203 protein-coding genes, 2 tRNA genes and 2 pseudogenes (2 of these 207 running past the window's edge) are annotated in these 228,716 nt (G+C 67.5%); 101 read left to right on the top strand and 106 right to left on the bottom strand.

Going from position 1 to position 228,716, the window contains the following annotated elements:
• Positions 1–465, top strand: partial view of a cell wall hydrolase gene (locus ASE79_RS12020; RefSeq protein ID WP_056416617.1) — the 3' end only. 534 nt of this gene lie to the left of the window's left edge; only the last 465 of its 999 coding nucleotides appear in the window; its start codon lies off the left edge, out of view; its stop codon occupies positions 463–465.
• A gap of 101 nt (positions 466–566) precedes the next feature.
• On the opposite strand, the gene ASE79_RS12015 is transcribed toward ASE79_RS12020, so the two are convergent.
• The 7 genes from ASE79_RS12015 to ASE79_RS11985 all read right to left on the bottom strand — a co-directional run bounded on the left by ASE79_RS12015 (position 567) and on the right by ASE79_RS11985 (position 4,618).
• A complete protein-coding gene (locus tag ASE79_RS12015; RefSeq protein WP_056060610.1) occupies positions 567–797 on the bottom strand; it encodes a hypothetical protein in 231 nt (76 codons plus the stop codon).
• A 103-nt stretch (positions 798–900) separates the two neighbouring features.
• Positions 901–1,113: a cold-shock protein gene (locus tag ASE79_RS12010; RefSeq protein ID WP_031394996.1), complete on the bottom strand. Its 213-nt coding sequence runs from the start codon at positions 1,111–1,113 to the stop codon at positions 901–903.
• 278 nt (positions 1,114–1,391) lie between these two features.
• The gene (locus tag ASE79_RS12005) at positions 1,392–1,805 is read right to left on the bottom strand and encodes a glycine zipper 2TM domain-containing protein (protein WP_199860981.1); all 414 of its coding nucleotides are present in this window, start codon (positions 1,803–1,805) and stop codon (positions 1,392–1,394) included.
• Positions 1,806–1,882: 77 nt separating this feature from the next.
• Positions 1,883–2,326, bottom strand: a complete 444-nt coding sequence (locus ASE79_RS12000) for a DUF3597 domain-containing protein (RefSeq protein ID WP_056416614.1) — start codon at positions 2,324–2,326, stop codon at positions 1,883–1,885.
• Positions 2,323–3,780 carry a hypothetical protein gene (locus ASE79_RS11995; RefSeq protein ID WP_056416611.1) on the bottom strand — a complete coding sequence of 486 codons (1,458 nt, stop codon included), beginning with the start codon at positions 3,778–3,780 and terminating at the stop codon, positions 2,323–2,325. The genes ASE79_RS12000 and ASE79_RS11995 overlap by 4 nt, the downstream gene beginning before the upstream one ends.
• Positions 3,777–4,055: a hypothetical protein gene (locus tag ASE79_RS21430; RefSeq protein ID WP_056416606.1), complete on the bottom strand. Its 279-nt coding sequence runs from the start codon at positions 4,053–4,055 to the stop codon at positions 3,777–3,779. The genes ASE79_RS11995 and ASE79_RS21430 overlap by 4 nt, the downstream gene beginning before the upstream one ends.
• Before the next feature lie 245 nt (positions 4,056–4,300).
• Positions 4,301–4,618, bottom strand: coding sequence for a hypothetical protein (locus ASE79_RS11985; RefSeq protein ID WP_056416603.1), 318 nt, complete (start codon positions 4,616–4,618; stop codon positions 4,301–4,303).
• A 117-nt stretch (positions 4,619–4,735) separates the two neighbouring features.
• Between ASE79_RS11985 and ASE79_RS21885 the strand changes: the two genes are divergently transcribed.
• Positions 4,736–4,888: a BrnA antitoxin family protein gene (locus tag ASE79_RS21885; protein ID WP_321163334.1), complete on the top strand. Its 153-nt coding sequence runs from the start codon at positions 4,736–4,738 to the stop codon at positions 4,886–4,888.
• A 582-nt stretch (positions 4,889–5,470) separates the two neighbouring features.
• The gene (locus ASE79_RS20975; protein ID WP_156359672.1) at positions 5,471–6,766 is read left to right on the top strand and encodes a DUF6575 domain-containing protein; all 1,296 of its coding nucleotides are present in this window, start codon (positions 5,471–5,473) and stop codon (positions 6,764–6,766) included.
• 142 nt (positions 6,767–6,908) lie between these two features.
• Here the strand turns inward: ASE79_RS20975 and uvrA are convergent, their stop codons facing one another.
• The gene (gene uvrA, locus ASE79_RS11975; RefSeq protein WP_056416599.1) at positions 6,909–9,806 is read right to left on the bottom strand and encodes an excinuclease ABC subunit UvrA; all 2,898 of its coding nucleotides are present in this window, start codon (positions 9,804–9,806) and stop codon (positions 6,909–6,911) included.
• A 187-nt stretch (positions 9,807–9,993) separates the two neighbouring features.
• On the opposite strand from uvrA, the gene ASE79_RS11970 reads away from it, so the two are divergent.
• A complete protein-coding gene (locus ASE79_RS11970; protein WP_156359671.1) occupies positions 9,994–10,500 on the top strand; it encodes a hypothetical protein in 507 nt (168 codons plus the stop codon).
• Between the two features lie 166 nt (positions 10,501–10,666).
• On the opposite strand, the gene ASE79_RS11965 is transcribed toward ASE79_RS11970, so the two are convergent.
• From ASE79_RS11965 to sdhC, 17 genes are all read right to left on the bottom strand, one after another.
• Positions 10,667–11,809, bottom strand: coding sequence for a GGDEF domain-containing protein (locus ASE79_RS11965; RefSeq protein WP_156359670.1), 1,143 nt, complete (start codon positions 11,807–11,809; stop codon positions 10,667–10,669).
• Between the two features lie 1,260 nt (positions 11,810–13,069).
• Positions 13,070–14,464: a dihydrolipoyl dehydrogenase gene (gene lpdA, locus ASE79_RS11960; protein WP_056416590.1), complete on the bottom strand. Its 1,395-nt coding sequence runs from the start codon at positions 14,462–14,464 to the stop codon at positions 13,070–13,072.
• Positions 14,465–14,591: 127 nt separating this feature from the next.
• Entirely contained in the window at positions 14,592–15,827 is a 1,236-nt protein-coding gene (odhB, locus tag ASE79_RS11955; RefSeq protein ID WP_056416586.1) for a 2-oxoglutarate dehydrogenase complex dihydrolipoyllysine-residue succinyltransferase, read from the bottom strand.
• Between the two features lie 122 nt (positions 15,828–15,949).
• Positions 15,950–18,886, bottom strand: coding sequence for a 2-oxoglutarate dehydrogenase E1 component (locus ASE79_RS11950; RefSeq protein WP_056416582.1), 2,937 nt, complete (start codon positions 18,884–18,886; stop codon positions 15,950–15,952).
• Between the two features lie 158 nt (positions 18,887–19,044).
• Complete coding sequence (sucD, locus tag ASE79_RS11945; RefSeq protein ID WP_055873333.1) at positions 19,045–19,929, bottom strand: succinate--CoA ligase subunit alpha; 885 nt, start codon at positions 19,927–19,929, stop codon at positions 19,045–19,047.
• A 76-nt stretch (positions 19,930–20,005) separates the two neighbouring features.
• A complete protein-coding gene (locus ASE79_RS11940) occupies positions 20,006–20,296 on the bottom strand; it encodes a GIY-YIG nuclease family protein (protein ID WP_056416580.1) in 291 nt (96 codons plus the stop codon).
• A 90-nt stretch (positions 20,297–20,386) separates the two neighbouring features.
• The gene (gene mdh / locus ASE79_RS11935) at positions 20,387–21,349 is read right to left on the bottom strand and encodes a malate dehydrogenase (protein WP_056416577.1); all 963 of its coding nucleotides are present in this window, start codon (positions 21,347–21,349) and stop codon (positions 20,387–20,389) included.
• Between the two features lie 127 nt (positions 21,350–21,476).
• Positions 21,477–22,571 carry a cell division protein ZapE gene (gene zapE, locus ASE79_RS11930; protein WP_056416575.1) on the bottom strand — a complete coding sequence of 365 codons (1,095 nt, stop codon included), beginning with the start codon at positions 22,569–22,571 and terminating at the stop codon, positions 21,477–21,479.
• A 128-nt stretch (positions 22,572–22,699) separates the two neighbouring features.
• On the bottom strand, positions 22,700–23,170 hold the full coding sequence (locus ASE79_RS11925) for a PaaI family thioesterase (protein WP_416354513.1): 471 nt from the start codon (positions 23,168–23,170) through the stop codon (positions 22,700–22,702).
• A gap of 280 nt (positions 23,171–23,450) precedes the next feature.
• On the bottom strand, positions 23,451–24,233 hold the full coding sequence (locus tag ASE79_RS11920) for a succinate dehydrogenase iron-sulfur subunit (protein ID WP_056416572.1): 783 nt from the start codon (positions 24,231–24,233) through the stop codon (positions 23,451–23,453).
• Positions 24,234–24,375: 142 nt separating this feature from the next.
• A complete protein-coding gene (locus tag ASE79_RS11915; protein ID WP_056416569.1) occupies positions 24,376–24,957 on the bottom strand; it encodes a ClpP family protease in 582 nt (193 codons plus the stop codon).
• 57 nt (positions 24,958–25,014) lie between these two features.
• A complete protein-coding gene (locus ASE79_RS11910; protein ID WP_056416566.1) occupies positions 25,015–25,212 on the bottom strand; it encodes a type II toxin-antitoxin system HicA family toxin in 198 nt (65 codons plus the stop codon).
• Positions 25,213–25,218: 6 nt separating this feature from the next.
• On the bottom strand, positions 25,219–25,467 hold the full coding sequence (locus ASE79_RS11905) for a DUF1902 domain-containing protein (protein ID WP_056416563.1): 249 nt from the start codon (positions 25,465–25,467) through the stop codon (positions 25,219–25,221).
• A gap of 171 nt (positions 25,468–25,638) precedes the next feature.
• Complete coding sequence (locus ASE79_RS11900) at positions 25,639–25,911, bottom strand: hypothetical protein (protein ID WP_056416560.1); 273 nt, start codon at positions 25,909–25,911, stop codon at positions 25,639–25,641.
• On the bottom strand, positions 25,911–27,713 hold the full coding sequence (sdhA, locus tag ASE79_RS11895) for a succinate dehydrogenase flavoprotein subunit (protein WP_056416557.1): 1,803 nt from the start codon (positions 27,711–27,713) through the stop codon (positions 25,911–25,913). The genes ASE79_RS11900 and sdhA overlap by 1 nt, the downstream gene beginning before the upstream one ends.
• A complete protein-coding gene (gene sdhD / locus ASE79_RS11890) occupies positions 27,713–28,099 on the bottom strand; it encodes a succinate dehydrogenase, hydrophobic membrane anchor protein (protein ID WP_056416556.1) in 387 nt (128 codons plus the stop codon). The genes sdhA and sdhD overlap by 1 nt, the downstream gene beginning before the upstream one ends.
• Entirely contained in the window at positions 28,099–28,509 is a 411-nt protein-coding gene (gene sdhC / locus ASE79_RS21705; protein WP_056416552.1) for a succinate dehydrogenase, cytochrome b556 subunit, read from the bottom strand. The genes sdhD and sdhC overlap by 1 nt, the downstream gene beginning before the upstream one ends.
• A 266-nt stretch (positions 28,510–28,775) precedes the next feature.
• On the opposite strand from sdhC, the gene ASE79_RS11880 reads away from it, so the two are divergent.
• Positions 28,776–30,119, top strand: coding sequence for a methyl-accepting chemotaxis protein (locus tag ASE79_RS11880; protein ID WP_056417282.1), 1,344 nt, complete (start codon positions 28,776–28,778; stop codon positions 30,117–30,119).
• A 23-nt stretch (positions 30,120–30,142) separates the two neighbouring features.
• On the top strand, positions 30,143–31,579 hold the full coding sequence (locus ASE79_RS21940; protein ID WP_082445273.1) for a methyl-accepting chemotaxis protein: 1,437 nt from the start codon (positions 30,143–30,145) through the stop codon (positions 31,577–31,579).
• A 9-nt stretch (positions 31,580–31,588) separates the two neighbouring features.
• On the opposite strand, the gene ASE79_RS11870 is transcribed toward ASE79_RS21940, so the two are convergent.
• Positions 31,589–32,683, bottom strand: coding sequence for a GNAT family N-acetyltransferase (locus ASE79_RS11870; protein WP_056416550.1), 1,095 nt, complete (start codon positions 32,681–32,683; stop codon positions 31,589–31,591).
• A 93-nt stretch (positions 32,684–32,776) separates the two neighbouring features.
• Here ASE79_RS11870 and ASE79_RS11865 point away from each other — a divergent pair, with 93 nt between their 5' ends.
• A complete protein-coding gene (locus ASE79_RS11865; RefSeq protein ID WP_056416547.1) occupies positions 32,777–33,235 on the top strand; it encodes a DUF2721 domain-containing protein in 459 nt (152 codons plus the stop codon).
• Positions 33,232–33,630, top strand: coding sequence for a DUF4345 domain-containing protein (locus ASE79_RS11860; RefSeq protein WP_056416545.1), 399 nt, complete (start codon positions 33,232–33,234; stop codon positions 33,628–33,630). Before ASE79_RS11865 ends, ASE79_RS11860 begins: the two co-directional genes overlap by 4 nt.
• 33 nt (positions 33,631–33,663) lie before the next feature.
• Here ASE79_RS11860 and ASE79_RS11855 read toward each other — a convergent pair whose 3' ends face one another.
• A complete protein-coding gene (locus ASE79_RS11855; protein ID WP_056416543.1) occupies positions 33,664–35,244 on the bottom strand; it encodes an amidase in 1,581 nt (526 codons plus the stop codon).
• A gap of 118 nt (positions 35,245–35,362) precedes the next feature.
• On the opposite strand from ASE79_RS11855, the gene ASE79_RS11850 reads away from it, so the two are divergent.
• Positions 35,363–36,526 carry an MBL fold metallo-hydrolase gene (locus ASE79_RS11850; protein ID WP_056417276.1) on the top strand — a complete coding sequence of 388 codons (1,164 nt, stop codon included), beginning with the start codon at positions 35,363–35,365 and terminating at the stop codon, positions 36,524–36,526.
• 214 nt (positions 36,527–36,740) lie between these two features.
• Here ASE79_RS11850 and ASE79_RS11845 read toward each other — a convergent pair whose 3' ends face one another.
• The gene (locus ASE79_RS11845; RefSeq protein ID WP_056416541.1) at positions 36,741–37,127 is read right to left on the bottom strand and encodes a VOC family protein; all 387 of its coding nucleotides are present in this window, start codon (positions 37,125–37,127) and stop codon (positions 36,741–36,743) included.
• A gap of 244 nt (positions 37,128–37,371) precedes the next feature.
• Entirely contained in the window at positions 37,372–38,202 is an 831-nt protein-coding gene (locus tag ASE79_RS11840) for a ferredoxin--NADP reductase (protein ID WP_056016418.1), read from the bottom strand.
• A gap of 304 nt (positions 38,203–38,506) precedes the next feature.
• On the opposite strand from ASE79_RS11840, the gene uvrB reads away from it, so the two are divergent.
• Entirely contained in the window at positions 38,507–40,705 is a 2,199-nt protein-coding gene (gene uvrB / locus ASE79_RS11835) for an excinuclease ABC subunit UvrB (RefSeq protein WP_056416538.1), read from the top strand.
• A gap of 111 nt (positions 40,706–40,816) precedes the next feature.
• On the opposite strand, the gene ASE79_RS11830 is transcribed toward uvrB, so the two are convergent.
• A complete protein-coding gene (locus ASE79_RS11830; RefSeq protein ID WP_056417273.1) occupies positions 40,817–41,191 on the bottom strand; it encodes a PRC-barrel domain-containing protein in 375 nt (124 codons plus the stop codon).
• A gap of 112 nt (positions 41,192–41,303) precedes the next feature.
• Here ASE79_RS11830 and ASE79_RS11825 point away from each other — a divergent pair, with 112 nt between their 5' ends.
• Entirely contained in the window at positions 41,304–41,885 is a 582-nt protein-coding gene (locus tag ASE79_RS11825; protein WP_235516895.1) for a hypothetical protein, read from the top strand.
• Between the two features lie 527 nt (positions 41,886–42,412).
• On the opposite strand, the gene ASE79_RS11820 is transcribed toward ASE79_RS11825, so the two are convergent.
• The 3 genes from ASE79_RS11820 to ASE79_RS11810 all read right to left on the bottom strand — a co-directional run bounded on the left by ASE79_RS11820 (position 42,413) and on the right by ASE79_RS11810 (position 45,172).
• Entirely contained in the window at positions 42,413–42,901 is a 489-nt protein-coding gene (locus ASE79_RS11820; protein ID WP_056416536.1) for a DUF2501 domain-containing protein, read from the bottom strand.
• Positions 42,902–42,983: 82 nt separating this feature from the next.
• Positions 42,984–43,604 (bottom strand): hypothetical protein, encoded by a 621-nt coding sequence (locus ASE79_RS11815; RefSeq protein WP_056417267.1) that lies wholly within the window; start codon positions 43,602–43,604, stop codon positions 42,984–42,986.
• A 50-nt stretch (positions 43,605–43,654) separates the two neighbouring features.
• On the bottom strand, positions 43,655–45,172 hold the full coding sequence (locus ASE79_RS11810; protein WP_056416533.1) for a fumarate hydratase: 1,518 nt from the start codon (positions 45,170–45,172) through the stop codon (positions 43,655–43,657).
• A gap of 63 nt (positions 45,173–45,235) precedes the next feature.
• Here ASE79_RS11810 and ASE79_RS20970 point away from each other — a divergent pair.
• Positions 45,236–45,346: pseudogene (locus ASE79_RS20970) on the top strand (Sir2 family NAD-dependent protein deacetylase); the annotation flags it as partial.
• A 544-nt stretch (positions 45,347–45,890) separates the two neighbouring features.
• Complete coding sequence (locus ASE79_RS11805; protein WP_056416529.1) at positions 45,891–46,625, top strand: NAD-dependent deacylase; 735 nt, start codon at positions 45,891–45,893, stop codon at positions 46,623–46,625.
• Here the strand turns inward: ASE79_RS11805 and lgt are convergent, their stop codons facing one another.
• The 4 genes from lgt to lepB all read right to left on the bottom strand — a co-directional run bounded on the left by lgt (position 46,626) and on the right by lepB (position 50,419).
• Positions 46,626–47,468 carry a prolipoprotein diacylglyceryl transferase gene (lgt, locus tag ASE79_RS11800; RefSeq protein WP_056416526.1) on the bottom strand — a complete coding sequence of 281 codons (843 nt, stop codon included), beginning with the start codon at positions 47,466–47,468 and terminating at the stop codon, positions 46,626–46,628. It lies immediately after the preceding gene.
• 313 nt (positions 47,469–47,781) lie between these two features.
• Positions 47,782–48,699 carry a GTPase Era gene (gene era / locus ASE79_RS11795; protein WP_056416523.1) on the bottom strand — a complete coding sequence of 306 codons (918 nt, stop codon included), beginning with the start codon at positions 48,697–48,699 and terminating at the stop codon, positions 47,782–47,784.
• 251 nt (positions 48,700–48,950) lie between these two features.
• Positions 48,951–49,655, bottom strand: coding sequence for a ribonuclease III (gene rnc / locus ASE79_RS11790; protein ID WP_416354512.1), 705 nt, complete (start codon positions 49,653–49,655; stop codon positions 48,951–48,953).
• Positions 49,610–50,419, bottom strand: a complete 810-nt coding sequence (gene lepB, locus ASE79_RS11785; RefSeq protein WP_056417263.1) for a signal peptidase I — start codon at positions 50,417–50,419, stop codon at positions 49,610–49,612. The genes rnc and lepB overlap by 46 nt, the downstream gene beginning before the upstream one ends.
• Positions 50,420–50,544: 125 nt before the next feature.
• On the opposite strand from lepB, the gene pgi reads away from it, so the two are divergent.
• The 5 genes from pgi to ASE79_RS11760 all read left to right on the top strand — a co-directional run bounded on the left by pgi (position 50,545) and on the right by ASE79_RS11760 (position 56,216).
• Positions 50,545–52,035 (top strand): glucose-6-phosphate isomerase, encoded by a 1,491-nt coding sequence (pgi, locus tag ASE79_RS11780; RefSeq protein WP_056416518.1) that lies wholly within the window; start codon positions 50,545–50,547, stop codon positions 52,033–52,035.
• A gap of 136 nt (positions 52,036–52,171) precedes the next feature.
• Complete coding sequence (locus ASE79_RS11775; RefSeq protein WP_056416515.1) at positions 52,172–52,549, top strand: DUF4174 domain-containing protein; 378 nt, start codon at positions 52,172–52,174, stop codon at positions 52,547–52,549.
• A gap of 107 nt (positions 52,550–52,656) precedes the next feature.
• A complete protein-coding gene (gene gorA, locus ASE79_RS11770) occupies positions 52,657–54,012 on the top strand; it encodes a glutathione-disulfide reductase (protein WP_056416513.1) in 1,356 nt (451 codons plus the stop codon).
• Between the two features lie 72 nt (positions 54,013–54,084).
• Positions 54,085–55,281, top strand: a complete 1,197-nt coding sequence (locus tag ASE79_RS11765; protein WP_056416510.1) for a thiolase family protein — start codon at positions 54,085–54,087, stop codon at positions 55,279–55,281.
• 158 nt (positions 55,282–55,439) lie between these two features.
• The gene (locus ASE79_RS11760) at positions 55,440–56,216 is read left to right on the top strand and encodes an SDR family NAD(P)-dependent oxidoreductase (protein ID WP_056416506.1); all 777 of its coding nucleotides are present in this window, start codon (positions 55,440–55,442) and stop codon (positions 56,214–56,216) included.
• A 118-nt stretch (positions 56,217–56,334) separates the two neighbouring features.
• On the opposite strand, the gene ASE79_RS11755 is transcribed toward ASE79_RS11760, so the two are convergent.
• The 4 genes from ASE79_RS11755 to ASE79_RS11740 all read right to left on the bottom strand — a co-directional run bounded on the left by ASE79_RS11755 (position 56,335) and on the right by ASE79_RS11740 (position 61,299).
• A complete protein-coding gene (locus ASE79_RS11755) occupies positions 56,335–57,693 on the bottom strand; it encodes a dihydrolipoamide acetyltransferase family protein (RefSeq protein ID WP_056416503.1) in 1,359 nt (452 codons plus the stop codon).
• Complete coding sequence (locus tag ASE79_RS11750) at positions 57,693–58,700, bottom strand: alpha-ketoacid dehydrogenase subunit beta (RefSeq protein ID WP_056417260.1); 1,008 nt, start codon at positions 58,698–58,700, stop codon at positions 57,693–57,695. The genes ASE79_RS11755 and ASE79_RS11750 overlap by 1 nt, the downstream gene beginning before the upstream one ends.
• A 59-nt stretch (positions 58,701–58,759) precedes the next feature.
• Entirely contained in the window at positions 58,760–60,049 is a 1,290-nt protein-coding gene (locus ASE79_RS11745; protein ID WP_056417257.1) for a thiamine pyrophosphate-dependent enzyme, read from the bottom strand.
• 233 nt (positions 60,050–60,282) lie between these two features.
• A complete protein-coding gene (locus ASE79_RS11740) occupies positions 60,283–61,299 on the bottom strand; it encodes a fumarylacetoacetate hydrolase family protein (protein WP_056416500.1) in 1,017 nt (338 codons plus the stop codon).
• Positions 61,300–61,449: 150 nt separating this feature from the next.
• Here ASE79_RS11740 and ASE79_RS11735 point away from each other — a divergent pair, with 150 nt between their 5' ends.
• The 4 genes from ASE79_RS11735 to ASE79_RS11720 all read left to right on the top strand — a co-directional run bounded on the left by ASE79_RS11735 (position 61,450) and on the right by ASE79_RS11720 (position 64,607).
• Positions 61,450–61,704: a DUF6894 family protein gene (locus ASE79_RS11735; RefSeq protein ID WP_056416497.1), complete on the top strand. Its 255-nt coding sequence runs from the start codon at positions 61,450–61,452 to the stop codon at positions 61,702–61,704.
• Positions 61,705–61,948: 244 nt separating this feature from the next.
• Positions 61,949–62,626, top strand: a complete 678-nt coding sequence (locus ASE79_RS11730; RefSeq protein WP_235516894.1) for a Crp/Fnr family transcriptional regulator — start codon at positions 61,949–61,951, stop codon at positions 62,624–62,626.
• Positions 62,627–62,864: 238 nt separating this feature from the next.
• A complete protein-coding gene (locus tag ASE79_RS11725) occupies positions 62,865–64,286 on the top strand; it encodes a DEAD/DEAH box helicase (protein WP_056416494.1) in 1,422 nt (473 codons plus the stop codon).
• Between the two features lie 54 nt (positions 64,287–64,340).
• Positions 64,341–64,607, top strand: coding sequence for a hypothetical protein (locus tag ASE79_RS11720; protein ID WP_056417251.1), 267 nt, complete (start codon positions 64,341–64,343; stop codon positions 64,605–64,607).
• Between the two features lie 202 nt (positions 64,608–64,809).
• On the opposite strand, the gene ASE79_RS11715 is transcribed toward ASE79_RS11720, so the two are convergent.
• The 5 genes and pseudogenes from ASE79_RS11715 to ASE79_RS11695 form a co-directional block, all read right to left on the bottom strand.
• Entirely contained in the window at positions 64,810–65,475 is a 666-nt protein-coding gene (locus ASE79_RS11715) for a nitroreductase (RefSeq protein WP_056416492.1), read from the bottom strand.
• Between the two features lie 192 nt (positions 65,476–65,667).
• A complete protein-coding gene (gene hslU, locus ASE79_RS11710; RefSeq protein WP_056416489.1) occupies positions 65,668–66,963 on the bottom strand; it encodes an ATP-dependent protease ATPase subunit HslU in 1,296 nt (431 codons plus the stop codon).
• 130 nt (positions 66,964–67,093) lie between these two features.
• On the bottom strand, positions 67,094–67,636 hold the full coding sequence (gene hslV, locus ASE79_RS11705; protein ID WP_056417248.1) for an ATP-dependent protease subunit HslV: 543 nt from the start codon (positions 67,634–67,636) through the stop codon (positions 67,094–67,096).
• Positions 67,637–67,902: 266 nt separating this feature from the next.
• Positions 67,903–68,136: pseudogene (locus ASE79_RS11700) on the bottom strand (3TM-type holin); the annotation flags it as partial.
• A gap of 88 nt (positions 68,137–68,224) precedes the next feature.
• Positions 68,225–68,761, bottom strand: a complete 537-nt coding sequence (locus ASE79_RS11695; RefSeq protein WP_056416484.1) for a glycoside hydrolase family 108 protein — start codon at positions 68,759–68,761, stop codon at positions 68,225–68,227.
• Between the two features lie 621 nt (positions 68,762–69,382).
• Here ASE79_RS11695 and ASE79_RS11690 point away from each other — a divergent pair.
• From ASE79_RS11690 to ASE79_RS11655, 8 genes are all read left to right on the top strand, one after another.
• A complete protein-coding gene (locus ASE79_RS11690) occupies positions 69,383–71,665 on the top strand; it encodes an NADP-dependent malic enzyme (protein ID WP_056416480.1) in 2,283 nt (760 codons plus the stop codon).
• A 482-nt stretch (positions 71,666–72,147) separates the two neighbouring features.
• Positions 72,148–72,855, top strand: a complete 708-nt coding sequence (locus ASE79_RS11685) for a sugar transferase (RefSeq protein ID WP_321163333.1) — start codon at positions 72,148–72,150, stop codon at positions 72,853–72,855.
• 8 nt (positions 72,856–72,863) lie between these two features.
• Positions 72,864–74,039 (top strand): glycosyltransferase, encoded by a 1,176-nt coding sequence (locus tag ASE79_RS11680; RefSeq protein ID WP_056416474.1) that lies wholly within the window; start codon positions 72,864–72,866, stop codon positions 74,037–74,039.
• Positions 74,036–75,172, top strand: coding sequence for a glycosyltransferase family 4 protein (locus ASE79_RS11675; protein WP_056416472.1), 1,137 nt, complete (start codon positions 74,036–74,038; stop codon positions 75,170–75,172). Before ASE79_RS11680 ends, ASE79_RS11675 begins: the two co-directional genes overlap by 4 nt.
• A complete protein-coding gene (locus ASE79_RS11670) occupies positions 75,169–76,212 on the top strand; it encodes a glycosyltransferase family 2 protein (RefSeq protein ID WP_082445268.1) in 1,044 nt (347 codons plus the stop codon). The genes ASE79_RS11675 and ASE79_RS11670 overlap by 4 nt, the downstream gene beginning before the upstream one ends.
• Entirely contained in the window at positions 76,209–76,781 is a 573-nt protein-coding gene (locus ASE79_RS11665) for a polysaccharide biosynthesis/export family protein (RefSeq protein ID WP_082445267.1), read from the top strand. The genes ASE79_RS11670 and ASE79_RS11665 overlap by 4 nt, the downstream gene beginning before the upstream one ends.
• A gap of 5 nt (positions 76,782–76,786) precedes the next feature.
• Complete coding sequence (locus ASE79_RS11660) at positions 76,787–78,091, top strand: outer membrane beta-barrel protein (protein WP_156359669.1); 1,305 nt, start codon at positions 76,787–76,789, stop codon at positions 78,089–78,091.
• Positions 78,092–78,096: 5 nt separating this feature from the next.
• Entirely contained in the window at positions 78,097–80,256 is a 2,160-nt protein-coding gene (locus tag ASE79_RS11655) for a GumC family protein (RefSeq protein WP_056416466.1), read from the top strand.
• Positions 80,257–80,269: 13 nt separating this feature from the next.
• On the opposite strand, the gene ASE79_RS11650 is transcribed toward ASE79_RS11655, so the two are convergent.
• Positions 80,270–81,181 (bottom strand): glycoside hydrolase family 26 protein, encoded by a 912-nt coding sequence (locus ASE79_RS11650; RefSeq protein WP_234422775.1) that lies wholly within the window; start codon positions 81,179–81,181, stop codon positions 80,270–80,272.
• Between the two features lie 224 nt (positions 81,182–81,405).
• Between ASE79_RS11650 and ASE79_RS11645 the strand changes: the two genes are divergently transcribed.
• A complete protein-coding gene (locus tag ASE79_RS11645) occupies positions 81,406–82,677 on the top strand; it encodes a hypothetical protein (protein WP_235516893.1) in 1,272 nt (423 codons plus the stop codon).
• On the opposite strand, the gene ASE79_RS11640 is transcribed toward ASE79_RS11645, so the two are convergent.
• Positions 82,661–82,897, bottom strand: coding sequence for a hypothetical protein (locus tag ASE79_RS11640; protein WP_056416460.1), 237 nt, complete (start codon positions 82,895–82,897; stop codon positions 82,661–82,663). The two genes, ASE79_RS11645 and ASE79_RS11640, sit on opposite strands and share 17 nt — an antisense overlap.
• Positions 82,898–83,043: 146 nt before the next feature.
• The gene (locus ASE79_RS11635; RefSeq protein ID WP_056416457.1) at positions 83,044–84,024 is read right to left on the bottom strand and encodes a glycosyltransferase family 2 protein; all 981 of its coding nucleotides are present in this window, start codon (positions 84,022–84,024) and stop codon (positions 83,044–83,046) included.
• A gap of 50 nt (positions 84,025–84,074) precedes the next feature.
• On the opposite strand from ASE79_RS11635, the gene ASE79_RS11630 reads away from it, so the two are divergent.
• Both ASE79_RS11630 and ASE79_RS11625 read left to right on the top strand, forming a co-directional pair.
• Positions 84,075–85,049: a glycosyltransferase family 2 protein gene (locus ASE79_RS11630; protein WP_056416454.1), complete on the top strand. Its 975-nt coding sequence runs from the start codon at positions 84,075–84,077 to the stop codon at positions 85,047–85,049.
• On the top strand, positions 85,049–86,566 hold the full coding sequence (locus ASE79_RS11625) for a lipopolysaccharide biosynthesis protein (protein WP_056416451.1): 1,518 nt from the start codon (positions 85,049–85,051) through the stop codon (positions 86,564–86,566). Before ASE79_RS11630 ends, ASE79_RS11625 begins: the two co-directional genes overlap by 1 nt.
• Here ASE79_RS11625 and ASE79_RS11620 read toward each other — a convergent pair.
• Positions 86,563–87,579: a polysaccharide pyruvyl transferase family protein gene (locus ASE79_RS11620; protein WP_056416448.1), complete on the bottom strand. Its 1,017-nt coding sequence runs from the start codon at positions 87,577–87,579 to the stop codon at positions 86,563–86,565. The two genes, ASE79_RS11625 and ASE79_RS11620, sit on opposite strands and share 4 nt — an antisense overlap.
• 323 nt (positions 87,580–87,902) lie before the next feature.
• Here ASE79_RS11620 and ASE79_RS11615 point away from each other — a divergent pair, with 323 nt between their 5' ends.
• Positions 87,903–88,919: an acyltransferase family protein gene (locus tag ASE79_RS11615; RefSeq protein WP_056416445.1), complete on the top strand. Its 1,017-nt coding sequence runs from the start codon at positions 87,903–87,905 to the stop codon at positions 88,917–88,919.
• 47 nt (positions 88,920–88,966) lie between these two features.
• Here ASE79_RS11615 and ASE79_RS11610 read toward each other — a convergent pair.
• Positions 88,967–89,043, bottom strand: a tRNA-Pro gene (locus ASE79_RS11610).
• A gap of 302 nt (positions 89,044–89,345) precedes the next feature.
• Between ASE79_RS11610 and yajC the strand changes: the two genes are divergently transcribed.
• Genes yajC through ASE79_RS11590 form a run of 4 tightly spaced genes read left to right on the top strand, consistent with a single transcriptional unit; the run spans position 89,346 to position 92,649 of the window.
• Positions 89,346–89,687, top strand: a complete 342-nt coding sequence (gene yajC / locus ASE79_RS11605; protein ID WP_056416442.1) for a preprotein translocase subunit YajC — start codon at positions 89,346–89,348, stop codon at positions 89,685–89,687.
• Complete coding sequence (secD, locus tag ASE79_RS11600; protein ID WP_056416439.1) at positions 89,687–91,291, top strand: protein translocase subunit SecD; 1,605 nt, start codon at positions 89,687–89,689, stop codon at positions 91,289–91,291. Before yajC ends, secD begins: the two co-directional genes overlap by 1 nt.
• A gap of 14 nt (positions 91,292–91,305) precedes the next feature.
• Positions 91,306–92,274, top strand: a complete 969-nt coding sequence (gene secF, locus ASE79_RS11595) for a protein translocase subunit SecF (RefSeq protein ID WP_056416436.1) — start codon at positions 91,306–91,308, stop codon at positions 92,272–92,274.
• Positions 92,275–92,649, top strand: coding sequence for an Mth938-like domain-containing protein (locus tag ASE79_RS11590; protein WP_056416434.1), 375 nt, complete (start codon positions 92,275–92,277; stop codon positions 92,647–92,649).
• Here the strand turns inward: ASE79_RS11590 and ASE79_RS11585 are convergent.
• On the bottom strand, positions 92,631–93,812 hold the full coding sequence (locus ASE79_RS11585) for a glycosyltransferase (RefSeq protein WP_056416431.1): 1,182 nt from the start codon (positions 93,810–93,812) through the stop codon (positions 92,631–92,633). The genes ASE79_RS11590 and ASE79_RS11585 overlap by 19 nt on opposite strands.
• A gap of 247 nt (positions 93,813–94,059) precedes the next feature.
• A complete protein-coding gene (locus ASE79_RS11580; RefSeq protein ID WP_056416428.1) occupies positions 94,060–94,884 on the bottom strand; it encodes a class I mannose-6-phosphate isomerase in 825 nt (274 codons plus the stop codon).
• A gap of 135 nt (positions 94,885–95,019) precedes the next feature.
• Here ASE79_RS11580 and ASE79_RS11575 point away from each other — a divergent pair, with 135 nt between their 5' ends.
• Positions 95,020–95,982, top strand: a complete 963-nt coding sequence (locus tag ASE79_RS11575; protein WP_082445294.1) for an outer membrane protein assembly factor BamD — start codon at positions 95,020–95,022, stop codon at positions 95,980–95,982.
• Between the two features lie 66 nt (positions 95,983–96,048).
• Positions 96,049–97,713 carry a DNA repair protein RecN gene (gene recN, locus ASE79_RS11570; protein ID WP_056416425.1) on the top strand — a complete coding sequence of 555 codons (1,665 nt, stop codon included), beginning with the start codon at positions 96,049–96,051 and terminating at the stop codon, positions 97,711–97,713.
• Between the two features lie 135 nt (positions 97,714–97,848).
• Here recN and ASE79_RS11565 read toward each other — a convergent pair whose 3' ends face one another.
• The gene (locus ASE79_RS11565; RefSeq protein WP_156359667.1) at positions 97,849–98,196 is read right to left on the bottom strand and encodes a hypothetical protein; all 348 of its coding nucleotides are present in this window, start codon (positions 98,194–98,196) and stop codon (positions 97,849–97,851) included.
• 147 nt (positions 98,197–98,343) lie between these two features.
• Positions 98,344–99,123: a class II aldolase/adducin family protein gene (locus ASE79_RS11560; RefSeq protein WP_056417245.1), complete on the bottom strand. Its 780-nt coding sequence runs from the start codon at positions 99,121–99,123 to the stop codon at positions 98,344–98,346.
• A gap of 98 nt (positions 99,124–99,221) precedes the next feature.
• Between ASE79_RS11560 and ASE79_RS11555 the strand changes: the two genes are divergently transcribed.
• A complete protein-coding gene (locus ASE79_RS11555) occupies positions 99,222–99,890 on the top strand; it encodes a Crp/Fnr family transcriptional regulator (protein ID WP_056416420.1) in 669 nt (222 codons plus the stop codon).
• Positions 99,891–100,191: 301 nt separating this feature from the next.
• Here the strand turns inward: ASE79_RS11555 and ASE79_RS11550 are convergent, their stop codons facing one another.
• Positions 100,192–101,163, bottom strand: a complete 972-nt coding sequence (locus ASE79_RS11550) for an SDR family oxidoreductase (RefSeq protein WP_056416417.1) — start codon at positions 101,161–101,163, stop codon at positions 100,192–100,194.
• A gap of 116 nt (positions 101,164–101,279) precedes the next feature.
• On the opposite strand from ASE79_RS11550, the gene ligA reads away from it, so the two are divergent.
• From ligA to ASE79_RS11520, 6 genes are all read left to right on the top strand, one after another.
• Positions 101,280–103,463 (top strand): NAD-dependent DNA ligase LigA, encoded by a 2,184-nt coding sequence (gene ligA, locus ASE79_RS11545; protein WP_056416413.1) that lies wholly within the window; start codon positions 101,280–101,282, stop codon positions 103,461–103,463.
• A 215-nt stretch (positions 103,464–103,678) separates the two neighbouring features.
• Entirely contained in the window at positions 103,679–107,149 is a 3,471-nt protein-coding gene (locus tag ASE79_RS11540; protein ID WP_056416410.1) for a TonB-dependent receptor, read from the top strand.
• Between the two features lie 137 nt (positions 107,150–107,286).
• Entirely contained in the window at positions 107,287–108,429 is a 1,143-nt protein-coding gene (locus ASE79_RS11535) for a sensor histidine kinase (RefSeq protein ID WP_082445265.1), read from the top strand.
• Positions 108,426–109,223 (top strand): LytR/AlgR family response regulator transcription factor, encoded by a 798-nt coding sequence (locus tag ASE79_RS11530; RefSeq protein WP_031393111.1) that lies wholly within the window; start codon positions 108,426–108,428, stop codon positions 109,221–109,223. Before ASE79_RS11535 ends, ASE79_RS11530 begins: the two co-directional genes overlap by 4 nt.
• 248 nt (positions 109,224–109,471) lie before the next feature.
• Positions 109,472–110,500 (top strand): cell wall hydrolase, encoded by a 1,029-nt coding sequence (locus tag ASE79_RS11525; RefSeq protein ID WP_056416407.1) that lies wholly within the window; start codon positions 109,472–109,474, stop codon positions 110,498–110,500.
• Between the two features lie 427 nt (positions 110,501–110,927).
• Positions 110,928–112,796, top strand: coding sequence for an ABC-F family ATP-binding cassette domain-containing protein (locus tag ASE79_RS11520; protein ID WP_055873815.1), 1,869 nt, complete (start codon positions 110,928–110,930; stop codon positions 112,794–112,796).
• A 336-nt stretch (positions 112,797–113,132) separates the two neighbouring features.
• On the opposite strand, the gene ASE79_RS11515 is transcribed toward ASE79_RS11520, so the two are convergent.
• Positions 113,133–113,444: a DUF3297 family protein gene (locus tag ASE79_RS11515; protein WP_056416404.1), complete on the bottom strand. Its 312-nt coding sequence runs from the start codon at positions 113,442–113,444 to the stop codon at positions 113,133–113,135.
• A 91-nt stretch (positions 113,445–113,535) separates the two neighbouring features.
• Positions 113,536–113,940 carry a hypothetical protein gene (locus ASE79_RS11510; protein ID WP_056416400.1) on the bottom strand — a complete coding sequence of 135 codons (405 nt, stop codon included), beginning with the start codon at positions 113,938–113,940 and terminating at the stop codon, positions 113,536–113,538.
• Positions 113,941–114,130: 190 nt separating this feature from the next.
• Between ASE79_RS11510 and ASE79_RS11505 the strand changes: the two genes are divergently transcribed.
• Entirely contained in the window at positions 114,131–114,787 is a 657-nt protein-coding gene (locus ASE79_RS11505) for a L,D-transpeptidase family protein (RefSeq protein WP_107958139.1), read from the top strand.
• A gap of 430 nt (positions 114,788–115,217) precedes the next feature.
• Here the strand turns inward: ASE79_RS11505 and typA are convergent, their stop codons facing one another.
• The 3 genes from typA to ASE79_RS11490 form a co-directional block, all read right to left on the bottom strand.
• A complete protein-coding gene (gene typA, locus ASE79_RS11500; protein ID WP_056416397.1) occupies positions 115,218–117,062 on the bottom strand; it encodes a translational GTPase TypA in 1,845 nt (614 codons plus the stop codon).
• 172 nt (positions 117,063–117,234) lie between these two features.
• A complete protein-coding gene (locus ASE79_RS11495) occupies positions 117,235–118,260 on the bottom strand; it encodes a hypothetical protein (RefSeq protein ID WP_235516891.1) in 1,026 nt (341 codons plus the stop codon).
• A 295-nt stretch (positions 118,261–118,555) separates the two neighbouring features.
• The gene (locus ASE79_RS11490; protein WP_056416391.1) at positions 118,556–119,569 is read right to left on the bottom strand and encodes a zinc-binding alcohol dehydrogenase family protein; all 1,014 of its coding nucleotides are present in this window, start codon (positions 119,567–119,569) and stop codon (positions 118,556–118,558) included.
• Positions 119,570–119,728: 159 nt separating this feature from the next.
• Here ASE79_RS11490 and ASE79_RS11485 point away from each other — a divergent pair, with 159 nt between their 5' ends.
• The 3 genes from ASE79_RS11485 to ASE79_RS11475 all read left to right on the top strand — a co-directional run bounded on the left by ASE79_RS11485 (position 119,729) and on the right by ASE79_RS11475 (position 122,901).
• Entirely contained in the window at positions 119,729–120,937 is a 1,209-nt protein-coding gene (locus tag ASE79_RS11485; protein WP_056416388.1) for a toxic anion resistance protein, read from the top strand.
• Positions 120,938–120,942: 5 nt separating this feature from the next.
• A complete protein-coding gene (locus ASE79_RS11480) occupies positions 120,943–121,662 on the top strand; it encodes a hypothetical protein (protein ID WP_056416385.1) in 720 nt (239 codons plus the stop codon).
• Between the two features lie 105 nt (positions 121,663–121,767).
• The gene (locus ASE79_RS11475; protein ID WP_056416382.1) at positions 121,768–122,901 is read left to right on the top strand and encodes a hypothetical protein; all 1,134 of its coding nucleotides are present in this window, start codon (positions 121,768–121,770) and stop codon (positions 122,899–122,901) included.
• Here ASE79_RS11475 and ASE79_RS11470 read toward each other — a convergent pair.
• From ASE79_RS11470 to ubiA, 3 genes are read right to left on the bottom strand one after another with little or no spacing between them, the layout of a single operon-like run.
• Positions 122,898–123,662, bottom strand: coding sequence for a 3'(2'),5'-bisphosphate nucleotidase CysQ (locus ASE79_RS11470; RefSeq protein ID WP_056416380.1), 765 nt, complete (start codon positions 123,660–123,662; stop codon positions 122,898–122,900). The genes ASE79_RS11475 and ASE79_RS11470 overlap by 4 nt on opposite strands.
• A 43-nt stretch (positions 123,663–123,705) precedes the next feature.
• Entirely contained in the window at positions 123,706–125,052 is a 1,347-nt protein-coding gene (locus ASE79_RS11465) for a TldD/PmbA family protein (protein WP_056416377.1), read from the bottom strand.
• A gap of 9 nt (positions 125,053–125,061) precedes the next feature.
• A complete protein-coding gene (ubiA, locus tag ASE79_RS11460) occupies positions 125,062–126,003 on the bottom strand; it encodes a 4-hydroxybenzoate octaprenyltransferase (protein WP_056416375.1) in 942 nt (313 codons plus the stop codon).
• An 83-nt stretch (positions 126,004–126,086) separates the two neighbouring features.
• Here ubiA and ASE79_RS21425 point away from each other — a divergent pair, with 83 nt between their 5' ends.
• The 3 genes from ASE79_RS21425 to ASE79_RS11450 all read left to right on the top strand — a co-directional run bounded on the left by ASE79_RS21425 (position 126,087) and on the right by ASE79_RS11450 (position 128,894).
• Positions 126,087–126,248: a hypothetical protein gene (locus ASE79_RS21425; protein ID WP_200910368.1), complete on the top strand. Its 162-nt coding sequence runs from the start codon at positions 126,087–126,089 to the stop codon at positions 126,246–126,248.
• Positions 126,249–126,679: 431 nt separating this feature from the next.
• Entirely contained in the window at positions 126,680–127,426 is a 747-nt protein-coding gene (locus ASE79_RS11455; RefSeq protein WP_056416370.1) for a 16S rRNA (uracil(1498)-N(3))-methyltransferase, read from the top strand.
• A gap of 79 nt (positions 127,427–127,505) precedes the next feature.
• On the top strand, positions 127,506–128,894 hold the full coding sequence (locus ASE79_RS11450) for a glutamate--cysteine ligase (protein ID WP_056416367.1): 1,389 nt from the start codon (positions 127,506–127,508) through the stop codon (positions 128,892–128,894).
• A 109-nt stretch (positions 128,895–129,003) separates the two neighbouring features.
• Here ASE79_RS11450 and ASE79_RS11445 read toward each other — a convergent pair whose 3' ends face one another.
• Entirely contained in the window at positions 129,004–130,278 is a 1,275-nt protein-coding gene (locus ASE79_RS11445; RefSeq protein ID WP_156359666.1) for a methyltransferase family protein, read from the bottom strand.
• 118 nt (positions 130,279–130,396) lie between these two features.
• Here ASE79_RS11445 and ASE79_RS11440 point away from each other — a divergent pair.
• Positions 130,397–130,470, top strand: a tRNA-Gly gene (locus tag ASE79_RS11440).
• A gap of 49 nt (positions 130,471–130,519) precedes the next feature.
• On the opposite strand, the gene ASE79_RS11435 is transcribed toward ASE79_RS11440, so the two are convergent.
• The 5 genes from ASE79_RS11435 to groES all read right to left on the bottom strand — a co-directional run bounded on the left by ASE79_RS11435 (position 130,520) and on the right by groES (position 134,911).
• On the bottom strand, positions 130,520–130,960 hold the full coding sequence (locus tag ASE79_RS11435) for a winged helix DNA-binding protein (protein WP_056416364.1): 441 nt from the start codon (positions 130,958–130,960) through the stop codon (positions 130,520–130,522).
• A 20-nt stretch (positions 130,961–130,980) separates the two neighbouring features.
• Positions 130,981–131,439 (bottom strand): hypothetical protein, encoded by a 459-nt coding sequence (locus ASE79_RS11430; protein ID WP_056416362.1) that lies wholly within the window; start codon positions 131,437–131,439, stop codon positions 130,981–130,983.
• A 34-nt stretch (positions 131,440–131,473) separates the two neighbouring features.
• Complete coding sequence (locus ASE79_RS11425) at positions 131,474–132,421, bottom strand: sigma factor-like helix-turn-helix DNA-binding protein (protein ID WP_056416359.1); 948 nt, start codon at positions 132,419–132,421, stop codon at positions 131,474–131,476.
• Between the two features lie 438 nt (positions 132,422–132,859).
• Positions 132,860–134,503, bottom strand: a complete 1,644-nt coding sequence (gene groL, locus ASE79_RS11420; RefSeq protein ID WP_056416355.1) for a chaperonin GroEL — start codon at positions 134,501–134,503, stop codon at positions 132,860–132,862.
• Positions 134,504–134,623: 120 nt separating this feature from the next.
• Entirely contained in the window at positions 134,624–134,911 is a 288-nt protein-coding gene (gene groES, locus ASE79_RS11415; RefSeq protein WP_055873868.1) for a co-chaperone GroES, read from the bottom strand.
• Between the two features lie 460 nt (positions 134,912–135,371).
• On the opposite strand from groES, the gene sppA reads away from it, so the two are divergent.
• Together sppA and ASE79_RS11405 are read left to right on the top strand one after the other, a co-directional pair.
• On the top strand, positions 135,372–137,324 hold the full coding sequence (sppA, locus tag ASE79_RS11410; protein ID WP_082445262.1) for a signal peptide peptidase SppA: 1,953 nt from the start codon (positions 135,372–135,374) through the stop codon (positions 137,322–137,324).
• A complete protein-coding gene (locus tag ASE79_RS11405; protein WP_056416349.1) occupies positions 137,324–137,908 on the top strand; it encodes a GNAT family N-acetyltransferase in 585 nt (194 codons plus the stop codon). The genes sppA and ASE79_RS11405 overlap by 1 nt, the downstream gene beginning before the upstream one ends.
• A gap of 235 nt (positions 137,909–138,143) precedes the next feature.
• On the opposite strand, the gene ASE79_RS11400 is transcribed toward ASE79_RS11405, so the two are convergent.
• Positions 138,144–138,797, bottom strand: coding sequence for a trimeric intracellular cation channel family protein (locus tag ASE79_RS11400; RefSeq protein WP_056416346.1), 654 nt, complete (start codon positions 138,795–138,797; stop codon positions 138,144–138,146).
• A 161-nt stretch (positions 138,798–138,958) separates the two neighbouring features.
• Between ASE79_RS11400 and ASE79_RS11395 the strand changes: the two genes are divergently transcribed.
• The 3 genes from ASE79_RS11395 (at position 138,959) to ASE79_RS11385 (ending at position 140,513) form a co-directional block, all read left to right on the top strand.
• Positions 138,959–139,264 carry a glycine zipper 2TM domain-containing protein gene (locus ASE79_RS11395; protein WP_055873880.1) on the top strand — a complete coding sequence of 102 codons (306 nt, stop codon included), beginning with the start codon at positions 138,959–138,961 and terminating at the stop codon, positions 139,262–139,264.
• A gap of 119 nt (positions 139,265–139,383) precedes the next feature.
• Positions 139,384–139,809 carry an OsmC family protein gene (locus ASE79_RS11390; RefSeq protein ID WP_056417236.1) on the top strand — a complete coding sequence of 142 codons (426 nt, stop codon included), beginning with the start codon at positions 139,384–139,386 and terminating at the stop codon, positions 139,807–139,809.
• 107 nt (positions 139,810–139,916) lie between these two features.
• Positions 139,917–140,513: a glycine zipper 2TM domain-containing protein gene (locus ASE79_RS11385; RefSeq protein WP_056416343.1), complete on the top strand. Its 597-nt coding sequence runs from the start codon at positions 139,917–139,919 to the stop codon at positions 140,511–140,513.
• Between the two features lie 56 nt (positions 140,514–140,569).
• On the opposite strand, the gene ASE79_RS11380 is transcribed toward ASE79_RS11385, so the two are convergent.
• Positions 140,570–140,791 (bottom strand): hypothetical protein, encoded by a 222-nt coding sequence (locus ASE79_RS11380; RefSeq protein ID WP_056416339.1) that lies wholly within the window; start codon positions 140,789–140,791, stop codon positions 140,570–140,572.
• A 108-nt stretch (positions 140,792–140,899) separates the two neighbouring features.
• Between ASE79_RS11380 and ASE79_RS11375 the strand changes: the two genes are divergently transcribed.
• The 3 genes from ASE79_RS11375 (at position 140,900) to ASE79_RS11365 (ending at position 143,602) form a co-directional block, all read left to right on the top strand.
• Complete coding sequence (locus tag ASE79_RS11375; protein ID WP_235516889.1) at positions 140,900–141,631, top strand: hypothetical protein; 732 nt, start codon at positions 140,900–140,902, stop codon at positions 141,629–141,631.
• A gap of 298 nt (positions 141,632–141,929) precedes the next feature.
• Positions 141,930–142,304, top strand: a complete 375-nt coding sequence (gene crcB / locus ASE79_RS11370; protein ID WP_055873893.1) for a fluoride efflux transporter CrcB — start codon at positions 141,930–141,932, stop codon at positions 142,302–142,304.
• Complete coding sequence (locus tag ASE79_RS11365; protein WP_082445260.1) at positions 142,301–143,602, top strand: RluA family pseudouridine synthase; 1,302 nt, start codon at positions 142,301–142,303, stop codon at positions 143,600–143,602. The genes crcB and ASE79_RS11365 overlap by 4 nt, the downstream gene beginning before the upstream one ends.
• Positions 143,603–143,870: 268 nt before the next feature.
• Here the strand turns inward: ASE79_RS11365 and ASE79_RS11360 are convergent, their stop codons facing one another.
• The gene (locus ASE79_RS11360; protein ID WP_056416334.1) at positions 143,871–144,365 is read right to left on the bottom strand and encodes a DUF1440 domain-containing protein; all 495 of its coding nucleotides are present in this window, start codon (positions 144,363–144,365) and stop codon (positions 143,871–143,873) included.
• A 113-nt stretch (positions 144,366–144,478) separates the two neighbouring features.
• Between ASE79_RS11360 and ASE79_RS11355 the strand changes: the two genes are divergently transcribed.
• From ASE79_RS11355 to ASE79_RS11345, 3 genes are read left to right on the top strand one after another with little or no spacing between them, the layout of a single operon-like run.
• Positions 144,479–145,150, top strand: coding sequence for an HAD-IA family hydrolase (locus tag ASE79_RS11355; protein ID WP_056416331.1), 672 nt, complete (start codon positions 144,479–144,481; stop codon positions 145,148–145,150).
• A complete protein-coding gene (locus ASE79_RS11350; protein ID WP_056416327.1) occupies positions 145,147–145,365 on the top strand; it encodes a hypothetical protein in 219 nt (72 codons plus the stop codon). Before ASE79_RS11355 ends, ASE79_RS11350 begins: the two co-directional genes overlap by 4 nt.
• Positions 145,362–146,042 carry an ATP12 family chaperone protein gene (locus ASE79_RS11345; protein WP_056416323.1) on the top strand — a complete coding sequence of 227 codons (681 nt, stop codon included), beginning with the start codon at positions 145,362–145,364 and terminating at the stop codon, positions 146,040–146,042. Before ASE79_RS11350 ends, ASE79_RS11345 begins: the two co-directional genes overlap by 4 nt.
• A gap of 123 nt (positions 146,043–146,165) precedes the next feature.
• On the opposite strand, the gene gmk is transcribed toward ASE79_RS11345, so the two are convergent.
• The 5 genes from gmk to ASE79_RS11320 form a co-directional block, all read right to left on the bottom strand.
• The gene (gene gmk, locus ASE79_RS11340; protein WP_056416321.1) at positions 146,166–146,816 is read right to left on the bottom strand and encodes a guanylate kinase; all 651 of its coding nucleotides are present in this window, start codon (positions 146,814–146,816) and stop codon (positions 146,166–146,168) included.
• A gap of 72 nt (positions 146,817–146,888) precedes the next feature.
• On the bottom strand, positions 146,889–147,089 hold the full coding sequence (locus ASE79_RS11335; protein WP_056052077.1) for a hypothetical protein: 201 nt from the start codon (positions 147,087–147,089) through the stop codon (positions 146,889–146,891).
• On the bottom strand, positions 147,086–147,298 hold the full coding sequence (locus tag ASE79_RS11330; RefSeq protein ID WP_056019850.1) for a hypothetical protein: 213 nt from the start codon (positions 147,296–147,298) through the stop codon (positions 147,086–147,088). Before ASE79_RS11330 ends, ASE79_RS11335 begins: the two co-directional genes overlap by 4 nt.
• A gap of 267 nt (positions 147,299–147,565) precedes the next feature.
• Positions 147,566–148,954 (bottom strand): class II fumarate hydratase, encoded by a 1,389-nt coding sequence (gene fumC / locus ASE79_RS11325; RefSeq protein WP_056416318.1) that lies wholly within the window; start codon positions 148,952–148,954, stop codon positions 147,566–147,568.
• 185 nt (positions 148,955–149,139) lie between these two features.
• Entirely contained in the window at positions 149,140–149,625 is a 486-nt protein-coding gene (locus ASE79_RS11320) for an SspB family protein (protein WP_055873918.1), read from the bottom strand.
• Between the two features lie 71 nt (positions 149,626–149,696).
• On the opposite strand from ASE79_RS11320, the gene hisB reads away from it, so the two are divergent.
• From hisB to ASE79_RS11280, 8 genes are all read left to right on the top strand, one after another.
• Entirely contained in the window at positions 149,697–150,284 is a 588-nt protein-coding gene (gene hisB, locus ASE79_RS11315) for an imidazoleglycerol-phosphate dehydratase HisB (RefSeq protein WP_056416315.1), read from the top strand.
• Positions 150,285–150,393: 109 nt separating this feature from the next.
• Positions 150,394–150,999, top strand: coding sequence for an imidazole glycerol phosphate synthase subunit HisH (gene hisH / locus ASE79_RS11310; protein ID WP_056416312.1), 606 nt, complete (start codon positions 150,394–150,396; stop codon positions 150,997–150,999).
• On the top strand, positions 150,996–151,742 hold the full coding sequence (gene hisA / locus ASE79_RS11305) for a 1-(5-phosphoribosyl)-5-[(5-phosphoribosylamino)methylideneamino]imidazole-4-carboxamide isomerase (RefSeq protein ID WP_056417230.1): 747 nt from the start codon (positions 150,996–150,998) through the stop codon (positions 151,740–151,742). The genes hisH and hisA overlap by 4 nt, the downstream gene beginning before the upstream one ends.
• 244 nt (positions 151,743–151,986) lie before the next feature.
• The gene (hisF, locus tag ASE79_RS11300; RefSeq protein WP_056416309.1) at positions 151,987–152,760 is read left to right on the top strand and encodes an imidazole glycerol phosphate synthase subunit HisF; all 774 of its coding nucleotides are present in this window, start codon (positions 151,987–151,989) and stop codon (positions 152,758–152,760) included.
• Positions 152,761–152,771: 11 nt separating this feature from the next.
• Positions 152,772–152,954, top strand: coding sequence for a hypothetical protein (locus ASE79_RS11295; protein ID WP_234422771.1), 183 nt, complete (start codon positions 152,772–152,774; stop codon positions 152,952–152,954).
• Positions 152,955–152,986: 32 nt separating this feature from the next.
• A complete protein-coding gene (locus tag ASE79_RS11290) occupies positions 152,987–153,304 on the top strand; it encodes a phosphoribosyl-ATP diphosphatase (protein WP_056416303.1) in 318 nt (105 codons plus the stop codon).
• Positions 153,305–153,419: 115 nt separating this feature from the next.
• Positions 153,420–153,797 (top strand): histidine triad nucleotide-binding protein, encoded by a 378-nt coding sequence (locus ASE79_RS11285; protein WP_056416301.1) that lies wholly within the window; start codon positions 153,420–153,422, stop codon positions 153,795–153,797.
• 102 nt (positions 153,798–153,899) lie between these two features.
• On the top strand, positions 153,900–155,459 hold the full coding sequence (locus tag ASE79_RS11280; protein ID WP_056416299.1) for an amino acid permease: 1,560 nt from the start codon (positions 153,900–153,902) through the stop codon (positions 155,457–155,459).
• A gap of 144 nt (positions 155,460–155,603) precedes the next feature.
• Here the strand turns inward: ASE79_RS11280 and ASE79_RS11275 are convergent, their stop codons facing one another.
• Positions 155,604–156,602: an adenosine kinase gene (locus ASE79_RS11275; protein ID WP_056416296.1), complete on the bottom strand. Its 999-nt coding sequence runs from the start codon at positions 156,600–156,602 to the stop codon at positions 155,604–155,606.
• A 464-nt stretch (positions 156,603–157,066) separates the two neighbouring features.
• On the opposite strand from ASE79_RS11275, the gene ASE79_RS11270 reads away from it, so the two are divergent.
• Both ASE79_RS11270 and ASE79_RS11265 read left to right on the top strand, forming a co-directional pair.
• Complete coding sequence (locus ASE79_RS11270) at positions 157,067–157,756, top strand: EI24 domain-containing protein (protein WP_056416292.1); 690 nt, start codon at positions 157,067–157,069, stop codon at positions 157,754–157,756.
• Positions 157,753–158,124, top strand: a complete 372-nt coding sequence (locus ASE79_RS11265) for a hypothetical protein (protein WP_056416289.1) — start codon at positions 157,753–157,755, stop codon at positions 158,122–158,124. The genes ASE79_RS11270 and ASE79_RS11265 overlap by 4 nt, the downstream gene beginning before the upstream one ends.
• Before the next feature lie 34 nt (positions 158,125–158,158).
• On the opposite strand, the gene queG is transcribed toward ASE79_RS11265, so the two are convergent.
• Positions 158,159–159,220, bottom strand: coding sequence for a tRNA epoxyqueuosine(34) reductase QueG (gene queG, locus ASE79_RS11260; RefSeq protein ID WP_056416286.1), 1,062 nt, complete (start codon positions 159,218–159,220; stop codon positions 158,159–158,161).
• A 44-nt stretch (positions 159,221–159,264) separates the two neighbouring features.
• Here queG and ASE79_RS11255 point away from each other — a divergent pair, with 44 nt between their 5' ends.
• The 4 genes from ASE79_RS11255 to msrB all read left to right on the top strand — a co-directional run bounded on the left by ASE79_RS11255 (position 159,265) and on the right by msrB (position 163,318).
• Positions 159,265–160,191 (top strand): ABC transporter ATP-binding protein, encoded by a 927-nt coding sequence (locus tag ASE79_RS11255; RefSeq protein ID WP_156359664.1) that lies wholly within the window; start codon positions 159,265–159,267, stop codon positions 160,189–160,191.
• On the top strand, positions 160,188–161,423 hold the full coding sequence (locus ASE79_RS11250; protein WP_056416280.1) for an ABC transporter permease: 1,236 nt from the start codon (positions 160,188–160,190) through the stop codon (positions 161,421–161,423). Before ASE79_RS11255 ends, ASE79_RS11250 begins: the two co-directional genes overlap by 4 nt.
• A gap of 109 nt (positions 161,424–161,532) precedes the next feature.
• Complete coding sequence (locus ASE79_RS11245; RefSeq protein ID WP_056416278.1) at positions 161,533–162,768, top strand: cytochrome P450; 1,236 nt, start codon at positions 161,533–161,535, stop codon at positions 162,766–162,768.
• Positions 162,769–162,829: 61 nt separating this feature from the next.
• Entirely contained in the window at positions 162,830–163,318 is a 489-nt protein-coding gene (msrB, locus tag ASE79_RS11240) for a peptide-methionine (R)-S-oxide reductase MsrB (protein ID WP_056417224.1), read from the top strand.
• Between the two features lie 392 nt (positions 163,319–163,710).
• On the opposite strand, the gene ASE79_RS11235 is transcribed toward msrB, so the two are convergent.
• The 4 genes from ASE79_RS11235 to ASE79_RS11220 form a co-directional block, all read right to left on the bottom strand.
• Positions 163,711–164,334, bottom strand: coding sequence for a CHAP domain-containing protein (locus ASE79_RS11235; protein ID WP_082445258.1), 624 nt, complete (start codon positions 164,332–164,334; stop codon positions 163,711–163,713).
• Between the two features lie 137 nt (positions 164,335–164,471).
• Positions 164,472–166,349: a M1 family metallopeptidase gene (locus ASE79_RS11230; RefSeq protein ID WP_056416275.1), complete on the bottom strand. Its 1,878-nt coding sequence runs from the start codon at positions 166,347–166,349 to the stop codon at positions 164,472–164,474.
• Positions 166,350–166,547: 198 nt separating this feature from the next.
• The gene (locus tag ASE79_RS11225; protein WP_235516887.1) at positions 166,548–167,972 is read right to left on the bottom strand and encodes an MFS transporter; all 1,425 of its coding nucleotides are present in this window, start codon (positions 167,970–167,972) and stop codon (positions 166,548–166,550) included.
• A 10-nt stretch (positions 167,973–167,982) separates the two neighbouring features.
• On the bottom strand, positions 167,983–168,810 hold the full coding sequence (locus tag ASE79_RS11220) for an SDR family NAD(P)-dependent oxidoreductase (protein ID WP_056416272.1): 828 nt from the start codon (positions 168,808–168,810) through the stop codon (positions 167,983–167,985).
• A gap of 128 nt (positions 168,811–168,938) precedes the next feature.
• Between ASE79_RS11220 and ASE79_RS11215 the strand changes: the two genes are divergently transcribed.
• Positions 168,939–169,727 (top strand): SDR family oxidoreductase, encoded by a 789-nt coding sequence (locus tag ASE79_RS11215; RefSeq protein ID WP_056416269.1) that lies wholly within the window; start codon positions 168,939–168,941, stop codon positions 169,725–169,727.
• A gap of 157 nt (positions 169,728–169,884) precedes the next feature.
• Here ASE79_RS11215 and ASE79_RS11210 read toward each other — a convergent pair whose 3' ends face one another.
• Complete coding sequence (locus ASE79_RS11210; RefSeq protein WP_056416266.1) at positions 169,885–172,140, bottom strand: NADP-dependent malic enzyme; 2,256 nt, start codon at positions 172,138–172,140, stop codon at positions 169,885–169,887.
• Positions 172,141–172,521: 381 nt separating this feature from the next.
• On the opposite strand from ASE79_RS11210, the gene mutS reads away from it, so the two are divergent.
• The 3 genes from mutS to ASE79_RS11195 all read left to right on the top strand — a co-directional run bounded on the left by mutS (position 172,522) and on the right by ASE79_RS11195 (position 176,736).
• A complete protein-coding gene (gene mutS / locus ASE79_RS11205) occupies positions 172,522–175,101 on the top strand; it encodes a DNA mismatch repair protein MutS (protein ID WP_056416263.1) in 2,580 nt (859 codons plus the stop codon).
• A 201-nt stretch (positions 175,102–175,302) separates the two neighbouring features.
• The gene (locus tag ASE79_RS11200; protein WP_056416260.1) at positions 175,303–176,259 is read left to right on the top strand and encodes a cation diffusion facilitator family transporter; all 957 of its coding nucleotides are present in this window, start codon (positions 175,303–175,305) and stop codon (positions 176,257–176,259) included.
• 51 nt (positions 176,260–176,310) lie between these two features.
• Entirely contained in the window at positions 176,311–176,736 is a 426-nt protein-coding gene (locus ASE79_RS11195; protein WP_056416257.1) for a glycine zipper 2TM domain-containing protein, read from the top strand.
• A 97-nt stretch (positions 176,737–176,833) separates the two neighbouring features.
• Here ASE79_RS11195 and ASE79_RS11190 read toward each other — a convergent pair whose 3' ends face one another.
• Positions 176,834–177,862, bottom strand: a complete 1,029-nt coding sequence (locus ASE79_RS11190; protein ID WP_056416254.1) for a polyprenyl synthetase family protein — start codon at positions 177,860–177,862, stop codon at positions 176,834–176,836.
• Positions 177,863–177,990: 128 nt separating this feature from the next.
• On the opposite strand from ASE79_RS11190, the gene ASE79_RS11185 reads away from it, so the two are divergent.
• From ASE79_RS11185 to ASE79_RS11130, 12 genes are all read left to right on the top strand, one after another.
• Positions 177,991–178,278, top strand: a complete 288-nt coding sequence (locus ASE79_RS11185) for a chorismate mutase (protein WP_056416252.1) — start codon at positions 177,991–177,993, stop codon at positions 178,276–178,278.
• A 109-nt stretch (positions 178,279–178,387) separates the two neighbouring features.
• Positions 178,388–179,101, top strand: a complete 714-nt coding sequence (locus ASE79_RS11180; protein ID WP_156359663.1) for an AcvB/VirJ family lysyl-phosphatidylglycerol hydrolase — start codon at positions 178,388–178,390, stop codon at positions 179,099–179,101.
• A gap of 10 nt (positions 179,102–179,111) precedes the next feature.
• Positions 179,112–179,498: a DUF2147 domain-containing protein gene (locus ASE79_RS11175; protein WP_056416250.1), complete on the top strand. Its 387-nt coding sequence runs from the start codon at positions 179,112–179,114 to the stop codon at positions 179,496–179,498.
• A complete protein-coding gene (gene mprF / locus ASE79_RS11170) occupies positions 179,495–182,056 on the top strand; it encodes a bifunctional lysylphosphatidylglycerol flippase/synthetase MprF (protein ID WP_235516885.1) in 2,562 nt (853 codons plus the stop codon). Before ASE79_RS11175 ends, mprF begins: the two co-directional genes overlap by 4 nt.
• Positions 182,057–182,093: 37 nt before the next feature.
• Entirely contained in the window at positions 182,094–182,753 is a 660-nt protein-coding gene (locus ASE79_RS11165) for a dTMP kinase (protein ID WP_056416249.1), read from the top strand.
• Between the two features lie 68 nt (positions 182,754–182,821).
• Entirely contained in the window at positions 182,822–183,619 is a 798-nt protein-coding gene (locus ASE79_RS11160) for a TOBE domain-containing protein (RefSeq protein ID WP_056416246.1), read from the top strand.
• A 254-nt stretch (positions 183,620–183,873) separates the two neighbouring features.
• Positions 183,874–184,326: a MarR family winged helix-turn-helix transcriptional regulator gene (locus tag ASE79_RS11155; RefSeq protein ID WP_056416242.1), complete on the top strand. Its 453-nt coding sequence runs from the start codon at positions 183,874–183,876 to the stop codon at positions 184,324–184,326.
• Positions 184,323–186,365, top strand: coding sequence for an FUSC family protein (locus ASE79_RS11150; protein WP_056416239.1), 2,043 nt, complete (start codon positions 184,323–184,325; stop codon positions 186,363–186,365). Before ASE79_RS11155 ends, ASE79_RS11150 begins: the two co-directional genes overlap by 4 nt.
• Positions 186,362–186,568: a DUF1656 domain-containing protein gene (locus ASE79_RS11145; protein WP_056416237.1), complete on the top strand. Its 207-nt coding sequence runs from the start codon at positions 186,362–186,364 to the stop codon at positions 186,566–186,568. Before ASE79_RS11150 ends, ASE79_RS11145 begins: the two co-directional genes overlap by 4 nt.
• Complete coding sequence (locus tag ASE79_RS11140; protein WP_056416234.1) at positions 186,565–187,464, top strand: efflux RND transporter periplasmic adaptor subunit; 900 nt, start codon at positions 186,565–186,567, stop codon at positions 187,462–187,464. Before ASE79_RS11145 ends, ASE79_RS11140 begins: the two co-directional genes overlap by 4 nt.
• Complete coding sequence (locus ASE79_RS11135) at positions 187,464–189,008, top strand: efflux transporter outer membrane subunit (RefSeq protein ID WP_082445257.1); 1,545 nt, start codon at positions 187,464–187,466, stop codon at positions 189,006–189,008. Before ASE79_RS11140 ends, ASE79_RS11135 begins: the two co-directional genes overlap by 1 nt.
• Complete coding sequence (locus ASE79_RS11130) at positions 189,005–190,504, top strand: DHA2 family efflux MFS transporter permease subunit (RefSeq protein WP_156359660.1); 1,500 nt, start codon at positions 189,005–189,007, stop codon at positions 190,502–190,504. The genes ASE79_RS11135 and ASE79_RS11130 overlap by 4 nt, the downstream gene beginning before the upstream one ends.
• Positions 190,505–190,602: 98 nt before the next feature.
• Here the strand turns inward: ASE79_RS11130 and mdoH are convergent, their stop codons facing one another.
• The 20 genes from mdoH to ASE79_RS11030 form a co-directional block, all read right to left on the bottom strand.
• Entirely contained in the window at positions 190,603–192,414 is a 1,812-nt protein-coding gene (mdoH, locus tag ASE79_RS11125) for a glucans biosynthesis glucosyltransferase MdoH (protein ID WP_235516883.1), read from the bottom strand.
• A complete protein-coding gene (locus tag ASE79_RS11120; protein ID WP_056416229.1) occupies positions 192,414–193,907 on the bottom strand; it encodes a glucan biosynthesis protein in 1,494 nt (497 codons plus the stop codon). Before ASE79_RS11120 ends, mdoH begins: the two co-directional genes overlap by 1 nt.
• Positions 193,908–193,997: 90 nt before the next feature.
• On the bottom strand, positions 193,998–194,243 hold the full coding sequence (locus ASE79_RS11115) for a hypothetical protein (protein WP_056416226.1): 246 nt from the start codon (positions 194,241–194,243) through the stop codon (positions 193,998–194,000).
• Between the two features lie 196 nt (positions 194,244–194,439).
• Positions 194,440–195,129, bottom strand: coding sequence for a response regulator transcription factor (locus ASE79_RS11110; protein WP_056416223.1), 690 nt, complete (start codon positions 195,127–195,129; stop codon positions 194,440–194,442).
• Positions 195,126–197,783, bottom strand: coding sequence for a sensor histidine kinase (locus ASE79_RS11105; RefSeq protein ID WP_056416220.1), 2,658 nt, complete (start codon positions 197,781–197,783; stop codon positions 195,126–195,128). Before ASE79_RS11105 ends, ASE79_RS11110 begins: the two co-directional genes overlap by 4 nt.
• Positions 197,780–198,376, bottom strand: a complete 597-nt coding sequence (gene kdpC, locus ASE79_RS11100; RefSeq protein ID WP_056416216.1) for a potassium-transporting ATPase subunit KdpC — start codon at positions 198,374–198,376, stop codon at positions 197,780–197,782. The genes ASE79_RS11105 and kdpC overlap by 4 nt, the downstream gene beginning before the upstream one ends.
• Before the next feature lie 71 nt (positions 198,377–198,447).
• Positions 198,448–200,493 (bottom strand): potassium-transporting ATPase subunit KdpB, encoded by a 2,046-nt coding sequence (gene kdpB / locus ASE79_RS11095; protein ID WP_056416213.1) that lies wholly within the window; start codon positions 200,491–200,493, stop codon positions 198,448–198,450.
• A gap of 14 nt (positions 200,494–200,507) precedes the next feature.
• On the bottom strand, positions 200,508–202,211 hold the full coding sequence (gene kdpA, locus ASE79_RS11090) for a potassium-transporting ATPase subunit KdpA (protein ID WP_056416210.1): 1,704 nt from the start codon (positions 202,209–202,211) through the stop codon (positions 200,508–200,510).
• A gap of 12 nt (positions 202,212–202,223) precedes the next feature.
• The gene (gene kdpF / locus ASE79_RS11085) at positions 202,224–202,313 is read right to left on the bottom strand and encodes a K(+)-transporting ATPase subunit F (RefSeq protein ID WP_056416206.1); all 90 of its coding nucleotides are present in this window, start codon (positions 202,311–202,313) and stop codon (positions 202,224–202,226) included.
• Positions 202,314–202,418: 105 nt separating this feature from the next.
• Positions 202,419–203,267 carry a TorF family putative porin gene (locus tag ASE79_RS11080; RefSeq protein ID WP_056416203.1) on the bottom strand — a complete coding sequence of 283 codons (849 nt, stop codon included), beginning with the start codon at positions 203,265–203,267 and terminating at the stop codon, positions 202,419–202,421.
• 128 nt (positions 203,268–203,395) lie between these two features.
• Positions 203,396–204,523, bottom strand: a complete 1,128-nt coding sequence (gene nhaA, locus ASE79_RS11075) for a Na+/H+ antiporter NhaA (RefSeq protein WP_235516881.1) — start codon at positions 204,521–204,523, stop codon at positions 203,396–203,398.
• Positions 204,520–205,914, bottom strand: a complete 1,395-nt coding sequence (locus ASE79_RS11070; protein ID WP_082445292.1) for an FAD/NAD(P)-binding protein — start codon at positions 205,912–205,914, stop codon at positions 204,520–204,522. Before ASE79_RS11070 ends, nhaA begins: the two co-directional genes overlap by 4 nt.
• Before the next feature lie 220 nt (positions 205,915–206,134).
• Positions 206,135–208,129 carry an alpha-L-fucosidase gene (locus ASE79_RS11065; RefSeq protein WP_056416199.1) on the bottom strand — a complete coding sequence of 665 codons (1,995 nt, stop codon included), beginning with the start codon at positions 208,127–208,129 and terminating at the stop codon, positions 206,135–206,137.
• The gene (locus tag ASE79_RS11060; protein WP_056416196.1) at positions 208,126–210,438 is read right to left on the bottom strand and encodes a GH92 family glycosyl hydrolase; all 2,313 of its coding nucleotides are present in this window, start codon (positions 210,436–210,438) and stop codon (positions 208,126–208,128) included. The genes ASE79_RS11065 and ASE79_RS11060 overlap by 4 nt, the downstream gene beginning before the upstream one ends.
• Entirely contained in the window at positions 210,435–211,868 is a 1,434-nt protein-coding gene (locus ASE79_RS11055) for a glycoside hydrolase family 125 protein (RefSeq protein ID WP_056416193.1), read from the bottom strand. Before ASE79_RS11055 ends, ASE79_RS11060 begins: the two co-directional genes overlap by 4 nt.
• Positions 211,865–214,399 (bottom strand): glycoside hydrolase family 3 C-terminal domain-containing protein, encoded by a 2,535-nt coding sequence (locus ASE79_RS11050; RefSeq protein ID WP_056416188.1) that lies wholly within the window; start codon positions 214,397–214,399, stop codon positions 211,865–211,867. The genes ASE79_RS11055 and ASE79_RS11050 overlap by 4 nt, the downstream gene beginning before the upstream one ends.
• Positions 214,400–214,542: 143 nt before the next feature.
• Positions 214,543–217,155, bottom strand: coding sequence for a beta-mannosidase (locus tag ASE79_RS11045; protein WP_056416185.1), 2,613 nt, complete (start codon positions 217,153–217,155; stop codon positions 214,543–214,545).
• Positions 217,155–219,443 (bottom strand): beta-N-acetylhexosaminidase, encoded by a 2,289-nt coding sequence (locus ASE79_RS11040; RefSeq protein ID WP_056416182.1) that lies wholly within the window; start codon positions 219,441–219,443, stop codon positions 217,155–217,157. Before ASE79_RS11040 ends, ASE79_RS11045 begins: the two co-directional genes overlap by 1 nt.
• Positions 219,440–221,614 carry a glycoside hydrolase family 2 protein gene (locus ASE79_RS11035; RefSeq protein WP_082445256.1) on the bottom strand — a complete coding sequence of 725 codons (2,175 nt, stop codon included), beginning with the start codon at positions 221,612–221,614 and terminating at the stop codon, positions 219,440–219,442. Before ASE79_RS11035 ends, ASE79_RS11040 begins: the two co-directional genes overlap by 4 nt.
• Positions 221,615–221,673: 59 nt before the next feature.
• Positions 221,674–224,484, bottom strand: coding sequence for a TonB-dependent receptor (locus ASE79_RS11030; RefSeq protein ID WP_056416177.1), 2,811 nt, complete (start codon positions 224,482–224,484; stop codon positions 221,674–221,676).
• 378 nt (positions 224,485–224,862) lie between these two features.
• Here ASE79_RS11030 and ASE79_RS11025 point away from each other — a divergent pair, with 378 nt between their 5' ends.
• From ASE79_RS11025 to ptsP, 5 genes are all read left to right on the top strand, one after another.
• Positions 224,863–225,621: a copper homeostasis protein CutC gene (locus ASE79_RS11025; protein WP_056416174.1), complete on the top strand. Its 759-nt coding sequence runs from the start codon at positions 224,863–224,865 to the stop codon at positions 225,619–225,621.
• Positions 225,622–225,707: 86 nt separating this feature from the next.
• Positions 225,708–226,445: a GntR family transcriptional regulator gene (locus ASE79_RS11020; RefSeq protein WP_056416171.1), complete on the top strand. Its 738-nt coding sequence runs from the start codon at positions 225,708–225,710 to the stop codon at positions 226,443–226,445.
• Positions 226,446–226,530: 85 nt separating this feature from the next.
• The gene (locus ASE79_RS11015; RefSeq protein ID WP_056417205.1) at positions 226,531–227,538 is read left to right on the top strand and encodes an SIS domain-containing protein; all 1,008 of its coding nucleotides are present in this window, start codon (positions 226,531–226,533) and stop codon (positions 227,536–227,538) included.
• 11 nt (positions 227,539–227,549) lie between these two features.
• Complete coding sequence (gene nagA, locus ASE79_RS11010) at positions 227,550–228,701, top strand: N-acetylglucosamine-6-phosphate deacetylase (RefSeq protein ID WP_056416168.1); 1,152 nt, start codon at positions 227,550–227,552, stop codon at positions 228,699–228,701.
• Position 228,702: 1 nt separating this feature from the next.
• Positions 228,703–228,716: the start of a phosphoenolpyruvate--protein phosphotransferase gene (ptsP, locus tag ASE79_RS11005; protein WP_056416165.1), read on the top strand. It continues 2,584 nt past the right edge of the window; 14 of the gene's 2,598 nt are visible here — the first part of the coding sequence; the start codon lies at positions 228,703–228,705; its stop codon lies off the right edge, out of view.

Raw genomic sequence — 228,716 nt, 5'->3', positions numbered from 1 at the left:
GTTCGGGCGGCGCGGGCTGCGGGGATGGCGCTGGCTGGGTATGTCTACGCGCCGGTCGGGCTCGCCACGCATTACCATACCTATGCGGTGACCCCGGCGTGGAACCGCAGCCTGGTGATGACCGATGTCGTCGGTGCGCATTTCTTCCACCGCTGGAAGGGCTATTGGGGCACGAGCGCGGCGTTCAACCAGCGCTATGCCGGTGGCGAGCCGGTGCCGGGACCGCATCGGGAGATCCAGCCATTGGCGCCGCCGACGCCGGAGATGATCGCCGCGGCCGGGGCTGCGGCGGTGGCGGCCGCTTCGGCCGGCGAGACGGCCGCCGTTACACCGAGCGCACCGGTTGCAGTGGCCAAGGCCAGTCCGGTGCCTTCGAAGCCCGCAGCGGCGGTCGTCACGGACATGCTACCACCGGAATCGCAGATCCTCGACCGGTGGAAGGACTCCGGCAAGCCGCTGAAATAGCTCGTCGATTCAACCCGGGACGCCAGACACAACAAAACCCGGAGGCGGTGCCGTCCGGGTTTCGGTTGCTGTCAGCGTGATTAGCGCGGGCTGATCTGAATTTATTCCGCGGGGACCATCGACGGGGTGCCGATCATCATGCGTTCGCCACCGGGAGGGGCGGCTTCGCGGGCGGCGCGGAGAATCTGGGTGCGTTCGGCGCGCGATGCCATGTCGTCCCAGGCCTTTTCGGCGCGGCGGCAGCGATCGCGGACATTGTCGAGGAGGGCGGCATCGCCATTGCGACGCTCTTCATCAGCGCGGGCCCGGTAAAATTCTGGATTATCGGCCATGCTGATGCGCTCCTGCGGGAGGGTAGAGAAAGAGTTGGTGCGGCGATCCGAAGACCGCCGCACCGCAACCGAGATCAGGTGGCGAATTGCTCCGCCGACGAGATCAATCGGCTGGCTGGAGGTTCACGGCCGACTGCTTGCCACGCTTGTCGGGCTCGAGCTCGTAGGTGACGCGCTGGTTCTGGTTCAGCGTCGGCATGCCGGCGCGCTCAACCGCGGTGATGTGCACGAATGCATCGTTGCCGCCGCCATCCGGCGCGATAAAGCCATAGCCCTTGTCGGCGTTGAAAAACTTGACGGTTCCGGTGATAGCCATGAATTGGCTCCTTCTTAGTATGGGTAGCCCGACGTTCGAGCGACCCTGTGCCGCGGAGCAGGGAAAGAAGGAGAAAGGTGCCGCAAAGCGCCAAGAACCGTCGATGTGCGACTGTAGCTGAGCGCTATATGGGCCAAGACCGCCGGAATTGCAAATCTTGCCGGGAAAATCGGTCCAGAATTACATCGAATATCACATAGGATATTTTCGGAACCGCGGTTCGGCGCGGAAAAATCTTGGGTCGACCGGCGCCGATATTTCGGCGCCGGTCGAGGGATTTAGCGGCAGCGGGTGTCGTTGCTCGAGCGATCCACCGCACGCCCGGCAAGCGCACCACCAGCCGCACCGAGCACGGTACCGAGCAGGCCCGAGCCGCCTGGCGCGATGACGTTGCCGAGCACGCCGCCGGCGACCCCGCCGACGATCAGGCCGGTGGTGCCGTCGTTGCGGCGGCAGTAATAGCGGCCGTCATTGCCGCGATAGACGCGGTCGTTGCGCGACAGACGACGCTCGCGATAGCGGCGGTCGTCGCGGTAGTAGCGGCCGGCGTCGTAGCCGCCATAGGACGGGTCGGGCGCGTTATAGTCATAGCCACGATAGCGCGGGTCGACGCCGTAGCGGCTGCCTCCGTCGCCAACGCAACCGGCAACCAGGGTCGAGGCGGCCAACAGGCCCAGCATCGCAACGCGCATTTCGTGTCCTTTCAGGGGGTTGATACTGAAAGCGTAATGATCGGCGCCGGGGTTTGGTTGCCGGCGCCGAAACAGGCTCAATCCTTGAGGTTCGCCGGCACGGTGCCGCCGTTCTTCTCGAGCTCGCGCATCACGGCCTTTTGCAGCCAGATGTTCATCTCCGCGCTGCCGTCCTTCTCGCCGGTATAGCCGAGCTCGGTGGCGAGCTCCTTGCGGTTGGCGAGGCTCGAATCGAGATCGAGCAGCTTCATCAGATCGACGATCGACGTGCGCCAGTTGAGATCGGAGCCCTTCTTCGACGCGATGCCCGAGAGGACGGCCTCGACGTCGACCGACTGGGCGGGGGCAGCCTGCGGAGTCGGCGCAGGTGCGGCCGGTGCGGGCGTCGGCGCGGGCTGGGCGGCAGTGGTCTGCGGGGCCGGTGCAGGCGCTGCCTCGGGCTTGGGCGTGCCGAAATGGCCGCTGCCGAGCGGGCCGTGCTCGCCGAAGATGGCGGACTTGATCTTGCTGAAGATGCTCATGGGAGGCTCCGTCGTTGTCGTGAAGTACGGCGGCAGAACGTCCGGTGCGGGATTTGGGTGCAGCCTTCACGACCGCTGCGACGGATTGGCCGCGGGGTGCGGCTAGACGGGCGGCTGGACGGGGGGGCTAGACGGGGGTCGGGGCGCAGCGGATCGAACGTCCAGGCGAGCCCGGCGATACGATCCGCATCGGTGTCGCCGACCGCCGCCGCCCCCGCTTCGTCGACGAGCCCCGCATCGACCGCATAGCCCACGAACCAGCTGTCGCGGTCCGCGCCCTCGGCGACCAGGCGTTCGGCGATCTCGCGGTCGCGCGGCGCTTCGAGGATGATCCCCTCCTCGTCCGAACATTCGCGGCTATAGTCGTCATCGCCGAAGACACCCGATTCCGAGCCGAAATAGCCGGGCGGCGGCGGGAAGCAGGTGCGCCAACGGTTCGCGCCATGGTCGTACCAGACCGGGCAATCGGGGTTGCGGCCCTCCTCGCCCCCTGAGTGAAGTATAGGAAGTGCAGACGCTGGCGCAGCATCGTGCGGCGCGTCGTCGGCGGCTGGCGCGGGGTCCGGGGCGGGGTCCGGCGCGGGTGGGGCCACGGGCTCGGGCGCGAGCTGGAGCAGCCCGGCGGCCTCGGCGCGCGCCCATTGCTCGGCGGTCCAGCCGGCGCGGGCGGCGGGATCGAGATCGGCGACGACGATCCCCGACGCGACGCCCGCCGCGCTGCGCAACCAGCGGTCCGCGCGGGCGAGCGCGACGATCGGCGCCATCGCCGCCTCCGCTGCGGCGACGCGCTCCGCCGGGCGGTCCCCTGCCCGCTCGCCATCACCCTGGAGGGCCGCCATCGCGTCGGCGTCGAGCCGCTCGCCGAGGAACAGGCCGGCGCGGGCGGGGCCGGCGTCGCGCGCGATGATGTCGAGGAACGCGTCGAACTCGGCGGCGACCATGCGCGTGGCGGCGGTCGCGGTCTCGCTCGCGTCGGCGTGGCGATCGAGCCGGTTGAGCAGCGACATGGCGAGGCGGTTGTCGTAGCGATGGCGCTCGATCACCTCGCCGTCGGGGCGGGTGACGCGCTCGGTCTGGCCGGCGATCGCGCGGAGGAAGAGCGTCTCGGCGACGACCGGTCGCGCGACGAGCCTGGCGGCGTCCCAGCCGAGCGCGAACGCCGCACCCGCCGCGCGCCGCCGCAGCGCATAGGCGGCACCGGAGGAGAGGCCGACGCTGGCGCTGGCCTCGTCGACGGTGGCGCCCTCGGCGATGCGTTCGAGAAAGCCGCGCTGGCGATCGGGCGTCCAGCCGTCGCTGCGCTGCGTGTAGCGCGCGGGCGTGGCCGGGGCGTAGCCGTGGAGGGGCGCGGCGTCTGGCGGGGCGTGTTCGGGATTGGCGGCGGTTTGCGGGGGCGCGGGAGTGGCATGCGGGGGCGCGTCGCTGGCGCCGGCGGGTGCGAGGGGGGCGGTCACTTGCGCAGGCGCCGGAACAGCGCGGTCGAGGAATCGCGGTTGGCGGCGATCTCGGGCGAGACCGGGATGCGGTGGCCGATCCGGCCTGCGTCGACATGCGCCATCCAGGCGAGGACGTGGCGGACCTCTTCGGCGGCGTGCTCGGGGATCAGTCGTTCGGGCGCGCGTGGGGGTGTCGGTGGCGGCGCTGGCTGGGGTGGCGGGGGTGGCGGCGCAGGGATCGGCGGCTCGGTTTGCGCGCGGGGCGGCTGCGGGTCGGTGGGTGCGTTCGCCATGATCGATCCTCCTGCTGTGCGAAGAGGACCGATCAGATATGCCGGGTCGGGGTGTGTAGGACAGCGGTTTTTACCGGGGGGCGACGGACCTTCGATGTCCGGCGGCCGGTTGCCCGCTGCCCTTCTAGTTCCCCCGCGGAGGCGGGGGCCCAGGAGCTACGGTCGTCGTCCTGCCTAAACCTGGGCTCCCGCCTTCGCGGGAGAACAGGCAGACGTAGGGGGAGACGCCGCGGGGTCCGGCTATGTTAGCCGAGCGTCGACCCGCGATCGGCCGCGAACGACGGTGCGGGGCCGGTGGCGGGGCGGAGCGACTCGCGCTCGGCCTTGGTCGGGACGGCGGTGGGATCGGGGCGGAACGCGTCGGGCGCGCGATCGTCCGCGCCGGGGCGGGGCTTGTCGAGCGCGAGATCGGGCGCGGCATGCTCGGCGGGGTTCTTCTTCGATCGCAGGAAGACGGCGAGCAACGCACCGCCAAGCCCGATCGCGGCGGCGGCGGCCGCGAGCGCGTTGCGGCCGAACGTCTTGGGCTTGGGGGGCGTGTGGGGGTGGCGGGGCTTGGTCATACGCGTTTCCTTTTGGTTTGATCGGGAAACGGGTGGCCGGGTGGCGGGGTTCCGCCCGGTGGATGGGGAGGAGAAGCATCCATTACCGATGCAATCTCAATTTCGCCGAGGCTTGCGGTGTTATGCTCGGATCGACGACTGCTGCACGATATAGTCAAGCAGCGGGTGACCCTGCGCCTCAAACTGCACGTGCTAGCCGACTTTCGCGAGGACGGGCCGGGCCAACAGGGACGGATCAATGCGGCCTTGCGGGCGACGGCGGGGCTTTGACGGGAACGATATCGGAGGGGCTGATGAACGATATTGTAAATATGGTTCGGCGTTACTCGTGACAGACCGTTGCGGAATAGCCACTGCCTGATATTACTGATTTGTAATTAGGATTTCCGACGGGACGCCAATGACATCCGATGGCCGCTCAATAACGCCTTACGATCCTTTGTTACATTCCAAACCAGCTGCACATATGACGTCAGCATTCTCAGCATTGGTATTGCAATATTCCAGTTTCCCGGGCGATTGCCCTCCTACAACAGCACATGCCGGCCCCAAGGAGCTGTTCCGCCTCGTCGTGAACACGCCCCCTACGCAGGACGATTTTCGGACCTGCTTAGAGCTAAAAAAGAACCTAGGCGCGGATGCCTGCCTTCGCTGCTCTCTTTCCACCTACAGTAGTCAAGAGCATGCTGAACGGCTGAAGAAGGATATACCCTTTTTCCGGCGACACCGGATAGCATCCGGCGTCGTGCCTGCTCATGGCGGCGTAATGAAGAGAACGACCTCACGCGCCGGTCACTGGTCGTGGTGGCCGGCGAATGGATATCAGCGTCACATGACGTTTGTCATTTTGTCATGAGACTTCCCGATCTCGACCCAAGCGGGGGCCCTCTCCGAATCAAAGAGGTATTAATCGACTACGACGGACCGCAGTTTTTCGTAACTCACAATGACGGCGGCTCACGTTTTCTCGGTCTTCACACTCTATCCCCGCCAAATTCCGATAATTGGCTGTATGTTCGAGTGAGCGCGAACCGGATATCGCGTATTATAAGCGGCAAGGTAAGCATCCGGGACGCTTTCTCTAATCCAGAATTTGGCAATATAGCACTTCAACAGCTTTACGCCGGCGCAGACTTTGAATCAGTTGAAGAATTAACTTGGCATCCTTCCAATGAGATCGGTGATGATTATTTACCAGACGTCGATTCATACTTACAAGCGCCGGATTTGGTCTCCCCGAAAAATCAATTAGCAGTATCCCGCTCCTCGCAACCCATCCAAGCAGTAGTTCGCAGAGCGAACACGCCTATGTGGGAGTTCGATCCAGCGGTGGTCGATATCCTCAGAGCAGCCAAAACCCCAGCACACATAGCCGCAACAATGACAAGACGCAGTGTCATCGATCTGGCGTTTTCAATAAGCAAAAATCGGACCGACTTTCCTGTACGCAGCCTGAGTGCTGTTCTTGGCGTCACCCAGTCTTTGATAGATTCTTTGGCGATAGATTCGATAGATTCGTCGAATCGAGGTCCAATATCGTCGAGCGTGCGCGGAAGGACTGCCCTTGATGCCGTAGCAGCCTTTCCTTCGTCATTTGGAATAAGGCTCGAAACAAATCAGGGAGACATGGCGGATCACGGTCCGATCGAGACTGCGTTACAGCGGTTAGCGCAACTACTCGGAGCAATTAACGACTCTGCGTCTATGCAAATGGCGCTGAAGGGCATCTCGAAGAGAGCGCAAAATCACTTTAAGGCATTCTCAAAAGCTTTAGCGCTAGGCAAGGCCGAATTGAAACTTGAAACAGCTTATCCCGGGCAAGATTCCACAACCAGGATTGTCATATCGACAAAAGACATCGCTTGGCTGACGAAGTTTTTAGACCATGAGGTAAACGCGATAGAGCGAAACTTTCAATTCAAAGGCCGGCTCTTAGGCGTCAGCTTGAGAAGTAAGTTTTTCCTTCTCCAAGGGGAAGATGGAAACGAGATATCAGGTCGGATTACCAAGGAGTGCTTGAGCAAAATCAACGAGAAACGAATAAATGTCGAGCACATCGCGGACATTCTTGAGCTAACCGAGGTTAGTGAAGCAACTGGAGAAGAATCCCACAAGTATTATCTAACTGGAATAGATGAAGTTGAATGAGATAAATACCCGATGGAATGGCAACTAGCACGCGACGCCATTGCGATTAGAGCGAATTTTAACCTTAGCTCTCAACCGTCACTCCACTTGGGAACGGGCCCTGCCACCGCCCGCCCTCCCCCGAGGGAGGAGAGATTTTGCGTTACTCCGCCCCCACCACCTTCTTCTCCAGCAACGGCGCCAGATACTTCCCCGTGAAGCTCCCCTTGGCCTTGGCGACCTTCTCCGGCGTGCCCTCGGCGACGATCTCGCCGCCCTTGACGCCGCCTTCGGGGCCGAGGTCGAGCACCCAGTCCGCGGTCTTGATGACGTCGAGATTGTGTTCGATCACCACCACCGTGTTGCCCTGCTCGACCAGCGCGTGGAGGACTTCGAGCAGTTTGCGGACGTCCTCGAAATGCAGCCCCGTCGTGGGTTCGTCGAGGATGTAGAGCGTGTTGCCGGTCGCGCGGCGCGAGAGTTCCTTGGCGAGCTTGACGCGTTGCGCCTCGCCGCCCGAGAGCGTCGTCGCCTGCTGGCCGACCTTGACGTAGCCGAGGCCAACCTCGACCAGCATCGCCATCTTGTCGCGGATCGGGGGGACCGCCTTGAAGAACTCGGCGGCGTCCTCGACGGTCATGTCGAGCACGTCGGCGATGCTGTGGCCCTTGAACTTCACCTCGAGCGTCTCGCGATTGTAGCGTGCGCCGTGGCAGACGTCGCACTGCACATAGACGTCGGGGAGGAAGTGCATCTCGATTTTGAGCACGCCGTCGCCCTGGCACGCCTCGCAGCGGCCGCCCTTGACGTTGAAGCTGAACCGGCCGGGCTTGTAGCCGCGCGCCTGGCTCTCGGGCAGCCCCGCGAACCAGTCGCGGATCTGCGTGAAGCTGCCGGTATAGGTGGCGGGGTTGCTGCGCGGGGTGCGGCCGATCGGCGACTGGTCGATGTCGATGACCTTGTCGAGATATTGCAGGCCGGTGATCTTGTCGTGTTTCCCTTGCACGATGCGCGCGCCGTTCAGCTCGCGCGCGGCGGCGGCGTAGAGCGTGTCGATCGTGAAGCTCGACTTGCCCGACCCCGAGACGCCGGTGACGCAGGTGAAGGTGCCGAGCGGAATGCTCGCGGTGACGCCCGTCAGGTTGTTCGCGGTGGCGTTGTGCACGGTGAGCTTCTTGCCGTTGCCTTTGCGCCGCGTGGCGGGCACGGGCACTTCGCGCGTGCCGTTGAGATAGTCGGCGGTGATGCTGCCCTTCGACTTCAGGATCTGCTTGAGCGTGCCTTGGGCTACGACCTGGCCGCCGCGGACACCTGCGCCGGGGCCCATGTCGATGATATAGTCGGCAGTGCGGATCGCGTCCTCGTCATGCTCGACGACGAGCACGGTGTTGCCGAGATCGCGCAGGCGCCGCAGCGTCTTGAGGAGCATGTCGTTGTCGCGCTGGTGCAGGCCGATGCTGGGCTCGTCGAGGACGTAGAGCACGCCCGACAGGCCGCTGCCGATCTGCGACGCGAGGCGGATGCGCTGGCTCTCGCCGCCGCTGAGCGTGCCGCTCGTGCGATCGAGGTTGAGATAGTCGAGGCCGACATTGTTGAGGAAGCCGAGGCGTTCGACGATTTCCTTCAGGATCCGCTCGGCAATCGCGTTCTGCTGGTCGCCCAGATGCTGCGGCATGTCGGTGAAGAACTGGAGCGCGTCGACGACCGAGAGGTGCGTGGCGTAGCTGATGTCCTTCATCGCGATCTTGACCGCGAGCGCTTCGGGTTTCAGGCGCGCGCCAGCGCAGACCTCGCACGGGGCGGCGGACTGGTATTTGTTCAGCTCCTCGCGCATCCACGCGCTCTCGGTCTGGAGCAGGCGGCGGTTGAGGTTGCCGATGACGCCCTCGAACGGCTTGGAGACATCGTATTTCTTCTTGCCGTCGATGAAGGTGAGCGTGACGGGCTTGCCCTTCGAGCCGTGCAGGATGACGCGCTGGACCTCCTCGGGGAGGTCGGACCAAGGGGTCTCGATGTCGAACTTGTATTCGCGCGCGAGGCTGCCGAGGACCTGCATGTAATAGGGCGAGGGCGGGTTGGATTTCGCCCAGGGGACGACCGCGCCCTTCTTGATGCTGAGCATGTGGTTGGGGACGACGAGGTCTTCGTCGAACAGCAATTTCTCGCCGAGGCCGTCGCAGGCCGGGCATGCGCCTTGCGGGGCGTTGAACGAGAACAGGCGCGGCTCGATCTCGGAGATGGTGAAGCCGCTGACCGGGCAGGCGAACTTCTCGCTGAAGACGATGCGGCCGTCGGGGGCGTTGCTGCCGAGGATTTCGGACTTGGGGGTGTGCGGCTCGACCGGGTCGGCGGGGTCGACATAGGCGAGGCCTTCAGCGAGCTTCAGCGCGGTTTCGAAGCTCTCGGCCAGGCGCGTGGCGATCTCGCCGCCGACGACGAGGCGGTCGACGACGACCTCGATGTCGTGCTTGTACTTCTTGTCGAGCGCGGGCGCCTCGTCGATGTCGTGGATCGTGCCGTCGATGCGGACGCGGGTGAAGCCCGCCTTCTGCCACTCGGCGAGTTCCTTGCGATACTCGCCCTTGCGACCGCGGACGACGGGGGCGAGCAGGTACAGCCGCGTGCCCTCAGGGAGCGCCATCACGCGGTCGACCATCTGGCTGACGGTCTGCGCCGCGATCGGCTCGCCGGTCGCGGGCGAGTACGGGATGCCGACGCGCGCCCAGAGCAGGCGCATATAGTCGTAGATCTCGGTGACGGTCGCGACGGTCGAGCGCGGGTTGCGCGACGTCGTCTTCTGCTCGATCGAGATGGCGGGGCTGAGGCCTTCGATGTGGTCGACATCGGGCTTCTGCATCAGTTCGAGGAACTGGCGCGCATAGGCGCTGAGCGACTCGACGTAGCGGCGCTGGCCCTCGGCATAGATGGTGTCGAACGCGAGGCTCGACTTGCCCGAGCCCGACAGCCCGGTGATCACCGTCAGCGTGTCGCGGGGGATGTCGATGTCGACGTCCTTGAGGTTGTGCTCGCGCGCGCCGCGTACGGAAATCTTGGTCAGCATAAGTCGGTCTGTTCCATATTTGTTCGTGTGCGGCAAGCTGTGTTCGCGCGCAGCGACGCCTGTACGGCGCCATTCGATCGGGTGCTGAGATGGGTAACGTCGGCGGCCGGCGAAAGGGGGCATTGTCGTGGGTCAGCGCGATACTTACATGGTGTATTGGATATACAATACAGCTTTGGAGGCCGGCATGGGCAAGAAGAAGGACGAGCGAAAGCGGCGCGAACGCGAGGCCGAGCGGACCGCGCAGGCCACAGGCGGCGAGCACACGCATGACTCGCACAAGCATGGGAAGCACAAGCATGGTGGCGCTGCTCCGTTCGCGGGGATTGCGGCAGCGTTGACACGGCAGATGGGAACGCCGGCCGGGCGGCAGGTGATCGCGGCCGGGCTGATGATGGCGGCCAACGCGATTACCGCGAAGGACGCGCGTGGCGCCGCGCCACGTCCGCCCGAGCCGCCAAAGCCTGGGGCGACGCCGGAGTCGTCCGCGCCGCCGGAGTCGCCGTCGGAGTCGCGCGAGTCTGCGGCGACCGGGACCGGGCCCTTTGCCGGCGGCACCGCCACCCCGCCGAAAAGCGACGCCCCCGCGCTGCCGCCCGAATTGTCCAAGGTGATCGACTCGGTCGCTGCGGGTATCGAGCGCTTCGCCGCGGGCTTTGCCAAGCCCGCCAAGCCGGACTCGCCGAAAGCCTGATCGGAGTTGAATCCTCCCCCGCTAGGGGGAGGTGGCGCCGTTAGGCGACGGAGGGGGAGGACGCGCAACATAGGCCGTCGCATACCGCCCCCTCCGTCAGGCTGGCGCCTGCCACCTCCCCCTGGCGGGGGAGGATCGTTGGGCTCGGGAGTGGCGCGCGGCCTTGTCAGGCGACCTTGGCGAGGAGCCTTGGTGCGCGACAGTCGCTCTTGACGGCGTACATCGCGTGGTCGGCACGCGCGATGAGCGTGGCGAGCGGCGTGGTGGCGGCGTCCTCGATGAGGCCAACGCTGATGCTGGGGGCGATGCCGATCGGGACGTGATGCGTCATGGTCTGCGCGAACGCGGTCGCCATGCGGGTGCCGAGTGCGCTGGCCTGCTCGACGGGAATGCCGGGGAGCAGGCAGACGAACTCGTCGCCGCCCCAGCGGGCGAGATGGCCGTGCGTACCGAGGACGTCGCGGACGATGTCGGCGAGCATGCGCAGCGCGGCGTCGCCCGCGGCATGGCCCTGCGTGTCGTTGAGCATCTTGAAGCGATCGACGTCGATCATCATCACCGACACGCGCCCGCTGTCGGCGAGCGTGCGCGCGACGCGGTCTAGGCCGGCGCGGTTGAGCGCGCCGGTGAGCCAGTCGCGCTCCATCTGGTCGAGCAGTGCGTTCTGGCCACGCTCCGCCTGGAGGATCAGCAGCGAGAAGGCGCGGAAGATGATGAAGGCGATCTGGCCGGCGGCAAACCAGGCGCCGATATCGTCGTGGACACCGGTCAGCCGCGTGCCGATCCGGTCGCCATAGGCGAGCCACCCGCGGGCGAGGAACATCGGGACGGTGATGGCGAACAGCGCGGCGACGATCCAGCCGGTCTGGAGAGACTCGCGGCGCGCCATCCGGATCGCGACGACGACGACGACGAGGTCGAACGCGGCGCGGATGACGCTGAGATAGGCGACGCGGAGGTGGAATTGCGCGGGGTCGCGAATGCCCCAGAAGGGCAGCCCGCAGACCAGCGCGATCCCGAGCAACGGCATCACGCGCGCGTCGGGGCGGCTGAACCGAATCACCGCGCCCGCGATCAACGCATAGCCGATCACCACCGCGGGGTTGCCGATGCTGGGCAGCCAGGCGAGACCGATCCGGTCGTTCAGCACCGCCATCAGCGCCCCGCAACCGGCGATCAGGTGGCCCGTGCCCCATAGCCCGGCCCATGCGCCGAACCGACCGGTCGCGAGCGGGATGAGGTGGATGAAACCGGCGACCAGCATGCCGAGGCCGGCGACGACGTAGAGAGTAGTAAGATCCAGCGCCACGGAGACCTGCTTGTTGGTTCGTTAGGCGGCGTCTTAGGGCGGCTTTGCTAAGGATTGGTTCCGGTTGGGGGGGTGTGTGACTCCCCCGCCCCCGTTATCCCGGCGGACGTCGGGGCCTGTGGTAGCGGACCGGGTGATGGCAGCAGGGTGTCGCCGGGTGCGCCGGGTCCATGGGTCCCGGCGTTCGCCGGGATGACGGGTGGGGGTTGAGGGCCCCTTGCGGGTTTGGGAGGGTGATTGCGGGTGAGGCGGAGCGTGGTTGGATTGTGCGCCGCTAGACCCGCCTTCGCTCCCCGCCACCTCGGCCTTCGCTCCCCGCCCCTTCCCCGTCATCCCGGCGGACGCCGGGACCCATGGTTGCGGACCGGGTGATGGCAGCACGGTATCGCCGGGTCCGCCGTGTCCATGGGTCCCGGCGTTCGCCGGGATGACGGAGGGGGTTGAGGGTCGCTCACGGGGTATGGGAGGGTGATTGCGGTTAAGGCGGAGCGTGGTTGGATTGTGCGCCGCTAGACCCGCCTTCGCTCCCCGCTACCTCGGCCTTCGCTCCCCGCTACCTCGGCCTTCGCTCTCCACCACCTCGGCCCTCGCTCCCCACCCCTCCCCGTCATCCCGGCGGACGCCGGGACCCATGGTTGCGGACCGGGTGATGGCAGCACGGTATCGCCGGGTTCGCCGTGTCCATGGGTCCCGGCGTGCGCCGGGATGACGGGTGGGGGTTGAGGGCCCCTTGCGGGTTTGGGAGGGTGATTGCGGTTAAGGCGGAGCGTGGTTGGATTGTGCGCCGCTAGACCCGCCTTCGCTCTCCACCACCTCGGCCTTCGTTCCCCGCCCCTTCCCCGTCATCCCGGCGGACGCCGGGACCCATGGTAGCGGGCCGGGTGATGGCAGCACGGCATCGCCGGGTGCGCCGGGTCCATGGGTCCCGGCGTGCGCCGGGATGACGGATGGGGTTGAGGGTCCTTGCGGGGTTTGGGAGGGTGATTGCGGGTGGGGCGAAGCGCGGTTGCGTTCTCGTGTCGCTATCTCCGCCCACGTCCACGCCACACCCGCGCTCGCGCCCGCGCCTGCACCCGCGCTGAGCAAACGCAGAGAGGGCGCCGGTGGGGTTACCACCGACGCCCTCCGATACTCGGCTCGACCCTGGCTTGGCCGGACAGGGGCGAAGCCCCCGTCGTCGGACGGCGCTGGAGCGCTGCCGGCCGGTCCGACCGCGGGTGCTCGGCCGTAGCTGGCGCTACGGCCTTTGCGCGGTCGTACTCAGATGTGGATGGGCTTGCCCTGTACCGCCATCGCGGCTTCCTTCATCGCCTCGGCATGCGTGGGATGCGCGTGGCAGGTGTAGGCGATGTCCTCGGACGTCGCGCCGAATTCCATCGCGATGGCGGCTTCGGCGATCAGCGTGCCGGCGAGGCTCGAGACGATCCAGACGCCCAGCACGCGGTCGGTCTTGGCATCCGCGATGACCTTGACGAAGCCGTCGGTGTCGCGGTTGGTCTTGGCGCGGCTGTTCGCGGCGAAGGGGAACTTGCCGACCTTGATCTCCGTCATGTCCTTCGCGGCTTCCTCGGTGAGGCCGACGCCGGCGATCTCGGGCATCGTGTAGACGACCGACGGGATGACGTCCTCGTTGACGATGCCGGTCTGGCCGGCGATGTTCTCCGCCACCGCGACGCCCTCGTCCTCCGCCTTGTGCGCGAGCATCAGGCCGGGGACGCAGTCGCCGATCGCCCAGACGCCGTCGACCTTGGTGCGGAACGAGTGGTCGGTCTCGATCTGGCCGCGCTTGTTGAGCTCGAGGCCGATCGACTCGAGGTTCAGGCCGTCGACATTGGCCTTGCGGCCGATCGAGACGAGCACCGCGTCGGCGGTCATCGTCTCGGACGCGCCACCGGCGGCGGGCTCGACGGTGACGGTCGCGACGCCATTGTCGACGGTTACGCCGGTGACCTTGGTCGAGAGCTTCAGTTCCATGCCCTGCTTCTTGAAGAGCTTGGCGCTCTCACGGCGGACTTCGCCATCGAAGCCGGGGAGGATCTGGTCGACGAATTCGACGACGGTGACCTTGGCGCCGAGACGACGCCAGACGCTGCCCAGCTCGAGGCCGATCACGCCGCCGCCGATGACGACCATGTGCTCGGGGACCTTGGGGAGCGCGAGTGCGCCGGTCGAGTCGACGACGGTGGTCTGGTCGACCTCGACGCCGGGGAGCGGCATGACGCTCGAGCCGGTGGCGATGACGATGTTCTTGGCGGTGACCTTCTGGCCCGCGACGTCGACCGTGTGCGCGTCCTGGAACGCGGCCTTGCCCTTGAGCCAGGTGACCTTGTTCTTCTTGAACAGGAATTCGACGCCGCCGGTCAGTTCCTTGACGGCCTTGGCCTTCTCGGCGTGCATCTGGTCGAGGTTGAGCGTGACGCCGGTGAACTCGACGCCGAACTTGGTCATGTGACCGCCCTTGGCCTCCTCGTACAGCTCGGACGCGTGGAGCAGCGCCTTGGACGGGATGCAGCCGACGTTGAGGCAGGTGCCGCCGAGCGTCTCGCGCGATTCGGCGCAGGCGGTGCGCAGGCCAAGCTGCGCGGCGCGGATCGCGGCGACGTAACCGCCGGGGCCCGCACCGATTACGAGGACGTCATAGTCATAGTCAGCCATTGTCGCTTCTCTCTTACTTCCCCGGCGCAGGCCGGGGCCCAGTTGGGAGATATATGGGGAGGGCGAGGCGCTTCGTCACCGTGGCCTTCCCCACTGGGCCCCGGCCTGCGCCGGGGTGGTTAGATATTTACAGGTCGATCAGGATGCGCGTCGGGTCTTCGATCGCGTTCTTGAGCGCCACCAGGAACGTCACGGCTTCGCGGCCGTCGATCAGGCGGTGGTCATAACTGAGCGCGAGATACATCATCGGGCGGATGACGACCTGGCCGTTGATCGCGACCGGGCGCTCCTCGATGCGGTGGAGGCCGAGCACTGCCGACTGCGGCGGGTTGATGATCGGGGTCGACATCAGCGAGCCGAACACGCCGCCGTTCGAGATGGTGAACGTGCCGCCCTTCATCTCGTCCATCTTGAGCGCGCCGTCCTTGGCACGCTTGCCGAAGTCGCCGATCGTCTTCTCGATCGTCGCGACCGACATCTGGTCGGCATCGCGGATCACGGGGACGACGAGGCCGCCCGGCGACGAGACCGCGACCGAGATGTCCGCATAGTCGTGATAGACGATGTCGTCGCCGTCGATCGACGCGTTGACCGACGGGATGTCGCGCAGCGCCATGGTGGCGGCCTTCACGAAGAAGCCCATGAAGCCGAGGCGGACGCCGTGCTTCTTCTCGAACAGGTCCTTGTACTTGGCGCGGGCCTCGATCACCGCGGTCATGTCGACGTCGTTGAACGTCGTCAGCATCGCGGCGGTGTTCTGCGCTTCCTTGAGGCGCTTGGCGATCGTCTGGCGCAGGCGAGTCATGCGGACGCGCTCTTCGCCGCGGCCCGAGGCTGCGGGTGCTGCGGCCGGTGCCGGCGCAGGCGCTGCGGCTGGAGCGGGCTTGCTCGAGGCGGCGGCGGTCACATCTTCCTTGGTGATGCGACCGTCGCGGCCGGTGCCCTTGACGGTGCCGGGGTCGACGCCGTGCTCGAGCACCGCGCGGCGGACCGACGGGGAAAGCGCGGCGGGCGAGTCGCTGGTGCCGGCACCGGGCTGGTCGCCGTACCCTGCGCCGGACTCGTCCTTGGCGGGCGTTGCGGTCGCGGCGGGCTCTGGCGCCTTGGCGGGAGCAGCGGCGCCGTCGCCCGCGTCGATCGTGGCGAGCATCGCGCCGACCTGGACCGTGTCGCCGACTGCGACCGCGTGCTGGCCCATGACGCCGGCGACCGGCGACGGCACCTCGACCGAGACCTTGTCGGTCTCGAGGCTAGCGATGGGCTCGTCGACGGCGACGGGATCGCCGGGCTGCTTCAGCCACTCGCCGAGGGTGGCTTCGGTGATCGATTCACCCAGGACGGGGACGGTGACTTCGGTTGCCATTTTCTATCTTCCTATCGTTCCCCGGCGAAGGCCGGGGCCCAGGTGGGAAAGGTCATTTCTTAGCGACTGGCCTCCCCCAACTGGGCCCCGGCCTTCGCCGGGGAACAGTGAGGGTGGCGGTGTTACGATGCGCGGGTGCGGCGGATTTCGTCGCGGACGCTATGGCCGAGCGCGTCGGCGACGAGCGCGCCCTGCTCGGCCTGGTGACGCTTCATCAGGCCCGTGGCCGGCGACGCCGAGGCGTTGCGGCCGGCGTAGCGCGCGCGCTTCACCGGCGAATTCACCGTTGCCAGCGCCTCCTCGATCAGCGGCTCGACGAAGAACCAGTAACCGTTGTTCTTCGGCTCTTCCTGCGCCCAGACGATCTCTTCCAGGTTCGGCATCCGGGCGACGCGCTCGGCGATCGGGTTGCCGGGGAAGGGATAGAGCTGCTCGACGCGGACGATCTGCGTGTCGGTGTCGCCCGCCGCATCGCGTGCCTCGATCAGGTCGTAGGCGACCTTGCCGGTGCACAGGACGAGACGCTTCGTGTCGACATCGGCTGCACCGTTGGTGTCGGACAGGAGACGACGGAAGTGGCTGTCGCCCTGGAAGTCCTCGGCGTTCGACACCGCGAGCTTGTGACGGAGCAACGACTTGGGGGTCATCACGATCAGGGGCTTGCGGAAGTTGCGGTGCATCTGCCGGCGGAGCAGGTGGAAATAGTTCGCCGGGCTGGTGCAGTTCGCGACCTGGATATTGTCGTCCGCACAGGACTGGAGGAAACGCTCGGGACGTGCCGAGCTATGCTCTGGCCCCTGCCCTTCATAGCCGTGCGGGAGCAGCATCACGAGGCCGTTGGCGCGGAGCCACTTCGACTCTCCGCTCGTGATGAACTGATCGATCATGATCTGCGCGCCGTTGACGAAATCGCCGAACTGCGCCTCCCAGAGGACCAAAGTCTTCGGGTCTGCGAGCGCGTAGCCGTACTCGAAACCGAGCACGCCGTACTCGGACAGCGGGCTATCGAGCACCTCGAAATTGCCGTGCTCGATTTCCTGCAGCGGCACGTACTTGTGCTCGTCGGTCTGGTCGACCCAGACGGCATGACGCTGCGAGAAGGTGCCGCGGCCCGAATCCTGGCCGGACAGGCGGACGCCGTATCCCTCGGAGAGCAGGCCGCCGAACGCGAGCGCCTCGCCGGTCGCCCAGTCGAAGCCCTTGCCCGACTTGAACATCTCGCGCTTGGCATCGAGGACGCGCGCCAGCGTCTTGTGGATCTTCACGCTCTCGGGGACGGTCGTCAGCGTGCGGCCGAGCGAGTCGAACAGCTTCTGGCTGAGACCCGTCTCGACGTTGCGACGCGCGGAGGCGCCGTCGGTCGGCGCGCTGAGGCCAGTCCAGCGACCGCCGAACCAGTCGGCCTTGTTCGGCTTGTACGACGAACCCGCTTCGAACTCGCCCTCGAGCCGCAATGTGAGCTGCTTTACATTCTCGTCGATCCAGGGCTGGTCGATGACGCCTTCCTTGATCAGGCGGTTGCCATAGACCGAGCTGACGCCGGGGTGCTTGCGGATGATGTCGTACATCAGCGGCTGCGTGAAGGACGGCTCGTCGCCCTCGTTATGGCCGAAGCGGCGATAGCACCACATGTCGATGACGATGTCGCGGTGGAACTTCTGGCGGAATTCCATCGCCATCTTGGTGGCGAAGGTCACTGCCTCGGGATCGTCGCCATTGACGTGGAAGACCGGCGCCTGGACGCCCTTGGCGACGTCCGACGGGTAAGGCGACGAGCGCGCGAACTGCGGGCTGGTCGTGAAGCCGACCTGGTTGTTGATGATGAAGTGGACGCAGCCGCCGGTGTTGTAGCCGCGGATGCCGGAGAAGCCGAGGCACTCCCAGACGATCCCCTGCCCCGCGAACGCCGCGTCGCCGTGGATCAGCACGGGCAGCGAAGCGACATGGTCCTTCAGATCGTTGTTGAGCGTCTGGATCGCGCGCGTCTTGCCGAGCACGACGGGGTCGGCGGCCTCGAGGTGGGACGGGTTGGCGACCAGGCTCATATGAACCTTGTGGCCGTCGAACTCGCGGTCGGTGCTGGTGCCGAGGTGGTACTTCACGTCGCCCGACCCGCCGATATCATCGGGGTTGGCCGAACCGCCGGCAAATTCGTGGAAGATGACGCGGAGCGGCTTGGCCATCACGTTGGCGAGCACGTTCAGACGACCGCGATGCGCCATGCCGATGACGATCTCGCGCACGCCCATCTGGCCGCCGTATTTGATGACCGATTCGAGCGCCGGGATCATCGATTCGCCGCCGTCGAGCCCGAAGCGCTTCGTGCCGACATATTTCTTGCCGAGGAATTTCTCCCACTGCTCGGCTTCGATGACCTTGTTGAGGATCGCCTTCTTGCCGTCGACGGAGAATTCGATCGCCTTGTCCTGGCCTTCCATGCGCTCCTGGAGGAAGCGGCGTTCCTCGACATCGGCGATGTGCATGTATTCGAGGCCGACATTGCCGCAATAATTCTTGCGCAGCGTGTCGACGAGCTCGCGGATGGTCGCCCATTCGAAGCCCATCGTGCCGCCGAGATAGACCTTCCGGTCGATATCGGCGTCGGAGAAGCCGTGATATTCGGTCTTGAGATCCTCGGGCATCTCGCGCTTCGAGAGACCGAGCGGATCGAGATTGGCGGCGAGATGGCCGCGGACGCGATAGGTGCGGATCAGCATCTGCGCGCGGATCGCGTCGGCGGCGGCCTTGGCGATCTCGTCCTTCGAGACGGGCGCGGGCGCAGCAGCCGCGGGGGCGGGCTTGCCACCCTTTGCAGGCTTGGGCGCGGGCTCCATCTGGGTGGGATCGAGTGCGGCGGTGAGGTCGTCCGTGGTGGTCAGCGGCCAGCGCGCGCTTTCCCAGCTCGGGCCCTGTGCGGAGCCTTCGAGATCCTCGAAGAACGTCCGCCAGCCGGATTCGACCGAGGCCGGATCGGCGGTAAACTTGGCGTAGAGCGTCTCTACGAACGCCGGGCTGACGCCGGCTGCGATATCGCTGAAATCCTGGCCTTCGTAGCCCATCGTTCTCGTCCTCAGTGCCCTCTCCCCGCGGGGGAGAGGGAGGGGCCCGCCCGCACTTGCGGGTGGGAGGGTGAGGGCACGGGCGGTCACGTGCCCTCACCCTTCCGCTGCCAAGTGGCAGCTCCTTCCCTCTCCCCGGGGGGAGAGGGGTAGTACAATCAGCCCTTCAACACGCTCAGCAGCGTCTCGCCGAGCAGGCTGGGGCTTTCCGAAACGCGGATCCCGGCGGCTTCCATCGCCGCGATCTTGCTCTCGGCATCGCCCTTGCCGCCCGAGACGATCGCACCGGCATGGCCCATGCGACGACCCGGAGGCGCCGTGCGGCCCGCGATGAAGCCGGCCATCGGCTTCTTGCGGCCACGCTTGGCCTCGTCGATCAGGAACTGTGCGGCCTGCTCCTCGGCGTCGCCGCCGATTTCGCCGATCATGATGATCGACTGAGTCTCGTCGTCCGCCAGGAACAGCTCGAGCACGTCGATGAAGTTCGTGCCGTTGACCGGATCGCCACCGATGCCGACCGCGGTCGTCTGACCAAGGCCTGCGTTCGACGTCTGGAAGACCGCCTCATAGGTGAGCGTGCCTGAACGGCTGACAACGCCGACCGAACCCTTCTTGAAGATCGAGCCGGGCATGATGCCGATCTTGCACTCGCCGGGGGTCAGCACGCCGGGGCAGTTCGGGCCGATGAGGCGCGACTTGGAGCCCGACAGCGCGCGCTTGACCTTGACCATGTCGAGCACCGGAATGCCCTCGGTGATCGCGACGATCAGCTCGATGTTCGCGTCGATCGCCTCGAGGATCGAATCGGCGGCGAAGGGGGGCGGCACGTAGATCACCGACGCGGTCGCGCCGGTCATCGCCTTGGCTTCGGCGACGGTGTTGTAGACGGGGAGGTCGAGGTGAGTCGTACCGCCCTTGCCGGGGGTGACGCCACCGACCATCTGCGTGCCGTATTCCAGCGCCATCTTGGTGTGGAAGCTGCCGGTTTCGCCGGTCATGCCCTGCGTGATGACCTTGGTGTTCTTGTCGACGAGGATGCTCATCTTGTCTCGTTCCTTACCACCCCGGCGAAGGCCGGAATTCAGCTTGGGCGCCCGCGTTAGCGGGTGAACAAGCCTGCTAAAATAATGACTCGAACAGGTCGTTCCAGTCGGGGTTCATTCGTTCGATCTCGGACAGTTTCCACTGCCGGTTCCACTTCTTCATCTGAAGTTCGCGCAGCCGCGCGTTGTCCAGATCGCCATGCACCTCATACCAAACTAGAAGTTTGCAGTGGTGCGTTTTTGTGAAGCCGATGATCAGGCCGTTACGATGCTGATAGGATCGTGCGGCTAGGTCGCTGGTTACGCCGAGATAAATCGTTCCGTTTCGCCGGCTCGCCATGATGTAGACGTAGCCGGCTTTGGTCACCGTCCGCTTCCCTGTTTCCCCGCGAAGGCGGGGACCCAGTCTGGGCACCCGCCTTCGCGGGTGAACAAGGAGGCTGGGCGGGAGGTCACCTCAGTTCAGGCTACCGTCGATGCCCTTGCAGGCGACGATCAGTTCCTTGACCGCGTCGACCGAGACCTGGAGGTTGCCCTTGGCTTCGTCGTCGAGCTTGATCTCGACGATCTTCTCAACGCCGCCGGCACCGATCACCACCGGCACGCCGACGTAGAGATCGTTGAGGCCGTATTCGCCCGAGACATACGCCGCCGCCGGCAGGACGCGCTTCTGGTCGTAGAGATACGCTTCGGCCATCGCGATGCCGCTGGTGGCGGGCGCGTAATAGGCCGAGCCGGTCTTGAGCAGTGCGACGATCTCGCCGCCGCCGCCGCGCGTGCGCTTGACGATCGCGTCGATCTTCTCTTGCGTCGACATGCCCATCGCGATGAGATCGGGAACCGGGATGCCAGACACGGTCGAGTAGGAGATGACCGGGACCATCGTGTCGCCGTGGCCGCCGAGCACGAAGCTGGTGACGTCCTTGACCGAAACCTTGAACTCGTCGGCGAGGAAGTGGCTGAAGCGCGACGAGTCGAGCACGCCGGCCATGCCGACGACCATGTGATGCGGCAGGCCCGAGAATTCGCGCAGTGCCCACACCATCGCGTCGAGCGGGTTGGTGATGCAGATGACGAAGGCGCCGGGTGCGTTGGCCTTGATGCCCTCGCCGACGGCCTTCATGACCTTCAGGTTGATGCCGAGCAGGTCGTCACGGCTCATGCCGGGCTTGCGTGCGACACCGGCGGTGACGATGATCACGTCGGCGCCGGCGATGTCGGCATAGTCGTTCGAGCCGGTGATCTGCGAGTCGAAGCCCTCGACCGGGCCGCACTGCGACAAATCGAGTGCCTTGCCCTGGGGGATGCCCTCGGCGACGTCGAACAGGACGATATCGCCAAGGCCCTTGAGTGCTGCGAGGTGCGCGAGCGTGCCGCCGATGTTACCGGCGCCGATCAGCGCGATCTTCTTGCGAGCCATTCCAATCCGTCTCCGTCTGATGTGCGGGGTGATTGGTGACGCCGGTTACGCGCATTATGCCCTTACAGCAACCTCTAAAGCGGAAAAGTGAGGGTTTTATTGCAACTCGTTCGCAGGAGCAATAAGCTTAGAGGTGGCCTTCGGCGAGATAGTCTTCGGAGCGCATCTCCTCGAGGCGGCTGATCGTGCGGTCGAATTCGAAGCGGCCGTCGCCACTCTCGTACAGGTCGCCGGGCTGCGCATCGGCGGCGGCGAGGAGCTTGACCTTGTGTTCGTAGAGCGCGTCGATCAACGCGACGAAGCGCGCGGCCTCGTTGCGGCTGTCGGGGCCGAGCTTGGGGATGCCGACGAGGATGATCGTGTGGAATTTGCGCGCGATGGCGAGGTAGTCGGCCACGCCGCGCGCTTCGCCGCACAGCTTCTTGAAGCTGAACACCGCGACGCCCTTGAGCGACTTGGGGACGCGCAGCGTGCGGCCCTGGACGATCAGGTCCTCGGAGGGGACATGCTCGCTGTCGTCGGTCGAGAAGTCGGTGAGGCGGAAGAAGGCGGCGGAGAGCTGCGCGGTCGCCTCGGCGCCGTTGGGGACGAGCCAGGTGTCCTGGCTGCCGAGCCGGTCGCGGCGGTAATCGACGGGGCCGTTGAGGGGCAGCACGTCGAGGCGCCGCTCGATCGTCGCGATGAAGGGGAGGAAATGCTCACGGTTGAGGCCGTTCTTGTAGAGATCGGCGGGCGGGCGGTTGGAGGTGGTGACGATCGTCACGCCCGAGTCGAGCAGCGAGGTGACCAGCCGCGACAGGATCATCGCGTCGGGGCTGTTGGTGACCATCATCTCGTCGAACGCGAGCAGGCGCGTCTCGTCGGCGATCGCGGTGGCGACGGGGACGATCGGGTCGCCGACCTCCTTGCGACGCTCGGCGGCGATGCGCGCGTGGACCTCGAGCATGAACTCGCCGAAATGGACGCGGCGTTTCTTCTCGACCGCGGCGTTCTCGTAGAACAGGTCCATCAGCATCGACTTGCCGCGGCCGACTCCGCCCCAGAGATAGACGCCGCGGGGGTCGGCCTTCTTACCGGTGAGGCGGGCGAAGAAGCCGGTGGGCTTGGGGGTGGCGAGTTCGGTCGCGAGCGTGTCGAGGCGCGCGGCGGCGGCGGCCTGTTCGGGGTCGGGGCGGAGTTCGCCGGAGGCGATCAGCGCGTCATAGGCTTGGACGACGGTCATTGCCCTTCACCACCCCGGCGGAGGCCGGGGCCCAAGTGGAGAGGCTTCGGTAACGGGGCGGTGCGGTTGAACAATGATCGTGTCCCAACTGGGCCCCGGCCTTCGCCGGGGTGGTGATAGCGGTCGGGTCAGCCCTTCGGCGGCTTAGGCGACGGCTTGCGGATCGTGGCCGAGAAGGCGGCGATCTTCGCTTCGTCGTCGCCTTGCACCACGAGGCCGCGCAGGAACAAGAGGCGGCCGGTTTCCTTGAGCACTTCGACCTGCGCCTCGATCGGTGCACCGATCTTGCCGCCACCGATGAACTGCGTGTTGAGATCGAGCGTCACCGCGGTGCCGGCGGTGATCAGGCCGAAGCCGCGCGCGGCCGCGAACAGCGCGACGTCGATGAACGCGAGGAGCGCGCCGCCGTGGACGTTGTTCTGGAGGTTGGAGTGGCGATGCTCGGGGGTGATGCGGACGCGGACGATATGGCCGTCGACGCGGTAGAGCATGGGGCCGAGGAGAGTGTTGAAGCGGGTCGGGTCGGAGAGCGACCAGCTGCGCCAGCCGGGGCTGGCGGGGTCTTCGGCTTCTACGAAATGGGGGGTGGTCAACGGCACGTCCTTTGAAGCTTCCAAGACCACCGCTCTGTTTTGGCCCCCGGTTCCGTCCCCCACCCCGTTCGTCCTGAGCGAAGTCGAAGGACTTTGGCGGATGTGCCCCCGCCCCATGTTGGTGCTTCGACTGCGCTCGGCACGAACGGGACTGGGGGAAGGCATCCCCCCGCCTCCGACCGGTGCTTCGACTTCGCTCAGCACGAACGGAAGGGGGGAGCGAGGTGAGATCGGGTTGGAGGGGCACGGGTTAATCGCGCCATTCCGGATTGCCCCTCCCCAATAATCAGACGACCCGTTCGGCTTCCATCTTCTTGATCTCGGCGATCGCCTTGGCGGGGTTGAGGCCCTTGGGGCACGCGTTCGCGCAGTTCATGATCGTGTGGCAGCGATACAGGCGGAACGGATCCTCGAGCTCGTCGAGACGCTCGCCGGTCATCTCGTCGCGGCTGTCGGCGAGCCAGCGATAGGCCTGCAACAGGATCGCCGGGCCCAGGAACTTGTCCGAATTCCACCAATAGCTCGGGCACGAGGTCGAGCAGCACGCGCACAGGATGCACTCGTACAGGCCGTCGAGCTTCGAGCGGTCCGCGGGCGACTGGAGCCGCTCCTTGCCCGAGGGCGGCGGGGTGACGGTCTGGAGCCAGGGCTTGATCGACGAATATTGCGCGTAGAAATGCGTGAAATCGGGGACGAGGTCCTTGATCACGTCCATGTGCGGCAGCGGCGTGATCTGGACCTCGCCCTTGCAATCCTCGATCGCGGTCGTGCAGGCCAGACCGTTCTTGCCGTTGATGTTCATCGAGCACGAGCCGCAAATGCCCTCGCGGCACGAACGACGGAAGGTGAGCGAGCTGTCCTGCTCGCTCTTCATCTTGATCAGCGCGTCGAGCACCATCGGGCCGGTCTCGTCGAGATCGAGCGCGAACGTGTCGTAGCGCGGGTTCTCGCCGCTGTCGGGATCGTAGCGATAGACCTTGAAGGACTTGAGCCGCTTGCCCCCGTTCGCGGGCGCGTGCTTGACGCCCTTCTTGACGACGCTGTTCTTCGGGAGCGAGAATTCGGCCATTGCGAGCGGTCCGTCCGTGGTGTGATGATAGGTTGTCAGAGCCGATACATGACAGCGGCCCTCCCCGCAAACCCTTAGCTTAGCAGGTGCAACATGCGTCACACCTGCCCGCTACTGCCGAAGCGCGCCTACTGAAACCGGGTCAGATGATGTCGAGGATGAGCCCCAGGTCGCGTGCCTCCTCGGCTTCGATGTACCAGTTGGACGGGGCCTTCTTCTTCAGCTCTTCGAGCGATACCTTCGAGCCCTCGACGATCGCGCGGAAGCCCTCCTCCTGGATGTTGATCGAGTCCTCGATCTCGTGGAGCTTGGCTTTGAGCGCATAGGACAGCGTGTTGAGCGGGCCGTTGAGCTGGATCGTGCTCTGCATCTGGCGCTCGTGGATCATGATCCGGCTGCCGCGCGTGAGGAAGCGGCTGTCGACCGGGAAGGCGGACATGAACGTCGCGCCCGCCGAATAGACCGCGACCTTGCCGAGGAAGAGCGTCTCGCGGCCGGTATAGTCGCGGAGCAGGCGGATATTGTCCCCCATCGCGCGCGCGACCTCGGGATCGCCGCCGAGCGTGGTGATCGAGACGACGAGCGGGCCATCGGCGGGGGCGGCGACGAGCTGCGACGTGAAATTGTCGTACATCGCGTCGTCGACGGGGCCGTGGAGCTGGATATGGGGGACGGCGAGCAACGGGTAGTTGCGCGCGTTCGAGGCGGGGGATGTGTCGGTCATGCGCGGCAAACTTTCGCAGCGGCGGCGAGTTCCGCGCGGCGTCACGCGAGGACGGGCCTAAAGCTTTGTTGGGATCCCCGCCTGCTTCAATATCGCGTTGGCCGTATGGCGGGACAGGATCGTGCCATCGACGACGATCGGGCGCAGTGCGAGCGGGCTGCGCCAGATCTCGTGATCACCCTTGCCGCGTCGCACGAACGTGCAGCCGTTTGCCGTCAGGATCGCGCGAACCTGGGCGGCATAGCCCCGGACCACGGCCCGTCAGGCCGCAATCTCGAAATCGCGCTCATGGTGGGCGATGATACGGATGCGGTGCGGGCCCGCCAGACGCGCGGGATCGGCGATATCGTCGGCGTGGATGTCGAGAAGGTCGGGCAGCATGGCGCCCGCCTTTGCCGCCAGTGCCTCCAGCGTCGTCGCGTCTGCGGCGAGCCCGGGGATGTCGCCGTCTACCGAATACCAAACACTGGCTTCGGGATCATAGTCCGCCCGGATCGTCCAATGCGCCATGTCCAGCCTCGCCTTGCTGCAGGGTGTGCAACGGCATTTACGCCGAATTGCAGTGCAACGCCACCGTTGGGGTATGCGGATCGGAAGCGGTTGGCGACCACAAGCTTGCTTCCCCGCGAAGGCGGGGATCTAGACTGGGCTCCCGCCTTCGCGGGAGAACAGGCAGCGAGGTTAGATCTTTCGGTTCGTGCGCTTGTGCTGGAGGATCCAGCCTACCAGCCCGCCGGGGACTCCGCCGACGAGCGAGAAGAGTGCGTAGAAGGTGATCGCGATCTTCTGCGGCTCCTCACCGGCGCCGGGGGTTTCGATTCCAAAGACGTAGATCGCGGTCAGGATCGCGACGAGCGCCGGCCAGATAAAGCCGGCGATCATCGGCGGGAAGCGCGTGAGGAGCCCCACCGCGACGGGCACGAGGAACCCGATCGCGATGATGGCCCAGATCATCAATATACCCGCTTCTTGGGCTTGATGTAGTCGACGTCGTCGGTGAGCGTGTAGTCGTGCACCGGGCGGAAATCGATCTTGGTCTCGCCGCCCTTGCCGCCCCAGCCGTTGAAGGTGGTGATGGTGTGCTTCATCCAGTTGGCATCGTCACGCTCGGGGAAATCCTCGTGCATGTGCGCGCCGCGCGACTCGGTGCGGTTGGCCGCCGAGTTCATCGTGACGACCGCCTGGCCGATCAGATTGTCGAGCTCCATCGTCTCGACCAGATCGGTGTTCCAGATCATGCTGCGATCCTTCACGGCGACGTCGGTCATCCGGTTGTAGATCCCGGCCATCTTCTCGACGCCCTGGTTGAGCAGCTCGGTGTCGCGGAACACGGCGCAATGCTTCTGCATGGTCTGCTGCATGTCGAGACGGATCTGCGCGGTCGGCGACCCGCCGCTCGCGTTGCGGAAGTGATCGAGACGCGTGAGCGCCAGATCTTCCGAACCCTTGGGCAGCGGTGCGTGGCTCGTGCCGGGCTTCAGCGTGTCCTTGATGCGCAGGCCGGTCGCGCGGCCGAACACCACGAGATCGATCAGGCTGTTCGAGCCGAGACGGTTGGCGCCGTGGACCGAGACGCACGCGGCCTCACCGACTGCGAACAGGCCGGGGACGACCGCGTCGGGGTTGCCGTCGACGAGGTTGACGACCTCGCCGTGGAAGTTGGTCGGGATGCCGCCCATGTTGTAATGGACGGTCGGCGTGACGGGCAAAGGCTGGCGGGTGAGATCGACGCCGGCGAAGACCTTGCCGGTCTCGGTGATGCCGGGCAGGCGCTCTGCAAGAACCTTCGGATCGATGTGATCGAGATGCAGGAAGATGTGGTCGCCATTCTTGCCGACGCCGCGGCCTTCGCGCATTTCGAGCGCCATCGAGCGGCTGACGACGTCGCGCGAGGCGAGGTCCTTTGCCGACGGGGCGTAACGCTCCATGAAGCGCTCGCCCTCGGAGTTGGTCAGGTACCCGCCCTCGCCGCGTGCGCCCTCGGTGATGAGCACGCCCGCGCCGTAGATCCCGGTCGGGTGGAACTGGACGAACTCCATGTCCTGGAGCGGCAGGCCGGCGCGGAGCACCATCGCATTGCCGTCGCCGGTGCAGGTGTGCGCCGAGGTCGCCGAAAAATAGACGCGGCCGTAACCGCCGGTGGCGAGCACGGTCTGGTGGCTGCGGAAGCGGTGGATCGAGCCGTCTTCCATGCACAGCGCGATCACGCCGCGGCAGACGCCGTTTTCCATGATCAGGTCGAGCGCGAAATACTCGACGAAGAAGTCCGTGTTGTACTTCAGGCTCTGCTGGTACAGCGCGTGGAGCATCGCGTGGCCGGTGCGATCGGCGGCAGCGGCGGTGCGCTGGACCGGGGGGCCCTCGCCCATGTTCTGCATGTGGCCGCCGAACGGACGCTGATAGATCGTGCCGTTTTCGTTACGGCTGAACGGCATGCCGGCATGTTCCAGCTCGTACACCGCCTGCGGGGCCTCGCGGCACAGATACTCGATCGCGTCCTGGTCGCCGAGCCAGTCGGAACCCTTGACGGTGTCGAACATGTGCCAGGTCCAGTGATCCGGCGAGTTGTTGCCGAGCGAGGCGGCGATGCCACCCTGGGCGGCGACGGTGTGCGACCGGGTCGGGAAGACCTTGGTGATGCACGCGGTCTTCAGCCCGCTCTCGGCGATGCCCATCGTGGCGCGCAGGCCCGAGCCGCCGGCCCCGACGACGACCGCATCATAGGTATGATCGATGATCTTGTAGGCAGCTGACATTACGCAGGGGCTCCGGAGAAGGCGACCTTCAGGATCGCGAACAGGGCGATGCCGCCCAGCGTGAAGGTGAACAGGTTGAGCAGGATCATCGCCACGACACGGCTCTCGCCATGCTGGTAATCCTCGATCACGACCTGAAGACCGAGACGGAAATGATAGAAGACCGACGCGATCAGCAGCGCCATCGGCACCGCGACCCACGCCGATTGCAGCCAGAGGTGGACCGCGGCGTAGTCATAGCCGGGCATGCGCGCGACCGAGATCATCAGCCAGAGCATCAGGAACAGGTTGGCGCCCGCCGTCAGGCGCTGTCGCCACCAGTGAAGCGTGCCGTGCTTGGCGCTGCCGAGGCCGCGGACGCGACCGACTGCCGTACCGCTACCCATTACTTGATCCCCATGTAGAGCCAGAACACGACCGTAAGCGCGACACTTGCGACCATCGTCGCGATCGCGCCCATCTTGTTCCGCTTCAGTTCGTAGCCGGCGCCGGTATCGAGCACGAAGTGGCGGATGCCCGTCATCATGTGCTGGAACAGCGAGAGCGTCAGGCCGACCGCGACGATATAGCCGAGGATGTTGAGGCCGCCGGTATCGCGCGTGAACACGTCGACGAAGGTCGCATAAGCCTGATCGCCCGACGCGATGGCAGCGAGCCACCAGACGAGCAGCAGGCTGCCGACGGTCGCCATCCCGCTGCCGGTCGCGCGGTGCAGGATCGAGACCAGCATGTGCGGGCCCCATTTATAGACCTGCAGATGGGGAGAGAGCGGGCGTGCCGGGTTGCGCGATGCCAAGGGCGGAGTCCTCGAACCAGAAGATGACGAACCAAAAACGGTCTTGGTCCGGAAAATATATATCGGGCGACCTATTAGCCAGCGCGTGCTGCGATGCAACCCATTGGGGCCGGTCCGATAACCCATGACACCGCATAGCCGGGCCGGAAATGATTCTGCGGCGGCGCCAGCGGGTACCGCCGATCCCTAACCAGCCCTTAAGACATAGGCTGTAGCGCTGGACGGGTAGTCCCGAACCGGAGCCGAGCATCTTGACCACCACCGACCTGCCGGTTCCCGGCACGATTGCTGCCTCTGTCGACCTGGCGGCACGGCTGCGGGTTTTCGATTTCGACGGCAGCCTCGCCAGCGCGAGCCGCGAGGTATGGGCTGCGCTCGCGCCCGAGATCACGCATGTCTCGAAGGCCTATTGGGAGCAGTGGCTGCGTTGCTTCTCCGACGAACGGATCTGGGCGCCGCACGAGACCGAGCGGATGATCGAGGTCGGCTGCACGTTCCTGCGCAACCGGTTCCTCGAGACGAGCGGGCGCGCCTGGGTCGAGTCGGTCGAGCGATCGGTCGCGGCGGCCTATGTCGCCGACGTCTCGCCGATGGCGCTGCTGTCGATGATCAGCGCGAGCGACCGTGCCGCGCTCGAGGTGCTGATGCGCAGGGTCGACCGGTCGGACGCCCGGCTGCCGGCCTATGTCGACACGCTGATGCGGCTGTCGGCGCTGGAGGGCGAGATCACCGTCGCGATCTACAGCGCGTACCGGACGCATTCGGCACGGGTCGCACGCGATACGCTGGCGGCGGAGTTCCGCGACGGGATCGCGGCGATGGTCGAGACCGCGACCGACGAAGGCCATATCCTGCGCGAGCAGGCGCTGCGGAGCTCGGCATCGACTCGCGTGGTGCTGGGCAAGGCGAGCGAAGTCGCGGCCGCCGCCGAGCAATCCGCAGTCGCCATGCGCGAGGCGGCGCAGACCGCCGCCGGGCTGATCCGCGCGATCGAGGATGCGCGCACCGAGGTGGAGGCCGCGGCCGAGATCGCCAACCGTGCATCGGCGCAGGCCGGCCAGGCGGTCGGCATGTCCGAGACGCTGAGCGATCATGCCAAGTCGATCGAATCGATCCTGGGGCTGATCCGCGACATTGCCGGGCAGACCAACCTGCTGGCGCTGAACGCGACGATCGAGGCGGCGCGCGCGGGCGATGCCGGGCGCGGCTTCGCGGTGGTGGCGCAGGAGGTGAAGAGCCTCGCCAACCAGACCGCGCGCGCGACCGACGATATCGCCGCCAAGATCGCCGCGATCCAGGCCGCGACGCGCTCGACGGTCGATACGAACGCGTCGATCAAGGCGACCGTCGCCGAGGTGCAGGAAAGTGCCGACCGGATCCGCTATGCGATGGAAGCGCAGGCGCAGACGGTGACCGCGATCACCGCGGCGGTCGACGAGACCGCGCTGGCGGCCGATTCGATGTCGACCACGATCGCCGCGATCCGCGAGGATACCGAGACGGTCGCGACCGAGATCGACGGCGTCGGGCGCGGGTTCGACGTGCTGGATACGCGGCTCGGCAATCTCAAGACCAGCGCGGGCGTGTTCGTCGCGAAGGTCGCTGCATAACGGACCCTCAGGAGGGGGCGATAATGGAGTATCAGGAGGGGATATCCGGCCGACCCGTCAAAGACGGGGGGCCACAGACCGGTTCCGAAGCCAGCCGGGCCACGCGCAATCCCGCCCGGAACTGGGGCGCGGATCAGCGGCCGCTGCGCGACCGCGTGCATGATTACGACTGGGACGGGGCGATCGGCCCCGCCTGCGCGACGCTGGGCGCGCTGCTCACGCCCGCCGATTGCCGCCAGATCGCCGAGACGTTCTGGCGGCATTACCTGTCGCTGGAGTCGGCGCGGCATATCGTGCGGCATCTCACACCCGAGGCGATCGAACGGCGCATCGCCTCAAGCGCGGACTATGTCCGGCTGCGCTACGGCGACCCCACCGACGATGCGTGGAAGGCGATGGCGATCAGCCATGCCGAGGATTCGTATCGATCGGGAATCCCCCTGCCCGCCTTGCTCTCGTCGCTCGCCTTTGCGCACAGCGTCACGCTGACGCTGGTTGCGGATCGGCTGGGCACCGACATGGCGACGATGCGGACGCTGAGCGACGTGGTGCAGCGGCTGGCGCTGATCGAGGCGGACATCATGGCGTCGCATCTCGGCGCCAGCGATGCCGAAGCCGCGCGGGTCGAACGCCAGACCAGGGCGACCGACTTTCGCGGGAGCATAGCCGCGTCGATCGAGCAGACCGCCGCGCTGGGTGCGCGGATCCGCGTGCAGGCGGCGGGCGCCTCCGACTCGACGCGCGGCATGCTCGGCAAGGCGAGCGAGGTCGCATCGGCAGCGGAACAGTCCGCGGTGGCGATGCGCGAAACCGCGCGGACCACCGCCGGGCTGATCCGTGCGATCGAGGATGCGCGGACCGAGGTCGAGGCGGCGGCGGCGATCGCCGACCGCGCCTGCACGCAGACCGGCGAGGCAGTGGGCGTGTCCAGGGTACTGAGCGACCATGCGCAATCGATCGAATCGATCCTGGGACTGATCCGCAGCATAGCCGGCCAGACCAACCTGCTCGCGCTGAACGCGACGATCGAGGCGGCGCGGGCGGGCGATGCCGGGCGCGGGTTTGCGGTGGTGGCGCAGGAGGTAAAGAGCCTCGCCAACCAGACCGCGCGCGCGACCGACGATATCGCCGCCAAGATCGCCGCGATCCAGTCGGCGACTGCGGCGACGGTCGCGACCAATGCCTTGATCAAGACGACGGTGACCGAGGTGCAGCACAGCGCCGAACGCCTGCGCCACGCGATGGAGGCACAGGCCCGCACCGCCGCCGCGATCACCGCCGCGGTCGACGAGACCGCGCTGGCGGCGGACCTGATGTCGACGACGATCGCGACGATCCGGGTCGAGACCGAAGCGGTGGCGACCGAGATCGACCAGCTGGGGCATGCGTTCGGCGATGTCGACGACCAGCTCGGCGTGCTGCGCGGGGCAGCGGACGGGTTCTCGGCGAGCGTGGGGTAAGCGCGCGCGTCAGTGGCCGCGCTGGCCGCTCCGGCGCCATAGCCGGCCGAGCAGGCGGCCGATCGTCGCGGGCAGGCCGGGGCGCAGCAGGATCCAGTCGCGGATCGGCGCGTCGGCGGTGGCGCCGATGACCTGCTTGTAGCCGCTGTCGCCCGCGCCCCAGTCGACCCGCTGGATGCCGCGCGCCTGCGCGGCCACCAGGTTGCGCCAGTAGAGCAGCTTGCCCGGCGACTGCTTGGCGAAGCGCGGGTCGTAGCTGTTGGCGATCGCGTAGAGGAGCGCGCCGGTATCGATGTCGAACGAGAAGGCGGCGGGCGCCCCCTCGACGCTGAGCAGCGCGGCACGGAACATGCCCGCGAGCACCGGGTCGGCGACCGCGGCCTGCCAGAAGGCGAGATGGCCATCGGTGGTGAATTTCATGTCGGTGCGATCGGTGGCGTGCGCGATCCAGCTCGTCTGCTCGACCGCGCCGAGACCAGCGAACGCGGCGGGCCAGTCCGCGCCCGACAGGAAGCGCCAGTCGAGCGCACCGTGCTCGGCGAGATGCTTTTCGTGGAAGCGGTTCTTGCGCAGCGTCGAGTTGCGCGGCCAGGGCTGGCCGTCGGCGACGGGGCGGAGATCGAGCGACCAGCTCTGCCCGATCGGCCGGTCGATCGCGGCCCAGCCGCTTGCACGCGCCGCCGCGATCAGCGCGGTGGCGGCGGGGTCGTCGTCATGGACGGGGCCGATCCGCAGGCCGTTGACGTGAGCCCCCAACGTCGACAGCGCGGTCTTGAGCGCAGCCTCGCCGGCGTCGAGCGCGAGGCCGAAGCTGCGGAACGGCCAGTAGCAGCCGGGGATCGTCGCCAGCCGGAGCGCGCGAGGACCGAGCGGCACGAACGGCAGCGCCAATACGGGCGCATCCTCCTGCTCGACCACCAGCGTCCGCGCCTGCCCGCCATAGGCGGCGAGCGCGGCGGCGTACCAGCCGAAGCGCAGGAAGCGGTGGCTCTGCGCGCCACGCTCGGCGACGATATCGATCGCGGCGGCCAGCCCCTCGACCACGTCGCCGCGGACGATGGGGGGCAGCCGGACGAAGTCGGCCAGAAGCATCGGCTTGGACATGACCCCTCGATACCGCGCAGAAGGTTACGATTGCATGCTCTTTTGCTGGCGCGGCCTTTTGCAATCGCGCGCATTCCCCACCATGGTGGCATCATGCCGACGATCCCCGCCATCTCGACCATCGCCCAGACGATCCAGCTCTCGCTTGCCCCGGTGTTCATGCTGGCGGGGATCGGGCAGCTGCTCAACGTGCTGGCGGGGCGCCTGTCGCGCGTGATCGACCGCGCACGGAAGCTCGAGCTGATGCACGGCAGCATTACGGGGCCCGACCATCATCGCTACGTCTGGGAGCTTCGCCTGCTCGACCGGCGGATGACGATCATCAACGCCGCGCTGTTCCTCGCGGTGTCGAGCGCGATCATGACCTGCGTGCTGATCGCGCTGCTGTTCATCGCCGAGCTTGCCAAGCTGCATTTCGGGACCGCGGTCGCGTTGTGCTTCATCCTCGCGATGATCCTGCTGATCGCGGCGCTCGTGTCGTTCATCGTCGAGGTGCGGATCTCGCTGCGCGCGTTCCGGATCCGGCCGGAATTGCTCAAGGACCTGTCGTGATCGTCGAAAAGCGCCTGTTGCAGGCGGTGATCGCGGTGGCGTGTCTGTTGCCGCTGATCGTCGGCGGCCAGGGCGTGCTGCATGGGCCAGCGCCATTCGGGCATCTGGCCGAGGCGCCGCGCGATCTGGACAGCCATTTCCGCTATATCTCGGGGATCTTCTTCGCGACGGGACTGGGCTTCGTCAGCTGCATTCCGGATGTCGAGCGCAAGGGCGCGCGGTTCCGGTTGCTGGGCGGGTTGATCGTCGTGGGGGGACTGTCGCGCGGGGTTTCGCTGCTGGCGGTGGGGGTGCCGTCGCAGGGGCATGTGCTCGGGCTGGTGATGGAGACGGTCGTCGTGCCGTTGCTGATGCTGTGGCAGTGGAATTTCGCGCGGCGGGCCCTCCGCGCCTGACGACCCTCCCCCGCCAGGGGGAGGATCGTTCGGTCAGCGCGCGGCGTCGAGGCCGGGGCCGACGTCGGCGGTCGGTAGGTAGCGGGGGGCGACGCGGGCCTTTGCGCGCTGTTCATACGCATAGCCCGCGCCGAGGACAGCCGCATCGCCGTATTTGGTGGCGATGAACGACAGGCCGACCGGCAGGCCGCGGACCAGGCCCATCGGCACGGTCAGGTTCGGATAGCCCGCGACCGCCGGCAGTTCGCTCGAGCTCGGGCCGCCATATTGATCGCCGTAGACGGGTTCGCTGAGCCAGGCGGGGCCGTAGGTCGGCTCGACCAGCACGGTCGCGCCCGCGCTCTTGAGCATCGCGTCGATCCCCTCCGCGCCTGCCAGCCTGAGCGATTTCGCGCGCGCGGCCTTGTAGGCGGGGTCGTTCAGGCCCTTGGTCCTGGCCGCCGCGTCGAACGTCTCCTGCGCGAAGAACGGCATTTCGGTCGCGGCGTTCGCGGTGTTGAACGCGATCACCTGATCGAGCGAGCGCGTCCGGACCGCCGCGGGGGTGGTCGAGAGATAGGTGTCGAGATCGGCCTTCAACTCGGTCTGGAGGACCAGCAGCTCCGCCTCGCCGAGGCCGTCCAGCTTGGGTTGCTTGACCTCGACCAGCACCGCGCCCGCGGCCTTCAGCACGTCGAGGGCGGCCTGGTATCTGGCCGCGACGTCGGCGGTCATCTCGGGCCGGAGCACGCCGACGCGTAGCCCCGACAGCGCGCTGGTCGAGAGCGCTGCGGCATAGTCGCGCTGGTAGGCCCCTGCCCCTGCGGTCGCCGTGTCCGCCGGGTCGCCCGCGATCATCGCCGAGAGCATCGTCGCGACGTCGCGCACGCTGCGCGCCATCGGCCCGGGCGTATCCTGGCTATGGCTGATCGGCACGACGTGCGTGCGGCTGACGAGGCCCAGCGTCGGCTTCAGCCCGACCAGCCCGTTGATCGACGACGGGCAGACGACCGAGCCGTCGGTTTCGGTGCCGATCGCCGCTGCCGCGAAACTCGCCGCGATCGCCGCGCCCGAGCCGCTCGACGAGCCGCAGGCGGTGCGATCGAGCGCATAGGGGTTGCGCACCAGACCGCCGACCGCGCTCCAGCCGCTCATCGACCGGGTCGAGCGGATGTTCGCCCATTCGCTGAGGTTGGTCTTGCCGAGGATCACCGCGCCTGCCGCGCGCAACTGCGCCACCACGGGCGCGTCGCGGCGGGTCATGTTGTCCTTGAGCGCGAGGCTGCCCGCGGTGGTCGGCATCGCGTCGGCGGTCTCGACATTGTCCTTGATCAGCACGGGCACGCCGTGGAGCGGACCGCGGATGCGTCCGGCCTTGCGTTCGGCGTCGAGCGCCCTGGCCTGCGCCTCCGCGTCCGGGTTGAGCGCGATCACGCTGCGCAACGCCGGGCCGGTGCGGTCCATCGCCGCGATCCGCGCGCGATAGGCGCGGACGAGATCGACGCTGCTCGCCTTGCCCGCGGTCATCATCGCCTGGAGCTGGTCGATCGACTGTTCCTCGACCGTGACCGTCTTCGTCTGCGCGACTGCTGGAATGGCGGTCGCGAGCAATAGCCCGATGATAAGCTTACGCATTTTGGAATCCCCTTTGGCGCGAGGCTATCGAGGTTGCGGCCTCGCGCCAAGCGGTCTGAACGATGGTCGCGACGATGCGTTACGCACCGGCAACGGATAGGGGAACGACGTGCGGCTGGTGTTGAAGATCGTCGGGAGTGTCGTGCTGCTGACGGTCGTGGTCGTCGCGCTGGCGGTGACGATCGTCCCGAGGTTCCTCGACCGGATCTATTATCGGGGGCCGGCGACGGCGCATTTCGACGGCGAGCGCTTTGCGAACCCCGACAACGACGCCGATACGCAGCAGATCCAGCCGGCGGGGGGCGGTCGCGCGAGCTTCTTCTGGCGCTATTTCACGGGGAGCGACGGGCGGCCGGCCTGGCCCAGTTCGGTGGCGGTGCGGCCGATCGCGCCGCCCGCGCGCGTGGAGGGCGAGCGGATGGTCGTGACGTGGGTCGGCCATGCCAGCGTGCTGATCCAGACGCAGGGGCTCAACATCCTGACCGATCCGGTGTGGGCGCAGACGGCGGGGCCGCTCGGCGCGGGGCCGCGTCGGGTCGCCGAGCCCGGGATCGCGTTCGATGCGCTACCGAAGATCGATCTCGTGCTGGTCAGCCATGATCATTACGACCATCTCGACAAGGCGACGCTTGGACGGCTCTGGCAGCGCGATCGGCCGCGGATCGTCACAAGTTTGGGGAATGACAGCGTGATCGGGCAGACCGGCGCGACGGCGACCGCGCTCGATTGGGGGCAGCGGGTGGCGATCAAGCCGGGCGTTTCGGTCAGCGTGACTCGCAACCATCATTGGGGCAGCCGCTGGTTCAGCGATCGGAACCGGGCGTTGTGGTCGAGCTTCGTGGTGACGCTGCCGGGCGGGAACGTGTTCTTTGCGGGTGATACGGGGATGGGCGACGGCAGGTGGCCGGTCGAGGCCGCAGCGCTCGGCCCGATCCGGCTGGCACTGATCCCGATCGGCGCGTTCCGGTTCGTCGACGGGCAGATGGAGTCGGGGAGCCATATCGGGCCGGTCGATGCGGTCGAGGTCTATCGCCGGCTGGGCGCGGCGCATGCGATCCCGATCCACTGGGGGACGTTCCGGCTGTCGTTCGAGGGGTATGACACGCCGCCCAAGCTGCTCGCGGCGGCGATGCGGTGTACTGGGCAGAGTGGGTTCGCGCCGGTGGCGATCGGGCGGCCGGTGGAGGTTGCGGGGTATGTAAAACCGGCGACGGGGACGCCGATGCCGCGGGCGGCGTTGCTGAAGTGCCTCGATACGGCAGCGGTTCGGGCTTTGCGGTAGGCCGAGTTATTGAGTTCAGAAAGCTCGACGTGTCGTCCAATGGATAGCTGCCCCCCCCGGCGGAGGCCGGGGCCCAATTGGGGGAGGCTGCTGGCAGTGGACCGCGCTTCATTACTGCCACCTTTCCAATTGGGCCCCGGCCTTCGCCGGGGTGGTATATTAGGCTGGGGTGGTGGCTCAGTCGAGGCGGTGATCGCTCAACCGGGCACGCCGCTCACCCCATCTTGAAGATGCACAGCTTGTTGCCGTCGAGATCGCGGAAATAGGCGCCGTAGAAGCCCATCTCGTCGGGGCCGCGCATGCCGGGGGCGCCTTCGTCCGCACCGCCGAGTTCGATCGCCTTGGCATGGACCTGGTCGACCTGCGCGCGCGAATCCGCCGCCAGCGCGACCATCGTGCCGTTGCCGGCGGTCGCGGCCTGGCCGTCATAGGGCTTGCCGATAACGAGCATCGGCTTGGCCGCGCCGGCGCCGTAGAAGGTCAGCTTGCGATCGTCGGGCATCTGCATGAGCCGCTTGCCGCCCGCCGTCGCGAGCAGCGCGTCGTAGAAGGTCAGCGCGGCGTCGATATCGTTGGTGCCGAGCGTTGCGTAGCCGATCATGACTCTCTCCTCTTGGGGGTTGAGGAGGCATATCGACACGGTTCTGCGGCCGAGACAATGCGCTTGGCCCGCCACCCAGTCCGTCATCCTGGGCTTGACCCAGGATCCAGAGCCACGATGCTCGCGCTATGTGGGTCTGGATCCTGACTTTCGTCAGGATGACGGGAGGTCGTCAGGATGACGGGAGGGCGTCAGGATGACGGGGGGCGTCAGGATGACGGGAGGTCGTCAGGATGACGGGGGGTCAGCCGACGAAGGCGCGCTCGATCACGAACGTGCCGGGCTTCGAATTCGCGCCCTCCTCGAAGCCGTTCGCTTCGAGCATCACCGCGAATTCCTTGATCATCTCGGTCGAGCCGCACAGCATCGCGCGGTCGGTCTCGGGGTTGAGCTTCTGCTCGCCGCGCACCGGATGGCCGAACAGCGACGCATCCTCGATCAGCGCGCCGATCCGCCGCGTGGTGCGGAACGGCTCGCGCGTCACGGTCGGGATGTAGTGGAACTGAGTCTGCGCCTCGTCGGCGATCAACGGGTCCTCGGCGAGCAGCCCGACCATCTCGTCGTGATAGGCGAGATCGCTGACGCGGCGCACGCTGTGCACGACGATGACCTGCTCATAGGCCGCATAGACGTCGGGATCGCGCATCAGGCTGAGGAACGGCGCGAGGCCGGTGCCGGTCGAGAACATGAAGAGGCGCTTGCCCGGGAGCAGCGCGTCGAGCACCAGCGTGCCGGTCGGCTTCTTGCCGAGATACACTTCGTCGCCGGGCTGGATCAGCTGGAGCTTCGAGGTCAGCGGGCCGTCCTCGACCTTGATCGAGAGGAATTCGAGCTCTTCCGAATAATGTGGGGACGCGATCGAATAGGCGCGCATGATCGGCTTGCCGCCCTCCTGGGGGAGGCCGATCATCACGAACTCGCCCGAGCGGAAGCGGAAGCTCGACGGGCGCTCGATCGCGAAGCTGAACAGATGTTCGTTCCAGTGGCGGACCCAGAGCACCTTGGCGTTGAGGAACGCGGGGGTCTCGGGGATCAGCGCGGGCGCGCGGGTTTCGGCGACGATAGGGGCGGTCATGCGTCTTTTCCTTGGCCTGCGCGGCGGGGCGTCGGCGGATCGATGGCTTGCGAAACGGTCGCATTATTGGCGCGCGGGGTATGGGTCAACAACAGCAAAGCTTGGGGGGGCACAAAGCGGCGGTGCATCAAAACGCTCGTCATTCCCGCGCAGGCGGGAATCCAGACTGGCAACGCTCTCCCTTAAATTGCTGACGGCGTAGGTTATGGATCCCCGCCTGCGCGGGGATGACGGGTGGTTAGTGGAATGATGGAGCATCCAACGGCGTTGCCGTCGCCGCGTCTGTTCCCCATATTCCCCCTCGATGGCCATTCAGATCCGCACCAGTCTCGCCGAGCCCGAAACCGGCGAAAGCTTCGTCCCGCACCGCCCGACCGCGCGGCCTGCCAAGGTCGAGGGCGGCAAGAGGTTCAAGCTCGTCAGCGAATACGCCCCTGCGGGCGACCAGCCGACCGCGATCGCCGAGCTGGTCTCGGCAATCGGCGAGGGCGAGAAGGACCAGGTGCTGCTCGGCGTCACCGGGTCGGGCAAGACCTTCACGATGGCGAGCGTGATCGAGCGCGTACAGCGGCCCGCGCTGATCCTCGCGCCGAACAAGATCCTGGCGGCACAGCTCTACGGCGAGATGAAGTCGTTTTTCCCCGACAACGCGGTCGAATATTTCGTCAGCTATTACGACTATTACCAGCCCGAGGCGTATGTCGCGCGGTCGGACACCTATATCGAGAAGGAATCCTCGACCAACGAGTCGATCGACCGGATGCGGCATTCGGCGACGCGCGCGCTGCTCGAACGCGACGACGTGATCATCGTCGCGTCGGTGTCGTGCCTGTACGGCATCGGCTCGGTCGAGACCTATTCGGCGATGATCTTCGACCTGAAAAAGGGCACGACGGTCGACCAGCGCGAGATCGTGCGCAAGCTCGTCGCGCTGCAGTACAAGCGCAACGACGCGGCGTTCCAGCGCGGCAATTTCCGCGTGAAGGGCGACACACTCGAGATCTTCCCGTCGCATTACGAGGACAGCGCGTGGCGCATCTCGTTCTTCGGCGACGATATCGAGGAGATCACCGAGTTCGACCCGCTGACCGGCAAGAAGGTCGCGTCGCTCAATTCGGTGCGAGTCTATGCGAACTCGCATTACGTGACGCCCGGCCCGACGCTGAAACAGGCGGGCGAGGCGATCAAGCACGAGCTGGCCGAGCGGCTGAAGGAGCTGGTGCTCGAGGGCAAATTGCTCGAGGCGCAGCGACTGGAGCAGCGGACGAACTTCGATCTCGAGATGATCGCGGCGACCGGCAGCTGTGCGGGGATCGAGAATTACTCGCGCTTCCTCACCGGTCGCATGCCGGGCGAGCCGCCGCCCACGCTGTTCGAATATCTGCCCGACAACGCTTTGCTGTTCGTCGATGAGAGCCACGTCACGATCGGCCAGATCAACGGCATGTCGCGCGGCGATCACCGCCGCAAGCTGACGCTGGCCGAATATGGCTTCCGCCTGCCGAGCGCGATCGACAACAGGCCGCTCAGGTTCAACGAATGGGACGCGATGCGGCCGCCGACGACCTATGTCTCGGCGACGCCGGGCAGTTGGGAGATGGAGCAGACCGGCGGCGTGTTCGCCGAACAGGTCATCCGCCCGACCGGGCTGATCGATCCGCCCGTCGAGATCAAGCCGGTCGAGGAGCAGGTGCAGGACCTGATCGTCGAGGTCGGGAAGACCACGGCGCTGGGGTACCGCACGCTCGTCACGACGCTCACCAAGCGGATGGCGGAGGATCTGACCGAGTATATGCACGAGGCGGGGATCAAGGTCCGCTACATGCACAGCGACGTCGAGACGCTGGAGCGTATCGAGCTGATCCGCGACTTGCGGCTCGGCGTGTACGACGTGCTGATCGGCATCAACCTGTTGCGCGAGGGGTTGGACATTCCCGAATGCGGGCTGGTCGCGATCCTCGATGCGGACAAGGAGGGATTCCTGCGCTCCGAGACCTCGCTGATCCAGACGATCGGTCGCGCGGCGCGTAACGTCGACGGTCGCGTGATCCTGTACGCCGATCGCGTCACGGGCTCTATGGAGCGCGCGATGAACGAAACCGCGCGGCGCCGCGAGAAGCAGGTCGCGTATAACACCGAACACGGCATCACGCCGACGACGATCCGTCGCAACATCGGCGACATCATCGCGCATGTGGCGAGCCAGGATCAGGTGACGATCCCGATCGACGAGGACCGGCCGCACATGGTCGGCCACAACCTGCGGGCGTATATCGAGGATCTGGAAAAGCAGATGCGCAAGGCGGCGTCCGATCTCGAATTCGAGACCGCGGGGCGGCTGCGCGACGAGATCCGCCAGCTGGAGAACGAGGAACTGGGTCTGCCGGTCGACCAGCAAAAGGCGCCGGTCATGGGCCGGTCGAACGAGGGCAAGCCGGGGACGCGGAAAACGCGCTACGGGAAGAGCCAGAAGATGCGGATGGGCGGGTCGCGCTCGCGTTGAGGCGGCCATGCCTGATCCGTCACCCTGACGAAAGTCAGGGCCCAGAGCCGCGAACGCTGCGGCCAGTAACTCTGGGTCCTGACTTTCGTCAGGATGACGGCAGGGGTCGGGTTAGCCGACGACGAGGTCTTCGCTGTTCGACCCGTAATAGCTTGCGACGCGGTCGGCATAGGCCTGGTCGAAGACGGGGGCGTTGTTCGCCCAGCTCGGGCCGCCTTCGAGGACGCGCTTGTCGATCGTCACGACGTAGAGGTCGCGGACCGCGTCGAACTGGAGCAGCGCGAACGGCAGCGGGTAGAAGCTCTTGCCCATGCCGAGAAAGCCGCCGAGGCTGAGCACGGCATGCGTCGCGCGGCCAGTGCCCTTGTGAACCATGAAGGCGTGGACCGAGCCGACATTGTCGCCATCGCGGCTCTCGACCTTCATCGTGCCGGAAACGCTCGCCTGGACGAGCAGCTGGGTCGGGGTCTGGGCGGCGTCGGACATGAACATTCTCCTGATATCTTCCGTCGCTGAACCGGTATCACCGTGCGGCGGTTCCCGGCTAGCGCGCTTCGTCGTGCTTGAGCCGCCGCCGGGCGTGCCGCATAGCGATGCGATGCGTACCCAGTCCCCCTGTTCCGTCGGCTTGCGATCGCTTGCCAGCCCCATCGTCCTGGCGCGACTAGCCGGTCTGGCGACGCTCGCAACGATCGCCGGCTGCGTCCCGCCGCCGCGCGCCGAGGCACCGCCGCCGCGCACGGAGGCGGCTCCGCCCCCCGCCCCGGCCCCGCGCCCCGTACCGATCGCCGCCGACTGGCGCGACTGGCCCTATTCGCCGGGGACCTGGGTGTATCGCCGCGACGCGCGCGGCTCGATCGCGTTGTTCGGGCCGGCCAATGCCGACGCCGCGCTGACGGTCCGGTGCGATACCGGCGCGCGGCAAATCTATCTGTCGCGCGCGGGCAGCACGGCGACGCCGCTGACGATCCGGACGTCGAGCGTGACTCGCGCCGTACCCGTCCAGCCGACGGGCAGCACGCCCGCCTATGTCGCCGCGGCGCTGATGCCGAACGATTCGCTGCTGGAGGCAATGGGGTTCAGTCGTGGGCGGTTCGTCGTCCAGCAGGCCGGGCTGCCGCCGCTGGTGGTGCCCGCCTGGGCCGAGATCGAGCGCGTGACCGAGGATTGCCGCGGCTGAAATCGACGAAACGACAGCCGCCAAGGATCGGCCGAAAACTTCTGTAAAACAAGGCTTGTATCGCATCCCCGTCCGGCACACATTGGCGTTGCGGTCAGGCTTGGCCGCGTTTTTTCCACAAGCGAAAGGAGGTGATCCGATGTCTCATGGTTCAGCAGTGAGTTCGGTTCGGTTCGTTCGGGGGACGCACCGCTAAGTCCGCCGGTTTGCGTGGGGAGTATCCTCTCCCAGTCAACACGTGAGCCATAGGATAGGTGGTACGCATGGTCCTCCGGGCTGGAGCTCTCCGGCCGCTGACCATGTCAGGAGGCTGTCGGTTCGTCGGGAGACGAGCCGGCAGCCTCTTTTCATTTTGGGGTGGTTTTCGTGGGTGGTGCGGGCGCGAACGGCGCTGATGATCCCACGAGGTACAGCCACCCTCCGTCATCCTGACGAAAGTCAGGATCCAGAGCCATCAACGGCGCGCTTTGTAACCCTGGATCCTGACTTTCGTCAGAATGACGGAGAGCGTTGAAAGCGGGCGAGCCTTAGAGGAACGCCTTCGCGCGCTTGAGCACGACGTTGCAGAGCTGCGTCTTCACCTGTCCGCCGAAATTGCCGAGCGACAGCGTCTGGCCATTGCCGGCCTGGACCTGCCCCGCCTGCCCCGCGGCATAGCCCGGCGAGGTCTGGACGTCCCTGCGTCCGGTCAGCTGTTGCAGGATCGACTGCGCACCGCTGGCCTGCGGGGTCGCCTGCGCGCCGGTCTGGCTGCCGGTCAGTCCGCCGAGCATGCCGCCCTGCCCGAGCAGCCTGTTCTTGAGGCAATAGCCGAGCAACCCCGCCGCATTGCCAGCCCCGACCGACCCGATATTCGGCAACCCGCCACCGAGCAGGCCACCAAGGCTGCCAAGCCCGCCGAAACCGCCCTGCGTCGCGCGCTCGGTTTGCGGTGCGGCGGTCTGGGCTGCGACCGTCTGCGCGGCGGCGCCTGTTGTCAGGCTCAGCGCGGCGGCAAGAGCGATGGCGGTTTTCATGATACGCAACTCCGATGGGTTTAGTTGACCAACGGTAGAGCGCCTGCCCCGTTCCGATGCGCTGCCGTATGGCAGCCCCGACTCAGCGCTGCGCAAACACCGCGTCGACCGATCCGCCGTTATTTGCCAGCACCGTCGCCACGCGGTGGCGCGCGTCGTGATAGGCCAGCGCGGGGGCATGGGGATCAGTCCGGCGCAGACGCCCGGCTTCGGCGTCGGTGAGGCTGCTTTCGGCCGCGACATGATCGGCATAGCCTTCCGCGACCCAGGTCGGGAGCAGCGCCGCGCGCAGTTCGCCGAGGTGGTCGGCGATCATGATGTGCGTCGTCTCGTGCGCGATCACGCCCGACAGCGTGCGCGTGTTGCCGATGTCGCGGTCGGTCGTCACGCGGTCCGCGGCGATATCGCTCCGGTTGACGACGATCGCCGATCCGAACGGTCGACGAAACGCGAAGGCGTGCGGCGACTGGAGCGCGAGTACGCGCCAGCGCCAGCCGCCGTTCGTCAGGAACAGCGACCGGCGCACGGGCCCCGAGTAGATCGGGCTCGATCGCAACAGCATTTCCGCGCGCGCGAGTTCGTCGACGATCCGCGTGTCGATCGGGCGCTCGGCATAGACGGTCACGTCGCCGATGCGCTGGCTGAACGGAAACGCGAGGACCTGCGGCGCATAGGCCAGCGTGAGCGCGAGCAGGAGGAGCATGGCGAGCGTCCACCCGACGGGGCCGCGCCGCCTCCTGCCTGCGCGCCCGGTCATGCGGGTGTGAGCAGCCCCTCGCGCGCGATCTTCTCGCGCCAGACGAGCGGGGCGAGCTGGTGGACGTTCTCGCCCGCCGAATCGACCGCGACGGTCACGGGGAAATCGGCGACCTCGAATTCGTAGATCGCCTCCATGCCGAGATCCTCGAAGCCGACGACCTTCGACCCCTTGATCGCGCGCGCGACGAGATAGGCCGCACCGCCGACCGCCATCAGATAGGCCGACTTGCGCTCGGCGATCGCCTTGGTCGCGTCCGCGCCGCGCTCGGCCTTGCCAACCATCGCGAGCAGGCCCTGGTCGAGCATCATCCGCGTGAACTTGTCCATCCGCGTCGCCGTCGTGGGGCCGGCGGGGCCGACCACCTCGTCACCGACCGGATCGACTGGTCCCACATAATAGATCACGCGACCGCGGAAATCGACGGGGAGTTCCTCGCCCTTGGCCAGCATGTCGGCGATCCGCTTGTGCGCGGCGTCGCGCCCGGTCAGCATCTTGCCGTTGAGCAGCAGGCGGTCGCCGTGCTTCCAGGTCTGCACCACCTCGGGGGTCAGCGTGTCGAGATCGACGCGGATCGCGGCCTTGTCGGGCGTCCAGTTGACGTCGGGCCATTCCTCGAGCTTGGGTGCTTCGAGATAGACCGGGCCCGAGCCGTCGAGCACGAAATGCGCGTGGCGCGTGGCGGCGCAGTTCGGGATCATCGCGACGGGCTTCGACGCGGCATGCGTCGGCCAGTCGAAGATCTTGACGTCGAGGATGGTGGAGAGCCCGCCCAGCCCCTGCGCGCCGATGCCGAGCGCGTTGACCTTGTCGTAGATCTCGATCCGCAGCGCCTCGATGTCGTTCCTGGGGCCCCGTTCCTTGAGCTGCGCCATGTCGATCGCGCCCATCAGCGACTGCTTGGCGAGGATCATCGACTTTTCCGCGGTGCCGCCGATGCCGATGCCGAGCATGCCCGGCGGGCACCAGCCTGCGCCCATCTGCGGGATCATCTCGAGCACCCAGTCGACGATCGAGTCGGACGGGTTCATCATCTTGAACTTCGACTTGTTCTCGCTGCCGCCACCCTTGGCCGCGACGTCGATCGACACCGTGTTGCCGGGCACCATCTCGACATGCATCACGCTCGGCGTGTTGTCCTTGGTGTTGCGGCGCGTGAAGGCGGGATCGGCGAGGATCGACGCGCGCAGCTTGTTCTCGGGGTTGAGATAGGCCTTGCGGACGCCTTCGTCGACGACCTCCTGCAAGGAACGCGTCGAGTCGAGACGGCAGTCCTGGCCCCATTTGACGAAGATCGTGACGATGCCGGTATCCTGGCAGATCGGGCGGTGGCCCTCCGCGCACATCCGGCTGTTGGTCAGGATCTGCGCGATCGCATCCTTGGCGGCGGGCGATTTCTCGGCCTCGTACGCGACGCCAAGCGCGCGGATGTAATCCATCGGGTGATAGTAGCTGATGAACTGGAGCGCGTCGGCGACGCTTTCGATCAGGTCGGCTTCGGTGATGACGGTCATGCAGCGCCTTTGCAGATGCGGGTATGGGGTGCCTTACCGTGCCCGGCCGGGTTATTGAAGGTCATGCAGGATATTCGGAACATCGTGGTGCTGACGGGCGCAGGCATTTCGGCGGAGAGCGGGATCGCGACGTTCCGCGGCCCCGGCGGATTATGGGAGGGGCACCGGGTCGAGAAAAAGTGGTAGTCCCAAACGTCGGATCGAATGTACGTAAACGCCCACTTGCGGACATCGCCGCGTAGTAGGATGCTCGGTGAATGAACGCGGCTTTCGGCAACATGCTTTGGCTTATATTTGCAGCGCAATCTCCTGTTGTTGGCCGCTCGCAGCCCCCACCAGATTTGGAAGTGGTTGGGCGGCTTCAAAATCTCGACTATGCGGCTGTAGACGATCCGGAGGATTTGCTGGGGCATGGCTGGATCACCGCCCGACTTCGCATCTCGCGAGTGGTGAGAGGTCGGCCTCCCTCGCGACTTATTACCATCCGCTACCTTGCGCACACCTACCGGAACGAAAGCTCGCCCGTTCGACTCAGGCTGCGAGCGAACCCGAACGGAACCTATGCCGTCTGCGCTACACCGGGGGGCGATGGGCTTGTGTGCGGCTAACGCAACGAGCAACGCCCGCTTCCACCAGTTCGAGACGTTGGCAATCCGGAAGGCGGACCGACCGCTCTCCACCACTTTCAGACATAACCCGCGCCGCGTATCCTCTGCCGATGCGTGACATCCAGAACATCGTGATCTTGACCGGAGCGGGCGTTTCCGCCGAATCCGGCATCCCCACGTTTCGCTCTAAGTCGGGCGTAACCTACTGGGACGTATACGAAACGGAGCTTGTTCCGAAAAGTTATAGAGTCGAAGATGTCTGCACGCCCGAGGCGCTCGCGGCGGATCCGGAGCTGGTGCACCGGTTCTACGACCTCCGCCGCGCTGCGTTGGCGGCGGTCGAGCCGAACGCGGCGCATCGGGCGTTGGCGCGGCTGGATGCGGCCTGGGACGGCGAGTTGCTGATCGTCACGCAGAATGTCGACGACCTGCACGAGCGCGCGGGGGCGACGCGGATGCTGCACATGCACGGCGAGTTGCTGTCGGCCTTGTGCGGCGTTTGCGGGCGCCGCGAGCCTTGGGACGGCGCACTGCCCGAGGGATCGGTGTGCGGCGCGTGTGGCGCGGCGGCGCTTCGGCCGGACATCGTGTTCTTCGGCGAGATGCCGTACCAGATGGAGCGGATCGAGGCGGCGCTGGCGCGCGCCGATCTGTTCGTGTCGATCGGGACGTCGGGGGCGGTGTATCCGGCGGCGGGGTTCGTGCAGACCGCGGCGTATCACGGCGCGCAGACGCTGGAGCTGAACCTCGATCCGTCGATGGGGAGCGTGTTCTTCGAGCAGACCCGGATCGGGGCGGCCGGGGTGCTGGTACCGGCCTGGGTCAGCGAGGTTTTGGGAGATTGATCATGCTGCGGGGACTGTCGCGACTCGGGATCCCCTGAGCGATAGGGCGAAAAACCAGACGCCGGCACCGATCATCGGCACGCTCAGCGTCTGCCCCATCGTCAGCCCCCACCACAGATGGTCGAGCCCGGCATCGGGCTGGCGGACGAATTCGAGCAGGACGCGTGCGGTGCCGTACAGGATCAGTCCCGCCCCGAGCAGGTGGCCGGGGCGAAGCCGCGCGTCGGTGCGCCAGAACAGATAGGCGAGTACGATCATGCTGAGCCCGCCCTCGAGCGCGGCTTCGTAGAGCTGGCTCGGGTGGCGCGGGATGCCGTCCTGCGTGCTGGGGAAGATCACCGCCCAGGGCAGCGAGCTCGGCCGGCCCCATAATTCCCCGTTCACGAAATTGGCGATCCGCACCAGCACGAGGCCGAACGGCGTCGCGCACGCCACATAGTCGCAGACGCGCAGCAGCCGCAGCCGGTGACGCCGCGCGAACAGGATCAGGCTGACGATCACTCCGAGGAACCCGCCGTGCAGCGACATGCCGCCCTGCCAGAGTTTCAGCACGTCGAGCGGGGCGCGCCAGATCTCGGGGCGGTAAAACATGCAATAGCCGAGGCGGCCGCCGATGATGATCCCGAGCGTCAGGGAGAAGACGAGATCGTCGACCTGCCCCGCCGCCATCGGCGCGCCGGACCGGCGGAGCATCGTCCGCAGATACCACCAGCCCAGCGCGATCATCGCGATATAGCTGATCGCGTACCAACGGAGCTGGAACAGGCCGAGATCCAGCGCCACCGGGGATAGATGAAGCTGGTCGTAGCGGATCGCGGAGGTCGCATCGATCAGGATCGGCATCGCGTGGTCCTCGTGCCGCTCAGCGGGCGAGGTCTATGGTAGCATGATCAGATTTCGGACCGTCGCGGTTTCGGGCCGATGCGGATCGGATTGGATCGAGTTCCGCGCCAGATTCTGTTCTCCCGCGAAGGCGGGAGCCCAGTCTGGGCCCCCGCCTTCGCGGGGGAACATTTTTTCTATCGTACACCACCCCGGCGGAGGCCGGGGCCCGGTTGGGAAGGCCTGAGTAACGGCGCGCTGTCCGTCGTGACAACCGTCCCCCAACTGAGCCCCGGCCTTCGCCGAGGTGGAGTGTGGTGGTTGTGGTCGCGGGTCAGTCGACCCAGTCGAGGCCGATGTCGCGGTAGGTTTCGCGGTCTTCGTCCCAGCCGGGTTTGACCTTTACGTGCAGGTACAAATGGACGGGCTTGCCGGTGATCGAAGCGAGTTCGATGCGGGAGCGCGCGCCGATTTCCTTGATCCGCACGCCGCCCTTGCCGAGCACGATCGCGCGCTGCGTCGGGCGTTCGACGAGGATCTGCTGGTGGATCTCCAGCGACCCGTCCTGGCGCTCGATATACTGCTCGGTCTCGATCGTGCTCGCGTACGGCAGCTCGGCGTGGAGCTGGAGATAGAGCTGCTCGCGAGTCACTTCGGAGGCGAGCGCGCGTTCGGTCGAGTCGGAGACCTGGTCTTCGGGATAATGCCACGGGCCTTCGGGCATCGCCTTGGCGAGCTGCGCCTTGAAGTGCGCGAGGCCGTCGCCGGTGCCCGCGCTGATGAAGAACGTCTCGGCGAAGGGGAGCAGCGCGTTCAACTTTTCCGCGTGGATCAGCAGCTTGGTCTTGTCGGCGAGATCGACCTTGTTGAGGATCAGCCAGATCGGTTCGGTGCGGCCGACCAGCGACTCGACGATGGTCGTGACCTTGCCGCCGATCCCGCCCTTGGCGTCGACCACCAGCGCGATGATGTCGGAGCCTTCCGCGCCGCCCCAGGCGGCGGCGACCATCGCGCGGTCGAAGCGGCGCTTGGGCTCGAAGATGCCGGGGGTGTCGACGAGCAGGATCTGCGTGTCGCCTTCGATCGCGACGCCCATGAGCTTGGCGCGCGTGGTCTGCGCCTTGGGGCTGACGATCGCGACCTTCTGGCCGACGAGCGCGTTGACGAGCGTCGACTTGCCGGCGTTCGGGGCGCCGACGATGGCGACTAGACCGCAATGCTTTGTATCGGGCGTGGTATTCGTTTCAGTCACATATGCTCTTTTCGAACTGGTGTTGCGTGCACCTGTACAGGGAAAACGGCTGTCCGTCATCGCGTCGTGGGTACGTCGAGAAAGGGAGTTTTGTTCGCGCGGAGGCGCAGAGAGCGCGGAGGTGGTGTGGTCGGGGCAAGGTCGCGCCCGGCAAGGCGCCGAGTTATTCGGCGGTGCGTGATCGTAGTGGGAGCGAGCCTCATTCGCAGCACCTCCGCGTCCTCCGCGCCTCCGCGCGAGCAAAACTCTTTTTAGCTGAGCTTCTCCAGCAGCGCCTTGGCGGCCGCGGTTTCGGCTTCTTGTTTGCTTGAGCCCATGGCGGTCGCTTCGGCGAGCTTGCCTATCGAGACGAGGATCGTGAATTTGGGGGCGTGGCCGGGGCCGGAGCGCTCGACGACGGTGTATTCGGGGGGCTTGCGGTTATGCGCGGCGGCCCATTCCTGCAGCGCGGACTTGGGGTGTTGCGGGGCCTTGGCGCCGGCCTGGACCCTGTCCCCCCAAGCGCCGCGGACGAAGGCGCGCGCGGCGTCGAGGCCGGCTTCCTGATACCAGGCGCCGATCAGCGCCTCCATCACGTCGCCGAGCACGTTGTCGCTGTCGCTGGCGCCGTCATCGCGCGCCTGCTTGCCGAGCTTCAAATGCGCGCGGACGCCGAGGCTGCGGGCGACGTCGGCGCAGACGGGGCCGGTGACCAGCGCGTTGAGACGCTTCGACAGCGAGCCTTCGGGGTCGGTCGCGAACAGTTCGTACAGCCATTCGGCGATGATGAGGCCGAGGACTCGGTCGCCGAGGAATTCGAGTCGCTCGTAGTTCGCCGCGGCCTGGCTGCCGTGCGTCAGCGCGCGCTCATAGGGGGCGAGGTTGGTCGGTGTGCGGCCGAAGAGCGTCTTCAGCCAGCCGGCGAGGTCGCTCAAAAGCCTTCCCCGATGCGGCTCCAGCGCGCGGCGCTGACCCAGGTCCAGGGCTTCAGCCATTCGGCGTTGCCGTCGGTCGAGAAGAAGTTGACGACCGCCTTGCCCTCGACATTCTCGAGCGGGACGTAGCCCATGCCCTGCGGCGCGGGGAAGCGGCTGTCGCCGCTGTCGTCGCGGTTGTCGCCCATCACGAAGATGTGGCCCGCGGGGATCGTGTAGAGCCCGGTGTCGTCGCGATCGGGGAGTTCGGCCTGATCGAGCACCTCGTAGCTGCGGCCACCGGGAAGCGTTTCGCGGAAGCGGGGGTAGCGGCAGATCTGGACGTTGGCGACGACGTCGACGAACGGCGCGCCGCACTTTTCCGCGTCGAAATTGGCGGTGAGCGGGATTGTGAAGTCGGCGATGCGAAGTTTGGGGATCGCCTTGCCGTTGAGGTAGACGACGCCCTGGCGCATCTGGACGGTCTCGCCGGGCAGGCCGATCACGCGCTTGATGACGTCGTGATCGAGCACTTCGGGCGCGCGGAAGACGACGACGTCGCCGCGGGTCGGCGTGCTGCCAAGGATGCGGCCCGGGATCAGCGGGACGCCGGCGGGCAGCGACCAGCGCGAATAGCCGTAATTCCATTTCGACACGAAGAGATAGTCGCCGATCAGGAGGCGGGGCAGCATCGATTCGGACGGGATGCTGAACGGCGCGAAGATGAAACTGCGCAGGATCAGCACGACCACCGCCAGCTTCAGCAGGAAGCGGAACGTCTCGCTCGTTTCGGACCGCTTGGGTTTCGTCTTCACGTCATTTGCCATGTCTGCGGGTTTGCGCAGACGGCGCGCGTCGTCAAGCTTGCGCGGGATACCTGTCACCGAAAGAGCGTTGTCGCGGTCTCGCGCTTGCAGCATGACCGGCGCGCACGTCTATTCGGAGAAGTAGCATGACCGCCGACTGGTCCAAGATCGAAGCCCTGCCCGCAACTAAGCTGACCGACCTGTTCGCGCAGGACTCGGAGCGCCTTTCGAAGCTGAGCCTCGATGTCGCGGGTATCCATTTCGACTGGTCGAAGACGCATCTGACGACCGACATGGTCGCCGCGTTCGAGCAGATGGCCAAGGCGCAGGACCTGGCGGGCAAGCGCCAGGCGCTGTTCTCGGGCGAGGTCGTCAACGTCACCGAGGGCCGCGCGGTCGAGCACACCGCAGAGCGCGGCGAGGGCAAGCCCGAGAGCGTCGCGATCGCGCAGGCGAGCCATTCGCGCATGCGGACGCTGATCGATGCGATCGAGGCCGAAGCGCTGGGGCCGGTGCGGCATATCCTGCACGTCGGCATCGGCGGGTCGGCGCTCGGGCCGCAGTTGCTGGTCGACTCGCTCGGGCGTGACGACAAGCGCTATGATGTCGGGATCGTCGCCAATGTCGACGGCGTCGCGCTGGAGGACGTGTTCGCGAAGTTCGATCCGGCGGCGACATTGCTCGTGGTCGCGTCGAAGACCTTCACGACGACCGAGACGCTGATGAACGCCGAGAGCGTGCTGCAGTGGATGACCGAGCATAATGTGGAGGATCCGTATGGCCGCGTGATCGCGCTGACCGCCGCGCCCGAAAAGGCGATGGAATGGGGCGTCGACGAGACGCGCATCCTGCCGTTCGCCGAGAGCGTCGGCGGGCGCTATTCTTTGTGGTCGACGATTGGGTTCCCGGCCGCGATCGCGCTCGGCTGGGACCGGTTCGAGGAGCTGCTCGAGGGGGCGGCCGAGATGGATCGCCATTTCCGCCTCGCCGCGCTGCATGAGAACGCGCCGGCGCTCGCCGCGTTCGCCGACCTCTATTACACGCAGATCCGCCATGCCGAGACGCGCGCGACCTTTGCCTATGACGAGCGGTTGCGGCTGCTGCCGAGCTATCTCCAGCAGCTGGAGATGGAGTCGAACGGCAAGTCGGTGACCGCGGACGGCGAGCCGCTCGGGCGGCCGTCGGCGGCGATCACCTGGGGTGGGGTCGGCACCGAGGCACAGCATGCGGTGTTCCAGCTGCTCCACCAGGGTACGCATCTGGTGCCGGTTGAGTTCGTCGCGTCGATCGAAGCCGGCGACACGCTGCCCGAGGAGCATCACAGGGCGCTGTTACTCAACGCGTTTGCACAGGGTGCGGCGCTGATGGCGGGCAAGCAGGTCGAGGATCCGGCGCGCAGCTATTCGGGTGATCGGCCGTCTTCGACGCTGCTGCTCGACGATCTGGATGCGCGGACGCTGGGGGCGCTGATCGCGTTCTACGAGCACCGCGTGTTCGTGAACGGCGTGTTGCTGGGGATCAACTCGTTCGATCAGTTCGGGGTGGAGCTGGGCAAGGAGATGGCGAAGGCGGCGGAGAAGGGCGGGCAGACGTTCGATCCTTCGACAGATGATTTGATCAAGCGCGCGTTCGGGTGATTTGGGGGGGGAGGGTTCGCCCTTCCCTCTACTGTTCCCCCGCGAAGGCGGGGGCCCAGGATACCACCCGCAGCGCGCGTGACCCTGGGCTCCCGCCTTCGCGGGAGAACAACAGAAGTTGACGCGTTCTGGCGTCATGCCGTTTTTTCTCGCCGTAGCGCTCGCCGCCTCTCCCACCCTCGCGCAGATGAAGTGGGAGCGGCGCGTGCTGATCGTCGCGGCCCCGTCCCCGCAGGACCCGGCGCTTGCCGAGCAGCGCCGGGTCCTCGGCAGCTGGACCGCGAAAGGTGAGGCGCGCGACCTTACCATCGTTGAGGTCGTCGGCGACCAGGTCCGCGGCGCCGGCGACACCGCCCCCGCGCTGCGTCGCAAATTCCGCCTTCCCGCAGGCTTCACCGCGATCCTGATCGGCAAGGACGGCGGCGAGAAGCTGCGCAGCGCCGAGCCCTTCCCCACCAAACTGCTGGAGCAGACGATCGACGCGATGCCGATGCGCAGGGCGGGTCGGCGATAGAGCGGGCCGATCACCCTGATCGCCGCACCGGGCTTGTCCGCGCATCCCCCCTGCCCCAGATGGCACCCAAAGCCGCAGCGCGGCGGCGCGACGTACAAGGATAGCCCGTGACCGATACCCAATTCGACTATGACCTCTTCGTCATCGGTGCCGGCTCGGGCGGCACGCGCGCATCGCGCGTCGCCGCCGCGCACGGCGCGCGCGTCGCTGTGGCAGAGGAATACCGGGTCGGCGGTACCTGCGTCATCCGCGGCTGCGTGCCGAAGAAGCTGCTGATTTACGGCGCGCATTTCGCCGAGGATCTGAAGGACGCCAAGCGCTTCGGCTGGCAGGTGCCCGACGATTGCGCGTTCGACTGGCGCGTGCTCCGCGACAACGTGATGGAGGAGGTCGACCGGATCAACGGCGCCTACACGACCACGCTCGAGAACAACCATGTCGACATCATCCACCAGCGCGCGGTCGTCTCCGGCCCCAACGAAGTCACGCTCGCCGACGGCAGCAAGAAGACCGCGGCGAAGATCCTGATCGCGGTCGGCGCGCATCCGCTGGTGCCCGATTTCCCCGGCGCCGAGCACGGCATCACTTCGAACGAAGTGTTCCACCTCGACGACGTGCCGAAGCGCGTGCTGATCGCGGGCGCGGGCTATATCGCCAACGAGTTCGCCGGGATCTTCCACCAGTTCGGATCGCATGTGACGTTGGTCAACCGCACCGACGTGATCCTGCGCGGCTATGACGAGTCGATCCGCGACCGCCTGCTCCAGATCTCGATGAGCAAGGGGATCGATTTCCGCTTCAACGCCGCGTTCGAGCGTATCGAGAAGAGCGAGGACGGCTGCCTGACCGTGCACACGCACGGGCACGAGCCGATCGTCGTCGACCTCGTGATGTTCGCGACGGGCCGCCTGCCCAACACCAAGGGGCTCGGGCTCGAGAGTGCGGGCGTCGAACTCGACGCGGCGGGTGCGGTGGTCGTCGACGCGGACAACCGGTCGAGCTGCGACAGCATCTTCGCGGTCGGCGACGTCACCAACCGCATCCAGCTGACCCCGGTCGCGATCCGCGAGGGGCAGGCGTTCGCCGACACGTTCTTCGGCAACAAGCCGACTCGCGTCGATTACGCCAACGTCCCCGCCGCGGTATTCAGCCACCCGCCGATGGCCGGTGTCGGCATGACCGAGTCGCAGGCCAAGCAGGCGCTGGGATCGGTGAAGGTGTACACGTCGGACTTCCGGCCGATGAAGAACGTGCTGGCGGGCCGCAACGAGCGATCGCTCTACAAGATGATCTGCGATGGCGAGACCGACCGGGTGGTCGGCATCCACATGATCGGCCCGGACTGCCCCGAGATCCTGCAATCGGCCGCGGTGGCGGTGAAGGCAGGGCTGACCAAGGCCGATTTCGACGCGACGGTCGCGCTGCATCCGACGATGGCGGAAGAGCTCGTGCTGATGAAGTAAGGCCTTCGGGCTTTGCGTCCTGCGCGCAATTCGGTAGATCGGGCACATACCCGATCCTCGAAAGGTTCCAGCATGCGTGAAGCCGCCATCGTATCGACCGCCCGTACCGCTATCGGCAAAGCCTATCGCGGCGCGTTCAACGCGACCGAGGCACCGGTGCTGGCGGGGCATGTGATGAACGCGGTCGTCGAGCGCGCCGGGGTGGATCCGGCGCGGATCGACGAGGTGTTCTGGGGCATCGGCAATCAGTGGGGCACGCAGGGCGGCAACGCAGGACGCATGGCGATCTTCGCGGGCGGGCTGCCCGAATCGGTGCCGGCGTTCACGCTCGACCGGAAATGCGGATCGGGCCTGACCGCGGTCGCGATGGCGGCGCGGACGATCATCTGCGACGAGGCCGATGTCGCGCTGGCCGGCGGGATGGAGTCGATCAGCTACACCGTCACCAAGGACGCGCCGCGCTACGTCAATGCGAGCGTGATCGCCAAAGAGCCCGCCGCCTATATCCCGATGATCGAAACCGCGGAGATCGTCGCCGAGCGCTATGGCATCAGCCGCGAGGCGCAGGATGCGTATGCGGCGATGAGCCAGCAGCGCGCGGCGGCGGGGCTCGCGAGCGGGGCGTTCGCGGAGGAGATCGTGCCGATCACGGTCGAGAAGGCGCTGTTCGACAAGCAGGGCAATCATGCGGGAATCGAGAGCGTCACGCTGTCGCAGGACGAGGGTATCCGTGCGGGGACGACGCTGGAGGGGCTGCGCGGGCTGAAGACGGTGTGGGCGGGCGGCGAGTTTTCGGGCCCCGGCACGAGCGTGACCGCGGGCAATGCCAGCCAGTTGTCCGATGGCGCCTCCGCACAGTTACTGATGGACCGCAAGACCGCGGAGGCCGAGGGGAAGGATATCCTCGGTATCTATCGCGGGTTCCAGGCGGCGGGGTGCAGCCCGGCGGAGATGGGGATCGGGCCGATCTTTGCGATCCCGAAGCTGCTCGAGCGCGCGGGGCTGTCGGTGGGGGATATCGGGCTGTGGGAGCTGAACGAGGCGTTCGCATCGCAATGCCTGTATTGCCGCGATCATCTCGGCATCGATCCGGAGAAGTACAACGTCAATGGCGGCGCGATCGCGGTGGGGCACCCGTTCGGGATGACCGGGTCGCGGCTGGTCGGCCATGCGCTGATCGAGGGGCGCAAGCGCGGCGTGCGCTATGTCGTGGTGTCGATGTGCACCGCGGGGGGCATGGGGGCGGCCGGGTTGTTCGAGATCGTTTGAGGTTGGCCCCGGCGCGGGCGTGCCCTCACCCTTCCCACGGCGAAGACGCCGCGGGCCCCTTCCCTCTCCCCGATGGGAGAGGGAGATGCGCGTCCGGGGCATTGCCAACGTCCTGAGCCGGGCGCAGGTTTGCGCATTCTCGATGGGGGCGCTGGGCTATGACGACGGCATTGATCACCGGCGCATCGGCGGGGCTCGGCGAAGGCTTTGCGCGGGCGCTTGCGGCCGAGGGGACCACGCTGATCCTCACCGCGCGTCGAGTCGATCGGCTCGAGTCGCTGGCGACCGAACTGCGCGCGGCGCACGGCGTCACGGTGCACGTCTTTGCCGCCGATCTTGCGGACCCGGATGGCCCGACGACGCTGATCGCGGCGATCGCGGCCGCCGCGCTGCCGGTCGACGTGCTGATCAACAATGCCGGGTTCGGCGCGCGGGGGGATTTCGCGGACCTCGACAGCGCGCTTCAGCTTGGGATGATCGACCTCAATTGCCGTGCGCTGGTGGCGCTCTCGCATGCGGTCCTGCCACAGATGATCGCGCGCGGGTCCGGCGGGATCCTCAATCTCGCTTCGGTCGCGTCGTTCCAGCCGGGACCGTGGATGGCGGTCTATTATGCGAGCAAGGCGTTCGTGCTGAGCTTTTCCGAGGCGCTGCACGAGGAGGTGAAGGCCAAGGGCGTGCGGGTAGCCGCGTTGTGCCCCGGACCCACGCGCACCGAGTTTGCCGACATCGCCGGGCTGGGCGACACCGCGCTGTTCGAACGCCTGGCGAGCGATCCGGGCGCGGTGGTGCGCGACGGGCTGGCGGCGCTGGCCGCGAACCGGGCGGTGAAGGTGTCGGGCGCACTGAATTTCGCGATGGCCGAGGGGATACGCTTTACCCCGAGAAGCCTCGCGCGGCGGATCGCGGGGGCGTTGCAGAAGGCGCGCGACTGAGGCGGATCAGCGGCCGGCGAACTCGGCGATGGCCGGTCCGATCGCGATGCCCTGAAGCATCGCGTCGAACCGGCCTTTGATCGTCAGCGCTGCGCGGTGCGTGCGCTTCCCCCGCGTCTCAGTCTGCGAACAGCAGGACGGGGGTTTCCAGGTACTTCTTCAGGCCCTGGACGAAGCTGGCCGCATCCCAGCCGTCGACGACGCGGTGGTCGCAGCTGATCGACAGGTTCATCAGCTTGGCGCGGACGACCTCGTCTCCCTTGAAGACGGGGCGTTCGACGATCTTGTTGGGGCCGATGATCGCGACCTCGGGGCGGTTGATGACCGGGGTCGTCGCGATGCCGCCGAGGGGGCCGAGCGAGGTGACGGTGATCGTGCCGCCGCCCATCTCGCTGGGGGCGAGCTTGCCGGCGCGCGCGGCTTCGGCGAGACGCGTGATCTCGGTCGCGAGCTGCCAGACGTTGCGGTCCTGTGCGTCGCGGATCACGGGGACGGTGAGGCCTGCGTCGGTCTGCGCGGCCATGCCGAGGTGGATGCTACCGTGGCGAGTCACCACGCCCGCCTCGTCGTCGTAGCGCGCGTTGAGCATCGGGAAGTCGGGGATCGTCTTGCAGATCGCGACGATCATCAGCGGCAGCATCGTCAGCTTGGGGCGGCCGCCGCGGTTGGCGTTGAGGTCGGCGCGCATGGCTTCGAGCGCGGTGACGTCGATCTCGTCGACATAGGTGAAGTGCGGGATCGCGCGCTTCGACGCGGCCATGTTCTCGGCGATGCGGCGGCGCATGCCGATGACCTTGATCGGCTGGTCTTCGCGCGCGCGCGACGCGTGCGGGGGGTGATAGCCTTCGCCGGACCCGTAGCGGAGGTAGGCGTCGAGATCGGCGTGGCGGACTCGGTCGGAGTCGGTTTTTACCGAGGCGAGGTCGATGCCGAGATCGCGCGCGCGCGCGCGGACCGCGGGGGATGCGAGCGCGTGCGCCTTCTGCTCGGTCGGAGAAACCGCGGTCTGCGTCTGCTCCCTCTCCCCTCCGGGGAGAGGGCTGGGGTGAGGGGTTGGGGCCGTTGCCAACGGTTCCGCCTGGGGCTGCCCCTCACCCCGACCCTCTCCCCGGAGGGGAGAGGGAGTTTCGGTTGCAACCTCTTCGACGCCTGGATTCTCGGCTTCGTATTGCTCGGCGGTCTCGGCCTGCGCCGCGGTAAGCGGTGCGGCGACGACTTCGTCCGCCACTTCGACCGCATCCGTCTCGATCACGACCAGCGCAGCGCCGATCGACACCTGGTCGCCGACTTCGCCCGCGAGTTCGACGACGACGCCGGTCACCGGCGACTCCATCTCGACGGTCGCCTTGTCGGTCATCATGTCGGCGATCGGCGAGTCTTCCTCGACCCGGTCGCCGATGGCGACGTGCCAGGCGACGATCTCGGCCTCGGAAATGCCTTCGCCGATGTCGGGCAGCTTGAAGGTGAAGCGGGCCATTATGCGTCCTTCATGATCTTCTTGAGGGCTTCGCCGATGCGAACCGGCCCCGGGAAATATGCCCATTCGAGGCTGTGCGGGTACGGCGTGTCGAACCCGGTCACGCGCTCGATCGGCGCCTCGAGATGGTAGAAACAGCGTTCCTGGACGATCGCCGACAGCTCGGCGCCGAACCCGCTGGTGCGAGTCGCCTCGTGGACGATCATGCAGCGGCCGGTCTTCTTCACCGACGCCTCGATCGTCTCGATATCGAGCGGCACGAGCGTGCGCAGGTCGACGATCTCGGCGTCGATCCCGGCTTCGGCGACGACCGCGGTGCAGACGTGTACCATCGTACCGTAGGCGAGGATCGTCAGCGCCTGCCCCTCACGGACGATCTTCGCCTTGCCGAGCTCGATCTTGTAGTAACCCGTTGGCACTTCGCCGGCCGGGTGCTTCGACCAGTTCTGCGACGGGCGATCCCAATAGCCGTCGAACGGGCCGTTATAGATGCGCTTGGGCTCGAAGAAGAGCGTCGGGTCGTTATCCTCGATCGCGGCGATCAGCAGGCCCTTGGCATCATAGGGCGTCGACGGGATCACCGTCTTGATCCCCGACATGTGCGTGAACAGACCCTCGGGCGACTGGCTGTGCGTCTGCCCGCCGAAGATGCCACCGCCGAACGGCGAGCGCACCGTGATCGGCGAGGTGAACTCGCCCGCCGAGCGATAGCGCAGCCGCGCGGCTTCGGACACGAGCTGGTCGAGCGCCGGATAGATGTAATCGGCGAACTGGATTTCGGGGACCGGGCGCAGGCCATAGGCGCCCATGCCGACCGCGACGCCGATGATGCCGCATTCGGTGATCGGCGTGTCGAACACGCGCGTCTTGCCATGCTTGGCCTGGAGCCCCGCGGTCGCGCGGAACACGCCGCCGAAATAGCCGACATCCTCGCCCATCACGATCACGTCGGGATCGCGCGTCATCATGATGTCCATGGCGGAGTTGATCGCCTGGATCATGTTCATGCGGGTGGTTTCGCCGCCGGTATCCGGTGCGTCCGAGACGGGTGTTTCGATCATGTCGCTCATGCCTTGCGATCCCAGGGGCGGCCGGATGCGGATTCCTCATCGAGCATCTGCTGACGCTGCTCCTTCAGATGCCAGGGCAGCTCCTCGAACACGCCGTCGAACAGCGATTCGAGCGGCTGGTGCAGGCCATGGCCGAGGATGCCGTTCTTCTCGGCCTCCTTCTGCGCGGCCTTGACCTGCTCGGCGAGCTCCTTGTCCTGCGCCGCGTGGCGTTCATCGTCCCATTCGCTGATCGCGATCAGGTGATCCTTCAGCCGCTTGATCGGGTCGCCGAGCGGCCACGCATTGGGCTCGCCCTCGCTGCGATACTGGCCCGGATCGTCCGAGGTCGAATGGCCTTCCGCACGGTAGGTGAAGTGCTCGATCAGCGTCGGCCCCTGGTTGGTCCGCGCGCGCTCGGCGGCCCATTGCGTCGCGGCGTACACCGCGAGCGCGTCGTTCCCATCGACCCGAAGCCCGGCGATGCCGTAGCCGACCGCGCGCGCCGCAAAGGTCGTCGCCTCGGCGCCCGCGAACCCGGAGAAGCTCGAGATCGCCCACTGGTTGTTGACGACGTTGAAGATCACCGGCGCGCGGTAGACCGCGGCGAAGGTGCAGGCCGAATGGAAGTCGCCCTCGGCGGTCGAGCCTTCGCCGCACCAGGTCGCCGCGATCCGCGTGTCGCCCTTGGCCGCCGATGCCATCGCCCAGCCCACGGCTTGGGGATATTGCGTCGTCAGGTTGCCCGAGATCGAGAAGAATCCGGCTTCCTTGACCGAGTACATGATCGGCAGCTGCTTGCCGCCGAGCCTGTCGGCGGTGTTCGAATAGATCTGGTTCATCATGTCGACGAGGCTCCAGCCCCGCGCGATCAACAGCCCCTGCTGGCGGTAGGACGGGAAGCACATGTCCTCGTAATCGAGCGCATAGGCTGCCGCGACCGCGACCGCCTCCTCGCCCAGCGCCTTCATGTAGAAGCTGGTCTTGCCCTGGCGCTGCGCGCGGAACATGCGTTCGTCGAACGCGCGGAGCAGCGCCATGCTGCGCAGCATCCGGCGCAGCACGTCGGGCGATAGCTTGGGATCCCAGGGGCCGACCGCGTTGCCGTCGTCGTCGAGGACGCGGACCAGCGTGTAGGCGAGATCGGTGAAGTCGGACGCCTTGTCCGCGGTGTCGGGGCGCCGTGCCTCGCCAGCGGGGGGCACGTCGACTTCGGCGAAGTCCACCGCGTCGCCGGGGCGGAACTTGGGCTCCGGGATATGCAGCGTGAGCGGCTGCAAATTGGCGCGCGGATGCTCGCTTGCCATCGTCATTCCATCTCCATGAGGCCGCTGTGACCGCGGAACACTCTTACCGAAGCGTGTTATTAAATTTCAATCGCGATTGCGAGGGGATTTTCTGGCAGGTGGCTCGCGCGTGGATTTTTTCGGGTGAAGCGAGGCACTTGCATCAATCCCCCTCCGTCGCCTTGGCCTCCCGCGAAGGCGGGCGCCCAGACTGGGGCACCGCCAGCGCGGGGAAACATGGCGTGGCGTGGCGCCTATTCGACGGTCTGTTCGATCACGCCGAAGATCGGATGACGCTTGTCGTCCTCTGCCCAGATGCGGACGACGTCGCCCTTTTTGAGGAACGGCGTGACGGGCTTGCCGCCGGTGATCGTCTCGATCGTGCGGACTTCGGCGAGGCAGGAATAGCCGACCCCGCCCTCCGCGATCGACTTGCCCGGGCCACCATCGGGTCCACGGTTCGAGACGGTGCCCGACCCGACGATCGTCCCCGCGCCGAGCTTGCGCGTCTTGGCGGCGTGCGCGACCAGCGTGCCGAAGTCGAACGTCATGTCCTCGCCGGCTTCGGCGCGACCGAGCGGGACGCCGTTGAGGTCGACCATCAGCTTGCGGTGCAGCTTGCCGCCCTGCCACCAGTCGCCGAGCGAGTCGGGCGTGACGAAGACGGGCGAGAACGCGCTCGCCGGCTTGGACTGGAAGAAGCCAAAGCCCTTGCCGAGTTCGCCGGGGATCAGGTTGCGCAACGAGACGTCGTTGGTGAGGCCGACCAGCAGGATCGCCGCCAGTGCCTCGTCCCGTGACGCGCCCATCGGCACGTCGCCGGTGACGACGACCACCTCGCCCTCCATGTCGCAGCCCCAGGCCTCGTCGCCGAGCGGGATCGGATCGCGCGGCCCCAGGAACCCGTCCGAGCCGCCCTGATACATCAGAGGATCATGCCAGAAGCTGTCGGGCATCTCCGCGGCGCGCGCCTGCCGCACCAGCGCGACGTGATTCACGTATGCCGAGCCGTCGGCCCATTGATAGGCGCGCGGCAATGGCGACTCGGCGTCATGCTCGTGAAAGCGCCGCATCGGGATCATCTCATGCTCGAGATCGGTCGACAGGTTCTTCAGATCGATCGAGAGTCGATCCCAATCGTCGAGCGCGGCCTGCAAGGTCGGCGCGATGTGACTTGCATCGGCATACCAGGCAAGATCGTTCGAGACGACGACGAGCGTACCGTCTCGTCCGCGGGTGGCATCGGGGTGCTTCAGGCTGGCCAGTTTCATGCGGCAGATCCTCTCGTGTTTGCCTGCACCCTACGCCCGGGGCGCGGTTCAAGTCGAGCATGGAGCGCCGATCAAACCTGATTTTGGTAAGAGCGGAGCGGCGGCCGGCCTGTTAGGAACAGGCTTGCGTAACGGTTGAGGAAGTCGAGCATGCCCAGATACTTCTTCGACATCGACAACCATAAACACGCGCCCGACGAAGACGGCACGGATCTGCCCGACGACGAAAATGCGCGCGTCCAGGCGGTCATATTCGCGGGCGATTACCTGAGCGACCATCCGGATATCGTACGGCATGGCGCGTGCTTCCGCGTTGCGGTTCGCGACGACCAGGGGAGCGTGCTGCTGGCGGTCGACGTGACGATAACCGAGCCCGGCGCGGATACCGGTTTACCGCCAGTCTGAACGTGCCGACCAAGCGCTTCAGGACACGGGCGGCGCATGGGTCTGCTCGCGTTCCGGCGTAATATAATAACATGGGTTTTGTTGACCTGCCCAATCCTGGGATAAGGTGCACTTTCCCCCGACGCGCTATCCCAGTGAGGGAGACGACGAGAAACGGGTGCTCCTGCCCTGGATGCGGAGAGTGCACGTGGACATTTCCACCGTGACGGAACAAGTTGTTCGTAAGTTCGAAACGCGGACGGCGATGAGCGCTGACGATCGCGCCAAGATCGCCGCGCTGCCGTTCAAGGTCAGGACGATCGATGCGTCGACCTACATGCTGCGCGAAGGCCAGCGCCCGACCCGCTGCGCGTTCATTCTCGACGGACTGGCCTACCGGCAGAAACTGACGCCCAATGGCGAGCGCGAGATCGTGTCGATCCTGTTGCCCGGCGAATTCATCGACCTGCAGAACCTGTTTCTCGAGGAATCCGATCACGATATCCAGGCGCTGACCCGGCTGACGCTCGCGGAGGTGCCGATCGCCGCGCTCCGTCAGTTCATCGAGGCGTGTCCCGCCGCTGGCCAGGCCTTGTGGATCGATGCGCTGGTGGAATCGTCGATTCACCGCGAATGGCTGCTCAACGTCGGGCGGCGCAACGCGCGCAGCCGGCTGGCGCATCTGCTCTGCGAGTTTTCCGTACGCTTCAAGACGTCGATGCTCGGCGACGTGATGGCGTATGAATTGCCGATGACGCAGGAACAGCTTGGCGATGCGCTCGGGTTGACGCCGGTCCACGTCAACCGCGTGCTGAAATCGCTCGAGACCGACGGGCTGATCACGCGCAAGAAGCGCCAGTTGAGCGTGACCGACTGGCCCCGGCTGCGCGACGCCGCGGAGTTCAACGAGCGGTATCTGCACCTCGGCCAGATCCGCACCTGATCCCGCCCGCCGAGCCCGACACCGGTGCCGAATAGGGCCGGAGGTTGACTTTTGGGGCACGATACGCCAGATGGCCGGCATCGAGGCGTAATGCAGCGTGATTGGACCTTTACGGTCTTAGCTCCGCCTCGGTCGTTTCCAACGGGCTTCCCTTTTCACGCGGGGTGTCAAAACACCACCGCCCCTCGTGCGTCCGCTTCGTGGATTCGCGAGCCCGGCATCTATTGAGAGACCATTCATGTCATTTGCAAACCTCGGCCTTGCCGAGCCGCTCGTCCGTGCGCTCGAAGCCAAGGGCTATACCGAGCCGACGCCGATCCAGGCGCAGTCGATCCCGATCCTGCTCGAGGGCGGCGATCTGCTCGGCATCGCGCAGACCGGCACCGGCAAGACCGCCGCGTTCGTGCTCCCCTCGATCCAGCGGTTGACCGAAAACCAGAAGCGCGTCCTGCCGACGCATTGCCGCATGCTGGTGCTCGCGCCGACTCGTGAGCTCGCCAGCCAGATCGCCGACAGCGCGCGCGCTTACGGCCAGTTCAGCAAGATGTCGGTGACCACCGTGTTCGGCGGCACCAGCATCAACAAGAACCGCCAGGATCTCAGCCGCGGCGTCGACATCCTCGTCGCGACGCCGGGCCGGCTTATCGATCTGATCGAGCAGGGCTTCTGCAACCTGTCGATGATCGAGATCCTCGTGCTCGACGAAGCCGACCAGATGATGGACTTGGGCTTCATCCATGCGCTGAAGAAGATCGTCCGCATGCTGCCGAAGAAGCGCCAGACGTTGTTCTTCTCGGCGACGATGCCCGTCGCGATCCGTGATCTCGCCTCGCAGTTCCTGCTCGACCCGAAGACCGTGTCGGTGAAGCCCGCGTCGACCACCGCCGAGCGCGTCGACCAGTATGTCACCTTCTGCAACCAGTCGGAAAAGCAGGCGCTGCTGACGATCACGCTGGGCGATCCGGCGATCGACCGTGCGCTCGTCTTCACGCGCACCAAGCATGGCGCCGACCGCGTCGTGAAGCTGCTCGCGGGCAACGGCATCGCCTCGAACGCGATCCACGGCAACAAGAGCCAGGGCCAGCGCGAGCGGGCGCTGGGCGAGTTCAAGCAGGGCAAGGTCAAGGTTTTGATCGCGACCGACATCGCTGCGCGCGGCATCGACGTCTCGGGCGTCAGCCACGTCATCAACTTCGAGTTGCCCAACGTCGCCGAGCAGTATGTCCACCGCATCGGCCGCACCGCACGTGCGGGCGCCAGCGGCATCGCCGTCGCGTTCTGCGCGGATGACGAGAAGGCCTATCTGCGCGACATCGAGCGGATCACGCGTCAGAAGGTGACGGTCCGCGCGCTGCCCGACGATTTCGTCAACCTGTCGAACCAGATCAAGCAGACTCGCGTCAAGACGATGGGCGCGGACCCCGAGGTCCGGATCGACCGTCCACGCGATCCCGCGCGTCCGCGTGCGACGCATGCGCCGCGCGCCACCGGCGGCAGCACCGGCCGCAACTATGCGGGTGCGAGCCGTGGCGGCCAGGGTGGCGGCGGCGGTCGTCCGCAGGGCGGTGGTCGTCCCGGTGGTCAGGGCGGCGGTGGCCGTCCGGCCGGCGGTGGCGGCCGTGGTCCGGGTCGCGGCGCGGGTCCAAGCTCGGCGCGCTAAGCATTCGATCGCCTCGCGGGTTTGGTGTAAGACCGGCCCGCGAGGAGAATGCTGATGGACGTTTCCACTACCCCGGTCGCCGAGCGCATCGCGCGCGTGCTGGCCGGCCAGCGGATCAGCGCGAATGCGGGCGGCGACGCCGAATCCGCGTCGCAGCTGATCGATTCCGCCTGGGCGGACTATCTGCCCGACGCGCTCGCGGTGCTGCGCACGCTGCGCGAACCCGACCGGGCGATGGCCGCGGCGGGTGACCCCGCGGTCTGGGAGGCGATGATCCTTGCGGGGATCAAGGGCGCCAAGCCGCAGACGGTGGTTCTCTAATCCTTGCTTCCCCGCGAAGGCGGAGACCCAGCCTGGGCACCCGCCTTTGCGGGTGAACAATGCCGTATAGGCACCACCCCGGCGGAGGCCGGGGCCCAATTGGCGCACGCTTTTGACTGAGCGCGCGTCTGGTTACGCCGGTCCCCCAATTGGGCCCCGGCCTTCGCCGGGGTGGTGCTTTATTGTCGGTTGACCGCCGGGATTAGCGGATCGTCTTCAACCATTCCGCCTCTGCCGCGCGGTCGGTGCGCAGGGCATTGGCGGGAGCCGACTTGTCCTCGTAGCCGATCGCCATGCCGCAGAAGAGCATGCGGTCGTCGGGGATGTCGAGGAACGCACCGAGCGTGTCCGGGTACATCGCCCAGCATTCCTGCGCGCAGGTGGCGAGGCCGGCGTCGACCGCGAGCAGCATCAGGTTTTGCAGGTACATGCCGAGATCGGACCATTGCGGCGGGCCCATCCGCCGGTCGACAGTGCAGAAATAGGCCGCCGGGGCGCCGAAGAAGGCGAAGTTGCGGGCGAACCAGTCTCGGCGCGCCGCCTTGTCGTCGCGGGGGATGCCGAGTTCTGCGTACATCGCTTCGCCGACTGCGAAGCGGCGGTCTCGGTAGGGGGCGGTCAGGTCTTTTGGGTAGATGTCATAGGCTGGCTGTTCGGTGGTCCCGGTGGCCAGCTTTTCGGCCATAGTTGCCTTGAGGCGGGTCATTGCGTCGCCTTGGACGATTGCAATGTGCCAGGGCTGGAGGTTGCCACCGGTCGCGGCGCGGGACGCTTTTACGGCGAGGTCGCGGAGTTGGGTCGGGTCCACGGGGGTGTCAAGAAAGCCTCGGACGGAGCGGCGGGCGGCGATGGCTTCGGTCACGTCCATTATGGTCTCCTGACAGCGGCCCTGACAAAGCCCGCTCGGCGACTACCGTAACGGAACGATCCTCCCCCGCCAGGGGGAGGTGGCAGGCCCTAGCCTGACGGAGGGGGAGGACATGGAACAGCCGTTTTCCTGTCCTCCCCCTCCGTCACCTTCGGCGATACCTCCCCCTGGCGGGGGAGGATGCAGAACGAGTTAGAGCACGAAGCGGCTGAGGTCGGTGTTGCGGGCGATCTCTTTCAGCTGGCTGTCGACGTACGCGCCGTCGATCATCAGGTTCGAGCCGCCGCGATCTTCGGCGTTGTAGCTTACCTCCTCGAGCAGCTTTTCCATCACCGTCTGCAGGCGGCGCGCGCCGATATTCTCGATCTCCGCATTCACCTCGGCGGCGATGCGGGCGATCGCGGCGATGCCGTCTTCGGTGAACTCGATGCCGACGCCCTCGGTCGCGATCAGCGCCTTGTACTGGAGCGGCAGCGACGCCTTGGTGTCCGACAGGATCGCGACGAAATCCGCTTCGGTCAGCCCCTTCAACTCGACGCGGATCGGCAGGCGGCCCTGCAATTCGGGGAGCAGGTCGCTCGGCTTGGCGACGTGGAACGCGCCGCTCGCGATGAAGAGGATATGGTCGGTCTTCATCGGCCCGTATTTGGTGGCCACGGTCGTGCCCTCGATCAGCGGCAGCAGGTCGCGCTGGACGCCCTCGCGGCTGATCGACCCGCCCCGGCCATCGGCGACCGCGATCTTGTCGATCTCGTCGAGGAAGACGATGCCGTTGGCCTCCGCATCGGCCAGCGCCGCGCGGCTGACCTCGTCCTGGTCGAGACGCTTGTCCGCCTCTTCCTCGACGAGCTTGTCCCAGGCCGCATGGACGGTGAGCTTGCGGCGCTTCAATTGCTGACCGCCGCCGAACGACTTCATCATCTCGCCGAGATTGATCATCTGCGGTGCACCGCCCGGGATCTCGAACGGCGTGGTCGGCGCCTGCTCGACCTCGATCTCGACCTCGGCGGTGTTCAGATGCCCGTCGAGGAAGCGCTGCTTGAAGCTTTCGCGAGTCGCGGTGCTCGAATCCTTGCCGACCAGCGCGTCGAGCAGGCGACCCATCGCCGCCTCCTCGGCCTTGTCCTTCACCGCGATCCGACGGCGTTCCTTTTCGAGGCGGATTGCTTCCTCGACGAGGTCGCGCGCGATCTGTTCGACGTCGCGGCCGACATAGCCGACCTCGGTGAACTTGGTCGCCTCGACCTTCACGAACGGTGCGTCGGCGAGCTTCGCCAGACGGCGGCTGATCTCGGTCTTGCCGCAGCCGGTCGGTCCGATCATCAGGATGTTCTTGGGCGTGACCTCGTCGCGGAGATCTTCGCTGAGCTGCTGGCGGCGCCAGCGGTTGCGCATCGCGACCGCGACCGCGCGCTTGGCGGCGGCCTGGCCGATGATGTGGGCGTCGAGCGCGGCGACGATGGCCTTCGGGGTGAGCTGGTCGTTCATGGTTCTCTCGCTCCCCTCCCGCAGGCGGGAGGGGCTGGGGGTGGGCTCGCGCTTCCCTCGAACGGTAGCGCCGGAGGTGGGCGGGCGCCCACCCCCTGCCCCCTCCCGCTTGCGGGAGGGGGAGAAGAAGTTACGTCGTCGAGTCCATCGTTTCCACCGTGAGGCGGTCGTTGGTGTAGACGCAGAGTTCGGAGGCGATGTGCATCGCCTTGCGGCACAGGACTTCCGCGTCGGTCTCGTACTCGACGAGCGCGCGGGCGACGGCGAGCGCGTAATTGCCGCCCGAGCCGATCGCGGCGACGCCGTTCTCGGGTTCGAGCACGTCGCCATTGCCCGTCAGGATCAGCGTCACGTCCTTGTCCGCGACGATCATCATCGCTTCGAGGTTGCGCAGGAACTTGTCGGTGCGCCAGTCCTTGGCGAGCTCGACTGCGGCGCGCAGGAGTTGGCCCTGATGCGCCTCCAGCTTGCGTTCGAGGCGTTCGAACAGCGTGAAGGCGTCTGCGGTGGCGCCGGCGAACCCGCCGATGACCGAGCCGTCGCCGAGGCGGCGGACTTTGCGCGCATTGGGTTTCATGACGGTCTGGCCCATCGAGACCTGGCCATCGCCGATCACGACGACCTTGCCGCCGCGGCGGACCGAGAGGATGGTGGTGCCGTGCCAGGTCGGCATGGCGTGGGGGTCGTTGCTCATGCCAGCGATGTAGGGTGCGGTTTCGGGGGTGCAACGGGGCGGGGATGAACACCGGCCGTTCGTCCCGAGTAGCGATCGAGCGTGTCGAGAGCGCGTATCGAAGGACCAGCGTTGCGCGCGTTACCCGTACCTCGATACGCGCCCTCGATACGCCCGAGCGGGCTACTCGGTCGCTACTCGGCACGAACGGAAAAGGGGTGGCAGTACGGCGTTTACGCCGAGGGGGCCGCTGTAAGGAGGTGGAATCACCGCCCCTTCCCCCATTCGCGCGCGACCGTGTAGCCGAGATAGCCCGTGCCGAAGAGCGCGTAGAGTGGTTCGGGGATCGCGTTGAGATAGGCGGCCATGCCCGCGGCGATCGCCTGCGCCGTGGACGGGCGGACCGCGGCGATCAGGCCGGCCGGGATCGCGCCGAGCAGCAGGATGTACATGACGTAGAGGAAGGTCGGGCGGGCGCGGGTGATCCAGGGGTCTGGTGCTGGATCAAGGGGTTGCTGGGCCATTGGGGGTCTCCGGCAAGAGTGAAGTATAGGAAGTGCAGACGCTGGGAGCGTTTGCGCGGCCGAGTCAGGTGCGGTTGGCGAGCCAGCCGTGGAGGAAGGCCTCGTTGGCGGGGCGGGTCTCGGCGAGCGCGACGTAGCGTTCGCCTTGCAGCGCCTCGATCGCTTTCAGGAGCACGGTTTCGCCGCCGGGTTTGCGGCGCGCTAGGAAGGCGTCGAGCGCGGCGAGTGTCGCGGGGCCGATGCGACCGTCGAGGCTCATGTCGGGATAGTCGGTGGCGCCGCGGTTGAGCGCGTTGAGCGCGCGCTGGAGGAAGGTGGCGGCGACGGCGGGGCCCATGTTGACGCCGGTATCGAAGAGTTCCTCGGCGATTTTGGGCGCGCGCGGGGCGATCTGGTCGAAGCCGGGGCGGGTCCAGTAAAGGCGGCGGTAGATGCTTGCCGCGCTCTCGCGGGGGAAGACGCGCATGTCTTCGGTACAGCCCTCGGCGCGGGCGACGGCTTGCGTGATGCCGTAGCGGGTGGGGCCGCCGCGGTCTGCGGGGTGGTTGGTGTAGCCGCCCTCGCGGTCGATGACGGTGTCGATGAGGTGATCGATGGTCATGGTGCGGCTCCCGGTTTTGTGGGTGGAAGCGAACCATATTGGTTCGTTGTAGGACAGGGGTTTTTGGCGCTGTTCCCCCGTGCAGGCGGGGGTCCGGGGTAATGAAGGGTAGCGCTTGGGATTCCTGGGCTCCCGCCTTCGCGGGAGAACGGGGAGTTCGATCCTCCCCCGCCAGGGGGAGGTGGCCGGCCCTTGCCGGACGGAGGGGGAGGACACGGAACCGGGGTTTTCCTTTCCTCCCCCTCCGTCACCTTCGGTGCCACCTCCCCCTGGCGGGGGAGGATCGTTGGGTTTGCCCCTCCCCGGCGGAGGCCGGGGTCCAGTTGGGGGACGTTGCTAACCGAGCGCTGCGCGTCGTTACATCGGACGTTCCAACTGGGCCCCGGCCTTCGCCGGGGTGGTGGTCCTTCGCCGGGGTGGTGGTCCTTCGCCGGGGTGGTGGTCCTTCGCCGGGGTGGTGGTTTGGGCGGGTCGTGGCGCCTCCGCCTCATCCGAACCGACGCTACGTCCGCGCGGGGTTGGCGGATCGGTGTGCGTGAGGCTATGCGATCGTTGAACATTCGCCGCGCGTTTTGCGCGCGCCCACCCGGTCGCCGCCGCGGCCGACAGGTTAGGAAGACCATGGAAGACGATTTCCGCAAGGCCGCGCTCGATTATCACCGCTATCCAAAGCCGGGTAAGCTCTCGGTCGAGGCGACCAAGCGGATGGCGACGCAGCGCGACCTCGCGCTGGCCTATTCGCCGGGCGTTGCCGCCGCGTGCGAGGAAATCGCCGCGGATCCGGACAAGGCGCGCGACTATACCGCGCGAGGCAACCTCGTCGCGGTGATCACCAACGGCACCGCGGTGCTCGGGCTCGGCGCGATCGGTGCGCTCGCGTCGAAGCCGGTGATGGAGGGCAAGGCGGTGCTCTTCAAGAAATTCGCCGGGATCGACTGTTTCGACATCGAGATCGACCAGCTCGACCCGCAGGCGTTCATCGAGGCGGTCCGCGTGCTCGAGCCGACGTTCGGCGGGATCAATCTCGAGGACATCAAGGCGCCCGAATGCTTCGAGATCGAGACGAAGCTGCGCGAGGTCATGAACATCCCGGTGTTCCATGACGATCAGCACGGCACCGCGATCGTGTGCGCGGCCGCGGTCCGCAACGTGCTCGAACTGCGCGGCAAGCAGCTCGACCAGATGAAGCTGGTGACGTCGGGCGCAGGCGCGGCGGCGCTGGCGACGGTCGATTTGCTGGTGTCGATGGGGCTCAACCCCGAGAACGTGACGCTGACCGACATCAAGGGCGTCGTCCATGCCGATCGCGGCGACGTGATGCCGCCGAACATGGCGCGCTATGCCCGCACCACCAATGCGCGGACGCTGCCCGACGTGCTGGAGGGGGCGGACATCTTCCTCGGCCTGTCGGCGCCGCGCGTGCTGAAGCAGGAATGGCTGCACCTGCTCGCGCCCGATCCGCTGATCCTGGCGCTGGCGAACCCCGAGCCCGAGATCCAGCCCGCACTGGTCGCGGCGACCCGCCCCGACGCGATCATCGCGACGGGCCGTTCGGATTTTCCGAACCAGGTCAACAACGTGCTGTGCTTCCCGTTCATCTTCCGCGGCGCGCTCGACGTCGGCGCGACCGAGATCAACGAGGCGATGAAGGTCGCCGCGGTCGACGCGATCGCCGCGCTCGCACGCGCGACCGCGTCTGACGTGGTCGTCAGCGCCTATGGTGGCGCGACGCCGGTGTTCGGGCCGACCTACATCATCCCCAAGCCGTTCGATCCGCGGCTGATCCTGCACGTCGCGCCCGCGGTGGCGAAGGCGGCGATGGACTCGGGCGTGGCGACGCGGCCGATCGAGGATTTCGACGCGTATCTGCGCGACCTCGAAGTGTTCGTGTACCGCTCGGGCCAGCTGATGCGGCCGATCTTCGCGCGCGCCAAGCAGGCGGGGCGCTCGATCGCGTATGGCGAGGGCGAGGACGACCGGACGCTGCGCGCGGTGCAGACGGTGATCGACGAAGGGCTTGGCCGGCCGGTGCTGATCGGGCGGCGCGACGTGATCGGCCAGCGGATCGAGGCGAGCGGGCTGCGGATGACGATCGGCAGCGATGTCGAGGTGCTCGATCCGGCGACCGACCGCGAAGTGTTCGAGCCGCTGCTCGCGAGCTACAGCGCGCTCGTCGGCCGCCGTGGCACGCCGCCCGACAGCGCCGAGCGCGCGCTCAGGACGCGGCCGAGCGTGGCCGCGGCGATGCTGCTGCGCGAGGGTCGCGTCGATGCAGCCTTGTGTGGTGGCATCGGCGACTGGTGGACGCAGATGACCTATGTCATGCCGCTGATCCCGCGGATGCCGGGCGTGTCGCGGCTGTACGCGATGTCCGCGGTGATCCTGCGCACCGGCAGCCTGTTCTTCTGCGATACGCACGTCACGGTCGATCCGACCGCCGAGCAGATCGCGGAGATGACGATGCTCGCGGCCGACGCGGTGCGCGCGTTCGCGATCGAGCCGAAGGCGGCGTTGCTGTCGCATTCGAGCTTTGGCGCGTCGCGGTCGCCCTCGGCGCAGAAGATGCGCGCGGGGCATGCGTTGCTGAAGGAGATGGCGCCGGAGTTCGAGTTCGACGGCGAGATGCACGGCGATGCCGCGCTGTCGGAGGCGCTGCGGCGGCGGCTGGTGGACGACAGTCCGTTGACGGGCTCGGCGAACCTGCTGGTGATGCCGAACATCGATGCGGCGAACATCGCGGTGTCGCTGCTGTCGGCGTCGACCGAATCCGCGCCGCTCGGGCCGATGCTGCTCGGGCTCGCCAAGCCGCTGCAGATGCTGGTGCCGAGCGTGACCGCGCGCGGGATCGTCAATCTGAGCGCGATCGCGGTGGGCCATGCGGCGACGGTGAGCGAGACGGCCTGACGATTACGCACGTCCGGGGTCGCGCCGTTTGGTGCGATCCCGGGCGGTCGGCCGCGGGGCGACGACTCGCGGGGGTCGGTCCGATCTCGATGCGAATCATCTGCGGATGGCCAATACCACCGGGCGATCTCCACCGACCGTGACGCGGGCGGTGGGACGGGTTGGCGTGCCCGCGCGCGACCCGTTCGGATTTTACAATAGTTCCAGATAATTAGCGCTCGATCGCGGCCGAAGGCGGCTGCGTCGATCACTGCCGATTCCGTGAGCGGTGCGTCATTAATACGCAAATTCCGCCCGTTTCCCGGCAGATACAGGCTGCGTTCAGCCACAACGCACGGCGTCCAAAGGTGTCGCCAAATTCATGCTGCAATGCGGTAGACAGAGCGATCGGCGGGATAACGGGGGCTGAGTCCGCTGGCCAAGCCGGGGCACCTCTGCAATATTGCACTGCGACAATAAACATCAGTTAATGAGGTGCGGCCATGACATTCTATGGCGATGTACGCACTCGCGTTAGAGTGCATTCGGGATCCAATGCCTCGAGCAAGTCGACCGATAACTTCAGTGTTATGCGGAAGGTCGATGGCAATTTGTCGCGACTGGTCGACATCATTTTCGCCGGCAGTGCCTTTCTCGTATTTTTGCCGGTTATCGTACTGCTTTGTATCGCAATTTCTCTTCAGGACGGCGGGTCTCCGCTGTTCATGCACCGGCGTATCGGGCGTGGCGGACGGATGTTTCCGTGCCTGAAGCTGCGGACGATGGTGCGCGATTCCGAGGCACGGCTGCGGCGGCACCTGGCCGAGAACCCGGCGGCGCGCGCCGAATGGGCGCTCGACCAGAAGCTGCGCAACGATCCCCGGATCACGCCGCTCGGCCGCTTCCTGCGCAAGTCGAGCCTCGACGAGCTGCCACAGCTGCTCAACGTCGTCTGGGGTCAGATGAGCCTGGTCGGTCCACGGCCGATCGTGCCTGCCGAAGTCGAGCGCTACGGGCGCTACATGGAATTCTACTGCAACCTGCGCCCGGGGATCACCGGGCTGTGGCAGGTCAGCGGCCGCAACGACATCAGCTATCGCCGTCGCGTGGCGATGGACACGATCTATAGCCGGACCCGCTGGGTGGGTGGCGATATCTGGATCATGGTTCGTACCGTGCCGGCCGTCTTTGCCAGCAAGGGGTCGTTCTGAGTACCGCCTTGCGCGCCGCCCCGCGCGCCGCCGCCCGCGAAAACGCGAGCGCCACGGGGCAATCGGTGCTGCTGGTCGATCCGTCGCTGTTCACCGCGCCCTATGACGCGGCGCTGTCGGACGGGCTGCAGGCCAATGGTCTGCGGCCGGCCTGGGCGACGCGGGCGCTGCGTCCGAACGAGGAGGATCTGCTCGCCGGGAGCCGCACCCTGCCCTTCTTCTATCCGCTGACCGACGGACCGCGGCGGCGCGTGGGATCGGCGTGGCGTGCGCTCAAGGGACTCGAACATGTCGCGGGGCTTCGCCGCCTGACGCGCGAAGCCGCGCGGTTCGACGTCGTCCATTTCCAATGGGCGGCGCTGCCGATGCTCGACGTGCGCGCGGTACGCCGGATCCGGAAGAGCCGACCGGTCGTGCTGACCGTCCATGATATTGAGCCGTTCAACGGCCGCCCGGTCAGCGCGGCGCAGCGCAGCGGCTACACCGCCATCCTCGCGGCGTTCGACCGGCTGATCGTGCATACCGAGCAGGGTCGCGACGCGCTGCTGGCGCGCGGCCTGCCCGAGGACCGGATCCACGTCGTGCCGCACGGCGTGCTGCCGTTGCGCACCGCCGAGCCCGAAGCGCGCGCGCAACCTGGCCGCTGGCGGATCGTGCTGTTCGGCCGCCTGCAGGCGTATAAGGGCGTCGACCTGCTGGTCGAGGCGCTCGGCCTGATCGATCCGCAGATCCGCGATCGCCTGGAGGTGATCGTCGCCGGCGAGGCGCAGATCGACGTCGAGCCGATCGTGGCGCGCGCGAAGGCGCTGGGTCTTGGCGACGCGTTCACGCTGCGTGAGGGGCGGCTGTCCGAGGACGCGATGGCGGGGCTGCTGCGCAGCGCCGATGCGTTCGTCTTCCCCTACCGGTCGATCGACGCGAGCGGCGTCCTGCATCTCGTCGCCGATCTCGATCGCTGGCTGATCGCGAGCGATCTCGGCGCGTTCCGGACGATGATCGGGACGGGCGAGGATAGCGGCGCGCTGGTGCCCGCGGCGGATATCGCGGCGCTGGCGGGTGCGATCGTCGACTCGATCGGACGGCGGCCGCGTCCCGCATCGGCGACGGACACGCTCGACTGGACCCAGATCGGCGCGATGACCCGCACCGTCTACGAGGCAGCGCTCGCGGATCGCGCGGCATGAGCCGGTCGCTCCTCATTTTGCAGGACAGCCCCGACTTTGGCGGGCACGAGGCGATGTTCCTGCGGTTCCTGCCGACGCTGCTGGAAAGCCGCGACTTCGACCGGATCGTCGTGCGGCATCCGACCGCCAACGCCAAGCTGGCCGAGCGGCTGCGGCCGTATGTCTCGGACCGGTTCGCGGTGATGCCGTGGGATTTCACCAAGCAGCGCGCCGAGCCTTATCTCGGGGGCTTTCGCCGAAGCTATGCGCAGGCTGTGCGCAAGGCCTTTGCCGATGTGCGGCCGAGCGCGACGCTGTTGCTGCAGGGGCGGATCGAGAATTGCGTCGTCCCGCTGCTCGCCGCCCCGCGCGACAGCTTCGTCGTCAGCTATGTGCCGATGGCGCACCGCATGGCCGAGCTGGGCCGTCGCGCGGTGCCCGGCGACTGGGTCCGCCGTCGCCTGTATCGCCGCCCCGATCGCTTCATCGTGCCGAGCAGCGCGGTCGTCGAGCAGGTCCGTGCCGCGGGCGGCACCGCGCCCGTCGTGGTCGCGGACAACATCGTCGCGCCGCCGCCGCAGCCTGCGCGCGCGCAGGCCCGGCAGGCGCTCGGGCTAGATCCCGACTCGCGCGTGGCCCTGTTCCTCGGGCGGCTCGACATACGCCAGAAGGGGCTCGACACGCTGGCGGACGCGATCCGGCGGAGCGCGGCGCAGCTCGAGGGCTGGACCTTCGTGATCGTCGGGTCCGGCGAGGGCGAGGCCGATTTCGATACGCTGCGACGCGATCTCGCCGGTCGGGTCGACATTCGCTGCTCGGCATGGACCGACACCCCGCACGCGACGCTGGCGGCGGCGGACCTGCTGCTGATGCCGTCGCGCTGGGAGGGCGTGCCGTTGGTCATGCTCGAGGCGATGACCTATGGCATCCCCGTGCTCGCGTCGCAGATCGACGTGTTCCGCGCCTATCTGCCGCCCGCCAACCGGATCGATTTCGCGCAGGCCGATCTCGCCGACGCGATGGCACGCGCGATCGCGCCCGCGGGGGTCGCCGACTATCGGCGGCATGCCGATGCGCGCCTGCGCGAGACCGATCTGCAACGGTCCGCCACGCGCTTCGTCGAGGCGCTGCGCCCGGACGGCGGTGCGGCATGACCGCGAGCGTCATCATCCCCACGCTGAACGAGATCGCGCATATCGAGGCGTTGCTCGACACGCTGTTGCGCGAGCCGCCGTCGGTGGTCGGCGAGATACTGGTCGCCGATGGCGGCAGCCGCGATGGCACGCGCGAGGCGGTCATCGCGGTCGCGGCCCGCGCGCCGCGCGTGCGCCTGATCGACAATCCCGAGCGGATCCAGGCGGCGGGCGTCAATCGTGCGGTGGCCGCGGCCGACCGCCGCTTCGCCGTCATCGTCCGCGTCGATGCGCATGCGTCCTACCCGCCCGACTATGTCAGCCGGCTGCTCGCCTCGCTGGCGGACAGCGGCGCGGATTCGGTCGTGGTGCGGCTGACGACCAGGGGCGATCGCGGCTTCCAGCGCGCGGTCGCGATCGCGCAGAACAGCCGGATCGGCACGGGCGGATCGGCGCACCGCATGGGCAACGCGTCGGCCTGGGTCGATCACGGCCATCACGCCGCGTTCCGGCGGGCGCTGTTCGAACGCGCGGGCGGGTATGACACCAGCTTCGAGGCGAACGAGGATGCCGAGCTCGACGCACGGCTTCGCGCGCTGGGCGGGCGGATCTGGCTCGATGCGACGATCCCGGTGATCTATTATCCGCGCGGCACGCTGCGGGGCCTTGCGCGGCAATATTTCCGCTATGGCTCGGGGCGTGCGCGGACCAGCCACAAGCATGGCGAGCGACTGCGCCTGCGCCAGATGCTGCCGCCGGCGATCACGCTGGCGATCGGCGTCGGCCTGATCGGCGGGATCGTCCTGCCCGTGCTGTTGGTCATCCCGCTGCTCTATGCGCTCGCGCTGCTGGCGGCATCGAGCGTGTTCGCGCTCAAGGACCGATCGCTGACCGCGCTGATGGCCGCGCCGGCGCTGGCGACGATGCACATCGCCTGGGGTGCAGGCTTCCTGAAGCGCAGGGCGCTCCAGATCGGAAAAAGAAGAGCTATGATCGATACCGAGATTGAGACCGTTCGCGGGCCCGAGCGTGGCCATGAACGTGGTGGAGAAGCGCTATGACCAAGCGTATCGCGATGGCGTGCACGACAGCGTGTGCGGCGGCCCTGTGGCTGACGGGCTGCTCCGCCGATATCGCGCAGACCCCGGCGGGAGCGGCGCCCGCTGCGCCCTATGTGTACCGGCTCGCGCCCGACGACCGGCTGCGGATCAACGTGTATAACGAGCCCGGCGTGACCGGCGAATATGCCGTCAACAGCGAGGGCGACATCTCGTTTCCGCTGGTCGGCATGATCAAGGCGCAGGGGCAGACTCTGGGCGAGTTCTCCGCGGCGCTGACGCAGACGCTGCAGGCACGCTATTTCAAGAACGCGCATCTGGTCGTCGACCTGGTCGCGTCGCGGCCGATCTATGTGCTGGGCGAAGTGAACAAGGCGGGCCAGTTTCCCTATCAGTCGGGGATGACAGTGCTCGGCGCGGTCGCGACCGCGGGTGGCTTCACCTATCGCGCGAACCAGAAGACGGTGATGATCCGCCATACCGGACAGGCGGCCGAAGCGCGCGAACCGCTGACCGCCGACGTGATCGTGCAGCCCGGTGACACCGTGCGGATCCGAGAGCGAAACTTCTAGTTCCCGTGTCTCGCCGTACACCCTGTTGGCTTCGTCATGCCGCCCGCACCGGCGTGCTGGGCAGTGCGATGCTGTGCCCGCAGTTGCTCCATGCGCAGGAGACGCCGCTGTTGCCCGAGGAAAAGCCACAGATCGAAACGCGGCATACAGCCGTGCTCGAGCGCGTGCAGCCGGGCTATGTCGCGCCCGGCATTCCGCTCGGCGGGTTCCGGCTCGCGCCGTCGGTCGAGGTGACGGGCATCCATGACGACAACATCTTCGGGACGCAGGACGACCGGGTCGCGGACAGCTTGCTGCGGATCCAGCCGCAGCTGGCGCTGCAATCGCAATGGGCGCGCAACAGCCTGAGCCTCGACGCGAAGGGCAAGGTCGACCGGTATCTCAACCGCAGCACCGAGAATATCGCCGACTATTCGGTGACGGGCCGCGGCGTGTTCGACATCAACCAGGCGACCACGCTGACGACCGCGATCCGCGCCGAGGGGATCCACCAGTCGCGGCTGTCGCAGGACATATTCTCGCAGACGATCAAGCCGATCTATTACACGCAGCAATCGGGCGCGGTGCTGCTCGCGCATGATTTCAACAAGCTGCGACTGTCGACCACGGCGCGCGTGGCGCGGTTCGATTTTCGCGACGGGCAGCTCGCCGACGGGTCGATCGCGGATTACCAGCCGAGCGACAATATGAGCTACCGCGTCGGCGTCCGCGCCTCCTATGCGCAGACGCCGTCGATCGCGTGGTTCACCAGCGCGAGCTACAATATCCGCCGCTTCCGGACCGGCTCGATCGAGACGCCCAAGCGCGATTCGAACGGGTTCGAGCTGCTCGCCGGCGTCAGTTTCGAGCCCGCGGCGCTGATCCGCGGCAGCATCGGCATCGGCTATATCCAGCAGCGTTTCCGCCTGCCCTTCTACAACGACCTGGGCGGCCTGGGCTTCAACGCGACGGTGCAGTTCTTCCCGACTCAGCTGACGACCGTGACGATCCGGGGCAACCGGTCGGTGCTCGATTCCGGCATTCCCGGATCGGGCGGCTATCTTTCGACCCAGGGCAGCATCCAGGTCGATCACGAATGGCTGCGGCAGCTCATCCTGTCCGCGTCGCTCGGCTATCAGGACAGCCGCTTCAACAATCTGGACCGCACCGATGGCCGCATCAGCGCCAAGGCCAGCGCGACCTATCGTATCAGCCGCTATGCCGGGCTCAAATTCGGCTTCGAGCGGCTCGACCAATCCTCCAACGGCACTGATCGTTACCGCGCGTTCAAGGACAACCGCGCGACGATCGGCCTGACGCTGACAAGGTGAACGCCATGGACGACTTCCGCTCCAGCCAGACTGCCGAACCCCGATCGAAAGGGCGATTGGCCGCGACGATCGGCGATCCGATGGACAGCATCCGCCATGCGTTCGCCACCGTGCGGCATCGCAAGTGGCTGGCGATCGGCGTGTTCGCCATCATCCTGGCGCTGGTGCTCGCCTACGGGTTCACGCGGACCAAGCTGTACACCGCCTCGGCAGGGATGGTCGTCAACTCGCGCGAGCTGAACGTGTCGGAGAAGGACAAGGAGGTCCTGCCCGGCCTGTCCACCGCCGAGACCGCGGTGGCGACCGAGGTCGAGATCATGCGCTCGTCCGCGGTTGCGCTGGGCACCGTGCGCGCGCTCAACCTCGTCGCCAATCCGGTCTTCGCCGCGAGCATTTCCAAGCTGCCCGGTGCCGACCGCGAGGCCGCCGCGACGGGGCTCGTGATCGGCGGGACCAAGATCCTCCGGCCGGGTGAATCGAGCGTCGTCTCGATCGCCTATACCGCACCCGACCCGATGCTCGCCAAGGCGGTCGCCGACCAGATCGGCCACCAGTATCTGGCGGTGAAGGAAAAATCGCGCCGTGCCGCGGTCGAGCAGGTCGGCCGCGGGCTCGGTACCGAACTCGACAATCTGCGCGTCCAGCTCGAGGCCACGGACACCGAGGTCGCACGCTATCGCACGCAGCACGACCTGTTCGACAGCCAGGGCGCGACCTTCACGCAGCAGGAATTGTCGCTGTACAAGCAGCAACAGGCCGCAGCGCAGGCGGCGCTCGCCGATGCGCAGGCCAAGCTGAGCACTGCGCGCGGCCAGACCCGCAAGGGCGATACCGGCGGCGTCGGCGCGGTGCTGCAATCCCCGGTGATCCAGCAGCTGCGCAACCAGCGCGCGTTGCTGGCGACCACCTATGCCGATCTGCAGGGCCGCTATCAGCCCGATCACCCCGATCTGATCCGCACCAAGGACCAGGTCGAGGCGCTCGACAGCGCGATCGGCGCGGAGACGAGCCGGCAGCTCGCCAATCTGAACGCCAACGCGCAGATCGCGCGCGACCAGGTCGCCAATGCGGCGGGGATCGTCGCGCGGACGACGGGGACGCTGGCCAGCGACAACACCGCATCGGTCCAGCTATCGCAGCTCCAGCGCAAGGCGGACGGCCTGCGCGCGACCTACCAGGCGCTGCTCGAGCGCAAGAACCTGATCAGCAGCCAGGCGCTGGTGGCGGACGAGGATGCGCGCATCTTCTCGCCCGCGGCGCTGCCGCAGCGGCCGACCTCGCCCAACAAGCCGCTGATCCTGATGATCGGGCTGGTGCTGGCGACGATCGTCGCAGGCGCGGCGGTGTGGATTGCCGAGGCGTTCGATCGCAAGCTGAGCTCGTCGGCGGATATCGAGCGCAAGCTCGGGCTGCCGCATATCGCCAACATCCCCGAGATCGCGTCGATCGCGCGGCCCGGCGAGGAAGGCATCTCGCCGATCGACTTCCCGGTGGAACGCCCGCTGTCGCTCTACGCCGAACAGCTGCGTGCGGTGCGGCTGGCGCTGGTGCGCAAGGGCCGCAGCGGGATGACGAGCGTCGGGATCACCTCGGCACGCCCGAGCGAAGGCAAGACGACGCTGGCGATCTCGCTCGCGCGGACGTCGGCGATGGCGGGCAGCCGGACGCTGCTCGTCGATGCCGATCTGCGCCGCGCCTCGGTCTCGCGCGTGATGGGGCTGCCGCCGCATGCGGGGATGGTGCAGGTGCTGCGCCGCACCGCGACGCTGGACGAGGCGCTGATCCACGATCCGGTCAGCGGGATGTACGTGCTGCCCGCGGGCGACACGACCGAGAACCGGCAGGACCTGTTCGCCGCGGCCAATATCGGCGCGTTGCTGGCCGAGGCGGAAAAGCGTTTCGACCTGGTGATCTTCGATGCCGCCCCCGCGCTCGCGGTCACCGATGCGCGGCTGCTGCTGCGCCAGGTCGACGAGGTGCTGATGGCGCTACGGTGGAACGACACGCCAAGCCAGAGCGCGGCGGCGACGCTCAAGCGGATGCGCGCGCTCGATATCGAGCCACTCGGCGTGATCGCGACCCGGGTCGACATGCGCCAGCTGGCGGTCTTCGGCCACGGCGATGTCGATCGCGATCACGCCGACTACGGGGCCTATTATGCCTGAGTCGGCTGGCCGGTCATTGTGCGAACTCCGCCTTGTAGGCCGCCAGCGCCAGCGGGAACTTGCCCGCCGACATCGTCGAATCATAATCCGACGCGGTGAAGTCCCAGTAGCTTTCATAGGCGACGCGGTGCGCGCGCATCCACGCGGCCATGTTGTGGATGAACAACGGGTCGTCGCCATACCCATGCCCATCGGGCCGCGTGCCGGTACCCCATTCGGGGACCACGATCGGCTTGTGGTGCGTCAAGGCGAACCGGGCGACCCAGTTCAGCCCGTAATTGGCGGTGAGATAGCCCTGCCAGCGGGTGGCGGGATCGCTGTCCTGCGGGCGCCAGCTCTGGTTGTAGATGTCGATGCCGACCAGGTCGACGACGTCGTCGCCCGGCCACAGCGACTCGGGCGGGTTCGCGCCGGTGCCGAGCGACGGGTTCCACACGATCCGGAAATGCTGGCCGGGCACCGCGCGCAGCACGCCGACGACGTGACGGAACGCGCCGACGAACGACACCGGATCCTTCTCGGCCGACCAGGCATACCAGTTGCCGTTGAATTCCCAGCCGAGCCGGATGACCGTGTTGGCGCGCCCCTTGGCGACGAGCAGCTCGCCGATCTTGCGGAACTCCGCGTCATATTCGCCCGCCGCCGCCGAGCTGAGCGTACCGCCCTTGACGACGAGCGGGACGCCGAGCGCGAGGCGGACGGGCTGGTTCTGCCAGCAGGTCATCGCCCATTGCGCGCCGCTGTGCAGCTGCGCCCAGCTCTCGGCGGACAGGAAATCGGACACGCCGTCGAGCTTGCGCCCCATCACGCCCTGATAGCGCGGCAGGCGATCCTTGCCGTCGCAGCCGGCGCCCTTGTAGACATACATCAACGGATTGGCGTGCGCGGGCGTCGCGGCCAATGCGCTGGCAGCAAGTGCAATCATAACGGCAGTCCGGACCATAAGGCGGCACTCCTGCCCGGCCGGAATGAGACGAGACGCCGGCCGGCCGGGCGACGGCGGCGGCGATCAATCCTCTACCGGTCCACTCTATGGTGGCCTTCGCGAAGCGTTACGCACGTTCCGCCCCGCGGCAAGGCACCGCGCCGCGCGATGCCCTGCGCACGCGACGAGGCGAGTGCGACGTGGCGCGCGCGCGGGGTGATCGCGTGAGCGCCGCCTCGCTTTCCCGGCACGAGACGCTGCGCGACGACGCGGTGATGGACGCGGAGGACCAGTCCGCGCGCAACGGCCGGATCTTCGTCCACGGGACGCTGATCGCCTGCCTGATCCTGCAACGCTTCGGTGCGATGCCGGGCGGCAGCGCGCTGTTCATCAGCCTGCCGCTGTTCGCGCTGCTGCTCGGCTGGGGTCTTGCCAGCGGCATCGCGACGCTGCGGCCGCGCGGCATCGCGCTCTATTTCGTCTTCGCCACGTGCACCTTGCTGTCGACGCTGATCGCGCTGACGACCCCGGACGGGCGGTTCGGCACCAGCGTGCCGTCGATCGTCGCGATCCTGGTCACGTACAGCTTCACGCTGATCGGCCCGAGCGCCCGGTTCGACCGGACGACGGTGTTCCGGCTGTTCCTCGCCTATACCCGGTTCATCGCGGCGGCGGGCATCGTCCAATGGGCGGTGCAGTTCATCGGCATCCGGATCTTCTCGTTCATGGTGACCGTCCCCGCGCTGAAGCCGGTGCTGGTCGAGCCGCAGTTCAACTTCAACCCGATCCTGCATTACGGATCGACGATCCTGCGTTCCAACGGCTTCTTCCTGCTCGAGCCGAGCATGTTCTCGCAGACGCTCGTGATCGCGGTCGTGATCGACTATTTCATCCTGGGGCGGGTCAAGTACCTGCCGCTGTACCTGGTCGCGTACATGCTGTCCTTCTCGGGTACCGGTGCGCTGTCGCTGGCGCTGGCGGTGCCCTTCTATGCGTGCCTGTCGGCGCGCAATTTCGGGCGGGTCGCAGGGTTTGCGATCGCGGGCGTCGTCGCGCTGGTGCTGGGGTCGATCGTGTTCCCCGAGCAGGTCGGATCGATGCTGAGCCGCACCAACGAGCTGAGCTATTCGGGGTCGAGCGGCTATGCGCGCTTCATCGGCCCGTTCCTGCCGATCGCGGAGCTGAGCCACGAGGCGCGGATCCTGATCGGCTGGGGACCGGGCGCGACCGAACGCTATCTGTATTTCAAGGAAGGCACGGGCAATTCGATCGCCAAGCTGATCACCGATTACGGCGCGATCGGGATCACCGCGTTCCTGGCGATGTTCGCGGGCACGCTGTGGCGGCGCGAGACCGCGATCCTGTCGGTGCTGGCGCTGACCACCTTCATCATCGGCGGCGGCTATCTGTTGTTCACGCCGATGCTGGTGCTGCTGTTCCTGCTGTGCATCTGGGGCGGGACGACGCCCGGCGACGCGATCAGATCAGCCCGATGATCACGATCCAGAGCCCGATCCCGACGACCCCGGCAGCGGCCCAGGACGTCAGCGAGATGCGACGCCCCTCGATCCCCCCAACTGGCATCGCGGCTGGCGCGGCGGGCGACCGGGTCCCGGCATCGGCGTACCGCGCCTCGGTGCGGTTGAGCGGCTCCTGCGCGATCGGCGGGGACTGCATGGGCGTGTCGCCGGCTCCCATCGAATCCTTGCCAATCATCACGACCTCTCCACCCCGTATTTTTTCCGCCTCACATGGCCGCAATCATGGCACGGCATAGCCCGAAGCCGCCCCGTGTCCGCTGGACCTTATGTGCTTATCCTTCCATCATAGATCATGCGCGGGCGTTTGGCTTGCGGAATCCGCTACAGAGTCCGGTCGGCGTCGACATCCTGATCACGGAACCGCAGGCGCGACACGACCGCATGGTTGGTCCGGCGCTGCACCGCCGCCGCGACGACCATCGCCACGCGCTTGGGCTGCGGATCGAGCCACAACGCGCCGAGCATCAGCCGGCGCGCCTGCGTGAAGCGGCGCATCGTGAAGTTGACGCGGCCGCATTCCCACATCTGACTAGCGCGCATCGTGCGTTCCAGCTTGCGCCAGGCCGGGGCGCTGAACCGCGCGCGGATCGCGGCATTGTTGCCGATCGTTTCGAGACAGGGCTGGTGATTGGCCCAGTCGACCGACAGGCCGCCCGACGAACTGCCCGGCCGGACGCGGAGCGAGAATATCTCGGGCTCGGTCCCGATAAAGGCGAACTCGCCCTCGGCGGCGAGGCGGCACCAGAATTCCCAGTCCTCGCTCAGCCGCAACCGCGTGTCGAAGCCGCCGAGCTTGCGCGCGACGTCGGTCCGGATCAGCACATGCCCGCCATTGGCGAGAAAATTGCCGCGCAGCATCGGCTCGAGCACGTCACCATCGGGATAGCGGTGCTGCGCGAGCGGCTTCTGGTCGGGATAGGGCGCGCCGCCCGGCAGGATCTTGAGGAACGTGCCGAAGGCGGCAACCGCCGAGTCGCGCGCATCGAGCGACGCCGCGAGACGCGCAAACGCGGTTGGGTTGAGCACGTCGTCGCCATCGAGGAACATCACGAACCGGCCCTGCGCGAGCGCCAGGCCGTGGTTTCGCGCCGCCGATACCCCCGCATTGCTTTGCTGCACCAGCGAAATACGCGGGTCGTCGAGCGTCCGGACCTCGGCCGCGGTGGCGTCGGTCGAGCCATCGTCGACCACGATCGCCTGCCATGCGCCGAACGATTGGGCCATGATGGATGCCAGACAGGGCAGGACGAGCCCGGCGACGTTGTATGCCGGCACGATCACGGTAATTTCGGGGTTCGACATCTTGCTCCTTTCGAGCAGCGATCCTGGAAACCCCCAACAAGGGAGCTCGTATGATCCAGGCCAGCGTCATTATCCCAGCCTATAATGCGGCGCAGTATATCGAAGCGGCAATCGCTTCCGCAATGCAGCAAGAACGCTGCATATTGGAGATCATCGTGGTCGATGACCGATCGACCGATACCACGGCCGCGATCGTCGCGGAAATCGCGCGGGGCGATCCGCGCGTGTCGCTGCTCGCGCTGCCGCGCAACGGCGGACCGTCGGCGGCGCGCAACGCCGGCATCGCCGCGGCGCGCGGCGAGTGGATCGCGTTGCTCGATGCCGATGACAGTTTCGCGCCCACGCGCCTCGCGACGCTGATCGCGCTGGGCGAGGCGAAGCAGGCCGACATGGTGGCGGACAATCTGCTGCTGGTCGATGCGGTCGACGGATCGCAGATGCCGATGCTGGCGCCGGGCGCGCTGGCGGAACCCTGCCGGATCGACCTGACCGAGTTCATCGCGCGCAACATCTCCTCGCCCGACGCGCCGCGCACCAATTACGGGTTTCTGAAACCCGTGATGCGGCGCGCGTTCCTGGCGGAGCACGGGCTGCGCTATGACGAGACGGTGCGGTTCGCGGAGGATTTCGCGCTGTATGTCGGCTGCCTGCGTGCGGGCGCGCAGTGGTGGCTGCATCCCGAGCCGCTCTATCGCTATCTCGTGCGGCCCGATTCGCTGACTCAGATTCAGACGACCGGCGATCTCGATGCGCTGCGCCGTCGCCAGCGCAGCGTGCTGGCCGAGGCGCGCGCCGCCGGAGACGCACGGCTTGTGGCGCTGCTCCGGCAGCATCTCCGGACGATCGACCGGTGCTATTTTTACCGCGGCTTTACCGACGAGGCGAAGGCGCGCCGCCCCCGCGCCGCGTTCGGCTATCTGTTTGCGAGCCCGGCGAGCGTGCTGCTCGTCACGCAGGAAGCTGCGCGCCAATTGCCGCTGATCCTGCGCAAGGCGTTGCGCGGCGGCTATGGGACGAAGACCTGATGACCGACAGCGTACCGCCGCCCGGCCTCTCGCCCGAAATCCCCGACTTCTCGCCACAGGGCAACGCCACCGCGCTCAAGCGACAGTCGGCGGTCGGCGCGGCGGTGACGATGGGCAGCCAGGGCACCAAGTTCGTGCTCCAGTTCGGCAGCCAGGTCGTGCTCGCGCGGTTGCTGCTGCCGACCGATTTCGGCCTGCTGGCGATGGTCGGGCCGCTGGTGGCGGCCGCGTTGCTGCTGACCGACCTCGGGCTGTCGGCCGCCACGGTGCAGCGACCGACGATCAACCAGGTCGAATTGTCGAGCCTGTTCTGGCTCAACGTGCTGATCGGCTGCGGCCTTGCCGGCGTCGCGGTGGCGGCGGCCCCGCTCGCGGCGATCTTCTACGCAACGCCTGCGGTGACGCCGGTGATGATGACGATGGCCGCCGCGCTGCTGCTGTCGAGCCTGTCCGCGCAACATATCGCGCTGCTCAACCGCCGCATGCGCTTTGGCGCGATCGCGATGATCGAGGTCGGCGCGCTGATCGCCGGCGTGATCGTCGGGGTCGGCGGTGCGCTGTGGGGGCTCGGCTATTGGTCGCTCGTCGCGATGCAGGTGACCAACGGCGCGGCGACGCTGATCCTCGCCTGCGTCTTCTCGCGGTGGCGGCCGTCGCGGCCGGGCATCTCGCGCGACGCGCTGCACCTGTTGCGGTTCGGCGGCACGGTGACCGGGTATAATCTGCTCGGCTATCTGATCACCAATCTCGACAATATCCTGATCGGCGCGCGGTTCGGCGCGGGGCCGCTCGGCATCTATGATCGCGCGTACAAGCTGATGTTCCAGCCGCTGTGGCAGATGACCGCGCCCGCCGCGCGAGTCGCGGTGCCGTTGCTGTCGCGGCTGTCGGCCGATCCCGCCGAGTATCGCGGCGCGTATCTCGCGATGCTCGGCGGCGTCCTGACGCTGACCACGCCGGGCATCCTGTGCGCGATCGTCTTTGCCAAGCCGGTGATCCTGGTGCTGCTCGGCGAACGCTGGATCGCCTCCGCGCCGACCTTCGCCTGGCTTGGCGTCGCCGCGCTCAGCCTGCAGCTGCGCCAGGCCGCATCGTGGCTGTTCGTCAGCCAGGGGCGTGCGCAGGAACAGCTGAAATGGGGCGGTCTGGGATCCGCCGCGGTGATCGCGGGCTATCTGATCGGCATCTTCTGGGGCCCCAAGGGCGTCGCCATGTCCGCCGCGATTTCCAGCGCGGCGGTGCAGATTCCGATGATGTGGTGGGCGGTGACGCGCAGCGGCCCGGTGACGCGGAGCGACGCGATCCGGCTGATGGTCCCGATCGCCGCCGCCGCCGCGATCGCGGGCGGCCTGCTCGCGCTGGCCGCCTATGCGTTCGTCTGGGCCAGCTTGCCGATGCTCGCGCTGGCCGGGCTGCTGGCCTATGCGCTGTTCATCGGTGCGCTGGCCCTGTTCCCGGACGGGCGCATCCAATTGGCCAAGGCGGGGGGGATCGTCCGCCGGCTGGCCAAACGCTAGCCCGCGCGGACGTCGGCGATCAGCCCCGCGACGGCGTGGTCGAGGCGGCCGAGGCGATCGGCGAAGATGCCGTCGTCGCTCAGATAGCTTTGGCCCGCCGCCGCCGCCTTGAGCGCGCGGCTCGCGGTTGCCAGCCGGCGTCCGTCGAACTGCGTTGCCGCGACCTTGAGCAACGCCTTGATCGCGCCGGGCGCCTTGACCGCGTCGATCACCGCGGGCTCTTCGCGGAACCGGTCCTGGAACTCCGCGATCAGCGCGGCATCGTCCGCACCCGCCGAGTCGACGCGCGCAACGCTGCGCCCGCCCGCCTGGGTCAGCCGGCTGATCCGGTCGTAGCGGAACGACTCGAGCCGCGTGGTCGGCGGCAGCGGGACGGGCTGGTAGACGAGATCGAGCGAACCGGCCCAGTCGCGCCACTTGAAGATGCTCACCTCGGGCGAGATCATCACCGGGATCCACGGAATGCGCAGCGTGTCCGCGACGATCGCGCCGTGCATCGCCTCGGTCACGACCAGCTTGGCGCGGCCATAGCAGGCGAGGATCCGATCGGGCGCCCATTGCGGATCGACGAAGGTCATGCCCGCGCGCTCGGCGGCGGCCTGCCAGTTGCTGTTCACGAGCGTCCGGTGATGCGGCATGAACAGGATCTCGTCGGCGCGCGCCGAGCGGGGGACGAGATCGGGCAGATTGGCGAGCAGCGCCGCGCTGTCGGTGACCGCGGCGGACGGGTGTCCGACCACGCTGGCGGTGAGCGGGCCGCGGACCGCGCAATAGGTCCAGCGCGCAGAGTCGTCGGGCAAGCGGCCATAGGCAGCGCCCGACCCCATCACGAACACGCGCTTGCCGATGGTCTCGACGCCGCGGAACCGGGCCTCGTCCAGCAGGCTGCCGATACCGACCAGCACGGTGTCGGGCGCCGAGCGGACGTCGTCGGGCAACACGCGCGGCCAGATCAACTCGTTGAGGTCGTCGCCGAAATTGCCGACGGCATCCTTGTAGTAGACGATGTGCATAGCTGTTCCTGTCTCAGTCGTCGGCGATCGCGGGATGCGGCCGACCGGGCAAGCACGCCTGGCCTGCCGGCAATAGGGGTGCGGGGCGGCGGCGGGGGGACGACGCAGCAAGCCACGCGGGGCGAAAAACGTCGTCCATTTCGTTACTGCACCGCAACATTGGCCGACATGCAAGGCCCCCCAGGACCGGATCGGGACGTGTCGTGCAGCGTTCGCGTCTATCGCAGATCGCCGCGGTTCTTCGATCGCCCGAGCCGAACGGTGCCACGTTCCAAAGCATAGGCCACGCATGACGCGACCGCCCGAGGCTATGCTGCGCTGCAATGACGCGTCTTTATGGTCTTCAGTATCTGCGCGGTCTCGCTGCGTGCGCGGTCGTCGCCTATCATGCAGCGGACCGTGCGCAGCGGCCCTTCACGGTCGGAGAAGCGGGCGTCGACCTGTTCTTCGTGCTCAGCGGGTTCCTGATGTGGGCGATCACCGATGCCGACAGCCGGCCGGGCCGGTTCCTGGCCGACCGCGCCAAGCGGATCGTGCCGATCTACTGGATCGTGACGTCGGTGATGCTCGCCGGTGCGCTTGCCGGACTGTTCCCCGCGGTTCGGCTGAGCGTCGCGCATGTCGTCACCTCCTATGCGTTCCTCCCGTCGGTCTCACCAAGCAACGGGCAGACATGGCCGTTGCTCGTGCCCGGGTGGACGCTGAATTACGAAGTGGGGTTCTACCTGCTGTTCGGGGCGGCGCTGTGCCTGCCGCGCGCGGTGCAGCTCGGCATGCTCACCGCGGTGCTGATCGCGCTCGCGGCGATCCACCCGCTCGTCGGGCGCGACCAGGCGGCGCTGTATTTCTATTCCGACCCGCACATCCTCGAGTTTCTCGGCGGGCTGTGGCTGGCGCAGCTGTGGCGGAGCCCGGCGTTCGGCCACGCGGCGACTCGTGGCGTGCTGATCGCGACGACGGTGGCGCTGTGCGGGCTTGCGCTCGCCTTGCCGCCGGAATGGCCCAAGGCGCTGCGCTACGGATTGCCCGCGCTGTCGGCGGTCGCGACGATCCTCGCCTATGAGCGCCGGCCGGGTGGAATCGCCGAGCTGCCCGCGCTGCGGTTGCTCGGCGATGCGAGCTACTCGATCTATCTGTGGCACACGCTGGCGCTGGCAGTGACGGCGAAGATCGCGATGACGCTGCACATCGCCGGCGCGGTGGCGATCCCGCTGCACATGGTCGCCGGGATCGGCATCGGGCTGATCGGCTATGCCGGGCTCGAAAAGCCGGTGATGCGGTATTTCCATCGCCGCAAGCGCATGGCTGCGGCCGCCCTAGACGCCCGCGCGACTGCGTAAGGGCGGACCACCCGCCTGGGATCGAGTCCCGATGTGATGAAATAAAATGGTCGGGGCGACAGGATTCGAACCTGCGACCCCCACACCCCCAGTGTGATGCGCTACCAGGCTGCGCTACGCCCCGACCGATCGGGCAGCCGCAAGACCACCCGAGGGGCGCGCACTACGCGGGGTCGCGGCGGGATGCAAGTGCGAACACCGCCGGTTTGTGGACTCCTCGCCTGGAGCGGCGTTGCGGAGCGGGTCTGGCATGCGGGTGGTCGCGCGGGCGCCCCGTCTCATCCTCCGGCCATCTGTTGCGCGGGACCCCAAGCGATGATAGCGGGCGGACCAATGCGACCGGCCGCGCGGCGTGCGGCCTGAAACTCTCCTTCAGCCAGATATGGCCTCCAGCCAGACATGGCCTTTAGCCAGATACGGAACTCCATGTTCATCTCACCAGCTTATGCCCAGGCCGCAGACGGCGCCGCCACAGCCGGGGGCGGGATCGCCTCGTTCCTGAGCCTCGCGCCGCTCTTCCTCGTGTTCGTCGTGTTCTACTTCCTGATGATCCGCCCGCAGCAAAAGCGGATGAAGGCGCTGCAGGCGTCGGTCGCCGCGGTGAAGAAGAACGACAGCGTCGTCACGTCGGGCGGAATCCTCGGCAAGGTGACCAAGGTCGAGGATAATGTCGTCGAGGTCGAGATCGCGCCGAACGTCCGCGTTCGCGTCGTCAAGGCGACGCTGACCGACATTACGAGCCCGAACACGAAGCCGGCCAACGACTGATGCTGGATTTTCCGCGCTGGAAGGTCGGGTCGATCATCGGGTTGCTGGCGGCGCTCTGCCTGCTGGCGATCCCGAGTTTCCTCCCCGAGAGCACCACGAGCAAATGGGGTAGCATCCCCCATCCGCACATCAATCTCGGGCTCGATCTCGCGGGCGGCAGCTATCTGCTGCTGGAAGCGGATACCGCCGACCTCGCCGCGACTCGCATCGAGGCGATGCGCGACAGCGTGGCGGGTACGATGCGCAACGGCACGCCCAGGATCGAGATCGGCGACATTTCCACGCGGGGCGGTCAGCTGACCTTCCTGCTGCGCGATCCGAGCCAGGTCGACGCGGCGCGCGAGCGTCTGCTGGCGATCACCGGCGGTGGCGCCGGGATGAGCGGCCAGCGCGAATGGGACATCACCGTCGTCGACACGAGCCGGTTCGTGCTCAAGCCGACCGAAGCGGGCCTGACCCAGGCGGTCGACACCGCGATGAAGGACGCGACCGAAGTCGTCCGTCGTCGCATCGACGAACTCGGCACCAAGGAGCCGACGATCGTCCGCCAGGGCGCTACTCGGATCGTCGTGCAGGTGCCGGGTCTCAAGAACCCGCAGGCGCTCAAGGAGCTGATCGGCAAGACCGCCAAGCTCGAGTTCAAGCTGGTCGACCAGACCGCGAACCCGACGGACCTTGCCAAGGGCATCGCGCCGATCGGCAGCCAGGTCCTCCCCTACCCGGGCAATCCGCAGGGCGTGCCGTTCATCGCGGTGAAGCGCTCGGTGATCATCTCGGGCGACCAGCTCGCCGATGCGCGCCAGGAGTTCGAGCAGCAGACCAACGCGGCGCAGGTGGCGATCACGTTCGATGCCGTCGGTGGCCGTCGCTTCGCCAAGGTGACGACCGAGAACACCAACAAGCCGTTCGCGATCATCCTCGACAATACGGTGATTTCGGCGCCGAACATCAACGAGCCGATCCTTGGTGGTCGTGCATCGATCTCGGGCAACTTCACGGTCGAGTCGGCGAACGCGCTGGCGATCTCGCTGCGCTCGGGCAAGCTGCCGGTCGCGTTGAAGGTGGTCGCGGAGAGCACCGTCAGCCCCGACCTCGGCAAGGATTCGATCCGCGCCGGCGTGCTCGCGTCGATCATCGCGGCGCTCGCGGTGATCGTGTTCATGTTCGTCACCTATGGCCGGTTCGGTCTCTATGCGAACCTGGCGGTGGTCATCAACATCCTGGTCATCGTCGCCGTCATGGCGATGCTGAACGCGACGCTGACGCTGCCGGGTATCGCCGGCTTCGTGCTGACGATCGGTACCGCGGTGGATGCCAACGTGCTGATCAACGAGCGTATCCGCGAAGAGCGGCGACGCGGGCGTAGCGTGATCCAGTCGGTCGAGCTCGGCTACAAGGAAGCATCGCGGACGATCTTCGAGGCGAACGTGACTCACGCCATCACCGGCGTGATCATGCTGCTGCTCGGCTCGGGCCCCGTGAAGGGCTTTGCGGTCGTTCTGCTGATCGGGATCTGCACGTCGGTGTTCACCGCCGTCACGTTCACGCGGATGATGGTCGCGCTGTGGCTGCGGAAGAACCGCCCCACCACGATCAATATTTGAGGCGGGAGATTACCATGCGCCTGCTGAAACTCGTACCCGACAACACCAACCTGAAGTTCGTGTCGCTCCGTAAATGGGCGTTCGGGCTGACCCTGCTGCTGTCGTTGCTCGCCATCGGGCTCGTCGTGACGAAGGGCCTCAACATGGGCGTCGACTTTGTCGGCGGCGTGCTGATCGAGGAGAAGTTCGCGACCCCGCCGTCGATCGACGCGGTCCGGACCGAAGTCGACCGTCTCGGCGTCGGCGAGGCCTCGATCCAGTCGTTCAGCGACCCCAAGACGCTGTCGATCCGCCTGCCGATCCCGCAGAGCAACGACGAGGGGGCGACCAACCGCCTCGTCAAGAAGGTGTCGGACGACCTCGCGGTCAAGTTCCCCGGCGCGACCTTCTCGAAGTACGACACGATCTCGGGTAAGGTATCCGAGGAGCTGATCAGCAAGGGTCTGCTCGCGGTCGGCCTCGCCATCCTCGGCATCGCGCTGTTCGCGGTGGTGCGGTTCGAATGGCAGTTCGGCGTGTCGACCGTCGTCGCGATCGTCCACGATCTGTTGATGACGCTCGGCTTCTTCGCGCTGACGCAGTTCGAGTTCGACCTGAACATCGTCGCTGCGGTGCTGACGATCATCTCCTACTCGATCAACGACAAGATCGTGATCGACGACCGTATCCGCGAGAATATGCGCCGCTATCGCAAGATGGACATGCGCGAGATCATCGACCTGTCGGTGAACGAGACGCTGCCGCGCACGGTGATGACGTCGGTGACGATCCTGCTCGCGCTGGTCGCGATGCTGGTGCTCGGCGGCCATGTGCTGCGCGGGTTCACCGCGGCGATGATCCTGGGTATCGTCGTGGGGACGTATTCGTCGATCTACGTGTCGTCGTCGCTGTTGATCACGCTGGGGCTTCGCGCCGATCCTGCACCGCGCAAGGGTGGCGTGCAGGACGGTGCCGAGCGAGTGGGCCCGAAGGTCGAGCGTTAAATGAGGATGGACCGCGAGAAGACCGATGGGCCGATGATCTCGGCGATCGGTCGCGGTGGGTTCAAGGTCGATGACGGCTATTATACCGCTCTGTCGATCAGTCCCGAGCGCGCGGATGGCTGGACGCCGCCCGCGTTCGAGACGCTGGGCGAGGCGGACGTGGCGGCGTTGCTCGCGCTCGATCCGCCGCCGGAGTTCCTGTTGCTGGGGACCGGTTCGGCGCTGCGCCAGCCGCCGCTCGCGTTCAAGCGTGCGGTCGAGGCTCGCGGGTTCGGGATCGAGGCGATGGATAGCCGGGCTGCGGCGCGCGCATGGGCGGTGCTGCGCGGCGAGGGTCGCTGGATCGTAGCGGCGCTCTACCCGCTCGAAGGGTGATTCGCGGCTAGCATTGCCAGATGCGTGTAGAGCGCGGTGGTGTTGGCTTCCCAGGTGAAGGCGGCCGCGGTGGCGCAGGTTGCCGCCGCTGTCGGGGGATCCTTGAGCAGCGCGTCGATCGCGGCGGCGAATGCCAGCCCGTCGCGGATCGTGACCCGGCCGGCATCGGGCGAGGTCACCACTTCGTGCGCGCCGCCGGCGTCGGTGATGACGATCGGCGTGCCGCAGGCGAGCGATTCGACCCATGCGTTGGCAAGGCCTTCCGAACTGGAGGCCAGCGCGCTGACGTCGGCGGCGGCGATCAGCCGGGGCAGGTCCGTGTGCGGGACGGCGCCTAGCAGGCGGACGCGGTCGCTGATGCCGTGGCGCGCGATCTGCGCCTCGAGCGGTGCGCGTTCCGGCCCCTCGCCTGCGATCAGCAGCGTGACTCCGGGGAGTGCTGCGACCGCGTCGATGACGATGTCATGCCGCTTGCGCGGGATCAGCGCGCCGACCGAGACGACCAGCGGGCCGGCGACGCCGAGTGCTGCCTTTGCGATGGCGCGGTCGATCGGGTGGAAGCGGGCTTGGTCGACCCCGGTGTGGTGGACGCGGATGCGATCGGCGGGGAGGCCCATCGCGATCATGTCGGCCTTCATCGCCGCGCTGACCGCGAGCATGCCGTCTGCGCCCTGCCCCGCGGCGCGGACCGCCGCAGCTGTCGCGGGGGCGTTGCCCCAATGGTGGATATCCGCGCCGCGCGCCTTGATCGAGACGGGGACGCCGTAGCGTTTGCCGAGCGCGACCGCGGCCGGGCCGTCGGGGAAGAAGAACGATGCGTCGATCACGTCGAACGCGAATGTTTCGCGCAAGATGTCGAGGATCGGGACTAGCGCGCGCTCGAGTGCCGCGGCGTGGCCTCGCGCTTGCGTGAAGGGGATGGCGGTGAAGCGCGGGCGGTGGACGTCGAGGCCTTTCCACGTCTCGCGCAGGGGGAGTTTGGCGAGGGGTGCGTAATGGCGGAGGCGGCCGAGCGGGCCCGGCGGAAGGCCGATCGGGGCGACGAGCTTGAGGTCGACGTCGGGATGCGCGGCGAGGCCCAGTGTCTGTCGCTCGACGAAGACGCCGAAATTGGGGCGGGTGACGTCGGGGAACAGGGTGGAGAGGGTCAGGACGCGCAACATAGCGGCGGGTTATAGGGCGGCAGGGTTAACGGGGCCTATGCCTGTCATTCCACCCCGGCGGAGGCCGGGGCCCAATTGGGGGACGGCGATGGCGTGGGACGGCGTATGTTTACCGCTGCCTTCCCAATTGGGCCCCGGCCTTCGCCGGGGTGGTGGCGGTTGGGGGGGCGTCGCCCTCACCTTGTGTCCCCGCGAAGGCGGGGACACGGGCTGGTCTCCCGCCTTCGCGGGAGAACATTCTCTTTCTTCAGATCCGCTTGGCGAGGGGATAGGCGAACAGGACGTCGGCGTCGGCGCTGGTCGAGACGGTTTCGCTGCCCGTCATCGTCGCGCATTCGCCCGCCTTGAACGCCACGCCGGCGACATGCCCTGAGCCGGTGATCGGGATCACCCAGCCGGTCGTACCCTCGGGCAGGTTGACGACATGGTCGCCGCCCTTCCAGCGCTCGAGCACGAACTTGGGGCCCTCGACCATGATCGTCCGGCCGGTCTCGACCTCGATCGGCGGCGCGACGGGGACGTAGGGCGTCGGATCGGCGACATCGATGCCGTCCTTGAGGTGGAGTTCGCGGTCGCTGCCGTAATCGTAGAGCCGGTAGGTGGTCTCCGAATTCTGCTGGACCTCGATCACGGTCAGCCCGCCGCCGATCGCGTGGATCGTGTCCGACGCGCAATACATGAAGTCGCCGGGCTGGACGGGCTTCCAGTCGAGCTTGTCCTCGATCGTGCCGTCGATCGCCGAGGCACGCAGGTCGTCCTTCGACATCGGCGCCTTCGTGCCGACCGCGATCGTCGAGGTCGGCTCGGCGGCGAGGATCGTCCAGCACTCGTCCTTGCCGCGCGGCAGGCCACGCGCATGCGCCTGCTCGTCATCGGGATGGACCTGCACCGACAGCTTCTCGCTGGTGAACAGATATTTGATCAGCAGGTCGGGCGTGGTGTTGCCGGGCTCCTGGAACCAGACTTCGCCGATCGGCGGCGAGCCCGCGGCGGGATCCTCGAAGCCGGGCCAGAGCGTGTCGCGACCCCAAGGCTTTTCGACGCGGTGGGTGTGCAACAATGTGGCCGGCATGACATGATCCTCGATAACAATGGCGTGACGCCAACGCGCGACTATTGCCGTGCGATCCGGTTGGCGGGAAGGGGCAAGAGCGACCCGGCGAAAAGGATTGTTCGCGGCTATCCGCTTACGCTAAGGATCACGCCGATGCGTATCACCCAGTCTCGTGCCCTCGCGGTCACGCTCATCGCCGCGCTTGCGCTCCCCATAGCCGGTTGTGCGGGTGGCCGCGCCGCCAAGGGCGACCTCCCCTATGTCGCGCGCGACGTGGGCACGCTGTACTCGACCGCCAAGCAGCGGCTCGACCAGGCGCGCTACAAGGAGGCGGCCCAGCTGTTCGACGAGGTAGAGCGCCAGCATCCCTATTCGATCTGGGCGCGCCGCGCGCAGATCATGTCGGCATTCAGCTATTACCTCGCCAAGGACTACACCGCGTCGATCAGCTCGGCGCAGCGCTTCCTGGCGGTCCATCCGGGCAACCGCGACGCGCCGTACGCCTATTACCTGATCGCGCTCGGCTATTACGAGCAGATCACCGACGTGACTCGCGACCAGAAGATCACGCGCCAGGCGCTCGATTCGCTCGGCGAGCTGATGCGGCGCTATCCGAACACGCGCTATGCGTCGGATGCGCGGCTGAAGATCGATCTGGTCAACGACCATCTCGCGGGCAAGGAGATGGAGATCGGCCGCTTCTACGAGACGCGCGGCCAGTGGCTCGCGGCGAACGGCCGGTTCCGCACGGTGATCGACAAGTTCCAGCAGACCACGCACACGCCCGAGGCGCTGATGCGGCTGACCGAGACGTATCTGCAGCTCGGCGTGCCGATCGAGGCCGAGAAGGCCGCGGCGGTGCTCGGGCGCAACTATCCCGGCACCGACTGGTATGATCACGCCTACAAGCTGATGCGCGACCATCCGGTCAAGCCGATCGCCCCGCTCGCGCCCGGTGAGCCGGTGGTGGCGACGGGTACCGCGGGGACGCCGGGTACCGGCGCGCTGGAGCTTCCCAAGGCCAACGGCAACACCGGCGGCACCGGCGCGGGCAGCATTTCGAGCCCCGCCCCCGTCGGTCCGGGCAGCGCGACGCGGACCGGCCCCGGTAGCTGATCGCAAAATCCGCGATGAGAACAATGGGGGATCACCTTCACGCGCGGATCGGCTAAGACGCGCGCGATGCTGACCGATCTTTCCATTCGCGACGTGGTGCTCATCGAGGCGCTGGATCTGGGATTCGGCGAAGGGCTCGGCGTGCTGACCGGCGAGACCGGGGCGGGCAAGTCGATCCTGCTCGATGCGCTGGGGCTGGCGCTTGGCGGACGCGGCGACAGCGGGCTGGTGCGGCATGGTGCTGCGCAGGCGGTCGTCACCGCGACGTTCGACGCCCCTGCCCCCGAATCGCCGCTCGCGCTGCTGTTCGACGAGAACGGGCTCGAGATCGAGCGCGGCGAGCCGCTGATCGTGCGGCGGATCGTCAAGGCGGACGGCGGCAGTCGAGGGTTCGTCAACGACCAGCCCGCGTCGGCGGGGCTGCTGCGCGAGATGGCGCCGCATCTGGTCGAGATCCACGGCCAGCATGACGAGCGCGGGTTGCTCAACGCGCGCGGGCATCGCGCGCTGCTCGATATTTTCGGGCGGACCGAGCCGGGCGCTACGGGCAAGGCCTATGCGGGGTTTCGTGCGGCCGAGGCGGAGCTTGCCGCCGCGCGCGCCGATATCGAGACGGCGGCGCGCGATCGCGAGTGGCTGGAGCATACCGTCGCCGAGCTGACCGCACTGGCGCCGGTCGCGGGCGAGGAAGAGACGCTGGCGGATACGCGGCGATCGATGCAGCGCGCGGAGAAGATCGCCGACGATCTGGCCGCGATCGACGATTTTCTCGAGGGAAAGGACGGCGGGCTGGCGAAGCTGCGCCAGGCGGCCCGCGTGCTGGAGCGGATCGCGGAGGATCATGCGGCGCTGGGCGAGGCGCTCGCGGCGGTCGACCGCGCGGTGATCGAGGCGTCGGTGGCCGAGGAGCAGTTGCGCGATGCGCGCGCCGAGCTCGCTTATGACCCGCGCGCGCTGGAGGATGACGAGGCGCGGCTGTTCGAGCTGCGCGCGATGGCGCGCAAGCACCGCGTGCAGCCGGACGATCTGGCCGCGCTGGCGGACGAGATGCGCGCGCGGCTGGAACGGCTCGATGCGGGTGAAGGCGGGATCGCGGTGCTGGAAGCGCGCGTGGCGTCGACGCGCAAGGCGTATGATACGGCCGCGGATGCGCTGACCAAGCGGCGGCTGGCGGCGGCCAAGCGTCTCGATGTCGCGGTGGCGGGCGAGCTCGCGCCGTTGAAGCTGGATGCGGCGCGGTTCCAGACGGTGGTGGCGGCGCTCGGCGAAGAGGGCTGGTCTTCGGCGGGCAAGGACCGCGTCGAGTTCGAGATCTCGACCAATCCGGGTGCGCCGTTCGCGGCGCTGACCAAGATCGCGTCGGGCGGCGAATTGTCGCGCTTCATCCTCGCGCTGAAGGTGGCGCTGGCGGAAGAGGGCGGCGCGTCGACGATGGTGTTCGACGAGATCGATCGCGGCGTCGGCGGCGCGGTGGCCAGCGCGATCGGCGAACGACTCGCGCGGCTGGCGCAGAGCACGCAGCTGCTGGTGGTCACGCACAGCCCGCAGGTTGCGGCGCGCGGCGCGAAGCATCTGCTGATCGCGAAGAGCAACGACGGGACGGTCACGCGGACGGGCGTGCGTGCGCTGTCCGAGGACGAGCGGCGCGAGGAGATTGCGCGGATGCTGTCGGGGGCGATGATCACCGACGAGGCGCGCGCGCAGGCGGAGCGGTTGCTCGAGCGGGCCTGAGGTGTGGTCGGAGGCTTGGCCTGATCGGCTGTGTTTCCTCGACCTTCTCGTTCCCCCCACGGGGCCAGCGTAACAATCGGTTGTGTGTGAGCCTGGGCTCCCGCCTTCGCGGGAGAACGGTAAGGGCTCGGGCTCTCAGGGCGTCTCGTGTCGCGGGTGGCCGAGGTGGATCTTGAGCACGGGCACGACGATGGAGTCGCCGCCGACTTTGCGCAGGCCGTGCAGCGCGCGGGTGCCGATGCCGCCGTCTTCGCGGATCGCGGCGTGGACCGGCGCCTGCTCGGCGTGGATCATGTCGTCGAGGCCGGCCGCGCTGGCGTCCGAGCGGGGCCATAGCGATTGCTGGACTCGGTCGTCGGCGGAGGACTCGTCGTTCCAGTCATAGCCAATCGCGGGGGCTGGCTTGGGCGAGACATGGGTTTGCTGGGCGATGGCTGGGGTGGCGAGGCTTAGCGCGATCACGATCACCGACGATTTTCTCATCGTACCCTCGCTTGCAACCACCCCGGCGGAGGCCGGGGCACAGTTGGGATACGGTCATTGGCGAATGCCGCGAACCGTTACAACGACCTTTCCAACTGGGCCCCGGCCTTCGCCGGGGTGGTGGCCTCTATTCCAGTCGCGCCCGCCCTAGTCGCGGAAGCTCGGGTCGATCCGGTCGAGTTTGCGGAGCAGCGCCGGCCAGGCGAGGCCGTCCGCGAGCATCCGCATGCCGGGACCGCTCGACTGGCCCTCGACCTTCTCCGCCACACCCTGGTTCGGCGTGTTGAGATTCTCGCGGCCGGCGCTCAGCATCAGCACCTGCGCCTCGCACGCGCGTTCGAGGAAATACATGCGCAGGAACGCCTGCGGGATCGAGTCGCCGACCGTCAGCGTGCCGTGGTTGCGCAGGATCATGCTGTGCTTGGTGCCGAGATCCTCGACCAGCCGCTCGCGCTCCTCGAGCTCGGTCGCGATGCCCTCGAAGTCGTGATACGCTACGTCGTGCCCGGCGATCATCGCGGTCTGCGTGTGCGGAAGCAGCCCCTCCGCCATCGCCGACACGGCCTGGCCGTGCGGCGTGTGCAGATGCAGCACCGCGACCGCATCGTCGCGCGCGGCGTGGATCGCAGAGTGGATCACGAAACCGGCGCGGTTGACCGGCGCGGGCGTGTCCATGACCTTGTCGCCGTTGACGTCGATCTTGACGAGCGACGAGGCGGTGATCTCCTCGAACATGTGCGTGTAGGGGTTGATGAGAAAATGATGCTCGGGGCCGGGCACGCGCGCCGACAGATGCGTGAAGATCAGATCGTCCCAGCCATAATGCGCGACCAGACGGTATGCGGCGGCGAGATCGACGCGGAGCGCACATTCCTCGGGCGACACGCGATCGCGGACGGTCGGTTCGGGTCTCAGCGCAGTCGCCATCATCCATCTCCTTTTATTATCATCGATGGCTAGCACGACGCCGGTCGCCAGAATGTCGCCAGATTGACAATCCTCGCAAAGGATCGACACTCGCGGCCATGCTTGCGGCCGATCATGCCCTGCTCGATGCGGACCCGTGGTTCGGCGCGGTACCGGCCGAGCGCCGCGCGCTGTTGCTGGCGCAGGCGAGCATCCGGTCGGTCGCGGCGGGGACGCGGCTGTACGGCGTCGGCGATCCGCCCGACGGGTTGTGGGCGGTGCTCGACGGACAGGTCCGTTTGATCGGCTATCCCGCTGTCGGCGCCGAGCTGGTGGTGCTGATGATGGGGCCGGGAACGTGGTTCGGCGAGCTGTCGACGCTCGACGCGGGGCCGAGGCCGCACGATGCGATCGCGTTCGGCGCGGCGCGGGTGCTGCATATCGGGATCGAGGCGTTCCGACGGCTGGCGGGCGCCACGCCCGAATTGTGGTGGGACATCGCGCTGCTGGCGTGCGCGCACCAGCGTGCGTCGCTGGCGTTCATGATGAACACGCTGGCGCAGCCGATCCCGGTGCGGCTCGCGCGGACGCTGGGGGGGATGGTGCGCGCGGCGGGCGGGGACAGCGTCGCGCTGCGCCAGGAGGATATCGCTGCGATGATCGGGGTGTCGCGGCAGACGCTGAACAAGGCGCTGAAGGCGATGGAGCGCGAGGGGGTGATCGCGCTGGCGTATGCGCGGATCCGGGTGGTGGATGCGGAGGGGTTGCGGCGGCTGGGCAAGGGGTGAGTTCGGTTTCGCCACCTCCAGAGTATTACCACCCCGGCGGAGGCCGGGGCCCAGTTGGGGGACGGTGATAACCGCGCGCATTGCTCCGTTACTACGACCTTCCCAACTGGGCCCCGGCCTTCGCCGGGGTGGAGCTCAGAGGGTAACGTTAGGTTTTGCGGTTTCTGATCCTCCCCCGCCGGGGGGAGGTGGCTGGCGCTTGCCAGACGGAGGGAAGGACGGGATAACGTCTGCTCCGTGTCCTCCCCCTCCGTCACCTTCGGTGCCACCTCCCCCTTACGGGGGAGAATCGTCAGTAGGACTACAGCACGCCGCTGCCGCCGGTCGCCGCGAACGCGCTGCCGCTGGTGAAGCTCGTGCCCGTCTCCGCCAGCGTCACGAACAGCGACGCGAGTTCGGCGGGCTGGCCGGCGCGACCGAGCGGCGTGTCCTGGCCGAACTCGCCCATCTTGCCCGGCAGCTGGCCGCCAGCGACCTGGAGCGGCGTCCAGACCGGGCCCGGCGCGATCATGTTGACGCGAATGCCCTTCTTCCCGAGCTGCTTGGCGAGCCCCTTGGTGAAGATCAGGATCGCCCCCTTGGTGGTCGCATAATCGAGCAGTTCCTCGCCCGGATCGACCGAGTTGACCGACCCCGTGTTGATGATCGACGCGCCCGGCTTCATCAGCGGGATCGCCGCCTTGCACAGGTGGAACATCGCATAGACGTTGGTCTTCATCGTCCGGTCGAACTGCTCGAAGCTGATCTCGGCGATCGAGGCCTTCGACTGCTGATACGCAGCGTTGTTGACGAGAATGTCGAGCCCGCCGAGTTCGCGTGCGGCGCGCGCGATCAGGTCGGTGCAGAATTTCGCATCGGTCAGGTCGCCGGGGATCAGCACGACCTTGCGCCCTTCCGCGCGGAGCAGCTTGGCGACGTCCTGCGCGTCGGGTTCCTCGGTCGGGTAGTAATTGATCGCGACGTCGGCGCCTTCGCGCGCGAACGCGATCACCGCCGCGCGACCGATCCCGGAGTCGCCGCCGGTGACCAGCGCCTTGCGGCCCGCGAGCCGCCCCGAGCCGCGATAGCTGGCCTCGCCGCAATCGGGGACCGGGCGCATGTCGCGCTGGAGCGCGGGCCATTTCTGGCGCTGTTCGGGGAAGGGCGTCGAGACGAAGCGCGTCTGCGGATCGGCGAGCGGCGCCTGGCCTTGCGCGAACGCCGGCGCGGCGGCGGCGGCGAGGCCGGTGACGGCGGCGCCCTTGAAGAGGTCGCGACGGTTGGTGTCGGTCATGATGGCGGATCCTGCGAAAAATTGTCCTGGAATGTCAGCGCGCAAGTCGCGCGAATGTTCACGCCATGTTGATCCAGGTCTTGTCGAAAGGTGGCCCCCTCCCCTAACCCGGCGCGATGCCTGACCTTCCCGCGAACGAGACCGAAGCCGCCACCGAACTGGAGGCGCTCGCCGCGCAGATCGCGTATCACAACGCGCGCTATCACACCGACGACTCGCCCGAGATCAGCGATGCCGAGTATGACGCGCTGGTGCGGCGCAATGCGGCGATCGAGACGGCCTTTCCGGCGGCGGTGCGGAGCGATTCGCCGAGCCGGACGGTCGGCGCGGCGCCTGCCGGGCATCTGGCCAAGGTCGCGCATGCCAAGGCGATGATGAGCCTCGACAATGCGTTCGCGGACGAGGAGGTCGAGGAGTTCGTCGCGCGCGTGCGCCGGTTCCTGAAGCTGGCGGACGACGCGCCCGTGGCGCTGACCGCGGAGCCGAAGATCGACGGGCTGTCGTGTTCGCTGCGCTATGAAGAAGGGCGGCTGGTGCAGGCGCTCACCCGCGGCGATGGGCAGGTCGGCGAGGATGTTACCGCCAATGTGAGAACCATTGCTGACATTCCCCAAACCTTGTTCCCCCGCGAAGGCGGGGGCCCAGACTGGGCCCCCGCCTTCGCGGGGGAACACGAGAGGGAGAGCATCCCCGCGGTCTTCGAGGTTCGCGGCGAGGTGTATATGGCGAAGGACGACTTCGCCGCGCTCAATGCGCGGCTGCTCGCCGAGGCCGAGGAGACCGGCAAGGACGCGCGGCAGTTCGCCAATCCGCGGAACGCCGCCGCCGGATCGCTGCGCCAGAAGGATGCGACCGTCACCGCGAGCCGGACGCTCCGGTTCCTCGCGCATGGCTGGGGCGAGGCGAGCGTCGTGCCCGGCGAGACGCAGGCCGATGTGGTCGACACGTTGCGCGGCTGGGGCTTTCCGATCGCCGACGGGTTTGCGCGGGTCGAGGGGACGGCGGCGGCGCTCGCCGTGTATCGGACCATCGAAGCCGAGCGCGCCGACCTGCCGTTCGATATCGACGGCGTGGTCTATAAGGTCGACCGGCTCGACTGGCAGGCGCGGCTGGGTCAGGTCGCCAAGGCACCGCGCTGGGCGATCGCGCACAAGTTTCCGGCCGAGCGCGCGCAGACATTGCTCGAGCGGATCGACATCCAGGTCGGGCGGACCGGCGCGATGACTCCGGTCGCGCGGCTCTCCCCCGTCACCGTCGGCGGCGTCGTCGTGACCAACGCGACGCTGCACAATGCCGACGAGATCGAGCGACTCGGCGTGCGGCCGGGCGACCGCGTGCTGGTGCAGCGCGCGGGCGACGTGATCCCGCAGATCGTCGAGAATCTGACCCCCGATGCGGAACGCGACGCGTATGTCTTCCCGCATAGCTGCCCCGAATGCGGGTCCGCCGCCGAGCGCGAGGAGGGCGAGGTCGTCTATCGCTGCACCGGCGGGCTGATCTGCCCGGCGCAGCGGGTCGAGCGGCTGATCCATTTCGCGTCGCGCCATGCGTTCGACATTGGCGGGCTCGGCCAGACGCTGATCGAGGCGTTCTTCCGCGACGGGCTGATCGAATCGCCTGCCGATATCTTCCGCCTGACCGAGGAACAGCTCGCCGCGCGCAAGAAGGACGGGCGGGTCTGGGCGGCGAAGGTGATCGCGGCGATCGAAACCAAGCGGACGATCCCGCTCGACCGGTTCCTGTTCTCGCTCGGGATCCGCCACGTCGGCGAGATTACCGCGCGTGATCTTGCGCGACGCTATATGTCGGCGAAGGCGCTCGGCAGCGTGCTGCGTCATGCGGTATTCCTGCGCAGCCAGATCGAACCGGTCATCGGCGAACCCGAGCGGAAATTCGTGCTCCGCCGCGACAAGCTGCTGGTCGGCGCGATCGAGACCGCGGGGATCGGCCCCGAGGTGGCGAGTGCGCTCGTCGGTTTCTGCGCCGAGCCGCACAACCGCCGCGTCGTGTTCGACCTGTTGCGCGAGGTGAAGCCCGCCGACGTCGTCCACGAGACTCGCGAGTCGCCGGTGACCGGGCAGATCCTCGTCTTCACCGGCAGCCTGGAGACGCTCAGCCGTGACGAGGCCAAGGCGCAGGCGGAAGCGCTGGGGGCGCGAGTCGCCGCGTCGGTCTCGAGCAAGACCGGACTCGTGATCGCCGGGCCGGGCGCAGGCTCGAAGCTGAAGAAAGCCACCGATCTCGGCATCCGCGTGATCACCGAAGCCGAATGGGCGGAGATCGTCGCCGCCGCGGGCTGACGCCGAGCGCACGCCTCATGGCGGCGTTGGTTCCCGGCCCCGACAGATGGGTCCAATTGCGTTGCTATTTTGCAACGCAACACGACCGAGTGTGTCTGTGACACTTCCCGACTCGCCAATGTCACATATCCGAAATATTCCCGGTGCAGGGCCGGATTAACACGACATGAAGTCGCGAAATTCGGGGCCGCAGGCTCAACAAGGGGTAATTACTGATGCGGAACAACCTTTTCCTGGGTGTAGCAGTCGTTGCGCTCGTCGCACCGATGGCGGCATCGGCACAGGAGACGACCTCGTCGATCCGCGGCACCGTGACCGCCGACGGCGCGCCGATCAACGGCGCGACGGTCGAGATCACGAGCTCGGCGACGGGTTCGCGTTCGACCGCAACCACCGATGGGTCGGGCACGTTCAACGTCAACGGCCTTCGCCCAGGCGGCCCCTACACCGTCTCCGTCGCTGCCGCCGGCTATGGCAGCAAGCAGGTTACCGACGTCAACATCACCGTCGCGCAGGCATTCGACCTGCCCGTCGAGCTGGCCGCCGATGTCGCCGGCGGCGCTGACGAGATCGTCGTGACCGCCGCGAGCCTGCCCAATGCGCGCTCGATCTCGCAGGGGCCGACGACCGTCCTCAACGCCCGCGAGATCGCCAACATCGCCTCGGTCAACCGCGACATCCGCGATCTCGAGCGTCGCGATCCGTTCGCGCGTCTCGACGACAGCCCCTCGGGCGGCCGTTCGGTCTCGTTCGCCGGCCAGAATGCGCGCTATAACCGCTTCACCGTCGACGGCGTGTCGGTCAGCGACAATTTCGGTCTGAACAGCGACGGCCTTCCCAGCCGCCGTTCGCCGATCCCCCTCGATGCGATCGGCCAGTTCCAGGCGCAGGTTGCACCCTATGACGTTCGCCAGGGCAATTTCCAGGGCGGCGCGATCAACATCGTGCTGAAGTCGGGCACAAACGAATTCCACGGCACCGGCTTCTATTCGCAGTCGCGCGACGAGTTCGTCGGCAAGCGCACCAAGGACCTGCGCGTCAGCGTCCCCAACTTCAAGACCGAGAACTACGGCGCAGAGCTGTCCGGCCCGATCATCAAGGACAAGCTGTTCTTCATGGTCGCGGGCGAGCGCCTGCGCGGCGGCCGTCCGATCGCCGAGGGTCCGACCGACAACAATGCCGGCACCAGCATTCCGGGCATCACCCAATCGCAGGTCGACCAGATCAGCGCCATCGCCAACTCGGTCTATGGCTATAACACCGGCGGCGTGCTGCGTGATCTCGGCGATAAGGACGACCGCGTCGTCGCCAAGATCGATGCGAACATCACCGACCGGCAGCGTCTGTCGCTGACCTACACCTACGCGAACGACGCGATTAACCAGCTGCAGAACACCTTCCCGACGGCGCCGACCGGGCTTGGCCTGGCGTCCAACGCCTATATCCAGGGCAACCGCCTGCACACGGGCGTCGCACAGCTGAACTCGGAATGGTCGGACAGCTTCTCGACCGAAGTCCGCGGCTTCTACAAGAACTACAAGCGCATCCAGGATCCGTTGCTCGGCCGCGGCTTCGCGCAGTTCCGCGTCTGCACCAACCCGACGGCCACGGTCGCGGCGGCAGGGCTGACCGTCTCGCCGACCGCTTGCGAGAACAACGCCGGGACCGTGTCGTTCGGCCCGGACAGTTCGCGTCAGACCAACGAATTGCGCACCGAGACATGGGGCGGCCTGGTTCAGGCACGCCTGACCATGAACGACCATGACGTCCGCGTCTTCACCGAGGTCTCGAGCGTCTCGATCTTCAACTCGTTCCTGCAGAACAGCGCGGGCAGCTATTATTTCGACTCGATCGCCGACCTGCAGAACCGCAATGCGGGGTCGTTTGCATACGGGAACGCGATCGTGGGCAATAACGGGCTGTCGGCACTCGATCCCAATGCCGCCGCGGCGCAGTTCGGCTACCAGAGCTACACGTTCGGCGTGATGGACTCGTGGAAGGTGACGCCTACGCTGAACGTCAGCTTCGGTGCACGCTACGACCTGTATGCGATGGACGACAATCCGCCGCTCAGCGCTGCGTTCGCCAGCCGCTATGCGAACGGCGCGATCGTCAACGGCCAGCGCATCAACATCAACAACAACAGCGCGAACATCTCCGGGTTCGGCCTGTTCCAGCCGCGTGCCGGCTTCGACTGGAAGCCTGCACAGCGTATCAGCATCCGCGGCGGCGGCGGCGTCTTCGGTGGCGGCACCCCCGACGTCTATGTGTCGAACAGCTTCTCGAACACGGGCGTCCTGACCAACTCGTTCAGCGTCAGCCGCACCCTGACCGGGTTCAACGGCTTCCCGGCCGGCACTCCGGCTGCCACGCAGGCGGCAACTGGGGCGGCGCTGCTGACCGGCGTCACCGGGACGTCGGTGCCAACCGCGGCCAACACGTTCCTGACCAGCGGTTCCGCGCCGGCCAACGCGACGGTCAACGCACTCGACCCGAACTTCAAGATCCCGTCGCAGTGGCGCGCCACGCTGACGGGCGAGTACACCGCGAACCTTGGCCCGCTCGGCGACGATTGGGTGTTCGGTGCCGACCTTCTGTACTCGAAGGTTCGCGACCAGGTGTATTTCACCGACATCCGTTCGGTGCCGATCGCCGGTTCGCTCACCCCAGACGGCCGCCAGCGCTACCAGAACCTGATCGATGGCGGTGCGACGAGCACCAACACTAACACCGACATCCTGCTGACCAACACCAACAAGGGCCGCGCGTACATCGCCGTCGCACGCCTTGAGAAGGCATGGGATTCGGGGCTGAGCATCAACGGCAGCTTCACCTATCAGGACGTCAAGGACGCAGCGCCGGCCACGTCGTCGACCGCAGGGTCGAACTATTCGAACGGTGCGTTCGTCGATCCGAACAACGTGGCCTATGGCATCTCGAACGACCAGGTTAAGTACTTCTTCAAGTACGGCGTGAACTACGATCACGCCTTCTTCGGGGACTACAAGACCACGTTCGCGCTGTTCGGCGAATCGCGGATCGGTCATCCGTTCAGCTACACGTTCCAGGACTTCGGCAATAACGGCAGCGGCCGCGCGTCGGTGTTCGGCACCACGGGTGTCAGCTCGAACTCCGGCACGGGTGGCAACCGCTACCTGATGTACGTGCCGACGCTCGACGACGCGAAGGTGTCGTACAGCAGCGCGGCGGTCCGCGATGCGGTCAACGCGTTCATCGACTCGTCGGGGCTAGGCAAGTATCGTGGCAAGACCGCGCCGCGCAACGGCTTCAACTCCAAGTGGTTCACGCGTCTCGACCTTCACGTCGCGCAGGAGATTCCGACTTTCGTCGGCGGCTCGCGCGTCACGCTGTTCGCGGACATCGAGAACTTCACGAACTTCCTGAACAAGAACTGGGGCCAGCAGCGCGAATACGTGTTCCCGTACAACACCCCGGTGGTCCGCGTGCAGTGCTTGCAGGCCGTGGTACCGACGGGCGTAGCACCGGGCTCCGCCAATCCGGCCGGTGGCAATTATGGCGCAGTGGCGACCAACGCCGGACAGGCTTGCGCACAGTATCGCTACTCGCCGGTCGGCGGCAGCACGACCTTCTCGCCGCAGCCTGACCAGGTGTATGTGAACCAGTCGCTCTACTCGATCCGTATCGGCGCACGCTTCACGTTCTAAGCCACGCTTGACGTGATCGGTCGAACCGGGCCGCCGTTCCATCGGGAGCGGCGGCCCTTTTCGTTTGGGGCGCCGCCGGGCCCGCATCCCTCAGCTTTTGCGTGGTCTGGTGCCGGCGTGTAAGAGCGCAGGCCATAATGGCTACTCCCTCTACTTCGCCGGGCGCGTCCGCCCTGACTTCGGCCCGGCGCCTGCCCTTCACCGCGCGGCCGTTCTTCGAGAACAAGGCGCGAGCGTTCTGGATCCTGCAGGCGGTCGGCTGGAGTGGCTATCTGCTGCTGCGCGGCGTGGTGTCGATCTCGAACGGGCTGTCGCTCGACGGGGTGATCCCGGTGATCGTCGAGGCGATCGTCGGCTATTGCATCACGCTGCTGCTCTCGACGATGTACGGGCAGTATCGGCGGATGAACCGGCTGGTCGGGATCTTCCTGACGATCGCGACGCTGGCCGCCGCCACGTTCCTGTACGCGGTGCTCGATGCGTTCACCTTCTCGTTCATCGCGACGTCGACGCCGGGGGTGACGCTCACCCGGCTGCTGGGGTCGGTGTACGTGACCTTCACCGTGCTGTTCGGCTGGTCGGCGCTGTATTTCGGGATCAACTTCTACCTGATCGTCGAGCAGCAGATCGACCAGATGGAGCATCTGGAGAACCAGGCGTCGTCGGCGCAGCTGGCGATGCTGCGCTATCAGCTCAACCCGCATTTCCTATTCAACACGCTGAACTCGATCTCGACGCTGGTGCTGCTGAAGCAGACCGAGCGGGCGAACGCGATGCTCAGCCGGTTGTCGTCGTTCCTGCGCTATACGCTGGCGAACGAGCCGACCGCGCACGTCACCGTTGCGCAGGAGGTCGACCAGCTGAAGCTGTATCTCGAGATCGAGAAGATGCGCTTCGAAGACCGGATGCGCCCCAAATTCGACATCGATCCGCGCGCCGAACGCGCCCGCCTGCCCTCGCTGCTGCTGCAACCGCTCGTCGAGAACGCGATCAAATATGCCGTCACGCCGCAGGAAGAGGGCGCCGATATCCATGTCGAAGTGCGGCTCGCCGGGGAACGCGTGCAGATCGCCGTATCCGATACCGGTCCGGGCTTGATCGAGGGCCGGATCGGGTCAAGCCATTCCACAGGCGTGGGGCTCGCTAATATTAGAGACAGGTTGGCTCAGGCATATGGCCCCGACCACCGTTTCGAAACCCGCTCCACGCCCGCTGGCGGCTTCTCGGTCGAGATCGAGATTCCGTATCAGCTTGAAGACGTGAACAGAGAGGCCGCATGACCATCCGTACCATTCTCGTCGACGACGAACCGCTGGCTATCCAGGGGCTCGAGCTCCGCCTCCAGGCGCATGAAGACGTCGAGATCATCGAAAAATGCTCGAACGGCCGCGAGGCGATTCGTGCGATCAAGACGCACAAGCCCGATCTCGTCTTCCTCGATATCCAGATGCCCGGCTTTGACGGCTTCTCCGTCGTGCAGGGGTTGATGGAGGTCGAGCCGCCCTTGTTCGTGTTCGTCACCGCCTATTCCGACCACGCACTGCGCGCGTTCGAGGCGCAGGCAGTCGATTACCTGATGAAGCCGGTCGAGGAATCGCGGCTCGCCGACACGATCGAGCGGGTCCGCCAGCGGCTGAGCGAAAAGCGGGGCGTCGAGGAGGTCGACCGGTTGCGCGAAGTGCTCGCCGACGTGGCGCCCGATGCGGCGGCCGACATGCCCGACGGCGATGCGGTGTCCGCCAACCGGTTCGAGAAGCTCATCAACATCAAGGATCGCGGGCAGATCTTCCGCGTCGACGTCGACACGATCGAGCGGATCGATGCGGCCGGCGATTACATGTGCATCTATACCGGCGACAACACGCTGATCCTGCGCGAGACGATGAAGGACCTGGAGAAGCGGCTCGACCCGCGCCGGTTCCAGCGCGTGCATCGGTCGACGATCGTGAATTTGGACCTGGTGAAGCAGGTTAAGCCGCATACGAATGGCGAGTGCTTCCTGGTGCTCAATTCGGGGGCGAGCGTGAAGGTGTCGCGGTCGTATCGCGACGTGGTGGCGCGCTTCGTCCACTGATCTTTCCCCCGTCATCCTGACGAAGGTCAGGATCCAGAGCCATTGAGGGCAACGCCCGTTACTCTGGATCCTGACTTTCGTCAGGATGACGAACTTTGGGGGTTTGACGGCGGTGAGCTTGAAGGCGCACCCTTCCTAGTCCGTCCCTGCCGATCGAGGTCCCGACGTTCGTCGGGATGACGGGGGTGTGCTCTCCTCCGAGCGCCCCCGTTAACCAGTCCCTAAACCCGCGTACCTAGAGCGGGCGGATGAAGAGTTCGGGTTTCGGCCTTTATCCGCATGCGCTGATCAGCCTGCCCGCGTTGGTGATGGCGACGTCGTGCGTGCCGGCCGACCGACCCGCGGCGATCGCACGTGTCCAGCCCGAGCGCAACGCGCGCGCACTGTTGGGCCGGATGGCGTTGCATGTGCCCGACGACATCTCGGCGAAGATCGCGACGACGGCGCCCGATGCGACGCTCGCCGCCGCAACGCCGTTCGTCGCCCCGCCCTTTCTCACCGCGCGCTCCGTGGACGATGCGAGCCGGGCGGCCGACTGCCTGACCGCGGCGGTCTATTACGAAGCGCGATCGCAGTCGGAGGAGGGCCAGCGCGCCGTTGCACAGGTCGTGCTCAACCGCGTGCGCGACCGCGCCTTTCCGAACAGCGTGTGCGGGGTCGTCTATCAGGGCGCGGAGCGGCGGACGGGGTGCCAGTTCAGCTTCACGTGCGACGGGTCGATGGCGCGGGCGCGCGAACCGGGCGCCTGGGAGCGCGCACGGGCGGTCGCGGCGGCGGCGCTGGGCGGGAGCGTCTACGCGCCGGTCGGGGCGGCGACGTCGTTTCATACCACGAGCATTTTGCCGTGGTGGGCCTCCAGCCTCGCGCGGATCACGACGATCGGGGCGCATGTCTTCTATCGCTGGCAGGGGGCGCTGGAGCGGGCGCTGACGTTTCGGCAGGCCTATGCCGGGGTGGAGCCTGCTTGGCGGGGTGGCGCGCGTTCGGCCGGTAGCGGCGTGACGGCGGTTGCGGCGCAGGTTGCCGGGGTGTCGGTGCATTACGGAAATCGGGACGACGTCGCGGATGCGGGCGCAGGGCCTGGCGCGGCGCCGGTGGATGCGGTGCACGGCGTGACGGTGCACCGGGGAGTGGCTCGCTCGGGCGCTACGGTTGCGAGCGCGGGGGTCGTGCAGGCTCGATTGGTGTCGGGCGTTCGGGTTCATGTTGGCGGGCGCGGGGCGCCGACGCTTGGCGGTGGCGAGGGTCTGGACGCGGTCGTCTCGGACGAAAGCTGAGCGGCTCCCTCCCCTTCAGGGGAGGGCTGGGGTGGGGCTTTGCCAAGGACGTGGCATTCGGGGGTATGCCCCACCCCGACCCTCCCCTGAAGGGGAGGGAGCTTTAGTGATTTGCCGTCCTGCTCTCGCCACCTCCCCGGCCGAGGCCGGGGCCCAGTTGGGGGGCGTTGCTGACGGTGGGCGGTGCTCCGTTACGACGACCTTTCCAACTGGGCCCCGGCCTTCGCCGGGGTGGTGATAGTTTGGGGATCGGCCCCTTCTTGCTCCCGCGCGGAGGCGGCGGGCCGGGGTCTTGGACGGTGGCGTTCGTGATCCTGGGCCCCCGCCTTCGCGGGGGAACTAGCTCTTTAGGTTGATTGCTCGCCGCGCGAACGCGGCCCCTCCCCCACTCTCGCAAAACCATGCTGCATCTGCTAACGGCAGCGCCATGCTGAACCTGAACAATATCACGGTGCGCCTGGGCGGACGCGTTATCCTCGATGGCGCCACGGCCGCGTTGCCGCCGGGCAGCCGCGTCGGGCTGATCGGGCGCAACGGCGCGGGCAAGTCGACGATGGTGCGCGTGATCGCAGGCCAGCTCGAACCCGATGACGGTTCGGCGGACATGCCCAAGGGCGCGCGCATCGGCTATCTCGCGCAGGAAGCGCCGCACGGCGTGAAGACGCCGTTCGAGACGGTGCTCGAAGCCGATCTGGAGCGCGCCGCGCTGATGATCGAGAGCGAGACGAGCGAGGATCCCGATCGCCTGGGCGACGTGTATGAGCGGCTGATCGCGATCGACGCGTACACCGCGCCGGCACGCGCCGCGCAGATCCTGCTCGGCCTCGGTTTCGACGAGGACATGCAGGCGCGGACGCTCGACAGCTTCTCGGGTGGCTGGAAGATGCGCGTCGCGCTCGCCGCCTTGCTGTTCTCGCAGCCGGACCTGCTGCTGCTCGACGAGCCGTCGAACCATCTCGATCTCGAAGCGGTGATGTGGCTCGAGGATTTCCTCAAGGGCTACAAGGCGACGATCGTCGTCGTCAGCCACGAGCGCGATTTCCTCAACAACGTCGTCGATCACATCCTGCATCTGCAGGGCGGCAAGATCACGCTGTATCCGGGCGGCTATGACGCGTTCGAGCGCCAGCGCGCCGAGCGCCTCGCGCAGATCGAGGCGGCGCGCGCCAACCAGGCGGTGCAGCGCGAGAAGCTGCAGGAATATATCGCCAAGAATTCCGCACGCGCCTCGACCGCGAAGCAGGCGCAGTCGCGCCAGAAGATGCTGTCGAAGATGCAGCCGATCGCCGAGAGCTATAACGATCCGACGCTGTCGTTCGGCTTCCCCAACCCTACCGAGCTGCGCCCGCCGCTGATCACGCTCGACATGGCGACGGTGGGCTATGCGGACGTGCCGATCCTGAAGCGGCTCAACATGCGGCTCGATCCCGACGACCGGGTCGCGCTGCTCGGGCGCAACGGCAACGGCAAGACCACGCTCGCGCGGCTGCTCGCCGCGCAGCTGACGCCAATGGACGGCGAGATGGCGTCGTCGGGCAAGATGAAGGTCGGGTATTTCACCCAGTATCAGGTCGAGGAACTCGATCCGACCGATTCGCCGATCGAGCATATGTCGCACCTGATGAAGGGCGCGACGCCAGCGGCGGTGCGCGCGCAGCTCGGGCGGTTCGGCTTCTCGGGCGACAAGGCGACGACTCGAGTCGGCAAGTTGTCGGGCGGCGAGCGCGCGCGGCTGGCGCTGGCGCTGATCACGCGCGATGCGCCGCATCTGCTGATCCTCGATGAGCCGACCAACCATCTCGACGTCGATGCGCGCGAGGCGCTGGTGCAGGCGCTCAACGCCTATACCGGCGCCGTCGTGCTGGTCAGCCATGACCGCCACATGCTCGAGCTGACCGCGGACCGGCTGGTGCTGGTCGACGACGGGACGGCGAAGGAATTCGACGGCAGCCTCGACGACTATATCGCGTTCGTCCTGAAGGGCGATGGCGGCAAGGGCGATGCGGCGTCGAAGGCCGACAAGAAGGCGGGCAAGAAGGCCGCGGCGGAGGCCAAGAGCAACGACGCGGCGCTGCGCAAGACGCTGCGCGAGGTCGAGGAGCAGACCGCCAAGTTCACCAAGGAGCGCAACGCGATCGACCGCGCGATGGTCGATCCGGCGACGGCCGAGCCGCGCTTCTCGCGGATGTCGATGGGGGACCTCAGCAAGCGTCGGGCCGAGGTGAATGCCAAGCTGGAGGCCAGCGAGGCGAAGTGGCTCGAGGCGAGCGAGGCGCTGGAGGGCGTGGCGGCTTGAGCTGCCCTCCGTCATCCTGACGAAAGTCAGGACCCAGAGTTACGGACGGTGGTGCGCGTAACTCTGGATCCTGGGTCGAGCCCAGGATGACGGGATAGGTTTCGTGTCGGCCCATCTGTCGTCCCAGCGGAAGCTGAGATCTCCCGGTTCGTGACGCTACGCCAGCCAACGGGGATACCCCAGCTTTCGCTGGGGTGACGGGTCTGGGCGGCCCGCCGCTGTATTTCAGGTGCTGTCCACGCGCAGGTGGTCTCCCGCGAGGGCGGGAGCCCAGTCTGGGTCCCCGCCTTCGCGGGGAAACAGGTAGTTCGGGGATACGCCTCGAACTATTCGGGCTCAGCCCTCGTCGGCGTCGCTTGCCGCGGGGCGCTCGAACCAGGCCTCGACCGGGCCGACCAGCTTGAGCGTTAGCGGGTTGCCGTTGCGATCGACCTTCTTGCCGAGCGCGACTCGGATCCAGCCTTCCGAGATGCAATATTCTTCGACGTCGTGGCGGATGCCGTCCTTGAAGCGGATGCCGATGCCGCGCTCGAGCAGCTCCTGCTTGAAGAACGGGCTGCGGTGATTGATCGACAGGCGGTCCGGGGGCGTGTCGCCCGCTGCGGTGGTCGGCGTGTCGGTCTCGGGCGTGTTGGGCGTGTCGGTCATGGTCGCGCGTCTAGCGGCAACCGGCGGGGACGCGCCACAAAAAAGCGGCGCCGGGATTGCTCCCGACGCCGGTCTTTCGCTCTGCAAGGGGTCAGCTGCAGACCTGTACCGCGACGCGATCGCCATAATAGGGATCGACCCGCCACTCGTTCCAGCACCGCGGACGATAATCCTCGCGGTAATAGGTCTGCACGGGTGGCGCGTAATAGTTCACCGCAGGCGGGGCGTAATAGCCGCCATTGTAATAGCCGCGATCATAATAGCGGTTGCGGTTGTTGCTGCTGGCGATCGCTGCGCCGACGCCGAGGCCAAGGATACCGCCCAGCACCGCGGCTCCGGCGGCGTTGCCGCCGCCACGATGGCCGTGCCAGCCGCCGCCATAGCCGCGCCCGTAACCGCCGCGACCCCAGCGCTGTGCGTCGGCGGGTGCTGCCGCCGTCAGCGCCGTTGCTGCGAGTGCAACGCCCAAGCCTGCCTTCTTCAAAAACCCGTTCATCTTTTCGAACTCCGTTACTAGTTACGCCCGGTCCGCTTGGGACAAACGCATAAGTGTCCGACCGTGTTTCAGGATTTAGGCGATTCGGCCTGAACCGGGTCGGAACGGCCTGTTAACCCACGGTATAGCTGCGACGCTGGGCTTCGTTTACGAATAAGGGATAGAAGGCGGGATGCGCAGGACCATGACGATGCGAGCGATCGCCTTTGCCGTGCTGGCGAGCAGTGCCGTGCTGATCGGCGGACTGGCCCTGTCGGGGTCGCCGGTGACGGTGCGTGCTGCGGAGGCGCCGGTACGCGCTGCCAGGGCGCAGGTCGCGGCGCCGGTGCGCGCGCTGCCGCCGAAGCCTGCGCCCGACGTCGTCGCGGCCGCCCCTGCTGACGGCTATGTCGTCAAGCGCGTGCTGGATGTGCCCGAGCCGCTACGCCACGGGGCCTATTACTGGGATACCGAAGGCGTCCCCGAGGGGCCGATCGTGATCACCGTCGACCTCGTCGCGCAGACGCTGTCGATCTTTCGCGCGGGCTATGAGATCGGGACGGCGGCGGTGATCTACGGCGCGGACGAGAAGCCGACGCCGCTCGGCGTGTTCACGATCACGCAGAAGGACGCGCATCACGTGTCGAACCTGTACGGCGCGCCGATGCCGTACATGCTGCGGCTGACCAACGACGGTGTCTCGATCCATGGCAGCGCGCTGATGGACGGGAAATATGCGACGCATGGCTGCGTCGGCGTGCCGACCGCGTTTGCCAAGCTGATCTTCGGGCAGGTGAAGCTTGGGGATCGGGTGATCGTGACGAGTGGCGAGATGCTGGAGCGCGGCGGGCGGATTACTGCTGCTTGAGGGGGTGGGGTATACGCGCTCGCCTTACCCTACCCTCACCTTTTACCGCCTCTCTCCCGGTGGGAGACGATCTTGCCAGCGCAATCATATCCTTGAGGCAGCCCTTCCCCGGCGCAGGCCGGGGTCCAGTTGGGTGACGTCGCTGACGAAGGGCGGCGCGCCGTTACTGCGACCTTTCCACCTGGACCCCGGCCTTCGCCGGGGAGGGGCAGAGGGAGGTCATTATAACGGATCGGGTACTGACGCCTCGGAGGCTTCGGGCGTAGTGACGCGACCTTCGGGCTTTCGAGCCCAAACAAAAAGGCCGGAGGTTTCCCCCCGGCCTTTCTGCATTTCTGAGCCGGCGCGCCGCGGCGAAGCCGCGTCGTCGGACCTCGCCTGAGCGAGGCCGGCCGAGCTTGTAAGCCTGGCCGGCTTCGCCGTGCCGGGCTTACGCGCTTTGCTTAGCGCGGCTCGCCCGCTTGCGCTCGTTCGCATCGAGGAAGCGCTTGCGCAGACGGATCGACTTCGGCGTGACTTCGACCATCTCGTCGTCGTCGATATACGCGATCGCCTGCTCCAGCGTCGCACGCTTCGGCGGGGACAGGCGGACCTGGTCATCCTTGCCGCCCGAGGCGCGGAAGTTGGTCAGCGCCTTGGTCTTCATCGGGTTGACCTCGAGGTCGTCCGGCTTCGCGTTCTCGCCGACGATCATGCCCTCATAGAGTGCCTCGCCATGGCCCACGAACAGGATGCCGCGCTCTTCGAGCGGACCCAGCGCATAGTTGTTCGCTTCGCCCGACCCGTTCGAGATCAGCACGCCGTTCTTGCGGCCTTCGATCTGGCCCTTGTGCGGACCATATTTCTCGAACAGCCGGTTCATGATGCCCGTGCCGCGCGTGTCGGACAGGAATTCACCGTGATAGCCGATCATCCCGCGCGACGGCGCCGAGAAGGTGATGCGCGTCTTGCCACCGGTCGACGGACGCATGTCGGTCATCTCGGCCTTACGGATGTTCATCTTCTCGACGACGGTGCCCGAATGCTCCTCGTCGACGTCGATGATGACGGTCTCGTACGGCTCGGTCTTCTTGCCGTCCTCGTCCTCGCCGAACAGCACGCGCGGACGCGAGATGCCGAGCTCGAAGCCTTCGCGGCGCATCGTCTCGATCAGCACGCCCAGCTGAAGCTCGCCGCGGCCGGCGACTTCGAAGCTGTCCTTGTCGGCCGCCTCGGTCACCTTCACGGCGACGTTCGACTCGGCTTCGCGGAACAGGCGCTCGCGGATCATGCGCGACGTCACCTTGGTGCCCTCGCGGCCCGCCATCGGCGAATCGTTCACGGCAAAACGCATCGACAGCGTGGGGGGATCGATCGGCTGCGCGTGCAGCGGCTCGGTCACCGTGATGTCGGAGATCGTGTCGGCCACGGTCGCAACCGAAAGCCCTGCGAGCGAGATGATGTCGCCGGCCTTGGCTTCGTCGACCGGCACGCGGTCGAGGCCACGGAACGACATGATCTTCGACGCACGACCCGTCTCGATGATCTTGCCGTCGTTATCGAGCGCGTGGATCGCCTGGTTGGTCTTCACGGTACCCGAGTTGACGCGACCGGTGAGGACGCGGCCGAGGAACGGATCGCGGTCGAGCAGCGTCACGAGGAAGGTGAACGGCACGCCAGCGACTTCGACCTTGGGCGGCGGCACGTGCTTCACGATCGTCTCGAACATCGGGATCAGCGTGCCTTCGCGCGCGTCCATGTCGGTCGATGCATAGCCGTTGCGACCCGAGGCGTAGAGCACGGGGAAATCGAGCTGGTCGTCGTTCGCGTCGAGCGACACGAACAGATCGAACACCTCGTCGAGCACTTCCTGGATGCGCGCGTCGTTACGGTCGACCTTGTTGACGACGACGATCGGCTTGAGGCCGAGTGCCAGCGCCTTGCCGGTGACGAACTTGGTCTGCGGCATCGCGCCTTCCGACGAATCGACCAGCAGGACGACGCCGTCGACCATCGACAGGATGCGCTCGACTTCGCCGCCGAAATCGGCGTGGCCGGGCGTGTCGACGATGTTGATGCGGATGCTCTCGCTCTCGCCCGGGGGCGTCCAGTCGACCGAGGTCGGCTTGGCGAGAATGGTGATGCCACGCTCCTTTTCGAGGTCGTTCGAATCCATTGCGCGCTCTTCGACGCGCTGGTTGTCGCGGAAGGTGCCGGACTGGCGGAAGAGCTGGTCGACCAGCGTCGTCTTGCCGTGATCGACGTGCGCAATGATCGCCACGTTGCGGAGGCTCATGAATGTATTCTCTTGAAACGAGGAACGGGGTTGGCGCGCGCCATAGCGTAATTGTTGCGCCGCGGGAAGACCGGGCGGGTTCGGGGACTCACCACCCCTGCCGTCATCCTGACGAAAGTCAGGACCCAGAGGCATGGAAGGCAGCGCTAGTTACCCTGGGTCCTGACTTTCGTCAGGATGACGGGGCTCGACGCTTATAGGCTCCGGCGGCGAGAATGGCACGCGGATCGCGGACCGCCAGCATCGCCCTTAGCGCGGCGTGCTTGTCGGGCGCGGCGGCGTAATAACGTTGCCAGATTCGCAGTCCCATCCAATAGCCGAGCTCGGGCGGCCAGCCGGCGGGCGGGGTGGAGTAGTTGCCAATCCAGCGGGCATAGGCCTTGGCCTGGGGTGAGCCCTCGTCCGGGTTGTCCTTGTCGGTCAGGCTGCGGGTGAGCGCGATGTCGGCCTGCATCTGGCGCCAGAGGTCCGCCTCGCGGGGTGCGGCCCAGGCGGCGCGGGCGGCGTCGGGTTCCTCGCCGGTGACGAGTTGCGCGATGAAGTCCGCCGCGCCCTCGACGAGGATCGCGGTGAGCAAGGGATCGCGGGCGAGCGTCATGCCGGCATCCTCCTGGATCGCGTGGACCGTCTCGTGCGCGAAGAAATGGCGGAGCGTCTGGCGGAGTTTATCGGGCGTCGGGGAGATGCGGCAGAGCACTTCGAGGCCGAGCACCTGTGCGCCGGGCTTGGCGGTGCCGCCCGAGGTGTTCGCGCCGAAGACGATATAGACTTGCGGGAGTTTCGCGTCGGGGAGCGCGCCGTGGAGACCGAGATAGATCGATCGGAGATCGCCGGTGGCGGCCTTGGCGGCGGGGAGACAGGTCTTGATCGCCTGCGCATAGCGGGTGGGGTTGGCGGCGATCGCGCGCGCGAGCGTGTCGGCGTCGCCGATCCGGCCGGGGGTGAAGACGCCGATCGCGACACTGCCCTTGTCGAGATAGTCGCGTTTGAGTTGTGTGGCGGTCGGCTTGCCCTTGGTCCTGGCGAAGGGCGCGGCGAAGCGGTCGGCGTCTTCGGTGTGGATCGTCGCGGTGAGCGGGTCGGCGGGCGGCGGGCGATTCGTGGCGGCCGCGGGGAGGAGCGCGAGCGCGAGGATCAGCGGGCGGATCATGACGGGCAGCGTATAGCGTGCTGGCGAGAGCGCCAGAGCGGATATCACGGTCCTCCCCCGCAAGGGGGAGGTGTCGCCGAAGGTGACGGAGGGGGAGGACACGCAACAGGCGTAGTCGCTTACCGCCCCCTCCGTCAGGCTGCGCCTGCCACCTCCCCCTTGCGGGGGAGGATCGTGAGGTAGTGGCGATCGGCAAGCCCACTTACGCCCCACCCCGGCGGAGGCCGGGGCCCAGGTGGAAAGGTGGCAATGATGACGGGCTGCCATCCGTTAGCAGCGTCCCCCAACTGGACCCCGGCCTCCGCCGGGGTGGTGCTTGGTGGGGGGCGTGCTCCGCGAGAACTCAGAACCCCTCGAGCACGATCTTGCCCTTGGCGGTGTGGCTCTCGATCCGCGCATGCGCCTTGCGCAGGTTCGCCGCGTCGATCCGCCCGAAATTCTCCGCCAGCGTCGTCCGCACCGTCCCCGCATCCACCAGCCGCGCGATCTCGTCGAGGATGCGGCCCTGCTCGGCCATGTCCGCGGTCTGGAACAGTGAGCGCGTGTACATCAGCTCCCAATGGACCGAGATCGACTTCTGCTTGAGCGGGCTGATATCGAGCGTCTCGGGATCGTCGATCAGCGCGAGCCGGCCCTGCGGTGCGATCAGCGTCGCGATCTCGGCGACATGCTCGTCGGTATGCGTCGTCGAGAAGACGAAGCCCGGCGCGCCGAGCCCGAGCGCCTCGACCTGGTCGGCGAGCGGCTTGCGGTGATCGATCACGTGATGCGCGCCGAGATCCTCGACCCAGCCCCGCGTCTCGTCGCGCGAGGCGGTGGCGATCACGGTCAGGTCGGTGAGTTGCCGCGCGAGCTGGATCGCGATCGAGCCGACTCCGCCCGCGCCGCCGATGATCAGGATCGCGGTCGCCGCACCGGGCACCGGCTTGCGCACGTCGAGCCGATCGAACAGCGTTTCCCACGCGGTGATCGACGTCAACGGCATAGCCGCCGCCTGCGCCCAGTCGAGCGACTCCGGCTTGTGGCCGACGATGCGGTCGTCGACGAGGTGATATTCGGCGTTCGTCCCCGGCCGGTCGATCGCGCCGGCATAGAAGACGGCATCGCCGACCGCGAACCCCGTCACCGTATCGCCGACCGCGACGACGGTCCCGGCGGCGTCCCAGCCGAGCACCTGCGGCGTGCCGTCGGGATCGGCGCGGCGCTGGCGGATCTTGGTGTCGACCGGGTTCACCGACACCGCCTTCACTTCGACGAGCAGGTCGCGGCCGGTCGCCTCCGGCTTGGGGAGGTCGAGATCGACGAGCGACTGCGGATCGTCGATCGGGAGCGATTGGGTGTAGCCGATGGCGCGCATGCTGTGTCTCCTGGAATATGGGGACAAAGCCGCCGACACCCCCTCCCGGTTCCCCCCGAGTTCCACGCAGCGGTTGGCAAGCCGGGTGTATTATCTATATACGCCACTTGAACGCGGCGCGGGTTGCAGCCACCATGCGCTACCGAACGGAGACACTTCATGGCCACGACCCCGGAAACGCTGACTGAGCCAAGCCTGGTACTGACGCCGCCCGATCCGGTGCCGACCGTCGCGGCCGCCAAGGCCGCCGGGCTGGTGCCCGTCGATGCCGGGGTGAAGTCGCAGCTCGACGAGCGCGTGTCGGGGTTCGTCACCGATCTGGTCGCGCAGGACGTCAACAGCCCCGAGTTCGGCAAGCGCGTCGATGCGATCACCGCGATGGGGGCGAAGGAAATCCGCGAGGCGGCGGGCCAGTCGAACCGGTTCCTCGATCGCCCGGTCAAGGCGATGGATCAGGAAACCGGCGTCGGCAAGGACCTGGCCGAGCTGCGCCGCGTCGTCGAGGATCTCGATCCGGGCAAGAAGGGCAATCTCACCGCGCCGCAGAAGCTGTTCGGGATCATCCCGTTCGGTGGCAAGATGCGCAATTATTTCGACGGCTATAAATCGTCGCAGACTCACATCGCGCAGATCCTGAAAAGCCTCGGTTCGGGCAAGGACGAACTGCTGATGGACAACGCCGCGATCGACACCGAGCGCGCGAACCTGTGGGGCGCGATGGGGCGGCTCGAGCAGATGATCCATTTGTCGAAGACGATGGACGCAAAGCTCGAGGACGTCGCGAACGAGCTCGATCACACCGATCCCGCCAAGGCCAAGGCGATCCGCGAGATCGCGCTGTTCTATACGCGCCAGCGCACGCAGGATCTGCTGACTCAGATGGCGGTCACCGTGCAGGGCTATCTCGCGCTCGATCTGGTCAAGAAGAACAATGTCGAGCTGGTGAAGGGCGTCGATCGCGCCTCGACCACGACCGTGTCCGCGCTGCGCACCGCGGTGACGGTCGCGCAGGCGCTGACCAACCAGAAGCTGGTGCTCGAACAGATCACCGCGCTCAACACGACGACCGCGAACATCATCGATTCGACCGGCAAACTGCTCAAGTCGCAGACCGCACAGATCCATGAGCAGGCGGCGTCGGCGACGATCCCGCTCGAGACGCTGCAACGCGCGTTCCAGAACATCTACGACACGATGGACGCGATCGACGTGTTCAAGCTGAAGGCGCTCGACAGCATGAAGACCACCGTCGGCGCGCTGTCGAACGAGGTCGACAAGTCGCGTGGGTATATCGCGCGCGCTGAGGGCGCGACGCAGGGGCAGTTGGGCGGACCGTCGCCGTCTGCGTTCAAGCTGGAGGCGATGTAACTGCTGTGAGCGAAGTCGACGACGCCATCGCGAGCGCCCGCGCCTCCTGGTCGCGGATCTCGGACGACCGGACGGGCACGGTGATCGGGCGCGTGCCGTCGCGAGGACGGGCAAGACAGACGCAGGCCATCGGCAAGCGGCTGACGCGGATCGCGATTGCCGACGTCGCGATCCTGATCGCGGCGATGGTGATCGGCTGGATCGTCCCGCTCGGGATCGGCGGTGCGATGCTGGTGATGGCGTTGCTGGTTGCCGCCACCGTGCTCTTCGCGGTGTGGCCGGCCGAGCGCGCGCCGACCCCCGAGCGGCTCGCCGCGGTCGACATCCGCGCGCTCCCCGCGCAGACCGAACGCTGGCTCGAGGCGCAACGCCCTGCCCTCCCCGCGCCGGCGATGACGCTGGTCGACCGGATCGGCCTGCGCCTCGAAACGCTGACGCCGCAGCTCGCGACGCTCGACGCGAACACGCAAGAGGCGGTCGACGTCCGGAAGCTGATCGGCGAGCAACTCCCCGCCTTCGTCAAGGATTACGAGAAGGTCCCGGCGTCGCTGCGCACCACCCCACGCAACGGCCGCACGCCCGACGCGGAACTGGTCGACGGGCTCAAGCTGATCGAACAGGAAATCGGCGAAATGACCGCGCGTCTTGCACAAAACGACCTCGACAATTTGTCGACCCGCGGGCGGTTCCTGGAGATGAAGTACAAGGACGACAGCGCGCAGTAGCGCCGTTCCGTCGGCCAGATTGCAACCAATGCCGATGAGACTTTGAACTTCCGCGGTCGATCCGAATACTGCAGGATGATGGTCGATCGATTCGGAGGCTGAACCATGATCGCGTTGCTTTTTGTGCTGACGATGCAGGCGGCCACTCCGGACATCGTCGTTTCCGGCAAACGTCTCGCCGAGGCGTATGAGTCGTGCGTCGAGCAGGGGTGTCCGCCGCTTCGCGATGCGCAGGTCTCGATCGCGTTTGCTGAGCAGCAATTCCGGCAAGGTGCGTACCAGAAAGCCCGGTATACGCTTGCCGCCGCCGTCGCGCGGAACAAGGATAATGCCGCGGCCGCGCCCAAGCCTGTCGCGGCGCTGTACGAAGCCTATGCCACTGTTTCGCTGCACGATGGCGAGATGGACGTCTTCAAAAAAGCTGTAGGCGGCCAGGTGAGAACGCTGCGTGACAATCTGCCGCCCAACGATCCCGCGGTGACGGCCGCCGCGTTCGCAACGGGCGACATGTGGGTTTCCCTGGGAAACGGACGCGCCGCGGAAAGCTCCTATCGCGCGGTCGAGCGGCAGGCGCTGGCAAGCGGCGATGCGACGCTGGCGATGTTGGCAACCCTGCGACGTGTCGGCTTGGCCAATGCGCGCCGCGATCCCGCGGGGGCAACGCGACTCCTGGCCGAAGCCGAGGCGAGACCGGCCGCGGCCGATCCCTCGCTTCGATCCGTGTTGCAGGTGGTGCGGTTGCGGCTGGCTGCAAAGCGGGCGGACGACGCAGCGGTCGACCGCCTGGTACGCGACATAGGCCATGAAACCTCGGCCCGGCCGATCCTCATCTGGTCGCCGCCCTACGAGCCCAGCGCACAGGCGAGCGCAAGGGAAGACGCCGCCAAATTCGGTTCCGTTGATCCGGTACCGGCCAGATCGTCAGATCTGGATCCTATGCAATGGGTCGATATCGGGTTTTGGATCAAGCCTGATGGCAAGACCGACGACGCCGAAATCCTGCGCGGATCGCGATCGACGGGCTGGGCAAACTATCTCGTCAAGCAGGTATCCGAACGCCGATATACGGGAAGTCCCGGCCCGGATCGCGGCAACGGTGTCTACAGGATTGAGCGGTTCTCGCTGCGCGGCACCTATCAGGTGCCCGTAGGCAGCCTGATCAGCAGACGAGGCGGCCCCGCTGCGCTTCAGGTTCTCGATTTGACGGCCCCGGAAACGCGGGTGACGGCAAGCCGCTAACCGCCGATCGCGCGTGCCCGGTCGGCGAGGCGCTCGATCGCCGCGGCGTGTATGCCGGGTGCCGAGGCCAGCACGCCGAATGCCTGTGGCCGGGGCTTGTTGAACACCAGCGGCGCGGCGAGTGCATCGCTGACCGCGGCGCCCGCTTCGCTCGCGACCAGAACCGCCGCGGCGATGTCCCATTCGTTGCCCCAGCGAAGCGTCGCGACGAGGTCGGCTTCGTCGGCGGCGACCATGGCGATGCGCAGCGCGATCGAGTTGGGTTTGTGGACCATGACGAGGTCGCGGTCGGCCTTGGGGAGCGCGTCGGTGGGTGTGCGGCTGCCGGGGAAGTCGGTGCGGGTGCCGGTCTGGAGGCGCACGCCGTTGCGGGTCGCGCCCTGCCCTGCGACCGCGTGCCAGCGTTCGTCGCGCGAGGGCGCTTCGAGGATCCCGATCACCGGGCGGCCGCGGTCGACCAGCGCGATCGAGACACACCAGCCGGGCCGTGCGCGGATATAGTCGCGGGTGCCGTCGATCGGGTCGACCACCCAGAGCAGGTCGTGCGCGAGGCGGTCGGCATTGTCGGCGGTTTCCTCGGAGAGCCAGCCCGCCTCGGGGAGCAGCGTCGACAGCCGCGCCTTGAGCATCCGGTCGATCGCGATGTCGAGTTCGCAGACCGGGCTGCCGGGTGTCTTCTCCCAGCGCTGGAAGTCGGTGTCGAAGCGGTCGAGCGCCATCGCACCGGCCTCCTGCGCGATCCCCGCGACCGCGTCGGCCATCGCGCTGAGCCATGCCGGAGACCGCGGCGGACCGCGGTAGCGCTCAGCCACTCGCCACCGTCATGCCCTCCACGCGCAAGCTCGGTACGTTGACGCCGTAGCGGAATTCGAGGTCGTTGGCGGGGGTCATCGCGAGGAACATGTCCTTCACGTTGCCGGCGATCGTGAACTCCGCGACGGGCGTGGTGATCTGGCCATTCTCGATGCGGAAGCCGGCCGCGCCGCGGCTATAGTCGCCGGTCACGCCGTTCGCGCCGCCGCCCATCAGTTCGGTGACGTAGACGCCCGTTTCGATGTCGGCGATCAGCGTTTCGAGCGGAACGTGACCCGGCTCCATGAACACGTTGCTGGTCGACACGCCGGGGCCGCCGCCGATACCGCGCGCGGCGTGGCCGGTCGGCTCGAGGCCAAGCTGGCGCGCCGAGGCCGAATCGAGCAGCCAGCGTTCGAGCATGCCGTCCTCGATGATCTCGCTCGGCGAGACGGGCAGGCCCTCGCCATCGAACGGACGGGAGCGCAGGCCGTGCGGGCGGTGCGGATCGTCGCGGATCGTGATGCCGTGCGCGAACACCTGGCTGCCAAGCGAATCAAGCAGGAAGCTGGTCTTGCGCGTGATCGCCTGACCCGAGATCGCGCCGAGCATGTGACCGATCAGCGACCCACCGACACGGCGGTCGTAGACGATCGTGGTCGGACCGCTGACGAGGCGGCCGGGGTTGAGGCGGGCGACGGCCTGCTCGCCCGCGCGGCGGCCGATCGCTTCGGGCGATTCGAGATGCGCGCGTAGACGGGCGCTGCTGTGCGCGTAATCGCGTTGCATGGCGCTGCCTTCGCCGGCGAGCACGCTGGCCGACACGCCATAGCCGGTCGCGGCATAGGCGCCGGCGAACCCGTGGCTGGTGGCGAGCGCCCAAACGCTGCGCGACGCGCTGGCGCCGCCGCCTTCGCTGTTCGAGACGCCGGCGACGGCGCGGGCGGCGTCTTCGGCTTCGAGGGCTGCGTCGCGGAGCTGCTCGGGGCTGACTTCGCCGCCGTCGTCGAGGCCGAGCATTGGGGTGATGCCGTGGAGCAGGCGGTCGGCGGGGGCGAGCCCTGCCCAGGGATCTTCGGGTGCCTCACGCGCCATCGCGACCGCGCGTTCGACGAGCGCGTCCATCGCGGTGGTCGACAGGTCGGAGGTGGAGACGCTCGCGGAGCGCTGGCCGACGAACACGCGCAGGCCGAGATCCTCGCTCTCGGAACGGCCGATATCCTCGAGCTTGCCGAGGCGGATCGACACGTCGAGCGCGGCGTCGGCGGCGAAGACCGCATCGGCGGCGTCGGCACCGGCGGCCTTGGCGCGCTGGACGATATCGAGGGCGCGGTCGCGGGCTTGGTCTGGAGTCAGCATATCAGCGACTTAAGGATGCAGCGTCGTGCCGACAACCACGCAGGCGAGGAACATGAGCAGTCCGGCGAACCGGTTCGCGCGGAAACGCGCGAGTGCGGCGGTGCCGGCGCCCTCCTGCGTGTCGGGTTTGAGCGTGACGACCTGCCAGCCGAGGTGGAGCGCGACGGGGACGAGCGCGGCGATCGCGAGCGGATCGGGACGGACGGTCCAGAACGCTGCGGCCCAGAACGCGACCGCGGCGATGTAGAAGATCCCGACGCCGGCCTTCACATGGCTGCCCATGCGGAGCGCCGACGAGCGGATGCCGATCATCGCGTCGTCCTCGCGGTCCTGCAGTGCGTAGATCGTGTCGTAGCCGATCACCCAGGCGATCGCGCCCGCGTAGAGCAGCCACATCGGCGTATCGAGCGACCCTGCGATATCGCCCCACCCGACCAGCAACGCCCAGGAGAAGACGATGCCGAGCCAGGCCTGCGGCCACCAGGTGATGCGCTTCATGAACGGATAGGCGGCGACGGGGGCGAGGCTGGCGAGCGCGACGATCGCGGCGAAGAAGGTGAGTTGCAGCAGGACGGCGAACCCGATCAGGCAGAGCAGGACGAGCCAGATCCAGGCGAGCTTGATCGAGACGAGCCCGCTGGGGATCGGCCGGGCCCGCGTGCGCGCGACCTGCGCGTCGAGGTCGCGATCGACGATGTCGTTGAACACGCAGCCCGCGCCGCGCATCGCGATGCTGCCGAGGAGGAGCCAGAGAATGAGGTCCCAACGCTGCACCGCGCCGCCGGCGAGCGCGACGCCCCAGGCGCCGGGCCAGAACAGCAGCCACCAGCCGATCGGCCGATCGAAGCGCGCGAGCAGTGCGAGGCCGCGGAGCGTTGGCGGGAGGCGGCCGACCAGCCCTCGGTGTTCGCTGTCGGGGACGATTTCCATGGGCGCGGGCTGGGTCTGCATGGCGGAGGCGTAGGAAGACGGCGTTTGGCGCGCAAGCCTTTGCCGGGTAGGGTCGAGGGAGTGGCGCGTTCGGACCCTCTCACATGATCGGCCTGTCGGTCGCGGTCGGCCGCTTCGTCGAGGCGTTGTTCTGGGGAATCTTTCGCGTCGCCGGCGCGGTTGCGGGGGTGCTGATCCTTGGCGTTATCGCGGCGGTGCTGGCTTGGGTGGTGGCGCGGAAGAAGTGGGCGCGGCGGGGGCGCTGAGGTGTCGCTCTCGGTAGATAAGGCCGTCTAGGGCCGATCCCTGGTGGCCGATCATTACGCACCGCCCGCTAATTGGCTGATCTAGAGTAGGATCCGCTCGAAACTCACTCGCCCGCCATCCTGACGAAAGTCAGGATCCAGAGTAACGGACGGCGCGCTCATGGCTCTGGATCCTGACTTTCGTCAGGATGACGGAGTTTGAGGTGAACCGCGCTTGCCGGGAACCATGGGCTCGCGCGTTGGACGGTGACGACCGGCCATCGTCCCCTCCTCCATCTGCGCTGCCCACGCCTCGCGCCCGGCAAATCCAGATAGCCGCCGTTCGTGATCCTCCCCCACCAGGGGGGAGGATTGAGACGCGAACTTTTGCGGCACGAGCGTCACCATTGCGGCCCCTCCCCGTGCCGGTGCGGATTTGCTAGGGCACTGCGATGCCCGCAACCCCAGCTTGGCCGCCGCAGTCCACGCCGCGCCTCTTCGTCGATACCCCGCTCGCGATCGGTCCGCTTCCCGTCGATGGCCCCGCCGCGCATTATCTCGTCGGGGTGATGCGGATGAAGATCGGCGATCCGGTGAAGCTGTTCGACGACCGCACCGGCGAGTGGCTCGGCGTCGCGGCGAGCGTCGGCAAGCGTGATCTGGTGCTCGACGTCACCGACCTGCTGCGACCGCGCGAGGACGTGCCCGATCTGTGGTTGTGCGCCGCGCCGCTGAAGAAGGGCCGCGTCGACTGGATGGCGGAGAAGGCGTGCGAGCTCGGCGTCGCGCGGCTGCAACCCGTCGTCACGCGGCGGACGATCGTTGACAAGCCCAATACCGAGCGGCTGCGCACGCAGATGATCGAGGCGGCCGAGCAATGCGGGCGCACCGCGCTGCCCGAGGTGACCGAGCCGGTGAAGCTTGCCGCGCTGCTCCGCGACTGGCCCGAGAATCGCGCGCTGTTCTTCGCCGACGAGACCGGCGGCGTGCCCGCGCTGGAGGCGATGCGCGCGCGACCGGGGCCGGCGGCGATCCTGATCGGGCCGGAGGGCGGCTTCGATACCGACGAACGCGAGGCGATCCGCGCGCACCCGCACGCGGTCGGGATCGGGCTGGGCCCTCGCATCCTGCGGGCGGAAACCGCAGCGGGCGCGGCCATCGCGCTGTGGATGGCGGCGGCGGGCGATTGGCGCGGATAACTAGGCCGGGGCGCAATACCCTACCGATTGGTCCGAATCCCCCCTAGCGGGCTCGTTCATCGCCGCGTAAGGCGCGGCAATGACGACGATACCCGCTCCGAAAAAGACCAGCCCGATGATCGAGTCGCGCGACCAGTTGATCGCCAGCTTCGCAGCCGGCGAAAAGCCCAAGGACGCATGGCGGATCGGCACCGAGCACGAGAAGTTCGTCTATGCGAATAGCGACCATCACGCGCCGTCCTATGACGAGGCGGGCGGCATCCGCGCGCTGCTCGGCGAGCTGGAGCAATATGGCTGGAAGCCGGTCATGGAGGGCGGCCCCGATGGTACGCAGAACGCGATCGCGATGTCGGGCGCGGACGGCAGCATCAGCCTGGAGCCTGCGGGTCAGTTCGAGCTGTCGGGCGCACCGCTCGATAGCCTGCACGAGACCTGCGCCGAGACCGGGCGGCACCTCGAACAGGTAAAGGCGGCGGGCGACAAGCTGGGCATCGGTTTCCTCGGGCTCGGCATGTGGCCGGACAAGACGCGCGCCGAGCTGCCCACCATGCCCAAGGGGCGCTATGCGATCATGCTGCGGCACATGCCGCGCGTCGGCAGCATGGGGCTCGACATGATGCTGCGGACCTGCACGATCCAGGTGAACCTGGATTACGCGTCCGAGGCGGACATGGTGAAGAAATTCCGCGTCGGGTTGGCGCTCCAGCCGCTGGCGACCGCGCTGTTCGCGAACTCGCCGTTCACCGAGGGCAAGCCCAACGGCATGCTGTCGTATCGCAGCCATATCTGGTCGGACACCGATCCGCATCGCACCGGCATGCTGCCGTTCGTGTTCGAGGATGGCTTCGGCTATGAGCGCTATGCCGAGTACGCGCTCGATGTGCCGATGTATTTCGTCTACCGCGAGGGCAAGTATATCGACGCCGCCGGGCTGTCCTTCCGCGATTTCCTGAAGGGCGAATTGTCGGTACTGCCGGGCGAGAAGCCGACGCTCGACGACTGGACCGATCATCTGTCGACCGCCTTCCCCGAGGTGCGGCTGAAGACGTTCCTCGAAATGCGTGGCGCGGACGGGGGCCCTTGGAACCGGATCTGCGCGCTGCCGGCCTTGTGGGTCGGGTTGCTGTACGACCAGGGTGCGCTCGATGCGGCGTGGGATCTGGTCAAGGACTGGACGATCGACGAGCGCCAGGCCTTGCGCGACGGCGTGCCGAAGCTCGGCCTGAACGCGCCGATCGCGGGCGGGGGCACGCTGCGCGATATCGCGGGGCAGGTGCTCGACATCGCCGGCGCAGGGCTGTCGGCGCGCGCGCGGTTCAACCGCGCGGGCGACAACGAAACGGGCTTCCTCGATCCGCTGCGCGAGATCGTCCGCAGCGGCAAGGTGCCGGCGGAAGTGCTGCTCGACAAGTATCACGGCGTCTGGGGCGGCGACGTCTCGAAGGTGTACGACGAGTCCAGCTTCTAACCTCTCCCCTTCCGCTCGCGGAGGGGTCGGGGGAGGGCTTGGCCGCAGGCGCTTCGGGCACGGCGTGGGTTATCCCCTCCCCTAACCCCTCCCGCAAGCGGGAGGGGAATTAGCCGCGCAGTTTGGCGAACAGCCGCGGCACGAGGCCGTGGTGCGCCATCCACGCGTCATAGGCGCGATAGGCGGGGTCGAGCTTCAGATGACGCTCCTCGGTCTTGGCGCGCCAGTAATAGACGCCGCTGACCGCGGCCATCAGCAGCGTCGCGCGAGTCGCGTCGACCATGCTGCCGAGCGTCAGCACGGGGATGGTCGACAGCCACCAGAACAGGTTCTTCGATAGATAGGCCGGATGGCGCGACACCGCATAGGGGCCGTGCGTCAGGATGCCGCGGTTGGTAAGGTTGGAGAACCGGAAGCCGAACGCCATCGTCGCCCAGGCGTAGATCGCGGTCAGGCCGACCAGGATCGCGCCGACCAGCGCCAGCGCGATCGGATGCCCCTGGAACCAATAGGCCCAGTCCGACGTGCCGGGATGATAATCGAGCGGACCGCCGGGGGTCATCAGGATGAACGGCGGATAGCACATCAGCGCGGGCAGCCACGCCGCCGCGAACGGGTTGGCGCTGCGGATATGCGAATCGAGCGGGCGGAACGTCAGCAGATACCCGACCGTCGCGAACGCCACGTCGATCAGAAACATCAACGTCACCAGCCAGCTCGACAGCGCGACCGGGTCGTGGAGCACGGTCGCGACATCGCCGCGGACGAATTCACCGAACCCAGGCGGCACGATCGCCAGCATGAACGCGAGGAAGAACGTCTTCACCCCCCAGGCGCGCAGATGGCCATAGATCGCCTCGGGCTCCACCCCCGCCTGCCCGGTCATCCAGGCCCCGAGATGCCAGGCGCCGTCGCGCGGATCGACCAGATAGCGGTCGATCCAGAGGACATAGGGGATCGACACGACGAACAGGATCGGTGCGGCGTTGGTGAAGCACCACATCGCAAACGCGAAATTGCCCTGCCAGTAGAACCGCCCGGCGCCATAGATGACCGCGATCGCCGCCCATGTCGCCCATAACCCGGCAAGCTTGGTGAGGCTCAGGTCGAGCGTCTCGCGCCACGGCTTGCCCGCCGACCAGTCGATCCCGGTGGTCGGGCTCAGATGGACCTTGTCGACGATCAGCGACCAGAGGATCATCGGCAGGCCGCACGCGGCGACGTTGGTTAGCGCCGAATAGGGCCCGTCCATCCCGTAATGCCGCGCAAGCCCGATCCAGGCCAGCACGCCGACCAGCCCCGACAGCCCCGCCCCATGGCTGACCGCGGATTTCGGCCGGGGATCGGGCGTGGCGGAAACGGCAATCGCGGGGTCGTGATCCATGCCCGGGGACTAGCGCATAATGGTAATGAAGCCATGAAGCATGTGCGCAAGCCGCCACACGGACGCTTGCGCCGGGCGCGTCGCGACGCTAGTTCCTGCGCTCGCTTCGACGCGTCGGGCGGGTATAGTACAATGGTAGTACAGCAGCCTTCCAAGCTGAATACACGGGTTCGATTCCCGTTACCCGCTCCAAGTCGCGCTTAGCGCGCCCCCGACCGCATCGCGCTTCGGGCCCCGGCCTTCATTCCGCGATCAACGGCCCCAGCAGGCTTGCCATCCGGCGTCGGCCCAGCGTCGTCAGGCGGACGTGCGAGCGGCGTCCATCGCGTTCGTCGCGGGTCCGTTCGACCAGGTCGGCGTCCTGCAACATCGTCAGATAGCGTAGCGCGGTGGCCGAGGGCGCACGCGCGCCGATACAGACCGCCGACACGCTGAGCTGGCGATTCTCGTGCTCCGAAATGAACAGATCGAGCAGGATGTCCCAGGCGGGCTCGGAGAATAGCGAGATACCGAGCAGCTCGTCGCGCATCTTGCGGACGGCATAGAGTCGCTTGGCAATCTCCACCAACGCCGTCGACGAGGCCGTACCGGGCGCCGGATCGACGGCAGGCAGGCTCAGGACGGGCAGGAACGTCAGATGCTGGGTGGCAGGCACGGGCACAACGGCAATGGTGTAAGTCATAGACGTCTTCCGAATATGCGTCATCGCAGGGTCGGATCCTGGCGACTCCAGTCGAGATCCCAGCCACGGGCCCGGATCCTGCGCGAGTGCCTGACGGTCCCGATCACGAGAAGCAGGACGATGGGATAGCTCCAGGCGGCGGAGAGGACGGCATGGACGAGCCGGATCACGTCGGGGCTGATCGCACGGGTCAGGTGCGCGCCCGTCCCCAGCGCGTGGAGCGCGGTGGCCCAGGCCGGCCAGAACCGATCGGCCTTGAGCGTAATCGTGATCATCACCACCAGCAAAAGGAGGTCGACGATCATCACGCCGCCTTCCAGACCCACGAACAGGACCGGGATATTGCGCTGGACCAGTCCGGTCGACACCGCTGCAAGCAGCAGTGCCAGTCCCGTCAGGCGCTCCGGTGCGCCGCCTCGCAGCAGGGCATAGGCCGACGCTGCCGCCTGTATCGTGTAGAACAGCCAGACCCGATCCAACTCAACCCCCCAAAGCTGGACCGAAACCGGCCGTTCAGGCCACCGCTGCCAGGCGAACCGGACCGTCGGCACGCAGCGCGCCTTCGTTCGGCGGGCATTCGGCGGTATCGCCATAGCCGTAGAACTGGCCGAGACCGATCTCGGCGCGGACGTCGACCAGCGCGCGATGCGCCTCGACGAAGCGTTGGCGTGCGTTGATGATGTCGAGCGAGGCCTGAGACAGCATCTGCAGCGCCAGCACGCCGGTGCCGACGGGCAGGTTGGCGGCGACCCGCTGCTGCAACAGCGTCGAGACACAGGATGCGGCGAGCATCGCGGCATGATCGACTGCAGCCTCGGCTTTCAGGAAATCGGTCGTGACCTTGTCGGTCGCATCGCGTCGCTGCTTCAACATCGTCGTTCTCCCCGAAGGCACCATCGTCGCGGTACCGTGTACGGGAGCGATGCGGTCTCGGTTCGATCGCAACAGGTTGGTCAACGTCATCGCCATGTTGATGAGCGCCATCGACGTGACGGCGATCAGGCCCATGAGCGCGATCAGTCGGACTATCCTGTCGCCAACCGAAAACCGATTGCGCGCCACCCCTGTCGATCCGCTAGCTCCGGACAGGCCAAAGAAGCGGCGAACAAGCCCCCACGGCTCGATCTGCCTCACGTCTGGCGTGTCGGCGGGGGGGCTGGGAACGTCGATTGGTTCGGATGGTAGCCGTTCGTACGTCGGCGCCTGTCCGACCGTCGCGACGAGATCGCGGGGCGGCACGACCTCGTCGACGCCTCCCCGCTCATGCTGCTGCAGCTGGCGGGCCGCCTCGAACCGAGTGGCGACGCCGAGGATCTGGATCGCGCGCTCGATCCGCTTGTCGATCGCGGACGGCGACACGCCGACCAACGCCGCGATTTCCTTCGAATTATGGTGAGTCAGTACCAGCCGCAGGCAGGTGCGCTGGGCTTCGGTCAACTGATCGATGCGTCCTGCGGTCATGCCGTGATGGTAGCGTGATCACTGTCCGCTTGCACCTATTGTGTCACCGGCGGGAAATGGCGCCCGGTGGCTGGCGCCGCCGCATGGCGGGGACAATCAAATCAATATGGTAGGAAGATTTCCGCGAACGCAGGGATCGGGTCGGTGGTGATGCGCCGCGTGGGGGGCTTGCGGGGCGTCTGCAAATTGTAAAAATCTGCGTAAAGACAGTTTATGACAGCGACTCGGTGTCGGAGCGTCGCGATGCTTGGCGGGATACGCGCCGCTGACGCACGAAGGGCCGGGGATTGCGCCCCGGCCCTTTGCTTTGGGTAGTCTGGTCGGAACGGAGGACCGGCGAAGCCGGCCCTTTTCGTCGGACGGGACTGGCGGCGAAGCCACCAGCCCGCCGGCCGTTCTGATTTCGTGGCGGGGCCAGCATGCTGGCCCCGTCCGAAATCAGAAGTCCATGCCGCCCATGCCGCCCATGCCGCCGCCGCCCATGGGCATGGCGGGCTTGTCTTCGGGCATCTCGCTCACGGCCGCTTCGGTCGTGATCAGGAGGCCTGCGACCGATGCCGCGTTCTGCAGCGCGGTGCGGACGACCTTGGTCGGATCGATCACGCCGGCTTCCACCAGGTTCTCGTAGGTGTCAGTCGCGGCGTTGAAGCCGATGTTCGAGTCGTTGCCGTCGAGCAGCTTGCCCGAAACCACCGCACCGTCATGACCCGCATTCTGCGCGATCTGGCGAACCAGAGCCGTCAGCGACTTGCGGACGATGTCGATACCACGCGTCTGGTCTTCGTTCGCACCGGTCAGGCCGTCGAGGACCTTGGTCGCGTACAGCAAAGCCGTACCACCACCGGGGACGATGCCCTCTTCGACGGCTGCGCGGGTTGCGTGCAGTGCGTCGTCGACGCGATCCTTGCGCTCCTTGACTTCGACTTCCGACGAACCGCCGACCTTGATCACCGCAACGCCACCGGCGAGCTTGGCGAGACGCTCCTGGAGCTTCTCCTTGTCATAGTCGCTGGTCGTGTTCTCGATCTGCTGGCGGATCGCTTCGGTGCGGCCCTTGATCGAGTCATGATCGCCGGCACCGTCGACGATGACGGTGTTGTCCTTGTCGATCGTGACGCGCTTGGCGGTGCCGAGCATGCCGAGCGTGACGGTCTCGAGCTTGATGCCGAGGTCTTCCGAGATCATCTCGCCCTTGGTCAGGATCGCGATGTCCTCGAGCATCGCCTTGCGACGATCGCCGAAGCCCGGTGCCTTGACCGCTGCGACCTTGAGGCCGCCGCGCAGCTTGTTGACGACGAGCGTGGCGAGTGCCTCACCCTCGATGTCCTCGGCGATGATCAGGAGCGGACGACCCGACTGGACGACGGCTTCCAGAATCGGGAGCATCGCCTGCAGGTTCGACAGCTTCTTCTCGTGGATCAGGATGTAGGGATCCTGAAGCTCGACGGTCATCTTCTCGGGGTTGGTGATGAAGTAGGGCGAGAGATAGCCGCGGTCGAACTGCATGCCCTCGACGACGTCGAGCTCGAATTCGAGACCCTTGGCTTCCTCGACGGTGATCACGCCTTCCTTGCCGACCTTCTCCATGGCTTCGGCGATCTTCTCGCCGACTTCACGGTCGCCGTTTGCCGAGATGATGCCGACCTGCGCCACTTCCTTCGAACCCGAAACCGGCTTCGAACGCGCCTTGACGTCCTCGACGACCTTGACGACGGCGAGATCGATGCCGCGCTTCAGATCCATCGGGTTCATGCCCGCTGCGACCGACTTCATGCCCTCGCGGACGATGGCCTGCGCCAGAACCGTCGCGGTGGTGGTGCCGTCACCGGCGATGTCGTTGGTCTTCGAGGCCACTTCGCGCAGCATCTGCGCGCCCATGTTCTCGAACTTGTCCTTGAGCTCGATCTCCTTGGCGACGGTGACGCCGTCCTTGGTGATGCGCGGTGCGCCGAAGCTCTTGTCGATGACGACGTTGCGGCCCTTGGGGCCCAAGGTCACCTTGACCGCGTCGGCGAGGATGTCGACGCCGCGGAGGATGCGCTCACGCGCGTCACGACCGAATTTTACGTCCTTGGAAGCCATGTCAGCTGCCCTTTCGATGGAGTGAAGTATAGGAAGTACAGACGCTGGCGCGGATCTCGCGGCCAGCCTTTCTCGGCCCGTTCACGTCAGCAAAGGCCGACGTTTCCGAGCCCGTCGGGGTCAGCCGACGATGCCGAGAATGTCCGATTCCTTCATGATGAGGAGATCCTCACCGTCGACCTTGACCTCGGTGCCCGACCACTTGCCGAACAGAACCTTGTCGCCGGCCTTGACGTCGAGCGGGGTGATCGTGCCGTTCTCGGCGCGGGTCCCGGTGCCGACGGCGACGACTTCGCCTTCCTGCGGCTTTTCCTTGGCGGTGTCGGGGATGATGATGCCGCCAGCCGTCTTCTCTTCGGCTTCGAGGCGCTTCACCAGCACGCGATCATGCAACGGACGAAAGTTCATGGGGTCCATGTCCTTTTGGGATTGTGACAGATTTCTGGCACTCAGGGAGCCCGAGTGCCAACACCCGGCATATGTGGACGCCCGCGACCCATGTCAAAGGTTCCCGCGGAGAAAATTTTTCCTACCGGCGTGGGTTTCGGGCATCGTGCCGAGGGGGCTGCCGCGCGGACGCGGCAGCTGGCCGAGGGCTGCCGGTCTCCTGCGTTCGTAGGCGAACAGTGGCGGATACGCCTTCCCCTTCCCCCCCTTCTCTTCTGCTCCCCTTCCGCTTGCGGGAGGGGTCGGGGGAGGGGCGTGTCCGGGCGGCGCGTTGGTGGGACGCCCCTCCCCTAACCCCTCCCGCAGGCGGGAGGGGGACTGGATGGCGCTCGGGGTAGAGCCAGGGACTTGAACCAGGCCTGTGTTGGCCTCGTAATACAGGCCATTTACGAAGGCCTGCGGTTGCTCTAGCTCTCGTGCCATGACCGATACCGCTGCGCCGTCCTACACCCCTGCCCCGTCCTACACCGATCCGGCCCGCCCCCCGCGGCGGAAATGGCGGCTGGTGCGCGGGGTGTGGAAGCTGCTCGTCGCGATCAAGGATGGCCTTGTCCTGCTCGCGATGCTGCTGTTCTTCGGGCTGATCTTCGCGGCGCTCAACGCGCGGCCGGGGACCAAGGCGATCAAGGACGGTGCGCTGGTGCTCGACCTGAACGGGTCGATCGTCGAGCAGCCCGAGGAGCAGGCCGCGTTCGCCGCGCTGTCGGGGCAGAGCACGACTCGTCAGTTCCGGTTGCGCGACGTGGTGCGCGCGATCGACACCGCGCGCACCGATGGCCGCGTGAAAGTGCTCGTGCTCGATCTCGACAGCTTTGGCGGGGCCTATCCCGCGGCACTCGGCGAGGTCGGCGACGCGCTCGCGCGGGTGCGGGCGAGCGGCAAGCCGGTGCTGGCCTATGCGACCGCGTACACCGATGGCGGCTATCGCCTCGCCGCGAATGCGAGCGAGGTCTGGGTCAACCCGATGGGCGGCACGATCTTCATGGGGCCGGGCGGCAACCAGCTTTACTACAAGGGCCTGATCGACAAGCTGGGCGTCAACGCGCACGTCTATCGCGTCGGCCGCTACAAGTCGTTCGTCGAGCCCTACACGCGCGCCGACCAGAGCGAGGACGCGAAGGCGGCGAGCACTGCGCTGTACGGGACCCTGTTCTCGCAGTGGCGCGAGGCCGTCGCCAAGGCACGCCCCAAGGCGCAGATCGCGCAGTTCATGAGCGCGCCCGACAAGGTCATCATCGCCGCGAACGGCAACATCGCCGAGGCCAATCTGCGCGCCGGAATCGTCGACAAGCTCGGCGACCGGATCGCGTTCGGCCGGCGCGTCGCCGAGATTGCCGGGTCCGACGACAAGAAGCCCGCGGGCAACTATGCCAGCATCACCTACGACACCTGGGTGAAGGCGAACCCGCTGCCGACCGGCGGCGACTCGATCGGCGTGCTGACGATCGCTGGCGAGATCGTCGACGGCGAAGGCGGCCCCGGCAAGGCGGCGGGCAAGACGATCGAGAAGGCGGTGCTCGACGGGCTCGCCAAGAAGACGCTGAAGGCGCTGGTCGTCCGCGTCGATTCGCCGGGCGGATCGGTGCTGGCGTCCGAGCAGATCCGGCTCGCGATCCTCGAGGCCAAGCGGCAGAAGCTGCCCGTGGTCGTGTCGATGGGCGGCCTGGCGGCGAGCGGCGGCTATTGGGTGTCGACGCCGGCCGACGTGATCTTTGCCGAACCTGGCACGATCACCGGCTCGATCGGCATCTTCGGCGTGGTGCCCACGTTCGAGAACGCGCTCGCCAAGATCGGCGTGACCAGCGACGGCGTAAAGACCACGCCGCTGTCGGGCCAGCCCGACATCACCGGCGGGACCACGCCGATGTTCGACGCGATCGCGCAGGCCGGCATCGAGAACGGGTATCGCGCGTTCGTGTCACGCGTCGCCGCGTCGCGGAAAATGACGCCCGCGCGGGTCGACGAGATCGGCCAGGGTCGCGTCTGGGACGGCGGCACCGCGCGGCAGATCGGGCTGGTCGACCGGTTCGGGACGCTCAAGGACGCGATCGACGAGGCCGCCAAGCGCGCCAAGCTCGATCCGGCCAAGGTTCATGCCGAATATCTCGAGAAGAAGCCGGGCTTCCTCGCGACGATCGCGCAGGATTTCGGCAATGACGGCAGCGATGACGATGCGGGCGGCGGCGATGCGTTCGCGCATGTCGCGGCGGACCGTCGCCAGATGCTCGCGCGTGCGGTCGGCGACATGAAGCGGCTCGCGACCTCGGGTTCGGTCCAGGCGCGCTGCCTCGAGTGCGGCGGGATGGGGCCGACGACCGCCGGCTTTAGCGACGCCAAGCTGCTCGACCTGTTGCTGGCACGGATCGGGTTCTGATGGTCGCCGCCTCTGCAAACGGGGGCGGCATCGTCATCCGCGCCGCGGTTCCCGAGGACGCGGCGTCGATCGCGGCGATCTATGCGCCGCACGTGCTGGTCGGGACGGTCTCGTTCGAGACCGACGCGCCCGATGCGCGGCAGATGCGCGCGCGGATGGCGGCATCGGACGGGCTGTATCCGTGGCTGGTCGCGACGATCGGGGCCGAGGGCGGCGTGCTCGCGTTCGCCTATGCCGCGCCGTTCCACAAGCGCGAGGCGTACCGGTTCGCGTGCGAGACCACGGTCTATGTCGCGGACGCGGCGCAGCGCCAGGGCGCGGGGCGGCTGTTATACGAGGCGCTGATCGATACGCTGCGCGCGCAAGGCTTCACCCAGGCGATCGGCGCGATCGCGCTGCCCAATGATTCGTCGATCAAGCTGCACGAGGCGGTCGGGTTCCGGCGCGCGGGCGTGTACCGCGAGGTCGGGTACAAGAACGGCCGGTGGATCGACGTGGGGCATTGGCAGTGCCAGCTGAACGACCCCGCGGTGCCGCCGGTCGAGCCGCGACGGTTTGCGGATGTTGGTGTGGTGCGGGGGTGATTCCTTCGCCCGTGCTTCAGGCGCTCGCAAACTCCTGCCCCACCCCGGCGAAGGCCGGGGCCCAACTGGAAAGGTTGGAGTAACGGATCGCTACGCACATCAGCTAGGTGTCCCATTTGGGCCCCGGCCTTCGCCGGGGTGGGGTGCAGGTCGGTAGCTTTACCACCGCTTAGAGATCAGGCTGATGAGCGGGGTCAGACACCTCTGCTCTCCTTGTTCTACACAACGGGTGCGGTTAGCGCCGCCCCCCGTATGCCGGGAGCGCGAGGTGGAAGCGGATCGCGGCGGCGCGGAGCGTGAAGCCGGCGCTGGCGGCGATCACTGCGGCCCAGGACAGGGGCATGCCGAGCAGCACCAGACCCACGTAACTCGCCGAGGCGAGCGCCGCCGCGGTCACGTACAGCTCCGGCCGCATCAGGATCGACGGTTCGCCCGCGAGCACGTCGCGGATGATGCCGCCGACGCACGCGGTCATCACCCCCATCAACGCCGCGGGCACGGGGGGCACGCCGTAGCCGAGCGCCTTGGCCGCGCCGTAGACCGCATAGGCCGCCAGCCCGACCGCGTCGAACCAGCCCAGCGCCTCGCCCTTCCACCAGCGTTCGGGCGTCACCCAGATCAGCAGCGCCATGCTCAGGCACACGCTCGCCGCGCGCGCATCGTGTACCCAGAAGACCGGCGCGCCGATCAGCAGGTCGCGCACGGTGCCGCCACCGACGCCGGTGATGAGCCCGAAGAAGACGAGCGTCACGAAGGTCTGCCCGCGCTTGGCCGCCGCCAGCGCGCCCGACGCGGCGAACACGGCGAGGCCGGCAAGGTCGAACCAGGGCGCCGCGACCGGCAGGAGCTGGGCGGGCAGGATCTCGACGGGCAGCGGGACGGGCAACATCGGGCCGGCGTAACCGCCCGGACCTACAGCGTAAAGCACAAGGCCACGCGTCGGCAGCCCGATGCTGTACGAAGATGAACGGGGTGTTGTTTTTGGTTCATGCAACCGCGGCTATGGTGTCCTCGTTACAGCATCAGATCAATTCACTAGGGAGTTCCAACATGCGTAAACTCATTCTCGCTCTCGGCTGCAGCGCCATGGTCCTGCCGACCGTCCTGATCCCGGTTTCGGCCGCAGACGCGCGCGATCGTCGCGAATGGCGTGGCCGTGACGGCCGCGTCTATTGCAAGAAGAGCAACGGCACGACCGGCACGATCATCGGCGGCGTCGGCGGCGCGCTCCTCGGCCGCACGGTCGACACGCGCGGCGACCGTACGGTCGGCACGCTGGGTGGCGCGGTCCTCGGCGGCCTTGCCGGTCGCGCGATCGACAAGGGCACGAGCAACAACAATCGTCGTTGCCGCTAAGACGCCTAACTGACTGTCAGCGGCAAATTCGATGCCGCTAATTCGGTCGTCATGCGTTGGGAAAGGGCGTCGCGGGAAACCGCGGCGCCTTTTTTCCTGTCCAGACGAAGGATCCCATGATGACCACACGCAGCGGTTCGGCAAAGTATGAAGGCCTTGGCAAGAGCGGCAAGGGTCATGTCTCGACGCAGTCGGGCGTGCTCTCGGACAGCCCCTACGGCTTCAACACGCGGTTCGAGAACGAGCCGGGCACCAACCCCGAGGAACTGATCGCGGCGGCGCATGCGAGCTGCTTCACGATGGCGCTGAGCTTCGCGCTCGCGGGCAAGGGCTATGAGGCGGGCACGCTCGAGACCTCGGCGAAGGTCACGCTCGACAAGGACGGCGACGGCTTCAAGATCACCAAGTCCGCCCTCACGCTGAACGCCAAGGTCGAGGGTATCTCGAAGGACGAGTTCGAGGCGATCGCCGCCGACGCCAAGGCGAACTGCCCGGTGTCGAAGGTTCTCAACGCCGAGATCACGCTCGAGCATAATCTCGCCTGATACCAACGTCGTAAGGCTTTCGGCCGGCTGAACGCGGTGTAGTTTGCGGTTCACGCAACTCCCGCTTTGGCCGGCCGTTCTTTGCGCATCGAGTCAGGAGACGAACAATGCGTATTGCCCTTCTTTCGGCAGCCCTTGCCGCCACGGCGTTCGGCGCGATCCCCGCGACCGCGCAATCGACGGTCCGGGGCGCCAACCGCGAATATAACGACCAGGTCCGCGACGCGCAGCGCGACTATCGCCGCGACGTGCGCAACGCCGATTCGCGCGGCGACGTGCGCGATGCGCGCCGCGAGTATCGCGAGGAGGTGCGCGACGCGCGCCAGGATCGCCGTGGCGACATTCGCGACATCCGCCGCGACAACGGACGCAACGGCAATTGGCAGCAATATCGCGGCTATGATTACAACCGCTACGAGCGGGGCCAGCGCGGCTATTTCGCCGACCGCTATTATCGCGACGGGCGTTATTACCAGGAGCGCCGCCTGGGTCGCAACGACCGCATCTATCGCGGCGGCAACGGGCGCTATTACTGCCGTCGCAACGACGGCACGACGGGGCTGATCATCGGTGGCCTCGCGGGTGGTGCGCTGGGCAACGTGATCGCGGGCGGTGGCTCGCAGTTGCTCGGCACGCTGATCGGTGCGGGCGGCGGCGCGGTGCTCGGCCAGTCGATCGATCGCGGCAACGTGCGCTGCCGCTGATCCGGTATCGCTAGTCCGACGGAAGGGCCCGGTGGAAACGCCGGGCCCTTTTTGCGTCAGATGATGCCGCCGCCAAGGCTGAGGCGGAGCGCGAAGATGATGATCAGGACGATGTTGAGGTTGCGTCCGCTGCTGCTCGACGAGAGCGCACCGACCGCCGCGCCGACGATCCCGATCGGGATGACGAGCCAGTTCATCCAGCCGAGCAGCGGAATGAAGGCGACGAGGCCGAGCGCCAGGGTGACGAGGCCGATGAGGATGGAGACGAGGTTCAGCATGAGCGGAACATGGCGGTGGGCAGGCGCCGGAGCAAGATCATCCGCGCGCAAGCCGGGGCGGCGCGTAAAACGCTTTCTTCACCGTCATTCGCGCATAGGATGGCGGTGATGAGACTTTCCTGCCGCCCCGCCCTGATCCTTTTGCCGCTCGCGCTGGCGTCGTGTGGACGGTCCTCGACCGACCAGCAGGATCTCAACAGCCTCGATGCCGAGCTGACCAACGGCTCGGCGCGCGATCCGGCGCTGACATCGGCGCTTGGCGGGCAGATCATGGTCGATCCCCGGCTGGCGCAATCGTCCAACACCGATGCGGTGCGGCCGCCGACCCAGCCGGAGGGCGCCGCCGTCCCCCCCGAGGGGCCGCTCAAGCCCGATCCGGTCGACCCGAAGACGTTGCAGCGCGCGCCGGCGGCGTCGAACGACTGCCCCGAATGCAAGACGGCGAACGGTGCGCTGACGCTAGGCGCGCTGGCCGAGCGGCAGAAGACCCCGGATGCGGGGATATGCGCGCAGAAGATCGGCTATTCGGCGGGATGGGCGAACCGGTTGCCCGCGGACCTGCCGCTCTATCCGGGCGCGCGGTTGACCGAGGCGGCGGGGGCGGATCGTGACGGCTGTCGCCTGCGCGTGGTGAGCTTCGCGAGCAGCGCGCCGATGCAGAAGATGCTCGATTATTATTACACGCGCGCGCGGGCAGCGGGGTATTCGGCCGGGCATAGCACCGACGGGCGGCAGCATGTGCTGGGCGGGGTTCGGGGGAACGACGCGTATGTGGTGTACGTGACCGCTCGGGCTGGCGGCGGGAGCGATGTGGATATGGTGTCCAACGCTGGTCGGTGAGGATCGGGTGAAGCGGTTCCGCGATTATTCCACCCCGGCGGAGGCCGGGGTCCAATTGGGAAACGCAGCGGACTGAGCGCGTTCCTTCGTTACTGCGACCTTTCCAATTGGGCCCCGGCCTTCGCCGGGGTGGATAGGGGGATGCTGCAGCTTCCCTACTATGTTCTCCCGCGAAGGCGGGAGCCCAGGCTGGATCCCCGCCTTCGCGGGGAAACACGTTGTTCGGGCTATGCGCCCCACGACGCGCTTCCCTAACCCCCACCTTTCCGTTCGGCGCGATTCGCGCTAGGGCGCGGCGATGTTTCCCCTTCTTTATGTCATGGTCGGTGGCGCGGTCGGTTCCGGCGCGCGCTATCTGACCGGTCGCGCGATGACGGCGCTGCTCGGACCCGACTATCCGTTCGGTACGCTGGCGGTGAACCTGATCGGCGGGCTGCTGATGGGCGTGCTGGTCGGCGTGCTCGCGCGGAACACCGCGTCGGAGGCGTGGCGCCTGCTGCTCGCGGTCGGCGTCCTGGGCGGCTTCACGACGTTTTCGAGCTTCTCGCTCGACGTCGTCACGTTGATCGAGCGGGGCGCGATCGGCGTCGCGTTCGGCTATATTCTCCTTTCGGTGATCGGCTCGATCGTCGCAGTATTCGCGGGTCTCACCGCAGTAAGGGCCATCGCATGACCGCGGGCAAGAACGATAGCGACTCCGGCTCTCGGGAGTTCAACGTCGGGTTCGACGATGACGGCATCCGGCTCGACCGGTGGTTCAAGCGGCATCTGCCCGACACGAGCTTCACGACGGTGGCGATGTGGGCGCGCACCGGCCAGCTGCGCGTCGACGGCGCGCGCGCGACTCCGGGCGACCGGATCGCGGCAGGCCAGATGCTGCGCGTGCCCCCGCCCGAGGCCGACAAAGCCGCCGCCGACGTCGACAAGCCCAGGCGGGTGCGCGAGCGCGTGATCCTGTCGGACGAAGAAACCGAGCTCGCGCAGGGCATGGTGATCCACAAGGATTTCCAGGCGTTCGTGCTGAACAAGCCGCCGGGCCTCGCGACTCAGGGCGGCACCAAGACGACGCAGCATGTCGACGGGCTGCTCGACGGGCTCCAATATGACAATGAGGGCCGGCCCAAGCTGGTCCACCGGCTCGACAAGGATACGTCGGGCGCGCTGCTCGTCGCGCGCACGTCGCGTGCGGCGGCGTTCTTCGCCAAGGCTTTTTCGGGCCGAACCGCGCGGAAAGTGTATTGGGCGCTGGTGGTCGACGTGCCCTCGATCGAGGACGGCATGATCGAGCTGCCAATCGGCAAGCAGCCGGGTACCGGCGGCGAGAAGATGCACGTCGACGAGGCCGAGGGCGCACCCGCGCGCACCCGCTACCGCGTGATCGAGCGTGCGGGCAACCGTGCGGCATGGGTCGAGCTGCAGCCGTTTACCGGGCGCACGCACCAGTTGCGCGTGCACATGGCGGCGATCGGCCACCCGATCGTTGGCGACGGGAAATATGGCGGCGCGGCCGCGTTCCTGACCGGCGGGATCTCGCGGAAGATGCATCTGCATGCGCGGCGCATCAAGGTGGACCATCCCGATGGTGGGTCGATCGACGTGACCGCCGGGCTGCCGACGCATTTCGAGGAAAGCCTGAAGCAGCTGGGCTTCGACGAGAAGCTCGGCGATGCGCTGCAGCTCGACGAGAAGACCGCGCCGACGCGCGAGCAGATGAAGTCGCGGGCGAAGGCGCATGCGAAGTCGGTTCGGAAAGAGCGTAAAGGTGAGCGGCGTGGGCGCGGGGTTGTCGAGGACAAGAAGCCGGCTGGCGGTAAGCCGGGGGCGCCCAAGACGGGCGGGCCTCGGACGGGAGCCGGGTCGACGTTCGGGGCGCCGCGGAGTGGGCCTCGGGTCGAGGGTGCCAAGCCTGGTGGCCGGGGTCGTTCGGGGGGGAAGCCGAGTGGGCCGCGTACGGGGCCGGGTTCACGGTGATTTAGCGGACCTGTCGGCACGCTAGTCTAACGCCACCCCAGCGCAGGCCGGGGCCCAATTGGAGAGGTGGGCGTAACGGAGGACTGTCCTTCGTCACCGACGTCCCCCACCTGGGCCCCGGCCTTCGCCGGGGTGGAGTGGGTGTTGGGGGCGCTCCTTACTAATCGGTCCTCCGCGGAGGCGGGGGGCCGGGGGCCGCGATCGTCGGCTCTGCTTGATTCCTGGGTCCCCGCCTTCGCGGGGGAACAGTGATGGGCCGAGTACCGGCTTACCGCATCCACCCCCGCAGCAACCGCCGCACGCCTTCGGTCACCGTGCCGAACACCAGATGCGACGCGACGCCGTACAGATGCGTCGACGGCGCGGTCTTCCACGGTGCGGCGCCGAGGCCCACCGCGGGCACTGCCGCCTCGTCGAGCAGCGCGGTGTTCGCCAGCGCGAACGCGGTGCCGTAGCCTGCCGTCACCGCCGGGCGATATTCCGCCGCGACCGCGTAGACGACCCCCAGCCCTGCCCCGAGCGCGTAATGCACCGCCTGCCCGGCGAGCGGCTTCCGATCGTCGGGGACTTCGTGTCCCACCACCGCCTGCGACAGCTTGTCCGCCGCCTTCTCGGTCGCGGGTTCCGCGTCGCTGTCCGACGACGACAGCGCGGCGACGCCCGCCTGGAAGCGATCCATCACGAACGAGGCGGCAAGCCCCGCGACCAGGCCTGCCGCAGCGGCGGCCCAGATGTTCGGGGTGTCGGTCGGTGCGTGCGCCATCGTGGATCTCCAAAAGCCTGCGAGACGAACCGTCGAGGACGAGGCGCGTTCCGGTTTGGCGTTCCCTCGTTCGCCCGGCTGATCTACGAGGCGGGGATGCGTTGGAAAATCCCATGATCCGCCTTGCCGTGTTCGATTGCGACGGCACGCTCGTCGACAGCCAGGCGAATATCTGCGTCGCGTGCGAGCGGGCGTTCGAGAAGGCCGGGCTCGTCCCGCCGCCGCGCGGCGAAATTCGCCGGATCGTCGGGCTCAGTCTCGTCGAGGCGATGCAGGTGTTGCTGCCACAGGCCGACGATGGCCTGCACCGCGCGCTCGCCGCCGACTACAAGGCGGCGTTCCATGCGATGCGCGCGAGCGGCGAACTGGCCGACGAGCCGTTGTTCGACGGGATCGCCGACGTGCTGACGACGCTCGCCGACGACGGCTGGGTGCTCGGCGTCGCGACGGGCAAGTCGGACCGGGGACTCGCGCATATCCTTGCCGCGCATGGGATCACCGATCGGTTCGTGACGCTGCAGACCGCCGACCGCCATCCGTCGAAACCCGATCCGGCGATGCTGTTCGCGGCGATCGCCGAAGCGGGTGCGACCGCGGCGACCACCGCGATGATTGGCGATACGAGCTTCGACATGGCGATGGCGCGCGCGGCGCGAGTGCGCGCGGTCGGCGTCGCCTGGGGCTATCACGCGGTCCACGAACTGTCGGATGCGGGGGCGGACGTCGTCGCGACCGCGGTGCCCGAACTGCTGCACATGGTCGCGGATTCGAGGACGCGGCCATGACCGACGCCGAAAAGCTGGCGCAGCGGCGCTGGTTGGTGCTCGTCGTCGTGCGGATGGCGGGGGTCGCGGGCGCGTTGCTCGGGCTGATCCTGATCGCGCGCGCGCATGATATGGGGCCGAAGATCCTCGGGACGGCGATCGTGCTGTCGGCGATGGCGATGATCGCGACGGTGCCGCGCAGCCTGGCGCATCGCTGGCGGAGTCCACCCCAATGAAGCGGTTCTGGAAAGACGTGGCGATCGATGCGGATCGCGTGGTGACGCTCGATGGCAAGCCGGTGCGGACGCCCGGGCGGCGGCCGCTGGCGTTGCCGACCGCGGCGCTGGCCGAGGCGGTCGCGGAAGAATGGCGCAGCGTCGGCGAGACGATCGATCCGCGGACGATGCCGTTGACCGGCCTCGCCAATGCGGCGACCGATCCGATCGCGAACGATCCGACGCAGTTTGCCGCGCGACTGGCGGCGTATGGCGAGAGCGACCTGCTCTGCTACCGCGCCGACGGGCCGCCGTTGCTGGTCGAACGGCAGGCGGCGGCGTGGGATCCGCTGCTCGACTGGGCGCGCGGCCGGTATGACGTGACGTTCGCGGTGACTGCGGGGGTGATGCACGTCGCGCAACCCGACGCGACGATCGCGCGGCTGCACGAAGCGGTCGCGGCGTATGACGATTTCCGGCTGGCGGGACTGTCGCCGGTGGTGACGCTGACGGGATCGCTGGTGATCGGGTTGGCGCTGATCGAGGGCGAGATCGACGCGGATGCGGCCTGGGCGGCGGCGGGTCTCGACGAGGATTGGTCGATCGAGATGTGGGGCGAGGACTGGCAGGCGGCGGAGTTGCGCGAACTCAAGCGCAAGGAATTCGCGCGCGGCGTCGCGTTTCTGGGGATGCTCTAGCGGCTACTCGCCCAAATCGCCGTCACCCCAGCGAACGCTGGGGTATCCTGCTTGGCGAGCGCTGCGGCCCGAACAGGGAGATCCCAGCTTTCGCTGGGATGACGGATGGGGCTGCTATTCGCCTCAGCGGGTCAGGCGGCGGATGAAGCCGATCAGGCCGGTCTGGCGCGAACGCTTCAAGCGCTCCGCGGCGAGGATCGTCTTCACACCGCGGATGCAGCTGTCGACGTCGTCGTTGACCAGGACGTAATCATAGCCGTCCCAGTGGCTGACCTCGTTCGCGGCGCGCGACATGCGCGCGTCGATCACCTCGGTCGAGTCGGTACCGCGGCTGGTGAGGCGGCGGTGGAGTTCTTCCATCGAGGGCGGGAAGATGAAGACGCGGACGACGTCGCCGCCGGCGATCTGGAACAGCTGCTGCGCGCCCTGCCAGTCGATGTCGAACAGCACGTCCTTGCCCGCGGCGAGCATCTCCTCGACCTGCGCGCGTGGCGTGCCGTAGCGGTGGTTGAAGACATGCGCCCATTCGAGGAACTCGTCCTTCGCGACCATGTCGCGAAAGCCCTCGAGATCGGTGAAATTGTAATCCTTGCCGTCGACTTCGCCCGGGCGCATCGCGCGGGTCGTTACCGAGACCGACATCTCCAGCTCATGCTCGTCTGCGAGCAATCTGCGCGCGATCGTCGACTTGCCGGCGCCGGAAGGCGAGGACAGGACGAACAGGACTCCGCGGCGACGGAAACCATGCGGGTCGGACGGAAGTGTGTGGGGCATGCGCGCCCTTGCCGCGGACTGCGCATGGGCGTCAACCCATGCGCGGCCCGCTTGTGTCATTCTGACGGCGGATCAGTAGCCTGCCTTGCGCGCCTTGTTGCGGTCATACGCCTTCTTGGCCGCATAGCCGCCGCCGAGGATCATGCCGAGCGGACCCATGCGGCGCATCAGCCCCATCGCGACCACGCCCTTGACCGCGCCCGATGCGCCGCCCGAACCGTCGCGACGGCCCATTTCGCGGCCAACCAATGCACTGATGATACGTCCGATCATGACTTAACCTCTCCGAAAACCTGGTCCTTGAGTTCCGCTGCACCGCGCAGCACCGCCCAGCCGATCGCGTAGGTCACGGCCAGCGGCACGACGATCTTGAGTACGTTGGCGGTGATCGCACCGATGATCGCGCCGTCCGCATTGCCGTCGTCGCCGCTCAGCGAATCGATGCCTGCGCCGATCAGCGCGCCTATGGTCGTTGCGCCCACGTAATTTCTCCTTCGCGTGTGGCGGGTTAGCGCGCGAAGGGCGTTTGGGTTCCCCGCCTCACCACCATCCGTCATCCTGACGAACGCCAGGACCCAGAGCCACGATCGTCTCGCTGAGTAACCCTGGATCCTGACTTTCGTCAGGATGACGGTGGGGGGGTGTACACACCACCCGTCATCCTGGACTTGATCCAGGATCCAGAGTTACGACGCGCGACGCTTATGGCTCTGGGTCCTGACTTCCGTCAGGATGACGGGGTGGGGCGGTTAGCGGCCGAGCATCGACTCGGGGCGCACCACCCGTTCGAAGGTCTCGGCATCGACCAGCCCGAGCGCGAGGCCCGCTTCCTTCAGCGTCAGTCCTTCGGCATGCGCGTGCTTGGCGATCTTCGCGGCGGCGTCGTAACCGATCTCGGGGGCGAGCGCGGTGACCAGCATCAGCGAACGGTCGAGCAGGTCGGCGATGCGGTCGCGATTGGGCTCGATGCCGTCGACGCAGCGTGTCGCGAATCCTTCCATCGCGGTCGCGAGCAGGTCGATCGAGCGCAGGACGTTCGCGCCGATCAGCGGCTTGAAGACGTTCAACTCGAGATGGCCCTGCATCCCGCCGACCGTCGCCGCGACATGGTTGCCCATCACCTGGCCGGCGACCATCGTCAGCATCTCGCACTGGGTGGGGTTGACCTTGCCCGGCATGATCGAACTGCCGGGCTCGTTCGCGGGCAGGTCGATCTCGCCAAATCCGCAGCGCGGGCCGCTACCCAGCAGGCGGATGTCGTTGGCGATCTTCGTCAGCGCGACCGCCAGCGTGTTGAACGTGCCCGACAGATGGACGAGCGGATCGTTCGAGGCGAGCGCCTCGAACTTGTTGCGTGCGCTGACGAACGGCAGGCCGGTGATCGTCGCCACTTCGCCTGCGAACGCGTCGCCGAAACCGGCGGGCGCGTTGAGGCCGGTGCCGACCGCGGTGCCGCCCTGCGCGAGGATGACCATGCCGTGGCTGATCGCGGGCTCGATCCGGTGGCGGCAGCGATAGAGCTGGTTGGCATAACCGGAGAATTCCTGGCCGAGCGTCAGCGGCGTCGCGTCCTGAAGGTGCGTGCGGCCGATCTTGACGATGTCGTCCCAGGCCTTGGCCTTCGCGTCGAGCGCGGCGTGGAGCCGGTCGAGCGCGGGGATCAGCCGCTGCGTCGTGGCGAGCGCGGCGGCGATGTGGAGCGCGGTCGGAAAGCTGTCGTTCGACGACTGGCTCATGTTGACGTGATCATTGGGGTGAACCGGCGACTTGCCGCCGCGCGTACCGGTGAGGACCTCGTTGGCGCGGCCGGCGATGACCTCGTTGACGTTCATGTTCGACTGCGTGCCGCTGCCGGTCTGCCAGATGACCAGCGGGAACTGGTCGTCGAGCGTGCCGTCGATGACTTCCTGCGCGGCTGATTCGATCGCGTCGGCGATGGTGGCGTCGAGGCCGTGGGACCGGTTCACGCGGGCGGCGGCCTGTTTGACGAGCGCCAATGCGTGGACGATCTCGATCGGCATGCGTTCGCGGGTGCCGAACGGGAAGTTCTCGACCGATCGCTCGGTCTGCGCGCCCCAATAGGCGTCGGCGGGGACTTCGATCGGGCCGATCGAGTCGGTTTCTGTGCGGGTGGTCATGGGGAGAGAACCTTCCGGGGCTTGCGTGGGTCCCTCGCCCCTTCGGGGAGAGGGAGGGAGGAGCCGCAGGCGACGGAAGGGAGAGGGGATTTGTCGAAGGTGCACGGAGCCTCATGCCCCTCACCCTTCCCACCGCAAGCGCGGCGGGCCCCTTCCCTCTCCCCTGAAGGGAGAGGGAGAAACGGTCACTTCTTCCGCTTGAAATCCACCGCGACGACGTTCGAGCCGTCTTCGATCGGCACCGCGGTGGGGCCGTCATTCTCGGGTTCGTCATGCTCGCCGAGCGCCTCGTCGGCGCCCTCCTGCGCCTGGAAGCGCAGTTCGAAGCTGACCGCGGGATCCTGGAACGCGGTGATCGCCGAATAGGGGATCACCAGCTTCGACGGGACCTGGTTGAAGCTGAGGCCGATCGAGAAGCGCGTATCGTCGACGACGAGGTCCCAATAGCGGTTCTGCATGACGATCGTCATCTCGTCCGGGAAACGCTCGATCAGCCGCTTGGGGATGTCGACTCCCGGCGCCTGCGTCTTGAAGGTGATATAGAAATGATGCTCGCCGGGAAGCCCACCGGCCTCCGACACGGAGCCGAGCACGCGGCCGACCACGGCACGCAGGGCTTCTTGCACGATCTCGTCGTACGGAATCAGGCTATCGGGCAGTCCATCGCTCATTCCCTCTGGGTAGCGGTATTCGGATGCCGGTCAAGATTGCATGCGTCGTGGCGCACGTTATGGGAGGTGGCATGCGCACCGCCACGATTTCCCGCTCCACCGCCGAGACGGCGATCGACGTCACCATAAACCTCGACGGGACCGGCGTTTACGACGTCGAGACCGGGGTTGGTTTCTTCGATCACATGCTCGAACAGCTCTCGCGCCATTCGCTGATCGACCTGACCGTCCGCACCAAGGGCGACCTCCACATCGACGAGCATCACACCGTCGAGGATACCGGTATCGCGATCGGCCAGGCATTCGCGCAGGCACTCGGCGACAAGCGCGGGATCACGCGGTACGGCGATGCGCTGTCGCCGATGGACGAGACTCTCACGCGGGTGGCGCTCGATATTTCGGGGCGGCCCTGGCTCGTGTGGAAGGACCTGTTCTCGCAGACGCGGCTCGGCACGATGGATACCGAGATGTTCGAGCATTTCTTCCACAGCTTCGCGCAGGCCGCGGGTATCACGCTGCACGTCGAGACGCTGTACGGCACCAACAATCACCATATCGCCGAGGCCGCGTTCAAGGGCGTCGCGCGCGCGCTGCGCACCGCGATCGAGATCGACCCGCGCAAGGCCGACGCGATCCCGTCGACCAAGGGGATACTGTAATGCTCCCCTCCCGCTTGCGGGAGGGGTCGGGGGAGGGCCTGGCCGCGATCGGCGAGGTTGCGGCCAGGCCATCCCCTCCCCTAACCCCTCCCGCAAGCGGGAGGGGAATGTGAGTCTCGCGCTGATCGATTACGGCGCAGGCAATCTCCATTCGGTCGAGAACGCGCTGCGCACCGCGGGCTGTAGCGACCTGATCGTTACCGCCGACGCGGACGTCGTCGCGAAGGCCGACCGGATCGTGCTGCCCGGCGTCGGGGCTTATGGCGCGTGCGCCGCCGCGTTGCGCGCGGTGCCCGGCATGGTCGAGGCGCTGAACCGACGCGTGCGCTACGAGGGCGCGCCGTTCCTCGGCATCTGCGTCGGCATGCAGCTGATGGCCGAGGCGGGCGAGGAAATGGGGACGCATGCCGGGCTCGGCTGGGTCTCGGGGCGCGTGCGACGGCTCGAGCCGGGCAGCAGCGACGCGAAGGTGCCGCACATGGGCTGGAACGACGTCGTGCCGGCGTGCGCGCATCCGCTGATCGAGCCGGGCGAGGCGTATTTCCTGCACAGCTTTGCTTTTGAGGGCGCCGACGTGCTCGCAACCACCGAGCATGCCGGCGCGGTCACCGCGGCGATCGGTCGCGGCACGATGATCGGCGTGCAATTTCATCCTGAGAAGAGCCAGCGCTACGGCCTGGCCTTGCTCGAACGTTTCCTGGAGTGGCGGCCATAAATACCCCTGCGAGCCTCATCATCTTCCCCGCGATCGACCTCAAGGCCGGGCAAGTCGTCCGCCTCGCCGAGGGCGATATGGACCGCGCGACCGTCTATGGCGACGATCCCGCCGCGCAGGCGATGCTCTTTGCCGATGCCGGTGCCGAGCATCTGCACGTCGTCGATCTCGACGGCGCGTTTGCCGGTGCCTCGGTCAATGGCGACGCGGTGCGCGCGATCGTCGCGCAGTTTCCGGGGCATGTGCAACTCGGCGGCGGCATCCGCACGCGTGCCAATGTCGAGGGCTGGTTCGATCTGGGCGTGTCGCGAGTCGTGATCGGCACCGCCGCGCTCGAGGATCCCGACTTCGTGCGCGGCGTGGCGAAGGATTTCCCTGGCGGCATCGTCGTCGCGGTCGATGCGAAGGACGGCATGGTCGCGACCAAGGGCTGGGCCGACGTCTCGACCACGAGCGCGGTCGATCTTGCGCGGCGGTTCGAGGATGCGGGGGTGGCGTCGTTGCTGTTCACCGATGTGGGGCGCGACGGGATGCTCAAGGGCTGCAACGTCGAGGCGACGGTCGACCTCGCGCGCTCGGTCGACATTCCGGTGATCGCGAGCGGCGGGGTCAAGGGAATCGCCGAGATCCACGTCCTCGCGCTGCATGTTCGCGACGGGGTCGAGGGCGTGATTACCGGGCGGGCGCTGTACGACGGCCGGCTCGATCTCGCGGCGGCCTTGAGCGTGGCGAAGGCCGCATGAGGATTCACGCGGAGACGCGGAGACGCGGAGATAGTGAGGATTTTTCGCGCAGAGGCGCAGAGAGCGCGGAGGTAGTGCGCGGCAGCATTCATCTTTTTGCTACCGGCGTCGGTATCCTGCAGGCTTCGCTGCTCCCCCTCTTCTCTGCGGTCTCTGCGCCTCTGCGCGAAAAAGCCTTCTTAGCGGCTCCGCCGCGTCTCCGCGTCTCCGCGTCTCCGCGTGACCATTTTCTTCGGGCAGGCGCATGACGGTCCGCGCCAGAGTCATCCCCTGCCTCGACGTCGCCGACGGCCGCGTCGTGAAGGGCGTGAACTTCGTCGAGCTGCGCGACGCCGGCGATCCGGTCGAGCAGGCGCGCGCCTATGACGCGGCCGGGGCGGACGAATTGTGCTTCCTCGATATCGGCGCGAGCCACGAGGGCCGCGGCACGATCCTCGACGTCGTGCGGCGGACGGCGGCGGTGTGTTTCATGCCGCTGACGGTCGGCGGCGGCGTGCGCACCGCGGACGACGCGCGCGCGCTGTTGCTCGCGGGCGCGGACAAGGTCGCGGTCAATTCCGCTGCGGTCGAGCGGCCCGAACTCGTCGCCGACATCGCCGAGCGCTTCGGCAGCCAGTGCTGCGTCGCGAGCGTAGACGCGCGGCGGTCGGGCGAAGGCTGGGAGGTGTTTACGCATGGCGGCAGGCGGGCGACCGGGATCGACGCGATTGTGCATGCCTTGAAACTCGCGGAACTGGGGGCTGGCGAGCTGCTCGTCACCTCGATGGACCGCGACGGGACTCGGAGCGGTTACGACCTCGACCTGATCCGGGCGATTTCGGACCGGGTCGGCGTGCCCGTGGTCGCTAGCGGCGGCGTGGGCGGGCTCGACGATCTGGTCGCGGGGATTCGTGACGGGCATGCGAGCGCGGTGCTGGCGGCATCGATCTTCCACTTCGGCCAGGCGTCGATCGGGGACGCGCATGCGGCGCTGGCGGCGGCGGGGATCCCGGTTCGCACGCCGGTTCGTACGGCCTGACGCGCGTGCCGGTGCTCACCGTCCTTGCGGTCGAGTCCGGGCATAGCGGCGTCGCGCATCCCCCCACCGGGCTGGCGCTGTCGGACGTCGCGTTGTTCGTGTTCGCGGCGACCGGGGTCTGGCTGGTCCGGCGCGCGTTGCGCAAGCGGTTCGCGAAGACCAGGCCGCCCGGGGGCACGCTCAAGAAGGATTGACCCGCCTGCCGCGCTGCGTCAGCACGCCGCGCATGGACCCCGTATTCGACCGCCTCGAGGCGACCATCCGCGCACGTCGCGATGCGCCCGCCGACACCAGCTACACCGCGAGCCTGTTCGCCAAGGGCCGCCCCAAGATCGCGCAGAAGCTCGGCGAGGAAGCCGTCGAGACGGTGATCGCCGCGTGCTCGGGCGACGAGGCGAGCATCGTGCCCGAGGCGGCGGACCTGATGTTCCACTTGGCGGTGCTGCTCGCGGATGCGGGGTTGAGCCTGGACGACGTGCGCGCGGAGCTGGAGCGGCGCGAGGGCGTCGGCGGGCTGGTCGAAAAGGCTGCTCGGGCGGGATGACCTGCTCCCCTTCCGCTTGCGGGAGGGGTCGGGGGAGGGCATGACGATCACGCTCCGCCGGGATCGGGACGGCAAGCCCCTCCCCTAACCCCTCCCGCAAGCGGAAGGGGGATTTATGCCGATCGACGCCACCCAACCTTACGACGACCAGAACATCTTCGCCAAGATCCTGCGCGGCGAGATCCCGTCCAAGCGCGTCTACGAAGACGACTTCGCGATCGCGTTCCACGACATCAACCCGCAGGCGCCCACGCACCTGCTCGTGATCCCCAAGGGCGCCTACGTCTCGTGGGACGATTTTTCCGCGCGCGCGCCGGACGCCGAGATCGCCGGTTTCATCCGGGCGGTGGGTGCGGTCGCGCGTTCCGCGGGGCTGGTCGAGCCGGGCTATCGGCTGCTCGCGAACATCGGCCAGGACGGTCACCAGGAAGTGCCGCATCTGCATGTTCATGTCTTTGCCGGACGCCCGCTCGGGCCGATGCTCGCGCGATAGGCCAGCTTGGCCGCACTAAAGCGTTGCACGTAATAAAATTGCCATTAGGCTCGCCGCTTTATTGAACGACCGCGCCGCCGGGGGGCGGCCAAGGGAGAATTGATGGCCACTCGACCCGCAATGGGTCTGCTGTCGCGTATGACGCTCCGCAAGACGGTGGAGCAGGTACAGCGCGAGACGCAGACCAGCGAACTCAAGCGCACGCTCGGTGCCTGGAACCTGGTGTTCCTCGGCATCGGCTGCATCATCGGCGCGGGCATCTTCGTGCGGACCGGCAATGCCGCCGCGCTGCATGCCGGCCCCGCGGTGCTCCTCTCGTTCCTCGTCGCAGGCATCGTCTGCGCGCTCGCCGGGCTTTGCTATGCCGAGCTGTCGTCGACGCTGCCCGTCTCCGGATCGGCCTATACCTATAGCTACACGACCATCGGCGAGTTCGCCGCATGGATCATGGGCGCGCTGCTGCTGCTCGAATACGGGCTGGCAGCCTCGGTCGTCGCGGTCGGCTGGGCGGGCTATGTCGTCAGCCTGCTGGGCGATTACGGCGTCGTCATCCCGGTCGAGCTGACCGGCCCGACCGGCCATCACGTCCAGAAGGCCGGCGTCGACATCCTCGTCAACGGCGCACCGGTCGAATATCTGTTCAACCTGCCCGCCTTCCTGATCTGCATCGCGCTGTCGTGCCTGCTGGTGGTCGGCGTGTCGGAGAGCGCGAAGGTCAACAACGTGATCGTCGCGATCAAGATGACCGTGATCATCGCGTTCATCCTGATCTGCGGCTGGTTCGTGATCCAGCATTACGACACGCTGAAGCAGAACTGGGACCCGTTCATCCCGCCCTCGACCGGCGACAAGGGCGAATTCGGCTGGGGCGGCGTGTTCCGCGCGGCCTCGATCGTGTTCTTCGCCTATATCGGTTTCGAGGCGGTCTCGACCGCGGGCCAGGAGGCCAAGGACCCGAAGAAGGACATGCCGGTTGGCATCATCGGCAGCCTCGTCGTCTGCACGATCCTGTATATCCTCGTCTCGATCGTGATGACGCTGATCGTGAACTACAAGGAACTGAACGTTCCCGATCCGGTCGCGGTCGCGGTCGACGCGCTGGGCCCGCAATGGGCGTGGTTCGCGCAGATCATCAAGGCGGGCGCGATCATCGGCCTGACCTCGGTCGTGCTGGTGCTGATGTACGGCCAGACGCGTATCTTCTACACCATGGCGCGCGACGGCCTGCTGCCGCGCGTGTTCGCGACCGTCCACAAGAAGTTCAAGACGCCGTGGGTCAACACGCTGGCCGTGGGGATCATCACCGCGTTCGCGGCCGGGTTCTTCGACATCAACGTGCTCGGCGACATGACCTCGGTCGGTACGCTCGCCGCGTTCGCGATCGTCTGCCTGTCGGTAATCTGGCTGCGGCGCACGCATCCGGAGATTCCGCGCGGCTTCAAGGTGCCGCTCTATCCGGTGCTGCCGGCGCTCGGCATCGTCGCGTGCGGCGCGCTGATCCTGACGGTCGAGTGGCGCGTGCTGGTTTTCTTCTTCTGGTACACGCTCGCCGCGATCGCGATGTATTTCGCGTACGGGATGCGCAACAGCCGGCTCTATCACGGGCTGGACGACGAAGCGGGCCCCGAAATGGGCGAATATGTCGGACCGACCCACCACTGATCCTGGGTGATCTAGGACGCAAAAAGGGCCGCGGGAGGAAACTCCCGCGGCCCTTTTTTTGTGTCCGGGCCTGCGCACCGTAACGGCGGCGGTCCCCCTCCCTGATCTTCCCCCGCCAAGGGGAGGATTGAGGGGGCCTTGGGCTCAGCCGATATACTTGGCGGCGAGCGCCTTCATGTCGACCATCGGGCGCGCGCCGACATGGCTGATGATCTCGGCTGCGCAGACCGCACCCAGCTTCAGCGAGGCGTTCAGGTCGTAGCCCTGCGCCTGGCCGTGGAGGAAGCCCGCGGCGAACAGGTCGCCCGCGCCGGTCGTGTCGACGACCTTGGCGATCGGCTCGGCCTTGACCTCGGCGCGCGTGCCGTTCTGGAGCGCGCAGGCGCCATGCTCGCCGCGCGTGACGACCAGCGTCGGCACCTGTGCCGAGATCTTGGCGACCGCGGCGTCGAAATCCTCGGTCTCGGCGAGTGCTGCCAGTTCGCTCTCGTTGGCGAACAGGATGTCGATCAGCCCGTCGCTGAGCAGCTGGCGGAAATCGCCGCCGTGGCGCGAGATGCAGAACACGTCGCTGAGCGTGAAGGCGACCTTGCGGCCTGCCCCGCGGGCGCAATCGATCGCGGCGCGCATCGCGGCGCGCGGCTCTTCGGGATCCCAGAGATAGCCCTCGAGATACAGGATCGCGCTGTCGGCGATCATCGCCGTGTCGATCGCCGCGGCGGGGAGGAACTGGCCTGCACCGAGAAAGGTGTTCATCGTCCGCTGGCCATCGGGCGTCACGAAGATGAGGCAGCGGCCGGTGGTCGGGTCGCCCGCGCGGACCGGGGTGGCGAACTCGATGCCGATGCTGCGGACGTCATGCGCGAAGACCTGGCCGAGCTGGTCGTCGGCGACCTGGCCGATGAACCCGCACTTGCCGCCGAGCGCGGCGACGCCGGCGACCGTGTTGGCCGCCGAGCCGCCCGAAATCTCCATGCCGGGGCCCATCTTGGCGTAGAGCGCGTCGGCTTCCTCCGACGAGAACATCAGCTGCATCGAGCCCTTGGCGACGCCGATCTCGGCGATGAACGCATCGTCGGCGGTGGCAAGGATGTCGACGATGGCATTGCCGATCGCGACCACGTCGTAGGTGGGGGTGCTCAAGGGGAGTCTCCGGGCGGTATGGGAAAGCCTATGCCGTAAATGGCGGGGGGGATTGGTGCAACTGGTGTGGAGGGATGGGGGCAGTGCCCTCCGCCGACACGCGATGCCACGCAATCGGATCTGCACCACCCCGGCGAAGGCCGGGGCCCAATTGGGGAACGATCATGGCGACGGGCATCGCTCCGTCACGACGACCTTTCCAATTGGGCCCCGGCCTTCGCCGGGGTGGTGGCCCTGAGGGGATTTCCGTAATTTCGTGAGCTTCGCAGGCAGGTGGTGACGATGCAGCAGCATCCTGCTTTCTCTTCTGTTCCCTCGCGAACGCGGGGGGCCAGGGTCTCGGGCGGTGTGCGTGGTTTAGCTGGGCCCCCGCGTCCGCGGGGGAACTGTAGGGTCGGACGCCCGGAGCCGCATGACGGCAGCCTCGCGTTGACGTCGCGCGCCCCTCGCGCCATCCCCGCATCATGATCCGCGCCCTCCTCCTCTCGCTCGGCCAGCTCACCGATCCGCCGGTCCTGCGCGTGTTCGTGAAGTCGATGCTCGTCACGCTGCTCGTCTTCGCGTTGCTCGGAATTGCGACATGGTGGGGAACGCAGGCGGCGTTGGCGGCGTGGCTTGGCTGGCACACCGACGGGCTCGCCGCGGCGTTTGCGCTGTTCGTCACGATCCTCGCGCTGTGGCTGTTGTTTCGCGCGGTCGCGATCGCGGTCGTCGGGATCTTTGCGGACGAGGTCGTCGAAGCGGTCGAGGCGCGGCATTATCCCGAGGCGTTGCGGACCGCGCGCCCCGTCGCCTTCGCGCGCAGCCTTGCGATGGGATTGCGCTCGGCGGCGCGCGTCGTGCTGGTCAACCTGCTGATGTTGCCCGTCTATATCGCGTTGCTCGTCACCGGGGTCGGCACCGCCGCGGCGTTCTTCCTCGTCAATGGCTGGCTGCTCGGGCGCGATCTGGGGGACATGGTGGCGGCGCGGCACATGGATGCGGCGGCAATGCGGGGCTGGCGTGCGACGACGAAGGGCGGGCGGTTCGTGCTGGGGCTTGCGAACACCGGGCTGTTCGTGGTTCCGATCCTCAACATCGCCGCCCCGGTTCTGGGCGCGGCGATGGCGACGCATTATTTCCACACCCGAAATTTCCGCAAAGGCCGAGCATGACGCGATTGACGATGACGGGACTGGCGCTCGCACTCGGCGCCGGGCTGGCGGGGTGCGCCGCACCGGTGGCCAAGCCCGCGGTCGGACGGCCCGCTATCCCCTATACGAGCGTCGGGCTGGAGCGCGTGCTGGGCCAGGACGCCGCGGGGCTGACCCGGCTGTTCGGCCAGCCCGATGCCGACGTCCGCGAAGGCAGCGCGCGCAAACTCCAGTTCCAGAGCGGGATCTGCGTGCTCGACGCGTATCTCTATCCCAAGGGATCCGACGCCCCCCGCGTCACCTATCTCGACGCGCGCGAACTCGACGGCAGCACGATCGATCGCGCAAGCTGCGTCGCCGCGCTGACCCGGCGCGAGGGCGGGAAATAGGCCTCGGCCGCCGGCGATCCCGTAGCAGCGAAGGTTAGGACGGCGCGCCGAGACGGGACAGCGCCCAGTCCGCGGCGTCGCGCACCACCGGGTTTTCGTCTGCCAGCAGATCCTGCACGAGCGGGGCTAGGCGTGGGTCGCCGCTGTTGCCCGCGGCGATCAGCGCGTTGCGGATCATGCGGTCGCGGCCGATGCGTTTGATCGGGGAGCCGGCGAAGACCTGACGGAAGCCGGCGTCGTCGAGCGCGAGGATGTCCGCCAGCTCCGGCGCAACGAGTTCGGCGCGAGGGTGGAAGGCTAGGTTCGCGTTGGCGGCGGCGGCGAACTTGTTCCAGGGGCACACGGCCAGGCAGTCGTCGCAGCCATAGATCCGGTTGCCGATCGCGGCGCGGAATTCGTGCGGGATCGGCCCGGCATGCTCGATCGTGAGATAGGATATGCAGCGGCGGGCATCGAGCTGGAACGGCGCGGGAAATGCGTCGGTCGGGCAAGCGCCCAGGCAGGCGGTGCAGGTGCCGCAGGTGTCGACGCCGCCCTTGTCCGGGTCCAGATCGAGCGTGGTGTAGATCGCGCCGAGGAACAGCCAGCTGCCATGATCGCGGCTGACGAGGTTGGTGTGCTTGCCCTGCCAGCCAAGCCCGGCGGCTTCGGCGAGCGGCTTTTCCATGACCGGCGCGGTGTCGACGAACACCTTCAGATCGAACGGGGGCAGGTCGCGTCCCGCTTCCGCCGCCAGCCAGCGCCCGAGCGCCTTCAACTGGCGCTTCACGACGTCGTGATAGTCGGGGCCCTGCGCATAGACCGAGATGCGCCCTACCCCGCCCTCGTCCGCAAAGCGCAGCGGGTCGTCCTTGGGCGCATAGCTCATGCCGAGCGCGATGACGCTACGCACCTCGGGCCAGAGGCCGGCGGGGCTTTCGCGGTGGTGCTTGCGCTCCTCCATCCAGATCATGTCACCGTGGCGGCCGTCGGCAAGCCATTGGTGGAGCCGTTCGCCCGCGCGCGGCGCGGCATCCGCGCGCGCGATTCCGCAGGCGGCAAAACCCAATTCGGCCGCTTTGGCCTTCAGTCGGTGTTCCAGCTTGTCTTGCGCCACGTCCGCCCGCTACCACGAGGCCAGCCTCGAGAGGAAGATTGCGCGTGAACGATGAATGGGCGGTCACCGCCAGCGGAATCGTGAAGCGGTTCGGCGACCGGCGCGTGGTCGATGGCGTCGACATGATGGTGCCGCGCGGCTCGGTGTACGGCGTGCTCGGGCCCAACGGCGCGGGCAAGACGACGACGCTGCGGATGCTGCTGGGGATCATCGAGCCCGACGCCGGATCGCGCACATTGCTCGGCTACGACAATCCGCGGGATGCGAGCGACCGGGTCGGCTATCTGCCCGAGGAACGCGGGCTGTATCCGGCGATGAAGGCGCGCGAGGCGATCGCGTTTCTGGGGGCGCTGCGCGGACTCGACTGGAAGACCGGGCGCGAGCGCGCGGTGGTGCTGATGGAGGCCGCCGGGCTCGGCCATGCGGTCGACGAGAAGATCCGCAAGCTGTCGAAGGGCATGGCGCAGCTGGTGCAGCTGCTCGGCTCGGTCGTGCATCGGCCCGATCTGCTCGTGCTCGACGAACCGTTTTCGGGGCTCGATCCGGTCAACCAGGAACGGCTCGAGGCGCTGATCCTGGCCGAGCGCGACCGCGGCGCGACGATCCTGTTCTCGACGCATATCATGAGCCATGCCGAGCGGCTGTGCGACCGGCTGGCGATCATCGCCGGCGGCAAGCGCCGGTTCGAGGGGACGGTGGCGGACGCACGCGGGATCCTGCCGCAGCGGGTCCATTATACCCCGCACCGGCCCGACCCGGCGATCCGCGGCGTGCTGCCTACGGATGCGGTGGCGGACGGGGACAGCTGGCGGTTCGAGCTGCCGGACGAGGGGATCGAGAGCTTGCTCGTCCGGCTGATCGACGCGGGGTATGGGATTTCGGGGCTGTCGATCGAGCGGCCCGGCCTGCACGAGGCGTTCGTCCGGATCGTCGGCCAGCATGGCGACGTCGCCAAGGAGGAGGCTGCATGAGCCGTTTTCGCCGGACTCTCCGCCAGACCTTCACGATCGCGCGGCGCGATTTCATCGCCACGGTGTTCACGCCGATCTTCCTGCTGTTCCTGTTCGCGCCGGTGATCATGGGATCGTTCGGTGCGATCGGCGGGATGGGCGCGGCCAGCGTCAGCGGCGGCGCGCAGGACAAGACCCGGATCATCGCGATCGTCCCCGCCGGGACCGCGCGCCCGATCGTGCAGGCCGACACGGGCCTGCGCGCGATGTTCCGCGACGAAGAAGCACCGCCCGCGCTGACCACGGTCGCACCCGCCGCCGATCCGGCCGCGCAGGCGCGCGCCGCGTTCGAGACGAAGGACGTCGATGCGTCGGCGGTGCTCTACGGCCCGCTCGACGCGCCGCACATCCTGTACGGGCCGCGCGGGCGGCGCTCGGCGGATTATCTGGGCGTGCTCGCGCAGACGACGCTGGCGGCGCAGAATCTGGGCGGCGCGCTGCCGGCGATTGCCGCGACCAAGACGCCGGTCACGCGCTCGACCACGTCGGTCGGGGGCCAGCACCAGTCCGCGTTCTTCGCGGTGTTCGGGATCTTCTTCCTGACGCTGTTCCTGTCGGGCCAGGTCGTCGGCACGATGGCCGAGGAGCGCAACAACAAGGTGATCGAGGTGCTCGCCGCCGCGGTGCCGCTCGAATCGGTGTTCTTCGGCAAGCTGATCGGGATGTTCGGCGTCGCGGTGCTGTTCGTCGCGTTCTGGGGGACGGTCGTCAGCCAGATCACGACGCTGATGCCGGCGGGCGCGGCGGCGGCGCTGGGCGACCTGACGCCTGCAGTCGGCGGACCGACGTTCGCGCTGTTGTTCGCCGCCTATTTCAGCATGGCGTATCTGCTGCTCGGCTCGGTGTTCCTCGGCGTCGGCGCGCAGGCCTCGACGATGCGCGAGATCCAGATGCTGTCGCTGCCGATCACGATCCTGCAAGTCGCGATGTTCGGGCTGTCGTCGGCCGCGGTCTCGCGTCCCGGCAGCTGGATCGCGACCGCTGCCGAGCTGTTCCCGCTGTCGTCGCCGTTCGCGATGGCCGGGCGCGCGGCGAACTCGCCCGAGCTGTGGCCGCATGTCGCGGCGCTCGCGTGGCAGGCGCTGTGGGTGACGATCTTCATCACGGTGGGCGCGCGGCTGTTCCGGCGCGGCGTGCTGCAATCGGGGAGCGCGCGGCCGTTCTGGCGGCGCAAGGCCAAGGCGACCGCGTAGGGCGACTCAATCCTCCCCGGCCGGGGGGAGGATCCTGGGCCTTCGGATCAACCCTATTGACATAGGTGTCAGCAAAGCTTCTCCTGTGCCAAAATATAGGAGGGTGACGATGGCGACTCTGGCGCGGGACGTGGACGTAGCGGTCGATCCGCTCGATGTGAGTCGCGCCGAATTGTATCGCGACGATGTGTGGCAGGCCCCGTTCGCGCGGCTGCGCGCCGAGGCCCCGGTCCAGTATGTCGAGCACTCCGACTATGGCCCCTATTGGTCGATCTCCAACTACAAGGGGATCGTCGAGGTGGAGTCGCTCCCCGAGCTCTATTCGTCCGAGGCGGGCGGCATCACGATCGCCGATTTCGTCGCCGAGCGCGACGTCCAGATGCCGATGTTCATCGCGCGCGACCAGCCGGTCCATACCGGCCAGCGCCGGACCGTCGCGCCCGCCTTCACGCCGAGCGAGATGACGCGGATGTCGGGCGATATCCGCAGCCGCACCGCGGCGATGCTCGACAGCCTGCCCTGGAACACGCGGTTTGACTGGGTCGACACGGTCGCGATCGAACTCACCACGCAGATGCTGGCGATCCTGTTCGATTTCCCCTGGGCCGACCGCCGGAAGCTCACCTTCTGGTCCGACTGGGCGGGCGATATCGAGCTGGTGAAGAGCGAGGAGCTGCGCCAGCAACGCCTCGTCCACATGTTCGAATGCGGGTCGTATTTCAAAACCTTGTGGGATGCGAAGATCGACAAGGAGCCGACCCCCGATCTGATCTCGATGATGATCCATTCGGACGCGATGTCGCACATGGATCACAATGAATTCATCGGGAACCTCATCCTGCTGATCGTCGGCGGCAACGACACGACTCGCAATTCGATGTCTGCGCTCGCCTATGGGCTCGACAAGTTTCCCGACGCGCGCGCCAAGCTCGAGGCGGATCCGACGCTGATCCCCAATGCGGTGAGCGAGATCCTGCGCTGGCAGACCCCGCTCGCGCACATGCGCCGCACCGCGACCGCGGATACCGAGCTGATGGGGCAAGCGATCAAGGCGGGCGACAAGCTGATCCTCTGGTACATCTCGGCGAACCGCGACGAGAGCGTGTTCGGCGACGATGCCGATGCGATCCAGGTGGATCGGCCCAATGCGCGGCGGCATCTGGCGTTCGGGCACGGCATCCACCGCTGCGTCGGCGCGCGGCTCGCCGAGATGCAGATCGCGATATTGCTGGAGGAGATGGCGAAACGCCGGATGCGCGTGAACGTGCTGGAGGAGCCGGCTCGCGTGAACGCGTGCTTCGTCCACGGCTATCGCACGCTGCCGGTGGAAATCAGCAAATACTGAGCGTTGGCGTCACCTTATCGGTCGGTTCGCGCGTACCTATATCCGAATCATGGAGACCGATATGACCCAGGACCGCCGCGCTTTTCTCACGCTTGCCGGAGCGGGTGTCGCCGGCTTTGCGCTCTGGGGATGCACGTCGCAGCCCGCACAGGCGGCCGAGCGGTTCGAGGTGACGCTGACCGACGCGCAGTGGCGCAAGAAGCTGTCGCCGGATGCGTACGACACGCTCCGCAAGGAGGGTACCGAGCGGCCCTATTCGAGCCCGCTGAACGGCGAGCACCGCGCGGGGATCTTCGCGTGCGGCGGATGCGGCCTACCGAATTTCTCGTCGAAGACCAAGTTCGAGAGCGGCACCGGCTGGCCGAGCTTCTGGCAACCGATGCCGAACGCGGTGCGGACTCGGGTCGATTCGACGATGGGGATGGCGCGGACCGAGGTGCATTGCCGTCGGTGCGGCGGGCATCTGGGGCATGTGTTCGATGATGGGCCGAAGCCGACGGGGAAGCGCTATTGCATGAACGGCGATGCGCTGACGTTCAAGGCTGCTTGAAGGCTTTCCGCCCGCGATGGGCGTCGCTTATCGCTGTTAAGCGAAGATTGTTTCCCCGCGAAGGCGGGGATCCAGACTGGGCTCCCGCCTTCGCGGGAGAACAAGGGGGGCGGGCGGATCGGCCCTTTTTGCGCTTTTAGAGATGTGCGTCGCCGTCGCAGCACATTGACCAATGCACCTCCCCGGCGAAGGCCGGGGTCCAATTGGGAAACGTCGCTGATCGGCGTTGCGCGCCGTCACCGAAACCTCACCAATTGGGCCCCGGCCTTCGCCGGGGGGGTGCTTCTTTAGGGTAGCGTTTGGGCGTCAAACTGTCCGGGGGGGATCAGTGCGAGACGTTGGGGCGGTAGCGGGTGCCGGACCAGCCTGGCACCACATCGCCCAGCAGAACCTCAGTTCGCCTCGTTCACCAGCGTGAAGATGCCGCGGGGGTCGGTCGGGCCGTGCTGGATGGTCGCGAGCTGCGCGGCGTTGGCGCGCTGCGTTGCGGTGACGGTGCGCGTGGCGCTGGCCATCTGGAACGAGGGCTGCGCAGGCGCGTCGAGCGTGCCGCCGGCCGGGGCATGGCCCGAATAGATGAAGCCCTTGGTCGGATAGGCCGAGGTGCCGAGACCGCCCTGCGGACCGTACCAGACCTTGACCATGCTCCAGTCGCCGGCGTCGGAAACGTCGACCGCGCGGACGTTGGTCTCGACCGCGCCGGGGCGCGACCAGTTGGCGTGGGTGAGGAGGACTTCGCGGTCGCTGACGACCTTCGAGACCATCGCGACATGGCCGACGCGCATCCGCGAGGTCGGCGAGAAGGCGAGGACCGAACCGGCCTTCGGGGTGTGGCCACGCTCGTAGCGCCCCTCGGCCTGGCTCCACCAGGTGTTTGCATTGCCGCGGATTTCGATGCCCGAAACCGAGCGGGCGAACGTCACGCACTGCCAGAACTGGGCCGCTGCCGGTGTGGCCGTCATCAGGCCGCACGATACCACCAGCGCAAAACGCGCTGCTAACGCCTTGAAATTCATCGAGACCCCCCGGCCAAAACCCGTTTGTCGCAGTCTGGCTACGGGAGGTTCGATTTAATTGAAAGCGCACCGGGAACCATATCCGACGAAGCGTGTTGCCGCACCGACCAACGCCCATATTCGTCAGGCAGACTGGCTCAGTTCATGAGTTTCCAGCCGGTTATGCGGTCCACGGTGACCTGCGTGACCGCATGATAGCCCGGCCGCGCCTTGCCGTAGATGTCCATCGCGAGCTTATGGCCCCAGTCCCCTGAGTCCATCAGCTGCTGGAACAACGGCGCGACGAATTTCCGCCGGCCCTGCGAGGTCAGGAACTGCTCGGCCGAGGCGTCGGCGGGCGCGTAATGATTGGCGAGCGCGAGTTGCAGCCAGGCGAAGCGGATCTCGGCATTGCCCGTGCTGTTCCAGCCGAATGCTTCGTCGAGCGCCTTCAGCCGCTCGGCGGGGAGTTTGCGGGGGAGCTGCGACAAGAAGCGCGTGATCTCCTGCGTGGTCGCCTTGCCCGGAACGCCGGACACGGGCCCGCCTGCCGCATAGGCCTTCGCCGCGGCATCGACTGCGGGGAACGCAGCGGACGTGACATGCACCGCGTTTGCCGGGATGCCGGGGCTGTAGACCCAGGTGTCGACGCCGATCGTCTTGGCCTCGGCGGGGGTGAGCAGCTTCGATTTCAGGTCGGCGAGGAAGCCCGCGCTGGTCTGCGGCTGGAAGGCGTGACGGTCGAAATAGCTGCGCAGATACGCATCCCAGCGTGCGCGGCCGACCTGCTTCTCGATCGTGCGGAGGAACGATGCGCCCTTGTCATAGGCGATCTGAGTCATGCCGTCGTCGGGATCGCGCGCCGCGTCGAGATCGAGGTGGAGCTGCGTGTCCTTCGCCGCCGGACCGCCGGCCTCTTTCACCGCGGCCATCATGTCGGTCCAGGCGAGGTCGGCCTCCATGTCGGCGCGGCGCTTGCCGTACAGCGCCTCCATGATCCGGTTCTCGAAATAGCTGGTGAAGCCCTCGTTGAGCCAGAAATCGTCCCAGGTCGCGTTGGTCACGAGATTGCCCGACCAGCTGTGCGCGAGTTCGTGCGCGATCAGCGACACGAGGCTGCGGTCGCCCGCGATCGCGGTCGGCGTGGCGAAGGTCAGCGTCGGGTTCTCCATGCCGCCGAACGGGAACGACGGCGGCAGGACCAGCACGTCGTAGCGGCCCCAGCGATACGGGCCGTACAGCCCTTCCGCGGCGGCGACGAACTTCTCGAGTTCGCCGAATTCATAGGCGGCCTTGGGGAGCGTGGCGGGTTCGGCCCAGATACCGGTGCGCGGGCCGGTCGACTTGAACGCGATATCGCCGACCGCGAGCGCGATCAGGTAGGGCGCGACGGGCTTGTCCATCTTGTACTGGAAGGTGCAGCGATCGGCGACGCAGGTCGGCTTGCCCGTCGCGAGCCCGCTCATCACCGCGGTGAGCTGCTTGGGGACGGTGATCTTCGCCTCCCATGTCTGGCGGATGCCGGGGGAGTCCTGAGTCGGGATCCAGCTGCGGTTGAGGATGGCCTCGCCCTGGCTGAACAGGAATGGCTGCTTCTTGCCCGCGGTCTGCGCCGGGGTGAGCCATTGCAACGCCTTCGCGTCGGGCGACGAGGCGTAGGCGATGCGGATTGTCCTGGCGCCGTTCAGCGTCACGGTCAGCGGCGCGCCGTGGATCTTGTCGACCGCGCCGACTTCGTAGGCGAGCGGTTTGCCGTTGGCGTCGGTGATATTGACGATCTTGAGGCCATTGTCGTCGAGCACGAGCTTCGCGCCCGGTTTGGCCAGGATGTCGAGCGTCGCGATCCCGCGGATCACGTGCGTTTCGAAATCGGCGGCGAGATCGAGCGCGACGTGCGTGACGCGCGCCTCGGCGGGGCGGGCGTAGCTGTGCGGATCGCGCGCGTCGGGGGTGGTGAGGATCGGTGCGATCGTCTGCGCGACGGCGGGGGATGCAAGGACGAGCGTCAGGGCGGTGGCTAGTGCGGGGATACGCATGGAAACTCCGATGTCGCCGTTCCCCGAGGGCGGGAAGGCCAGGCGTCGGTCCTAACGTGCAGTTCCGCTTGCTGAAAGGGAGGGCCGCGCAACGCCTGCCGCTGGCCCCGTCATCCTGACGAAAGTCAGGATCCAGAGCCGTAAGGGACAGCCCTCCGTCACCCTGGGTCCTGACTTTCGTCAGGATGACGAAAATGCTTAGGTCGGTTTCGTTGCCAGCCGCGCCAGCCGTGCCTCATGCTCCACGCGCCCGAACGGAAACCGCGCGAAGAAATACGCCGAGACGCAGGCGAGCGCGACGTACAGCCCGGCATAGATCAGCGTCAGCCGGTCGATCGTCGCGACCGGCACCGTCCCCGGCGTCGCCTTGGCGGGGAAGCCCGCGACCGCCAGGATCATCCCGGCGAAGAAGATGCCGATCCCGCTCGTGCATTTCTGGACGAAGAACGAGCCCGCGAAGAACACGCCTTCGGAGCGTCGCCCGGTCTTCGCCTCCGAATCCTCGACCACATCGGCCATCATCGACGCGCCGAGGATGAACCCGGTGACGTTCGACGCGGTGCCGAGGATGAAGAGCGCGAACAGCATCGGCAGCAGCGCGCGATCGCCGACCTCGGGGAATACGCCGAGCATCCGCAACCAATAGGGCGCAGTGTTGAGCGCGGCGCCGAGCAGCACCGCGGCGAGCGCGACCCGGGGCTTGCTCCCCGCCCTGCCCAGCCGGGGCGCGGCGAGGAACGCGAGGAACACGCCCGAGAACAGCGCAAGGGTCAGGTAGACGAACACCGGTCCCTTGAAGCCCCAGACATAGGTGTAGAGATAGTTCGACATCGCATAGCTGATGCCCTGGATCGTGTACGCGCAGACGCCCGCCGCCATCAGGATTGCAAACGCGCGGTTCTTCACGGTCTGGCGGAGTTCGGCGAAGGACTCGCGCAGAGTCTGGCGGGCGATCGGCGGGTTGGGGAGATGCCTGATCTCGTGGTGCGTGCCGAGCGCGGAGACGAGGATCGCGACGCCGATGGCGATCGCGCCCGCCAGCGCGAACCCGCCATAGCCCGCGCGGTTGAGCAGGCCGTTCGGGAACGCCGCGGTGGGGCTGAGGAAATATTGGTACGCCGACAGCAGCATCAGCAACCCGCCGACCCAACCGAACAGATAGCGATACGCCATGATCCGCGTCCGCTCGTCATAGCCCGAGGTAAGCTCGGGGGTCAGCGCGACCGACGGCACCTCGTAGCAACTCACCGCGCTGCGCACGAGCACCGCCATCGCGAACAGCCAGACGAGCGTCTGCGGCTGCGACAGCATCGCCGGCGGATTCCACAGCAACAGCCAGCCGATCATGATCGGCAGCGCCGACGCGTACATCCACGGATGCCGCCGCCCCCACCGGGTCCGGGTCCGATCGGAGAAGAACCCGACCGCGGGATCGACGAACGCATCGATCAGCAGCGCCATCATGATGACGAGGCCGACCGTCGCGGAGGGCAGCCCGACGACCTGGTTGTAGAACAGCAGCAGGAACGTCCCGAACCCGGAATCCTTCACCCCGTACGCCACCGCGCCGAAGCCATAGCTCGCCATCGTCGCGGTCGACAGCCGCTGGGCCGGGGCAGTCATAAAGAGGCGGTCATTTCAGGCTGTCGAGGATCGAGAACAGCGACGGTTGCGCGGGGTCCCAGCTCGGCCGCGTGCCGATCGTCATGCCGCCGTCGACCAGGATGTGCGTGCCGGTGATGAAGCTCGCATCGTCGCTGGCGAGGAACGCGACCGCCGCGGCGATGTCGTCACCGGTCCCGGGGCGACGGATCGGCTGCGCGTCGGCGGCAATGTGCGCGATCATCGCGTCGGCCTTGCTGGTCTTCGCCGCGTCGAGATCGAGCATGCGCGTGAAGATGTTGGTGACGATGAAGCCGGGGACGACCGCGTTGACGCGGATCGCGTGGCGCGCGAGATCGGCGGCGGCCTGCTTGGTCAGGTGGAGCACCCCGGCCTTGGCGGTCGAGTAAGCGGTCGGCGCGTAGCCGGTGCCGAGCGCGGAGACCGACGAGGTGTTGACGATCGCGCCGCCGCCGCGCTTCGCCATCAGCGGCGCGGCGTAACGGATGCCCAGCGCGACCGAGCGGAGGAGGAGCGCCTGCGTGCGGTCCCAGTCCTCGGGCGAGATCTCGCCGATCGGGTCGCGCGATCCGCCTGCGCCGGCATTGTTGAACAGGATGTCGAGCCCGCCCGCCTCGTCCGCGGCCTGCATCAGCGCCTCGATATCGCCCGCCTGGAGCACGTCGGTACGCTGAAACTCGATGCGGCCACCGGATTCATCGGCGAGCGCGCGGCCGCCGGCCTCGTCGATGTCGCCGATCAGCACGCTCGCGCCCTCGTCGGCGAGCCGCAGCGCGGTCGCCCGGCCGATCCCCGATGCGCCGCCCGTCACGACCGCCCGCTTGCCTGAAAACCGCACCCGCTCTCTCCTGTTTTGGCGAGCATAGTACGGCCCCCACCCTCGTCAATATGGGCGGCTTCGAATAACGGGTTTGCAGGAACGCCGCCGCGGCGATACCAAGCGGGCAAACATTCGGAGGATGCGCCATGGATACCACCACCCTGTTCCGGCTCGACGGCCGCGTCGCGCTGATCACCGGCGGCAGCCGCGGGATCGGCAAGATGATCGCCGCGGGCTTCATCGCGCAAGGCGCCAAGGTTTATATCTCATCGCGCAAGGCCGCGGCGTGCGAGGAGACCGCCGCCGAACTCGGGCCGAACTGCATCGCGCTGCCGCAGGACGTGTCGACGGTCGCCGGGTGCAAGGCGCTCGCGGCGCAGTTTGCCGAGCATGAGGGCAAGCTCGACATTCTCGTCAACAATGCGGGCGCGGCCTGGGGCGTGCCGTTCGAGGATTTCTCGGAAGCCGGCTGGGACAAGGTCATGGACCTCAACGTCAAGTCGCCCTTCTTCCTGACTCAGGCGTTGCACGCGGCGCTGAAGGCGTCGGGATCGCGCGAGCGACCGGCGAAGGTGATCAACATCACGTCGATCGACGGCCAGCGGCTCAACCCGTGGGAGACGTACAGCTATCATGCGTCGAAGTCGGCGCTGATCTATCTGACCAAGCGGATGGCGGCGCGGCTGGTGACGGACTCGATCAACGTCACCTCGATCGCACCGGGGGCGTTTGCGAGCGACATGAACAAGGCGGCGCGGGACCATGGGGATGCGGTGGCGGAGGGGATTCCGGCCAAGCGCGTCGGCGTCGACGAGGACATGGCGGGCGCGGCGATCTACCTCGCCAGCCGCGCCGGGGACTATGTGATCGGCGAGACGATCACGGTCGACGGTGGCCTCGTCCACGCTTCGCTCGGCACCAGCATCGACGCGTGAGCTGATTCCCTCGCCCCTCCGGGGAGAGGGAGGGAGCAGCCGCTTGGCTGCGGAAGGGAGAGGGGCTTTGGCGGATACGGCGCGAGCCTCACGCCCCTCTCCCTTCCCACGGCAAGCGCCGCGGGCCCCTTCCCTCTCCCCGTAGGGGCGAGGGAGATTAGCGGGCGATGCCGCCTGCCGCGAGGACGGCCAGCGTCACCAGTTCGCTTGCGGTCGAGGTCATCGGCGCGACCTGGACGGGCTTTTCCATGCCGATCAGCATCGGGCCGATTACCGAGTCCCCACCCAGCTCGCGCAGCAGCTTCGCCGAGATATGCGCGGACTGGAGACCCGGCATGATCAGCACGTTCGCGGGGCCCGACAGCCGTGCGAACGGATAGTTCGCCAGCTGCTTGGGGTTGAGCGCGACGTCCGGCGCCATCTCGCCCTCATATTCGAACCCGACCTTGCGCCCGTCGAGCACCGTCACCGCATCGCGGATATTGTCGAGCCACTCGCCCTTCGGATTGCCGAAGTTCGAATAGCTGAGGAACGCCACGCGCGGCTCATGCCCCATCCGGCGTGCGACCGCGGCGGTCTGCTCGGCGAAGTCGGCGAGCTGCTCGGCGGTCGGACGTTCGTTGACCGTCGTGTCGGCGATGAACACCGTGTGGCTCTGGCCAACGAGCAGGTGGATGCCGAACGGCGTCTTGCCCGCGAGCGGATCGATCACGCGACGGATCTGGCGCATCGTCTCGCCATAGGTGCGCGTGATGCCGGTGATCATCGCATCGCCCTCGCCGAGCTGGAGCAGCAGCGCGCCGAAGATGTTGCGGTCCTGGTTGACCATCCGCTCGCAATCGCGCCGCAGATAGCCGCGCCGCTGGAGCCGCTCATAGAGGAAGTCGACCATCTTGGGCACCAGCGGCGAGACGCGGCTGTTGTGCAGCTCGAAGCTCTCGGGATCGGTGACGCCCAGCGCGCGTAACCGCTCGGGCACGTCGTCGCGGCCGACCAGCACGGGCGTGCCATAGCCGCCTTCCTTGAACGCGATCGCCGCGCGCAGCACGACTTCCTCCTCGCCCTCGGCGAAGATCACGCGTTTCGGATGCGCGCGCGCGCCCTCATACGCCATCGACAGCACCGAGGTGGTCGGGTTGAGGCGCGCGCGCAGCGAATGACGATACGCCTCGATGTCGAGGATCGGCTTGGTCGCGACGCCCGACGCCATCGCCGCCTTGGCGACCGCGACGGGGACGACCTCCATCAGGCGGGGATCGAACGGCGCGGGGATGATGTAGGTCGGGCCGAAGCTGTGGCTGACGCCGTACGCCGCGGCGACCTCCTCGGGAACGCGCTCGCGCGCGAGTTCGGCGATCGCGTTGGCGGCGGCGATCTTCATCGCGTCATTGATCCCCGTCGCGCGGACGTCGAGCGCACCGCGGAAGATGAACGGGAAGCCGAGCACGTTGTTGACCTGGTTCGGATAATCCGAACGCCCCGTCGCGACGATCGCGTCGGGCCGCGCCGCCATCGCCAGTTCGGGGCGGATCTCCGGCTCGGGGTTGGCCATCGCGAAGATGATCGGCGCGGGCGCCATGTCCTTGACCATCTCGGGCGTCAGCGAGCCCGCCGCCGACAGGCCGAGGAACACGTCGGCGCCGACCAAGGCCTCGGTCAGCGTACGCGTCTCGGTGATCGCGGCGTGCGCGGACTTCCACTGGTCGACGCCGTCGCGGCCTTGGTAGATCACGCCCTTGCGATCGCACAGGATGACGTTGTCGCCGCGCACGCCCATCGCCTTGACGAGCTCGGTGCAGGCGATCGCCGCCGCACCCGCGCCATTGACGACGATCTTGACCTCGGACAGCTTGCGGCCCGTCAGCAGGCACGCGTTGATCAGCCCCGCGGCGGTGATGATCGCGGTGCCGTGCTGGTCGTCATGGAAGACGGGGATGTTCATGCGTTCGCGCAACGCCTGCTCGATGATAAAGCATTCGGGCGCCTTGATGTCCTCGAGATTGATCCCGCCGAACGTTGGCTCCATCAACTCGACCGCGTCGATGAAGCGGTTCACGTCCTCGGTCTTCAGCTCGATATCGATCGCGTCGACGTCGGCGAAGCGCTTGAACAGCACCGCCTTGCCTTCCATCACCGGCTTCGACGCGAGCGGGCCGAGATTGCCCATGCCGAGGATCGCGGTGCCGTTCGAGATCACCGCGACGAGGTTTCCCTTGGCAGTGTAGTCATAGACGGTCGCGGGGTCGTCGTAGATCGCCTGGACCGGCACCGCGACGCCGGGCGAATAGGCGAGCGCCAGGTCGCGCTGCGTCGCCATCGGCTTCGATGCGATGATCTCGATCTTCCCCGGCCGGCCTTCCGAATGGAACAGCAGCGCTTCGCGTTCGGAGAATTGGAGCGTTTCGTCGGACATGGCGGGGCCTCGCGGGGGATCGTTAGGTTTGGAGGACCTTCTAGGCAGGTGGCCCGCGTTCGTCACCCCGGACACTTCGCCCCAGGGCTTGGCGCTAACCACCACCCCGGCGCAGGCCGGGGCCCAAGTAGGAAGGCTGAAGTAAGGACAGACCGTCCTTCGTTACCGCCATCCCCCACTTGGGCCCCGGCCTTCGCCGGGGTGGTTGTGATGAGCGGGGGTGGTGCGGATAAGGGGCGGTTGGGGTGCGCACCCGAGCCTCACGCCCCTCACCCTCCCACGCTGCGCGCGGGCCCCTCCCTCTCCCCGAGGGGAGAGGGGTTTTACGGGGCGCGGCTTTTCGCTACCCGCACCGTGATGTCGCACCCCGCCCCTACCCCCATGATGACGCAGTATCTCGGCCTGAAGGCAGAGGCGCAGGACTGCCTGCTGTTCTACCGCATGGGCGATTTCTTCGAGCTGTTCATGGACGATGCGCGGACCGCCGCCGCGGTGCTCGACATCGCGCTGACCGCGCGCGGCGAGCATGAGGGCAAGCCGATCCCGATGTGCGGCGTCCCCGTCCATGCCGCGACCGTCTATCTGCAACGCCTGATCAAGGCGGGCCACCGCGTCGCGATCGCCGAACAGGTCGAGAGCCCCGCCGAGGCCAAGGCGCGCGGCGGTTCCAAGGCGCTCGTCGCGCGCGCGATCGTCCGCGTGGTTACGGCGGGGACGCTGACCGAGGAGGCGTTGCTCGACGCCCGCAGCGACAATTGGTGCGTCGCGATCGGCGAGGTCGGCGGCAGCCTCGCGATCGCCGCCGCCGACGTCTCGACCGGCCGGTTCGAGATCGTCGAGGTCGCAGCCGACGCGGTCGACGCCGAACTCGCGCGGCTTGGCGCGGCGGAAGTCGTCGCCGCGGAGGCGAGCGTGTTCGAGGCGGCCGCCACCACGCTCCGGCCGAAGCTCGACTTCGACAGCGCCGCGGGCGAGGCGCGGCTGAAGCGGCTCTACGGCGTCGCGACGCTCGACGGATTCGGCCAGTTCGGCCGCGCCTCGCTCGCCGCGGCCGGCGGGTTGGTCGCGTATCTCGAGCATAACGCCAAGGGCACGATGCCCTTCCTGCGCCCGCCGCGGATCGGTCGCGCCGCCGAAACGATGGCGATCGACGCGGCGACGCGCGAGAGCCTCGAGCTCACCTGCACCACCGGCGGCGTCCGCAAGGGCAGCCTGCTCGACGCGGTCGACCGCACCGTCACGGGCGCGGGCGCGCGGTTGCTGGGGGCCGATCTCGGCGCGCCGCTGATGGATGCAGCCGCGATCGATGCGCGGCTCGATCTCGTCCGGCTGTTCCATGACGACCAGGCCGCGCGCGAGCGGTTGCGCGCGACGCTGCGCGCGCTCCCCGATATCGGCCGCGCGCTCGGCCGGCTCGCGGCAGGGCGCGGGGGCCCGCGCGATCTCGGCCAGTTGCGCGACGGGCTCGACGGCGCATGGAGCCTGGGCGAGCGGCTCGACGGGATCGACTCGCCGCCGCCGCTGCTGCGCGAGATCGCGCCGCGGCTGCGCGGGCATGGCGCGCTGATCGACCTGCTCAAGCGCGCGCTGGTGCCGTCGCCGCCGATCGAATCGTCCGATGGCGGCTATATCGCGGCAGGCTATGACGCCGCGCTCGACGACCTGCGCGATGCGGGCGCGGGCGGCAGGCGCGCGATCGCCGCGTTGGAGGCCGAGTTCCGCACCACCACCGGTGTCACCGCGTTGAAAATCCGCCATAACGGCGTGCTCGGCTATCATGTCGAGGTGCCCGCGCGCGCCGCCGACCCGCTGATGAAGCCCGAGAGCGGCTTCACGCATCGCCAGACGCTGGCGGGTGTCGTGCGTTTCAACACGCCTGCGCTGCACGAGGTCGCGGCGAAGGTGTCGCAGTCGGGCGCGCATGCGCTGGCGGCCGAAGCGGCGCATCTCGAGGAACTCACCGCGCAGGCGCTGGCGGGGCGCGAGGCGATCGCCGCGACCGCGGATGCGCTCGCGCGGCTCGACGTTGCGGCGGGCCTCGCCGAGCGCGCGGCGGAAGGCGCCTGGGCGCGGCCGTCGCTGGTCGACCACGCGTGCTTCGAGATAGAGGGCGGGCGGCACCCGGTGGTCGAGGCCGCGGTCGCGAAATCGGGCGACCGGTTCGTCGCGAACGACTGCAACCTGTCGGAGAGTTCGCGGCTGTGGCTCGTCACCGGCCCGAACATGGGCGGTAAATCGACCTTCCTGCGCCAGAACGCGCTGATCGCGGTGCTGGCACAAGCGGGCTCCTATGTCCCCGCGACCAAGGCGACGCTCGGGCTGGTCGACCGGCTGTTCAGCCGAGTCGGCGCGTCGGACAATCTCGCGCGCGGGCGATCGACCTTCATGGTCGAGATGGTCGAGACCGCGGCGATCCTCGCGCAGGCGACGCCGCGATCGTTCGTGATCCTCGACGAGGTCGGGCGCGGCACCTCGACCTATGACGGGCTCGCGATCGCCTGGGCGGTGGTCGAGGCGATCCATGAGGACAACCGGTGCCGTTGCCTGTTCGCGACGCATTATCACGAGCTGACGCGGCTGGCCGAACGCTGCGAGGCGCTGTCGCTGCACCATGTCCGCGCGCGCGAGTGGAAGGGCGAGCTGGTGCTGCTCCACGAGCTCGCCGACGGGCCGGCGGATCGCAGCTACGGGCTTGCGGTCGCGCGGCTCGCGGGGATGTCGCCGGCGACGGTGGCGCGCGCGAAGGCGGTGTTGGCCAAGCTCGAGGCGGGGCGCGCGAAGACCGGCGGGATCGCCGCGGGGCTCGACGACCTGCCGCTGTTCGCCGCGGCCGCGCAGATCGAGGAGGTCGCGTGCGACGTGCTCCGCGAGGATCTGGCGAAGCTCGACATCGACGCGATGAGCCCGCGCGACGCGCTCGACGCGCTGTACCGGTTGAAGGCGCTCGCCAGCGAGGGGTGATTCCCCCCGCCCCCGACACGCCGCCATCCTGGGCTCGACCCAGGATCCAGCGTAACGGACCGCAGCATCCGCCGCTCTGGATCCCAGCTTTCGCTGGGATGACGGACAGGGGTTGGGGAATGCATAGCGCGTTGATCTCGCGTCCTAGTATCTCATGATACGACGATGCTACGCGGCAGCCGAATCAGTGGAGCGCGGGCGTTGGGCGGACATCATCACGAGCATTCTCAAGGCCATGACCAAAGTCATGCCGGGCACAGTCATGGCGGCCATAGCCACGCGCCAGCCTCGTTCGACCGCGCGTTTGCGATCGGGATCGGGCTCAACATCGTCTTCGTCGCGGTGGAAGCCATTGTCGGCCTGCGGATCGACTCGGTCGCGCTGCTCGCCGATGCGGGGCATAATTTGTCCGACGTGCTCGGCCTCGTCGTCGCCTGGGGCGGGACGATGCTCGCGCGGACCGCGCCGACCAAGCGCTTCACCTATGGGCTGAAGGGCTCGACGATCCTCGCCGCGCTGGCCAACGCGCTGCTGTTGATGGTCGCGCTCGGCGCGATCGTGCTCGAGGCGTCGCAGCGCTTCTCCGATCCGGCCCCCACCGCCGGGCTGACCGTGTCAATGGTTGCGGGCGTCGGCATCGCGGTCAACGCGATCACCGCCTGGATGTTCGCGCGCGGGCGCAAGGGCGACGTCAACATCCGCGGCGCGTATCTGCACATGGCGGCCGACGCGCTCGTCTCCGCAGGCGTGGTGATCGCGGGGATAGTGATCTGGCGCACCGGGCTCAGCTGGATCGATCCGGCGGTGAGCATCGTGATCGCGATCCTCATCTTCTGGCAGACCTGGGGCCTGCTGCGCGAGACGGTCGAGATGTCGCTGTCCGCCGTCCCGCGCGGGATTGCGTTCGACGATGTCGATGCGGCGCTGTGCGGCCTCCCCGGCGTGGAGAAGATCCACGATCTCCACATCTGGCCAATGAGCACCACCGAACCCGTGCTGACCGCGCATCTGGTCATGCCAGGCGGCCACCCCGGCGATCATTTCCTGAGCGATGCCAGGACGATGCTGCACGACAGGTTCGGGATCGGGCATGCGACGTTGCAGGTCGAGACCGGCGGCGACCATGACTGCTCGATGGCGGACGCGTCGACGGTTTGAACTTTTCCGGCTCGGTGCGGGTTACCCTGACACAGATCAGGAGAGTATCTCATGAAGAAGCATCTTATCGCCGCGTTGATGTCGGTCGCAGTTGCCGCCCCGGCGATGCTGCCGACCGCGGCGACCGCCCAGCGTCACGACGACCGACGCGACCGCGATCACCGGGATCGTGACGACCGTCGTGGTGGCGATCGCAACTGGCGTGGCGACGACCGCAACTGGGATCCGTCGCGCAGCTACCAGAACGGCAACTACCGCGAGCGTCGTCTCGGCCGCAACGACCGCATCTATCGCGGCAATGACGGCCGCGCCTATTGCAAGCGCAACGACGGCACGACCGGTCTGGTGATCGGTGCGCTCGGCGGCGGCGCGCTGGCGAACCTGATCGGTGGCGGGACGCTGGGTACGCTGGCGGGTGCCGGTGGCGGCGCACTGCTCGGCCGCTCGGTCGATCGCGGCAACGTGAAGTGCCGCTGAGCCCTAGCCTGTTCTAGAAACGAGAACGGCGGCCGAGCGATCGGCCGCCGTTTTTGTGTCTGCGCTTGATCCTGTCCCGCCAGGGCTGGGATTTACCTTAGTACGCCCGGGCGACCGCGAACTCGACCGCCTCGATCATCGCGTCCTTGGCGGGACCGTTGGCGAAGCCGCCGATCGAATCGATCGCGCGCTGGCCGTAATGGCGGGCCCGCGCGAACGTGTCGTCGATCGCACGCGTCGAGCGGATCAGGCGAATCGCGTGTTGCAGGTCGGCGTCGCTGTCGCGGCGGCCCTCGACCGCGTCCTTCCAGAAGGCGCGATCCTCAGCCGAGCCGCGCGCATAGGCGAGGATGACCGGCAGCGTCATCTTGCCCTCGCGGAAATCGTCGCCGGCATCCTTGCCCATCGTGTCCGCATCCGAGACATAGTCGATCGCATCGTCGACCAGCTGGAACGCGATGCCGAGGTTGCGACCATAGGCGTCGAGCGCGGCCTCCTCGGCCTCGGGGCGATCCGCGACGACCGCGGAAATCCGGCAGGCGGCCGCGAACAGCGCGGCGGTCTTCGCGCCGATGATGTCGAGATAGCGCTCCTCGCCGAGATCGACGCGGCGTGCGGCGGACAGCTGGTTCACCTCGCCCTCGGCGATGACCGCGCTGGTCGAGGACAAGATCTTGAGCGCCTTCAGGCTGCCCGCCTCGACCATCAGCTCGAAGCTGCGGCTGAACAGGAAATCGCCGACCAGCACGCTGGCGGGGTTGCCCCAGATGATGTTCGCGGTGCGCTTGCCTCGGCGCAGGTCCGACCCGTCGACGACGTCGTCATGGAGCAACGTCGCGGTGTGGATGAACTCGACCGCAGCGGCGAGCAGGTGATGCTGGGTGCCAGAATAACCGATCAGCTGCGCGCTCGCGAGCGTCAGCATCGGCCGCATCCGCTTGCCCCCGCCCGCGATCAGATGACCGGCGAGTTCGGGGATCAACGGAATTTCCGACTCCATCCGGCCGCGGATCACGGCATTGACCTGATCCATATCGCCGGTGACGAGCTTGACCATCGGGTCCAGCGACGGCTGGGACTCGGGATTGGGACGTACGGCTTCGAGGCGGTGGACGGTGGCGCTCATCTCCCCGAGCCTCTGACGCCTATGCCCCGGCAAAGCAACCCTTGGCGCCGATCGCGGCCCCCTTCTGCGCTTGCCCAAGAGGGCGCGCGCCCGCAAAAGGCGCTTCGAACCAACGAAAGGGTGCGCGGGTGGCCGACGAACTGCTGAACGGATATCGCCAGAGCATCGACAATATCGATGCGGCGCTGATCCACATGCTCGCCGAGCGTTTCAAGGTGACGCAGGCGGTTGGCCGCCACAAGGCGCTGCACGACCTGCCCCCCGCCGACCCCGGCCGCGAGGAACGCCAGATCGCGCGGCTACGGCAGCTGGCGGCGCAGGCGCAGCTCGATCCCGAGTTTTCGGAGAAATTCCTGCGCTTCATCATCGACGAGGTGATCCGCCACCACGAACGGCTCGCGCACAAGCCGGACTAACGCGCGGTTGAACGACAGCGCCCCGCTTGAGTCACGGGCGGGGGCGCGTGAAAAAAACGTCATTCGGGCTCCATTTGTCGATCATCCGAACGCGTGCAATCGGTTGCGGATGACATGGTTGCGCCGATCCTTGCTCGCTCTGGTCGTGGTCGTGCTTGGCGCGACGGCCTTCATGGGCTGGCTCGGCTATTTCGGCGGACCGGTCTTCACCGATGTTCCCGCGCTCGAGTCTGCGACCACGCCGCGGCGCGCGTTCGCCGTCGTGCTGCTGACCGGCGATCTCGGCTACAAGATCGGCATGGCACCGCAGATCGCGCACCGGTTCGCCGCCGACGGTGTCCCCGTGGTGGCGGTCAACACGCTCACCTATCTGCGCACGACACGGACGCCCGCGGAGATCACGAGGCTGATCGCCCGCGCCGAACAGCGCGCGCTGCGGTTCGGCCATGCCGACCGGGTCGTGCTGATCGGCCAGTCGTTCGGCGCGGACATGCTCCATGTCGGGCTCATCGGACTGCCCGCCGACCTGCGCGCGAAGATCGCCAGGGTCGCGCTGGTCGTGCCCGAGACCACCGTCCAGTTTCGCGCCTCGCCGAGCGAAGTGTTCGATTATTGGACACCGACCACCGATGCGATGCCGACGGCGCGCAGGCTCACCTGGGCACCTCTGCTCTGCGTGCAGGGCGTCGACGAGGCGGAAAGCCTGTGCCCGCGGCTGACGCAAGCCAATGCGCGGCGGATCGCGCTGCCCGGCGGACACCCGCTTCACCGCGACACGGATGCGCTCTACGACGTGCTCTCGCGGTTCGTATTCGCGGATTGAGGATCGACCGATGATTCCTGCAGTGTTGGCGCTCGCGATGATCGCGGGGGGGGCCGTTCCAGCGTCGCCGGTGGAAGGCGTCTGGCATAATCCGAAGAACAGCGTGGCGGTGAAGACCGGTGCGTGCGGCGACAAGCTGTGCGGCTGGGTCGTGCGCGCCGATGACGAGGCGCAGGCCGACGCGCGCGACGGCGGCACCCCGAAGCTGATCGGTACCGCGCTGCTCCGCGAATACCGTCCCCATGGTCGCAACACATGGTCGGGCCAGATCTTCGTCCCCGACATGGGTCGCACCTTCGGCTCGACGCTGACCTTGCTCGACGCGAACACGATCGCGGTGAAGGGGTGCCTGATCGGCGGCTTCCTGTGCAAGACACAGACGTGGCGCCGCGGTTGACCCACGTATCGCGGATCCGCGACTGGGTCGCGCACCGGCGCGGGACGCTGATCGCGCTGGCGGTGCTGGTCGTCGCGGTGCTCGGCTTCGCGGCGATCCACAAGCTGACCGCGGAGATCCGCCTGTCGGAGGTGCGCGCCGCCTTCTCGGCGCTCGGCTGGCCCGAATTGTCCGCGTCGATCGCACTGACGATCGTCAGCTATATCGCGCTCACCTTCTACGACACGATCGCGCTCAAGGTGATCGGCCATCCCTTGCCGTGGCGCACCGCGGCGGTCGCGTCGTTCACCAGTTACACGATCAGCCACAATCTCGGCCTTGCGATGCTGACCGGCGGCTCCGCACGCTACCGCGTCTATAGCCGCGCCGGGCTCGACGAGGCCGCCGTCGCACGCGTCGTCCTGATTGCGGGGGTGACGTTCTGGGCGGGCGTGATCACCGTCGCCTGCCTGTCGATGGCGCTGCATCCGGGGATGCTGCCGATCGTCAAATGGACGATGCCGCCGCTGCTCGAGCGGACGATCGGCATCGCGATCCCGCTGGCGATGCTGGCGATCGTCCTGCGCTATCGCCGCGGCGGGGCGCTCGCGCTGTTCGGCTGGCGACTGCCGCTGCCCGATGCGCGGCAGGCGCTGGCGCTCGTGCTGGTGTCGACGGTCGACCTTGCGGCGGCGAGTGCCGCGCTGTTCGTGCTGCTGCCGAACGCCTCGCCCGAGCTCTATCCGGTGCTGTTCCTCGGCTATGCGGTGGCGATCGTCGTCGCGCTGATCAGCCATGTGCCCGGCGGGCTCGGCGTGTTCGAGGCGGTGATCATCGCGACGATGCCGCAGGACAATGCGACGATCCTCGCGGCGCTGCTCGCCTATCGCATCATCTATTATGTCGCGCCGCTGGTGCTGGCCGCGGTGTTGATCGCGGTCCACGAGGGGCGGCAATGGAGAAACCGGGGGCGCAACCGGGAGCCCGGCCGCGGTCCCGATCCGCTCGCGATCGCGCTGCCGCTGGCGCCGCTGCTGCTCGGCGTGCTGGTGTTCCTGAGCGGGGCGATGCTGCTAGTATCGGGCGCGCTGCCCGCCGCGCCTGGACGCATGGATACGCTGGCGACGATCCTGCCGCTGCCGATCAGCGAGATGGCGCATGTCGCGGCGAGCCTCGTCGGCGTCATGCTGCTGTTCGTGGCGCTCGGGCTCTACCGCCGGCTCGACGGGGCGTTCTGGGCGGCGCGGATGCTGCTCATCGCGGGCGCGCTGCTGTCGATCGCCAAGGGCCTCGATTACGAGGAGGCGACGATCCTGCTGCTCACCGCCGCGGCGCTGCAATGGACGCGCGCGGCGTTCTACCGGCGCACGCGGCTGACCGCTGAACCCTTGTCGCCCGAATGGCTGGTCGGCGTCGGCGCGGCAATCGGCTTGTCGGTGCTGATCGGGTTCTTCGCCTATCGCCGGGTCGGCTATTCGAGCGACCTGTGGTGGCAGTTCGAGACCAACGGCAACGCCTCGCGCTTCCTGCGCACCAGCCTCGCGGTCGGGTTGCTGTTGATCGGCGCGGCGATCTGGCGGCTGTTCGCGGCGGCCCCCATCCCCGTCCTCCACGACACGCTGCCCGACGACGTCGCGACCGCCGCGCTGGCGCATGCCGACCGGACCGATGCGATGCTCGCCTTTACCGGCGACAAGCGCTTCCTGGTGTCGGACAGCGGCGACGCGTTCCTGATGTACCAGGTCAAGGGCGCGAGCTGGATCGTGCTGGGCGACCCGGTCGGGCCGAGCGAGGCCTGGTCCGAACTGCTCTGGGCGATCCGTGCGCGCGCGGATGCCGCGCAGGGCCGCCTGCTGCTCTACCAGATCGGCCTCAGGATCGTGCCGATCGCGATCGAGATGGGGCTGAAGCTCGTCAAATATGGCGAGGAGGCGACCGTCGAGCTCGACGGCTTCACGCTCGACACGCCCGACATGCGCAGCGTTCGCAAGGCGAGCCGGGTCGCCGAACGCGCGGGCGCGGCGTTCGCGGTCGTGCCCGCCGCCGACATGCCCGCGATCATTCCCGAACTGCAGGCGATCTCCGACTGGTGGCTGGCCGACAAGCATCATGCCGAGAAGAGTTTCAGCGTCGGCCGGTTCGAGCCGGGCTATCTCGCCCAGTTCGACTGCGCGGTGGTGCGGACCGAGGGCCGCATCGTCGCGTTCGCCAATGTCTGGGGGACGCCCAACAAGCAGGAGCTGTCGGTCGATCTGATGCGCCATGCCGAGGACATGCCGCAGGGGGGCATGGACTTCCTGTTCACGCGGCTGATGCTGTGGGGGCATGAGCACGGCTATCGCCACTTCTCGCTCGGCATGGCGCCGCTGTCGGGGATCGAGGCGCGGCGGCTGTCGCCGACCTGGTCGAAGGTGGCGGCGTTCCTGTTCCGTCACGGCGAGCGATTCTACGGCTTTGCGGGGCTGCGCGCGTACAAGGAGAAGTTCCGGCCCAACTGGACGCCGCGCTACATCGCGTCGCCGGGCGGCACGTCGCTGCTGCGCGGGCTGATCGATTTGCAGGCTTTGGTGAGCCGGTAAGGCTTGCTAGGGCCCCCCGCCTTGCTAGGGCAGCGTGATGAGTTTTCTCCTGGCAATCGAAGGCGCCGACGGCGCGGGCAAGGCCACCGCCTCGGCACTGGTGGTCGAGCAACTGCGCGCCACCGGCCGCACCGCCGAGGTCGTGTCGTTCCCGCGCTATACCGAGACGGTCGGCGGCTGGGCGCTCGGCGCGATGCTGGCGGGCACGCTGCCGCGCGACACGTCGCCCAGGGCGGCGGCGGTGCTGTACGCGCTAGACCGGATGGAATCGCGCGATCACCTGCTCGCGACGATGGCGGCGAACGATGTCGTGGTGTTCGATCGCTACATCGCGTCGAACATGGCGTATCAGGCGGCGCAGGTCGCTGCCGACGAGGCCGACGCGATGATGGCGTGGATCGCCGACCTGGAGACGGGGTCGTTCGCGCTGCCCAAACCCGACCTGTCCGTCTATCTCGACACCCCCGCCGCGATCGCGCGCGGGCTGATCCTGAAGAAGCGCAAACGGTCCTACACCGACGATGCGTTCGATGCGTATGAGGCGGATACCGGGCTGCAGGACCGCGTGCGCACCAACTATGCAGCGATGGCGAAGGCGGGGTTGCTCGGGCGGTGGGCGACCGTCTCGACGGTGAGCGACGGCGCGTCGCGCCTGCCCGCCGAGATCGCCGCGGAGATCGTCGCGCTTCTCGCCTGAGCTGGCCCCGGCGAACCGCGTATGATCGGGCTTAGCGTCCGCACCTTCCATTGCGTATGAGGGCGGCCATGACGGACCCCGCTCTCCACGCCACGATCATGCTCGCCAAGGACCAGACCGGTCGAGTCGGTGCCGAGCGGATCGCGCTGCTCCGTGCGATCCGGGCGAGCGGCTCGATCAGCGCGGCGGCCAGGGTCGTCGGGCTGAGCTACAAGGCGGCGTGGGACGCGGTGCAGGTGATGAACAACCTGTTCGACCGCCCGCTCGTGCTGCCCGCGGCGGGCGGCAAGGACGGTGGCGCGAGCCCGATCACCGACGCCGGCATCGCGGTGCTCGACGGCTATGCGGTGGCCGAAGCCGAGCTTGCCAGCGCGATGGCGCGGATCGAGGCGAGCGTGTCGAACGGGCTGTCGCTGAAGCCATTGCTATGGGGAATCGGGATGAAGACGAGCGCACGCAACGTCCTGCGCGGCACCGTGTCGCGGGTGACGCCGGGGACGATCGATGCCGAGGTGACGCTGGCCGTCGCCGAGGGGATCGAGATCGTCGCGACGATCACGCGCGGCAGTGTGGAGGATCTCGGCCTCGTCCCCGGCGCGACCGCGCTCGCGCTGATCAAGTCGAGCTTCGTCATCCTGGCGCGCGGTGACGATGGCCTCCGCACCTCGGCGCGCAACACGCTGGCGGGCACGGTGATCGCCCGCGACGACGGTGCGATCGCCAGCGAAGTGACGCTGGAACTGACGCCCGGCAAGACGCTGACCGCGACCGTGACCAGGGAGAGTGCCGACGCGCTCGACCTGCAGATCGGCACGCGCGCGCTCGCGTTGATCAAGGCGAGCCATGTGATCCTGGCGGTCGAGTAACGCCTGTTCGCGACGGGGGTCCGCACCCTCCCTTCTCCCGTCATCCTGACGAAAGTCAGGATCCAGGGTAACGCGCCCCTGCCCTGCTTTGCTCTGGATCCTGACTTTCGTCAGGATGACGGGGGCGCGGCTGTCCCTGTTTCATGACGGCACGCGGGCAGCGCAACAGTATCAAGCCGGAACCGATCCTAACTTTTCTGTCATGAATCGATTCCGCATTGCAGCATAAGTAAACGCCATTACTTAGCACGCTAATGACTTCTCCCCGCCGTTCGCTCGAATCCTCCTATGCGCGCACGCTCCTGCCGCTCGCCAAGATGTGGCGACGGGCGGCGGATCGCGCGCTCAGCGACATGAACGTGTCCGCGTCGATCGGGTGGGCGCTGGTGCAGGTCAGCCGGCTCGGCGACGACATCCGCCAGACCGACCTGGCGAGCGAGCTCGACGTGACGCAGGCCTCGCTGGTCCGGTCGATCGACCAGATGACCGCAGCCGGGCTCGTCGAGCGCCGCCGCGACCCGGCGGATGCCCGTGTCAGCCGGATCCGCCTCACCACGCATGGCCGCACGCTGGTGACGACGATCGAGGCGAAGTTCGGCACCTTGCGGCACGAGATGCTCGACGGTGTGACGGACGACGATCTGGCCGTCGCGCTGCGCGTCGCGGAGCAGCTCGCGGCGCGGTTCGCGGCGGATCGCGCACGATGATCCTCGCCCGGTTCGGCGCGAAGGAAGCGCTCTTCTCCGTCAAATGCCTGATCGCGGCGATGCTGGCCTATTATATCGCGCTGCGGATCGGGCTGACCCGGCCCTATTGGGCGGTGACGACGTCGTACATCGTCGCGCAGCCGCTCGCAGGTGCGGTGCTGTCGAAGGCGGTGTTCCGCGTCGCGGGAACGGTGCTCGGCGCGGTCGCCGCGGTGGTGCTGGTGCCCAACCTGGTCAACGCGCCCGAACTGCTGTCGCTCGGCCTCGCACTGTGGCTCGGCGTGTGCCTCTATATCTCGCTGCTCGACCGGACCCCGCGCGCCTATGTCTTCCTGCTGGCCGGCTATACCGCGAGCATCATCGGGTTTCCCTCGGTCGCGGCGCCGGGCGCGGTGTTCACGACGGCGGCGTTGCGCGTGCAGGAGATCACGATCGGCATCCTGTGCGGGAGCCTGATCCATGGGTTCGTCTTTCCGCAGACCGTCACCGCCGCGTTGCTCGGGCGGATCGACGCGATCCTGGCGGATGCCGAACGCTGGTCGCGCGATTCGCTCGCCGGGGCGTCCGATACCAAGCTCGACCGCGACCGCCGCCGGCTCGCGCTCGACATCAACGAGCTGCACCAGCTCTCCATCCATCTGCCGTTCGACACCGCGCGGTTGCTGCCGCGCGTGCGGACGCTGCGTGCGCTCCAGGCCGAGCTGTCGATGCTGTTGCCGCTGGCCAGCGCGGTCGACGACCGGATCGTCGAGCTAACTCGCGGCGCCGACGCGCCCCGCCCCGAGGCGCTCGCGCTGATCGAGGACGTCCGCGAATGGCTGCGCGACCCGCCGCAGACCGAGCGGCGCGGCGCGAGCGCGGAGGCGCTGATCGCCCGCGCCCACGCGCTGGAGCCGCCCGTCGGCGACGGCCTGATCTGGCGCGACGCGTTGCGGCTCAGCCTGCTGGCGCGGCTCGCCGAACTGATCGACGCGCATCGCAACGCGCGCGACCTGCGCGACCAGATGCGCTCGCCGTCGCGCTCCCCCGTCACCCCCGCCGTCGCGCGCCTGCTCGCGCGCACCGCCAAGCGCCCGCTCCACCGCGATCGCGGCATCGCGCTCCGGGCGGCGGCGGGCACGATCATGACGATCCTGCTGGGCTGCGCGTTCTGGATCGGCACGGGCTGGGCGGACGGTGCCGGCGCGGTGCTGATCGCCGGCGTGTGCTGCGCGCTGTTCGGCAACAGCGACGACCCGGCGCCGGCGATCATGGCGTTCTTCTACGGTACGATCATCGGCCTCGTCGTCTCGGCGGTCTATGCGTTCGCGATCCTGCCGCGCGTGACCGATTTCGTGACGCTGGCGGCGGTGCTGGCGCCACCGATGCTGATCGGCGGCATGTTCCTCGCGCGGCCGGCGACTCTGCTGGTGACGCTGGGCGCGTTGCTCGGCGGGCTCAACACGGTCGGGCTGAACGACCGGTTCGGCGGCGGCTTCGATAGCTTCGTTAATGGCGGCATCTCGCAGTTGATCGGGACGCTGTTCGCGGTCATCACCGTCGGCCTGTTCCAGACGATCGGCGCGGATACCAGCGCGCGGCGGCTGATCCGCGCGGGCTGGCGCGAACTGGCGACGCGCAGCGACTCGCCCGGACGACCCGATGCCGCGGGCTGGGTCGCGCGGATGCTCGACCGGATCGGCCTGCTCGCGCCGCGCCTCGCGCTGCAGGGCGAGGATCCGGGCAAGCCGCTGCTCGATGCGCTGACCGACCTGCGCGTCGGCGTCTCGGTCGGCGAGCTGCGCCAGTTGCGGCTCGACGGTACGCCGGACGAGGCCGCGATGATCTCGCCGGTCCTGCGCGGTATCGGCGCGCATTACCGGGCGCTGCGGCCCAACGAGCCCGCGCCGCCCGAACCCGAGCTGCTCGCCGGGATCGACACCGCGATGGCGGGGTTCGCGACCTCTGCGCCCGATCGCCACCGGACCGGTATCCTCGCGCTCACCTCGCTGCGGCGCAACCTCTTCCCCTCGGCCCACGCCTATGGACGCCCTGCATGACCGGTGAAATCTCGATCGGCGGCGTCTACCTGCCGAGCATCCTCCTGCTCGCGATCGCCGCGGTGCTGCTGACCGCGATCGCCACCCGGCTGCTCGCCTTTGCCGGATTCTACCGCGCGGTGACGTATCGGCCGCTCGTCGATCTCGCGCTCTTCTTCCTCATCCTCGGGCTGCTTGCCCTGCTGACCGGACCTCCCGCATGACCGCCCGCCTGAAATCGCTGCTCGCCCCGCTTGGCCGTTCCGCCGTCACGATTGTCATCGTCGCGCTCGCGGTGCTGGTCGCCCTCTGGCTGTGGAAGCGGTACGAGACCGATCCCTGGACGCGCGACGGGCATATCCGCGCCGATATCGTCCGCGTGACCCCCGATGTCGCCGGCCTCGTCACGCGCGTCGCGGTGCACGACAACCAGGCGGTGAAGCCCGGCGACGTGCTGTTCGTCGTCGATCGCCCGCGGTTCGAACTGACGCTGGCGCAGTCGGACGCGTCGATCGCGAGCGCGCGCGCGACTCTGCTCCAGGCGCGGCGCGAGGCACAGCGCGACCTGGCGCTGGGCGATCTGGTCGCCAAGGAAACGCACGAGCAGAATGTCGCGCGCGTCGCCACCGCGTCGGCCGCGCTTGCGCAGGCGCAAAGCGCGCGCTCGACCGCCGCGCTCAACCTTGCGCGCACGACGGTGCGCGCGACGGTGCACGGGATCGTCACCAACCTCGATCTCCACCCCGGCGACTATATCGCGACGGGCGCGCAGGCGATGGCGCTGGTCGACACCGATTCGCTGCGCGTCGAGGGCTATTTCGAGGAAACCAAGCTCGGCAGCATCCATCTCGGCGACCCGGTCCTGGTGCATTTGATGGGCGAACCGCAGGCGCTGCAGGGTCGGGTCGACAGCATCGCCGCGGGGATCAACGACAGCGAGCGGACGAACACGACGAACCTGCTGCCCAACGTCAACCCGACGTTCAACTGGGTCCGCCTCGCGCAACGCATCCCGGTGCGCGTGAAGCTGACGCGGGTTCCCAAGGGCACGCAGCTGATCGTCGGCCGGACGGCGACGGTCACGGTGCAGCCCAAGGTCCAGCCGGGGGCGGCGACATGATGCGCACGCGTTCCGCCTCTCCCTTGCTAGTCCGTCATCCTGACGAAAGTCAGGATCCAGGGTTACGAGCGACGCCGTTTGCGGCTCTGGATCCTGACTTTCGTCAGGATGACGGAGGGGGTGGGGTTGCCCCCGCCCTCAAGCGTCGCGGTATCGCCGCGAGCATCCTCGCGCTCGGCCTCGCCGCCTGCACCACCGCCGGCCCCAACTACGCGCGCCCCGACACCGCCGTCGTCAACCGCCCCGCCGCGCAGGGCAAATTCGACAGCGGCACCGAAAAGGTCTTCGTCGACACGCCGCTCCCCGATCACTGGTGGCAACTCTACGGCGATCCCCGCCTCGACGGGTTCGTGACCGAAGCGCTGACCGCCAACACCGATCTGCGCGCCGCCGATGCGAACCTGCGCCGCGCCGATGCGGTCGTCGCCGAGGTCGCCGCGGGGCGGACGCTGTCGACCGTGCTCGGCGGCGGCACGTCGCTCGACCGGCCCTATACGAGCGGCGGCAACTTGCCCGGTACGCTCGACTACAATCTCGGCATCACGCTCGCCTACCCGCTCGACCTGTCCGGCCGTATCCGCCGCGGGATCGAGGCGGCGCAAGGCGATGCCGAGGCAGTCGCTGCCGCGCGCGACACGGTCCGCGTGACCGTCGCCGCCGAGACCGCGCGCAGCTATGCCGCGGCGTGCACCGCGAACATGGTGCTCGCCGCGAACAACCGCGTGCTCGCGCTGCAACGCCAGACGCTGGGAGTGACGCAACGCCTGCAACGCGGCGGCCGCGGCACCGCCTTCGACGTGACCCGCGCGCGCACCGCGGTCGACCAGAGCGAGGCGCTGATCCCCGCGCAGATCGCCACGCGCACCGCCGCGCTGTACCGGCTCGCCACGCTGATGGGCCGCACCCCCGCGGACTATCCGAAGGACGTCGCGACGTGCGCCAGGCCGCCCGCTCTCACCCGTCCGCTGCCGATCGGTGACGGCAGCGCGCTGATCCGCCGCCGCCCCGACATCCGCGGCGCCGAACGCACGCTGGCCGCCGCCACCGCGCGGATCGGCGTTGCGACCGCCAACCTGTATCCGCAGGTCAGCCTGGGCGGCTCGGCAGGCTTCACCGGCCCCGTGTCGTCGCTTGGCTCGGGCAACGCGTTCCATGTCGGGCTCGGGCCGCTGATCAGCTGGAGCTTCCCCAATCGACCGGTCGTCCGCGCACAGATCGCGCAGGCGGGCGCCAGTGCCGACCAGGCGCTCGCGCAGTTCGATTCGACCACGCTCGAGGCGTTGCGCCAGACCGAGACCGCGCTGTCCGCCTATGCGCGCGAAGGCGACCGCAACGCGGCGCTGCGCCGCGCGCAGTCCAGCGCCGCGCGCGCCGCGGATCAGGCGGGGACGCTCTACCGCTTCGGCCGCACCGATTTCCTGTCGCTGCTGACCGCGCAGGCCGCGCTCACCACCGCACAGGCGAACCTCGCCGCCTCCGATGCGCTGCTCGTCGATCGCCAGGTTGACGTCTTCAAGGCGCTGGGCGGGGGGTGGCAGGCATGAGGCTGCGTCGGCGCGGGCTGGCGTCGATCAACAGCGAGATCCGCGACGGCATCATGCCCGCCGCCGACACCATCGCGCGCGTCGCCAAGGACCCGGACGCGCGACCGCATACGCCCAGCAACTACCGGATCACCGCACTGATCATCGCCTGCGCGCTGTTCATGGAGCAGATGGATTCGACCGTGCTGGCGACCGCGCTGCCGACCATGGCGCGCGATTTCGGCGTGCCCGCGACCAGCATGAGTTCCGCGCTGACCTCGTATCTGCTGGCGCTCGCGATCTTCATCCCGGCGAGCGGACGCTTGGCGGACCGGTTCGGCTCGCGCACCATCTTCCGCGCGGCGATCCTGATCTTCGTCGGCGGATCGATGCTGTGTGGTCAGGCGACTAGCCTGCCGTTCATGATGGGCGCGCGCTTCCTCCAAGGCTTGGGCGGCGCGATGATGATCCCGATCGGCCGCCTCGTCCTGCTGCGCAGCGTCGCCAAGGAGGACATGGTCCAGGCGATGTCGTGGCTGATCATGCCCGCGCTGATCGGCCCGATCCTGGGGCCCCCGGTCGGCGGCGCGATCGTCACCTATCTCGACTGGCGCTGGATCTTCTATCTGAACGTGCCCATCGGGCTGCTCGGCGTCGTGCTGGTGACTCGCTTCATCGGCGAGGTCCGCGAGGATCGGCCAGCGAAGTTCGACGTGCCCGGGTTCATCCTGTCCGGCGTGTCGCTCGGCTGCCTGTTGTTCGGGTTCGAGATGACCAGCCGCACCGGCGAACTATCGCGCGCGATCGCGCTGATCGCGGTCGGGCTCGTCGCCGGCGTCGCCTATATTCGTCACGCCAAGCGGCGCAGCGACCCGATCCTCGACCTGTCGCTGATGCGGATCCCGACCTTCCGCCTGTCGGTGATCGGCGGATCGCTGACCCGCATCACGCAGGGCGCGCAGCCGTTCCTGCTGCCGATGATGCTCCAATTGGGCTTCGGCATGACCGCGGCGGCGAGCGGCGCGATCACGATCGCCGGTGCGATCGGCTCGCTCGCGATGAAGAGCCTGGCGCCGCGCGTGCTGCGCCGCTTCGGGTTCCGCAACAGCCTGATCGTCGGCGGCCTGTGCGCCAGCTCGGGCTATGCCGTCGCCGGGCTGTTCCGCCCCGACTGGCCGGTCCCGGCGATCTTCGGCGTGCTGATGCTCTCGGGCTTCTTCATGTCGTTCCAGTTCTCGGCGTACAACACGATCGCCTATGACGAGATCCCGTCGTCGCGGATGAGCAGCGCGACCAGCTTCTACGCGACGTTCCAGCAGCTGATGCTGTCGCTCGGCATCTGCGTCGGCGCGGCGTCGCTGCATGTCGGGATGCTCGGCACGGGCGCGACGCGGCCAGCACTGACCGACTTCACGCTGGCGTTCCTGGTGGTGACGGCGGTGTCGGCGTCGGCAACGATCTGGAACCGCCGGTTCGCCAAGGATGCGGGGGCGCAGTTGAGCGGGCACAAGGCCTGACACCCCCTCCGTCATCCTGACGAAAGTCAGGACCCAGAGCCAGGAACGACACCGCATTTTACCCTGGATCCTGACGTTCGTCAGGATGACGTGGGGCGTTAGAGTGCCGTGGGGGCCGGCAGCGACGGCCGCGACAACACCGACACATGCTCGCCGGGCTCGACGAACATCCCGTGCGACGACGCCCACCGCCCCGCCTTCTCGCTCGCGGTCAGCATCGTCAGGAACGGGCTGAGCAACAGTCCCAGCGTCACCGGCGCAAGCCAGGCCGCGGTGACCGGCGCGAACGGCGTCACCAGCAACAGCGCCACGCCCACCCCGACATGCCAGCGATAGCGCGGCATCACATCCGCCAGCGACAGCTCATGCGCATCGCGGTTCTGCGGCGCCCAGCCGGACTTGCGCCCCATCAGGATCCCGACCAGATCGATCGTCTGCGTCAGCGCGATCACCGGCGCGGACAGCATCGAGAACGGCACGTCGATCAGCACCGACCGGACGATCCCACGCCGTCCGCCGAACCCCGCCCGCCGCTCGGCATTCGAGAATGCCCAGATCACGCTCAGCAGCTTGGGCCCGAACAGCAGCAACAACGTCACCGCCAGCACCTGCAGCGAGGTCTGCGCCTCGACGATGTTGCGCTCGCCGATCAGCGCCTGCACGACGCTCGTCGCGATCATCAGCAGCCACACCGGCGAGGTGATGAACGCCGATGCGCCCATCAGCAGTTGCAGCCGGCTGACCCAGTGGAACCCCGACGCGCCGAGCAAGCTCAGATGCTGGATATTGCCCTGCGCCCAGCGCCGGTCGCGCACCGCCGCGTCGATCAGAGTCGGCGGATATTCCTCGAACGTCTCCTCGGTCATCAGCATGTGGACGCGCCAGCCGCGCCGACGCAGCAGCGCCGCCTCGACCATGTCGTGGCTCATGATGACGCCGCCGAACGGTGCGCGGCCCGGGAGATCGGGCAACCCGCAGCTGCTCGCGAACGCCTCGATCCGGATCAGCGCGTTATGCCCCCAGAAGGTCGCCTCCGACCCAGACCACCAGACGAGGCCCGCGGTCGAGATCGGACCGTACAACCGGCTCGCGAACTGCATCCACCGCTGGAAGAACGTCACGCCGTTGATCACCGCGGGCACGGTCTGGAGCAACGCCACCGCAGGCCGGCGTTCGAGCACCTGCGCCATGCCAATGATCGTGTTGCCGCCCATCAGGCTGTCCGCATCGAGCATCAGCATATAGCGATAGCCGCCGCCGAACCGCCGGATCCACTCCGCGACGTTGCCCGGCTTGCGCCCGACGTTCACCGTGCGGCGCCGGTAATAAAGCGCGCAGTCGATCGTCGGTGCGAGCGCCTGCCACGCGGCGACCTCGGACGCTTCCGCCGCTTCGCCCGAGTCGCTCAGGATGAAGATGTCGAACCGATCGGCGACACCACCCGCCGCGATAGCGCGCGCCATCCACGCGATCCGCTCGAACACCGCCGCGATATCTTCGTTGTGGACCGGCATCAGGATCGCGGTGCGGCCCTCGAGCGGTTCGGACTGGCGTGGCGTGGGCACGAACCCCGGATGCCCGCCCGTCATCAACAGCACGAAACCGATCGCGGCGTTCATGAAGCCGAACGCGATCCACGCGAACAGCGGGAAGAACAGCGCGAGCAGCGCGCCGTCCCACAGGCTGAGCCCGTCGGCGAGCAGCGATTCCTGCACCGCCGACGAGGCCGCGGTCGCGAGCAGCCCGGTCATCAGCACGAGGATGATCCGGCGCGCCAGCATGTCGTCGGACGACACGACCATCCCCGGCCCAGATTCAGGCGCGGTCCAGGGCGGTGGCGGCCCGTCGAACCGCTGCGGCGGCATCTCGATCGGCGATTCGCCGGGCATCATGGCCGAGGTCGCCTGCATCAAAAGATCGGGATCAGGACGGTTTCGCTGAGCGCGCGACCACCGCGCGTGAGGAACAGCCGGACGTCGGCAGGGCCCTGCGCATCGGGCGCGATGTCCGCGGTAATCCGCCAGCGGTTCTTCTGGCCGACGACCGGATAGGCCGCACTCGCCAGTACCTTGCCGCGGACGACATCGATCTTGGGCGTGACGCCGCTCTGCCGATCGAGGCCCGCAAGCCCGTCGCCGAGGAAATCGACCACGAGCTTCCTTGCGCCCTTCACCGGCTCCGCCCCCGGTCGTCCGGCGATGCCCTGCCAGCAATCGACGACATGCGCCGCACTCGCGACCGCGGTCGGATCAGTCGATCGCCACGACAAAGTATAGTCGAACTGCAACCGCTGGCCCGCCTTGGCAGGCACCGCCGGCGTCCAGAACGAGACGATATTGTCGACCGTCTCACTGTTGGTCGGGAACGCATAGAGCATCACCGCGCCCTTGCCCCAGTCGCCCTGCGGCTGGACCCAGAGATTGGGCCGGCGATCGTAGAACGCGCCGTCATCCTGGTAATGATCGAAATTGCGGTCGCGCTGGATAAGCCCGAAGCCCTTGGGCGCCTGGTCGGCGAAGCTGTCGAGCGTCTCGTGCGGCGGGTTGTTGAGCGGCCGCCAGATGCGTTCGCCCGCGCCGGTGAGCAGCGCGAGACCGTCCGAGTCATGGATCTCGGGACGCCAGTCGACCGCGGCGGCGCGGTTGCCCTCGCCGTACCAGAACATGCTGGTGGCGGGCGCGATGCCGAGCCGCTCGATGTCGCGGCGGACGTTGAGGACGCTGGACACGCGCTGCTCGACGCCGCCCCCCGCGACGTGCCGCGATTCGAACCGGTACGCGCCGGTGACGCTCGCGCCGTCCATCAGCGCGTAGATCGTGTAGGCGTCGGCGCCGGTGCGCTCGATCCAGAATTCGGTGAAGTCGGGGAATTCCTCGCGACCGGGAAGCCCCGTGTTGATCGCAAGGCCACGCGCGGACAGGCCGTACTGGTCCTGCGCGCCGGCGGTACGGAAATAGGAGGCGCCCTGGAACGCCATCCAGTCGCTGGTCCCGCCCGGCGCCATCGCGCGGAAGCCGGCGATGCCCAGCGCGGCGGCATGGCCCTCCTCCGCCTCGAACAGGTCGCGCGCAAAGTCGATGCGGCGCGCCTGCCCGCCCTCGACGACGTTGATCGCGACGGGCGTGGGGGCGTAGCGGCCGAGCGGGAACAGGCGGATACCGCCAGCCAGCGTCTTGTCGGCACGGAAGCGGATGCTGCCCACCTTGTCGTAATCGATCGCGGCGGCCGCGGTGACCTTGGCGGGCGCGCTGTACGGCTTTGTGGCCAGCGTCGCGGCGCGTTGCTGGAGCGCCTCCCACGAGAACGGGGTCGCCTTGCCGGGCGCTGTCCGCATCGCCGCGGCGGCCTGCGGGAGGACACCCAACAGACCCAGCGCGGTCATCACTTCGCGTCGACCGATCATGCGGAACGCTCCCTTGTCGTCATTATGCTGCAACGCGGTAGCATAAGGCCGTCGCGCGCGCGCGTCGACAGGTCCCGCCCCGGGCGCGCCCTATCGCTCGACGCGGCGCCAGCGCGCGCTGATCCGGACCCGGTCGTGGATATGCCCGCCGACGACCACCAGCATCGCACCGGCACTCGCGCAGAGGAAGCCGATCATCGCGAGCAGCAGCGCAAGCACGCCGTTCGCCGGATGCAGACCCGCGAGCGCGTGGATCGCGGTGACGGCGATCACCAGCGACAGGACGCCGCCCGCGCGCAGGCTGAGATCGGTACGGAGGCGGGAGGCGTCGGTCATGCGACACCCCAGCTATCGACCGTCGCATAAGCGTTCGAGATCGATATCGCGGGGGCACCATAGTCTTCGCATAGTGCGTGACATCGTCATCCCGACGCTTGGCGCAGGCCACGAGCCCACGCCCCCTTGTCCTCCCGCGAAGGCGGGAGCCCAGTCTGGGTCCCCGCCTTCGCGGGGACACATGCTGTTGGTCGACTCAGGCGTCGACGAGCAGCCGGTAGCCGACGCCGAGTTCGTTCGCGATCACGCTGCCGACACCGCCTGCGCCTTCAAGCTTCTGCCGCAGGTTGCGCACGACGATGCGGAGATATTCGATCCGCCGGTCATGGTCCGTCGGCCACGCCGCCTCCAGGATCCGCTGGTGAGTCACGACCCGGCCCGGATGCGCCGCGAGTGCCGACAGCACGTCATACTCCTTGCGGGTCAGGTGCGCCTCCTCCTCCCCGCGCCGCACCAGCCGGTGCTCGAAATCGATCTCCACGCCGTGCGCGCGCAAAATCGTCGGGCGCGCCGTCGCCTCGCCGCGCCCGCGCAACGCCACGCGCAGCCGCGCGAGCAGCTCCTCGGTATCGAACGGCTTGGTGACGTAATCCTCGGCGCCGAGATCGAGTGCGGCGACCTTCTGGTCGGTCGCCTCGCGCGCCGACACGACCAGCACGATCGGATCGCCGAGCTTCTTCAACAGCGGCACGAGCTCCAGGCCGTCGCGATCGGGCAGCCCGAGATCGAGCAGCACCGCGGTCAACGGCCGGCTGCCCGCAATCCGCAGCGCCTCGCGCGCGTCGACCGCCTCCTCGACGCCGTACCCCGCCCGCTCCAGCGTGTTGCGCAGCAGCCGCCGGATATGCAGCTCGTCGTCGACGATCAAGATGGTCTGTCCGCTCACACATTCGCTCCATCGGTCTCGCGGACGAGCAGGTCCTTGGGAAAGCACAGCGAGAACCGTGCGCCGGGCCGGTCTTCGCGGTTGCCGGCCTCGACCCCCATCCCCATCGCTTCGGCGAACGCCTTGACGATCGCAAGCCCCAGCCCGGTCCCGCCGATCGCGCGGTCGGAGCCTTCGAGGCGGCGGAACGTCTCGAACACCTCCTTCTCGCGGCCGGGTGGCAGACCAGGCCCCTGGTCGATCACCGACAGCCGGAGCATCCCGAAACGATGCTCGGCGCGCACCACGACCGGCGTGCCCGGGTCGGCATAGCGCCCGGCATTGTCGAGCAGGTTGAGCAGGCAGTGGTGGAGCAGCTGCGGATCGATGCGGACCAGCGGCAGGTTCGGCGCGACGTCGAGGTCGATCGCATGCCCCTCGAGCACGCGCTTGGTATCGTGGACCGCGCCGGCGACCGCATCGGTCAGGTCGGTCGGCTCGAGCCGCAGCCGGAGCGCGCCCGCCTCGACCCGCGCCATGTCGAGCAGATTGCCGACGAACCGGTTGAGCCGCGCCGCCTCGCTCTCGATCGTGGCGATCAGTTCGGGGGTGACGCCGCGGTGCAGTTCCGCCGCCGCCGCCATCACCGAGGTCAGCGGCGTGCGCAGGTCGTGGCTGACCGACGACAGCAAAGCCTGCCGCAACCGATCGCGTTCGCGCACCGCATCGACGTCGCGCATCTCGACCTCCAGCCGCGCGCGTTCGAGCACCAGCGACGCCTGATCGACCAGGCTCATCAGCAGCGGCAGCTGGTCCGACCGCACCGGATCGCCGCCGACGTCGCGCGCGAGGCCGAGTACCGCCAGCGTGCGCTCGCCCGATCGGAGCGGCTGGAAGAACCATTCCGATGCCGCCAGCGTCCCCGACCCGCGTCCCGCCGGCGCGCCATTGTCATACGCCCATTGCGCGGCGGCCATCTCCATCGTCTCGAGCCGGTAGTCCGCGCCGTTCGCCGCCTGCACCGCAAGGCCCGGGTCTTCGGCGACGAGGATCACCGCGCGCACGTCGAACAGCCGCCCGATCTCCTCGCAGATCGCGCGGGCGAGCGCGACGGGCTCGTTCAGCGACGTCATCTGCCGCAGGAACCCGGCGAGCGCGGCGTTGGTGCGTGCGCTGGCCGCGGCGATGTCGGCCTGCGCGCGGACCCGCGAGGTGAGCTGGCTCGTCACGAACGCGATGCCGAGCAGCACGAGGATCGAGATCACGTTTTCCGGGTTGCTGATCGTCAGCGTGCCGGTCGGCGGCAGGAAGAAGAAATTGTACGCGACCGACGAGGCGATCCCCGCGAACAGCCCCGTGCGCAGGCCGAACAGGCTGGCCGCCGCCATCACCGGAAGCAGGTACAGCAGCGCGACGTTGCCGAGGTTGAGGATGTGGAACAGCGCGCTGGCCACGCCGGTGACGCCCGCCACCATCGCCGTCGTCCAGGCGTAACCCGCCTTGCTGCCCCAGCCGCCGACATGTCTCCGCCGGCCCCGCGTGGTGCCCCCCTCCATCGGCAGGACATGCACCGCGATCCCCGGCGTCTCGCGGACCATCTGGTCGACGACCGAGCCGTGGCGCATCTCGAACCAGCGCGACCGGGTCGACTTGCCGACCACCAGCTGCGTCGCGCGCGCCTCGGTCGTGAAGGTCTTGAGGCCGTCGACCACCGAGGCCGCGGGGACGGTCGCGACGTCGCCGCCGAGCTGCGTCGCGAGGTTGAACACGCCGGCGAGCTGGCGATGCTCGGCCTCGCCGAAACCCTGCGCGCGCGGCGTCTCGATATATACCGCGGTCCAGGGCGCGTGCATCGCATCGGCGATCCGCTTGGTCGCGCGGACGAGGCCGAGCGCGCCGGGCAATTCGCTAATCGCGACGACGATCCGCTCGCCCCCCGCCCAGGTGCCGCCGACGCCGAGCGCGCGGACATGTTCGAGCATCTGCGCATCGACCGCCTGCGCCGCACGTCGCAGCGCGAGTTCGCGCAGCGCGGACAGGTTCGACTTCGAGAAGAAATGCGCCAGCGCGCGCGTCGCCTCCTGCGGCAGATAGACCTTGCCCGCCTTCAGCCGCTCGATCAGCTCGTCGGGCGGGATGTCGACGACCTCGATCTCGGCCGCCTCGACGATGCTGTCGGGGACGGTTTCGCGGACTCGCACGCGCGTGAACGACGCGACGACGTCGTTGAGGCTCTCGATATGCTGGATGTTGATCGTCGAATAGACGTCGATGCCCGCGGCCAGCAGCTCCTCGACATCCTGATAGCGTTTGGGGTGGCGGCTGCCGGGCGCGTTGGTATGCGCGAGTTCGTCGACCAGGACGAGCGTCGGCGCGCGCGCGAGGATCGCGTCGAGATCCATCTCGTCGAGCGTCCGCCCCTCATAGGGGATCGGCTTGCGCGGCACGATCTCATGCCCGCGGGTGAGCGCTTCGGTTTCGACGCGGCCATGCGTCTCGACCACGCCGATGACGATGTCGACGCCGGCGCGACGGCGTTCGGCGCCTTCGGAGAGCATCTCGAAGGTCTTGCCGACCCCGGGCGCGGCGCCGAGGAAGATCTTCAGACGGCCGCGACCCTCCTGCGACGCCTGTCGGAGAAGGGCCTCGGGCGATGGTCGCGTGTCGTCGTTCAACGCGCGCCCGTTGCGTGCGGCCCGGTTGCGTCGAGGGCGCGGTTGAGCGCCAGGACGTTGACGCGCGGTTCGCCGAGGATTCCGAACAGCGCGCCGTCGACATTGGCGGCCACCAGCGCGCGGACCTTGTCGGCAGCCACGCCACGGACGCGGGCGACGCGCGCGACCTGCGCATAGGCCGAGGCGGGCGACAGGTCGGGGTCTAGCCCCGACCCCGACGCGGTGGCGAGATCGGCGGGCAACGGCCCGGTCACACCTTCCGCGCGACGCTTGGCGACATCGGCCTTGGTCCGATCGACGAGCGCCTGGCTGGTCGGCCCAAGGTTCGACCCCGACGAGGCGAGCCCGTCATAGCCCTTGCCGGCCGCCGAAGGGCGAGTCTGAAAATAGCGATCGGTGGTGAACGCCTGCCCGACCACGGTCGAGCCGATCGCCTTGCCGTCGGCGACGACGAGGCTGCCGTTCGCCTGGGTCGGGAAAATCGCCTGTCCGATGCCGGTCATCGCGAGGGGATAGACGATCCCGAGCAGCAGCGCGAACAGGATCGTCATGACGAACGCAGGGCGAAGGGCGGAGGTAAGATCGGATGTCATTCTGTCGTCTCCATGTGTCCCCGCGAAGGCGGGGACCCAGTCTGGGCTCCCGCCTTCGCGGGAGAACAAATTCACGCTAAGCCCAGCGCACCGACGAGCATGTCGATGAGCTTGATCCCGACGAACGGCGCGATCAGGCCGCCGAGACCGTAGACCGCGAGATTGCGCGCGAGCAGCGGGCCCGCCGCCATCGGCTTGTACGCGACACCCCTGAGTGCGAGCGGCACCAGCATCGGGATGATGATCGCGTTGAAGATGATCGCCGACAGGATCGCGCTTTCGGGCGAGCCCAGCCGCATCACGTTGAGCACGCCGAGCCCGGGATAGAGCGCGACGAACATCGCCGGGATGATCGCGAAATACTTCGCGACGTCGTTCGCCACCGAGAAGGTCGTCAGCGCGCCGCGGGTCATCAGCAGCTGTTTGCCGAGACCCACGATCTCGATCAGCTTGGTCGGATCGCTGTCGAGGTCGACCATGTTGCCCGCCTCGCGCGCGGCCTGCGTGCCGGTGTTCATCGCCACGCCGACATCCGCCTGCGCCAGCGCGGGCGCATCGTTGGTGCCGTCGCCGCACATCGCGACCAGCCGCCCGCCCTGCTGTTCCTTGCGGATCAGCGCGAGCTTGTCCTCAGGGGTAGCCTGCGCGAGGAAATCGTCGACGCCGGCCTCCGCCGCGATCGCCGCCGCGGTCAGCGGGTTGTCGCCGGTGATCATCACCGTGCGGATACCCATCGTGCGCAGCTCGCCGAAGCGTTCGCGGATGCCCGCCTTGACGACGTCCTTCAGGAAGATCGCGCCGAGCAGCCGGCCGTCCATCGCCACCGCCAGCGGCGTGCCGCCGGCGCGCGCGATCTCGTCGGTGATCCGGCGCAGCTCGGTCGCAGCCGCGGTCGCCCCTGCCCCCGGATTGGCCTTCAGGATCGAATCGACCGCACCCTTCTGGATCAGTGCGCCGTTCACCTTCACGCCCGAGATGCGGGTCTGCGCGGTGAAGGGAATGACTTCCGCATCATCCGGCAAAGCCGTCGTCGTCACGCCGAACTTGTCGCGGGCGAGGACGACGATCGATCGGCCTTCCGGCGTCTCGTCGGCAAGGCTCGCGAGCAACGCCGCCTCGGCCAGTTCCTCGTCGCGCGTGCCGCCGACGCTGCGGAACTCGCTCGCCTGGCGGTCGCCGATCGTGATCGTGCCGGTCTTGTCGAGCAGCAGCACGTCGATATCGCCCGCCGCCTCGACCGCGCGACCCGACTTGGCCAGCACGTTGAAGCGCACCAGCCGGTCCATGCCGGCGATGCCGATCGCCGACAGCAACGCGGCGATCGTCGTCGGGATCAGCGTGATCAGCAGCGCGGCGAGGATCGCGACGGGCACGCGGCCGCCCGCATAGCTCGCAAAACCCGGGATCGTGCCGACCGCGATCAGGAAGATGATCGTCAGCCCGACGAGCAGCAGCGTGAGCGCGATCTCGTTCGGCGTCTTCTGCCGCTCGGCGCCCTCGACCAGCGCGATCATCCGGTCGAGAAAGCCCTCGCCCGGATTGGCGGTGACCTTCACGCGGATCTCGTCGGAGATGACTCGCGTGCCCGCCGTCACCGCGGACCGATCGCCGCCTGCCTCGCGGATCACCGGCGCGCTCTCGCCGGTGATCGCGGCCTCGTTGACCGAGGCGACGCCCCAGACGACTTCGCCGTCCGCGGGGATCAGGTCGCCCCCCCCAGCGCCACCGGCACTGACGAGGACGATATCGCCCGCACGCAGCGCGCTGGCGGGGACGGACTCGACCTGGTCGCCCTTCATGCGACGCGCGGTCAGCTCCGCCTTGGTCGCGCGGAGCGACGCGGCCTGCGCCTTGCCGCGGCCCTCGGCGAGCGCCTCGGCAAAGGTGCCGAACAGCACCGTCAGCCACAGCCAGATGACGAGTTGGATCTTGAAGCCGATCGAGAGCCCGTCGCCGCCGACATTGACGAGGATCGTCAACAGCGTGGCGACGACGGCGGTGACGAACATCACCGGGTTGCGGATCAACTGCCGCGGATCGAGTTTCCGGAAAGCGTCGCCGATCGCCGGGATGATCAAGTCGGCCGTGAACAGCGACTTGGTAGGGGTGCGTGCCATTTTGGCTTGTCCCGTCAGAAGGTTTTGCCGCTGATCATCGCGAGATGATCGGCGATGGGACCGAGCGCGAGGCTCGGCAGGAAGGTCAGGCCGCCGACGATCAGGATGATCCCGACCAGCAGGCCGATCCACAGCGCCCCCGTCGTCGGGAACGAGCCTGCGCTTTCGGGCGTGTACTTCTTCGCGGCGAGCGACCCTGCGATGGCGAGCATCGGCACGATGATGAAGAAGCGGCCGAGCCACATCGCGACGCCGAGCAGGCCGTTGTAGAACGGCGTGTTGGCGGTCAGCCCGGCAAAGGCCGACCCGTTGTTACCGACCGCGCTGGTATAGGCGTACAGGATCTCGGTGAACCCGTGCGGCCCCTTGTTCAGCGGCCCCGCCAGCCCGTCGGGCAGCACCGCGCTGAGCGCCGTGAAGCCGAGGATGACGAGCGGCAGGATCGCGATCGCGAGCACCGCGAGCTTCACCTCCCGCGCCTCGATCTTCTTGCCGACATATTCGGGCGTGCGACCGACCATCAGCCCGGCGACGAACACCGCGAGGATGGCGAACAGCAGGAAGCCGTAGATGCCCGCACCGACGCCGCCGATCACGACTTCGCCGAGCTGCATGTTGAGCAGCGGGATCATCCCGCCAAGCGCGGTGAAGCTGTCGTGCATCGAATTGACCGCGCCGCACGAGGCCGCGGTGGTGACGACCGAGAACAGGGCGGACGCGGCGATCCCGAAGCGGACCTCCTTGCCTTCCATGTTGCCGCCTGCGACGCCGATACCGTGCAGGATCGGGTTGCCCGCGGCTTCCTGCGCATAGGTGATGGTGACGCCGGCGAGGAACAGCACGAGCATCGCCGAGAGGATCGCCCAGCCCTGTTTGGTGTTGCCGACCGCCTTGCCGAACGTCCAGGTCAGCCCGAAGCCGATGACGAAGATCGACAGCATCTGCACCAGGTTGGTGAGCGCGGTCGGGTTCTCGAACGGATGCGCCGAGTTCGCGTTGAAGAAGCCGCCACCATTGGTGCCGAGCATCTTGATCGCTTCCTGGCTCGCCACCGGGCCAAGCGTCAGCGTCTGCTTGAGGCCCTCGAGGGTGGTGATGTCGACCGTGCCGGCCAGCGTCTGCGGCACGCCGCTGGCGATGTAGAACAGCGTCACGACGATGCAGATCGGCACTAGCAGGTAGAGCGTGACGCGCGTCACGTCGGCCCAGAAATTGCCGATCGTCGCACTGGAGCGCCTGGCGAACCCGCGGAACAGCGCGAAGGCCAGCGCGATGCCGGTCGCCGCCGACAGGAAATTGTGGATCGTCAGGCCGAACATTTGGGCAAAGTTCGACATCGTCGATTCGCCCGCATAGCTCTGCCAGTTAGTGTTCGCGGTGAAACTGATCGCGGTGTTGAACGCGAGATGCGGGCTGAGCCCGGCGAGCCCCTGCGGATTGCCCGGCAGCACGCCCTGCAGCCGCAGCACCGCATAGGTCAGCGCCATCAGCACCGCGTTGAACGCGATCATGTGCAGCGCATAGCGGCGCCAGCCCTGCTCCTGTTTCGGGTCGATCCCGCTAAGCCTGTAGAAGCCGGTCTCGACGGGGCCGAGAATGACGTGGAACGGCGTGCGGCGGCCTTCGTACAGCGCGAACAGCCACAGCCCGACGGGCTTGGTCAACGCCAGCAGGATGCCGACGAAGCCCAGGATGAGGATCCATCCTTCGAATGTCATGCGGACGCGCTCCTAAAAGCGTTCGGGACGGATCAGCACCGCCACGAGATAGAAAAGCAGCCCGACCGCGACGATCGCGGCGAGCCAGAGGTCGAGGGTCATGGCTGCGTCCTCACGCGTGGTCGCACAGCCGGACATAGGCGAGCGTTGCCGCCACCAGTCCGAGCATGAACGCTATCCAGAGTAGATCCTGCATCGATCGATCCTTCAGAAGGCGGCGGTGAGCGAGGCGACGATCGTGCCGTCGGCGATCGATCCGGTGCCGTCCTGCCCGCGCGAGAAGCTCGGCTGGAGATAGGCGGCACGGCGACGCGTGATGTCGGTGTCGACATAGCTGACGTTGAGAGTCAGGGTCTTGTACGTCGCGTCCGCCCCCAGCGACCAATCCCAATAGTCGCCGGTCGGCGCCGCGCTGGTGGCGTTGGGGCCTAGGCCGTCATTGCCCCAGCTATGGCCGATATGCGCCTTGGCGGTCAGCGGCGTGCCGGCAATCGCAAACGCGCCGTCGCCGGTGAGGTAGAGGTTGTCCTGCTTGTCGCCCGCATCGGTATAGATGCCCGCCGCGGCATCGGCGCCGGTGCGGTACCATTTGCCGAGTGCCTGCTGCCTGGGCGCATAGAAGGCGCTCGCGGTCAGCGTCGCCGGGCCGGTCGTGCCGCTGAGCTTCACATAGGGTTCGGCATAGTCGGTCTTCGACGCGCCGCCCGGATACATGTACCAGGTCAGCCCGACGTCGAGCGTCGCGTTGTCGGCCAGCTTGTGCTTGTAGCCGCCGATCAGGTCGAGCTCCATGTTCGAGCCGCCGAACGTCCCCCAGCCCGCCAGGTTCGAGCCCCAGGCGCCGACATAGAAGCCGCTGTCGTGCGCGATCGTCAGGCCACCCTGGATCGCGCCGTCCTTGTCCGACTGCGACACGCCGCGCAGGCGATAGTCGGTCGCGAGCGTGACCGAACCGCTGACGGTCACGGGCGAAGGCGGGGCGGTGTCCTGCGCGAAGGCGGGCGTGGCGAGACCGGTCAACAAACCGGCGGCGGCGACGAAACGAAGACTGTGCATTGCTATCCCCATGCGCGGGCGGCCGAAAGACTGGCGCACCGCGAGGACTGGCAATTAGGCCTTGGCGACGTAGCAATTCGAGATCGATTGCCCGCGTCCCGCGTATGTTTCGCGTAGTATTGTCGGAATTATCGCGCGCTGCGACGCAGGAGTGTCCACCCCGCGATACCCGACAGGATCGACCCCGCGAACACACCGATCTTCACCGAATCCATAGCGTGCGGCGCGCCGGCGAACGCCAGCCCGCCGATGAACAGGCTCATCGTGAAGCCGATCCCGCACAGCACCGCCATGCCGTAGACCTGTGCCCAGCTCGCCCCCTTCGGCGCCGCGGCGAGCCCGACCGTGACCAGTCCACGGATCGTCGCGAAGATGCCGATCTGCTTGCCGAGGAACAGCCCGAGCATGATCCCGACCGGCAGCGGCGCGATCACGTCCGCCGCCGCCATCCCGCCGAACGCGATGCCCGCATTGGCGAACCCGAACGCCGGCACGATTAGGAAGCTCGACCAGGGCTGGAGCGCATGCTCGAGACGCTTCAGCGGCGGCTGGCCACCGCCCGTCCGCAGCGGGATCGTCAGCGCGACCGCGACGCCCGCCAACGTCGCATGCACGCCCGACAGCAGAACACCGTACCAGATACCGATGCCGATCAGCAGATACGGCAGCAGCGACCGCACCCCCGACAGGTTCAGGATGACGAGCACGCCGAGCCCTGCACCCGCCGCGAGCAACGGCAGCAGCGCGATATGGCCGGTATAGAACAGCGCGATGACGAGGATCGCGAGCAGGTCGTCGATCACCGCGATCGCGGTCAGCAACACCTTGAGCGAGGTCGGCACGCGCGACCCGAGCAAGGCCAGTATGCCGAGCGCAAACGCGATGTCGGTCGCCGCCGGGATCGCCCAGCCGCGCAGATTGGCGGGCGTGCCCATGTTGACGAGCAGATAGAGGCACGCCGGCACGATCATGCCCGCAAGCGCGGCCGTACCGGGCAGGATGCGCTCCCCCCAGGTCGAGAGATGCCCCGAGACGAACTCGCTTTTCACCTCCAGACCGATCAGCAGGAAGAACAGCGCCATCGCGCCGTCGTTGATCCAGTGCTCGACGCTCATCCCGGCGACCGCGTGGTGCAGCGTCGCGACATAGGTCGGCGCGAGCGGCGAGTTGGCGACGATCAGCGCGGCGATCGTTGCGCCGAGCAGCACGATCGCCCCCGCCGCATCGCCCGCGAAGAAACGCCGGATCGCGGTCAAAGCCCTTCGCCACCGACCCATTGCGCGTTCGACAGGCGGCGCGCGAGATCCCAGCTCTGGACCCGGATGTCGGGGACCGCGACGACCTCCCACAGCCCGCCGCGGGTCATCGGCCCGATGCAGTGGATGCGGTCGTCGGGCGTGCCGTCGGCCCGGATCGCGCGCGATTGCGCATCGACGTCGACGCCGAGGCGCAACGGATCGGGCCGGATCGCCCCCGCCGCAAGCAGATGCTTCACGAGCGGCTCCTCGGAGCGCAGCAGATCGCCCTGCGGCCCGGTGCAGTTGACGATCCGCGCGGCGCGCGTGACGACCGGATCGGTCTCACCGCGTGGTCGCCAGCGCAGCGTGGCGTGGGTTCCGTCCGCTTCGGCGGACACGATCTTGCCCGCTGCCACCGTCAGCCGCCCGGACTCGACGAGCGCTTCGACCCGCTCGGCGACGCGCGGTGCGAGGCGATGGCGGTGGACATCCCAATAGGGCCGCAGATGCCGGAGGAAGCGTCCGCGCACCTCCTGCGACGCGGCCGCCCACAGCATCTGCGTGACCGGCCGAAGCTCGTCCACCGCGCACCGCCAGCCTTCGACCGCGGCCCTTGCACGGACGTGACGGACGAGATCGGTCAGCCCGCCCTGCGGCTTGTCCGCGACACCGCGATGCGCGGGCGCGCCGTCGACGTGGCGGCGCGGCGACAGACCGCGCCGCGAGGTGGCCAGGATATGGCCCTCGAAACCCTGCGCATCGAGCAGCAACGCCGCATCGATCGCGGTCAGCCCGGTGCCGACCAGCACGACGGTGTCGTCCGCGCCAAGCCCTTCGGCGAGATCGGCCGCCCACGGATCCGCGCAATACACCCCCGCCGGCAACGCGTCGGGCTGCAGACCCGGCGGCGTATGCGGCGGCAAATTGCCGAGCGCGAGCACCGCGGTGTCGGCGGCGATGGTCCGCCCGTCCGCCATCGTCAGTTTGACGCCGTCCCCTGTCACCGGATCGATCGCGCAGACCTCGCCCTCGACATGGACCAGCCGTCCGTCCGAGTCCGCGATCGCCGCATCGAGCAGTTCGCGCAGATATGCGCCATAGGTGGTGCGCGGGACGAAGGTGGTGCGGTCGCCCTTGCCATGCGCCTCCAGCCAGCGGACGAAGTGACCGGGATCGTCGGGCAGCGCGCTCATATTGCCCGCGCGGACGTTGAGCAGGTGATCGGGATGCGCCGCGCTGTACGCGACGCCGCGCGCGAGCTGCCGGTCGCGTCGCTCGATCAGCGTCACGCGCGGGCCCTCGTGCCGCATCAGGTTGACCGCGAACAGCGCGCCGGAGAACCCGCCCCCGACGACGACGACATGATCCTCGGGGCCCGCAATCCGCGGCATCGTCGCTCGGTCGTCCATCTGTTCGCTCACCCCTTCTGTCGGGGCACGCCATGCCCGATCCGGCGCGGCGAGCCCAGCCCATGGCGCCAAGAACTCAGTCCCCCCCCTCCGTCATCCTGACGAAAGTCAGGATCCAGAGCCATGAGCGCGCCGTCCGTTACTCTGGATCCTGACTTTCGTCAGGATGACGGGAGAGAATAGGCGAACGCGGTCTCAGCCATCCCCAAGACGGGACAGTCTACGGCCGGAACGCCCCGATTCCGGCGATCGCCATCTTCGGCTGCGCGGTCGCGACGCTCGTGAAGCCCAGCATCAGATACCGCGCCTGACGTGCCTTCGCGAAGGTGATGCGCTGCGTCGCGCGGGCATAGGCGATGTTGCCGAACTCCCCCTCGCCCGCGGGCGTCCAGGTCTTGCCGTCCTCGCTCGTCTCGACACGGTAGCGCCCCGGCGGGCCCGCATCGGGCAACGCCTGACGCGTCGGCGTCAGGCTGAACCCTGCGACCTGCTCCGCCTTCCCCATGTCGATAATCAGCATGATCACGCTCGTGGGCGTCGGCGCAGGCGTCGTCCAGACGGTCGCGAGATCGTCGTCGAGCACCGCCTCCGCACCGGGCAAGGCAGGCTTGAGCGCGCCCGCCAGCGATGTCTCCCCCGCGAAGTCCGGCTTGCCCGATTTCATCGCCAGCGTGTGCTGCGTCGCCCCCGCAATCGTCCACCCGGTCTTGGCGATGATCTTGTTCCCCGTCGCCTGCGACGCCGCGACCGCGACCGGCGCGACGCTCAGGAACAGCGACAGCTCGGTGATCGCGGGGCACGCCGGCGCCTCGACGATCCGCAACCGCACGCGGCGCGCGGTGACGGGCGCGGGCAGCCGGACGATCCGCTGCGCGCCGATGCACTCGTGCACCGCGACCTCGCGCCACGCGCCTTTCGCGTCCGCCACATCGATCGCGAACTTCGTCACGCGCACGCCGAGCGCCAGCGCCTCGCGGATCCGGATCAGATCGAACCGGCGCCCCGGCGGCAGGTCGAGCACCAGCGACGGCGTTTTCACCGCATCCGGCGTGCTCCAATAGGTGTCGGGATTGCCGTCGAGCACATTGGCAGCCGCGAACCGGGGCCCGCGAACCGCCGAGGCGGTCGCCACCGCGCCCTTGGTCAGATCGGTCGCGAAGCTCGCGCGCAACGCATCGCCGAACGATTTGAGCGACGCCAGATCGGGCTCGGCGATCAGCCCGCGGCGATCGGGCGGCAGGTTCAGCATCATGTTGGTGCCGCGCCCGACCGACTCGTCATGGAACTGCATCAGCCGCTGCGGCGACTTCACCTGCAGATCCTCGTCGGCATGATAGAACCAGCCGGGCCGGATCGACGTGTTGGTCTCCGCCGGCCACCAGAGCGGCGCACCGCGCACGCCCGAATTGCCCTCGGTCTGGACATAAGGATGGTTCGGCATCGTCGGCCAGCACGGATCGCCCGCATGCCCGTCCTCGTTCCCGACCCAGCGGATATCGGCGCCGAGCGGATCGAACGTGCACGCCATCGGCTGGAGCTTGTGCACCAGCGCGATGATCGACGGCCAGTTATAATATTTCGGCGCATCGATCTTCCGCGCCTCGCGCGCGCCGCCATAATAGCCGTCGCCACCGTTCGCGCCATCGAACCAGACCTCGAACAACTCACCATAATTGGTGCAAAGATCGGTCAACTGCGCGCGGAAATACTCGACATAGGCGGGCGTGCCGTAATCGGCGCGGTTGCGATCCCAAGGCGACAGGTACAGCCCGTACGAGAGCCCGCCCCGCCGGCACGCGTCGCCGAGTTCGCGGACGATATCGCCCTTGCCGCCCTTGTACGGGCTGTTGCGGATGCAATGCTCGGTGAGCCTGGTCGGCCAGAGGCAGAAGCCGTCATGATGCTTGGCGGTGAGGACGAGGCCGGTCAGCCCCGCGCTTTTCGCCGCGGCGACGATCTGGTCAGGATCGAACGCGGTCGGATCGAACAGCTTGGGGTCCTCGTCGCCATAGCCCCATTCCTTGTCGGTCCAGGTGTTCAGCGTGAAGTGGACGAAGCCGTAACGCTCGCGCTTGTGCCAGGCGAGCTGACGCACGCTAGGCGTCGCACCCCACGGAGCGGGCGCACCGACGGGAGCGGCGGCATTCGCACGACCAGCGGCAGCGGTGGCTAGCGTACCGGCGATCAACGCGCGGCGATTGAGATCCAAGGTCATCGCGAAACTCCGGTTGTTGCTGGCGGCCGATCCGCGGGCGCGCGGCCAAAATCACGGTTGGGCGTCGCGCCCATCTCGAACACGAGCCGTCCGCCGCGGACGATATCGGCATGCGCGACCCAGCTCTTCGTCCACGGACGGCCGTTCCACGTCACCGACTGGACATAAGGCCGGTCGGGACCATTGCCGCGCGCCTCGACGACCAGCGTCTTGCCCGCACCGACGCGCATCTCCGCCCGATCGAACAGCGGACCGCCCAGCACATAGTTCGCACTCACCGGATCGACCGGATACAGCCCGAGCGCGCTCAGCACGAACCACGCGCTCATCTGCCCGCAATCGTCGTTGCCGATAATGCCGTCGGGATCGTCCTTGTACATCTCGGTCAGCAGCCGGCGGACCATCGCCTGCGTCTTCCAGACAGTACCGCAATAGGCGTACAGATAGGCGACGTGGTGGCTCGGCTCGTTGCCATGCGCATACTGCCCGACCAGCCCGGAGATGTCGGGCGGCGCATCCTTGGGCAGCGTCGACGGCGCGTTGAACAGGCCGTCGAGCTTCGCCTCGAACTTGGCATCGCCGCCCATCGCCGCGATCAGGCCATAGACGTCGTGCTGGTTGAGGAACGTCGCCTGCCAGCCATTGCTCTCGGTATAATCGCGCCACTTGCTCGAATGGCCGAGCGCGATCGGATCATAGGGCGTCGTCCAGGTCCCGTCCGCGAGCTTGGGCCGCGCGAACCCGATCGACGCATCGAACACGTTGCGCCAGTTGCCGCTCCGCTTGCGCAACCGCGCCGCCTCGGCAGTCGCGCCCGCCGCATCGGCCAGATGCGCCGACGCGTAATCGTCATACGCATATTCGAGCGTGCGCGAGACCGACTCGAACACCGTGTCGGCGGGGATGTAGCCCATCGTGTCGTACGGCTTGATCCCCAGGCTGTTGTCGAGATTGGGCATCGCGAAATCGAACGACCGGCGGCGCACGTTCGGCCACGCTGCGGCATAGTTCGCCGGCACGCCCTTCGCACGCGCCTCGGCCATCACCGACACCGAATGCCAGCCGATCATGCAGCCCGTCTCGACGCCTTGGAGCGGCCAGACCGGCGGGCCGTAAGGGCTCTGCTGCGTCTGGCGGATCAGGTCGCCGACGAGCTCCGCGGTGCGCTGCGGCTCGATCAGCGTGAGCAAAGGATGCAGCGCGCGATACGTGTCCCACATCGAGTAGCTGCTGTACGCACGGTCCTTCCCCGTGACGCTGTGCACCCGCCGATCAAGCCCGACATAGCGCCCGTCGACATCGGAGAAGAGCGTCGGAGCGAGCTGTGCATGGTACAGCGCGCTCGCCATGATCGTGCGCTGCGCAGCCGTGCCTCCCTCGACACGGACCGCAGCGAGCGCGGGCGCCCAGCTCTTGGTCGCATCGGCACGGTAGCGATCGAAATCCCAATGCCGCGCTTCGGCGGCAAGGTTCGCGCGCGCGCCGGGGACGTCCACCGCGGAGATGCCGGTGCGGATCACGATCGGCGCGGCGCCCGCGTCGTCATAATGCAGCACCGCCTTGACGCGCTTGCCCGCGACGCCCTTCGCGCCCGCTGGCTGCGGGGCATCGCCATCGCCGTAGAACACGATCCGGTCGGGCTGGCGCGACAGCTGCATCGCGAAGTGGATCCGCCGCCCCTTCGCCCAGCGGAATACGCGGCGGCTGCCGGTCAGCATCCCGGTCGCGTCGAGGTTGAGCGAGGCATCATCGATCAGCACGCCGTGATCCCATTTGTCGAGGATCAGGTGCGACAGGTCGACCAGGATGTGCCCCGCCCCCGCCGGGAAGACGTGGCGCTGGATGCCGGTCCGCTCGGTCGCGGTCAGCTCCGCACGCACGCCCGATTCAAGCGTCACACGGTAATAGCCGGGCTCGGCATGCTCGGCGGTGAAGCGCTGGCGATACCCCGCATCCGGATCGGCGAGCGTTCCCGGCACCAGCTGCACCTTCCCGCGCGTCGGCACCACCAGCACGTCGAGCATGTCGCCGATCCCGGTGCCCGACAGATGCGTGTGGCTGAAGCCCATGATCGACGTGTCGGTGCGGTGATAGCCCGAGCACGCATCCCAACGCTCGACATCGGTATCGGGGCTGAGCTGCACCATCCCGAACGGCACCGTCGCGCCCGGATAGGTGTGGCCATGCCCGCCCGTGCCGACGAACAGGTCAGGTGCGGTCGTCTTGGCGGACGTGGCGGCGAACGTCGCGCGCGCGGTCAGCGCGAGCGCGCCGCTTCCGGCGAGCAGCATACGGCGGGAGATGGTCATGCGCGGACTCCGAGAAGTGCGGGGCGTTTGGCGGCGATGTCGACGATCAGCTCGCCGAACAGCCCGTTCGCCCAGGCGAACCACGACCGCGTGAACTTCGCGCCGTCGTCCTGGTTGAAGGATTCATGCATGAACCCGGTGCCGCCATGCGTGGTCTTGAGCGCAGCGAGGCTGCGCGCGACGGTCGCATCGTCGCCCGTCTCGAGCGCGTTCAGGCCGTGCATCACGATCGCCATCGGCCAGATCTCGCGCAAGCCGGTATGCGGACTCCCGATCCCGTCCGCCGCCGTGCCGCTGAAGAAATACGCGTTGTCCTTGCTCCACGCGCGCGCGGCGGTGCGCCGCCAGAGCGGGTCGTCGGGCTTCACCGCGCCGAGATAGGCCAGCCCCGACAGGCTCGGCACATTGGCGTCGTCCATGAAGATCGCGTTGCCATAGCCGTCCGTCTCGTACGCCCAGACCGGCTGGCCGTCCGCACCTTTGGTCATCCCATGCAGCCGCAACGCCGCCTCGACCTCGTCCGCCAGCCCGCTCGCATCGGCGGCCAGCGCCGTGTCGTGCCGCACGCGCGTCGCCAGTTCCGCGACCTGACGCAGCGCGCGCACCGCGAAGATGTTGGACGGGATCAGGAACGGCAGCACGCACGCATCGTCCGACGGGCGGAACCCGCAATGGATCAGCCCGACCGGCCGCGACGGCGGGCCATAGCCGTCGAGCGGCATGCTCTCGCCGACGATCGGCGACGACCGGCGAAAGCGATACGGCCCCGGCCCGTCCTTGCGCTGCTGTTCGCGAAACGTCCGGATCGACGCGCGCGCGCCGTCCGCCCACAGCGCGTCGAACGGCACGGTGTCGCCGGTCGCCTGCCAATAGGCGTGCGCGATCCACATCGGGTAGCAGAGCGAATCTATCTCCCACTTCCGCTCGCCCACGCCCGGCTTCATCACCGTGTCGTCGGTCAGCGACCAGCTCAGATTGGTCTTCGCCGACGGGTCGTGCATGAACGCGTTGGCATAGGGATCGATCAGGATGCACCGCGCCTGTCGCGCGATCAGCCCGCGGAACAGGGTGCGCAGCGCCGGATCGCGCTTCGCCAGCGGCAGATACGGATGCACCTGCGCCGAGCTGTCGCGCAGCCACATGCAGTCGATGTCACCGGTGATGACAAACGCATCGGGCTTGCCGTCGACCGCGCCCATGAACACCGTCGTGTCGAGCGTGTTCGGGTAGCAGTTGCCGAACATCCAGGCGAGTTCGGGATCGCCGATCTTCGCCGTGACGCGCGCGATCTCCGCTTCGACCGCGCGGCTGGTGTAGCGGCGATCGCCGAGCTTCGGGCGCTTGCTGACGAACGACGGCGCGGCGGATCGCAGCGGTCCCGAGAGGCCGAGTGCCGCGGCGCCCGCGATGAGCATGCGACGATCGATCATTTCGGCAAATCCTTGGTTCCCGTCACGGTGAAGACGGTATCGACACCCGGCCCGTCACCGGGCTGGCCGCCACCGATATGCAGCCGGTATTCGCCCGGCACGACGCGGCGATTGCCCGCCGCATCGACGCTGCTCATCCCCCGCGGATCAATCGTGAATGCCACGCGCGCCGTCTGCCCGGGCTTCACTGTCTCGCGCCTGAACCCGACGAGCTGGCGTTGCAGCACCGGATCGTTGAAGCGCGGCTTCACCGCCGGTTCGGGCGGCACCAGATACGCCTGCACCACTTCGTCGCCGCCAGCCTTGCCCGTGTTTTTCACCGGGACCTCGACCGTAAAGCTCTCACCCGCCGCGATAGTGCTGCGCAGCAATTTGGGTGCAGCATAGGCGAACTGCGTATAGCTCAGCCCGTGGCCGAAGCCCCAGAGCGGCGTGCCCGTGAAGTAGCGATAGGTCCGCTCGCGCATGTTGTAATCGATGAACGCGGGCAGATCGCGCGTCTTCGCGTAGAAGGTCAGCGGCAGGCGCCCGCCCGGATTGTTCGCACCCGTCAGCGTCTCGGCGATCGCCTGACCGCCCGCCTGGCCCGGATACCAGCCGACCAGAATCGCATCGGCATGCGCCTTCGCCCAGGTGAGCGCGACCGCGCTGCCCGTCATCAGCACGACGACGAGCGGCTTGCCGGTCGCCTTGGCGGCTTCGAGCAACTTCACCTGCGCGGCGGGCAGCCCGATATCGGTCCGGTCGCCGCCCGAGAAGCCCGCCACCTCGATCTGCAACGCCTCGCCCTCGACCGCGGGCGACAGCCCGACGAACGCGACGATCGCATCGGCCTCCTTCGCCGCGGCGGTCGCCTCGGCGATCTGCGCCTCGGCAGGCGCGGTCCAGGTCAGCCGCAACCCCTGATCCTCACCGCTATGCGCCAGCTTGACGCGGATCGAATGCGCGCCCGCGGCCAGCGTCACCGGCGCCTCGACAGCCTTGCCGCTGCCATCGTCGTCCGCGACCAGCTTGTCGTCGATCCACAGGCGCGCCGGATCATGCCCCTTGCAGTCGAAGCAGCGCGGCACGTCGAGCCGGAACACATAGTCGCCCGCCGCCGGTGCGGTGACACTGCCCGTCCAGCGCACCGAGAACGCCGCCGGATCGATCCCCGGCGCGGGCGCGGTGCGATCCCAGTCGAAATCGATCAGCCGGTCGGCGCGGACCACCGGCGTCCCCGCGAAATCGCTCCCCCGGAAATACTCAGCCCGCAGCGACAGCGCGGTATCGGGCACCGGCACCGGCACCCCCTCCGCGATGCTCGATCCTTGCGAATAGTGGACACCGCCAAACGCCGTCCGCAGCGCGGCGAGCGGCGTGACGGGGGCCGCGGCGGTGCCATGATAATTCGCCTCCAGCACATCGACGCTGTCGGCATTCGGCCCGATCACCGCGATCCTTGCCGAGGGTTTGAGCGGCAGCACGCCATTGTTCTGGACCAGCACCATCGCCTTGCGCGCCGCCTCCAGCGCCAGCGCGCGGTGCGCGGGCGTATCGAACTCGGTCGGCTTGATCTTGTCCCAAGGGCTCGTCGCGCCGAACGCGCCACCCAGCATCCGCCGCACTGCAAACGTCCGCGTCAGGCTCGTGTCGAGCGTCGCCTCGGGCACCAGCCCGCGCCGCACCGCATCGCCGAGCGCCGCGTAGGTCTTGCCGCAGTTGAAATCCATCCCCGCGGCGATCGCCGCCGCTGACCCGCTCGCGGAATCGGGCCGGTAATAATGGTAATTGGCGATATTCCCGACCGCGTCGCAGTCGGACACGATCAACCCCTTGAAGCCCCATTGGTTGCGCAGCGTTTCGGTCAGCAAAGGCGCCGACGCGCACACGGGAACCCCGTGGATCGCATTATACGCGCACATCGTCGACAGCGCCCTGCCCTCGGTCAGCGCCATCCGGAACGCCGGCAGATACGTCGCCTCGCGGTCGTGCGGCGAGATATCGACATCGAACCCGTCGCGCCCCGCCTCGGGACCGCTATGCGCGGCGAGATGCTTCGGCGTGGCGATGACCTTCGGGTGCGCCAGATCCGGCCCCTGCAACCCGCCGATAAACGCGACGCCCAAGCGCCCCGTCAGGTACGGATCCTCGCCATAGGTCTCCTGCCCGCGGCCCCAGCGCGGATCGCGGAAGATATTGATGTTGGGCGACCAGATCGTCAGCCCCTGATAGCGTTCGCGGTCACCCGCCGGCAGCGCGTTGGACTTCGCGCGCGCCTCGGTCGACACGACGTCGCCGACGCGCCTGAGCAGCGCCTCGTCCCAGGTCGCGGCAAGGCCGATCGCCTGCGGAAACACCGTCGCCACGCCGTTGCGCGCGAGCCCGTGCAGCCCCTCGTTCCAGTAATCATAGGCGGGCAGCTTTAGCCGCGGGATCGCCGGCGCGACACTCTGCAACTGCGCCGCCTTCTCGTCGAGCGTCATGCCCCGCACCGCCGGATCGACCGTCTGCGCGAGCGCGGACGAGGCGAGCAGCAGGCCGGGAACCAAAGCAAGCCGTGCAAGCTTGGACGAGAGGCAACCTCTCCCCCCATCCGTCATCCTGGGCTCGACCCAGGATCCAGAGCCACGGGCGGCACGGTTCGTGGCTCTGGATCCCAGCTTTCGCGGGGATGGCGAGGTGGTGATGAGCCTCACGACTTCACCGCCGCGATGCCCGCCAGTGTGCGGACCGTCAGCGCGCGCCGCAGCGCTGCCTCGGACTCCTTGGACGCTACAGTCACGGTAATGCTCTCCCCCGGCAACAGATCGAACGCGTTATCCGACGGCGTCGCCTCGAGCTTGCCGAAATCGAGCCACACCGCGCGCGCCAGCTTGCTCGCGGTCAGCGTCAGCCGATCGCCCGCCCATGTCGCGGTCAGCCCCGGATCGGGCAGCGTCATCGTCTTGGGCGCCGCCGACACGAGCGCGCGCGAGGTCACGCGGCCCTCCACCAGCAACTCCGCCACCGCGATCGTCCGCGCCGGATCCCCGCCCGCGAACAGCGCCGCATCGGGCAAGGTAGCGACCGCCGTTGCGGACAAGGGCGCCAACGTCGCCGGCGTCTCGGTCGTCGCGAGACCCTTCCCGTCGACGTCGAGCGTCCGCACGCGCCACACCGCCGCGGTCGGCACCGTCGCGTCGGAAATCAGGCTGATCTTGGTCGCGCCATCCTTATGCTCGGCAGCAATCGCGAGCGGCGCATAGAAATGCCGCGCGCGAAATTGCAGCGCCTTCCAGCGGCCGTAATAATCGATGCTCGCCCACGACGCGCCCGGCCAGACGTCGTTGATCTGCCAGAACAGCGACCCCATCGTCACCGGTCGGCACGCCCGGTGATGCAGCGCGGCGAGTTCGATCCCCTCGGCCTGCATCATTTGGCTGAGATACACGAACTCGGCGAAGTCGCGCGGCTCGCGGTATTTCTCGCGGATGTAGAACAGCAGCCGATCGTTGCCCTCGCCTTTCAGGAATTTCTGGTGCGCCTTCATGACGGGCGAGGTCGGCGAGAAGTCCGCATTGGTCGCAAAGCGCCGGATCGTCTTCATCTCGGGCATCGACTGCAGGCCATATTCGGACATGAAGCGCGGGCAGCTGTCGAGATACGCCTCGACGGGTTTCTTGCCGCCCCACACATCCCAGTAATGCCGGTCGCCATCGCCATCGATGTCGGGCTTGTCCTCGTAATTGCTGCTCGGCGAGCCCGGCCAATACACCGCATCGGGATCGCGACGTTCGGCGGCATCGCGCAGCACGCGGTCGAAGATCACCGCCATGCCGACGCCGATCCGCTCCTGCTCGTCCGCGCCGACCGCCTTCTTGTACGCGATCCGGTCGGACCAGTTCGCCCAGCCGCTCAGCACTTCGTTGTTGCCCGCCCACAGCACGATCGACGGATGCGCCTGGAGCCGGTCGACCTGTTCCTCCGCCTCGATCCGCACGGTCTCGCGGAAGTCGCGATCGGGGGGCGTCACCGCGCCGCCGAACATGAAGTCCTGCCACACCATCAACCCCATCTGGTCGGCGATGTCGTAGAACGCGTCGTCGAGATAATAGCCGCCGCCCCATACGCGGATCATGTTCATGTTGGCGTCGCGCGCGCCGGCCATGACGGTGCGGATCTGGCTTTCGGGAACGCGCGCCGGGAACATGTCGAACGGGATCAGGTTCGCGCCCTTGGCGAATACGGGGATGCCGTTGACGACGAACGCGAACCCGCGGCCCTGTGCGTCCTTCTCGCGGCGCAGTTCGACGGTGCGCAGCCCGGTGCGGCGTTGGGCGGAATCGATCGTCGCGCTACCGTCGGTCAGCGTCGCCTTCACGGTGTACAGCGGCTGCGCGCCATAGCCCGCGGGGAACCAGCGCTGCGGGTTGGCGATGCTCACCGGCACCGCGACATGGCTTGCGCCCGCCGCGACGGTGACGGTCCGCGCCGCCTGCGTCACCCGACCATCGGGCCCGGTCACCGCGACCTGCACCGTGACCGGACGCTCCGCGCCCGCGACCACGTCGAGTTCGGCCGACAGCCGCGCCTCGGCCTTGGTCAGCGCTTCCTGCGTCACGCGAAACGCCTCGATCCGCGCGTCGTCCCACGCCTCGATCCGCGCGGGCCGCCAGATGCCCTGCGTGACGATCCGCGGGCCCCAGTCCCAGCCATATTGGTATTTGGGTTTACGGATATAGGGCGAGGTCTGCTTGCCCATCGGCTCGTCGCCGAACATCGAATCATATTCGCCGGGCAGCGGATTGGCGGTCTTGAGCACCATCGGCTGCAACGTGCGGATCGGCGAGCGGAAGGTGACGAGCAGGTCGTTCGCACCGGGCTTGAGCACCGCCTTGACCGGCACGCGCCAGCGCCGGTGCGCATTGTCCGCGGCGAGCAGCTTCGTGCCGTTCAGCCGCACCTCGGCAAAGGTATCAAGCCCGTCGAACACCAGGTCGACATGATCGCGCGCGAGTTGGTCGGACGTCATCTTCAAGGTGGTGCGATACTGCCAGTCGGTCAGCCCGACCCATTGGATCTTCGCCTCGTTCAGCCCCTTATACGGATCGGGCACGATCTTCGCCGCCATCAGATCGGTCTGCGCGCTGCCCGGCACGGTCGCGCGGAGCCAGCGCGCCGCCCTGGGATGCGCCTTCGCGGCCGCGGTATCGGCCGGATCGATCCGCATCGACCAGCCGCTGTCGAGGACGACGCTGGTCCGCGGTGCCGCCCAGGCCGGGGTCGCAGCGACCGCGGCGAGCAACAAAAGAGCCGTGCGCCGCATCACTTCTTCTCCAACAACTGCATCGATTCGACCGCGTAGAACGGCGACTCCATCGACGCCGTGAACGTCAGGCAGATATCCGCATCGCCCTTCCCCTGCGGCAACGTGCCGCGGAAGGTCATGCGGTTGGGGCTGGTCGCGGGGTCCGGCAGCGGGAACGTCCCCGCGATCGTGCCGTCGCAGCCGCCGGTGCGCACCACGAGCTCGCCATACGTCGTCACCGCATAGTGCCGCCGCAGCGCCTTCTCGTCATGCGCCAGCCCGTAATGCCGCGGCAGCCGCGCGACATCGACGGTGAACCCGCGCGCCACGTCGAGCGGCGCGGCCGGGTACATCGTGCACGTGTCGAAGATGTTGACGTTGAACACCGGCGTGTTCGCGGTCGCCTCCGACGTCAGCGGCACGCGCAGCCCGATCGCGCCATCGGGGCAGGCGACCAGCTCCGAACTCGACCGACGCAGCAACGCGGCACGGCTCGTCTCGAACAGCCGCGGTTCCGCGGTCGGACGACCATCGGTGGTGAAGGCCGCGGCACGGATGGTCACGCCCGGCTTGACCGACAGCGGTGCGGCATACGCCTTCGACCGCGCCGTCGGCAGCTTGCCATCGAGCGTATAGCGGATCGTCCCATAGCCCGTCTGCGTCGCCAGCGTCACGGGCACCTTGCCGCGACGCAACGCATCGCCGCGCGTGCCGGCAATCGTGAAATCGACTGCGAACGCACTGTCCGCCGCCGCAATCCCGGCGCGCGCATAGCGCCCCATCTGCGGCTCGAGGCGCGAGACGAAATTGTCGAAGTCGCGCGTCGACCCCGGCGACCAGGTCCGCTCGGCGAGCGCCGACAGCCGCGGGAAGGTCGCATGCTCGAGCTGCTGCGGCGTCACCAGATATTCGCTGAACGCATTGATCTGCGCGCCGAGCACATGCTTCGCCTTGTCGGGCACAAGCCCCGCAGGCGCAGGCTCATACGCATAGAGCCGAGCCAGCGTCACGATCGCATCGCCGTTCGAGATACGGCCCGGCGGCTCGTCGCTCCGGTTGCTCTGCAGGCTGTCGAGATACAGGATCGGCGCAGGGCTCAGCACCACGTCATGCCCCTGGTTCGCGGCCTCGACGGCCCCCTTCTCGCCGCGCCAAGACATCACCGACGCCGATGGCGGCAGGCCACCCTCGAGGATCTCGTCCCAGCCGATCAGCCGGCGGCCGTGCTTCGCCAGATACTCGCCGAGCTGGTCGATCATCCAGCTCTGCATCTGCATCTCGGTCTTGAGGCCAAGCGCCTTCATCTTCGCCTGCACCGCGGGCGATCGCTCCCACTGGTCCTTGACCGCCTCGTCGCCGCCGAGATGGATGAACTGCGACGGGAACACCTCCATCAGCTCGTCGAGGACATGCTTGATGAAGGTCATGCTGCGATCCTCCGGGCTGAACAGCCACGGGTTCACGCCCCAGTCGTGGCCGACCGCGGGCCGATCGCCGAGCACGCCGACTTCGGCCGGATAGGACGCGACCGCCGCCTGCGCATGACCCGGTAGATCGATCTCGGGCACGATCGTAATCGCGCGATCCTTGGCATAGGCGACCAGCGCCTTCAGCTCGGCCTGCGTGTAGAATCCGCCGACCTTCTCGCCCGGCGCGCCGCCCGCCGACGGCGGTGTCCGCCACGCGCCGATCCGGGTCAGGTCGGGATAGCGCTTGATCTCGACGCGCCAGCCCTGATCGTCGGTCAGGTGGAGATGCAGCACGTTCATCTTCTGCGCGGCGAGCTGATCGACCATCGCGTACAGCGTCGGCATCGGCACGAAATGCCGCGCCGGATCGATCATCAGCCCGCGCCATTTGAAACGCGGCGCATCGCGGATCGTCATCGCCGCGAGCACGACCGGCTTGCCGACCGCCGCATCGGGGCTGAGCAGCTGCGCCAGCGTCATCGCGCCGTGGACGAGCCCCGCGTCACCACTCGCTGCGATCGTCACGCCCTTCGCGTCGACGCTCAGCACATAGGCCTCGTCGCCGGTCACGCTCGCGTCGCGCACGAACCGGATCGGGCCCGTGCCCGCGTCGCTAGCGAGCGAAAGCCCCCGCACGACCTTCACCTGCTGCGCGAGCAGCTTGGCCGCGGTCTTCGCGCCGGCATCGCCCGCGACGATCCCCGCGCCCTCGCCGATCGTCAGCGTGCCGGCCTTCGCCTCGATCGAGGCGGGCATCGGAATGAGCTTCGGCCCCTCGGCCACCGCCGCGGTCGAGGTCATCAGCAGCGCGAGCACCAGGGGGCGGAGACGGATCATGATGGGTCCTTCGGTAATTGCGCCGGGTCGGGCGGGAAGGCGGCGGAGCCTGCCTTGAATGGTTCATACTCACGGACGACGCCGCCTGCGCGCGCGCCCTCCGCGGTCAGGATATCGACCGTGATGGTGACGGGCGTGAGTCGGCCCGACCAGCTGGCGGACACCGTCGCGGTGCCCCCCGGCGCGATCACCGGCAGCGCCTGTTCGCCCTCGCCGAGCACCACGCGATCGCCGCCCATCGCGCGCCAGTGCAGCCGCGCACCGACCAGCGGATAGGAGGGCAACGCCCCCTTCGCGGCGCCCAGGACGGTGGCGGTGAAGCCGGTCGGCGTCTCGCCCGCCATCGTGAGATCGACCTTCGCGGAGACCGCACGGTTGGCCGCCTCCCACGCGAAATAGCTCGGGCGGCGCTGGCGGTCGGGATCGACCAGACCGTGATCGACATACCCGTCCGCAAGCCCCGCGAAGAGGTTCTTGTTCGAGCGATAATCCGCATAGCTCCAGAAGATCGCGCCGCCGACCCAGGGCCGCGTCGCGAACGCCGCGAGCTGATCCTTGAGATTGTCGGTGCGCGCTACGTCCGCGCTCGCGCTGTCCTTCGAGAACGGCCCCGGCCAGCCGAATTCGGAGATCACCAGCATCCGGTCCGGATACGCCTTGTCGAACGCATCGAGCCACGGGCCGACTTTGTCCGCGCCGCCGCTCCAGGTTCCGAAATAGGCGTTGGCCATCACGAAATCCGCCTCGACCAGCGCGGGCACGCGGACCGGACGCTCCGCGATCTGCGAGTCCGCCAACGTCACGAACCGGCCGGGATCGATCGCGTTGATATGCGCCTTCATCGCGTGCACGAACGCGAGCCCCTGCGGCGTCGCAGCCTCGCTCTCGTTCATCACGCTCCACGCGAGGACGCTCGGATGATTGCCGCTTTCGGCGATCATTTCGGCCATCATCGCCTTGGCGCGCACCAGCAGCCGCGGATCGCCCAGTTGCGCCGCGGTCATCTGCCAGATCGGGATTTCGGGGATCAGCAGCATGCCAGCGCGGTCGGCGGCATCGAACACGCTCTGCGGCTGCGGATAATGCACCGGCCGCGTCAGCGTGACGTGCAGCGCGGCCAGATCGCGCATGTCGTGCAGGATCGTCCCGCGCGTTTCGGCGGCCCCTTCCCACGGCGAATCCTCGTGCCGCGTGACGCCGGTCAGCCGCACCGCGACATCGTTGACGTAGAGCCGACGATCGCGGATCGCGAGCGTGCGCAGACCGACCGCGTCCTCGCGCCGGTCGAGCACCACGCCCTTCTCGTCGCGCAGCTCGGCGACGATCCGGTACAGCTTCCCCGCGCCGATCTGCCACCGCTGCGGCTTGGCGATGACCAGCTCGGCATCGGACGTCCCCGCCGACGACGCCGCAACCGTCAAACCCGCGAAGGCCCGCGCGACCATGCGGCCGTCCGGATCGATCGCGACCGTCGTCAGCGAATAATTATGCGGCGTGACGTCGACATTCTCGATTGCGATGCCACTCGTGACGGTCGCGCTGTCGGCCTTCAGGACCTGCCGGATCCGCTGGCGGCGGATCAGCCCGCGCTCGGCGATCCGCAGCGACACGTCGCGCGTGATCCCGCCGCTATGCCACCAGTCGTACCAGACGTTGCCGGAGCCCGCCAAGCGCATCGCATAGCCCGGGATCGTCGCGAACCCCGGCCGATCGTCGGCGGACACGACGATCCGGTTCGCGCCCGGCTTCAACACCTTCGAGACGTCGAGATCGAACGCGGTGTGCCCGCCCTCGTGGCTCCCGACGAGCGTCCCGTTCACCCACACCCGCGCGGCGTAGAACACCGCGTCGAAATGCAGTTCGAGGCGCTTGCCGATAATCGCCTCGGGCACGACGAGCGTCCGCGCATACCAGCCGACGCCCTCGGCCCCCGCCCCGCGGGTCAGTGGCCAGCTATGCGGGACGACGACGCTCTCGGCCCCCGCCGGGTTGGCCTTCAGCCAGGCCGGATCGGCGGGCGCATCCTTCGCCAGCCAGAAGCTCCACCCCGTATCGAGGTCGAGCTGCTCTGCGGTGGCGGGCACCGGCGCCAGCATCAGGACGGCCGAGGCGAACCCGGCACTCCCGTGCCAGATCCGCCGCAACCCTGCCCTGATACATCCCGATATCATGCGTGCCGTCGTACTTCCGTAGAGGAGGGTGGCGCGCCGGTCCCGACGCGCCCGAGACGTCACATCCGGAACGATACCGATGCCGCGAACGTGCGACCGTTCTTGTAGAACGCAGTCGGACGATCGCGCGTGCCGCTATACTGGGTGTAGGTCGAATCCAGCAGGTTCTGCGCGTTGACCGTTAGCGTGACCGCCTTGGTCAGGTTGAACCCGGCCGAGAAGTCGAGCTGGCTGTACGGCGCCACCATGTCGATCGAGTTCAGGCGACCGATCGCGCGGAAATAGGCCGAGCGGTAGTTGTAGCTCAGGCGCGCCTGGAACGGCCCGTTTTCGTAATAGGGGATCACGTTGACGGTGTGCTTCGACAGATAGGGCAGGTTCAACCCCTCGTCGGTCGAGCTCTCGGCGTAGGAATAGTTCGCCTGCAGGCCGAAGCCATGCCAGATTTCGCCCTGGGCCGAGACCAGCGCGCCGTTGACGTTCGCCTTGCCGCCATTGAGCGGCTGCGACACGAGATAGGACGCGTTGGTCTGCGTCAGTTCGTTGAAGAACGTCTGGCGGCTCAGCCCGTTGAGGATGTAATCCTTCACCTCGCGACGGAACAGTTCGAGCGACAACAACGCGCCTGCGCGCGGATAATATTCCGCCGACAGCTCGTAGTTGGTCGACTGATACGGCTTCAGGTTCGGGTTGCCGCCGCTGGCATCGAGCGTGATGTCGTTGCGACCGACCGAACCGCCGAGTTGCTCGTAGCGCGGCCGTGCGATCACCTTGGCAACGCTGCCGCGGAAGATCAGCTGCGCGCCGGCTTCATACGCGACGTTCAGGCTCGGCAGGAACTTCAGATAGTCGTTCTGCACGCGCTGCGGCACGATCGTCGGCAGGGTGCCGTCGGTGCCGGACACCTGGTCGGCATAGTTCGACACGTTCTTGGTATAGACCAGCCGGCCGCCGACATTCCCGCGAAAGCCGCTCTGCTCGAAGTTCAGCTGGACGTAGTTCGCCGCGACCGTCTCGTCGACGATGTACGACGCGGTCGGCTTGGCGACCGGGATGTTGATCGAGTTCGCCAGGATGTCGATCACGGCCTGCTGCGACAGGTTGATGTACTTGGTCGCGTTGCCCGTGCCGCCGGTGCCGTCGAACGTGCCGTTCGGCGTGGTCGACGTATCGACGCCGAGGCTCGCGAGCGTGTAGTTCGAGGTCGAGTAATTGTTGAAGCCGCTCGCGTTCAGGCGGTTGCGGTGATCGGTGAACTTGCCGCCGATCCGGATCTCCTTGAACGGCCCGGCTTCGAACGGGATGACCGCATCATAGCCCGCGTAGTAATCGCGATCGATCGTCTTGGAGAAATCGATCCCGCCCGCGCGTGCCGCGGTCAGCTGCGTGCCGTTGACGATCACCGGCGCACCGTCGATCGTCTGCGCCTGCGGACTGTTGCTGCGACGGTAATTCGCAGGATTGGTCAGGTCGCCGCCATATTCGACGTTCGCGCTGTCGGAGGTGAAGCCGTAGCTGTACGGAAGGTCGGTCCGCACATCGAACAGATATTCGGGATTGCGCCCGCCGATCGCCTTGCTCCAGCCGCCCGTCGCCGACAGCGTCGCGCCGCCGGGGCCTTCCCATGCGGCTTCGAAGTTGAGGTTGTCGGTGGTCAGCTTGGTCTTGCGGATCAGCAGGTCGAGCTGCGCGCTCTGGCTGCCCGCCGATGCCGCGCCGAAGCTCGCATTGGTGACGACGCCGTTCGCGACCGTCGCCGACTGGAGAACGTCGCCGCTCCACGCGCCGGGGATGACGTACATCGACTGGCTGCTATTGTTGTAGTTGCCGTCGATGTGCAGGCCGTTGAGCGTCAGCGTGATGTCGTCGGTCGGCTTGGCCTGGACCGTGCCGACATAGCTGATGCGCTTCCGCTCCTGCGTGAAATACGCGTAGTTGATGCCGAACGGCGACACCGCATTGGCGAGATCCTGACGCGTACCGCCGGTGACGGTCGCATTCGGGTTCTTCAGGACCGGCTGGCCGCTCGCGTCGCGCACGAGTGCGCCGTTCGTATCCTTCTGGAAGAAGCGATCCCCGGCGTTCTCGAACCCGAAGAATTCGACACCCGACCGCGTCAGGCTCTGCTTGTCGTAGGTGACCGCGCCGAGCACGCCGAACGTGCCGGCATCGTTGTGCCAGCTGTACAGGCCCGAGGCGCGGACGTTACCCTTGTCGGCGCGGTCGTTGTACGAATAGCCGCCCGAGGCGAAGATCGAATTGGCGGGCGTGTCGAGCGGACGGCGCGTGCGGACGATGACCGTGCCGCCGATGCTGCCTTCCTCGATCCGCGGCTCGGGCGACTTGTAGACCTCGAGGCGCTCGACGAGCTCGGGCGCGAGCAGCGAATAGTTGAACGTGCGGCTGGTCGGATCATTGTCGTTGCCGCCCCAATCGGCCGACGCCACCGCATGGCCATCGAGCAGCATCCGGTTGAGCGCGGGATCGGTGCCGTGGATCGCGACCTTCTCGCCCTCGCCGAAGCGACGATCGATGCTGACGCCGGGAACGTGCGAGAGCGACTCGGCGACGTTGCGATCCGGGAACTTGCCGATCGCCTCGGCGCTGATGACGTCGACGATGGCGTTGGCCTGGCGCTTGACCGCGATCGCGCTGCGCAGGCTGCCGCGGATACCGGTGACGACGATGTCCTGGCCGGTATCCTCGGCGGCGGCAGGCGCAGCGGCCTGCGCGTCGGCGGCTTCGGTGGGCGTCGTGGTCGGGGCGGTCGTGGGCGCGACCTGGGCTGTCGCTGACGGGGCGGAGAGGAAGCCTGCAAAACCGAACGCGATCGCGCTCGACGTCAACAAAACCTGCTTACGGAAAACCATCGTCAAAACCCCTTCCCAATCGACGCCGCAGCGTCATTCCGACCCGGACTATCGCCGCGTCACCGCTATCCAACCGCTGGTACTGTTTTGGTTACTATCTGAGCAGCTTGGTATGAATATCGTATAACCAATTTGATTGGGAAATCCATCGGAAATTACAGTTTGGTTACCTGCCGAGGGAACTTTTGCGACGGTCGGACAACCCGTTGTTTTCGGCCAGTTTAGTCTCGACCTACCGGGTGCTGGAGCGCCTGGTCGTGTCAGGATGCCGCCGTGGCGATAATACCTTTTCTTGCTCTTTGTTGGCGATTTTGTCGTTGAACGCGCCGACTCCATCGGCCAGACGTAATATAATTACGACCAACTGAAAGCCTGCGAATGACCCTCGAAATCTGCGTCGACGATATCGCGGGCGTGGACTCGGCGGTCCTGGGCGGTGCCGACCGTCTCGAGCTGTGTTCGGCGCTGTCGCTCGGCGGATTGACCCCGGCGCCCTCGCTGATCGCGACCGCGCGCGGACTCCCCATCCCCGTCCATATGCTCGTGCGCCCGCGCGAGGGCGGGTTCCGCTATACGCCCCCGGAGGCCGCGATGATCGCCGCGGACATCGCCGCCGCCGCCCAGGCCGGGCTGGCCGGAGTCGTGATCGGCGCGAGCGCCGCGGATCACACGCTGGACGCACCGCTTCTGGCACATCTCGTCGACCACGCACGGACCTGCGGGGCGGACCGCGGCGCACCGCTGTCGCTGACGCTACATCGCGCGTTCGATCTCTGTCCGGATCTCCCCGCCGCGCTCGAGACCGCGATCGCGCTTGGATTCGACCGAATCCTGACCTCGGGCGGCGCGATCAAGGCGATCGATGCGCTGCCGATGCTCGCGACGCTCCACCGCGCGGCCGCCGGGCGGATCGTCATCCTGCCTGGCAGCGGGATCGATGCGGGCAACGCGACTCGGTTCCTCGATGCCGGCCTGCGCGAACTCCACGCGTCTTGCGGCGCCGCGCTTCCGCTGGCGGCCGACGATGCGCTCGAACGCGAATTCGGGTTCGCCGCGACCGGCAGGCGGGCCACCGATGTCGACCGCGTTCGTGACCTGAAGTTGGTCCTTGATCGCTTCGCTCGCCAAGCCGCTTGAACAATACCAATATATAACGTATCCACCCTCTGCTGCCTGTCGCGATGCTCTCGGCATCCATACCGGCACCATCGAAAGTTGCCTTCATGTCCATTTCAACGAGCATTGGCAGGTTCCGGGATGGCAATCCTGCGCCGTTGTACGTCCAGCTCCAGCAGCTGATCCGCGATGCGATCAACCGCAACGTGCTGGCCAAGGACGACGCGCTCCCCGCCGAACGCGATCTTGCGGTCGAATATGACGTGTCGCGCATCACCGTCCGCAAGGCGATCGGCGGGCTGGTCGAAGAGGGACTGCTGACCCGCCGTCGCGGCGCGGGAACCTTCGTCGCGACGCGCGTCGAGAAGAGCTTTTCGAAATTGTCGTCCTTCTCGGAAGACATGCAGTCGCGCGGTCGCACGCCGAGCAGCGCGTGGGTCAGCCGGACGATCGGCATGGTGACGCCGGAGGAATCGCTGTCGCTCGGGCTGTCGCCGGGCTCGGCGGTGTACCGGTTCCAGCGGATCCGCTACGCCGACGACACGCCGATGGCGCTCGAATATTCGACGATCGCGGGATATTGCCTGCCGACGATCGATGCCGTGCAGGACTCGTTGTACGAGGCGCTCGAAGCCGCGGGCAACCGTCCGGTGCGCGCGCTGCAACGCCTGCGCGCGGTTCATTTCAGCCCCGAGCATGCCAAGATGCTCGGCGTCGACGCAGGCCATGCGGGCCTGTTCATCGAACGCCGCGGCTTCCTGCGCGACGGGCGGGCCGCCGAATTCACCCAATCCTATTACCGTGGCGACGCGTACGACCTCGTCGCCGAACTGAACGACATCTGACGCCGGCGCACGGGCGCCGGCCGGGGGGCTTACCGTGACCGAGACTATCGATACCGCCGGCAATGCGGCGTTGCCGCAGACACTGATGTTCAGCGAGGCCGCCGAGGCCGCCGATGCGGTCGCCCGGCTGCTCGCCGCCAACCGCGACGCGCTGGCCGCACTCGGCGAGCGGCTGCGCGCCGCGCCGCCCGCCGTCGTCGTCACCTGCGCGCGCGGGTCGTCCGATCACGCCGCGACCTATGGCAAATATCTGATCGAGACTCTGCTCGGCGTCCCCGTCGCCTCCGCCGCGCCGTCGGTATCGTCGGTCTATGCAGCGCCGATGGCGCCCGGCACCGCGCTGGTGATCGCCGTGTCGCAGAGCGGCCGCAGCCCCGATCTGCTCGCGACCGTCTCGGCCTATCAGGCGGCCGGCGCGCACGTCGTCGCGTTCGTCAACGACGAGGAGTCGCCGCTGGCCGCGATGGCCGACACGATGATCGCGCTCAAGGCCGGCCCCGAGCGCTCGGTCGCGGCGACCAAATCCTATATCTGCGCGCTCGCCGCCTTCGCCGCGCTGACCGCAGCCTGGTCGCAGAACGACCTACTGATCAAGGCGATCGACACGCTGCCCGACATGCTCGCGCTCGCGTTCGGCGCGAACTGGACGTCGGTGGTCGACGCGCTGGCCGATGCCAACAACCTGTTCGTGATCGGCCGCGGCTATGGCTACGGGATCGCGCAGGAAGCCGCGTTGAAGCTCAAGGAAACCTGCGCACTCCACGCCGAGGCGTTCAGCGCCGCCGAAGTCCGTCACGGACCGATGGCGATCGTCAATGACGGCTTCCCGGTGATCGCGTTCGCGACGTCCGACATGGCCGGCGACGGCGTGCGCGAGGCGGCGGCCGAGTTCCGCACGCGCGGCGCGGTCGTCTGCCTTGCCGATGCCAAAGTGAACGGCGACACCGAACCGGCCGCCTACACCGCGCACCCGGCGATCGAGCCGATCCTGATGATCCAGAGCTTCTACCGGATGGCCAACGCCCTCTCGCTGCGTCGCGGCCTCAACCCCGACGCGCCACTCCACCTCAGCAAGGTCACGAAGACGGTATGAGCGGCGTCGAAATGAACGAATCCCAGTTTCACGTCGTCAATGGCAGCGTCGTCACGCCGGACGGGCTGATGAACGGCGCAACGATCCGCGTCGTCGGCGACCGGATCGCGATGATCACCCCGCTCGAACGCGCGCCCGCCGACGCGGTCGATCTGGGCGGCGGCTGGCTCGTCCCCGGCTTCGTCGATACGCAGGTCAATGGCGGCGGCGGCGTGCTGCTCAACGACCAGCCGACCGTCGCGGGTATCGCCGCGATCGGCGCTGCGCATGCGCCCTATGGCACGACCGCGTTCATGCCGACGCTGATCAGCGACACGCCCGACGTGATCGAAGCGACGCTCGACGCAATGGATGCCGCTATCCTGGCGGGCGTGCCCGGCGTGGTCGGCGCGCATATCGAGGGACCGTGGATCAACCCGGCGCGCAAGGGCATCCACGACCCGGCCAAGTTCCGGTTGCTCGACGACGACATGATCGCGTTGCTGATCCGTCCGCGCAAGGGTCGCGTGATGGTGACGCTGGCGCCCGAGCTGACCGATCCGGCATCGATCGCGCGGCTGGTCGCGGGCGGCGTGATCGTCAGCGCGGGGCATACCGATGCGGATTACGAGACGATCGTCGCGGCGGCCGGCGCCGGGCTCAGCGGCATCACGCATCTGTTCAACGCGATGTCGCCGCTGCTGCACCGCGCACCCGGCGTCGTCGGCGCCGCGCTCGACGACCGCCATGTCTATTGCGGGCTGATCGCCGACGGCTTGCACGTCCACGACGCCGCACTCCGCCTCGCGCTCAACGCCCGCCCGCACGACCGCCTGATGCTGGTCAGCGATGCGATGCCGTCGGTGGGTGCGGTCGACAAGGATTTCCGTCTGCAAGGGCGCCTGATCCACGTCGAGGACGGCAAGTGCTTCGGCGAGGACGGGACGCTGGCCGGCTCCGATCTCGACATGGCCGGCGCGGTCCGCAACCTGGTCGCTCGCACGCATGCCGACGTGGTGACCGCGGCGGCGATGGCGTCGACCAACCCCGCCGCATTCCTCGGCCTGTCGCACGAACGCGGCGCGCTCGCGTCCGGATTGCGGGCGGACTGGGTCGCGCTCACGGCCGATCTGAGGCCCGCGGGCACCTGGATCGGTGGCCTCAAGATTGCCGACGGGATCTAGCATGAAACCCCTCAT

Origin of the sequence: Sphingomonas sp. Leaf28 (assembly GCF_001421685.1) — a bacterium.
GTDB classification, from domain to species: Bacteria; Pseudomonadota; Alphaproteobacteria; order Sphingomonadales; family Sphingomonadaceae; genus Sphingomonas; species Sphingomonas aurantiaca.
Note: the sequence above shows the minus strand (reverse complement) of the source record. Positions and strands in the feature narration are given on the sequence as shown.

Bases quoted from the DNA above. Each gene is read 5' to 3' on its own strand.
- ASE79_RS12015 (WP_056060610.1), bottom strand. From the start codon at position 797: ATGGCCGATAATCCAGAATTTTACCGGGCCCGCGCTGATGAAGAGCGT.
- ASE79_RS12010 (WP_031394996.1), bottom strand. From the start codon at position 1,113: ATGGCTATCACCGGAACCGTCAAGTTTTTCAACGCCGACAAGGGCTAT.
- ASE79_RS12005 (WP_199860981.1), bottom strand. From the start codon at position 1,805: ATGCGCGTTGCGATGCTGGGCCTGTTGGCCGCCTCGACCCTGGTTGCC.
- ASE79_RS12000 (WP_056416614.1), bottom strand. From the start codon at position 2,326: ATGAGCATCTTCAGCAAGATCAAGTCCGCCATCTTCGGCGAGCACGGC.
- ASE79_RS21430 (WP_056416606.1), bottom strand. From the start codon at position 4,055: ATGGCGAACGCACCCACCGACCCGCAGCCGCCCCGCGCGCAAACCGAG.
- ASE79_RS11985 (WP_056416603.1), bottom strand. From the start codon at position 4,618: ATGACCAAGCCCCGCCACCCCCACACGCCCCCCAAGCCCAAGACGTTC.
- ASE79_RS20975 (WP_156359672.1), top strand. From the start codon at position 5,471: ATGAGACTTCCCGATCTCGACCCAAGCGGGGGCCCTCTCCGAATCAAA.
- uvrA (WP_056416599.1), bottom strand. From the start codon at position 9,806: ATGCTGACCAAGATTTCCGTACGCGGCGCGCGCGAGCACAACCTCAAG.
- ASE79_RS11970 (WP_156359671.1), top strand. From the start codon at position 9,994: ATGGGCAAGAAGAAGGACGAGCGAAAGCGGCGCGAACGCGAGGCCGAG.
- lpdA (WP_056416590.1), bottom strand. From the start codon at position 14,464: ATGGCTGACTATGACTATGACGTCCTCGTAATCGGTGCGGGCCCCGGC.
- odhB (WP_056416586.1), bottom strand. From the start codon at position 15,827: ATGGCAACCGAAGTCACCGTCCCCGTCCTGGGTGAATCGATCACCGAA.
- ASE79_RS11950 (WP_056416582.1), bottom strand. From the start codon at position 18,886: ATGGGCTACGAAGGCCAGGATTTCAGCGATATCGCAGCCGGCGTCAGC.
- sucD (WP_055873333.1), bottom strand. From the start codon at position 19,929: ATGAGCATCCTCGTCGACAAGAACACCAAGGTCATCACGCAGGGCATG.
- mdh (WP_056416577.1), bottom strand. From the start codon at position 21,349: ATGGCTCGCAAGAAGATCGCGCTGATCGGCGCCGGTAACATCGGCGGC.
- zapE (WP_056416575.1), bottom strand. From the start codon at position 22,571: ATGACCGTCGTCCAAGCCTATGACGCGCTGATCGCCTCCGGCGAACTC.
- ASE79_RS11920 (WP_056416572.1), bottom strand. From the start codon at position 24,233: ATGGCCGAATTCTCGCTCCCGAAGAACAGCGTCGTCAAGAAGGGCGTC.
- ASE79_RS11915 (WP_056416569.1), bottom strand. From the start codon at position 24,957: ATGACCGACACATCCCCCGCCTCGAACGCGCGCAACTACCCGTTGCTC.
- ASE79_RS11905 (WP_056416563.1), bottom strand. From the start codon at position 25,467: ATGGCGCATTGGACGATCCGGGCGGACTATGATCCCGAAGCCAGTGTT.
- ASE79_RS11900 (WP_056416560.1), bottom strand. From the start codon at position 25,911: ATGATCTGGGCCATCATCGCGATCGGGTTCCTCGTGCCCGTCGCGGTG.
- sdhA (WP_056416557.1), bottom strand. From the start codon at position 27,713: ATGTCAGCTGCCTACAAGATCATCGATCATACCTATGATGCGGTCGTC.
- sdhD (WP_056416556.1), bottom strand. From the start codon at position 28,099: ATGGGTAGCGGTACGGCAGTCGGTCGCGTCCGCGGCCTCGGCAGCGCC.
- ASE79_RS21940 (WP_082445273.1), top strand. From the start codon at position 30,143: ATGGAGTATCAGGAGGGGATATCCGGCCGACCCGTCAAAGACGGGGGG.
- ASE79_RS11870 (WP_056416550.1), bottom strand. From the start codon at position 32,683: ATGTCCAAGCCGATGCTTCTGGCCGACTTCGTCCGGCTGCCCCCCATC.
- ASE79_RS11865 (WP_056416547.1), top strand. From the start codon at position 32,777: ATGCCGACGATCCCCGCCATCTCGACCATCGCCCAGACGATCCAGCTC.
- ASE79_RS11855 (WP_056416543.1), bottom strand. From the start codon at position 35,244: ATGCGTAAGCTTATCATCGGGCTATTGCTCGCGACCGCCATTCCAGCA.
- ASE79_RS11845 (WP_056416541.1), bottom strand. From the start codon at position 37,127: ATGATCGGCTACGCAACGCTCGGCACCAACGATATCGACGCCGCGCTG.
- ASE79_RS11840 (WP_056016418.1), bottom strand. From the start codon at position 38,202: ATGACCGCCCCTATCGTCGCCGAAACCCGCGCGCCCGCGCTGATCCCC.
- uvrB (WP_056416538.1), top strand. From the start codon at position 38,507: ATGGCCATTCAGATCCGCACCAGTCTCGCCGAGCCCGAAACCGGCGAA.
- ASE79_RS11830 (WP_056417273.1), bottom strand. From the start codon at position 41,191: ATGTCCGACGCCGCCCAGACCCCGACCCAGCTGCTCGTCCAGGCGAGC.
- ASE79_RS11825 (WP_235516895.1), top strand. From the start codon at position 41,304: ATGCGTACCCAGTCCCCCTGTTCCGTCGGCTTGCGATCGCTTGCCAGC.
- ASE79_RS11820 (WP_056416536.1), bottom strand. From the start codon at position 42,901: ATGAAAACCGCCATCGCTCTTGCCGCCGCGCTGAGCCTGACAACAGGC.
- ASE79_RS11815 (WP_056417267.1), bottom strand. From the start codon at position 43,604: ATGCTCCTCCTGCTCGCGCTCACGCTGGCCTATGCGCCGCAGGTCCTC.
- ASE79_RS11810 (WP_056416533.1), bottom strand. From the start codon at position 45,172: ATGACCGTCATCACCGAAGCCGACCTGATCGAAAGCGTCGCCGACGCG.
- ASE79_RS11805 (WP_056416529.1), top strand. From the start codon at position 45,891: ATGCGTGACATCCAGAACATCGTGATCTTGACCGGAGCGGGCGTTTCC.
- lgt (WP_056416526.1), bottom strand. From the start codon at position 47,468: ATGCCGATCCTGATCGATGCGACCTCCGCGATCCGCTACGACCAGCTT.
- lepB (WP_056417263.1), bottom strand. From the start codon at position 50,419: ATGGCAAATGACGTGAAGACGAAACCCAAGCGGTCCGAAACGAGCGAG.
- pgi (WP_056416518.1), top strand. From the start codon at position 50,545: ATGACCGCCGACTGGTCCAAGATCGAAGCCCTGCCCGCAACTAAGCTG.
- ASE79_RS11775 (WP_056416515.1), top strand. From the start codon at position 52,172: ATGCCGTTTTTTCTCGCCGTAGCGCTCGCCGCCTCTCCCACCCTCGCG.
- ASE79_RS11765 (WP_056416510.1), top strand. From the start codon at position 54,085: ATGCGTGAAGCCGCCATCGTATCGACCGCCCGTACCGCTATCGGCAAA.
- ASE79_RS11760 (WP_056416506.1), top strand. From the start codon at position 55,440: ATGACGACGGCATTGATCACCGGCGCATCGGCGGGGCTCGGCGAAGGC.
- ASE79_RS11755 (WP_056416503.1), bottom strand. From the start codon at position 57,693: ATGGCCCGCTTCACCTTCAAGCTGCCCGACATCGGCGAAGGCATTTCC.
- ASE79_RS11750 (WP_056417260.1), bottom strand. From the start codon at position 58,700: ATGAACATGATCCAGGCGATCAACTCCGCCATGGACATCATGATGACG.
- ASE79_RS11745 (WP_056417257.1), bottom strand. From the start codon at position 60,049: ATGGCAAGCGAGCATCCGCGCGCCAATTTGCAGCCGCTCACGCTGCAT.
- ASE79_RS11740 (WP_056416500.1), bottom strand. From the start codon at position 61,299: ATGAAACTGGCCAGCCTGAAGCACCCCGATGCCACCCGCGGACGAGAC.
- ASE79_RS11735 (WP_056416497.1), top strand. From the start codon at position 61,450: ATGCCCAGATACTTCTTCGACATCGACAACCATAAACACGCGCCCGAC.
- ASE79_RS11730 (WP_235516894.1), top strand. From the start codon at position 61,949: ATGAGCGCTGACGATCGCGCCAAGATCGCCGCGCTGCCGTTCAAGGTC.
- ASE79_RS11725 (WP_056416494.1), top strand. From the start codon at position 62,865: ATGTCATTTGCAAACCTCGGCCTTGCCGAGCCGCTCGTCCGTGCGCTC.
- ASE79_RS11720 (WP_056417251.1), top strand. From the start codon at position 64,341: ATGGACGTTTCCACTACCCCGGTCGCCGAGCGCATCGCGCGCGTGCTG.
- ASE79_RS11715 (WP_056416492.1), bottom strand. From the start codon at position 65,475: ATGGACGTGACCGAAGCCATCGCCGCCCGCCGCTCCGTCCGAGGCTTT.
- hslU (WP_056416489.1), bottom strand. From the start codon at position 66,963: ATGAACGACCAGCTCACCCCGAAGGCCATCGTCGCCGCGCTCGACGCC.
- hslV (WP_056417248.1), bottom strand. From the start codon at position 67,636: ATGCCGACCTGGCACGGCACCACCATCCTCTCGGTCCGCCGCGGCGGC.
- ASE79_RS11695 (WP_056416484.1), bottom strand. From the start codon at position 68,761: ATGACCATCGATCACCTCATCGACACCGTCATCGACCGCGAGGGCGGC.
- ASE79_RS11690 (WP_056416480.1), top strand. From the start codon at position 69,383: ATGGAAGACGATTTCCGCAAGGCCGCGCTCGATTATCACCGCTATCCA.
- ASE79_RS11685 (WP_321163333.1), top strand. From the start codon at position 72,148: ATGACATTCTATGGCGATGTACGCACTCGCGTTAGAGTGCATTCGGGA.
- ASE79_RS11675 (WP_056416472.1), top strand. From the start codon at position 74,036: ATGAGCCGGTCGCTCCTCATTTTGCAGGACAGCCCCGACTTTGGCGGG.
- ASE79_RS11670 (WP_082445268.1), top strand. From the start codon at position 75,169: ATGACCGCGAGCGTCATCATCCCCACGCTGAACGAGATCGCGCATATC.
- ASE79_RS11665 (WP_082445267.1), top strand. From the start codon at position 76,209: ATGACCAAGCGTATCGCGATGGCGTGCACGACAGCGTGTGCGGCGGCC.
- ASE79_RS11655 (WP_056416466.1), top strand. From the start codon at position 78,097: ATGGACGACTTCCGCTCCAGCCAGACTGCCGAACCCCGATCGAAAGGG.
- ASE79_RS11650 (WP_234422775.1), bottom strand. From the start codon at position 81,181: ATGATTGCACTTGCTGCCAGCGCATTGGCCGCGACGCCCGCGCACGCC.
- ASE79_RS11640 (WP_056416460.1), bottom strand. From the start codon at position 82,897: ATGATTGGCAAGGATTCGATGGGAGCCGGCGACACGCCCATGCAGTCC.
- ASE79_RS11635 (WP_056416457.1), bottom strand. From the start codon at position 84,024: ATGTCGAACCCCGAAATTACCGTGATCGTGCCGGCATACAACGTCGCC.
- ASE79_RS11630 (WP_056416454.1), top strand. From the start codon at position 84,075: ATGATCCAGGCCAGCGTCATTATCCCAGCCTATAATGCGGCGCAGTAT.
- ASE79_RS11625 (WP_056416451.1), top strand. From the start codon at position 85,049: ATGACCGACAGCGTACCGCCGCCCGGCCTCTCGCCCGAAATCCCCGAC.
- ASE79_RS11620 (WP_056416448.1), bottom strand. From the start codon at position 87,579: ATGCACATCGTCTACTACAAGGATGCCGTCGGCAATTTCGGCGACGAC.
- ASE79_RS11615 (WP_056416445.1), top strand. From the start codon at position 87,903: ATGACGCGTCTTTATGGTCTTCAGTATCTGCGCGGTCTCGCTGCGTGC.
- yajC (WP_056416442.1), top strand. From the start codon at position 89,346: ATGTTCATCTCACCAGCTTATGCCCAGGCCGCAGACGGCGCCGCCACA.
- secD (WP_056416439.1), top strand. From the start codon at position 89,687: ATGCTGGATTTTCCGCGCTGGAAGGTCGGGTCGATCATCGGGTTGCTG.
- secF (WP_056416436.1), top strand. From the start codon at position 91,306: ATGCGCCTGCTGAAACTCGTACCCGACAACACCAACCTGAAGTTCGTG.
- ASE79_RS11590 (WP_056416434.1), top strand. From the start codon at position 92,275: ATGAGGATGGACCGCGAGAAGACCGATGGGCCGATGATCTCGGCGATC.
- ASE79_RS11585 (WP_056416431.1), bottom strand. From the start codon at position 93,812: ATGTTGCGCGTCCTGACCCTCTCCACCCTGTTCCCCGACGTCACCCGC.
- ASE79_RS11580 (WP_056416428.1), bottom strand. From the start codon at position 94,884: ATGCCGGCCACATTGTTGCACACCCACCGCGTCGAAAAGCCTTGGGGT.
- ASE79_RS11575 (WP_082445294.1), top strand. From the start codon at position 95,020: ATGCGTATCACCCAGTCTCGTGCCCTCGCGGTCACGCTCATCGCCGCG.
- recN (WP_056416425.1), top strand. From the start codon at position 96,049: ATGCTGACCGATCTTTCCATTCGCGACGTGGTGCTCATCGAGGCGCTG.
- ASE79_RS11565 (WP_156359667.1), bottom strand. From the start codon at position 98,196: ATGAGAAAATCGTCGGTGATCGTGATCGCGCTAAGCCTCGCCACCCCA.
- ASE79_RS11560 (WP_056417245.1), bottom strand. From the start codon at position 99,123: ATGGCGACTGCGCTGAGACCCGAACCGACCGTCCGCGATCGCGTGTCG.
- ASE79_RS11555 (WP_056416420.1), top strand. From the start codon at position 99,222: ATGCTTGCGGCCGATCATGCCCTGCTCGATGCGGACCCGTGGTTCGGC.
- ASE79_RS11550 (WP_056416417.1), bottom strand. From the start codon at position 101,163: ATGACCGACACCAACCGTCGCGACCTCTTCAAGGGCGCCGCCGTCACC.
- ligA (WP_056416413.1), top strand. From the start codon at position 101,280: ATGCCTGACCTTCCCGCGAACGAGACCGAAGCCGCCACCGAACTGGAG.
- ASE79_RS11540 (WP_056416410.1), top strand. From the start codon at position 103,679: ATGCGGAACAACCTTTTCCTGGGTGTAGCAGTCGTTGCGCTCGTCGCA.
- ASE79_RS11535 (WP_082445265.1), top strand. From the start codon at position 107,287: ATGGCTACTCCCTCTACTTCGCCGGGCGCGTCCGCCCTGACTTCGGCC.
- ASE79_RS11530 (WP_031393111.1), top strand. From the start codon at position 108,426: ATGACCATCCGTACCATTCTCGTCGACGACGAACCGCTGGCTATCCAG.
- ASE79_RS11525 (WP_056416407.1), top strand. From the start codon at position 109,472: ATGAAGAGTTCGGGTTTCGGCCTTTATCCGCATGCGCTGATCAGCCTG.
- ASE79_RS11520 (WP_055873815.1), top strand. From the start codon at position 110,928: ATGCTGAACCTGAACAATATCACGGTGCGCCTGGGCGGACGCGTTATC.
- ASE79_RS11515 (WP_056416404.1), bottom strand. From the start codon at position 113,444: ATGACCGACACGCCCAACACGCCCGAGACCGACACGCCGACCACCGCA.
- ASE79_RS11510 (WP_056416400.1), bottom strand. From the start codon at position 113,940: ATGAACGGGTTTTTGAAGAAGGCAGGCTTGGGCGTTGCACTCGCAGCA.
- ASE79_RS11505 (WP_107958139.1), top strand. From the start codon at position 114,131: ATGCGAGCGATCGCCTTTGCCGTGCTGGCGAGCAGTGCCGTGCTGATC.
- typA (WP_056416397.1), bottom strand. From the start codon at position 117,062: ATGAGCCTCCGCAACGTGGCGATCATTGCGCACGTCGATCACGGCAAG.
- ASE79_RS11490 (WP_056416391.1), bottom strand. From the start codon at position 119,569: ATGCGCGCCATCGGCTACACCCAATCGCTCCCGATCGACGATCCGCAG.
- ASE79_RS11485 (WP_056416388.1), top strand. From the start codon at position 119,729: ATGGCCACGACCCCGGAAACGCTGACTGAGCCAAGCCTGGTACTGACG.
- ASE79_RS11475 (WP_056416382.1), top strand. From the start codon at position 121,768: ATGATCGCGTTGCTTTTTGTGCTGACGATGCAGGCGGCCACTCCGGAC.
- ASE79_RS11470 (WP_056416380.1), bottom strand. From the start codon at position 123,662: ATGGCCGACGCGGTCGCGGGGATCGCGCAGGAGGCCGGTGCGATGGCG.
- ASE79_RS11465 (WP_056416377.1), bottom strand. From the start codon at position 125,052: ATGCTGACTCCAGACCAAGCCCGCGACCGCGCCCTCGATATCGTCCAG.
- ubiA (WP_056416375.1), bottom strand. From the start codon at position 126,003: ATGCAGACCCAGCCCGCGCCCATGGAAATCGTCCCCGACAGCGAACAC.
- ASE79_RS21425 (WP_200910368.1), top strand. From the start codon at position 126,087: ATGATCGGCCTGTCGGTCGCGGTCGGCCGCTTCGTCGAGGCGTTGTTC.
- ASE79_RS11455 (WP_056416370.1), top strand. From the start codon at position 126,680: ATGCCCGCAACCCCAGCTTGGCCGCCGCAGTCCACGCCGCGCCTCTTC.
- ASE79_RS11450 (WP_056416367.1), top strand. From the start codon at position 127,506: ATGACGACGATACCCGCTCCGAAAAAGACCAGCCCGATGATCGAGTCG.
- ASE79_RS11445 (WP_156359666.1), bottom strand. From the start codon at position 130,278: ATGGATCACGACCCCGCGATTGCCGTTTCCGCCACGCCCGATCCCCGG.
- ASE79_RS11435 (WP_056416364.1), bottom strand. From the start codon at position 130,960: ATGACTTACACCATTGCCGTTGTGCCCGTGCCTGCCACCCAGCATCTG.
- ASE79_RS11425 (WP_056416359.1), bottom strand. From the start codon at position 132,421: ATGACCGCAGGACGCATCGATCAGTTGACCGAAGCCCAGCGCACCTGC.
- groL (WP_056416355.1), bottom strand. From the start codon at position 134,503: ATGGCTTCCAAGGACGTAAAATTCGGTCGTGACGCGCGTGAGCGCATC.
- groES (WP_055873868.1), bottom strand. From the start codon at position 134,911: ATGAACTTTCGTCCGTTGCATGATCGCGTGCTGGTGAAGCGCCTCGAA.
- sppA (WP_082445262.1), top strand. From the start codon at position 135,372: ATGACCGATACCGCTGCGCCGTCCTACACCCCTGCCCCGTCCTACACC.
- ASE79_RS11405 (WP_056416349.1), top strand. From the start codon at position 137,324: ATGGTCGCCGCCTCTGCAAACGGGGGCGGCATCGTCATCCGCGCCGCG.
- ASE79_RS11400 (WP_056416346.1), bottom strand. From the start codon at position 138,797: ATGTTGCCCGTCCCGCTGCCCGTCGAGATCCTGCCCGCCCAGCTCCTG.
- ASE79_RS11395 (WP_055873880.1), top strand. From the start codon at position 138,959: ATGCGTAAACTCATTCTCGCTCTCGGCTGCAGCGCCATGGTCCTGCCG.
- ASE79_RS11390 (WP_056417236.1), top strand. From the start codon at position 139,384: ATGACCACACGCAGCGGTTCGGCAAAGTATGAAGGCCTTGGCAAGAGC.
- ASE79_RS11385 (WP_056416343.1), top strand. From the start codon at position 139,917: ATGCGTATTGCCCTTCTTTCGGCAGCCCTTGCCGCCACGGCGTTCGGC.
- ASE79_RS11380 (WP_056416339.1), bottom strand. From the start codon at position 140,791: ATGCTGAACCTCGTCTCCATCCTCATCGGCCTCGTCACCCTGGCGCTC.
- ASE79_RS11375 (WP_235516889.1), top strand. From the start codon at position 140,900: ATGAGACTTTCCTGCCGCCCCGCCCTGATCCTTTTGCCGCTCGCGCTG.
- crcB (WP_055873893.1), top strand. From the start codon at position 141,930: ATGTTTCCCCTTCTTTATGTCATGGTCGGTGGCGCGGTCGGTTCCGGC.
- ASE79_RS11365 (WP_082445260.1), top strand. From the start codon at position 142,301: ATGACCGCGGGCAAGAACGATAGCGACTCCGGCTCTCGGGAGTTCAAC.
- ASE79_RS11360 (WP_056416334.1), bottom strand. From the start codon at position 144,365: ATGGCGCACGCACCGACCGACACCCCGAACATCTGGGCCGCCGCTGCG.
- ASE79_RS11355 (WP_056416331.1), top strand. From the start codon at position 144,479: ATGATCCGCCTTGCCGTGTTCGATTGCGACGGCACGCTCGTCGACAGC.
- ASE79_RS11350 (WP_056416327.1), top strand. From the start codon at position 145,147: ATGACCGACGCCGAAAAGCTGGCGCAGCGGCGCTGGTTGGTGCTCGTC.
- ASE79_RS11345 (WP_056416323.1), top strand. From the start codon at position 145,362: ATGAAGCGGTTCTGGAAAGACGTGGCGATCGATGCGGATCGCGTGGTG.
- gmk (WP_056416321.1), bottom strand. From the start codon at position 146,816: ATGCCCCACACACTTCCGTCCGACCCGCATGGTTTCCGTCGCCGCGGA.
- ASE79_RS11335 (WP_056052077.1), bottom strand. From the start codon at position 147,089: ATGATCGGACGTATCATCAGTGCATTGGTTGGCCGCGAAATGGGCCGT.
- fumC (WP_056416318.1), bottom strand. From the start codon at position 148,954: ATGACCACCCGCACAGAAACCGACTCGATCGGCCCGATCGAAGTCCCC.
- ASE79_RS11320 (WP_055873918.1), bottom strand. From the start codon at position 149,625: ATGAGCGATGGACTGCCCGATAGCCTGATTCCGTACGACGAGATCGTG.
- hisB (WP_056416315.1), top strand. From the start codon at position 149,697: ATGCGCACCGCCACGATTTCCCGCTCCACCGCCGAGACGGCGATCGAC.
- hisF (WP_056416309.1), top strand. From the start codon at position 151,987: ATGACGGTCCGCGCCAGAGTCATCCCCTGCCTCGACGTCGCCGACGGC.
- ASE79_RS11290 (WP_056416303.1), top strand. From the start codon at position 152,987: ATGGACCCCGTATTCGACCGCCTCGAGGCGACCATCCGCGCACGTCGC.
- ASE79_RS11285 (WP_056416301.1), top strand. From the start codon at position 153,420: ATGCCGATCGACGCCACCCAACCTTACGACGACCAGAACATCTTCGCC.
- ASE79_RS11280 (WP_056416299.1), top strand. From the start codon at position 153,900: ATGGCCACTCGACCCGCAATGGGTCTGCTGTCGCGTATGACGCTCCGC.
- ASE79_RS11270 (WP_056416292.1), top strand. From the start codon at position 157,067: ATGATCCGCGCCCTCCTCCTCTCGCTCGGCCAGCTCACCGATCCGCCG.
- ASE79_RS11265 (WP_056416289.1), top strand. From the start codon at position 157,753: ATGACGCGATTGACGATGACGGGACTGGCGCTCGCACTCGGCGCCGGG.
- ASE79_RS11250 (WP_056416280.1), top strand. From the start codon at position 160,188: ATGAGCCGTTTTCGCCGGACTCTCCGCCAGACCTTCACGATCGCGCGG.
- ASE79_RS11245 (WP_056416278.1), top strand. From the start codon at position 161,533: ATGGCGACTCTGGCGCGGGACGTGGACGTAGCGGTCGATCCGCTCGAT.
- msrB (WP_056417224.1), top strand. From the start codon at position 162,830: ATGACCCAGGACCGCCGCGCTTTTCTCACGCTTGCCGGAGCGGGTGTC.
- ASE79_RS11235 (WP_082445258.1), bottom strand. From the start codon at position 164,334: ATGAATTTCAAGGCGTTAGCAGCGCGTTTTGCGCTGGTGGTATCGTGC.
- ASE79_RS11230 (WP_056416275.1), bottom strand. From the start codon at position 166,349: ATGCGTATCCCCGCACTAGCCACCGCCCTGACGCTCGTCCTTGCATCC.
- ASE79_RS11225 (WP_235516887.1), bottom strand. From the start codon at position 167,972: ATGACTGCCCCGGCCCAGCGGCTGTCGACCGCGACGATGGCGAGCTAT.
- ASE79_RS11215 (WP_056416269.1), top strand. From the start codon at position 168,939: ATGGATACCACCACCCTGTTCCGGCTCGACGGCCGCGTCGCGCTGATC.
- ASE79_RS11210 (WP_056416266.1), bottom strand. From the start codon at position 172,140: ATGTCCGACGAAACGCTCCAATTCTCCGAACGCGAAGCGCTGCTGTTC.
- mutS (WP_056416263.1), top strand. From the start codon at position 172,522: ATGATGACGCAGTATCTCGGCCTGAAGGCAGAGGCGCAGGACTGCCTG.
- ASE79_RS11195 (WP_056416257.1), top strand. From the start codon at position 176,311: ATGAAGAAGCATCTTATCGCCGCGTTGATGTCGGTCGCAGTTGCCGCC.
- ASE79_RS11190 (WP_056416254.1), bottom strand. From the start codon at position 177,862: ATGAGCGCCACCGTCCACCGCCTCGAAGCCGTACGTCCCAATCCCGAG.
- ASE79_RS11180 (WP_156359663.1), top strand. From the start codon at position 178,388: ATGACATGGTTGCGCCGATCCTTGCTCGCTCTGGTCGTGGTCGTGCTT.
- ASE79_RS11175 (WP_056416250.1), top strand. From the start codon at position 179,112: ATGATTCCTGCAGTGTTGGCGCTCGCGATGATCGCGGGGGGGGCCGTT.
- ASE79_RS11165 (WP_056416249.1), top strand. From the start codon at position 182,094: ATGAGTTTTCTCCTGGCAATCGAAGGCGCCGACGGCGCGGGCAAGGCC.
- ASE79_RS11160 (WP_056416246.1), top strand. From the start codon at position 182,822: ATGACGGACCCCGCTCTCCACGCCACGATCATGCTCGCCAAGGACCAG.
- ASE79_RS11155 (WP_056416242.1), top strand. From the start codon at position 183,874: ATGACTTCTCCCCGCCGTTCGCTCGAATCCTCCTATGCGCGCACGCTC.
- ASE79_RS11150 (WP_056416239.1), top strand. From the start codon at position 184,323: ATGATCCTCGCCCGGTTCGGCGCGAAGGAAGCGCTCTTCTCCGTCAAA.
- ASE79_RS11145 (WP_056416237.1), top strand. From the start codon at position 186,362: ATGACCGGTGAAATCTCGATCGGCGGCGTCTACCTGCCGAGCATCCTC.
- ASE79_RS11140 (WP_056416234.1), top strand. From the start codon at position 186,565: ATGACCGCCCGCCTGAAATCGCTGCTCGCCCCGCTTGGCCGTTCCGCC.
- ASE79_RS11135 (WP_082445257.1), top strand. From the start codon at position 187,464: ATGCGCACGCGTTCCGCCTCTCCCTTGCTAGTCCGTCATCCTGACGAA.
- ASE79_RS11130 (WP_156359660.1), top strand. From the start codon at position 189,005: ATGAGGCTGCGTCGGCGCGGGCTGGCGTCGATCAACAGCGAGATCCGC.
- mdoH (WP_235516883.1), bottom strand. From the start codon at position 192,414: ATGCAGGCGACCTCGGCCATGATGCCCGGCGAATCGCCGATCGAGATG.
- ASE79_RS11120 (WP_056416229.1), bottom strand. From the start codon at position 193,907: ATGATCGGTCGACGCGAAGTGATGACCGCGCTGGGTCTGTTGGGTGTC.
- ASE79_RS11115 (WP_056416226.1), bottom strand. From the start codon at position 194,243: ATGACCGACGCCTCCCGCCTCCGTACCGATCTCAGCCTGCGCGCGGGC.
- kdpC (WP_056416216.1), bottom strand. From the start codon at position 198,376: ATGACATCCGATCTTACCTCCGCCCTTCGCCCTGCGTTCGTCATGACG.
- kdpB (WP_056416213.1), bottom strand. From the start codon at position 200,493: ATGGCACGCACCCCTACCAAGTCGCTGTTCACGGCCGACTTGATCATC.
- kdpA (WP_056416210.1), bottom strand. From the start codon at position 202,211: ATGACATTCGAAGGATGGATCCTCATCCTGGGCTTCGTCGGCATCCTG.
- kdpF (WP_056416206.1), bottom strand. From the start codon at position 202,313: ATGACCCTCGACCTCTGGCTCGCCGCGATCGTCGCGGTCGGGCTGCTT.
- ASE79_RS11080 (WP_056416203.1), bottom strand. From the start codon at position 203,267: ATGCACAGTCTTCGTTTCGTCGCCGCCGCCGGTTTGTTGACCGGTCTC.
- ASE79_RS11070 (WP_082445292.1), bottom strand. From the start codon at position 205,914: ATGGACGACCGAGCGACGATGCCGCGGATTGCGGGCCCCGAGGATCAT.
- ASE79_RS11065 (WP_056416199.1), bottom strand. From the start codon at position 208,129: ATGACCTTGGATCTCAATCGCCGCGCGTTGATCGCCGGTACGCTAGCC.
- ASE79_RS11060 (WP_056416196.1), bottom strand. From the start codon at position 210,438: ATGACCATCTCCCGCCGTATGCTGCTCGCCGGAAGCGGCGCGCTCGCG.
- ASE79_RS11055 (WP_056416193.1), bottom strand. From the start codon at position 211,868: ATGATCGATCGTCGCATGCTCATCGCGGGCGCCGCGGCACTCGGCCTC.
- ASE79_RS11045 (WP_056416185.1), bottom strand. From the start codon at position 217,155: ATGCGGCGCACGGCTCTTTTGTTGCTCGCCGCGGTCGCTGCGACCCCG.
- ASE79_RS11040 (WP_056416182.1), bottom strand. From the start codon at position 219,443: ATGATCCGTCTCCGCCCCCTGGTGCTCGCGCTGCTGATGACCTCGACC.
- ASE79_RS11035 (WP_082445256.1), bottom strand. From the start codon at position 221,614: ATGATATCGGGATGTATCAGGGCAGGGTTGCGGCGGATCTGGCACGGG.
- ASE79_RS11030 (WP_056416177.1), bottom strand. From the start codon at position 224,484: ATGGTTTTCCGTAAGCAGGTTTTGTTGACGTCGAGCGCGATCGCGTTC.
- ASE79_RS11025 (WP_056416174.1), top strand. From the start codon at position 224,863: ATGACCCTCGAAATCTGCGTCGACGATATCGCGGGCGTGGACTCGGCG.
- ASE79_RS11020 (WP_056416171.1), top strand. From the start codon at position 225,708: ATGTCCATTTCAACGAGCATTGGCAGGTTCCGGGATGGCAATCCTGCG.
- ASE79_RS11015 (WP_056417205.1), top strand. From the start codon at position 226,531: ATGTTCAGCGAGGCCGCCGAGGCCGCCGATGCGGTCGCCCGGCTGCTC.
- nagA (WP_056416168.1), top strand. From the start codon at position 227,550: ATGAACGAATCCCAGTTTCACGTCGTCAATGGCAGCGTCGTCACGCCG.